Here is a 230686-nt window from a genome sequence, read left to right as displayed (position 1 = left end):
ACGCAGAGGCGGCTGCAAAAAAAATCGCGGATTTAGGTTTTAATCCGTGGATCACAGACAGTAGCTTTACTCAGATTTATTTAAATCAAGTGGCTTATCCTGCTCCAGCAAAAATTTATTTTGCCCAGCCACAAAATGCTAATTTTGCTCATCTTCCACGAAAAGTTTTAATTCTCTACGATGGCAAAGTGAATAGCCCTGGAGCAAGACTCTCTTCCGAAGCTTCTCAAGCTTTATCCATGCCTATCAATTATCTTGGCTATATCACTATTTTGCACAATGTTAGGACGCCGCTTCCTAAAAATTTAAGTCCAAATGAATACGCAGGGATAGTGGCCTATGTGCCAGATTTTCTTATTGGCAGAGAGGATGAAATTTATAAATGGTATAAAGAGCAGATGAAAAAAAAGATACCCTTAGTTATCCTCTATGGGTTTGGTTTTTCTCTCGATGATGAACAAAAGCTAAGAACCTTTGGTTTATCCACCCCGATCTATTCCCCAAACCCTAGAAATGTAAAAATCGTATACAAGGCGCCGATGATGGGCTATGAAGCTAATCCAGTCATTGGTAGTGAAATCTTTGAAGCAATTACTTTAAAAAAAGGAACCGTTTTATTAAGAGCAAAAGATGAAGATGGGGCAATTTTCGATGTTGCAGGATTAACTCCTTGGGGTGGTTATTATTTAACCGGTAATGTTTTTCTTCCCAATATTGGTGACTATTATCGCTGGTCTGTTAATCCTTTTGAATTTTTTAAACAAGCATTACGTTTTCCTGATCAACCTATCCCTGATCTGAGCTCTGAAAATGGTCGACGATTAATGTTAGTCCATATTGATGGCGATGGATTTGCAAATAAAGGTGAGTGGTATAAAGGTCCTTGGGTTAGCGAAGTCATGCGGAAGGAGTTTTTAGAGCGTTATAATGTACCCACCACAGTATCAATTATCCAAGGAGAAATTGCGCCCAATGGCCTTTATCCTAAACTTTCACCGACCTTAGAAAATATTGCGCGCAGAATTTTTGCTCTAACTAATGTTGAAATTGCAAGCCATACTTATAGCCATCCTTACAATTGGGAGGATGCGGAAAACTATAAAGGAAATCCGCCGAATCCTTTTACCATTCTGATTCCAAATTATGTATTTAGCAATCGCACGGAAGTGGTTGGATCAGTTGAATACATCGATCAAAATCTTAGTCCTCTTGGGAAAAAGTGTCGTGTTTTCTTATGGCCAGGTGATGGTAATGCGAGTGAGCAAGCGCTTTCTTATGTTTATCAGCTAGGGCTAGCGAATTTAAACCCTGGAAGTTTAATCACTAATTTCTATGATTCAAAAGTGCAAGTTCCGGCGATGGGACTTTATCAAGGACCTTATTTTCAAGTGTTTGCCCCCACGGGGAATGATTACGAAACAATTGTCCTAAACCCTGTTTTTTATTCCATCATTGACATTATTGATGCCTTTAAACTGACGGATAAACCACAACGCCTGAAGCCAATTGATATTTATTTTCACTTTTTTACTTTAGATCAGTTGGGCGGTGTTAAGGCCATGCATAAAATTTTTGAGTATGCCTTATCAACACCGGTAATGAATATTTTTGTTTCTGATTATTTTAATAAAGTGCAAGATTTTATCGGTCTATCCATTATTAAACAACAAGATGGCTGGTCATTTTTAACGAAAGATGAGCTTCGAGAATTGCGCATCCCTCAATCAATGGGATACCCTGATTTAGTGGGTAGTACTAATGTGATTGGCTACAGTGCTTACAATAAAGATTTTTACTTACATTTAGGTCCTGGAGGCAAATCTTTTGTTCGCCTAACAGAAAAACCGCCTACGATCCCGTTTCTTATGGAGGCGAATGCCCGAGTAACGCGCTTTGTAAGAAATGGAAAAGATATCGAATTTTCATTAGAGGGATATTTACCGGCTAAATTTATTCTTGAAAATGTAGAAAACTGCAGTTTATGGAGGGGAAAAGAAAAGATTGTGCCACAAACTCAACAGGGGACACAAAAACAGTTTGAATTCAAAAGGGATTTAAAATATGACTTCGCTCTCCGCTGCGAATAAGAAAAAGAGAAAGTTTTTTGGCTGGTGGCAAATACTCGTTTTTGTGTTGCTGCTTGTCGGCCTTTTTCTTCTTCTTTTCCCAAAGGGATTATTCATAAATACTGTTTTGCATAATACAAAACCAAGCCGCGTATCAGTCAGTTTCTTAAAAAATTTAATTGCTAAAGATCCTACTAATGTAGGGCTAAGAATGAATCTAGCTCAACAAGCTTTAGCCTTAGGCGAATTACAAGAAGCAAAACAAGCAATCGCACCATTGATTAATTTTTCTCCTAGTACAGAAACCCAATGGCGCGCACTCTGGCTTTATTATCAAATTTCTCGGGTTGAAACCTTTCAATTGCGCCCAAATACGCTGACGCGGAGAGAAAAAGAAGCTTACTTGAAATCGCTGCAGACCCTGTTAGCTAACTCACCTTATTTAAACTCTGATGAGCAAGTTCAGTTGGCAGATGAAGCCCTTGCTACTAATACGCCTGAAGTCGCTGATAGGCTTTTTAAAAAAGTAATGCTGAGGGATAAAAAAAGGCCAATCGCTTTTTACGTTAAAGCAGCAAAGGCGGCACTTTTTGTGAAAGACTATGAAGGGAGTGCTGAATTTTATCGAATGGCGATGGAGAGAAGTACTACGACAGAAGATAAACGCCTGTATTTTACTAAGGCATTGGAGAGCTTGATTGCAAGCGGTAATCCAACGAAGACGCTTGCCTTTGCAGAAAAGAACATTGATGGCTTAAAAGACGATCAAACTACTTTAGTTTATATTACGAAGCTTGCACTAAGAGCAGGCCAACAACAAGTAGCTGAGCACTATGTAGGCCAGCTTTTGCATTTACGGTATCAGGACCTACCAGAATGATACAGAAAAAATATAGACCCATATTTTTACTCTATCTGATTCTACAATCAAGCGAATCGCTGAGCTTGAGTTCGGCAGCTATTTCAGCGGCTGCTGGGAAAGTAGGTGGGTTCGAGGTCAATTCTTTGAAAACAACGGCAATGAGTAAAACGGGGGCGGCTAAAATAGGGGTTGTATCGGGCACCGGTGCAATATCAGGTCCTGGGTCACAAACGACTACAATTAACAAAAGTGAAGCAGCGACTCGAGCCGGTACAATTAATCCCACGGCAAAACAAAGCACAGCCTCTAAAGCACCTGTTCAATTATTTCAGTTTACACTTCCCGAAGAAGACGACACTAAGCACCAAGAGGTAACAATAATTAAATACGATAAAGATCTTTATGAGTTAGCTTATTCAGTTTATATGCAAAGCAATAACCCAAAAGGTGTTTACACGATTGCCACGGCGGCGGCGGAGCAAATGCCCGGCTCTAAGATATGGCGGGAGCGCCTAGCTCAAGTCTCATTGTGGAATAAGGAACCTGGTGTCGCAATAGGAGAATATTTATATTTACAAACTAATTTTAATGATATGGAAGCGGGATTAAAAGGCAAGAAATTAGCCGAAACACTTCATGACGATGGTAGCTTAGCAAAATTTCTTTCCTCAGAATTAAAAAATTTAAAAGACGAAGACAATACAGCGCTTGCCCTCTGGCGAGAATATATCGAAACCATGTTGCGTTTGGGTAACATATCCGAACTGATGCAAGAACTCAATGAGAATAGGAGTCGTTTACCGCCAGTCGTTTATTTGGATACCATCGCCCATATTTATAAGATAACTGATGATCCCAATGCGCAATTGGAAGTGTTACAAAAATTAGGCGATGTCTATGGCATGGTTCCTGATATTGCTGAAGCTTTAGCACAAATTTATGTGTTGAAAGGCGAAGTGGCTAAAGCTCAGGCAGTAATGAGCCAAGCTCGCCCCAAAGCGCAGCCGATAGATTTTAAATTTTGGCGAGCCTACGGGACAATCTCTTTATTAGCCAATAAGCCAACAGATGAAATTTATAGCCTACAACAATTACTGAAAGAAAAAAAACCGGAAGTAGATATCTATTCGAGACTTATTGAGCTGACTACAAGAAATCAACCTCTATTAGCTTATCAATACGCTATGCAAGGGCTAGTACAGCATCCTAATAATGCTGCCCTCGCTTCGACAATGTTTTCATTAATGACTAGAAATCGTAGTTTGGATTTTCCGGCTGTTGTTGCAAGAATTCCTGCATCACTGTTAAAAGTGCTTAAATATGATCCTAGTTATTGGTATGCACGAAGTTATTATTGGCGGCGAATGAGGGATGGCAATCAGCTACTACAAACTTATTTGGAAGGGATCAACTATGTGCCTGAAGATCCTTATTTTAGGTCAGAACTTATCTATTATTTGGTGGAAACCAATAATCAAACCCTTCTTAGAAAAGTTTTACCTTTATGGCAGAGTGAAGTGCCTGATACGCCCACCATGTGGGGAGCTTATGCGGAAGCCTATTCGCGATTAAATGATCCGATGATGACAAGGTTGCTCCTTACCCTATATTATCAACAATTTAAAGAGTATGAAAAAGATCCCTACTGGCTAATTTTATTTAAAGATACGCTTGAAAATTCTTTCTTTGAACGTGAGTCCAATGAAATTAGCTATTATGCCTGGCCTTTTTATTTACAGTTACTCAGAAATCAAAAATCACCTCCTGATTATGTGCAATTAGTGGATTATGTAAAATTATCTATACGCAATGCCGGTGGGGATCCGACTGCTGTGGCTTTGTCGATGCTAGAAAAACATCAGACTGAAGATACTGAGCTATTGATGTTAACTTGGGCGTTAGAACACAATAATATCAGCTTAGCGAGGGCGGTACAGGCGCATTACGAACGTATAGGGATTCAACCACCTATTTGGGCTCGCATGAGCATTGCCCTCGCACGTAATGATCGAACAACAATGCGCAACCTCTTGAGAGATAAGAATGTATTTTTAGGTGACTTAGTTAGTGCTAAAGAAAATGTAGCTTATCGCGACCAAATTAGTGCTGCTGATGAAATTAATGCGATTCCTTACGGACAAACTAATGCTTACAAAGCATTAAAACGATTTAAAAAAGATAGCGATCTTTATGATAACTATTTCACACCAATCATGTTGAAAACCGCAAATAATGCTTATTTTGGTGAGGATTATTATCAATACGGAAATGTTGCGGGACCTAGGACAAATGCTTCTTTCACTTATTTTTTAATGCCGAGCCTTAGCATAACGCCTTATAATTCCATTTGGTTTAGTCATAATTTATCGAAACCGAGCATCACTTTTACTTTGGATGAAGATAATGTAGTAAATGCTGACATTAACCAAGTGTTGCGAGCCGTTCCAAGAAGAGATGAGCGTACAGGGGTTAAATTCCGTACTCTGCTACGACGAGGTTATCTGGATTTAGATCTGGGTTACCGTCATGATCTCGACTCATTTATGACAGCGAAACTGGCTCATGAATATAAGCTTTACAGTGATTTAGATCTAGTTGGTACCATAGGCATTCACCAGCCCGCAGATGATACAGAAGCCTTGTACGTGGGTGGAATGAAAAATAATATCGAGTTGGATTTTGATTACAAGTTCCTCTATAAAGATCATATTACTGGAAACCTACAACAAAATTTCTTTTATACTCAACAAGGTCAACATCTGGCAAACGGTACGCAGTTTACCTTACGCTATGATCACAAATTTTGGACTTCTTACCCTGATTGGACCATTTCACCTTATGGAGAATTCACCCACTACTATAATAAAACCAGAAAACTGCTGCATGGCAGCATCCTTAAACTGGTTCCTGTGAATACCACTCCCGATGTGAATTTTTTAATTCCGGTCAATTTTACTGAATACGGTATTACCTTCTCTTTTGGGCGGAATTTTATTGAAGAATTCTTAGACTTGAACATTGCTGACGAATATACTCATCGTTGGCGCCCCTTTGCTTCGGCGACTTTTTCAAAAAACACCCTAGTCGGATTCGGAAAATTATATGAGATTGGTATTAGTGGGACAGTGTTCGGTCGAGATCGGTTGCTGTTTTATTATGAGTATGGAACAAACCAAGGGCCAGGTATCCAAGCTTTACGTTTAGCAACAATTAGTTATCGCATTTATATGTAAAAAAATTTAGACTAATTAAACAAGGAGTCAGAATGAAATATGGATTGAGAGCACTCGTTATTGTCGCCTTAGTGGTTATGGCCGGATGTACTAGAATTAATACCTCCCCCGCTATACCCATTATTCCTAATAGCAAATGGGGTATGGCAATCTTTGCTAATAATACGGAAATTCCGCAGGCAGGTTATCGAGCAATGAGTATTACGGCCGGTGTCTTGCGTTCTAAAGGAGTGAGATCCTTAGCAATTTATCCTTCGACTGCGAATTGCAATAAATTAATTGTTTGTCCTAATTCCGTACCGCCTTTAAGTGCTGTGCTTAATTGGGCAAGAGCGAGACATTTAAATTATGTCATGATGGGTGCAGTCAACGAGTGGGATTACAAAGTAGGCCTAGACGGGGAGCCAACTGCGGGCGTTTCCTTACAACTGTATAACGTCGGTAACGGGGCACTCGTTTGGAGTTCTGTCGGCTCTAAAATAGGAACAAGCCGCTCTGGTTTAGCTGTTATAGCACAGAGTCTAATCAATGAAATGCTTTTATGTTTAAAAATATGCTGATATGGATAATAAATTATTTTTAAAAAAGTTGTGGACATGGAGACAATCTAACCTATGGATGTGGGGAGAGCCGGTTGTACTCACTCTCCTCGCCTTGGGTTTCTGTTATTTAATTCACCCGACTAACCCTCTCTTTGTTAGGGAAATTTTTCCTTGGCCCTGGCTAATTCCGGTTATTGTGGTTTTTCAGTATGGATTTGGTCCAGCACTACTCTCCGTTGCCCTTATTATTTTCGTGGCTGTTATCCAAAAAGATACGGGTATGTTCCCGATTAGAGATTTTCAATCTTACATACTGAGCGGTATGACTTTAATTTTAGTCTGTACCATAGTGAGTTCTTCTTGGATAAGACGAATATTAAATGCAGAAGTCCTGCAAACCTATAACGATGAGCGCTTAAAAAGTCTTTCTCGTTCTTATTATATGCTGCGGGTGTCTTCTGATTATCTAGAGCAAAATATTATTTCAAAACCGATGACCTTAAGGCTGGCTTTTAAGGAATTATTAAAATTAAATCTCAACGAGCATAATGAATTAACGCCAGAAGTAGCCTATTCTTTTTTACAACTTATTTCGCAATTCTGCCAAATAAATATAGGCGGAATTTATTTATATCAAGCTAAGCAGCTGAATAGTGAACCTTTTGCTGAAGTAGGACTAATCGGAAAATTAATAGAACAGGATCCGCTCATAAAAAAATGCCTGGATTCTGAGCAAGTTTGTTATGTAAGTATTAATCAAATAGAAGATACGAGCGATTGTGTTTACTTAGTTGCGGCCCCATTAATTAGCAATGATTACCGGTGCTTAGGGATCCTCGTAATTAAAGAAATGCCATTCTGGAATTTAAATGATGAGACATTGAGAATTCTCAATATCTTAGTTTATTATTTCAGCAAAGAAATAATTGTTTCTTCGGACATTAGTCATTTTTTGCATCAGTATCCTGAGTGCTCGGTTGATTTTGCTAGACAGCTGAATCGGCTCATCCCGCTAAAGAAAGATTTCGATGTTGATTCTGCGCTTGTCGCCGTCATGGTTTCGAAAAAATTGAGACCTCATAATGTGATTGAAAATTTAAAAAATCAACATCGGCTTTTAGATTCTAATTGGTCTTTAGAACAAGATGATTATGACGTGCTGATTACATTAATGCCTTTTACTGCTGCCGCTGGTATTCATGGATATATTACCCGAATTAAAAATTACCTCAATTTTGATTTGGGTTTATCGTTTGATAATGGGCAAATAAAAACGCGCTCGATTCAGCTTTATAATGATGAACCATTAACTGTTATGAATTATTTTTTAAATTTCATCAAGGAAAAAAATATTGACGAATCCAATTGATCAGATAGGGAGTTTATTATTTCAACCTTCACCGACAATTGCTGCGGTCATAGCTCTTTTTTTCGTTAATTTCTTAATTAGTGTTTTAGTCAGTTATGCGCTATTAAATTTCTTCAATTTAGATATCATTAAACGTCGTCGCGAATTTACTTATTTATTAATCAGCCTTGGTACATTTATCCCTTTATTGGGCAATCTTTTAATCATAGCGGGGATGTATCTGCTAAAAAAATATGGAAAAGATTTTCAGCCTGTTGAAATGAATGTCTATCCAACGCTTGAATACTCACGCAAGAATCCGGTCAAGATAGTCGCTTACGCGACAAGTTGGGCGGAGATTCGCTTGCATTCCCCAGTTTATTCTCCTGCTGAGCGTCATCAAGCACTTTCCAGTATCAGTCGTGGTTTACCCAGGGAAACGAATTTAATTTATAGTTCCCTGGTGTCTGATGATTTAGAAGAGCTGCGTATTTCCGCATTTTCGATGTTAGAAGCTCAACAAGATTATCTCCAGACAAAAATTAGTCAGCTAATAAAAAAATATGAGGAAACTCATGAGACTTATAAATCTGCCTTGATTGCTAAACAAATTGCCTTGTTATATTGGGAGCTTGTTTATCGTAATTTGTCTGAACAAGAATTCCGTTCTATTTTATTAAAGAGGGCTGAATTTTTCGCTAATGTGGCGATGGAAGCTTTGCCGGAAGATACTGCTTTATTAATTTTATTATCACGAATAAATATTGAAAATGGTAAATTAAGGGAAGGGCTTTATCATTTATCGGCAGCGGCAAAATTGCAAGCACCCAGCAGTAAGATAATACCTTATTTAGCAGAGCTAGCCTACAAAAGAAGAGACTATGGCGAGGTGAGGGAGTATTTATGTTCGGATATTGCATTTCGATACATTGTAAAAATTAATAAACTTGTTGAATTCTGGTGTAAAAAATGAATCCCTATTTCTTCAAAGAACAGTCTGCAGAGGTAGACATCGCCTTAATTTTAGAAGGCTCCTATCCGATGATTTATGGAGGGGTTTCTGCCTGGGTGCATCAAATTATTGAGAATTTTCCCCAATATAGTTTTGCGCTTATTTTTTTAGGTGGGGCACCTGAGCATTATAAGGACGGAATTCGCTATGAACTTCCAGATAATGTGCTTAATTTTCAAATTTTTTATTTATTTGACGAGGATGATCCAGCGCTAACTAAAACAAGTTTAACGAGTAATGAAGAAGCCTTCGCATTTTTTCAACAGATGCATGAGTCGTTTAAATGTCCGCATAGCAGTTTGAAAAAAATTGAAGACATCAGCTTAATGATGGAGGGACCCAATGGTGTGGATTACGGGCAATTTTTATATAGCGAATTGAGTTGGGAATATATCAAAGAACAATACACTAAGCAGTGTGAAGATGCTTCATTTATCGATTATTTCTGGACCATAAGAAATATTCATAAACCACTATGGAAATTTCTTTCGATTCTTAAAACTATGCCTAAAACAAAACTTGTGCATACCATTTCTACCGGTTATGCAGGTTTGCTTAGCTTTTTTATCCAAAGGCATTTTAATTATCCTGTCGTTCTTACAGAGCATGGTATTTATACTAAAGAACGTCAAATTGATATTTTTTTGAGTCAAATTATTCGTGATGATCCCGAGCGCTCATTAACTGAAACTAGCTATTTGCGCCATCTCTGGGATCGTTATTTTAAGACCTTAGCGGCTTTGACCTACCATGTCTCCGATCCGATAGTCAGTTTGTTTAACCATGCACATCAAATCCAGATCGATGAGGGTGCGGATGAAAAGAAAGCAATCGTTGTTCCTAATGGAATTAATATAGGGCGCTTTAAACCACTGAGGCGGCCTTTGGAAGATAAGCTGCCTATTATTTGTTTTATTGGCCGCGTTGTCCCAATTAAAGATATAAAAGGTTTTATCCGTGCAGTACCGACTATCCATAATGCAATACCAGAGTTAAAAGTGTGGATTATTGGTTCTACGGATCAAGATCCTGAATATGCCCAAGAGTGTATGGATTTAGTCGATAATACTTTATTAGGCGATATTGTTGAATTTATACCGCATCAGCAACTTGAGGATATTCTACCAAATGTGAAGCTAGTCATTTTAAGTGGTCTTAGGGAAAGTATGCCCCTGGTGCTTTTAGAAAGTTTTGGCGCAGGAATACCAGTGGTTGCTACGGATGTGGGCGCCTGCAAAGAAATGGTACTTGGCTCAGACGGAGAGGATGCCCAATTAGGACCAGCTGGGAAAATAGTTAAAGTTGCTGATACTCGAGGGTTAGAAACGGCGATTTTGGAAATTTTGAATAGCCCTAAACTATGGAATCAAATGAGTCAATCGGCCATTAAACGAGTAGAAAAATATTACGATGAACGATTGATGATTGAACGCTACCAGCAAATCTATAAAAAAGTGATGAGCTAGTCAGAGTAATCTGGAGGAAAGGCGAATGGCGGGAATTGGATTCTCATTACGTAAGATTTTAAATCACGAAACTATTGCCAGAACAGTTGCTGCTTATACTGTGGCAGGAATCATTGGCGGCGGACCGTGGCTCGCTTCAATTATATCTATATTAATTCTTGCCATTTTGGTGGCGTTTATACCTGGGAATCAGCAGGCAATTACGCAATTCCAAATTATTATTACCTATCTCATTGCAGGCAGTTTAATTTTTAGTGGTTCTGCTGGAAATAGTTTTTCACGCTATTGTTCGGATCAATTATTTTTAAACAAACCCGCTTATCTTGTTTCAAATTTAAATGGAATGATGCTGATTGTAACTTCAGCAGGCGGTTTACTGGCTTTTCTATTCGTTCTATTTTTCTTTCCACAACAAGATATTTGTTTTCGCTTTTTGCTTATGGGAAGTTTTATCGCTTTATCGAATATTTGGGTTGTGGTGACTCTTTTAACTGCTTTGAAAGATTATAAAATCATCCTCAAAGGTTTCGCTGGCAGTTATGCCGTCGTTGTTATCTTGGCTTATCTGTTACGCAATTATGGCTTAGATGGGTTTATGTTTGGTTTTATAATTGGTCAAGTCCTTTTATTATTTATTTTACTGCTAGCGATTTATAAAGAATTTCCAACAAATTCCATTATTGATTTTCATTTTTTAGAAAAAGATAGCATGTTTAAGATCCTCATTGTGAGTGGATTTTTCTTTAATTTAGCGATATGGATAGATAAGTTTATATTCTGGTTTAATCCGAGTACAAGTTACCCAGTTATTGGTATTTTCCGAGCGTCGTGGGTTTATGATATCCCCATGTTTCTTGCTTATTTATGTTTATTGCCGGGACTGGCTGTTTTTCTTTTGCTCGTTGAAACGGATTTTTCGGATTATTATAGTCGTTTCAATGAGTCGATACGGAATGGAAAATCCTTAGATTATATTAAAATTGCTGGTGATCAGATGATTAGCTATGCCTTTAATGTGATCAGTTCTATTGTAAAAATTCAAGCGCTAACTGTCATGCTGGTTTTTCTATTTGGTGAACGAATTCTGCAGTTACTGCACATCTCTGTTCTTTACTATAACCTGCTCTATATCGCCGTTATTGGTACAAGTTTGCAAGTTTTGATTCTAGCAATTAACGACATTTTATACTATATGGATAGGAGGGGAGATGTGTTTGTGCTCTCACTATTGTACTTTATTTTAAACCTAATTTTTACACCGATTTCGATCTATTTGGGGCCTTTTTATTACGGATTTGGTTTTACCTTTGCCCTAGCAATTGTATGTATATTGGGGATGTATTTTTTATCTGAGGAATTTAGTGATCTCGAATATAAAGCGATTATGCTGAGAGGGTGAGCTATGGTTACTTATTTAGTGACAGGAGGAGCCGGATTTATTGGTTCTCATCTCTGTGACGAACTCATTAAAACGTCTAAGGTTTATGTATTAGATAATCTATCCACTGGTTTTAGATCTAATCTTCCAAAAGGGGTCGAACTGATCGAGGGTGATATTTGTGATTACCCCCTAGTTGAAGCGCTTATGTCCAAAGTAGATGGCTGTTTTCATCTCGCAGCTATGGTATCTGTTCCTTTATGCAATGAGGATGTGGTGAAAGCCCATCATACTAATTTAACGGGGACACTCAATATTTTAAAAAGTGCCTATAAACTGTCTAATCCCAAGCCGGTTCCCGTTGTATTCGCCTCTTCTTGCGCTGTCTATGGGAATTGCCGCAGCTTACCCATCAAAGAAACTGACGAGATAATCCCTATTTCAATTTATGCTACTACAAAGTTAGCTTGTGAATATTACGGCCGCTTCATTAACGAATTGTATCAGCTCCCTTTTACTGCGTTGCGCCTATTTAATGTCTACGGACCTCGGCAAGTTCTAGATAGCAGTTATTCTGGTGTGATTTCTATCTTTTTAAATGCCTTGCTTCATGATCAACCCTGCGTTTTTTTTGGTAGCGGCAAGCAATCACGCGATTTTATTTTCGTCAAAGACGTGGTCCATTTTTTTATCAAAGCTATGCTGACTTCGGCGGATAAGCTGAGAATATACAATGTTTGTACGGGAAGAAGTACAGATATAAAGTCAATAGCCGTTTTGCTAAGCCAGATCCTGGGAAAAGAGTTAAAGGTCGATCATCAACCTCCTAAAATTGGTGACATTATGGACTCATTAGGTAATCCGCTTTTGGCAGAAGAGGAGTTGGCTATTAGCGCTCAGATACCTATAGAATTAGGATTAAGTAATTTAGTTTATGACCTAAAAGAAAATTTTTAGATAATCGAATTTTATTGAATTGCTTTGTAAATCAGTTCAGGCCGAGGTATCCCCACGACATTAAAAAGACTGTTTAATCCATTGATCGTTTTGTTATCCCATTCGCAAAAAAGACTGTTTAATCCATTGATCGTTTTGTTTATCCCGTTCGCACTGAGGAAGCGCGCAGCGCTGTCTCGAAGTGTCGTAAAAGAACCCTCCCTTTAAGAGCCTCAGTACATGCCTTCGAGAATCTCAAGCCTTCGAGAGGCACGCGATGCGTGCTCCTCAGGCTGAACGGGATAAAATGAATACAAATTTCTTAGATTCTCATTTCGTGGAGATACCTCAGCCCGAACTGAGCCCGAAGGATATAATTGAATATTAAGCCTGTGCTGTATTTTTAAACACTTCAATAACGGCTTTATTCCATTGCTCTGGCTGTTCTAAACTGGATAAATGTCCTGCATCTGCAATAACTACTAACTTACTATTTTTTGCTAAAGCGTTCATATTTGCGCTTTGTTGAGGAGAAGTGATTGTATCTTTATCACTAGTGATGATCAGTATCGGCAGGGTGGTGCTAGCCAGGACCTTAGAGAAATCACTCCGCATTGACATGCCACGCAAAGCGGATGCTAAGGCAAACGAAGTTTGATCTAATAAAATATTCTGCAAGAACGAGCGTATAGTCTCCGGCGCTTCAGCGGATAAGGCTTGGTTCATAAAATGATGAACAAACTGCTCTGTTCCATCAACAAGAACATTAGTGGCCAGCGTCCTATCGATTTTTTTTACCTCCTCGGGATCGGCAATTGCTTGAGTATTGGACAAGATTAAGCCTTTAACTCGGTCAGGGTATTTCGCTAAAAAAGCAAGCGCAACATAACCACCCATTGAAGTTCCGCCAATAATTGCTTTCTTAATGGATAGCTGATCAAGCAACTCCGCCACTTCATCCGCATATTCATTCATCGGCACCGCTAAGCCTGTAGTTCCTTCAGAATAGCCAAAGCCCCACAAATCTAAACTAATGACGCGAAAATATTGTTTCAACCCCTGGTGCTGCGGCAGCCATAAGTTTTTATCCGTGGCGAAATCATGGAGCAGAACCAGTGGCTCTCCTTTACCAAAATCAGAGTAGGAAATGTATTTAGTATAAGGGGATGAAAGGGCGAAAGTATTAGGAATACTCAGAAAGTAAATATTTATACAAAATAGAAAAAACATAAAACTTGTTAAGTTGCTGTGAAAAATGGTTTTTTTATTCTTCTTCAATTTTATTAACCTTTAATCCTGCATACGCTGATTATTGCATTGGCCAGTCTTAGTTTAAAGTAGCAAGCAGTATCATTTTAACTAACTTCACAATGAAACTGCAGTTCGATGCGTATAATCCAGGTATTTGGTTTATGCATTGTCATATTATTTATCATGAGAAGGCCGGAATGGATACGATAATTAACTATCGCAATTACCCGGAACCTGATTTTTATAAAAAACTGATTATTACTGGTGTTGAGAGTGGCAGTTAATCTTTTTTAATCATAATACCCTCTATAGCGGTTGGAGTTGCGTTCACCCTTTATAGAGGGTAAAATTAATTTACCCCCTGTAAAGGGTAAATATTGATCTACCCTCTATAGAGGGTAAAATTCCGCTAGAGGATCATATGCTGACACACTCACCCAGAGAATTAGCGTTATTTGTTATAAACCAACGCAAGAAGCTTAAATTAAGTCAAGCAAAAGTGGGTAAGCTTGTGGGAATAAAACAACAAACCATCTCAGAATTTGAGCTTAGACCGGAAAGTACAAAATTGGATACCTTATTTCGTATCTTGTCGGCTCTCAATTTGGATCTTAAGCTGGAGCCTAAAGGTGGAGAAGAGTATTCTAATTGGAAGGAAGAATGGTGATTGAAAGGACGCGAAATCGCATTCTCAATGTGTTAATGAATGGGATTCTCATCGGCAAGCTTGAAAAAACGACCAAAGGCGCCTTGATATTTTCCTACGATCATCAATGGCTCAATACAGCTGCCGCCCGTCCTATTTCCTTATCTTTACCCTTGGTAGAACAGCCTTTTATTGGGGATCTGGTTTATAATTTTTTCGATAACCTACTGCCTGATAATCCCCAAATTCGTGCACGTATTCAGGCTAAATTTCATATCGAAACAGGTCAACCCTTCGATTTATTAGCCAGTATTGGTAGAGATTGTGTGGGGGCGATTCAGCTTATCGATGGAGATATCCCAACGTTTAAAAAAGAAATAAATTTTGAACCGTTAAATGAAAAAGAAATGGCAAGTATTTTACGTAGCTATCAAACCAACCCTTTAGGAATGACTGATTCTTCGGAAGAATTTCGAATTTCAATCGCTGGAGCACAGGAGAAGTCTGCATTTTTATTGCATGAGGATCAATGGTGTCGGCCAATGGGTGAGACGCCGACAAGCCACATTTTTAAGCTGCCGATTGGTTATATCCAACATCAACAAATCGATTTGAGTGCCAGTTGTGAAAATGAGTGGCTGTGTGCACAAATTGCAGCAGCATTTGGCCTTCCTGTTGCCAAATGCCATATTTTGTATTTTGAAAACCTTAAAGTACTTGCGGTAGAAAGATTTGACCGCAAAATGGCTCGAGATAACTCATGGTTAATGCGCTTGCCCCAGGAGGATCTATGCCAAGCCCTCGGCATTTCGCCGAATTTAAAATATCAATCCGATGGTGGGCCAGGGATTAAGGAAACTATGCGCTTATTGCTGGGATCAGCAACCCCAGGTTTAGATCGTGATTTATTTTATCGAGCACAAGTTTTATTTTGGTTATTAGCAGCTATCGATGGTCATGCCAAAAATTTCAGCGTATTTATTGAGCCTGAAGGAAAATATCGGTTGACGCCATTGTACGACATCATGTCAGCCTATCCTTTAATAGAAAAAAAACAATTACATCCTCGTAAAATTAAAATGGCGATGGCATTAAGAGAAAAAAATAATCACTATCATTGGCATACCATGCAGCGTCGACATTTTTTGGAAACGGCGAAAGCAGTGAATTATTCTCTAGAGAAAGCGGAAATGATTCTCGATGAGATGTTGGGAAAAATTGATAAAGTAATCTCTGAGGTCGGAGAAAAAATACCTCGTGATTTTCCTAATGAGATTTCTCATCCTATTTTTGCAGGCTTAGGTTTGGCAAAGCAGAGGTTCGGTTCGTAGTCGCCTATCCCTGCTTTCGCAGGGATGATAAGGTTGGCTTAATCGTTTATTGAGAAATAAAATGGTGTTGTGCAACAAAATTACGATCTTAAGGCCATCACCCTTGGGGCAACCGAGGCGGGTTCTGCAACGGCATAAAATAAGGTGCCTTGATAAAAATCGATTAAGTCTTTCTTAGTCAGTTTGTCACCACAAACGGTTTTCAAATTATTGAAAGCTAAAATTTGCAGTTGCTTTAGAGCAAATTGTCCTATTTTACTCGGACCGGCTACAGGATGTTTTTTTTCTATTTCATCAGCAAAAGCTAAAATATCTTCTTCCTCAAGCTCATCGCGACCCATCATAATTTGATCAATGAGACGTCTTACTAATCTATCATGTGCCGCAGCATTTTTTAATTTAGCTCTATCCTCATTAAAGGCTCCAGTGTGAAACATAGGATGTTGTAAGTTATGAACGCTCTCAATAGGTGGTTTTAGAGATTGAGTACCCATTATACCGCCGCCCATGACAAGACAACTCATAGCAAAAGAAGAGAATCGATCAAATCCCAAATCCATAAATCCTCGCACGACATTAAAAAATTCCAATTTTTTAGTATTTTTGGGATCAAAAAAACTAACATGGCGCATTAAACCTGTCCGAGTTAATAGTTTTTCTTTGACGTATTCTTGAAGGGCTTCACGATATTCTTCAGGGTAACGTTGTGCTTGGCTTTCCATATATCTGGATAAGGCTTCCGTAGATTTCATATTTTCTAATGCTGCATGGAAGGCTTTGGGTATAAAGGGATATTTGGGTTTTTCGGAAGAGGCTTTTTCTTCTGAATCATCGGGTAGGGAACTGTTAGAAAAGAATTTCATATGCTTATTCCTTTAATGATAAATTTTAAGGTCTTAATCACGGCTCTTTGCATTGGCCGAAATCTAAATGTAACATAAATATATTTTTTGATCAAAAAGGGGGCTTCGTGCTGTTGAGATTTTTGTCATTCAGAAAGGTTTTGCAAATTTGCAAATTGAAGATGAGCCAATTCAGCAAAATAACCAGGTTCATTGACTAAATGCTTAAAATTACCGTCTTGGATAATTAGTCCATCTTGAATCACTAATATACGGTCCGCACTGCGTAAGGTTGAAAGGCGGTGGGCGATCACTAATTGGGTGATCTTTAGTTTGGATAAATAATCTTGAATTTTAAATTGGCTTTGACTATCCAATGCACTGGTTGCTTCATCGAGGAAAAGCATTTTAGGTTTTTTCACTAAGGCGCGCGCTAAGACAATGCGCTGCATTTCCCCGCCGGATAAGGATTGCATTCCTTCATTAATGAAAGTATCCATTTCCATCGGGAGGCTTGAGATCATCTGTTCCAAACCTAATTGATAAACAATGTCCCAGGCATCATTTCGTGTCAGTTGTTTATCATTGCCAATGATATTCTCTAAAATGGTCCCCGGGGTCAGTACGCTTTTTTGGGTGACTACGCCGATTTGTTGACGTAAGGCGGATAAGTTAATCATTTCCATATTCACATCATCATAGAAAATCTGGCCGTCTAATTGTTTCTCTAAACCGAGCAAAATGCGAAAAAGCGTCGATTTACCGCAGCCTGAACTGCCAGTAATGCCAATAACTTCTCCAGGGGTTACGGTTAAATTGATATTTTTATACACTAGTGGTTGATTTTCATCATAACGAAAAGATAAGTTTTTGATTTGAATTTTTCCCTCAAGTGTTACATGAGTTCCACCGCGTTGACGAGGTTCAACATCCGCTTGGAAAATCACCAGTGATTGTTCAAATAAAGGAATAATAAGAAGAATTGAAGTAATAAAAGTTGTAATAGTAATTAAAGCAGAAAAAAACTGCGAATAGGCGGCATTAAACGCTATAAAAGTACCAAGAGGTAATTGATTTTTTTGTGTAAAATAAATGCAGAATAGAATTAAGGTCATCACCATCAGTAAGGCCCCATGAATAATATGTAAATAAATGCCCACTTTTTCAGCCTTAAATTTTGCAATAAGTAGGCTGGAAAAATAATCAGACCAGATATTAAATGCACGAAATTCACTTGCTGAAACTTTAAATTTAATAATTCCACTGATGACTTGGAAAACAAAGCCAGATTGTTTGACAATATATTTATAGACATTTCGTTGATGAATTAAAAAGCGTTGACTAAGAGAGAGAATCAATACGGCAATGACAATAAAACTAAGTAAAGCCAAAAACGCGAGTGTAAGACTGTAATAACACATCAACCCAAAAGAGACGAGAGATATAATTAGGCTAAAAATGGATGCGATAGATGACTGAGTAAGCATTTCTTGAATAGCAGAAACAACACTAGCGCGATAGGCAATATCGCCCGCATTAAATTGCCGGAAAAATTTAGGGGTTAATTTTAATAGTCGATCCCAGATTGCAGGTTCTAGTTTCATCTGAATTTTAAAGCGTAGATGTAACATCATAATCGTCTGATTCACAGAAAGAAAGAAAAAAATAATGGTGTTCATAATGAGTGATACACCCAATATCATCATCTGATTTGACTCTACAAATTGCGTAAAATTATTAAAGAAATAACTCATGAAAATGGGTAGACTCATCAATATGAGACTTAAAAATAATTGTAAATATAAAACAGATCGAAAATCAGAAAATAATCGTTCGAATGAAAATTTTAAGATGTCGAAAAGCTTTTTAACTTTGTCAGGAAGAGGCTTGGTAAAGGAGTAAGCGTACTTACCAATAGTAGCTAATTGTTTTTGTGAAAGTGCTAATTTTTCAAGGGGCGTTGATTGCTCGTAACCTCCATTTTTTTTAGGTGATAAAACACAGGGTGATCCATCGATAAGAGCAAGGATAACTCCATGGTCTTTTTCCCACCATTTATCTTCCAGAGTAATTTTTTGGATGCGAATTCCTGAATAGCTAGTGATTTTATCCATTGTATCATCGATATTATCATCTAAGTCACCGCTAGGAAGTTCAAGGGTAATACCTAATAAATCGGCCATATGCAAACAAGAATCGAGTAATAGTTTTTTCTTATCTAATGAAACAAATCGCGCAGAGTCATTATCTCCTAAGACTTGCTGGATTTTTAATAAACCGGGAGCAATTTTTTCATACTCCTTGTTGTTCATAATAAATAATCCTTTTCTATAAATTGTCTATATCTTCCATCTAATTGAATTAATTCTTCATGAGTTCCCCGCTCGAGGATTGACCCCTCTTCAATGACGATAATTTCATTACAATGCTTAATAGCACTTAAGCGATGTGCAACAATAAGAAAGCTGCAATTAATTTGACTTAAATTTTTATAGATTTGAGCTTCGGTTACTGAGTCTAGCGCCGAGGTTGCTTCATCAAGGAGAATTAATTGTGGTTTTTTTATTAAGGCGCGAGCAATTTCAATACGCTGGGCTTGTCCAAGGCTTATATTAGAGCCGCCTTCAAGAATGCGATAATCTAAACCGCCTTTCATTGCTACGACATCGTAAATACAGGCAGTTTTAAGTGCGTCAACGATCGTATGATCATCCACAGAACGGTCCCACATGGTGAGATTGTCTCGAATTGTTCCTTCAAAAAGAAAGATATTTTGGTCGACATAAGAAACTAGATTAAATAATTCATCGGAGGAATAATTTTTTATATTTTTACCATTAAAATAAATATCTCCAAACCAAGGAGCATACAGTCCTGTAATTAAATTAAATAAAGAGGATTTTCCCCCGCCAGACATACCTGTTATAGCAATCGTATTGCCTTTCTTTAGCGCAATATTAATATCAGCTAAGATTGGCGCTTCTAATTTACAATAACCGAAATACAGGTCCTTAATATCCACTAAATTAGTTGATTCTATTTGATCAATCTCATTGCTCTCTTGGCGAGTTTTGTACTGTAGAACATCATTCACCCGCAGTAAATCACCTTTCAATTCGTTGATTTTCAAAAAACTTTCGACAATACTGACGACAGGTCCTGAATAAAGAAGTAATAAAGTATAAATTGCGATAACTCCTCCGACCGTCATCGTGCCTTGCATGACAAAATGGGCGCCTAGAATAATGAGCAAAACTAAATTTAAAAAATACAATACATTGGGAAGTAAAGAGATTAGGGCACTATAAAGATCAATTTTTTGTTGTGAATCAATTAACTTTGATTTATAGCTTAACCAACGCAAGAAAAATCGATTTTCGCCATTCATAAATTTCAGCGCTTCCATCATCTGCACACCACTGTATTCGATGCTGTGCATCTTGGCCTGATCTTGAGAAAATCGTCGGCCCAAATCTATGATTAGTCGTTTAGTAATAATAATCGCAGCAAAATTGAGTATCGTAATAAAAATGGTGATTAACCCGATGGTTTTATTAATTAATAGAATAATTAAGGTATAAATGATTATACTTAAGCTATTCATAATTCCTTCCGAAAAACCTTCAGTAATTTTCGCGGAAATTTCATCAAAAATATAAAGTCGGTTAGAAATATCTCCGGTGGCTCTTTGTATGTAGAAGGACATTGGTAAATGCAGAAGCTTATTAAAAAAATCAGGAATTTTTTTAATTGAAAATCGTATTTTATAAAGTACTAAATAATATTGCTGAACCCAGAGAAGGAAGATCATACAGGCAATGGTAAAAGCCATGCTCAGTGCAAAGCCAAGCATCCAATGTTCTTGATTTTTAATAATAATATTATCTACAAAAAACTCAATAAACAAAGCAAGAGAAGCTTGGGGAATTGAAAGTAGAGCAGAGGCAAATAACAGATAGCTAAGCTCAATAAAATCGCCTTTAAGATAATCACGAAGTAAACCGAAAACTGATTTTTCTTTCTTCCCGCTCGGTTTAAATTCTTCGCCCGGTCTAATGCTTAAAACAACTCCCGTATACCCCTTATTAAACTCATCAAGCGTGATAACTCGCGGTCCTGTTGCCGGATCATTAATATAAACTTTAGATTTTATAATGCCTTCAATGACAATAAAATGCTCAAATTTCCAAAATACGATGAAGGGTGTTGGCATGTAACCCAAAGAATCAATATCTTTAATACGTTTGCCTTCGGCGTTCATTCCTAAATTGCGCGCAGCTTTAATAATATTAATTGCTTTGGAACCGTCGCGCGTTACACCACAGGCCTCGCGTGCAGTTTCTGAAGAAATATGTAAGCCATAATAAGCAAGAATAATGGAGAGGCAGACTGCACCACATTCCATCACATCCATTTGCAAAATACTAGGCGTCTTCACTCGTTTATGGTGAACCTCTAATAAGCCTTGATCAAAATCGAATTTAACCATTTTTGCCTATCATCCAGTTTTTTGCCGATTCGACTACAGGAATTATAATGTCTAAGGGATGTTGTTTTTTGACAACAATGCCTACATTGGCTACAGAACCAATTGAGATTTTTTCTTTGGGACCATTTGAGGTAGTCCACAAATATCCACTGGTTGTATTAGGGGAATGAGTCAGGGCAATTTTTGCTTTAAAAACCGGGCCACTCTGAATAAATTTTTCAACTAAGCGTTGATTTTCTAGGGTGCTTTCGATGCTTTGCGGATCGATAGGTAATTCGCTGATATAAGTTACTGTGCCTACAATCCCACCAAATTCCAAGGTATTGACATGTTTGGGGAAAACTTTTGCCGGCATGCCAACTTTGATTTTTTTACCCTCGTCAGCATTAAAAAAGGCAACGACTTCCAAGTCATTGCTATAGGTAATAATATTAGTTAAGGTTTGTTTCTCGGGTAAAAAATCGCCTTCTTTGACATAGTTGGTAGAAATCACTCCATCTACTGGACTAGTAACGCTTTCCGTTAAATGGAGATTTTCCACGAGCTTGCGCAGGTTAAATTCAGATTGAGCAACCTTTTCCTGTTGTTCCCTTAATTTGGTGTTCCAGGTTTCGATATAGTCATTTTTATTTTGATTCAGTTCAACGAGAGTATTCAGATTTTTACTGATTTGTTCTTTCGCATCATAATAGGCAACTTGCATATCATTTAATTCCAGACGGGATAAAATCCCTTTTTTAAAAGCGCCTTCCTGAATTTTGAGTAGGGCTTCAAGATGATCTTTTTTCTCTTTTAAGTTGGCATTAATAGTTTGAGCATAGTTAATTGATTCTTGAATTCGTTTTAAGCGTGTATCAATTTCCTTTTTCGCAGTGCTGTTCAGCGTATTTAATTTAGTTTTTTCTTGCGCTATAAATTTTCGCAGTTCTTTTGCTTCAGCAGCCATATTGGGATTAATTAAAGTAGCTATGACTTGGCCTTGCCTAACTTTCATGCCCGGAGTAACGAGAATAGCTTTAACATAGCCGCCAGAAATAGGGGACATTACGTTGAGAATCGCTGCATTTTTTGCAAGAACGATGCCTTGACCTTGAACTATGGTTGTAATGCGCCCAAAGATTAGCCAAAGTACGCAGGCAGAAAAGATAATTAAAAAAATAATTAAATAGATCCAAGCTTTCGGTGTGATGATACGAATCGCATGTTGAAATTCATCACGCTCCTGGGCTGCTTCAACCGCCTCCTTGCGATAGAGTTCTGGGTCTTTCATTGTATTTTCTCGTACATAATCCGAATACGAGAGGCCAAAATAGGTAAGAGTTGTAGGCCAATTTCGGGGTAGGCATGTATTTGAGTTGTAAAATCCCATTCCGAAATAAAAATACATTCGACTTCATCGATAGCACGTACAGAAGCTGTTGTTTTTAACTTATCAATGACTGATATTTCGCCAATAATCTCACCGACATCAAGGGTTGTGATGGGTAATTCTTTATTGTCATGCAAGGTTTTAAAAACTTGAACCTGCCCTTTGCGCAAAATGAATATACCGACGGGATTATCACCCTCGCTAATAATGATGTCGTTTGGGGCATAATTGCGGAAAGTTGCAAGATTGACCAAGGGCCATAATGCATTTTTATTTAGCATGCTAAAAAAATCCAGTTTTTTTAGGAAACCATAGATTTCAAGATTTTCAGCGATAGTTTTTTCCATAAACCTATCTCCCTCCAGACCTGTCATTGAAAATTTATGTCGCTATTCACAACTGATATTTAAAAGAATAATGCATATTTTAGGCCATTTCGCTACGACTTCGATAGTTATCCCTTTGTGAGGAATAGAGACTTTAATAACAGTGTATTTGATAGTAAACGCAAGAAAAAATTAATTTTTGCAGGCAATAATAGTTTGAACTAAACTTAAAAATATTTGAGAATAATTTTGTTAGTTTTAAAATTAAAAAATGAGCCATTCACGGATGAATCATCGTGCATTTATTTTAGGATTTATAAATTCTTTCTTGCTGCGAGGATTTAAACCATGAACCGCAAACAAATTATTGAAAATTTAGTATCTCAGTTTGAAGAAAAAATTACGAATCTATCAGGGCATAAATTAAAAGGATTAGAATCTGGAAAACTAGAGATAAATCTGATACGACCTGTAAGTAAAGAGACCGGGGGTTCTGGTATCAGAGGAGCGCGTCGCGCAACTTAAATAAAAGGAGCAAGGGAATTGTCGAAAAGAAGGCTATAATGATACCCTTAAAAAATCAGCTCTAGAGCTGATTTTTTTGATTAAATTTAAGGTGTAAATGATTAATTAAGTTCTTTTTTAAGACTAACTTTGCATATAATATTGGATGAACTACACTTAATATGACTAACTTTTTCTTTTGAGGTTAGTTAAATAATTGCTTGGAATTCTAAGCGATTTTAATTTATGGTGTCTCAATTTTAAGGGACAACAAGGAATATACCGCTTTTGAAGGAAGATTGTCTATAAATTTGAGATAGGTTAACTCCGATTCTGAAATTGGAGAAAGCTGGCGGTAAGCTAGATATTATCGGAAGTTCATAATGTAGTCATTCAGGATTAGACTGAACTGCTTATATGATTGATTTTAGTGATTCTCAAATTACTAAAATGTATAAGGATCAAGCTATGAACCGTAAACAATTTATTAAAAATTTGGTGTCTCAATTTGAAGAGCAAATTAGCAACTTACCGGATAACAAATTGGAAGAATTAGGGTCTGGCAAATTAGAGATAAGTTTAACGCAAGCAGTAGGGCATGAAGCAGGAGGAGCATTAGTATCAGCTGCTGCAGCAAAAAGCTCACTGGGTAGTGCAGTAACCGCATCAGCAGCCCCAACTACAAGCACAGTTAGAACGGATTCTTTAAGGCGCCGTTAAGTCAATTCCCCTGACTAATTATTAGTTAGGGGGAATGAGATCTGAAGGTTTTAATGGTTTATACAATCAGCTGTTTCAGCTGATTTTTTTTGTACTACAATTAATTTGAAGCTACCAATAGAGAGAATTCATGACTGAATTACTCAATTTGTTTGTCGTAATCATCGCATTTGGGGTAGTTTTATGGTTAATTAACGCATTTATTCCAATGCCTGGTGCAATAAAAAGCTTACTTAATTTATTGGTTCTCATTGTACTAATTATTTATATTTTGCAATTTTTCGGTTTAGTACATAATATCTTACCAACCCTAAGGTTAATTCATTAAATTTTCATTTTCTTATAAATAGGGAAAGGCAAATAGCGAATTAGCCCCATAATAAACCGCCAAAAAAAAGGGTGATAAATGAGCCTTTTCCTCGCGAAAGAAGCTCGCCAACAGGCTTTAGCGCAAGCTTTGGGAGGGGAGGCATAGAAAATCCCCGGGAGGCCGAAAGTTTGTACAGTATCAATAAAACCCAGTCTTGCTATTGTGATCTGAAAATTATTGCCTTTGGATTGCTGTAAACCTTCCAAATAAATTTCAATAGCCGCTTTTGAGCCGCCATAGAGGCTATTTTTAGCTCGTCCCCGGCAGGCAGCAACCGAACTTAAAAAAATCAGACGAGATTGAGTCTGTTGTTTCGCTTGATAAGCATGGATAAATTGAACGGTAGAGAGAACATTCACACGCAGGAGTTCATCGATACTTTCTTGATTAAGTGCATCATTTTCCAGAATTGAACTATAAGCAATAAAGAGATCAATGTCTTGCTGATGTTGCATAATCTGCAGTATCTCACTCAAATCACCCGCAAAATCAGTGAAGATAAAATCACATTGCACCTGATAACGCAGCCGAATATCAGCTGCGATAATAGCTAGTTGTTCTCTATTGCGAGCAACTAAAATCAAAGAATTGCCTGCCTGGGCGGCTAAATGAGCAAACTCCTCAGCAATAATTGAAGTTGCCCCAAGAATAACCCAAGTTCTCTTACTCATCGAGTGATACCCAATCGTTGGCTTAAATCAGAACGCATTCCGCTGTTATATCGCTTAAGAACCTGAGAAAAGGAAGCCTGTTGCGGATATTGTTTGGCAAATTGCTCTGCTGTAAGGAGTAAATCTTTTGCTAAATAAACTTTGCCCTTCGCTTCGCTAATCCATTCATTCATTGCTGAGATTGCTCGATGAGCTTGCTGATTATTAATGAAGTCGACTGCTAGGGTATAGCCGGGTTGGGCAAAGGATAAAAGACCCAAGCCGGGTTTGCGAAAATATTTCAGTACAGCAAGCGTTGGCGTTGCTTGATAAGAACGAATGATTTCCAATAGTGATGTCAATGCGGTTAGGGCGAGTTCCTCAGGAACAAGCGCCTGAAATTGTAAAAGTCCTTTTTTACCATATAAACGATTCCAATGTGAAATAGAATCAAGTGGATTATTAAATTGAGGAAGCGCCAATGTACGTTCTTTAGTTGTATGTTTTTGGAAATAATGACGATTAAACTGCTTCATCAGCCATGAATTAACAAGACGAACAGGTAATTTAGGAATCGTATGACAATAACGTTGGGCAGGCATAGAAGTTGGCTCACAATGATTCGCGAGAGATAGTAAAGCGCGTGGTTTGTTCAGTAGGTCTAGCCATGCAACTTGATAATCGAAGTGACAGCCTGTCTTTTTCATCTGCTCTAATAAAGGAGCAAATTCATTATATTTTTCATAGTGAACTTTCACAAAATGCGATGCTTTGCGCATTTGGATAGCCGCTTGTTTGATAATACCTGTTAGGCCAAGTCCTGCGATAGTTGCATAAAATAATTCAGAATGCGTTTTTCGATCGCAGCGAAGCGATTGTTCCCCCAGTTGTAGTTCAATCCATTGCACATGTTCGCCAAAACTTCCTGCATGATGATTATTTTTACCATGCACATCGTTAGCAATGCCCCCCGCGATAGTCGCCCGCAAAGTGCCTGGAATAACCGGTGGTATGTAATGGGGACTTACGAGAAAGAGATCAGCAAAACTGACGCTGCCTTGGCAAACTAAAAGTCCTGATTGCTCATTAAAATGCAAAAGATGGTTTAGACGAGAAGTGTCCACAATCACACCTTGATGATTCAGACAACAATCCCCATAACTTGAACCATGGCCTCGCGCAAGCAATCCTTGCCCTGGGGAATGAGAGAAAAGCGCTGCAAGCTCTTCCTCCTTATCTGGACGAAAACAATCAGAGCTAGTTTGTCTTGAATTGCTAAAATTAGAAAATTGCTTATTTTTACTGAGCATGTCACATTATCTAAAACGAATTAATTTAAGTTTGGCATGCGCAGAAGGATATGACAACTTATCTGACCTTATTGTGCTCCCCAACTGAGTAATCAACTGGTTTCGTCCTTATCCCGTTGCTTTGTCATACAAACCCTCCCTTCGCTGGGATGACAATAAAATAGGAATGAGAATAACAGAAGAGTTACCTTTAATTTAGAGATTGGCACACCTTTTGCTTTAGCTCGCTGGCTAGGGTAAATCATGGTTTATACTCGAGATACAGGAAGTATAAATAAGCCTTAATATGTAATGACAGGATAGCTATCTATGGCTGAGAAAGATATTTTATCGCAGGAAGAAATTGATGCACTGCTTAATTCCGTGGAGGATGAAAAACCCGCGGAACAAGAAGGCACAAGCGGCGATCCCCAAGAAGCTCAGACCGCTACAACAGCCGATTTTGTAGAGGATAGCTCTGATCAGGTACGGGTTCTTAATTTTACAAGTCAGGAACGTATTGTTAGGGGTGAATTGCCTGTTCTCGATAAAATTCATGATAGGGCAGCCCGCTTTTTTGCTAACGACATTTATCAATTAATGGCAAAGGATTTACAGATAAAACAAGACCCCTTATCCATTGTAAAACATCGCGAATTTTTAAGCAGCATGCCTAACCCTACCTTAATGACAATACGCCGCTTTAAGCCCTTGCGAGGCAAGGCACTTATCCTATTTGATAGTACTTTTGTTTACGACTTAGTGGATTATTATTTTGGCGGCAGTTCCCAATTTCTGGCGCAAACAAGCCGCACAGACTTTACTGCAACTGAACTCAGAGTGATGGAAATCGTCATTGGTAAATTAGTTCATTGCATTGAGCAAGCATGGGCGCCCATTATTAAATTAGAAGCGATGAAGGTCGGCGATGAGACTAACCCACAGCTAGTTCACATTGGCGAACCAAATGAGCTATTGTTAGTGAGTCGTTTTAATGTGGATTTTGGTAAGGAATCTGGTTCTTTTTATTTCGTGATTCCCTACTCTATGGTAGAGCCTATTAAACAGCAATTAGAACTGGGTGCTGCACGACCAGATGATGAAATTGATCCGAACTGGATCATGTCGTTAAAGGAGGAACTAATGGAAGTTGAGCTGGTTGTAAGTTCGGCGATGGCTCAAACCAACAGTTCATTGGGTAAGGTGATGGCTTGGCAAGTTGGGGATTTTATACCGTTAGAAATGAATGAGGTTGTAACCTTGGATATTGAAGGGACTCCAGGTTTTACCGCAACCATTGGTAGTGCCAACGATAAGAGAGCTGTAAAGATTATTAAAAAAATCAGTTACTAGGGAGTGGAGTGAATGGCTAATCAGACTGAGGCGGATACATCCGCAACAGCGACAGCAGCACAGCAAAATGCTGCAGTATCTCAAGACACAGATGTAGAAAAAATGGAATTAATTTTGGATATACCGGTGGCTGTAACCGTAGAGATTGGTCGTACGAAAATGACGATACGCAATCTTTTACAGCTTAATCAAGGCGGCATTGTTGCGCTCGATCGTTTAGCTGGTGAACCTCTGGATGTATTAGTCAATGGCACATTGGTCGCTCATGGGGAAGTGGTGGTGGTCAATGATAAGTTTGGTGTGCGCCTGACAGATATAGTCAGTAAATCAGAACGCATCAAACGTTTAAGATGAAGCTAAATTTTGTTGGTCTTCTAGCCTGTAGTCTGTTGCCCGTCATAGCGCGGGCAACGCCTTTGCCTGCCAGTAGCAATACGGCAGCATTAAGCAATGGCGAGCTCATGCGTGTACTGGGTGGCTTGCTTGTTGTTGTTGCTGTGATTGTTTTATTATCTTGGTTATTACGGCGTTTAAATGGCGCAAAATTCGCAAATGCGAATGGCTTTAAAATTATTTCTTGCATGAGTTTGGGCGCAAGAGAAAAAATTATGCTGGTTAGAGTGGGGCAACGTATTCTTCTGCTTGGCGTGACTTCGGGAAGCATTAATACCTTGCACGATTTTGGAGAAGAATTACCTACTTCGTTCTCCCCAGAGTCTAAAACCTCCTTTTCGGACTTTCTAAAAACTGCTCTTGGGAAATCAGAATGAAGAAAATTTTCCTCCTTGGCTGTTTTTTCATTCTGATTATTTTACCTTGGACGGCTGAAGCGGCGACGACTTCACTACCTGCCGTCACTGTCTCGCCAGCACCGAATGGCGGGCAAACTTACAGTGTCAATTTACAAATACTGATTTTTATGACGCTGTTGAGTGTTTTACCAGGGTTATTAATGGCGGTAACAGCTTTTACGCGAATCATTATTGTGCTGTCAATTTTACGACAAGCCATTGGCATGGCACAAACACCTACCAACCAAATCCTGATTGGTATTGCTCTTTTTATGACTTTTTTTGTGATGGCCCCTGTTTTTAATCAAATTAATGAGCAGGCATTACAACCTTATTTGGCGGATCAATTGCAATTTCCACAAGCTATGGCCAAAGCCCAAGAGCCCTTACGTCTTTTTATGTTGAATCAGACACGCAAGAATGATCTGGCTCTTTTTGAAAAATTTAACAATAAGTCCTATGGCTCACTTGCAGAGGTTCCGATGACTGTGCTCATCCCTGCGTTTATCACCAGTGAATTAAAAACAGCCTTTCAAATTGGATTCGTTTTATTTTTACCTTTTTTGATCATTGATTTGGTTGTTGCTAGCGTATTAATGGCAATGGGTATGATGATGCTGTCTCCTCTGATTATTTCTTTGCCCTTCAAAATTATGCTATTTGTGTTGGTGGATGGATGGACATTGGTGTTGGGATCATTGGCTTCGAGTTTTGCGTTAAGTTGAAGGGGGCCGCGAATCTTTGAATTCTATCACAAGGTTCCGCGGCTTGTTCGCGGGGTCTAGCGTTTTAACGTTGATTTCTGGATCCCGCGGACAAGCCCTGTATTTTAGTCAAATCGTTAATTTAGCCAGGGTGAAGGATTACCAAAGAGGAGAAAGGGATGACACCGGAATCGGTTCTCTCACTGTTTAGTGAAAGCGTATATATCATGATTATCCTATTAACGGTGTTAATCATACCTGGCCTTATTGTCGGTTTATTAGTTTCGATGTTCCAAGCGGCAACTCAAATTAACGAAATGAGTTTAAGCTTTATCCCCAAACTTTTTGTGACTTTTTTAGTGATGGTATTTGCTGGTCCTTGGTTACTAAAAACAATGATCAACTATACCGATTCGTTGTTTTCTAACATTCCTTATTTGATAGGTTAACCATGAATTTGAATTATCAAGCCATGATTAGCCAATTCAGCCAAGTTATCTGGCCCCTGCCGCGCATCAGTGGTTTATTTTTGACGATGCCTATTGTTTCTTCGATCCTGGTGCCGATTCGCATCCGCGTTGTTTTTGCGCTAGCGATAGCTTTTATCTGTGCACCCTTTATTAGCCCTGATCTTTCTTTTCTGCAGTTTGAAGGGCGTTATGTGGCTATCGTCATTCATGAGATATTACTGGGGCTTTTAATGGGGTTTGTCTTACAGTTAGTTTTTCAAGTTTTTTTGATGGGTGGCCAAGTCATCGCTATGCAAGCTGGACTAGGTTTCGCCACCATGGTTGATCCGTCAACAAGGGTATCTATCCCTCTAGTAAGCCAATTTTATCTGATGATGGTTAGCCTCATGTTTCTGGTGCTCAACGGCCACCTGGCTGTGTTTGATGCCTTATTAAGTAGTTTCCGTGAGGTACCGGTAGGAAAAATGAGTTTCGGCTTAACGGCCATTGGGTCAGTCTTGGCCTTTTCAGGATGGATGTTTAAAGAATCAGTATTAGTCGCTTTGCCGGCCATTTTATCCCTACTTATTGTGAACCTAGGTTTTGGAATAATGACCAGGGTAGCGCCGCAATTAAATATATTTTCCATAGGATTTTCCATTACTCTGTTGATGGGCATGGTGATTATTCGCATTAGTTTGCCGGGAGTGGCGGCACAAATGACGGATAGTTTAGAGCACGGAATGCGAATTATTATTGGGATGCTGCGCTAATGGCTGAAGAACAGGCACAGGAAAAGACCGAACAGCCCTCGCTTAAACGGCTAAAAGAAGCCAGAGAAAAAGGGCAGGTGGCGCGCTCGAAAGATTTAAATGCCACTTTAATTTTATTGTGCTCTGGCGCTACCCTATTTATTTTTGGCCGTCATCTGTCCACTCAGTTTATGCTAATGATGCGCCAAGCTTTTGACTTTGATAGCAAAATTTTGACTTTACCTACCCTTGCCCTACAGCAGTTTTACAGTTTATTAAAACTCGGTTTTGGCGCAGTAATCCCTCTGTTACTTATGATCCTAATCCTTTCTATCGCTACCTCTTTACTCATGGGCGGTTGGGTTTTTAGTGTGGAGTCGATGCAACCCAAATTTTCTCGTTTGAGTTTGTTAAAGGGTCTCAAACGGATGATATCGTTGAAAGGCTTTGTGGAAATGGTCAAAGCGCTGTTCAAATTTTTACTGGTGGCAATCGTTGCCATTTTGGTGTTGAAGGGACAGATTCCAGCCTTAGTTTCCGTTGCTAGTTTTCCCTTAACCAATGCCTTAAGTACTGGACTGGAATTAGTGACTCAGTCCTTTTTAATGATCTCTGCAAGCCTTATTTTGATCGCGGCAGTGGATGTGCCTTTCCAACTGTATGAGCACAAAAAGCAATTAAAAATGACGAAGCAGGAACTTAAAGACGAATTCAAGGAAACGGAAGGTAAGCCGGAGGTTAAAAGCCAAATTCGCCGCACACAGCAAGAAATTGCCCGCAGAAGAATGATGTCTGAGGTCCCTAAAGCGAATGTGGTGCTCACTAACCCGACCCATTACGCCGTTGCGCTCTGCTATCTACAACAAGGAAATCGTGCGCCAATCGTGGTGGCAAAGGGTAGGGATTTAATTGCTTTACAAATCAATCGCATTGCCCAGTCTCACCAGATCCCCATCTTATCAGTGCCGCCTTTAACGCGAGCTCTTTATTATTCAACGGATTTAAATGCGGAAATCCCGCGCGGTTTGTACGTCGCAGTTGCCCAAGTGTTGGCTTATATTTTCCAGCTAAGAGACAAGGCGGATTACGATAAAAAACCAGAATTTTTGCAGAACTTGCCGATTCCTGACGAGTTAAAGCGAGATGTTGAGGAGAATATCTGATGAATGTCAATGCGATTTTCCATACCTTGCGTCAATGGTTGCATCAAGGTTTAGGTACGCCCCTGGTCCTTATCATTATGCTCTCCATGATGATGCTGCCTTTGCCCGCCTTTTTTCTCGATATTTTCTTTACTTTTAACATTGCTTTTTCGCTTGTAGTCTTACTTGCCGTTATCTACAGCGACAGACCGCTTGATTTTGCGGTATTTCCGACGGTTATTTTGATTGCAACCCTGCTGCGCTTAGCGTTGAACGTTGCCTCCACGCGCATTGTTTTATTGAATGGCCATACAGGTACAGATGCAGCAGGGCAGGTGATTAAATCCTTTGGTGAAGTGGTTATTGGCGGGAATTATACGGTCGGATTGGTGGTGTTTATTATTTTGGTGGTGATTAACTTCGTGGTGGTTACGAAAGGTGCGGGGCGAGTATCTGAGGTAAGCGCGCGCTTCACCCTCGATTCTTTACCCGGTAAACAAATGGCCATCGATGCCGACCTCAATGCCGGTTTAATTAATCAAGATCAGGCTATTTTACGTCGTTCAGAAGTAGCGCAGGAGGCTGATTTTTATGGCTCTATGGATGGTGCGAGTAAGTTTGTACGCGGGGATGCCATTGCGGGTATTTTGATTTTATTAATCAATATTATTGGCGGTTTGATTATCGGTGTGCTGCAACACAACATGGGGTTGGCAGAAGCCCTGCATAATTATATTTTGCTGACAATTGGTGATGGCCTAGTAGCACAAGTCCCGTCACTGGTTTTATCGACTGCTGCAGCCATTATGGTCACCCGTGTTTCTAGTTCCCAGAACATGAGTCATGCGGTGATGAAACAAGTGTTTGGCAACCCGCGCTCCTTGATTATTGCAGCTACGATCCTTGGTATTATTGGCTTAATTCCCGGGATGCCCCATATTGCTTTTTTAATTTTAGCGTTAGGTTTAGGGGGAATGGCTTATCTGATGATTAAGCAAAATCGCCAAAAATCGACCGCAGAAAAACAAACAGAAACGAGTCAAAATGCTTTAGCCGAACCGCTTGCTTCAGAATTATCATGGGACGACGTCAATCCCGTTGATGTCATTGGTCTGGAAGTAGGCTATCGGTTGATCCCCTTGGTCGATAGCTCGCAAGGCGGCGTTTTACTGGCGCGAATTAAAGGGGTTCGCAAGAAAATATCGCAAGAACTCGGTTTTCTTATTCCCACCGTCCATATCCGTGACAATCTGGATCTAAAACCCAATTATTACCGCATCAGCTTAGCCGGGGTGGTAATGGGAGAGGCTCCTATTTTTAATGACAAATGGTTGGCTATTAATCCTGGACAAGTTTTTGGTGTTTTAGAAGGCCAAGAGACGAAGGATCCTGCTTTTAATTTAGATGCTGTTTGGATTAATGATAGTCAAAAAGAAAGAGCCCATACCTTTGGCTATACAGTTGTTGATGCTTCGACTGTCGTGGCAACTCATTTGAGTCAAATCCTCGAGAAAAATAGCCACCAATTACTTGGCTATGAAGAGACGCAGCAATTATTAGATAAGTTAGCCCATACTTCACCCAAACTCGTAAAAGAATTGGTGCCGGATGCCTTATCAATCGGTGCAGTTAATAAAGTCTTACAAGGCTTATTGATAGAACATATTCCACTAACTGACACGCGCACGATCGTCGAAACTTTGGCGGAGTGTGCGTCAAAATCTAAAGACACTGATTTTCTTATCAGCAATGTTCGTGTTGCATTGTCCCGTTTAATCACGCAAAAAATAAGCGGCTTGAACGAAGAATTACCGATTATTACGTTAAAACCAGAATTGGAACAGTTATTGCAAAACACAATTCAGAATAACGTCGGTCATGGGGTCAGCTTTGAACCGGGTATGGCCGATAAAATACAGCATTCTTTGACGCAACTTGCTGCACAACAGCAGGCAAAACAAGAGTTAGCAGTACTAGTCGTGCAGCCTGGAATACGATCGGTTCTGGCACGTTTTGTGCGTAATATTTCCAGTAACCTGCATGTTTTATCGTATCAGGAAATTCCTGATAACAAACAAATACGGATAATTGGTACAGTAGGATAAGATGGAGACTTTATGAAATTAAAACGTTTTGTTGCCCCAGATACACGCAGTGCCATGCAACAAATTAAAGCGGCCTTTGGCCCTGATGCGGTTATTTTATCGAGCAGCCGTGTAGAAGGGGGAGTTGAAATAGTTGCTGCTGTTGATTTTGATGAAACAGTACTGGCAACCTCTACTGCTATCGCTACTGCTGAGCCCAGCCCTCAACCAACAACAAAAGCCACTCCATCCCCACTGGACGATATGCGCCAAGAAATCTTAACCTTACGTGGAATGCTGGAAGCACAGTTGCGCGGCCATGCAGGCCATGGTGAGCCCTTACATACCGTACTCATGCAAAAGTTATTGTATTTGGGAGTAAGTCAAGCAACGGCTTCGTCCTTAGTGACGAGAATAAATCCCAGCCTTAATCAACAACGCGCTTGGCAGCAAGTACTGACCCTTTTTTCAGAAGCCTTAACGATTCGCGACTCACGCCGCATAGAAGAAGGTGGTATTTATGCCTTTGTAGGCCCTACCGGCGTAGGTAAGACGACTACTCTCGCAAAAATTGCAGCGCGCTTTGCCCTGCGTTTTGGTGCAGATAAACTGGGTTTAGTCACTATGGATACCTATCGAATCGCAGCACAAGAGCAACTGATGCTTTATGGCAAAATTCTTGGGGTTCAGGTCTGTGTCGCTCAGGACGAGGTAGCACTGACCCGTGTCGTTCGCCAACTTAACGATAAGAAATTAATTTTAATTGATACGGCCGGTATGAATCCTGCTGATGAACGTGTAGAAACGCAAATGGATATTTTATGTTCTCGCCTTCACTCCATATCCGTCGTTTTAGTTTTACAGGCAACTAATCATTATCAGGTCTTAATCGAAGCAATTAGACGGTTCAAAGTAAAACACATTGAGCAATGTATTATTACCAAATTGGACGAATCACTGGCTTTGGGAGGCATTTTAAGTGCAATTGCCGAAACAGGTATCGAAGTCAGTTATCTAACCCACGGTCAACGAGTTCCCGAGGATATTAAACTAGCAACGCGTCACCAACTGATTGAACAATTAAGCAATCAAGAACTGAGCTTAGGCGAATTGAATGGAAACATGCAAAAAGCATCGCGCGACGTTGCAGGGAGGTACTATGTCGAAGAGTAATCAAGATCAACTCGATCAAGCGGCTGGACTACGTAATTTTTCCCGTTCAAAACCGGTGAAAGTCATTGCGGTCACTGCGGGTAAAGGCGGTGTTGGTAAATCTAATGTATCAGTCAATCTAGCTGTCGCTTTGGCACAAAGAGAGAAAAATGTGTTATTGCTTGATGCCGACTTAGGGTTGGCTAATATCGATGTCATGCTAGGTTTACATACTAAATATAATCTCTCCCATGTGGTTCAAGGACTTTGTCATTTAAGCGATATTATGCTCTCAGGTCCTGCGGGGGTGAGGGTGATTCCTGCCGCATCGGGCACAGAATACATGACTCAATTAAGCCCTGCAGAGCATGCCGGCATCATCGACGCGTTTAATGAATTGACTGATGACGTGGACTATATGATTATCGATACAGCGGCCGGTATTTCTGATACGGTACTCAGTTTTGCGCGTTCATCGCAAGAATTAATCGTGATTGTTTGCGATGAACCGACCTCTTTAACGGATGCCTACGCCCTCATTAAAGTGATGTCGAAACGCTATGAATGGAGCCATTTTCATGTTCTAGCCAATATGATAAGAAACGCGCGAGAGGGTAAAGAGCTTTTTAATAAATTATATCGAGTGGCTGAGCAATTCTTAGATGTCCGCCTCGACTATTTAGGCGCAATCCCCTTCGATGAACGCATACACGAAGCGGTAAAAAAACAAAAACCTGTACTCATTTCTTATCCGGAGTCAAATGCTGCAAAATCTTTTTTACAATTAGCTGATACTGTGGAGGATTGGCCATACAAGCACTCATTAGGAGGTAATACCAGCTTTTTCCTAGAGCGCTTGGTGGCAGGAGAGTATTGAAAAAAAATGTTTGTCTTGGAATTTGCTAAACTTAAACAAGCTGCATTGATTTTCTGTAACCTTTACTCAACGGGATAAAAGTCATACCTAAATGCAGGCAAATTGGCAAGGAAAAGCGAATTTCCAAGGCAAGCGAAATTAAGGAGAAAGTCGTGGATGCTTTGGCTGCCTACGGCAAAGTGAATCAACAAACTCAGGAAACGCTGGTTAAAACCCATGCGCTATTGGTCAAACGTATAGCCCACCATTTATTAGGGCGTTTACCGCATTCGATACAACTTGACGATCTGGTACAGGCAGGTATGTTAGGTCTGCTTGAAGCGGTAAGACACTATGATTCAACCAAAGGTGCTTCTTTTGAAACTTATGCAGGTATTCGTATCCGTGGTCATATGTTGGATGAAGTGCGGCGTAATGATTGGGTTCCGCGCTCTGTTTATCGTAATGCGCGAATGATCTCGGAAGCGGTGAAAGCAGTCGAAAATCGTCTAGGACGTGATGCTAAAGATCATGAGGTTGCAAGCGAACTCAAGCTGGGTTTGGATGAGTATTATGAGATGTTAAAAGATTCTGCTGGAAGTCAGCTTTATGGTTTTGATGATCTCGGCGTAACAGATGATATTTTAAAAATAGATGGCGAAGAGCTCTCTGAACCTCATCTCAATGTTTTGCGCGATGATATGGTAAGTCATCTTTCACAAATTATTGAGAGTTTACCTAAAAATGAACGTTTGGTGCTGTCTTTATATTATGAGCAAGATTTAAATTTAAAAGAAATTGGCGAAGTTTTAGGGGTTAGTGAGTCACGTGTTTCCCAAATTCACAGCCAGGCAACTCTTCGCATTAAATCTCGATTACCTGAGTGAGGGACAAAAAATTATGGATGGTTTAACCCTGCTTGGTTTAATAACTGCTTTTTTAGCAATAATAATCGGTCAAATGTTTGAAGGCGGCTCGATTCATTCGCTAATGAATTTATCTGCTTTAATGATTGTGCTAGGGGGTACTCTGGGGGCGGTAATGATTCAAACCCCTCTAAGTACTTTTTTGCGGGCTTTTAAAATTTTGCCTTGGATTTTCCGCCCCCCCAAATTACCTTATGACAAAAGCCGTGAACAATTAATCGAGTTATCGCGGAAATCAAGGCAGTTTGGTCTACTTTCTTTGGAAGAGCATTTAGAGAGGGAAAAAAATCCCTTGATGCGTCAAGGGCTAGAGTTATTGGTTGTCGGGGTCGATAAACAGAACATAAGACAAGTGCTTGAAACCGAAATTGATCGCTGCGAAGACCTCGATATGCGCGCAGCCCATGTGTTTGAAAGTATGGGCGGCTATAGTCCTACCATTGGTATTTTGGGAGCGGTACTCGGTTTAATCCAGGTAATGCGTAATCTTGCCGAGCCCAGTGAGCTAGGGGCAGGTATTGCCGTGGCCTTCGTCGCGACAATTTACGGCGTTGGTTTGGCGAACCTAGTCTTTTTACCTGTCGCTAATAAAATAAAAAGTTGTATCGCTAATAAACTGCATCACGATGAGATGATTGTTGAGGGTTTAGTGTCCATGGCAAGCGGGGAGAGTCCTAATATGCTAAACTTAAAACTAAATAATTATGGACAACATCATCAGCATGAGAGGACGAAAAAATAAAGCTGTACCTCATGAGGATACCCATCGGTGGATGGTATCATACGCAGACTTCATCACGCTCCTATTCGCTTTTTTCGTTGTGATGTATGCGATTTCTTCAGTTAATGTTTCAAAATACAAATCCTTAGCTGAAGGCATGAATTCGGCCTTTACTTCAAAGTCTAAAGGTCAATCGGTGGCAGATGTTGCGCAAACAAAAAAAGATATGAAGACCGCGGTTGACAGTCCTATTAATGAAAAAGATAAATTTAATCAACTCATTAAGGCATTATCCGACTTACAAGACTCAGATTATCACATGAATCCACAAGATGGCTGGGTTGAATTGGATATTAAGGCAAATGCCTTATTCGATAGCGGCAGCGCGGATTTACGACCTGTTGCAGTTCTTAAGTTAATGAAATTAGCTTCGATTATTAAAACACTACCTTACCCTATTGCTATTGAAGGGTATACTGACAATATGCCTATTGAGACAGAGCAATATCCTTCAAACTGGGAATTGTCTTCAGCGAGAGCGGCAGCTGTGGCGCGTACCTTGGTTTCCTTTGGTGTCGATAAGAAACAACTGTCTGTGACAGGCTATGGCGAGCAATACCCCGTGGCCGATAATAGCACCGAAGAAGGCCGTGCTCAAAATAGGCGTGTCAATGTGATTATTGCTAAGGATAAAACAGTGCCTCGCTTACTAGATCCTTCAATTAGCGCGGTAAAAAGACCCAAGATTACTAACAAGCCAGTAAAACTTGAAAAGCCACAGGCTGTTACAACTCCAATTAACAACAATAATAAGGAAATGCAATGAGTATTATATTAAGCATAGGAGGATTACTATTCGCTCTTTTATCCTTGAAAGCCCTTATCGTTTATCATAAATCGTTTATCAGGATGAGGCGCCAAGTCAAGGAGATTAAAGCGGAGCTAGAGCAGTTGCAGATTAATCATAATTTATTAGTCAATGCCGATCTTGGTTTTGGTAAGCAGATTGCCGAGATCACTCGCCAATTGATTAGCATGGATAATCAACTACAGGCTTTGGAAAATAAACGCGATAACGATGGCGGCTATCAACATGCCCTGCGTATCCTTGAAATGGGTGGTAATAAAGATGAAATCATCGATAGTTGTCATTTATCTAATGCTGAAGCTGAATTATTGATGAACTTGCAGGCTTATCGTTCGGTGATTAAAAAACAAACGAGGACAGTGGTTGATTAGTGATTTGTGGACAAGGAACGTCTTATGATCAAGGTGAATCCGAACTCTAAATTTTACCGATTGGCAACGATCTGGAATTCATTTAAGGCGATTTACCACTTATCTCCGCAACAAGTTGAGGCCTTTTTAAACGCTTACAATATTTATGATTACGATTGGGTTGATGGCCAAGCGGTGAAAGATTCGCAACCTGTTGAATATCAACAAGTTAAACAAAACCTTATCGCTTGGTATGAAGTCATCAATCATCTTTGTGCAATCGGGCAGGTTGAGAAAATGTATATTCCTCCAACGCTTGATGTAACGGAAAATGTGATTAGCAATCAACTCTTGTTTGAAAAAAAATTAAGCCGTCTCCTCGACGTGAAAGCAGGGGATAAACTGTTTGAGCTGGGCTGTGGAAAAGGGCGCGTTGCTGCCCATCTTGCTTCCCTAACCGGTGCAGAAATTACGGGGTTTAATATCGACCAAAGTCAATTGGATAACGCTATTTTGTTTGCTCAGAAAAATGGTTTGTCACAACAATGCAAATTCATCAATGCAGACTTAAATGATTTACCTTTCAATTTTGCTGACAATGAATTTGATGCTGCCTATGAAATTCAAGCCCTCTCTTTATGCAGGGATTTGAACAAGCTTTTCCATGAATTGCATCGCATTCTTAAACCGGGTGGAAAATTATCCTTGTTAGAATGGGTACGTTTACCGAACTATGACGCTCAAAATCCCCATCATTTAGCCTTAATGAAACAAATCAAACCCTTAATTGGCGCGATAGGAACTCCATCACCCGCAGAGTATGAAGAAGCATTGCGCCATGCAGGCTTTGAGGTGCTGCTGAGCGAAGATCCGAGTATCAACAAGTCACAAGAACCGCTGATCAGTAAAGCAGGATCCAATTACGATAAATTAGACCCCATTGTGAAGTTTCTTGTAAAGATAAAGGTACTCCCTGTTCATTTTATTGTATTACTGGATAGGCTAAGTCAAAACGTTGAAGCCTTATGCGAAGCAGATAGGTTGGGATTAGTGACGATGAGTTATCATTTAATTGCGCAGAAGCCAACCTCATTCTGAACGGAGGCATCGCCACGAAATTAAATATACTATTTAGTTGCTTGTTTATCCGTACATACTCGGAGGTATCCCCACGAAATAAGTATCTAAAGAATTTGTATTCATTTTATCACGTTCGGGCTGAGGAGCACGCATAGCGTGCGTCTCGAAGCCTGTCCTGAGGCTGTCGAAGGGGCTTGTCCTGAAGCTTCTGAGGTTCTCGAAGTATCGTTAAAGCTCGCTTCAAGCGCCTCAGTTCGGGATGATGCAAGTTTTAGTAACTGTGTTTACAATAAGATCATAATGTTCTATATTAAGATCCATTTCGACGTTGGCTGTGATAAAAACCCTCCTTCGTAGGGTAAAAAATTTCCTTTTTTTCAAGCTATAAATCCTTAATCTTGCTCCTGCAATTATGTAAGTAGGAACTCCACCTTTAAATATCGAGGCGATAAAAAATGAGAACTAGAATTGGTCCAAATGGGCTCATCTTAGTGAAAGTTGACAATGATGAGATCAACGAGGATGGCTCTTTTGATATTCCCGAAGATATAGCCGAGATTGATGAAAGGGCCTTTGTAGGCTGCATGAGGCTTATAGAACTCAATATGCCTGATAGTGTGCTCACGATTGGCGATGAGGCATTTGACAACTGCAAAAATCTGAAAAAGGTCGGCCTTTCTAATCACTTAATTTCCATAGGGTTCGCGGCTTTTGCTGGTTGTGGTATAGAGCAATTAGATATTCCTGACAGCGTAACTGGGATCAATGGTTTCGCATTTTCTGGCTGTAAAGATTTAACAAGCATTAAGCTCCCTGTGAACCTCAACTCACTTCCTTTTAATGTATTCGATGGATGCGAAAATCTGGAAGAGGTAATTCTTCCTGAAAAATTACTTTCGATTGGTACGTCAGCATTTGGCTACTGTAACAGGCTGAAAAAGATCTCTCTTCCAATTGGATTGACCGTTATCTGTAATTATTTATTTACCCGTTGCATTGCTCTTGAAGAAGTAGTTATTCCTGAGGGGGTGACCTTAATAGATTCCCGAGTTTTTAATGGTTGTATCGCTCTTAAACAAGTTTCTATCCCAGAGAGTATCACCTCAATTAAAGCGGATGCTTTTCTCAACTCAGAAGTAGAAGTAATATTCATTGACACTTCGAACGAGGAAGAAAGAACTAGGATTGCTAATTTATTACCAACTAACTTAAAGACTAAGGTGGTAATGTATTCGCGAAGTGAACTTACTGAGTTATGGGGCAAAGAACTTAGAAGAATTATCGACACAGCAGCAGCGAATCCCCTGTACTCTCTTATGCCGAAGCTGGTCAAATCTGGATTATCTGAGTTACCAAATGAAGTACTTGTACATATCAACCAATTTTTAGGTCCAAATAATCCTTGTTACCAAGAGGCTGTAGCGGCAATAAAACGTGTTCCCCTACCCCGAATTCAGGATGGAGAAGAAGGCAAACGAGCCTATAAAGAAAGGATAGAGAAGATAGTCAATGACTGCATTAAATATGGGAAGCCCAGCGAATCTTATTCTTTCCAATTAACAGCACTCACTGCAACTGCCGCTGTTGGTGGTTTGGCCTTAGGGCTAGCCGCTTTGGTTACAGTGCTTGTGGCTGGTGCAATACCGCTTGCTGCTACTTTGGCAGTTGCAAGCGCAGCTTCTCTGACTGTTGCGGCAGGAACCTTTTTTTATCATTCTCGTATTGAGCCAAAGGAAGAATCGGTAGGACTCCCCTGTTTCAATTCCCTGCCTGGGTAACATGATGTAAAATTAGCTTTATTAGCTATCTAAAATTTAGTTAATATTCAAGCTTGATTATTTTCTTTAAAAATGGAGTTTTTCGTGAAATTCAAGTTTTATGAGTATACTGATCAGTCAAAAATGCCGCCTTTAATAGAAAGTACTGCCGTTGCTCAAAATCATAGTAATGGTCGAGGTTATTTCACTATTGAGCACTTACGTGAACATCAGCGTATTTTTATCGCAGGTTATAATATCCTTGTGGGTAGTTTCCTTAAGCGCAATTATATATTTAAAGACGATCGGACAAAAGTTTCCAGAAAGCAGCTAAAAAAAGCTCATATTTTCCCAGATGACGGAACTCTCTTAGTCGAAGGAAGACTTGCTTTTTGGGATAGTATTTATAAACGTGATGTAGCAAAAATGGATAAAAATCCACTGCGGCGCTCTAAAATTTATGAAAAAGATACTAGTGTAGTCGATAAACAGCTAGCAAGTAGTAATCCAACAGAACAATCTCCTCAACCCGAAGAAGCAGAGTCTAGTAAGGGTTTTTCTATTAAAGGTTTAAGTAGAACTCGCGTCCTTAAAGTAGGTAAGTATAATCTCCGAGTTGAGAGTATTCTTAAACGTCATTATACCTTTGTTGATGATGGTCAAAAGGTCCCTAAAGAACTGTTGAGAGAAGCTATTATATTTCCAGATGGTACAGTTACAGTAAATAAAAGAGCGGTAACCTGGAGTGGTTCAAAAAAAGAGCATCAATCTGCAATTAAAATTGGTGATGAAAATCCTATTACCCGGGGCGGATTTCTTAAAAGAACTTATTATGATCTGGAAACTGGAGAGCAAATCGCTAGAGAGGCACTAAAGCACGCACAAATCGATGAGGATGCTGGTATTGTTAAACTATCAGGTAAAGTTCTTGTTAGGAAATTACCCCCAGTAGAACAGCAAATATCAAGCTATCCTTTGCAACCTGTAACAATAATGGATGTTAACTCAGAGGAAGAAGGGGCTGTAAAAAGAAAATGGGAGCAAATAGGCACTCCGTCTAATACTGGCTTTTTCTCTCTCCCCTTACCAAAGAAACCCTGTCTGCAGATAGAGCCAATACAAGAACCATTACAGGCACAGGAGTCAGAAGAAGTAGAATCCGTAAGCCCTGATTCTTGTGATATTTCACCAGAATTTTGGTCTATTATTGCCGATTTAGGGATGGAAAACGCAATCTTGAGTCAAATAGGATTTTCGAGCCCATTGGATGAGGAAGTCTCGAGTCCATTTAATTTTAATATTTAATCAATTGATGAATCTGTTAGGGCGGCGTTTTAGCGTAGTTTTTGTGAATCCCGCGGACAAGCCGTCATTATTGCAAATTTAGTTCCTCCTGCCGACGTACCACGGCTTGTCCGCGGTATCCAGGTGATCTTTTTTCACACTCAGATTTCTAGATATCGCGGACAAGCCGTGGTACGTCGATACGTGCGTCTGGCAATCCCTAATGAAAAGGATTAGGGGTTGAATTAAAAGGAGAAGGGGATTTGTAATCTCCTTCTGATTCCTCTTGTTTCGGTTCCGCAGTCGGAGCAGGAGGTTGGTCTCCCGACTTCATTGCCTCTAAACGCTTTTTAGCATCTGTAGTAGGTTGAGGTTTAGGATTCAATATTCTTTCAAATATAGAAAGCCCATCTGCTATTAGTTTTTGAGTGGTGGGATTAGCAGTCGCTTGGTTTTCCTTCAATTTAGCGATAATTTCTTCTGGACTACCTGAATAGACCTTGCCGTCACCACAGGAAAAATGATGCTTACCTAAAAGTTGCCCCTTCGCATCGACTTCTGATACTAAGAATTTACGGCCTTTTCCTTCTGGAGGAAGCTTGGCTTGGTCATTTAGAAACTGCTCCAGCTCTTCACGGCTAGTAAAAAGTAATGTTCCTTTCTCGTCTAGTTTTCTATCGGGAAATTTATCTTTGTAATCCTTGAGTAACTCTTCGCTGTCTTTTTTCCAAGGCTTAATATCAAGGAGGTGAAGGCCGATTTGTTCTACTTCCTTATCCTCTTCATCGTTTTTGTTTAATAACTGTGCTTGCTCTTCTGCAGCTTCTTGCTCGGCTTGTAGATTTCTCATTGCAAGTTTTTTTTCTTCTTCTTCTTTTGCTAAATTCTGAGCTTTTAGTTCTTCTTCTTTCTTTTTCTCTTCTTCTCTAATTGCATCTTGTGCTTGAGCAGTTGTATCTTTATCAAACTTTTGTTTACTCATAATTAATCTCTCCGAAAGCAATCTTCATAAGCATCGATCATTAGGTTATTCATTAATTATAGCTAAGGAACCAACGAATCTAAGACATTATATAATGAGATAAAAGCAAAGAAATTTTTTATTTAGAGAATGATCGAATAATTTGCAATATACTGTTTAATAATTGTCCAGTTGTTTTTCTGCCTAGGTATCAGAGTTAATTATTCTCAGGTTACTGTCATCTCTCTTGCTGCGAAGACAGGCTTTCTTCTCTATTTTGGTATTGTACCTGTTGACGGACCGATCCCTGCCTTCGCAAAGCAGGGATAACAACAAACCTGCATGATGAGTATATGGTCAGTATTTAGCTTTCGCGGTACAATAATCGTTTTAATTAAAATTCTTAGGACATTCATGTTAGAAATAAATCAAATCACGCTTGATTTGGCTGATTTAAATGAGCGAACTAATGCGCTTCGGGGGTATCTTTGACTTTGAGGGTAAACGCGAGCGTTTAGAAGAAGTTGTACGAGAGTTAGAGTCTCCAGAGATTTGGAATAATCCCGAACAGGCACAAGCTTTAGGTCGAGAGCGAGCACAGTTGGAAGCAGTGGTTAATCAATTAGAACAATTAGGCCAAGGTATTACTGATTTAGCTGAACTTTTTGAATTGGCTCGTGCCGAAGACGATGAGGCTGCAATTCATGATGTGGCTGCAGAAGTTGCTGTCATTGAAAAAAAAGTGGCTGGCCTTGAATTCAGACGAATGTTTTCTGGCAAAATGGACGATTCCCATGCTTACTTGGATATCCAGTCAGGATCCGGAGGTACTGAAGCACAAGACTGGGCTGAGATGTTATTGCGCATGTATTTGCGTTGGGGCGAACATCATGGATTTACTACCGAGTTAATTGAATGTTCTGCTGGTGAAGTAGCTGGAATAAAAAGTGCCACGATTCATTTCAGCGGTGAATATGCCTATGGTTGGTTACGCACTGAAACCGGCGTTCATCGTTTAGTGCGCAAATCACCTTTTGATTCGGGAAATCGCCGTCATACTTCCTTTGCTGCTGTCTTTGTATCGCCAGAAGTGGATGATGATCTTGATATCGAAATTAATCCAGCAGATTTACGTATAGACACTTACCGTGCCTCTGGAGCGGGTGGACAGCACGTTAACCGAACTGACTCAGCCGTTCGTATTACTCACGCGCCAAGCGGAATTGTGGTGCAATGTCAGACGGATCGCAGCCAGCACAAAAACAAAGATCAGGCAATGAAGCAATTGCGAGCAAAGCTGTATGAAATGGAAATGCAAAAGAAAAACGCGGCGCAACAGGCACTTGAGGCGAGTAAGTCAGACATAGGCTGGGGATCGCAGATTCGTTCCTATGTCTTAGACCAGTCGCGCATTAAAGATTTACGCACAGGCGTTGAAACGTCGAATACTCAAGCCGTTTTAGACGGTGATTTAGATCAATTTATTGTAGCAAGTTTGAAAGCAGGAGTAGGGGATCAATGATAGAAGAACAACAGTTAGACGAGAGTGAAGTTTACCAAATTCGCAAACAAAAATTAGCGGATTTGCGGTCTAAAGGGTTTAATTTTCCTAATCAGTTTCGCCGCCAATATCTAGCAGCGAATCTGCTCGATCAATACGCTAAGATTGATAAAGAAACTCTAACAGCAAAGAAGGTTAAAGTGGCTGTTGCTGGGCGCATTGTTTTGCGTCGTATTATGGGAAAAGCTAGTTTTTTTCATATTCAAGATGTCTCGGGACGTATCCAAGTTTATGTGCGTCAAAATGATTTACCAGAGGTTTATGAAGAATTTAAGCATTGGGATTTAGGTGATATCGTTGGCGTAAAAGGTGAGTTGTTCTTAACGAATACCGGCGAGTTAACTGTCAATGCCGAAGAGCTTGAATTACTGACTAAATCTCTGCGGCCTTTGCCCGATAAATTCCATGGTTTAGCGGATCAAGAAATGCGCTATCGTCGGCGTTATGTTGATTTAATTGCTAATGAAGAAAGCCGACAAACTTTTCTTGTTCGCTCAAAACTCATTAAAGCATTTCGCCAATTTATGGATAGTCATCAGTTTTTAGAAGTGGAAACGCCAATGATGCATCCGATACCTGGCGGGGCTGTCGCGCGTCCCTTTGTAACCTTCCACAATACGCTTGATATGGAGATGTATTTGCGTATCGCTCCAGAGTTGTATTTGAAGCGTTTAGTTGTCGGCGGCTTTGAGCGTGTTTATGAAATTAACCGTAATTTCCGTAATGAAGGTCTTTCTACTCGCCATAATCCAGAATTTACGATGGTTGAGTTTTATCAAGCTTATGCGGACTACAACGATCTCATGAATTTCACTGAACAATTGCTTCGCCATCTTTGTGATGTGGTCTTGGGTAAGCGGCAAATTGACTATCAAGAGCAGGTTATTGATTTTGCCCAACCTTTTGCACGTATGACTGTGAAAGAGTCTATTTTGCATTACAACCCGCAAATTAGTGCAGAACAGCTTGAGTCTGTTGAGAATTGTAGAGCCTTAATTAAAGGTTTGGGTTATGAATATAAAGACAGCGATGGTTTGGGCAAGTTGCAAATGATTCTTTTTGATGAAAAAGTCGAGCATCTGCTGATTCAACCTACCTTTATCACTGCTTACCCCACAGAAGTTTCGCCTCTGGCGCGACGCAATGATGCGGATCCAGAAGTGACCGATCGTTTTGAGTTTTTCATTGCTGGACGAGAAATTGCTAACGGCTTCTCAGAGCTTAATGATGCTCAAGATCAAGCGGAACGCTTCCTCAAGCAAGTTGAAGAAAAAGAAGCAGGGGATATGGAGGCGATGCATTTTGATAGTGATTATATTCAAGCTCTGGAGTACGGTCTGCCACCGACGGCCGGTGAAGGAATAGGGATTGATCGTTTAGTGATGTTATTTACTAACTCGTCTTCTATCCGGGATGTAATCCTGTTCCCGCATCTGCGTCCAGAGTAGGTTGGGCTAACCCCCCTGTTTTATCTGGTTCCATTCGGGCTGAGCCCCTCAAAGGTATGTCCAGAGGCTCTCGAAAGGCTCAGTCCGAGCTGAGATATCCCCACGAAATTAAATAGACTGTTTAATTCATTGATCGTTTTGTTTATCCCGTTCGCACTGAGGAAGCGCTGTCTCGAAGTGTTGCAAAAGGAGAGTGAGAAAACTCTATGCTGGGAGGTACTGTAGTTTCGAGAAATTTGCTCTATGGAATCCATAGAGCGAATGCTGAATTAATTAAGCCTTTTTAGTCATAGCGCTTTTTATCATTCCCACGATACCAGTTAAGATTATTCCACCCACCGCACTAGAACCGGCATTACCGAGCATTGAACCAATGGTCATGTTACCTAAGCCTAAAGTGTTTAAAATACCAACCGCTTGAGTAATATAGGCACCTGCAACACCACCAATTGCTCCTGCGATCGAGTTGCCTATTGCCCCAAGGCTTTTTTCCTTCCAGGCTGCCCCTAAGATATTGCCCCCAATAACGCCACTAATTAAACTGATTAGTGCACTGACAAGATCCATACTAACTCCTTTTAGTTTCAATCAGTTAAAAGCTAGCATAGGCGGATTAGAACGTCAATTGGTCTCATTTTGAGAGAAATTGCTTTGATAAACGAAACACGTCAAGAACCAAATAGGAGTAATTTCGAGAGTCTTGAAGTGCTTCGATTATCAAAGCAGGTTTGAAAAAGCTTAGCAAAAAGAAACCTGTATGACGCCTAGCATCATACAGGAGTACAGAGATGAACCTTAAAATTAATCCTCATCTTCCCAACTTAAAGTACCGCCTGCTTGATATTCAATGACTCGAGTTTCAAAGAAATTTTTCTCTTTTTTCAAATCCATCATTTCACTCATCCACGGGAATGGATTTTCTGCACCTGGATATTGCTCTGCTAGGCCAATTTGGTTAAGGCGACGGTTAGCAATAAAGTGAATATATTCCTCAAACATTTCTGCATTCATGCCTAAAATGCCGTGAGGCATAGTGTCTTTAGCATATTGATACTCTAATTCAACGCCTTCTTTAATCAATTGAATGATTTCTTCTTTGAAAGCAGGAGTCCACAGATGAGGATTTTCAATTTTGATTTGATTAATAACATCGATACCAAAATTCATATGCATGGATTCATCGCGCAAAATGTATTGGAATTGTTCAGAGGTTCCTACCATTTTGTTGCGTCTTCCCATAGAAAGAATTTGAGTGAAGCCAACGTAGAAGAAAATCCCTTCAAAAACCACATAGAAGGCAATCAAGTCACGTAACAATCGTTGATCGTTTTCTGGAGTACCGGTGTGGAAATCAGGATCCCCCAAACTTTGAGTGAAGGGTAGGGCCCAAGACGCTTTATTTGCGACAGCGGGGATTTCCCTGTACATGTTAAATACAGCGGCCTCATCCAGGCCTAAGCTTTCAATAACATATTGATAGGCATGAGTATGCAAGGCTTCTTCGAAGGCTTGGCGAAGTAAGTATTGGCGGCACTCAGGATTAGTAATATGACGGTAAACAGCCAATACTAAGTTGTTGGCCACTAAGGAATCAGCCGTTGAGAAAAAGCCTAAATTGCGGAGGACAATGAGGCGTTCATCAGCAGTTAATCCATTCGGATCTTTCCATAGTGCAACGTCTGCACTCATATTGATTTCATTGGGCATCCAATGGTTAGCGCAGCCGGTTAAATATTTATCCCAGGCCCAGGTGTATTTAAAAGGTACTAATTGGTTTAAATCGGCACGACAATTAATAATTTGTTTATCATCAACATGAATGCGGCCAGCGCCCATTTCTAGGGTTTCTAAACCGGTTGCACCCAAAAACTCGGGTGTTCTTGTATGTTCTCTAGTAGAACCAGACATTTATTTTCTCCTCATTATTGGCAGGCTTCGCAATCAGGGTCGAGAATAGAGCATACTTTAGGCTCTTCTTCGATTTTGACTGCGTTGAGCGCGCCATCAGTAACCGTCGATTTTTCCGCATTACTAGCCCCTAGACTGCGTAAGTAATAGGTGGTTTTTAAGCCGCATAGCCATGCATGTTTGTATAATTGATCTAGTTTTTTACCAGATGGTTTTGCCATATAAATATTTAGTGACTGCGCTTGGTCGATCCATTTTTGCCGGCGAGATGCTGCTTCAACCAACCACATGGGATCAATTTCAAAGGCAGTGGCATAACGGGACTTCAACTCCCTGGGTATTCGGCTGATCGGTTCCACGCTACCATTAAAATACTTTAAGTCATTGACCATTACTTCATCCCAAAGATTCAGTGCTTTTAAATCAGCGACTAAATAGGGGTTCACAACCGTGAATTCGCCTGATAAATTCGACTTCACATATAAGTTTTGATACGTTGGCTCAATGGACTGCGATACACCACAGATATTGGAAATCGTTGCTGTTGGAGCAATCGCCATCACATTCGAGTTACGCATACCTTGCGTGCGTACTTTAACGCGCAAACTTTCCCAATCTAAGCGTTGTGAACGATCTTGTTCAAGGTATTTATTGCGAGTTTGCTGTAACAAATTGATCGAGTCGATAGGTAGAATACCTTTGCTCCATAACGACCCTTCATAACTTGAATAGCTGCCTCGTTCTTTAGCTAAGTCGCAAGAGGCTTCGATAGCATAATAACTTACTAATTCCATCGATTCATCGGCAAATTCGACTGCCTGCTTAGAAGTATAGTCTAGCTTTAGCTCATAAAGCGCATCCTGAAAACCCATCATACCAAGACCAACGGGTCGATGTTTCAAGTTAGAGTTACGCGCTTGTGGTACTGAGTAGTAGTTAATATCGACGACGTTATCAAGCATGCGAACTGCAGTGGTAATCGTACGTTTTAATTTTTCGCGATCGATTTTGCCATTGCGAATATGAGCAGGCAAATTCACGCTGCCTAAATTACAAACTGCAATCTCATCCACTGAAGTATTCAGCGTAATTTCAGTACAAAGGTTTGAGCTATGGATAACCCCGGCATGTTGTTGTGGTGAACGTAGATTGCAAGCGTCTTTAAACGTTAACCAAGGATGGCCAGTTTCAAATAACATGGACAGCATACGGCGCCACAGTTTGACCGCAGATAGGGTTTTAACATTCTTAATTTGCCCTTGACGTGCTTTTTCTTCATAGCTGACGTAGAGTGTTTCAAAAGCGTTACCATAGGCATCATGTAATTCCGGCACCTCATCGGGAGAAAACAGGGTCCATTCGCCGTCTTCATGAACACGCTTCATAAATAAATCGGGAATCCATAAAGCTGTATTCATGTCATGGGTACGTCGTCTGTCGTCACCGGTGTTTTTACGAAGGTCGAGAAATTCTTCCACGTCACGATGCCAACATTCGAGGTAAGCACAAACAGCACCTTTGCGTTTACCCCCTTGGTTAACAGCGACTGCAGTAGCGTCGGCAACGTTTAAGAAAGGTACAACACCCTGTGATTTACCATTAGTGCCTTTAATATGAGAACCCATCGCTCTTACAGGGGTCCAATCATTACCCAAGCCACCCGCAAATTTTGAGAGTAAGGCATTATCTTTAATTGCACTGTAAATTCCATCCAGATCATCAGGCACAGTCGTTAAATAACAGCTTGATAATTGTGGCCTAATTGTCCCTGAATTAAAGAGGGTGGGGGTAGACGACATATAATCAAAAGAAGAAAGAAGTTGGTAGAATTCAATGGCTTTGTCTTCACGATTTTGTTCACGAATAGCAAGACCCATGGCTACACGCATGAAAAACGCTTGAGGTAATTCATAACGCACGCCTTTTTCATGAATAAAATAGCGATCGTAGAGTGTTTGTAGACTTAGATAAGTAAATTTCATGTCGCGTTGGGGAAGTAAAGCTTTAGCCAGTTTATCTAAATCAAATTCACTTAAACGATGATCAAGTATGCCTTGAACGATACCATGGGCAATATAAGCTTTGAAATAAGCAGGATAAAGCTCAGCCATTTCGTCGAAGGTAGCTTCTGATTGCAGTTGCAGTTTACTTAATGCTTCAGAACGGAGGCTGTCTAAGAGCAAGCGAGCACTGACATAAGTGTAGTTAGGCTCTTTTTCTACCATTGTTCGCGCCGACATAATCAGTGCTCTATGGACATCATCTAATTTTGCATGATTAAAGAGATTGCGTAGAGCATCTTTAATCACTGGTTCGGCTTTTACATTGTCCAAATCGCGGCAAGCTTCCGCAACGATCGTATTGACACGCTCCATATCGAGAGGCGCAAGTTCGCCATTGGGCATGGTGATCAATAAAACTTTAGAATCAGCGCTAACTTGTTTTAAACTGGCTTCACGTGCTTTGCGATGTTCTTCGCGATAAAGAACATAGGCACGAGCAATTTTATATTCGCCGCTACGCATCAAAGTTAGTTCAACCTGATCTTGAATGTCTTCAATATGAATCGTGCCACCACTTGGGAGACGGCGTTTGAAGGTTTGCGTAATTTGTTGGGCAATTTCCTCGACTTGCTGATGAATACGATTGGAAGCCGCGGCATTGCCACCTTCTTCGGCAATAAATGCTTTGGTAATAGCCACTTTAATTTTGTTGTCATCATAAGCGACAACTTTGCCATTACGCTTAATGGTTTTCAGTGAACCTGGGGCATTAGCGGTCAATTCCAGTTGACTTATTTGCGATACATCTTTTACCGGCTCTAGAATCTCAGACATGTTTTCTCCACGAAGGTATTTGTTTCACCCAAGGACGCTCATTCCATGAAAATCAGCTGTGGGTCTACTTTAAGAATAAGGTAGAGTCATATAATAAGTATAGCTGATTAAAAACACAATATATTGTGATCAAAAAAAATTTAGCCCTATATATTGTGTTTTTTCCCTCGGGTCAAGGGAATAATTTTGGGATAAGCTGTGGATAATTTGTGGGAGCTTTTATTTATGTCAAAAAAGTTAGCAGATCGCATGGTCAAAGGGCTTTAATAAAAAACCGTTGGTGAATAATAACCTTGAGGTTCTTGATAGTCACCCATCGTCATTAATGTTCTTGGACTCAAAGCGCGTAGCCCTTGACTAAGACACCAGCGAAAAAAATTTGTTTGTCGAGACATTAATATGAAAGATAAGGGTTCTTCACAAAAGGGAGCTGCACCTAACATTAAGGCGCCCATAGCTTCATCGTCAAGGGCAACACTGTAATTTAAAGGCCAGAAAGTGATAGCCGAGCTGTAGGCAATAATCTTTTTTTTTCGCAAAGCAACAAAAGCGGATGAACAAGGCAAGGCTTTTTGCAAGGCTTGGCTGCGGTCAAAGCCAAGCACTTTCTTACACAAAGAAGCACATTCTTCAAGATCGTTCATTATAAAAGGCCTAACCTCAACTTCTGCTAAGGGCTCGGATTTGGGTTTACCTTTCATGGTCAAAAGCGGTTCTCGAATATCAAAGCCCAGAGAAGAATAAAGCGACATACTTGCCATATTGAAGGCATCTTGAACAAGACGTATCCCGCGAGCTTCACGCCCCTCTTTAAGAACGGCCTGCATTAATTGTCGACCCACACCACTACTTTGAGTGTCTATATCGACAGAAATAGGACCCACACCATAGATGCCATCGCGCTTATCTAAAAAATTTGAACCTAGTATTTTTCCATTTCTTTCAGCAACCACACTGAAAGTTAGAGGATCTTCTATGTTCGTTTGAGCGACAAATTTGGCAGCCTCCAAATTGGAAAAATCAGGGCTGAATTTATGAGTTGTGGCAATATTCGTGAAGGCTTTGTGTATAATTTCTCCGCAGGCATTAATATCTTCTGGAGTTGCAGCACGAATAATTAAACTCATTTAAATATCCTTTGATTTTATTTTCGCTCTTTGACAATGACAGCATCACTGACATTGGAAAATCCATGAACCTCTAATTGAAAGGAATCGATCTTAGCATGCAATTGACTTGAACTACCACCGTCAAGATTGAGCGCATTTTCACAGTTGAGCGGCGGTGCTTTCATAAGCTGAGCTAATTCGGTTGTAGATAGAGGCAAATTGTCGGTAACAACAACAATAACTCGACCGTCATGTGTTATACCTAAAGCAGAACGTTCTGCTCTGCCAGGCTTAAGCGGTGGAATGCGATTATTGATCAATAGCCGCGGACCACTTTGAATTGCGAAATCAACCTGATTCTTATAATGATATTGACTGATACTCGATAAATAAGGCTTCTGGTTTTTAACGTAAAATACGCCCCACCAGCTAATGTTTTTTGCAGGGTTTTGTTGCTGTTTATTATAAACTCTTAGACCTAGCGGCTTATAATTATTATCAAAAAAACCGCCATTAACCGCTAATAAGGCTTTAGAGAATTGAACATATTCATCAACGGAGGCATGCTCGCGTGACAAATCTTTGGCAGAAACGAGTGAGAGTTCATTCTCTTTTAAATTGATGCGAAAAGCATGAAGATGCGACCAAGGCGTAAGATAATTGCCATCAATATCTTGATATTCAATACCAGGCGCAAGGGTACGCCAGTCCTCAGCAGCTTGAGTACAGCTTGTAAAAAAGAATAGCAACGGGATGGCAGTTAAAATTTTAAGCACAGATTTTCGGGTCAGCCATTTTGGAAGAACAATGGTTTGCCTGGGCATATTAATCTTGTATCCTTATAACAAACTTGATAGCGGCAGAACCACCATGCAAACATTACCGGAAAATAACAATAGAGTAGTAGTTAAGTCAACCCGCAATTTAATTGAATTAATGCAGGATGTTTTGGCAAGGGCACGTAATAAAGGTGCAACCGACGCAGCAGTCTCTGTTAACCACGATAGCGGCTATTCAGTGGATGTGCGAATGGGCGAAGTTGAAACAGTGGCTTTTAGTGAAGATAAAGGCGTCAGTCTAGTGGTTTATATAGGACATCGCAAAGGAGGGGCAAGCAGCACGGATACTTCGCCGGCGGCCCTGGACAGTTTAGTAGCCGCTGCCTGTGATATAGCTCGGGTGAGTGCTGAAGATCCTTGTTTTGGACTTCCCGACCGTGAGTTAATGACGAATCGCCATCCCGATTTAGATCTTTATCATCCCTGGAGTATTAGTCCTCGAGAAGCAATAGAAAAAGCCCTGGCCTGTGAAGCACACGCTTTGTCATTGGATAAGCGGATAAGCAATTCAGACGGTGTTAATTTTTCAACTTATGAGTTTTGTAATGCTTTTGCGAATACCTATGGGGGTGAAGGGATTGTACAAAGTACTCGCCACAGCGTCAGTTGTTCCATGGTTGCAAAAAAAGGCAAAACAATGCAACGCGATTATGACTACACCACGGCACGGGATCACAGGCATTTGCATTCCTTAGAATTGATGGCAAAAACGGCAGTTGAGCGAGCTACTAGTCGCTTAGGTGCAAAAAAAATAGCGACTCAAAAAGTGCCGGTTTTGTTTTCATCGCGTATTTCCAGCGGGCTAATTTCAAGTTTCCTCAATGCTATTAATGGTTCAAACCTATACCGAAAAAATTCATTTTTACTGGATTCTATTGGTCAGCAAGTTTTTCCTAGCGGATTTAAAATCTACGAACAACCCTTTCTGTTGGGTGCTTTAGGAAGTTCGCCTTATGATGGAGAAGGAGTGCCTACACGAAATAATGTTTTTGTGGAGGACGGTCGAGTTAGCCAGTATGTCTTAGGTAGTTACTCAGCGCGTCGTATGGGATTAAAAACATCGGCTAATAGTGGCGGAGTTCATAATTTGACCGTAGATGCAACTGCGGGTGATTTGCATGAATTATTGCAAAAAATGTATAAGGGTTTACTGGTAACCGAATTAATGGGCCAGGGTGTTAATGGTTTAACTGGTGATTATTCACGAGGTGCTGCGGGATTTTGGGTAGAAAAGGGGAAGATTCAATTTCCAGTTGAAGAGATCACTATCGCAGGTAACTTAAAGGATATGTTTAAGACGATCATTGCGGTTGGTAGTGATATCAATCCTAATATTTCAACGCGTTGCGGTTCGATATTGATCGAAGAAATGATGATAGCGGGGAGTTAAGGCTATTCTTTGCAAAGAATAGCTTGGCTTCCTGAGGCTGAACGGAATAAAAATTAATACAAATTCCCTAGATACTCGTTTCGTGATGTTTATGTTTATCCCGTTCGCACTGAGGAAGCGCGCAGCGCTGTCTCGAAGTGTCGCAAAAAGCCCCTTCGAGAGCCTCAGGACAGGCTTCGAGACGCACGCCATGCGTGCTCCTTAGGCTGAACGGAATAAAATTAATACAAATTCCCTAGATACTCATTTCGTGATCTTTATGTTTATCCCGTTCGCACTGAGGAAGCGCGCAGCGCTGTCTCGAAGTGTCGCAAAAGATCCCTTCGAGAGCCTCAGGGCAGACCCCCTTCGAGAGCCTCAGGACAGGCTTCGGGACGCACGTCATGCGTGCTCCTCAGGCTGAACGGGATAAAATTAATACAAATCCTTAGATACTCATTTCGTGGGGATACCTCAGAGTCCGAATGGTTAATTTAGACTACAAGATCGGAGTATAAGCTAGATACCGCTTAGCCAGGAAGGTCGATGGGCCAAGGCCCAACCTACTTGAAATGACAAGCAAATTTATCTTAGTTTTTATCGCGAAAAATGATGCGACCTTTGGTCAAATCATAGGGAGTTAACTCTACTTTTACTTTGTCGCCTGTAAGAATGCGAATGTAGTTTTTGCGCATGCGGCCAGAAATATGAGCAGTTATGATATGACCGTTTTCTAGCTCCACACGAAACATAGTATTAGGCAGGGTATCGACAACCGTACCAAGCATCTCAATGTGATCTTCTTTTGCCATGGGGCTCCCAAAAAATTTGATCCGAATAAAGCGCAAATAGTGCACCAAAATCGGGAAAATGGCAATGGTCCTCTATTTATCTTTCAATATTAGGACGATTTTGCAGGGAGGATTATTTGGTTAACTCCCAAAATCCCTGTCGCGTAGGATGTTCTAAAGTTTTTTCTAAAAGCTTAAGAAATTCACGGCGGGCAATCACTTCCGCGCCTAAGCTTGCTAAATGAGTAGTAGGTAGTTGGCAATCAATAAAGTCAAATTGCCAAGAAACGAGCGTTTGGCAAAGATAATACATCGCCATTTTCGAGGCATCGCGCTGATAGTGGAACATTGATTCACCAAAAAAGGCGCGACCTAAGCTTAGCCCATACAAGCCACCGACTAATTTATTTTCTGACCAAATTTCGAAAGAGTGAGCATAACCCATTTGATGGAGTTTTGTGTAAGCTTCGCACATTTCATCGCTGATCCAAGTATGATTGATTCGGCCTTCCGCTTGCGCGCATGCTCTAATGACTGCAGCAAATGCTTGATCAATAGTTAAAGAATGGTTTTTTTTAAGTGCTTGTTTAAGGCTGCGAGCTAATTTAAAACGCTCCGGTTTTAAAATAAGTCTGGGCTGAGGTGACCACCAAAGAATGGGGCCGCCAGGTTCGAACCAAGGAAAGATACCTTGTCGGTAAGCTGCAAGAATACGTTCAGGTGATAAATCGCCACCGATTGCCAATAAACCTTGTGAATCACTCTGCTCAGGAGGGGGGAAACGATAATCTTCAGAGCTTAGAAGTATGGGGAAAGGGATAATAATCTCCTAGTTTCAAGGCGTTTAGTCGAGTTGAATTTGTTGGGTCAAGGCCCAACAAATTCAGTTTAACCTATTGAATCTAAATATTTTTCCGCATCCAAAGCAGCCATGCAACCAAAGCCGGCTGAGGTAATTGCTTGGCGATAGACATGATCGGCGACATCACCACAGGCGAATACGCCAGGAATAGTTGTCGCAGTTGCCATACCATCCAAGCCAGAGTTAATAACTAGGTAGCCTTCTTTCATATCGAGCTGGCCTTTAAACAAACTTGTATTTGGATCGTGACCTATCGCAATGAAAACCCCATCAAAAGGAAGTTCTTTGAAACTATCATCAAGCACATTACGAACACGTACGCCTGTGACTTTCATGCCGTCGCCTTGCACCTCCTCGATGGTATGATGCCAAAGGAGATTAATATTCCCTGTTTCTGCTTTCTCAAATAATTTATCTTGTAAAATTTTTTCAGAACGCAGACTATCGCGACGATGAATAAGAGTAACGGAGGCAGCAATGTTGGATAAATACAAGGCTTCTTCAACTGCAGTATTACCGCCGCCAACCACACAAACATTTTTATTGCGATAGAAAAAACCATCACAGGTTGCACAAGCCGATACACCGCGGCCTTGATAAGTTTTTTCTGATGCTAAGCCCAGATAACGTGCCGATGCACCCGTAGCAATAATTAAGGCATCACAGGTGTAACTTTCACTGTCGCCTTGTAATTTGAAGGGGCGTTGTTGTAAATCAGCATTCATAATATGGTCGAAGATAATTTTGGTTTCAAAACGTTCAGCATGTTGCTGCATACGTTCCATTAAAGCTGGACCGAGTAAACCTTCTACGTCACCGGGCCAATTATCAACTTCGGTTGTGGTAGTTAATTGACCACCTGGTTGCATACCAGTAATCAGTACTGGATTCAAATTAGCGCGGGCAGCATAAACTGCAGCGGTATATCCAGCAGGGCCTGAGCCAAGAATTATTAAGCGATGGTGATGGCTTTTGCTCATTATCTCTGCCTTCCTTATTTGTTATGTTAAGATGGCTGATATTATGACAAAATAACACACATTTAAATACCTATGGGAAAACAACAAGTGGGTAATCAGGCAAGAAAACCTAAAACAACCTTACCGCAATTTTTGATCCGACGAATTAGTGAAGGCAGTTTTATTCTTATCACTGCTTGTGCTTTGTTTGTCTTGCTCTCGCTAAGTACCTATGAATTAAGTGATCCGAGTTGGTCGCATGTCAGTAAAGGAAGTGCAGAAGTTGCCAATGCAGGGGGGCAGGTGGGTGCTTACATCGCCGACACTTTTTATTTTGTGTTTGGTTATCTCGCCTTTCTTTTGCCCTTATGTGCGGCTTATGTGGCTTGGTTGATTTTAAAAGATCATCGCGCGCTTAAAATAGTAAACAAACCTGCAATCTGTTTACGCGGTAGCGGTTTGATTTTTCTAATGATCGGCGGTTGTGGTCTATTAAGTTTAGAACCGCAAATCGAACCCTTAGATGCCTATCACAGTGCTGGTGGGGTGCTAGGTAGTTTTGTATCGGATGGCTTTGAATATGCCTTGAATCTGCAAGGAGCAAGCTTACTGTTATTCGCCATTCTTTTGGTAGGGGTTACCTTATTGACAGGTCTTTCTTGGATTCATGCTGTTGAATCCCTAGGTTCTTATGCGCTAGCCGGCGTTGCTTGGATTGGGCGAGGTTTCATGTTGAGTTCTCGTTTGTTCAAAGGGCAGTTAACAAACTTTAAGAAAGCTGAAAAACCAAAAGCAGGAAGTCTAGCTGAATCGAAACTGCCTGCCATAAACCCTAAAAAAGAAGCCAGTCTCAGTTCTGCAAAAGACAAGGGGAAGTCACTGCCTATCTTAATACCGACCTTAAGCCCAACTTTAAATACAGAAACTCCGACTGCTCCACTGTTAGCCCCCAAGGTGGTGCCGGTAATAGAACCTGCTATGCCTACCCTAAAGTCTGCGCCTGCTGTAAAAGGAGCTCGTCCGACGAAATCTTTGCCGCAGCAATCCCAGCCTGTGGCTGGCTTGCCTTCTTTAAGCTTGCTCGATAAAGGGCAGCCAGGAAAAGCGATGGGCGGCTACACACATCAAGAATTAGAATCCTTGTCTCGGGAAGTTGAACAACATTTATTGGATTTTGGTATTCAAGCCGATGTTGTGGCTGTACATCCTGGTCCGGTGATCACTCGCTTTGAATTGCAGTTAGCGGCGGGAATTAAAGTCTCTAAACTGTCGGCCTTGGCAAAAGATTTAGCCCGTTCTTTATCAGTGACCAGCGTTCGAGTTGTCGAAGTGATTCCAGGTAAAACAGTGGTTGGTATCGAATTACCTAATCAACATCGAGAAATGGTGCGCTTATCCGATGTACTTTCAGCCGATGTCTATCAACAAGCTCATTCAGCCCTTACTCTGGCGCTAGGTGTGGACATAGCTGGCCATCCGATGGTGGTTGATTTAGCAAAAATGCCGCATTTATTGGTCGCAGGAACCACTGGGTCAGGAAAATCAGTCGGCATCAACGCGATGATTTTAAGTCTTTTATTTAAGTCAACGCCTGAAGAAGTCCGACTGATTATGGTGGATCCAAAAATGTTGGAACTGTCGGTTTATGATGGGATTCCGCATTTGCTAACGCCGGTTGTGACTGATATGAAAGAAGCGGCCTCGGCTTTACGTTGGTGTGTCGGCGAAATGGAACGACGTTATCGCTTAATGGCGGCGATGGGAGTAAGAAATTTAGCAGGATTTAATACAAAAATTTCTGAAGCCATTGCTAAAGGTGAGCCCTTAGTTGATCCCCTTTGGAAGCCCATTCATTCTGTTGATGAAGCAGCACCTGAATTACAAACCTTGCCCTACATCGTCGTTATTATCGATGAATTAGCTGACATGATGATGGTGGTGGGTAAAAAAGTAGAACAGTTGATTGCCCGTATCGCACAAAAAGCACGAGCTGCCGGTATTCATTTGATTTTAGCAACGCAACGACCTTCGGTTGATGTATTAACCGGATTAATTAAATCAAATATCCCTACGAGAATGTCGTTTCAGGTTTCTTCAAAAATTGATTCGCGCACCATTTTAGATCAGCAAGGTGCGGAGCAATTACTAGGTCATGGCGACATGCTTTATCTCGCACCCGGTAGCGGTGCTCCCTTGCGTGTCCATGGTGCTTTTGTCGATGACAAAGAAGTTCACCGCATTGCTGACGATTGGCGCTCGCGTGGTACACCTGAGTACATCGATGAAATTACCCAAATCAGTGATCACTCTGAAGGGGGTGGTTTTGCGGAAGAGGGGCAAAATACTGAGGAAGCCGATCCGCTCTATGATCAGGCTGTGGAATTTGTCATTCAAACACGAAAGGCGAGTATTTCGGCTGTACAACGCCGTTTAAAAATAGGTTATAACCGGGCGGCTCGCTTAGTGGAAGAAATGGAGCGGACCGGTATTGTCGGACCTTTGGACGGCGGGTTTAGAGATGTGTTGGTGTCAACCGTAACTGAGGATTAAGATGAAAAAAATTATTTTATTAACACTCTGTTTTTTTACACAACAGGTATTCTGCGAAGCGGCTGGTGATGTTTTACAAACTAAATTGAATGCGATGCGTAGCTTAACCGCTAATTTTAAGCAGACCGTAAAAACCAAAGAACGAGAGATCTCACATTCAACAGGGACTATGGCTTTAGAACGCCCAGGGCGTTTTCGTTGGCAAACAAAAGATCCTATGGAGCAATTAGTTGTTGCTGATGGCCAAAAATTGTGGGTTTACGATGTCGATCTGGAGCAAGTGACGGTGAAGAAGCAAGACAGCAGTCTAGAAGGTACTGCTGCTCTGTTTTTAAGTGGTTACGCGAATAGCGTGACACGGGATTTTGATGTGACTGAATCCGTTTCCGGTAATCAACAAGCCTACGACTTACATTCCAAATCGCAGAAAGCTAATTTTCAGCGCTTAAAATTAGTATTTACACAGGATGTTTTAAGTACCATTGAAATGTATGATCAGCTAGGTCAGCATACGATTGTTAATTTATCGAATGTTAAAGCTAACCCCAAGGTTGCCGCGAGCTTATTTCAATTTAAACCACCAAAAGGAACGGATGTTGTTCAGCAATGAGCCTATTTGATACTCAACCCAAAGCACCCCTTGCTGAATTATTGCGACCAAAACATTGGGATGAGGTCATTGGTCAAGAACATTTGCTAGGTGAGGGTAAGCCGCTCAGGCTTGCCTTTGAATCAGGTAAACCCCATTCCATGATTTTATGGGGGCCTCCGGGAGTAGGTAAAACGACCCTCGCGCGCTTATCTGCCGCTGCCTTTGATTGCGAATGGATTGCACTCTCTGCTGTTTTCTCCGGGGTAAAGGATATTCGTGCTGCTGTTGAGCAAGCGAAGCATTACCTCAATCAAGAGCGTCATACCATCCTTTTTATTGATGAAATTCATCGCTTTAATAAATCGCAGCAAGATGCCTTGCTACCGTTTACTGAGTCAGGTTTGATTAGCTTTATCGGGGCAACGACCGAAAATCCTTCTTTTGAGGTGAATTCCGCGCTGCTGTCGAGGGCACAGGTCTATGTATTAAAGCCCTTAACTGAAGAAGATTTGAAACAGTTATTAGCGCGTGCGCATAAGCAAGCACTGGCTCATTTACAATTTGATGAACAGGCCACAGAACGACTGGTGACTTATGCGGATGGTGATGCACGACGATTGTTAAACCTATTAGAACAAATTAATATCGCCGCTAATGCACAAGGCCAAACTGAGGTGACTGCTGAGCTCATTCAAAATGCGCTGAGTCCTGCTAATCGTCGCTTCGATAAGGGCGGAGAAAATTTTTATGATCAAATCTCTGCTTTGCATAAATCTGTGCGCGGTTCTCATCCTGATGCTGCACTTTATTGGTTATGTCGTATGCTCGATGGGGGGGTGGATCCTTTGTATTTAGCACGTCGAATAATACGTATGGCTTGGGAAGATATAGGTCTTGCTGATCCAAGGGCGATGCAAATTGCTAATGATGCCGCTTCAACCTATGAACGTCTGGGTTCACCTGAGGGCGAACTTGCTCTTGGACAGGCGGTGATTTATCTGGCGGCTGCTGCCAAAAGCAACGCAGGCTATATGGCTTTTAATAAGGCAATGGCCTTTGTGAAACAAGATAAATCGCGAGAAGTTCCTATTCATTTACGCAATGCACCGACTAAATTAATGAAAGAGCTGGGCTATGGACATCAATATCGCTATGCTCATGACGAACCTTATGCCTATGCTGCGGGAGAAACTTATTTACCTGAAGGAATGAAAGAACCTAATTGGTATGAGCCTAGACCCAGAGGTTTAGAATCAAAGATTGCTGAAAAAATGATGTTTTTACGTCAATTGGATCGCGAAACAAAGAAAAAATAAGCTTGGAACTGCTTGCTGAAAAATCTTTGATTGACAAAAGGATTAAAAAAATATAATTTGCTCTTTTTTTATGCGATTAGAGATATTGACCCATGCGTTTAGAATTCGCTCTACTAGAAAAACTTGAACTTGCTCCGACAGATTTAGACAATCTGAGCGAAGAAGAAAAAAAATACAAAATTCGCAAACAATATTGGAAACTCGCATTAAGATATCATCCGGATCGCGGTGGTGATGAGGCAAGATTTAAGGAGATTGCGGAAACTTATCAGCTCATTCTTTCCGATGAAGAGGGTGATGAATTTCTTGAAATCAATCGTTATTTTACTGTTGTTGATTTTGACCTTCCTGATACAGCCTTCGATTTATTATCCCGCGACGCAATTAATGAAGCATATGAAGGGCTCCTCGCTGATTTCAGATTCCTTGCATCCGAAGAAGAGAAGTATGATTTTTCCAGAAAACATGCCTCTTTTATCAGTCTTGCTCAGTTATTAAAACAAGAGGAACAAAGCTTAAATGCTGAGCTAGGATCTCATTTTTTAAAGCAACTAGACATGCCAATTTGGCAAAAATACCAGCAAGAATGGCGTAAATTGATACTCAGCATGTTTGCTGAAGAGTATTTGGATGATTTTCAATATAGAGATGCCATTGTGACGGGCGAGTTATGGTCTCTTTTAGCGACACGAAAGTTGCTTTCGCCGGTTAAATTATTGGTTGCTTTACTAAACTCTGCTTTTTTAGGAATTACGCTTGTAAGTAATCACTTGTTTGCTGAGAAAATATTAAAGCCCTTAATTAAGGAATTCAGCCAATGTTATGAGGATTTTCAGCGTGGCCATTTAAATAAAGGGGCGGTAGCATGGATAGCAATGAAAATAATGGGCCTAATAGCCCTTATTTCTTTACCCATGGTTTTCTTCCCTATGACAACGACCTTAATAATAAGCATACCTCTAGTGGGTAGTTTATTAACAATACTCGCTTGCCCAGTGAACTCAATAGTTAGACCTTTAGCCCAGTATACGGGGCTTTCTCCTTATTTAGTGAGTGCGGCATTAGTCCTTGGGCTAGGCGTTTCAGCCTGTCTTTTTATTAACTTTTTCCCAATAACGGTTTTGGCTAGTTTAGCCACTCCGCTGTCAATCGCTTTGACCTTATATATGCTATATGGAGCGGCATTAATAGTTAAAAAACTTTATGAAATAAATCCTCCACTTGGTATGTTTCAACTTATTTGTTTTATTCTTGCTGGAGGTATCAGTTTAATAGCTTATTTTGTATTTCCTATTGATACGACACCTTTAATGGATCTTCTGCTCAATTTGATGGGGGCCATTTTTATCTATCATGAGAATAGACTACTTGATAATCACAAACAAGATATGGCAGAGCAAATCGAAATGCTCCCTTTACCGGCAGAAGAAATTCCGCAAGAGATTAAAGATACAGTGCTCCAACATGTTAAAACAGGTCATTATTCCGCTAAATTTTTCCATACTCCCAAAGAAGCGGCTTATATTCCGATAAAAGAGAGAACTTTATGGCAGCAAGCAGCTAGTTTTTTTGGTGGAGGTGAGCCGTCTCAATCCACAGAAGAAAGCACAGGTGAAAAGGGGCTAACCCTTCCCTATCTCGCACTTACAAGCTGAATGCTATCATTCCTGTTGTTTGCTAACAGGAAATTTGCGAGCCGGCACGTAGATCGGATTTGGCCGACAAAACCAAGCGTGATAGCGGCTACTCTCCATCCTTAATAGTTAGCAACATTGATTCTAGCGTTAACCCCGGCCCAAAGGCGCAGCTAAAAATTGTTTTGTTGTGATCGATCAGAGGTTTCACATCATCCCAAATGCTTTTTAAAACAAACAAAATAGTGGCCGACGACATATTGCCAAAATTACGCAAGATTTCGTAAGAATATTTGGTTTTTTCCTTGGAAATGGCTAAGGCGTCTTCGCAGGCTTGCAGAATCTTAATGCCGCCAGGATGGATTGCGTAGATATCAATTTCCTCCGGCGTTAATTTACTTTGCGCAATCAAGTTAGCAACGAAATGGGCTATACCGGATTTAATCACTTGAGGCACATAGGATGTTAATACCATATCAAAACCATGATCCCCAATATGCCAAGCCATTTCTTGGTTGCTTTGAGGAAGTAAATCACAATGAAAAACGTCTAAACTAAGGTGTTTTTTTTGTTGAGGCGCCGCTTCAATTAACACACAAGCAGCACCATCGGCGAAAATGGCATTTGAGATAAGATTATCTAAATCTTGTTTATGTTGTAGATGAATAGTGCATAATTCGACACAGACTACTAAAACCTTGGCATTTTTATCCGCTTTGCAAAAAGCATCGGCAGTTTTAATACCATTGAAAGCCGCATAGCAACCCATAAACTGAATAGCAGTCCGTTTGACATTTGAATTTAGATTAAGGGTTTGAATAATTTCGATATCGATTCCTGGTGCATACATTCCTGTGCAGCTCACTGTAATCAGATGAGTAATTTGCTGGCGATCAAAATCACTTTGAGTCGCTAAACAATTTTCTATCGCTTTAAGGCATAGATGCAGTGCATTTTGGCGATAAATCTCCATCCGTTCTGAAGTGCTTGGATACTCTTCTGCTGAAGAATCAGGAATAAAAGTAAATTGCTCTTTAGTTTGACTTGTATCGGCGAGGACACTATAGCGCGTTTCAATACCCGAGGAGTTATAGATTGATTTGAGTAGCCTTTTTTTTACCATCCCTAGGTTTAATAAATTTGCCAAAATCTCCGCAATAGTTTTTTGATTATATTTGTGAACAGGGTTAGCTGTGCCGATTGCTGTAATTGCAGTTGTCATAATTAAATTCTGTCCCTAACTGTATTCGAATCCTTTCACTCTCAACTTAATTTTTATCCGCCTCTGTTTCTAATTTTCTTCGACCGCAAGAAGCGATTTTGCGGTAAAGAAAAGCGATTAAAGGAGGGCTTATCGAGAGGACAATAATGCCATAAATAACGATTGAAAAATTGTCTTTAATAAAAGGCAGGGAGCCAAAAAAGTAGCCGCAACCGAGTAAACTGCCAATCCAGAGCAGAGCGCTGCTGAAATTATAAAAAGAAAATTGATAAGGCTGCATATAACCTATGCCGGCTACAAAAGGAGCGAAAGTACGAATAATAGGTATAAATCGAGCGAGAATAATTGTTTTTCCACCGTGTTTTTCATAGAAGCGATGCGTTTCTGTTAAATGTTTTTTATTAAGTAGCCATGAGGTTTCTGCTGAAAAAACACGAGGCCCTAGTTTGCGGCCAATAAAATAATTCAATTGATTACCTAAAATGGATGCAGCGATCAGTAAAAAAAGAAGTATAAAAATATGCAAAGGAGCATTCGGCTGGGCTGCAATACTGCCGGCAACAAAAAGTAGGGAGTCTCCAGGAAGAAAAGGAGTAACTACTAAACCAGTTTCGCAAAAAATAATGAGAAAGAGAACTAAATAAGTCCAGGTACCGTAGTTTGCCACAAAACTAAGTAAGTAATTGTCGATATGTAAAACGAAATTTAACAATTGATGTAAACTATCCATTAGGCTCTGTATTTCTTCGATTTAAATCAGTGGTCAATTTTGTAAATGATAGCAATGATTAGAGTCTATGAATATCCTCCTTTTATTTATTAAAGAAAGTAAAGCTAAAATAAATTGCAAAAAGAAGAATTTTAAAAAAGAATGTAGGTAAAAAAATCATTGAGCAAAACCCTTTTTCGGGCAATGCTCTTGATTCTCTTGCTAATTCTATTTGATTGGAAAAAGATTGCTATGTTTGTTAAACATATAAGTTCGATATCGAACTAACGGGGTCCTCATCTTCGTGGACTGCTACTGATTGTTCTTGCTCGACGACTAAACCATAAGTAGCGTCGGGTCTTCCAACCCTGCCGTATTTATCCGATATGCGCTGGACGAAACTCTCATAACTTAACATATAAACTTTCTCTGGCGTTCCAGGAGTAGAAGAATTGTAAGGATCTCTAAAGAAAATGAAAGCCTTACCATCAATAACTTTTGCTTGATCAACAATCACACAATGAGTCCATGATGAAGCATGCAAGCTCCCTGGTTTAAAAAAATAGACCTCTCGATCGGTTCTACTTTCACTTGGGTGTTTCCTAACATTCATACCCCCATGAAAGCAGATACCATATTTCCCTTGGAAAATAATTTGTCCATTAGTTCGCAGTGCTTGTTTTAATCCTGCAAATCCGTCATCAATAGTCCAGTCTAAGTTTTTGAGACCAAATATTTGATCCGCTTTGTCCATTAGAGTGAAGAAAGCCCATTTGGCTTGAAGATCAACGGCTGACATATTATATAATTTAACAGCATTCAGAGGCTGTCTGGATTGAGCGAATTCTGTTTTTTGATGAATAAAAGCGGGATTCTTAAAAATTTCAGTGAGGGGATCGTAACTCATTTGTTCTAAACCACGAGTACTTTCTTCAAGTAATGCGGAGTAATCTAAGGGTTGTGATACCATAATTGCTTTAACTTTTTTAAGAATGATTTCGGTTTCTCTGCCTTTTCGCTCTACAGGGTCAATGCTTTTTTCTGCGTCTTTGCCATAAAAAGTTCTCAGTCTTTCACGCGAAGCAATTGTACAAGCAACGCCTATTTGGCCTTTAAGCGGTTTAGTTGAACCATCTAATTGTAATTTACCTTGATGGGATTTAACTAAGACGTTTTCTTTAGTGTCAACTATTAATTTGACTTCACGTTTTGCTTTCATGTTCACAACCATTTTGTTATCGACTGTATATATGATAAGAAAAAATTATTAAAGAAATATGATGTATAACTTAAGGAATTATTAAGAAACTAACTTATTGATAAATATAGATTTTTTAAAATTAAAAAAGGAAAGGGAAAGGATTCCAAGTTGATTTTTTTTTGAACAAATATTAAACTATCTAATTTTGTGCAGGAGATTGACATGACGTATTACCGAGTGGAGCGGATTAGGGACAATTTTGAATATCCTGCGGCGGAAGATCTTAGTTCGATTTCCTACATTGATATTTCTGCAAACCAATTAGGCGAATTACAAAGATCAAAATTTGAACATCTATGTGCTTGTTTTACTAACCCCTTGGACACCCTTGATTTAGGCTCTAATGAATTAGGTCAAGCTAAGCTTGAAGATTTTGCCTTGGATTGTTTACCAAAGGTTCGAAATTTAGGTTTGTCTGGTAATGAATTGTCCAAGAGTTCAGCTGTTAAAGTCGCGAAGTTTTTGCAAACAATTCCGCCTGAAGTGGAGTCAGTGGATTTAAGTGTTAATCAATTCAATAATTACTCTGCAGAAGAACTAATCGCCATTCTATCTGCCTTACCTAAAACGCTGACCAAGCTCAATCTAAGTGCCAATAATTTTGCGAATATGGATACAGAGGGGTTAATTGATTTTTTAAGTAGGATCCCTGGGCATATTGTTGAGTTGGATTTATGTTGGAATAATTTTGAGCGAAAAACGCCCAATGAACAGCTTAGAATTTTATCTGCCGTGCCCGCTACCGTTAGGGCTTTAAAAGTAAATATTAAAATAACAGAACAGGTTGAGGGTTTTCATTTTCTTTCCTGCCTAACAGCAAAATTACAAGCAAGGCTAACTTTGCTGGTTATTGATTGGCCTAATTTGAGGGAGCGATCAGTAAAGCAAGTTAGAGAAATGCTAAATCCAGTAGCTTCTCAGGTAGAACTTAGTTTTAATAGTCGTGATTTGGGTACTGCAAGACAAGCACAGTTAGAAAAACTAGCGGAGAGTTTGCCAGATTCTGTTGAAACTTTTTATCTTGATGGTAATGAACGCATTGAGTTATCTCGAATTTGGGCTGAGCTACTTTCGCAAAAAATGAGAGAGCTGATAAGTAAAGAAGGTGTTCAGAGTATTAATTTTGAATCTATTGTTTTACCGAAAGTCATTGATAGTCCTTTACTGAAAAAGCTAATTGAACATTATGAAAAAGAAAAAGAAGGCTTATCTTTACTGATTTGTGGATTACTGCTGCAAGCTAAAATTAGAGCGGTTGAATTTGAAAATAATGAGCCTGAAGCGATTGAGAAAAGAACACAGGATGCTTTGTCTTTTTATTTTAAGGCTGGCACTGTGGATCCGAGCCTCAGGCAGATTATTGAGTTTCTTGTGTGGGAACTTAAAGTGACAACCGATTTTTCTTCAGTGAAAGAAAGAATAACCCAAGCTCATTGGGCTCCTCCGGAAAGTTATTTTCCTAGTCATAGTTTTTTTGCACAAGAAGAATCTGCACCAATGGTTTCCTCTATTGACCGTGATTGCTTTAGATTCGGTATAAATGGATAATGTTGGCGGGGTGAACGCCCTCATAGTAATACCCGTTACGCCAATCCTAGGCTGAGCAATTCCCCACGAACCGTCCTCATTGGTTAGGTATTTTGATTTTATTGCAGATTTTGATAAATTCATTGAATCAGATAATAGATGCATGAGATGGAAGTGTCCACAGCATATCTAGAAAACAAAATCTGTTTGCCAGAACAAGATATTCTAGCAAACCTCCCCTGTGGTCTTGTCGTGCTTAATGCCCAAGGATTTATTCTTTGGCTAAATAACGCTGCTGAAATTTTGCTAGGGAAAGGTTTAAAGGGTTTGGCCTGGCGGGAAGTAATTCAAACCGTTTTTGCACCGCGCGAAGATGATGGCCATGAAGTATCCCTAGTGGATGGGCGTCGAGTGCATGTCGCTCTTTCTTCTTTAAATAGTTTGCCAGGACAATTAGTGACGCTGACTGATTTAACAGCGACTCGCGCTTACGAGCAAGCTAAAGCGCATAAAGGGCGCTTGGCCGCGATAGGGCGAATGACTGCTCAATTAGCGCATCAAATTAGAACGCCGCTGGCGTCGGCAATACTTTACACGGAGCATTTGGCCAATTTATCTTTTGATGATCAGCGCTACAGCGAATGGTTAACTCGATTGCAAGGTTGCCATGAGAGCATTGAAAAACAAATTCGTGATTTATTGCTGTTTGCTAAAGGTGAATCTGTCGAACCGGTTTTAACTTCTGTACAAACTTGGTGTGATCAATTAGCGGAGAGAGCGCAGCCATTGCTTCAGGCGGCATCAGCAGAATTGATTATTGATAACCCACTTAAAAATAAGTGGATCCCGTTACATAGTGAATCTTTAACGGGAGCTGTGTTAAATTTAATTATTAATGCTTTGCAAGCGCAAGCAAATTGCATTAGCCTGACTATTAAGTCAATAGAAAAAGGCTTGCAATTCATGGTTGCTGATGATGGTATAGGAATGTCAGAGGAAATCAAAGCACAGGCTTTTGCGCCTTTTTTCACAACAAAAGCCCAAGGGACAGGTTTAGGATTAGCGGTAGTTTACGCAGTGGTAAAGGCGCATGGTGGAGAGGTTTTATTAGATTCTTCATCAGGCCAGGGGAGTTGTATAACGATTAATCTACCAGAGTGATCTAAATAATCTCTAGATTTTATTAGCGAATTTAGGATAATGGTATTTTGAACAAAGGACTTGCTCATGAGCGATGTATTAATTGTTGAAGATGATCCCGTATTACGCGAAGCACTTGCAGAGACAATGAATCTTGCAGGTCATTCTTATTTGGCAGCAAAAGATGGCAAGGAAGCGCTGGCTATGCTCGAACGCCATAGCCCCGCTATTGTTTTAAGTGATATCCGCATGGATAAAATGGATGGTCAGCAATTACTTGCCGAAATACAACGCCGTAATCCAGGTGTACCAGTCATTCTAATGACTGCACACGGCTCAGTTGAAGATGCGGTAAGTGCTATGCGTCATGGCGCAGTCGATTATCTACAGAAACCCTTCAGTGCCCATGCACTCACCGAAAAAATCAATCGCTACATTAAACCTGCTTTAACTGAAGATGATAGTCAGCCTGTCGCACAAGATCCTAAAAGCCAGGCCTTACTTTCCATGGCTTTAAAAGTGGCTCAATCGGATGTTGGGGTGATGATCAGTGGCGAGAGTGGAACAGGTAAAGAAGTACTCGCCCATTTCATTCATGATCATTCGCCGCGCAAGCAGCATCCCTTTATTGCGATTAATTGTGCTGCGATTCCTGAGCAAATGTTAGAAGCCACTTTGTTTGGTTATGAGAAAGGTTCATTCACAGGTGCCTACAAATCGACGCCCGGTAAGTTTGAGCAGGCGCAGGGAGGTACTCTCTTGCTTGACGAAGTCAGTGAAATGAGTCTGAGTTTGCAAGCGAAATTATTGCGGGTATTACAAGAAAAAGAAGTCGAGCGAATCGGCGCTAACAAATTGGTGCAGCTCGATGTCCGTGTATTAGCGACCTCTAATCGAAAACTACTTGAAGAAGTAAAGGCTGGTCGTTTTCGTGAAGATTTGTATTACCGCCTCAATGTTTTTCCCTTGCATTGGCTGCCCCTTCGCGAACGAGGCCATGATATCATTCCTTTGGCAAATTATTTATTACGTCGCCATTGTCAAAATAATTATCCTTTAGTTCCTTCTTTAAGTGAGGAGGCGAAGACCGCGCTTTTAGAGTACAGTTGGCCTGGTAATGCCAGAGAATTAGATAACGTAGTGCAGCGAGCTTTAGTTCTACAAAGCAATGGGATAATTGAAGTAGCTCATCTACAACTGCCTGTGTCAGAAGCCCAAGAGGTGACAGAAGCAGAGGAAAATAATAGTAAGCCAAGTGCTAAAAATAAAAAAGATGGAATAAGTTTGCAGAATCATGAATTTGATTTAATTGAGCAAACTTTAAAAGAGCATCAAGGAAATCGTCAACAAGTTGCGGAAATATTAGGCGTCAGTGAGCGTACTTTACGCTACAAATTAGCTAAGATGCGTGAAGAGGGATATACGGTGTAACCTTAAGATGGAATGCGTGAAGAAGGGAGGCTTATGAGCGAAGTTAATGCTGTATCTCTAATGAACCAAATGCGTTTAATGTCAACACAGGCCGCAGGACCTAGTGTGGAATTAGGGACTGTCCAAGAATCCTTCGGCAATGTTTTTCAACGTGCACTGGATGGAGTGAATGAATTGCACCAATCGGCGGATGCATTAAAATCACGTTATGAAATCGGTGATGCGAACGTTGGCATTAGTGAAGTGATGGTGGCTTCGCAAAAAGCAAGTTTAGGCTTTGAAGCAGCATTGCGCGTTCGCAATAAATTAGTAGAGGTCTACCAAGACATTATGAATATGTCGATTTAATAGGGTTTACAGGAGTTTACCATGGCCTTGGCCGACAGTGCTTCAAGCGCAGCTGCAAGATTTGCTGATTTATCCATTCCCAGACAAGTAGGTTTGTTGGCAGGAATTGCTGCGAGTATCGCGATTGGGATAGCGGTTGTATTGTGGTCACGAGAGCCTAATTATTTGCCTTTATATAGCGACATTAACTCACGGGATGCGGCGGAAGTGATTGAGCTTTTGCAACGTGATCGTATCCCTTTCAAAATCGATAAAAATCTAGGCCAAATCATGGTAACTGCGGATGATATACAAAATGCGCGCATGAAATTGGCTGCCGAAGGTTTGCCGCGGGGTACTGGAGCTGGCTATGAATTGTTTGCTGGTAATAACACTTTTAATACTAGTCAATTTATGGAAAATGCGCGCTATAAGCAAGCACTAGAGACTGAGCTGGCGCGCACGATCAGCCAATTTCATGATATTAAGTCAGCGCGGGTTCATTTGGCTATTCCGAGAGAATCGGCGTTTGTGAGGGATAATCGCGAACCCAGCGCCTCTGTTTTTATTGATGTTTATTCCGGTCTCGAAATAAAAAAACAAACGATCGCTTCCATCATTAATTTAGTGGCTTCAAGTATCCCCAACCTTTCAGCTAGCCGCGTTACCGTTGTTGATCAAAATGGTCAATTGCTTAGTGAGGGCGCAGGGCAAAGCTTATTTACAGATACTGAGCGATTTATGGATTATCGCCAGACACTTGAGAAGCAATATGTGCAGAAAATTCAAGATATTTTAACCCCGCTGCTTGGTTATGGACGTGTTCGGGCGAAAGTTGCAGCCGATATTGATTTCACTTCCTTTGAGCAAACTCAAGAGAGCTACAATCCAGAACAGGCTTCCTTACGCAGCGAACAAAAAATGGAAGAAAAACGTAATTCTGGTAGTTCTGCCTCTGGAGTGCCTGGTTCTTTATCCAACACCCCGCCGGCGAATGCTGCTTTACAACAATCTAAAAATAATCAAGCGCCGCAACAACAGGGTAATAAGAACCAAGGACAGGGACCCGGTGGGGCTAATCAGCGAGGTCCTACTAATCCGCCCGCGAATTCGAATACCAATTCGGAAGATTACCGTACGCAAAGTACAAAGAATTTCGAATTGGATAAAACAATCTCTCATACCAAAAATCAGCCAGGTATGGTTAAGCGCCTAACTGTTGCAGTGTTAGTGGATGACAGACAAGTGATCGATCCCAAAACAAAGCAGAAGGTTGCTAAACCGCTCACAGAGCCTGAACTTCAACAAATTAGAATGCTGGTTGCCAATACGATTGGTATCAATACAAGTCGTGGTGATAGCCTCAATGTAGTCAATAGCCATTTTGTTAAACCCGATCCGCTTCCTGCGATACCTGATCTTCATTTTTGGCAAAAAGATTCCTTTTGGTCGATAATTAAACAGATTGCAGCTGCATTATTTGTTTTGGGTATTGTTTTTGGCTTGTTTAGACCCTTATTCAAGAATTTGGCTGGTGTCACTAAAGAAGAAAAAGAAGAAGAGAAATTAGGGGAGCTAACTTATAAAGCTCAAGATATGCTACCGCATGCCAGCGATTATGAATCACAGTTATCATTGTTGCGACAGGTTGTGGATAAAGAGCCTAAGCGAGTTGCACAAGTCGTTAAAACATGGGTAGAGCGGGGATAGATTGATGGATGGAATTGAGCGTGCGGCAATTTTGCTGTTAGGCATGGGTGAAAAAAATGCTGCTGAGGTGCTAAAACATCTCGAACCCAGACAAGTGCAGAAAGTGGGCATGGCTATCTCGACAATGAGCAGTGTTAGTAAAGCAAAAATGCAAGGGGTGCTCGGTGAGTTTTTAAACGCCATTGAAGATCAAACAAGCCTCACCGTTGATGCAGAGAATTATTTACGAACCATTCTCATCAATGCTTTAGGTGAGGAAAATGCAATTCCTTTTATCGATAGGATCTTAGTTTCTGATAAAGATAGCGGTCTAAACCGTTTGAAATGGCTGGACGCCCGCTTAATATCGGATGTGATCCGTAATGAACACCCGCAAATTATCGCAACCATTCTTATCCATTTAGACAGTGAGCAAGCTTCAGAAGTTGTGGGTTATTTTGCTCCTGAAAAACGCGCTGAAGTATTATTACGGATGTGTACAATTGATACCGTAAAACCAGAGGCTATTTCTGAACTCGGCCATGTTATTGAAAAACAATTAAGTGGTCAGAAGGTGGGAAAAATTGCTTCCGTTGGCGGTATTAAAAGTGTTGCTGATGTGATTAACTTCCTTGAAGGTTCGGTTGAATCGGAAGTGTTAGACAAAATTAATCAATGGGATGAAGAACTTTGTAATAAAATCAAAGACAAGATGTTTGTCTTTGAAAATTTGGTCGACATGGACAATCGCTCTGTCCAGACTTTATTACGCGATGTGGCAACGGAGCAATTGATGCTGGCATTGAAGGGAACAACAGAGCCTGTGAAAGAAAAAATCTTTGGCAATATGTCTAAACGCGCTTCTGATTTACTACGTGATGATTTAGAAATGCAAGGCCCGGTGAAAGTGAGCGAGGTGGAAAAAGCCCAGCGTGATATTTTAGCTATCGCGAGAAGCCTTGCTGAAGAAGGGAAAATTGCTTTGGGTACCAAGGGTGGCGATGAGATGATTTAGTGAGCCGTTCGTAGAAGAGAGATTAAACGTGGAAAATAATTTTCAACCTTTGTACGAAGAAAAAGATAAGGAAGCCTTCAATGTCTGGGATATCAAAGGCCCCGAACCCGAAGTCGCCGAGCCTATTGATCCTCAGCTAGAGATAGAAAAAGAGTGTGAGCGCTTACGTGAGGAAGCAAAACAAGCCGGTTATCAAGAGGGGCTACAACAGGCGACTGCCGATATTCAACAAATCAAGCAAGAATTAAACAATTGGATTGTACTGCTCCAGCACCCAGTAGCTCTAGTTGATAGTCAATTAAATCAAGAAATTGTACAAACCATATTATGGGTATGTGAAGCTTGTGTTGGCATCGAATTATCCATTCATCCTGAAAAAATATTCAATTTAATTGAGAAGATAAAGCAAGAGTTGCCCGCTTTGCAGGGGGATAAGCAGTTGTTCATGAATCCCGTCGATGTGGACTATTTAACTAAGGAATTAAAAGAATCACAAGATTCTGATTTAACCCAGTTTTTAATGCCTGATGCCTCTTTAGCCCAAGGCGATTTTTATTTGAAAAGTGACTATACCGAATTGGATGGGCGAGTAAAAATTCGTCTGCAAAAATTATTTAAATCCTATCTTAAAGAAGATAGCGATGATTCAGAAACTGTTTAAACTTTATGACAAACCTCTACCAATCTCAAGTATTTAAAACCCTAAAGACAATACGCTCGAAGCCAGATTCTGGCTTAGTGACTTGCGGTCGGGTTAGCCGGGCGATTGGCTTGACTTTGGAAGCGCGTGGTTTTCACCAGTCGGTCGGCGCGCGCTGTTGGGTAAAAATTAGTAAACGAGAACGAGTAGAAGCCGAGGTTGTTGGTTTTGATAATGAAAATGCCTATCTTATGTCCATAGGTCATACGCAGGGAATAGGCCCGGGAATGCTAATTATACCCAGCGGCCGCATTGCGCAAGTGGGGGTGGGCGATGCGTTACTGGGTCGAGTGTTAAATGGTGCCGGGTTTATCATCGATGAGGGTGAAACTCCAGATGTCGAACAAGATTATCCTTTGATTAGCCAACCCTTCAACCCACTTCAACGGGCAATCATTGACACGCCAATGGATGTAGGAATTAGAGCAATTAATGGATTTTTAACCGTTGGACAGGGGCAACGGATAGGCTTATTTGCTGGTTCTGGGGTAGGAAAATCAGTGCTGCTTAGTATGATGACTCGATTCACCGCAGCAGATTTGGTCGTCGTTGGCTTGATTGGTGAACGAGGGCGGGAAGTTAAAGAATTTATTGAAACCAACTTAGGTAAAGAGGGCTTAAAGCGTGCTGTGGTTGTAGCGGCTCCTGCGGATGAGAGCCCGCTCATGCGTTTGCACGGTGCTATGGTGGCAACAAGTATCGCTGAATATTTCCGCGACCAGGGAAAGCATGTGTTATTGCTCATGGATTCTTTAACTCGTTTTGCACAAGCCCAGCGCGAAATTGCGTTGTCGATTGGCGAACCGCCTGCCACAAAAGGTTACCCACCCTCTGTTTTTGCGAAACTACCTCAACTCGTTGAACGAGCGGGCAACGGGAAGCCTGGTAGTGGTTCTATCACTGCCTTTTATACGGTTCTTACTGAAGGGGATGATCAGCAAGATCCTATTGCCGATGCAGCACGAGCGATTCTTGATGGTCATATCGTCTTAAATCGAGAATTGGCGGAATCAGGACAATTTCCGGCAATTGATATTGAAGCGTCTATTAGTCGGGTTATGCCAACCATTGTTCCTGCTAGCCAAATGAAAGAGATGCTGCTATTAAAAAAATACCTTTCTCTCTATGAGAAAAATAAAGATCTGATTTTGTTAGGGGCCTACACTAAGGGAAATGATCAGCAGCTAGATAAGGCAATCGCTTACCGCGAAAAAATTAGGGAATACATTGCACAGGATATGAATGAAAAAGTAGATTTTGAAAGCAGTATTGAGAAACTTAGTCAACTGGCTAATTCGGTTGAAAAAGCTTAATTTAAGAACAAATTGATTTGTTATTGCAAAGCAAAGCGCTAAAAAACAGCTTTGTTTTGCAAATACTTTCAAGATACTTCAAAATCTAGCATTTTGAGGCGTCTTGACCTTATCTTAGGGAAAAGATCGAGGGTCCAAATTATGAGTCAACGGGTTAGTCGCTTACAGCAATTATTGATGTTAAAGGAACAAACTACACGTATGGCTGCTGAACAATTAGTACGTGCTCGAGAACAATTTATAACGGGTAAAGCACGGCACGAGCAATTGCTTGGTTATCGCGGTGATTATGTACAGCAGCTAAGTGATATTGGTGATAATGGCTGTACTGCAGGGGATGTGCGCAATCGAATTAATTTTATTGCTCAACTTGATACAGCTCTTTCGCAGATCAATCAGCAGTTAGCACAGCTTGCGAAAGAACGTTCACGATGTGAAACAATTTATTTGCAAGCAAAATCAGAACAAGATGCTGTAAAACGGCTAATAGAGCGTGTTGAACAACAAGAAAATACCAAGAAAGAACGCGCAGAACAAAAGGAGAGTGATGAGTACGCGCAAAAGCAATGGTATAGTAAAAACTCGGCTATCAATAATTCGACAAAACACGGTGACTAAATTTTTAAAACGATGCTGGATAGCTCTGGCCTTTTTGATTATTACAGCCGCTATCATTTCGAGTCTTTTTCGTGCGTTAACTCCCTGGGCTAAACAATACAAGGCGGAAGTGGAACAGCATCTGTCAACCGTGTTGGGTGAAGCGGTAACTATTAGTACCATGGAAACAGGCTGGTATTGGTTTGAACCAGTCATTAAATTAAATCAAGTCACCATCTCCGATGGCAAACAAGACAGAATCAAATTGAGTAAGTTGCTAATGGGTATTAATTTGTTCAGTTCCCTTTGGCATTGGCAGCTTCAACCCGGGGTGCTTTTCATCGACGATTTACACTTAAGTCTTCATCAAAATGAAAAAGGTTGGGAAATTGACGGTATAGATACTTATAACAGTCCCAAAATAAGCTGGGAAGCTGCTCAACCCGTACTAGCATGGATCTTAGCCCAGCAAAAAATCATCATAAAAAATCTCTCAGCGCATCTTTATATGCAAGATGGAGTTCTCATTCCTCTTAGCGATCTCAATCTTCATATTATGAATAAAGCTGGGCATTACACAATTAAAGGGCGGGGAAATCTTGCTCAAACCGCTGCGACTAATTTTCAACTCCTGGCTGAGTTGAAAATAGATCCCTATGCTTTGAATAAAACTTCGGGACAAGCCTTCTTCTCTACTCATCATTTACTCCCTGCGCAATGGCAAGGTTTTGTTGGGCAATCAGGGCTGCAATTATTAGACGGTAAGGGCGATGTTCAATTATGGGCTGATTTGATAAAAGGAAAAATTGCTAAAGTGCAGGCAAGATTACGCTTGCGCAATGTCGCTTGGACTGACAAAGAAACACAGAACAACCAACAACTAAAAATCCTGAAAGCCAATTTGGCTTGGAAACCGATACCTGAAGGTTGGGAATTAACGGGGGACCAGATTCATTTACGCCTAGGCGATATTTTTTGGCCTAAGAATAGTTTGATGCTGCGTTACCAAAAAACGAATGATACTTATTCATTGTACCTGAAAAATATCGTACTCGACTCTTTGCTATCGATAGACGTTACTTGGCCGCAAGCCTTAACTCCAGTATTAGCGATGAAGCCTCATGGCCTATTTCATGATACGCAACTGCAAATTAAGCAAGGCAAACTCGACAGCGTACTGACTAATTTTTCCAATTTAGGTTGGCCATCACAGCCTGATTATCCAGGCATTGATAATCTTTCGGGAGCCCTTCATTGGCAAGCTCAGCAAGGGATGTTGCAGTTGGCCGGCGATAAAACCGTGATTTCACAAAAAAATCAACCTTCGATGACATTATCTGTTCTGAGTGCCGCGATTAATTGGCAAACCATGAACGATGGTTTACGCATTAATCTGGATCATTTTATTATCAATCATCGTAATCTACTCCTGAATTTAAGAGGGGTGTTGGATAAAATGACTGCCAATTCTTCAGGCCAATTAAATTTAACCGGTGAATTTTCAGCAAAAAACGCGCAACGATTGCTGCCATATTTACCTTCCAAATACCTAAAACCTAAATTAAATACCTGGTTAAAACGTGATATCAAACGAATAGGCAAGATCGAAGGAAAAATTAATGTTAACGGCGCGTTAGCTGATTTTCCTTTTGACAAAAAGGCAGGGGAGTTTGCGATTAAAAGTCACTTAAGGGGGGTTGATTTAGTGTTTTCGCCAAACTGGCCGGTGACCAAAAATATTGATGCCTATTTAGAGGTTAATAAACGTACTTTAGAAGCAAATATTGTTAATGCTTATTTAAAAGATGTGAAAACGAATCAGGGATCGGTGCTGGTGACCCATTTAGGCTCGGATCGAGAAGTATTACTGGTTCATAGTAAAATGAATACTTCCGCTGAAAAAGCCTTGTCTTACATAATGAATTCGCCGCTGCAAAAAAAATTATCTGCTTTAAATAGGCTCAAAACTCGCGGTTTACTTGATTTAGATTTCAAATTAGAAGCGCCCCTTTATCCTGAAAATGACAATATTTTAGTTCTTGGTGAGCTTCAGTTTAAAAATAATAAAGTCGATGTCCATCACAACATGGACGATGTGGAGTTAGAAGAGTTGAGTGGTGATTTGCGCTTTGATCAAAGTGGTGTTTTAGGTAGCCGTCTACAAGCGCAGATTTTAAATAATCCTGTGACATTAGCCATACAATCTGTCCATCAACCTGTTCCTTATACTGAGGTCAAAATAGCAGGGGAGCCTAATATTGAGGTACTCAACAAAAAATTTAATTTACCGATTTTATCCATTATGCATGGCAGGCTAGGGATAGAGGGGCTGCTACAGTTAACCGATGATCCAAACGATTTAGATCATCTCCATGTGAGCACCTCTTTGGCTGGCCTTGGTATTGATTTACCCGCACCTTTGGGTAAAACAGTTGAGAAAAAAACACCACTTAGAGTCGATATTGATTTCAATGCACAACGGACAGTGAGACTGCGATTTAACTATGATAATCAATTGAGCAGCGATTTATGGTTTTCTCGACTAAGTGGTATATTTGCACTGCAGAAAGGGGAAATCCGTTTGGGAAGTGGGAAGGCTAAGGGAGCTAAGCCTGGGCTTCAATTAGTAGGTGCCCTATCTGATTTTGAATTAGACCAATGGCTAAAGGTCAAAGCGAAGTTAGCTGCATTAACCGGTAAAAGTACCTTAGTAGATTCATTAAATTTAATCGATCTTAAGTTGCAAAAAGCAAAAATATGGAAAGAAAACTACGATGAGTTAGCTGTCAAAGCAACAAAGTTAACTAGCGGGGATTGGTCAATTCGCTTAAATCACTCGACGCTAAAAGCTAATTTGCACTACAAACCCTCTTCAAATACCTTAACAGGGCAATTTGATAAATTGCATCTGGAAAATAAATCCACTGAGGTGAAATCAACGGAACTGCAAGCCAAATCGACTTTAAAACCCATCGATCTGCCCAACTTAAATTTACGCATAGCCTCTTTTCAATTAGGTGCCTTAGATTTAGGGGATGTCAGTTTAAAAGGGAAGGCGACTCCTGATCGTTGGCATCTTGAATCCTGTCAAATAACCTCTCCTTCCTATTTCTTGACTGCTAAAGGTGAGTGGAAGCAGGTCGGGAAAGCCAATACGACGAAGTTGCAGGCTGATTTACATATCAATGACTTAGCAACAAGTCTACAGCGTTGGAAAATCAGCCCAGCCGTTGAGGCAAAGCAGGGGGATTTACGTTTTCAGGGCGGATGGCCCGGTGCGCTGCATGATTTCTCCTTGGCAAAAATAAATGGTGATCTAGCCATAAACTTTAAAGGAGGACGTATCACCAATTTAAGTTCGGAAACAGAAGAAAAACTGGGCTTGGGTAAACTTTTGAGCATCCTTAGTTTGCAAACCATACCCCGACGTCTTAAATTAGATTTTAGTGATCTATCGAAAGGCGGCTATAGCTTTGATCATTTAGAAGGTAGTTTTAACATTACTAATGGTGTTATGACGACCCAGGATAGTTATATTGATGGCCCTGTAGCTTATGCTTCGATGAAAGGGAATTTAGATATTACTAAGCAATTGTATAATGTGGATTTAAGAATTTCGCCTCACATCACAGCAAGCTTACCGGTAGTGGCGACAATTGCAGGGGGCCCCGTGGCCGGTTTTGCAACCTGGGTAGCAAGCAAGATAATTAATCAGGGTATGCAGAAAATTAGTGGTTATTCTTATAAAATTTCAGGACCTTGGAAACAACCGATGGTCGAAGAGGTCAATATTATTAGAAAACGCCTAGCTGCAGCCTATGCAGCTCGAGCTAATCATCCTCCCTCGACTAGCCGTTCTATTCAGGCACTGGAATATCAAAACCATTGAGTGTCAAACAGACCATGCAATAAAGACCCACAAGATAAATTAATTCCGTGGTGCCTTCTTCACCAAATTGAGCTACGCTTTTTTTATAAATCCACTCGGGTAAAACGCCGCCATCAAGTAAAGAAGAAGTTAAATCATAGGCCAGGGCTTCTTCTTCGCCTAAATGAGTTGGGCGTTGGCCAGCCACCATAGTGGTAATCATTTCATCATCTAAACCCTCATTTTGACTCATCAAAATATGGGCATACAATTCATAGGAGGCATGAAATTTAGCACCCACAGTGAGAATTGAAACTTCTCTTACTGATTTAGGTAAACGGGGAGATAAGGAAAGCGATTTAACGAGCTCCCACATCGGGCCTCCAAATTTTGGATATTTTAACCAAGGAATCCAAGGTCCAATAAGAGAACCATCGACCTCGATGGCCTTAAACCCTTTAAAATGACTTTCAATTCCTTTTTTCATATCCTGATAAAGATCTTTTTGCTCAGGAGAGAGTGCTGTCGGTTTAATTAAGTTTAGACGCATCTTATTTTCCTTGTAATAGCAATTAATTTGGTAAAGTGTCAAAAAAAGTATAGGCATAAAATGAAAAATAAATGTTGGGCTAAAACAATCTCTTGAAGGGAGAGCTTCAGGACAAGCCCTTCGAGAGCCTCAGGGCAGGTCTTTGCGAGTTTCAGGGCAGGCCTTCGCGAGCCTCTGGACAAGCCTTCGCGAGCCTCAGGACAGGCTTCGAGACGCACGCCATGCGTGCTCCTCAGGCTGAACGGGATAAAATGAATACAAATACTTTAGATCGCTATCTGAGAGCTCGAACGGGGTTAGGTAAATCCCCTTAGTCTAACGGCTATGGGTCTTGGCTCATCCTCCTGCCACGTGTTGTCCAAAGCCCAACCTACGTGTCGACTCACGAATTCCTAGTAGCAAGCGTGTTGTTCAGGCGAATCATTCAGAGTATAAAGAAAAAATATATTTTCCCGATATAATGACTATCAAAACAAGAAATTAATATTTCTGCATCAAAACAAGGACTCATTGAATAGGATATTTTTTATGTGGGAGGCAGTTTTTAAGCGATATTGGCAAGTTGCCATCTTAAAAGAGAGTCCGGAGAATACCCCTTATTCATTGCTGTTGTTAATTGTTGTCTCAGTTTTATTTTTTATAATCATTGTCCTTCAATGGTATCTTGCTGATATTAAACAAGAATTTAATCCAATCGTCTCTACTTTATCGGGTCTAACCCTAGTTTTCTCTTATTTTGTCTATACCTATGTTTTGCTAAAAATTAATGGCAAAGCTGCTCGTTTGCTACAAACCTTGACAGCTCTTTTAATTAGTCACATGATAATCCATTTTTTCGCCTTCCCATTGTTGATAGTGACACCAATACTGGTGGATGCGAATCTAAATCAAGTATTAGGCTTTTTTATAGCGATTCTGTATTTAATTTTGACCATGTTGCTAACAATATGGCAATTTTTAGTGACAGTGCATATTTATAAACACGCTTTGGATGTGGATTATTTAAGCGCTGTATTAGGAAGTTTTGGCTTATTAGCGTGTAGTATTTTGACTGTTTCATTTTGGCAATGAGAGTAAAACGAACACTCCTGGAGAACAAATGCATTTACATATTTTAGGGATTGGTGGAACCTTTATGAGTGCTTTAGCTATATTAGCGCGAGAAGCTGGTTTTAAGGTGACTGGTTGTGATGCGAATTGCTATCCCCCGGTGAGTGATTTATTGCAAGCCAAGCAGGTTGAATGGACTGAAGGTTATGAAGATAGCAGTCAAGCCTTAAAAGCAGATTGTGTGATTGTAGGAAATGCGATCAAACGTGGTATGCCTGTTCTCGAAGCCGTACTTAATGCAGGAAAAAATTATATTTCTGGCCCGCAATGGTTAGCCGAAAATATACTAACTCGTTATCGCGTTTTAGCCGTTTCAGGAACCCATGGCAAAACAACAACTACTTCGATGCTTGCTTTTATCCTACAACAAGCAGGTAAGCAACCTGGTTTCCTTATTGGTGGAGTAGCACCAAATTTTAATACCAGTGCTTATTTAGGGCAGGGCGATTGGTTTGTTATTGAAGCCGATGAGTATGATTCTGCTTTTTTTGATAAGCGCCCCAAACTTATGCATTATCGACCTGAGGTTGCTATTTTGAATAATTTGGAATTTGATCATGCGGATATTTATAGCGATCTTCCGTCTATCCAGCAGCAATTCCATTATTATTTAAAAACGATTCCTAACAAAGGCGTTGTAATTAAACCACGCGATGATGCAGCGCTGAACGAAGTACTAAAGCGCGGAGTATTTTCAGAGGTGGAAGATCTTGCTTTTCAAGGTGAAGCGGTTTGGCGCGCTGAATTACTCAATGACAGTGGTCAATCTTTTCGTATCTGGCATAAAGGAGAAGCAGTTGCTGAGGTGAATTGGCCGCTAATTGGGCAATTTAATATTGAAAACGGATTGGCAGCCCTCGCAGCGAGCTCACATGCTGGTGTGGATATAAAGGTCGCAGCACAAGCCTTAGAAGATTTCCAACCCGTTAAAAGACGTTTAGAGGTTAAATCAGATCGACATGGTGTGACTATTTATGATGATTTTGCCCATCATCCAACAGCGATAACAAAAACGATTGCTGCATTGAAACATAGTGGTCGACATAAACGTATATTTGCCGTGTTAGAATTTGCTTCTTACACCATGAAAACAGGCGTTCATGCCGAGGCAATGGCCGGTGCCTTAGCACCTGTTGATGGGGCTTATGTATTAGAACCCCAATTTGATTTGCAAAAAGTAGCCAAAGGTTGGACTTGCCCCCATGAAATATTTCCAAATACTGCTGGCATTGTTGACGCTATTGTAGATAAGGTTCAGCCTGGTGATGCGGTATTGATTATGTCAAATCGTGGTTTTGATAATATTCATTCACAGTTAACTGCGCGTGTAGATGCGCGCTTTGCTGGGTAGGGTAAAGCTACAAGGTCTACAATCTGGTGAATCCCCGCGACTAACTTTATCCTCACGTCCCGCGACTTGTTCGGCGTTGTTGTAAACTCTACTGTCGTCCCTACCTACCGCGGAGAAGACGCGGTAAGTAGGCATGAAAACTACTCCCCATCCCTAACTCTTCTCAGTGAAATTTATTGCAAATTCTTCAACAGGTTGTTATAAAAATAAAAAGGTTACTCAGAATATGTTGTTAGGGATAGCAGTTTTATAGGGGAGAAGGAACCGTGCTTGAGTTTGCCGAATTGCAAGAGAGTGCAAAAATTTTCCCAAAAAAACTGGCGAAGGCGTACGCAAAGCAGCATTCGTTTGGGTGTTTTTTCACTGCTTGTTTCCCCGCGACTATCCCCACTCGCGTTCTCACTGATGCTCAATTGATTAAGAAAGTTGCAGAAGGACTTGAGTATTATACAGACGCAAGTATAGCAACAAAAAAATTAGTCTTGATCGGAATCCATATCTACCTTTGGCATCAATATGACAGCAGTTTGCAGTGGCTTTTGAACAAACCATTATTAACTCTATTTCAGGAACAGCTAGGTGTTAGATCGCTATCCAATATAGATCAAACTCTTTATAAGAGCAGCTTAGAGGAGCTAAGTGATTTTTCTTATTGGGTATTTCGCAATCGAAGATTTCGTATATTACAAGCATTATATGAAGCCTTTCCTGCTGAAATGCAAGGAAAAATTTACACGCAACGACGTCATCCTCCCTCCGAATATTCATCCTGGACGAGTGGTTTGCCAGATTTGAGGAGCGAAACGAACATGAAAAAGATTTTTTAAGGAGAGTAAGGGTGTATAAGACGCCGTATTATAAAGAGATTCAGGAAGAAACCAATGAATTGCGTGTCAATTTTACCAATCATGCAGGCTTATATAATTTTCCAGGCACGCAAGAAATTCTGATGAAGATTGAGCAAATTGAGACAGTTTACACGGAAAAAGCCAAAGAGCAAGGAAAAGAAGCGGCTAGTCTGCGTTTAGATCAAATTTCTTTTATTAAAGCTATAACTAACGATCTAAAGAAAGATTTAAAATCGGAGAATGAAGAAGTACGTCTTGAGGCCGAACGAGTTCTTTTAGGAGTGGTTATACACCGTTATTTGCGTCTTATTGACTCCTATAAGCCTAAGCTAGAGGCAAGTTTAGGAAGCGCCTTAACTTTTTTTACTAGTAAAGTTGCTTATAAAGATGTATCTAGCTGTGAGTTATATAATACTTTGCATGAACTTTTTGGGTTTGCAAACCTGGATCCTTATACCATTCTTTTTTGTAGCAAAGCGCTACAAAACTACTTAAAGTTAGATAAATGTAAGGACAGGTATGCTTATATCAACAAGGATCCCTATTTTTTTGGAAAGCTTAATGACATTATTAAGGATGCTAAAGTAAATACAAGCTTCGCTAAAGTTCCGATAAAAAAACAGCTTGCTTATATTTCTTACATAGAGTCAATGGGGGTTAGCTTAAGTGTAACTGATAAAAAAGTGGCTAGATTGATAGAACAGTTGTCCGTATTAATAATGAATAGGCTGGAAATATTAGAGGAGGTAGGGTATATCGATCGTGAAAAATTATTTGAAGATTTAGATAAATTAAAACCCACTCCCGCTATTCGAGATATTTTTGAAGATTTCGTACCTAATTTGGCCATAACAAAAAACGGCCAGATGCAAACGCCAGATAATGAAGGTCAATGGAAGGAAGATGGAGAGTTTAAAAAGGTACTGACAACCTGTCTTGCGGTACACAGTAAAAACATCTTGCTTGGTGCGTATTTACTCTGTTTGAGCCAATGCAATGAAGAGGATACACCTCATTTACGCGCTGCCCTATGCTCTGCTATTAGTATCAACGATTCAAATCCACTCAATAAAGAAAAAGAAGAAGACAAGGCGCTTATTATTAAAACACTGGATCATCTTAGAGGATTTATGAGAAGAGGGGTAACGGACAAAGTTAAATTCGCTGTGTGGGGTGATGAAAATCAAATGATGCGCGTACTTACCCAGCTCAAAGGGTCTTATGAGCATGAGCCTAAGTCTTTGGTAATGTAATGCCTGCAGGGTTGTCATCCCTGTGATTTTATTAGCTTCACAGGGATGAGTAAGGTTACAGTATGACACAATCGTTAGGATACATCGGTCGCTGAGTATCTAGAGTCTAGGTTACTTCTGGGTTTTCTCCTGCTTAGCCCTATTAAACTGCAACCGTCCATCCTTCCAAACCACTTCAATATTATCACCTGATTGAAATTGCCCCGTTAATAGGGCTTGCGCGAGAGGATTTTCAAGTTTCTGTTGGATTGTTCTTTTTAATGGCCTTGCGCCATAAACGGGATCAAATCCGGCTTCAGCGAGATGTTCTAATGCATTATGGCTGAGCTCTAATTCAATATTTTGTTGATGCAAGCGCTTCTGTAGATGCCCGATCTGAATCGCTGCAATACTGGCAATTTGCTCTTTTGCCAAGGGATGAAAAACCACCGTGTCATCGATGCGGTTAATAAATTCAGGGCGGAAATGCTGACCGACGACTTCCAAAACAGCCGCTTTAATTTGTTCGTAATTTAATTTAGCTGCCATATCTTGAATGAGATGAGAACCTAAATTCGAAGTCATGACAATCACCGTATTACGAAAATCAACGGTTCTTCCCTGTCCATCCGTCAAGCGACCATCATCTAGCACTTGCAAGAGGACATTAAAGATATCGCTATGCGCTTTTTCAACCTCATCAAGCAAAATAACGGAATAAGGTCGGCGGCGCACGGCTTCTGTCAGATAGCCTCCTTCTTCATAGCCGACATAGCCCGGGGGAGCACCTATTAAGCGGGCTACAGAATGTTTTTCCATGAACTCAGACATATCAATACGGATCATCGCTTCTTCAGTATCAAAGAGGAAAGCGGCTAGTGCTTTACAGAGTTCTGTTTTACCAACTCCAGTGGGTCCTAAGAAGAGAAAAGAGCCAATAGGACGATTGGGATCAGATAACCCTGCCCGTGAACGGCGAATTGCATTAGCTACCGCATCGACTGCCTCATCTTGGCCAATCAGCCGTTTATGCAAAGCCTCTTCCATATGTAAGAGCTTTTCTTTCTCGCCCTCCAGCATTTTGGCGACGGGAATGCCTGTCCATTTAGAAACTACTTCGGCAATTTCTTCTTCGGTGACCTTATTACGGACGAGTTTGCTTTCCGTATTTTCTGCCTTTTCGCTGGCAAGCACTTGGGCTAATTGCTTTTCAAGTTCGGGAATACGGCCATATTGCAATTCTGACATACGAGTTAAATCACCTGCACGTCGCGCTGTTTCCAGTTCAATTTTGGCTTGCTCTAAAGATTCTTTAATTTGATTTGCACCTTGTAAAGTCGCTTTTTCTGCCTTCCATACTTCTTCCAGATCAGCATAATTTTTTTCAAGCTCATCAATGCTTTTTTGTAAATCACTTAAACGCTTTTTCGACGCTTCGTCATGTTCTTTTTTTAAGGCTTCACGCTCAATTTTTAGTTGAATTAGACGCCTTTCGAGCTTATCCATGGCTTCGGGTTTGGAGTCAATTTCCATACGAATTTTACTCGCTGCCTCATCGATTAAATCGATCGCCTTATCCGGTAATTGACGATCAGCAATATAACGGTGCGAAAGAGTGGCAGCGGCAACTAATGCGGGGTCGGTGATATCCACCCCATGATGGACTTCATAGCGTTCTTGTAGACCGCGTAAGATAGCAATCGTGTCTTCTACATTCGGTTCCTTGACCAATACTTTCTGGAAACGGCGCTCCAAAGCGGCATCTTTCTCGATATATTGTCGGTACTCATCCAGAGTTGTTGCGCCGATGCAATGGAGTTCGCCTCGTGCGAGAGCAGGTTTTAACATATTGCCTGCATCCATTGCTCCTTCGGCTTTTCCAGCGCCGACCATAGTGTGTAATTCGTCAATAAATAAAATAATTTGTCCTTCTTGCTTGGCTAAATCATTTAGCACGGCTTTTAAACGCTCCTCAAATTCACCGCGGAATTTAGCGCCGGCGATGAGCGCTCCTAAGTCCAATGAGAGTAAGCGCTTATCTTTTAAGCCCTCGGGCACTTCACCATTAACAATGCGCTGTGCTAAACCTTCCACGATTGCGGTTTTACCCACACCTGGCTCACCGATAAGAACGGGGTTATTTTTGGTACGACGTTGTAAGACTTGGATGGTGCGACGTATTTCATCATCACGGCCAATGACGGGATCAAGTTTTCCTTGTTCCGCACGTTCTGTTAAATCGAGGGTATATTTTTCTAAAGCCTGTCTTTGTTCTTCGGCGTTAGGATCATTGACTGTCTCTCCACCGCGAATTTCATCAATCGCTTTTTCAATAGCCTGTTTGTTAGCACCGGCCTGCTTAAGCAATTTGCCAAGGCTTCCTTCTTCACTAACGGCAGCTAAAATAAAAATCTCGCTGGAGATGTAGCTGTCTTTACGCTGCTGGGAGAGTTTGTCAGTCAAGTTTAACAGACGATTGAGGCCATTGGAGATGTGAATATCACCGCCTGTACCTTCAACTTTTGGTAGTCTATCTAAAGCTTGATCAATTAAATTGCGTAACTGAGATAAATTCACTCCTGCTTTGGTTAATAGAGGTCGACTGCTACCTCCCTGTTGATCAAGCAGCGCTTTCATCAGATGTTCTGGCTCAATAAACCCATTGTCCCGGCCTAAGGCCAAAGATTGGGCATCTGCTAGAGCCATTTGAAATTTTGAGGTGAGTTTATCAGTTCGCATAGAGACCCTCTCTTAGAGTTGAAATAAAACGACCGGTGTTAATATAATTCATTTATTATACCGAATTGCTTAATACCGTTTAAATTAAACCTTATCTGCCGTAAAATGTGGGCTCATTTTGCAAAATCAAGTAGTTACAACAATGAATAATAGCCCTGCAGGTGAAAACCCTGATTCACAAACTTTGTTAAATCAAATTGTTATCGAATACATGCGCGAGCAAAAGCGGAAAAGACGATGGCGCTGGTTCATGCGTGCTGTCTTTCTTTTATTGATTCTTCTTATTGCTTATCACTTATTTTCTATGACTGATGACGAAAAAGGGATACGGTCCAAGCCCCATGTTGGTCTAATCGATATTAAAGGGGGTATTTTTGATAGTCAAACTGCTAGTGCTGAAAATTTTGTGAAAGGTTTGGATGATGCTTATGAGCATTCAAACCTGAAGGCGATTGTTTTAAGAATCAATAGTCCGGGCGGCAGTCCAGTGCAGGCTGATTATATGTATAACTCGCTGCAATATTATCGTAAGAAACACCCTGATATCAAAGTTTATGCGGTCTGCGCAGATATGTGCGCTTCTGCTGCTTATTATATTGCCGCTGCCGCAGATGAAATTTATGCCAATCCATCCAGTATGGTTGGTTCTATAGGTGTTTTGTACAATGGATTCGGTTTTGTTGACACGCTGCAAAAATTTGGTGTAGCAAGACGTTTGCAAACCGCTGGAGTTAATAAAGGATTTCTAGATCCTTTTTCACCTGTATCTCCAGAGCAGACCAAACTCTTACAAACTATGCTCGATGATATTCATAATGTATTTATCGCTAGAGTCAAAGAGGGTAGAGGTAATCGACTTAAAGTGGATGACTCGACTTTTTCAGGACTTTTTTGGACGGGTCAACAAGCTAAAGAACGTGGTTTAATTGATGGGTTTGCCAGCAGCGGTCAGGTTGCTCGGGAGATTGTGAAGATTGACCAGATTGTCGATTATACTTATAAACAAAATGTATTTGAGCGAGTCGCTAAAAATATTGGCACCGCTATTATGGAGCAATTTCCTATCTCCTTGGGATTACAGCAGGGGCTAAGGGCTTAGGTTGGATTTTGCTAACCGCTACCTTAAAACTGTTCAGGCTGAGGCTCTCGAAGGACTCAGCCCCAACTTAAGTATTCACGAAATCAACTATACTGTTTAGTTCATTGATCTTTTTGTTCACACCGTTCGCACTGAGGAAGCGCGCAGCGCTGTCTCGAAGTGTCTTAAAAGGCCCCCCCTCGAGGTCCTCAGGGCAAGGCCTTGGAAAACTCAGGACAAGCCTTCGAGACGCACGCCATGCGTACTCCTCAGGCTGAACGGGATTAATTCAAATGCCATAGATACTCATATCGTCGGGAATACTCCAGTTCGGGCTGAGTTCTTCGAGAGGCTCAGCCAGAACGTTTAGACAACAACGCCTGACAAACCCTTGCGCGGGTACTTACAACAACCCCGGCTAAGCCCTGCAAATCTCACAAGATTGCAGACACACGCCTCTAGCTATTTTCTGACCTCCCAATGTTCCATCTTCCTTTAGCTAATACATAATGTTTACATAATAAACCCATAATGTTTTCTTAATTATCTTTTTGTAAAATAACCATACATATTTTAAAGCAAATTTAAGGTTTGTTTATATGCCAATGACCCTTACGCAGTGGTGGAAACTGCTTAATGATGATTTAAATGAATTAAAACCGACACTTAGCAAGGGAAATCCTGCCTGGAAAAAAAGCTATTGGTCTGCTGCAGCTAAAATGGCACAGCAGGGTCAGACGATAGAGGCAAATATAGTATCTGGCGAAAGTATAAAAGCAACAATTTATAAAAAATCAAAAAAATTTGGCTCGGAATCCAGCGCTGGGTTCAAAAGTAGCTATGATCCCGACACCCAATACCTGCCACAAGTAACTAATGCAGAAGAATTAATATTTGCCCTGACTTATTATCGTCATCTCAGCCGTTATTCAGAAATTGATACGATGGATCCTGTGGTCAATTCCTTTATTTCAAAAATAGCGCTTGGCAAAATTAAAGAACAACGAAATTTAGTAGAAGACAATGCAAATGAATTAAAACGCCGCATTATTGAATTCACTAATAAACCTGAAAATATTGAGGTAGTGAAACAAGAATTTCCTACTGTTGCGGATGACGTATTAAAACAAGTGGAAAAATTAGCCGAGCCTGTGGAGGAAAAACTGGTTAGGCAAATGGAACTAGAGGTTAATGCTGCGCTTGAAAAATTTAGAAATAATCAGGATTTCCATGATTTAAAAAAATATAATCAAGCCTTGGTTAATCTGCTTGGTGAATTGAATAAATCATTTCTAGAAAAGGAAAAAATACTTAGAGAAATTGCCATCTATAAAAAATTTATTGAAGAGCTTTCGGAAAATAAAATAAAACCTAGCGACTTGCAGAATCCTCTAAAATTAGCAGCAGTCTATCGTCAGTTTGTCGAAGAGTTTGCCCTCGATAGCATAGAAGCTTATGGGCAAATTAATTCTTCGGAAGAAGGGGAACAAGTAGTCGAAGTTGCAGAGGAGGGGAGCGACAATGATGAGCAATTTTTAGATATTGCCTTAGAACAAGATTTAAGTTCAGAAGAGAAATTAGAAAAATTAAGAGCAAGATACCCACAAGAATTTACAACCGATTCCTTAAATATTTCTGAATCGGATCGCTACCGAATAACACAATATGGAATAGCTACAGTTCGTGGAGCCGCGAGTGGTTTGAGTTGGTTCGCAAGTTCTGTTGCGAGCTATACGCCTCAGTGGGTCAGTCGTTTAGCGAATTACCCGGTTAGTGCTGTATCTTATGTCATACCTACTACAGTAGCTAATGGATTTAGCAAAATGACAAAAAGCCTTCAGCTACCCGCTTCCAATGAAGAACATAAAAAAGCAGCCTTTATTTCCAAAGCAGAAACAAAAATTGAGAGTTTGGCCAAAGGATTAAATTATGGGGAAAATACAGATATTAGTGCCAAGGATTTTAGCAAAATGTCTTCCAAGCAAATCAATGAGTTAGCCGACAAGATTGCCTCTATTGGACACATGGTCAATATCCAAAAATGCTTAGCAGAATATCGTCAAAGACAAATGAAAGGTGTCGTTAAAGTCACTCAAGTGAGTGTTATCAACTCGATTGTGGAATGGCTAAGTACAACCCCATTTCGCAATTATATCCATGACAGGCTGTTATTGACTTTAGAAGCGAAAAAGCTAGAAGATAATATAAGTCGTTTGATTAAAATTGTAGATGAATCAGAAAGTTATGATAAATTCCAGGTGGCCAGAGAACTTGAAGCCACTCTATCTACAACGCAGGAAAAAGTCAGGGTTATTAAGAAAAACCAATTATACGGACGATTTTTTGGTGTAGAAATTAGAGCTGCCACTCTAGAGCTAGAAGAAGTAACTAAAGTTGGTAAAAATATGGTCGAACGTACTGGTTCTCATACAGAACCCGAGAGCCCGCAAACAGGAACAGAGGTAAGTTCTAATTCAACGCCCTGAAATGGGTAGAAGCAAAATCTAAGTACTTCCCATACCAAGATGGGGAGATGTTAAATTTTTTCAAACATTAATCTATTATTTCTGTTTCATGGTAAAATAACTAGCCTCATTTAATTGGTTTAGATCTCATGGCTATTCCACATCTTTTCCTTGTCCTTTTAGTCGTTGTTGTTTGGGGGCTTAATTTCCTTTTTGTCAAATTAGCACTTGAAGATATTTCCCCTATATTTCTTTGTTGCTTGCGATTTGTTTTAGCGAGCTTCCCGGCTATTTTTTTTGTTAAAAGACCTGCCGTGCCTTTCAAGGTAATTGCTTTGTATGGTTTGGTTATGTTTGCCCTGCAATTTTCATTTTTATTCGTTGGCATGTCTGTAGGAATGACTCCAGGTATGGGCTCGATAATCATGCAAACGCAGGTATTTTTTAGTATGTTTTTTGCTGCGATTTTATTGGGGGAAAAAACATCTGTTTGGCAGATTTTAGGTGCAGTAATTTCCTTCTCGGGTATCGGTTTGGTCGCCACTCATTTTGATAAAAATGTTTCCTTTTTGGGGGCTGTATGTATTCTTACTGCTGCGGCAATCTGGGGGCTAGGTAATCTTATCACTAAAAAAATACATCATATCAATATGTTAGCTTTAGTGGTTTGGGGCAGTTTTGTAGCCTGGTTTCCTCTGTTACTATTATCTCTCATTATGGAAGGGCCAAGTACGATTATTGCGAGCCTAGAACACCTAACCTGGAAAAGCACTTCATCCTTACTTTATATTGTTTATATCTCAACCTGGGTTGGATATGGGGTATGGAATTGGTTAGTAAGTCGTTATCCTGTGAATCTCATCGCTCCTTTTACCTTACTCATTCCGGTCGTGGGTCTACTAGGATCAGTCTTGATTTTAGATGAGCCGTTTTATCTTTGGAAATTAGCTGCAGGATTGCTAGTCATTAGTGGCTTGTTCATAAACATTTTCGGCGCACGATTTTTTGCACCTAGGTTGCGTGAAGAAGTTAATCTGTGAGAACAGAAAACTTGAGTCTAAGGTAGATCACCTGCTTTCAAGAATAGGAAAAAATTCCAACAAAACGTAAAACAACTAACCCGCACGTCCTTCCGAATCCCAAGAGGCTCGGAATGGCGTACGTGATGTGAGCTACTACAACACTAGCTCCTCGTAACCGGTATCAGGGTTTGTAACAAGGATTTAAAAACCTTGGGTGTTCCTGCAACGATATCCCCATGTTTTAGATAATCTTCACCGCCTTGCATGTCACTAATCAAACCACCGGCTTCTTTGATAAGTAAACTACCGGCAGAGATATCCCAAGGGCGAAGGCCAAATTCCCAGAGTCCATCAAGTCTTCCACAGGCTACATAAGCAAGTTCTATCGCAGCGGATCCTGTTCGGCGGACCCCTGCACATTTGCCAATCAATGCTTCGAAGGTGGGCAGATAGCGTTTAGCGAGTGCGGTATTGCGACAGGGGAAACCAGTTCCTAATAAAGCACCTTCTAATTGAGTTTGTTTGGAAACGCGAATACGCCGATCATTGAGCTGCGCGCCACAGCCGCGGCTTGCTGAAAAGCATTCGTGGCGAAGTGGATCATAAACAACGGCATGTTCGATGCGATTTTTAACTTTGTGCGCTATAGCTACGGAAAAGGATGGAAAACCATGCAAATAGTTTGTAGTGCCATCAAGGGGATCAATAATCCAGGTTGATTCTGCATCCTCATTTTGGACACCACTTTCCTCAGCAATAATACCGTGGTCAGGATAGGCTTTATGAATCGTGCTAATAATGGCTTGTTCTGCTTTCACATCGACTTCGCTGAAGTATTCATCACTACTTTTAGCGGTTATTTTTATTCGGTCAATTTGTTCGATATGACGGATAATAATATCACCGGCAAGACGTGCGGCAGTAATAGCAATATTTAATAATGGTTGCATGAGTTCGCTCTTTTTCAACAAAGTCCGCGATTCTAACACATTTTTTTTTGTACAGAGAGAAGTCGTTGCTGGTAGAATGAGTATTGTTGCTATTATTAGAATATTGATGGTTTTCTTATGAATTTTGCTTCAATTCGAATTGTATTAGTTGCGACTTCCCACCCAGGAAATATTGGCTCAGCAGCCAGGGCGATGAAAACGATGGGCTTGCACCATCTTTATTTAGTTACTCCTAAATCATTCCCTGACCAAAAGGCTTATGAAATGGCGGCAGGCGCTGACGATGTTTTAAATAAGGTGCGAGTGACAGCTTCACTGGATGACGCGTTAAAGGGTTGTGAATTGGTTTTAGCAACCAGTGCGAGACCACGTGGTATCGCTTTGCCCGGGCTGACCCCAGCTGCTTGTGCAGAATTAGTCAGTAAACAGCCTGATAATACCGAAGTCGCTATTGTTTTTGGCCGTGAGCATGCAGGATTAACGAATGAGGAATTATTACGCTCTAATTATCATGTAAATATTCCTTCGAACCCTGAATACAGCTCATTGAACCTTGCACAAGCAGTACAGATTATTGCTTATGAATTGCGTATGAAATTGCTTTCTCCCGTCGCTGAAGTTGGCCTTCGTCAGGATCGCCAGGCAACGGTGGAAGAAATAGAACAATTTTATGCTCATTTGCATGAAGTAATGGTTGCGATTGAGTTTTTAAAACCAACGAATCCAACCAAACGCTTGCAGCAGCGAATTCGGCGTTTGTTTAATCGAACCCAGTTGGAACATATGGAAATTAGTATTTTGCGTGGGATTTTAAGTCAGGTGCAATATGCATTGAAATTTGCAAATAAGAAATGATTGGAGTTGATTATGAATCAATTACCCATTTATCTAGATTACATGGCGACAACTCCGGTTGATCCACGTGTTATTGAAAAAATGATGCAATACCTAGGTCCTGAGGACAATTTTGGGAATCCAGCATCGGTAACACATATCTATGGCAGAATTGCCGCAGAGGCGGTAGAGCGTGCGCGTTTGCAAATTGCGGAAGTAATTCATACTACGCCCCGAGAACTGGTGTTTACCTCAGGGGCTACTGAGGCTGATAATTTAGCCATTTTAGGTGCTGCACGTTTTTATCAGCGTAAAGGACGGCATCTCATCACGATGAAAATTGAACATAAAGCGGTACTGGATAGTTTTCATCAACTTGAAAAAGAAGGGTTTGAGGTGAGTTACCTTAATCCACAACCCGATGGTTTACTTGATTTACAAGATTTAAAAAAGGCATTGCGCGAAGACACTATTCTTGTTTCTATCATGCATGCGAACAATGAAATTGGTGTTATTCAGGATATTGCAGCCATCGGAGAGTTATTACGCGATAAAGGAATTATTTTCCATGTCGATGCAGCACAAAGTGCTGGAAAAATTGACATTGATTTAAGTCGATTGTCTGTCGATTTAATGTCTTTCTCTGGGCACAAAATTTATGGACCGAAGGGTATAGGCGCATTATACGTTCGTCATAAACCTAGAGTTCGCCTTCAACCCCTCTCATTCGGAGGGGGGCATGAGGGTGGTTTGCGCTCGGGAACACTGCCAACACATCAAATTGTGGGTTTAGGAGAAGCGTTCGCCATTGCTGAAGCGGAACGCATCGACGAGCAGGCGGCTATTTTAAGGTTACGCCAACAATTATGGAATGGAATTAAGCATCTTCCTGCCGTTCGTCTAAACGGTCATGAACATCAACGTCTTGCGGGGAATCTTAATTTAACCTTTGCCGGCATTGAGGGCGATTCACTATTATATGCTTTGCGTGAACTGGCGATTTCAACGACTTCGGCTTGTGCCGCAGCTAGTATGCAACCTTCTTATGTACTACGCGCTTTAGGTTTGTCGGATGAGTTGGCTTATAGCTCAATTCGCCTATCGTTGGGACGGTTCACTTCTGAGGAGCAAGTTAAACAGGTAATTGCTATAATCTGTCATCAAGTTAATCGATTGCATGAAATATCACCACTATGATGTATAATGAACTTGTAGAATCCTGTTTTTTTACACCTAATCATGTAGGGATAATGGACTTAACACAGCCATTGAGCGTCCACTATCGGGGAGGAGAAACGGGGCGAGGCGACGTATTTGACTTTTACCTGCGTTGTAATGATAAAGGTTTAGTATTAAAGGCTTGCTTTAAAGCTTATGGAAGCCCTTATTTAGTAGCTGCCGCAGAGTGGATTTGTCGACAATTAGAAGGAAGTCAAATCGATGAACATCCCCTGTTTAATTACAAGACCTTAGTGGATGAGTTAGCTATACCAAAAATTCGTTATTCTGTTGCTCTACAAATTGAAGATGGTTATCGTGAGTTAATTGAAAAAATAAAACTGAAGTTAAAAGGGGAGAAACAATGAGTGAAGTAATGCAACATAAAAGCACAGGGTTTGGCGTTACTTTAAGTGAAGCGGCTATTCGCCATATTATAGCCTATCTTGATAAACAAAAAGACAGCAAAGGCATTCGATTATCCGTTAAAAAAACAGGATGTTCGGGTTTATCTTATGTTGTCGACTATGTCACAACGGCGCAAGCGAATGATCTTGTGCAAGAACTAACTAACAATTATCAATTATATATCGACAAAGCCAGTTATCCCTATCTAAAAGGAATGAATGTCGATTACGTCAAGCAAGGTTTAAATCACAAGTTCGTATTTGATAATCCAAACCAAACTGGAGCCTGTGGTTGCGGTGAAAGTTTTACGGTGGAATAAGTATCCTCTCATTAAAACTGTAGTTTGAGTTTTGATCTGCAAGCCGTTGAATTTTTTGTAGCCTTGTTGCAGCCAGGCTACATTTATTATTCGATAAATGCCTGATATGCGTTCATTGGGAAATCATTCTGTTCATTAGCATTTTTATTTGCGTCGTTCAAAAACACCAAAGGATCCAATCTGCCTTTACTCATAAAACCCAAAAAGTGTTCACTTTATGAACAATAAATACATAATTTTTAGTAAAGTGAATTATTTTACTTCAGATCGCGCAAAAATGCTTGCAAAAAAAATTAAATTTACTTAAGCTTCCCTTAATAAATGAATATCAATAAAACAATGTTTACATAGTTTGTGATATTTGATAGTATATCGAGCATGATGTTCGTTTATGAATTAAACTTGGTTTTAAACTTTTTTTTATTTTTGTAGCTGGAGAGGATAATGAGCGCAGTTATGCAGCGTGTTGAACAGCAGAGTGATGCGTTGACACAGCAAGTTATTAGTGCTGTGAAAGGTTACTTGCAAGCAGTAGGTAATAAAGAATCTAATTTAAATCTTTATCAACTCATTGTTGAAGAAGTTGAGGCTCCTTTATTCCGGACGGTTATGGAGTTAACTCGCTATAATCAATCTAAAGCGGCCCGAGTCCTTGGTGTAAGTCGCGGTACATTGCGCACTAAGCTAAAGCGCTATTTTGATGACGAATTCATTGGTACTCGTGGATAAGTAACCTGTCAGAGCTCTCATGTTAAATTTTGATAAAGACGGTCATATTTTATCGTAAAATATGACCGTCTTCCGTTTGTAGTTCATCATTTAAAAGGAAGTCCTGGCCTTTCACTAGGCACTCTGCTAGTATTGATAACAGAGTCGGTCAGGCAATCGCTCTTTGTGCAATACAAAGGGAGGAAAGTCCGGGCTCCAGAGGGCAGGGTGCCAGGTAACGCCTGGGAGGTGAAAGCCTACGGAAAGTGCCACAGAAAATATACCGCCTTATTTTTTTCAGTACTAAAATAAGGTAAGGGTGAAATGGTGCGGTAAGAGCGCACCGCACGGTTGGCAACAGTCGTGGCAGGGAAAACCCCACCTGGAGCAAGACCAAATAGGAATCCTGCTTACCTTTGCGGTAAGAACGTATGGCCCGTACGGGATTCGGGTAGGTTGCTTGAGACTTGTGGTGACGCAGGTCCTAGATGAATGATTGTCCGCGACAGAACCCGGCTTATCGACCGACTTCAACTTAAACAATTTTAAGTGAGCTCTCCCATTGATTTTCATTTTAACTCGACATACTATCGCCGATTTAGGGATGCAAAGAGTTAAACTATGATGCTATGTATTGATGTTGGTAATTCTCATATCTATGGTGGAGTATTTGCTGGGGAAGAGATTCGTCTTCGCTTCCGACATACATCAAAGGTTAGTACCTCCGATGAGTTAGGTATTTTTCTCAAATCAGTATTGCGCGAAAATCAATGTTCCCCCGAAGCAATTAATGAAATTGCAATTTGCTCAGTTGTACCTCAAATCGATTATTCTTTACGTGCTGCCTGCTTAAAATATTTTTCAGTCGATCCCTTTCTGTTACAAGCTGGAGTAAAAACAGGTTTAAATATTAAGTATCGTAACCCAATTGAAGTGGGTGCTGATCGAATTGCCAATGCGATAGCTGCAAACTCCGCATTTCCTGGAAAAAATATCATCGTCATTGATTTTGGCACAGCAACTACTTTTTGTGTCATTACTTCTCAAAAAGGCTATTTGGGTGGGGCAATTTTACCTGGCGTCCGTTTATCTGTAGATGCACTAGCATCAAAAACGGCAAAATTACCGATAGTAGAAATCGTGAAAACCGAACAAGTTGTAGGACGCTCAACTATTGAAAGCATACAATCAGGTATATTTTATGGGGCTTTAGGATCCTGCCGTGAATTAATTCATCGTATCAAAGAGGAGGCTTTTCCTGGCCAAGAGGCTCTAGTCTTGGCAACCGGAGGATTTGCATCTTTATTTGATAAGCATGGGATTTATGATCATCTGATCCCTGATTTAGTGCTGCAAGGCATTCGTTTGGCAGCAGAGCTTAATCGCTAATTAATTGTATGTCTGTCATTACAAGCAGCCTGGCCCGACCTCGCTTATTGACCCCACGTTATCTCAAAATGAGTCTCTAAGAAATTTGTGTTCATTTTATCCCGTTCAGCCTGAGGAGCACGCATCGCGTGCGTCTCGAAGGCTCTGCCCTGAGGGGCTCTCTGCGACACTTCGAGACAGCGCTGTGCGCTTCCTCAGTCCGAACGGGATAAACAAAACGATTAATGAACTAAACAGCCTATTTAATTTCGAGGGGATCTTACTCCAGAAAACCCATCACTCTCCGCAAACCCGTCACTTCTATTTTATGGTCTTATTTAATTCAAAAAGAAACAAATAAAAACAACTTTTCTCTTGGCAAACCACCATGCCTGTATTTTTTGAAAAAAATCTTCATTTGGGGGTTGACGCTTGGGAAATTGTGTTTCTATAGTGTATAAAAGTGGTTTAAAATAACAAAAAAGTGGAGAATTGTGGGAAGGTTGTGGTTATTGATTAACTATTTGATTAAAATCAAGCTGGTAAATTAATAATCCAACCTAACTGCATAAATAATATTCATGTTTCGTGGAATTAATGCCATTACCATTGACGGAAAAGGTCGCCTAACAGTACCTACCCGTTATCGCGATGCCTTGAGTAGTCAAGACGAGGCCGCATTGGTAGTGACTATTGATACCGAAGAAACCTGTTTACTGCTTTATCCCTTGGCAGAATGGCGAATTATTGAAGCGAAATTACAAAGCTTGCCAAGTTTTAATACGGCTGCACGACGAATTCAGCGCTTATTAATTGGTCATGCAACGGATGTGGAAATGGATAGTATCGGGCGAATACTGTTGCCCCAGTTATTAAGAGACTACGCGCAACTCGAGAAAAAAGTGGTAATGATTGGTCAGGGAAATAAATTTGAAGTATGGAATGAAACCCTTTGGCAAACCAAGCGTGAGCAATGGCTAGAGGAAGAGGCATCTAAAGATGGATTGCCTGATGAAATGAAAACTATTTCTTTGTAATGGAAATTAATTATGACAGTGCATCAATCCGTATTGCTGCAAGAGGCAATTGATGGTTTAGCTATTAAGGCAGATGGTATCTATGTTGATGGAACCTTCGGTCGTGGCGGCCATAGCCGAGCTATTTTACAGCAATTATCTAACGCTGGACGATTGATAGCCGTCGATAAAGATCCTGAGGCAATTCGCTATGCTGAGCAGCATTTTGCTGAGGACCCGCGGTTTCAAATCTATCATGGCTCTTTCGCAAATCTCGGTGAATGGGTAAAAGAAGCGAAGGTTTACGGGCAGATCAACGGTATTTTGTTGGATCTTGGGGTTTCTTCACCGCAATTAGACAACCCTGAGCGTGGATTTAGTTTTATGCAGCAAGGCCCTTTGGACATGCGTATGAACTTAGACCAAGAGTTGGATGCCGCCCGTTTTATAAATAATGCGGAAGCTGATGAGATGGCTGCGATTTTTAGAGAGTATGGGGAGGAGCGATTTGCCGGCCGCATAGCTCGAGCCATTGTGGCTGCGCGAGAAGAAGCCCCCATAAAAACGACAGAAGCTTTGGCAGAAATTGTTAAGCAAGCGAATCCAAAATGGGAAAAACATAAACATCCTGCGACCCGAGTCTTCCAAGCCATACGTATTCATGTGAATCAAGAGCTGAATGATTTAATCAAAGCGCTTGATCTAGCAATGGATGTCTTAGCAATTGGCGGTCGCTTGGTAGTGATTAGTTTCCATTCCTTGGAAGATCGCATTGTTAAGCAATTCATGCGGAATAAAGAGTATGGCCAGCGTCCTCCACCAGGAGTGCCGATTCGCAATGAAGAGATTCAAACCAAGTTTAAGAGAATAGGTAAAGCTATAAAAGCTTCTGACAGTGAAATTAAGCAAAATGTCAGAGCACGTAGCGCGGTTTTACGAATAGGAGAAAAATTAGCATGAATGCCGCGGCCAGAGCGATTAATCAAAGTAATTTTTTTAGTGGACAACTATCAGATATGCGGCTCTCAAAACAGCTTTGTTTTCTTTTAACACTATTGCTTGCAGTTCTAGTCACTGCCCTAGCGATTGTTTATACTACCAACGAGCACCGCATCTATTTTAGTCAATTGCAGCGCTTAGAGCAGCAGGCTAATCAATTACAATTACAATGGGGCCAATTAGTTCTCGAACAAGCTAGTCTTGCAACGCCAGCTCGAGTAGAACAGTTGGCGGTAGAGAAATTGCAAATGAGACTGCCAGCGGACAAAGAAATTTTTATATTGCGAACAGAATGAAAAATAATGGCCACTGGGCACGATTAATTGTTATATCAAGCTTTTTCCTTTTATTATTATCAGCTCTTTTGTGGAGAATGCTAGATTTAACAATTTTGCATCGCCAGTTTTTGCAAGGCCAAGGCGATGCCCGCAGCTTAAGAGTGGTCGATATCTCAGCACACAGAGGAATGATCACCGATCGACAGGGAATTCCTCTTGCAGTTAGCACACCAGTGCAATCAGTGTGGATCAATCCTAAAACTTTTGCCCCCGATAGTAGACAGCTTGCAGAATTATGTCGATTATTGGGTATTTCTGCTAGAAGTTTACATGCCGGCGTCAGACAGGCAAGTACTCGCGAGTTTCTCTATTTGCATCGCCAGTTACCACCAATGTTAGCAAAAAAAATTGAAGAGCTTGCTATTCCCGGCGTTAATTTTCAACAAGAATTCAAACGTTATTACCCGGAAGGGGATAGTACAGCGCATCTGCTTGGATTTACTAACATCGATGATATAGGCATTGAAGGTTTAGAACTGGCTTATCAAGATTGGTTGATGGGGATCAATGGTAAGAAGAGAGTATTAAAGGATCGTATGGGGCAAATCATTGAAGAGCTTGGTTTACTAAAAGCCCCTCGGCCTGGGCATGATCTTGTATTGAGTATCGATCGACGAATTCAATATTTGGCCTATCATGAACTACAAAATACAATGGAGAAGTTTGGAGCTAAATCCGGCTCAGTGGTTGTATTGGATACCCAAAATGGAGAAATTTTGGCGGCAGCGAATGCGCCTTCTTTTAATCCTAATGCGCGAGGTCGTTATACTTTAGACAGTTATCGCAATAGAGCACTGACCGATACTTTTGAACCTGGATCAGTAATAAAGCCATTTAGCATTGCAAGTGCTCTAGGTAGTGGTCTTTTCAAACCAGAGACGATTATTGATACCCGTCCAAGTTGGATGATTGTTCATGGCCATACTATTCGTGATATCCATAATTATGGCGTTTTAGATGTGACCGGGGTACTGCAGCACTCAAGTAATGTCGGTGTAGCTAAGATGGTTTTAGCGAGCCCGCCAGAACAGTTAATTGGTTTACTGCAGCGCTCTGGTTTTGGCCAGCGAACAGAAAGTGGTTATCCCGGAGAGAGTGATGGGGGTATTGTCAACGTTAAAGATGCTAATCCTTTTGTACTGGGTACTTTGAGCTTTGGTTATGGTATGTCGGTTACTACGTTGCAATTGGCAAGAGGTTATATGATTTTTGCTAATCAAGGACAGCTAATCCCTGTATCTTTATTGCATACTGAAGCAAAAGTAGTTGGTGAGCAAGTTTTAGATAAAAAAACAGCAGCGCAGGTTCTAGCAATGCTGGAAGCAGTAGTAGGAAGAGGAACAGGTCGTTCGGCAAGAGTACCAGGGTATCGCGTGGCTGGAAAAACAGGAACTGCGCAAATCGCAGGAAAAAATGGTTATGAAAAAAATCGCCATATTGCCAGTTTCGTTGGCATTGCACCGGTTTCAAATCCTCGTTTAGTTGTGGCGGTGGTCATTCACGAGCCCACTAAAAACGGCTATTATGCGGCAGCAGTTGCAGCGCCGCTGTTTTCTCAAGTGATGTCTGGAGCCTTACGCATTCTTGATATCCCACCCGATCAATCTACTACATGAGGTGATGAATGAAATTTGCCGAGTTAATGCAACCTTGGGTGAAGGCTAATATTCCTGATTGTGAAATTTTAGGTTTGCATAATGATAGTCGGCAAATTAAGCCTGGTTTTTTATTTTTTGCTTACCCAGGTCTTGTAACGGACGGTCGCCTTTTTGTTTATCAAGCGATCAATGCTGGCGCTGTTGCACTGGTCTATGAACCAGAAAATTGGCCGTCAATGCATCCAATTCCTAGTGAATTACCTGCGGTACCCCTACCAGGTTTAGCCACTAAACTTGCAGAAATCGCTAGTCGATTTTACGGTGAACCAACAAAGAAAATGGACGTCATCGGTGTGACGGGAACGAATGGAAAAACAACCATCACTTATCAACTTGCGCAGGCGCATAACTTGTTAGGTAGTCACTCAGCTTATATTGGAACGATAGGCCAAGGGGAAGTGGGAGCGCTACAGCCTTTAACTAACACGACTCCAGATGCGCTTAGCTTACAGCAGCTTATGCATGAGTACGTGCAAAATTCAATTAAACAGGTCTGTATAGAGGTGTCTTCACATGCCTTGTGCCAAGGACGGGTCGATAGTATTGATTTTCAGCAAGCTATCTTCACCAATCTTAGTCATGACCACCTCGATTATCATCAAACCATGGAAGCCTATGCCGATGCTAAGGCAATGCTCTTTGAGAAACCTACGTTAAAATGGTCAATTATTAATCAAGATGATAGCTGTAGCTTATTGATGCATCAACGCTCTAAAGCAGAGCAAATCTTAAGCTATGGGGTGAGAGAAGCCGCGGATGTAAGGGCTTTGCATTGTGATGTCAGTCTTAAAGGCACAGAAATTGCCCTAAGTTCTCCCTGGGGAGAACATGACTTAACAATCAACGCCTTAGGTTTTTTTAATGTCTATAATGCCCTAGCTGTTTTCTCAAGCTTATTAGCCTATGGTTATCCGGTTGGAAAGGTCGTACCCATAATGGCTCAATTACAAGCTGCCCCTGGGCGAATGGAAATTGTAGCCAAGGAGCCCTATGCCATTGTTGATTATGCACACACACCGGATGCCTTGAAGAATGTTTTAGCAACTTTACAGAAAGTTAAAAAAGGGCGAATTATTGTCGTATTTGGCTGTGGTGGTGAGCGGGATAAAACAAAACGCCCAATCATGGGTAAAATTGCCAGTGAGTATGCCGATGTGGCTATTTTAACCGATGATAATCCACGCACTGAAGATTCACTGGCAATTATCGACGCAATTGAAGCGGGCATGCCTTCTAAAACCAATCATTATAAAATCCCTGAGCGCGAACAAGCCATTGCCAAGGCTATTAGCCTAGCCAATAAAGAGGATATCATTTTAGTAGCAGGTAAAGGCCATGAAGATTATCAGCAAATTGGTAATATTCATTATCCCTACTCTGATAAGGAAGTGATTTATCGATTGAATTCTAAAAAATCGGCCCGAACTGATAGTTGAAATTATAGACATTTGATTTTTTATAACACGGGATGCCTGTTTATTAGTCTGAAGTTAAGCTGTATAATCTTATCCCTCATGCAAGTAGCTCTTTTAATTTAGTTCAGTCAAATACTATTAATAGGATTCAAGATGTCTAATTCATTTCATATCGATGGAATAAAAGCATTCACCGAAAATAATTATGAAAAAGCGATAGCATTATTTCTTCAGTCAATTGAGCAGTATCCAGAAGAAGTGGAAAGCCATTTTTATTTAGCAAAAAGTTATTTTTATAATGATGAAAAAGACCAAGCGATTGCTTCTATAAAAAAATTTATTGAAGTAAGTAATGACAAAGCTAAGATTGCTAATGCTTATAATTTATTAGGCCAATGCTATGAGGCAAAAAACAGCGATGCGGAAGCGCTAGCATATTATGAGCAAGCAGTTAAGACGGACCCATCTTGTGCAGAAGCCTGGAATAGCAGGGGCTTACTCTGCTTAAAAACTGCTAAAGAGGAGCTTGAAAAAGAGGAGCTTGAAAAAGACGTAGAGGCAATCCATAGGCTTTTTACAGAAGCAAAGTCTTTTATCGATCAAGCACTTAACATTTGTAGTTCTTTTCCCTTATTTTTACAAGGTATAGCTCTTTGGTATGAACAATATACTGACATTCTCGAAGTATGTATCGAAAATGAAATTGAGGCAAGAAATGCAATAAAAGGTCATTATATAATTGCAATGGATTATTACCAAAAAGCATTATCCGCCTGTAGAGAAGATGATTCAGCACTAAGAAATATTATTTTTGTTAATCTTACAGAATGCAAAGCGCAGTATGGTCATTGTTTTTATCGAAACAAAGAGTATAAGGCTGCAAGAAAAATTTACTTAGAGACACTTGAACGAGATCCAGACCACCTCGGGGTAATTACACAAATCGGTATGACTTATTCTAAACAAGAGTGTTTTCCCGAAGCAAGAAAGTACTTTTTTTCTATTCTTGAAAAAACATTGGAAGAGAAAGAGATTGCCGATGCCAGCTTAAATATTGCCTATACGTATCGATTAGAGAAAAATTTAGAAGAAGCAGAAAAAGCGCTGAAGAGAGCTGAAGAACTTGCTCCTGATGATACTTATGTTGTCGCAGAACGAAAAGAGTTGATGCAAGCAAAATCAGCAGCCGCACTAATTTCAGCCCCCCAAATCTTACTTGCTAATTCAAATCCTGTTTCGCAACCTAATTTGAATCATGAATCCCTTAATTTTCAATATAACTAAGAAAATCTATCCAGCTCAACAATAGTTTGGGCTGGATAAAAGCCTTATTCATTTAAAATCCAAGCAGTTTACTGAGCTTACTAATGGGAAGATTATAGCAACAAAAATCGTGGCGATTTTGATGGGCTTTACGAAGGTTTATGAACGTTGATTCGAGATTAGCTGCTGTTTTTAATTGCAAGGTTTCATGAAGAGGATTGTATAATTTTAGAGCCAAATCTTGCCAAGATTTATCGCTATAAGCAAGACTTGGAGCCTGCGGGTAAAAATTAAATGGTGGTGCTTCTAGTTGCATATAAGCATGCAATTTTTCGCTAATCATTTCAATTGCCCGATATTTTGCTTCAATACTATGACCTGCGATATGGGGAGTACAGAGTGTTGCTAGTTCGATAATTTTGGAACTTATTTTGGGCTCATTAGAAAAAACATCAGTGCAATAAATCAGTGGTGTTTTCTGCTGTAACAAGGCTTTTTCATCCACGATACCGCCACGTGCTGCATTAATAATGACGGTGTTTGGTTTTAATTGTTCAAGCAATGATTCATTAAAAAGATGACGGCTGGGGTAGGGTTGCTCATCATGTAAATTAGCGTGAATAGAAATGAGATCGCAGTCAACTAGGTCTTGAAGTGTTCTATTCTTAAACTCTGCTTTAAACGGATCATAGCAAAGCACTTCCATACCAGCAGCAGTTAAGCGTCTGACTACTTTTGAACCTACTTCACCTACGCCAAGTACGGCTGCTTTTGAGCCTGAAAAGTTTTTATATTGTTGTAGATAAGCGAGCGTAGCAATCACATAATCAGCAACGGCGACAGCGTTACTTCCTTTGGCATCGATTAATTGGATGGAATTGTTTTTTAGATAAAGCAAATCAATATGGTCTATGCCAGAGCTTGCCGTCGCAACATAGCGGAGTGCATGCCCTTTTAATAGGTTTTTATCAACCTTCAGTGTGGCGCGACAAATTAAGACTTGCTGATTTTTAAGTAGTTCGGGCAGTTCATTGGCATTGTTATAGAAACTCAGTTCAAAAGGCTCAGGAAAGGCTTGTTGCAATCCTGGTAAACTGGCGTCAGCGAGAATTTTCATATGCTAAATAACGCATAGATCCCAGCCAATGACCATCTCAGCGGAGGTTGAATTAGCCAGCCTAGAGCACCCGTAAAAATAAGTGCTAGTAGTATAAAGAAACCATAGGGTTCAATTTTTTGGTACTGAATGGCTTGTCTAAGAGGTAAAATACTAGCCACTATTCGACTCCCGTCCAAGGGCGGAATAGGAATCAAATTGAGGTAAGCCAATAATAGATTAATAATAATTCCAGCTTGACCGGATAAAGCCATGAATAAAGCAGCATTAGAAGTGGTCGGATTGAGGATTAATCCTACTTTAAGGCAAACCGCCCATAAAATTGCCATTAATAAATTGGATACCGGACCCGCGGCTGTGGCAAGCGCCATGTCTCGCCGAGGGTTACGCAGTAAAGAAGCATTGATGGGTACAGGTTTGGCCCAGCCAAATACAAAGCTGAATTGACTTAATACAAGTACTAGAATTGGGACAAGGATAGTACCAATGAGGTCGATATGTTTTAGTGGATTAAAACTCAAACGCCCAAGCATTTTAGCTGTAGTATCACCGAAGCGGGAAGCAACCCAAGCATGCGCAGCCTCGTGAATGGTAATTGCAAATAGCACCGGAAGTATCCATATCACTATTCGCTGGATGGTTGATAATTCAAGCATAAAAGAGGGCTTGTCATTTAAGGAAGGCTCATTCTAACGGATTGTTGGGCCTTTGCTCAAGGTTAATCTCAATTCATCAGGTAATACTTCCTATCGCTAGAATTTAACGAAGAGCTCTTATATACTCGCAAGCACATCAGTGATTAGGATTCTACTGAAGTGCTGGACAAATTGAATAACTATGTGCTTTTAGGGCTCTTTTCTTTATTAATTCTTATGCCAGGCATTGCCAAAATGCCCGTTATTGATAGGGATGAGGCTCATTTTGCTCAAGCAAGTAGGCAGATGGTGCAAACAGGGAATTTTTTTCAAATTCACTTCCAAGATCAAGCCCGTTTTCGCAAGCCGCCAGGGATTAATTGGCTGCAAGCGGCGTCGGTGAAATTATTTGGCAATGCTGATGACAGCAGGATCTGGCCTTACCGGATTCCCTCTCTCTTTGGTGCTTTAGTTTCGATTTTGCTAAGCTACTATTTTTTTCGACGATTTGTCGGACAAAAGACTGCTGTCCTTGCCGCCGCCTTACTTGCCTCAACCCTATTATTAGTGGTTGAAAGCCATATGGCTGTGATTGATACCTCTTTACTGTCATCGGTAGTGCTGATGCAAGGTGCCTTATGGATTATTTATCAAGCAGGAATGCAGAATAAATCGGTATCGCCGATCTGGGCACTTTGTTTTTGGTTAGCCATGGCTTATGGAGGGGTACTAAAAGGGGTAACCCCCTTGATTGGGATTTTATCAATAACCACACTCTGCCTTATGGAAAAGCAAGTTAAATGGTTGCGTAATTTACATATTCTCAGCGGATTAATCCTTTTTTTTGCCCTCAGTCTTAGTTGGATCTATTTTGTTAATCAAGCAGAACAGTCCAATTATTTGCTAAAAATTATTCATAAAGATTTATTACCGAAGTTAGCAGGTGGCCATGAATCTCATGGCAAACCGCCTTTGTTTCACCTCTTTATTCTGCCACTCACTTTTTGGCCTGCTTCTCTGTTTTTATGGCAAGCCGGTGTTTACGCGCTGCGGAATCGCTACGAAGCTGTGGTGAAATTTTTGTTAGCCTGGATTTTTCCTGTCTGGCTTTTCTTCGAATTAATGCCCACCAAGTTACCACAATATGTTTTGCCTACCTTTCCTGCTATTGCCTTACTCTGTGCTTTAGCTCTGAGGAAAAAGGAAGACTACCCGGGGAAATGGCTACATTTATTACAAGTAGGGTGGGTTGTTCTATCAATAGGTTTAGCATGTAGTTTGCTCGGTATGCCCTATTTAGTGATGCATCAATTCACAGAGACTGGCGTTATTCTTTTCCTAGTCATCACCGTATTAAGTGCTGCAGCAGCTTATTTCGCTTGGAATGGGCTATATCAACGTGCAAGTCTAGCTGTTTTAGCATTAGCACTGTTGAGCTACCCACTTATTTTTACTAGTCTTTTGCCGCAGTTAAAACCGATTTGGCTCACACAAAATATTAGCCAACTCATTGATAAAAAATCCATTTCTGCTGATAAGCCCTTAATTACTGTGGGTTTTGAAGAACCCAGTTTAGTTTTTAATCTAAATACTCACTTAGTTCAATTTACCAACATCTTGGATGCAACGAAAATTTTGCTGTCTGACTCTTCACGTATCGCATTAATAGAGCCAAAAATTTTTGAACAATGGATTAGTAATCGTAGAAAGCTAATCGTTTTGGCTCGAACACAAGGATTTAACTACTCTAAAGGCCGATGGGTAGAGCTTTTTTTAGTGGGACAACAAAAGACCGGAGCTACTAATGTCACCCTTTGATCGTTTATTTTCAACAATGACAAAGCCTCTGGCCATTATTCTTTTTTTGGCTTTGATTATTTATCTTTTTTTAAATTTTGATAAACCCCTAACCTATTATTTTTATGCTCTTGATTTAAGGCATCAAATCCCTATTTTGAGTTTCCTCACCCGATTAGGGCTAGGGGTTATCTACATTCCAACTTTTTTTGCCTTGGCGCTCATTTTTCGTTTTATTGTAGTGAATCCCCGCTGGGAGGCTCGTGCTTGGTTTTTATTCCTATGTGTAACTATTCCGGGCCTTATCTGTTTTTTTCTGAAAATAGTTTTAGGGCGTACCCGCCCTAGCATGCTTCTCTATAATCAGCTTTATGGTTTTTATGGGTTAAAATGGAATGCCCATTATTGGTCGATTCCTTCAGGACATACTACGACTATTATGGGGCTTATTTTAGGTTTAGGTATTTTGTTTCCGCGTTATTTCTTAGCTTTTATTTTATTGGGAATCACAGTCGCCTTATCAAGAGTTTTTCTGAGTCATCATTTTCTGAGTGATGTATTATTTGCAGCCTATCTTGCATTAGTCGAAGTGGGGGTTTTGCTTTCTATTTTACGACGAAAATCCTGGCTAACTCCTGTGTGGAGACATACAATATAGCCTTAATATCTGAAGTTACTGGATTTTTTTAACATGGATTCTATTCAGCGGAAAGAAGTCTCAATCATCATCCCAGTTTATAACGAAGTGGATAATGTTGAATTATTACATCAAGAAATCGTCATGGCTCTTCCTTCAGAACAATTTATTTACGAGATTATCTTTGTTGATGATGGTAGTACTGATGGCTCTATTAATCGGTTAAAAAGTTTAACTCAAAAATACAGCAATGTTCGTGCAGTATTTCATAAACGAAATTATGGACAAAGCGCGGCCCTATTAAGTGGCGCTCAAGCGGCAGTTTATTCAGTATTAGTGACCTTGGATGGTGATGGTCAAAATGATCCGGCTGACATTCCACAGTTATTTGAGCAATTACAAGATTCTCAGACCGTGGTTTTAGGGAATCGTAAAAAAAGGGATGATAATGGTCTGCGTAAATTTTCTTCTTTTGTTGGCAATGAAGTCAGGCGCCGTTTATTAAATGATGAATGCAGGGATACCGGTTGTAGTTTAAAATTATTTCCACGCGATGCTTTTTTAGCTTTGCCCCATTTCAATCATTTACATCGATTTTTACCTGCTTTATTCAAGAGAGCGGGATTTAAATTAGTGAATTTACCAGTCAACCATCGACCTCGATGGCATGGAGTTTCTAAATATGGCGTGATGAATCGCCTGTTCGTTGGCATACACGATTTAATCGGCGTTCGCTGGTTACTAAAGCGCCCTTGTTCCCCAGAGGTGAGAAGTTATGAACATTAATTATTTTTGGCTTACTATCGGCTTTATTGGGCAAGGAATATTTTCTGCACGTTTTATTGTACAGTGGCTAGTTTCTGAGAGGGAGAAGAAAAGTATTATCCCTGTCGCTTTTTGGTATCTAAGCTTATTTGGCGGCCTCACTTTACTGCTTTATTCGATTTATAAACGCGACCCGGTGTTTATTTTAGGGCAATCCACGGGTGTACTGATTTATGCCCGCAATTTGTATTTGATTCATCGCGAGCGCTCATCCCGACTTGCGAAATTAAGACGGCATAGTTTAGCAAGCAATAGCTGAGGCCCTCTATGCTGATATTTAGTAATAGCTCCCATACAGGGATGACAATTTAGGCATAATGAGTATTAACTTAAATTCATGCTAAAAACGAGATTGACGCATTAGCTTTTATTTCACTGCAGAATAGGCATAACCAGCAACGACCTTCTGGCTCTGAGAGTCTTTAATTAAGGTGATACCGCTAACTTCTGGCTGCATTCCTGCAAAAAAATCAACCCAAATGGGTCTTTCTGCTGTGTGCCAAATCAGCAAAGAATGACCACGTGGTAATCTCGGATAAGTAGATGGATGTAATAGCCAGCCACTTTCCTCAGGCCGTAATAGCATGAAATTGCCTAAAAGCCATAGTGAGTCGGCAACAAGGTATTCCGTAGGTCGAGCTGTTGTTTTGATAGCCTGCATCATTTGGTTGAGTAGTAAACGCTGCTGAATTCTTTGTTCATTATGGCCTCTGTAGATTAAAATTATAAAGAAAAGACACTGTGTCACTAAAGCCAAAATTAAAAAGTAGCTCACTCTTGGTTTTAATTCTCCCAGCAATTTCACGCGATTAAACATCAAAAGCGGAGATAGAAAAAGAATAGGTATCAGCCAGCGAGTTTCAAAATTACTCAGACCACCAAAGAAAACTAGGGCGATCAGCAGAGGGATGCTCATAAAATGATAACGACTAAGCAAGGAGTTCAAGGGATTTATCGGGGCGCTGTTTCGCCAATTTGAGAAGAAAAGTCCTGAAATAATGATATTAGGTACCACAAAAATGAGGCAACCTTTGATTAAATCGATGAAGCCATGAATTTGCCTAGTTTCATTCGTCAGTTTATAAGCACTACGAAAGGCAAGATTAGGATAGTGCGAAAGCCAGAAAAAATAAGGGCTAGCAATAATAGCGGCGATAAACAGGGTAATGAGTAAATGCCAGTTAAATAGTTTGGCGCGATAAGTGCTCAAAGAAATTGCACTAGCAAAGAGCAAACCAAGAAAGATGAGATAATTAAATTTAGAAAGAAGGCCAATGCCTATGAACAAACCGAAAATGGCATACCAAGCTGTTTTTTTCAAACGCGAGGGCGCAACAAACCAGTACCAGGAAACACAAGCTGCAAATAAAGCTAAAACAGAATGGGTATTGTCTTTTATTAAATCTAAACTGATTGAAGGAATAAAGACCCAGCTTAGCGTTGCACACCAGGCTAATGATCTAGACTGGCAGTAAAGGCGACAAATTTGATGAAAACTATAAAGGCAGGCAAAGAGCAGCAGGGATTTTAATACAGCAAGACTCACTAAATGTCGGCCAAACAACTGAAAAATAAAATATTGCAGCCAAGAGTAAAGAGGAGGCTGATCAGGGTAACCAAGGCTGAGTCGTTGAGCCATGACGATTTGTTCGGCCTCGTCAATTTCTAAAAGCTGCCCGCGCAAAAAAATACGCAATAAAAGAACAAGGATAGCGAATAAAAATAAAACAAGTGCCGGTTGTTTCAACCAATCTTGCTCTTCAATAGAATGTTTATTCAACTCTTTCATCTACCGATAAGTAATACAGAATTGTCATTTTTATCTATTTTGCTGATAATGCACAGATTTATTTTAGGGATAAACATGATTATCGCAGTTTATGGCGCTGGATATGTGGGTTTAGTGTCTGCTGCCTGCCTTGCTAAACTTGAGCATTTGGTTATCTGTGCTGATATTAATGAACAGCGCATTGCTCTACTTTTGCAGGGGCAGTGCCCGTTTTATGAGCAGAAACTGCCTGAGTTATTGCAGGAGCAACTTGCTAGAAAGCAGCTTCATTTTACTACTGATTTATCATCGGCTATAAAACAAGCAGAAGTACATATTATTGCTACGGGCACACCAAGCTTAGCAGATGGCAACGCTGATTTATCGCAGGTCTATGCAGTGGCTTCGCAAATTGCTAAAGAGGTCAATCAAGACTGTCTCGTAGTGATTAAATCCACTGTTCCTGTGGGTACCTCTGATGCAATTCAAGACCATATTCTTAAAGAGTTGGCTAGTTATGATAAGGCATTGCAAATCTCAGTCGCTTCTAACCCTGAATTTTTAAGAGAAGGAACGGCTGTTCAGGATTTTCTAAATGCAGATCGGGTAATTATCGGCGGAGAGCCGCAGACTCTTAGAGTTTTAAAATCCATTTATCAGCCTCTTAGCGACCAGGGTATTCCTGTTTTAGCCATGAGTCGACGCTCTGCAGAACTCACTAAATATTCAGCAAATGCCATGTTGGCCTGCCGTATCAGTTTTATCAATCAAATCAGCCAACTTGCGGATAAGTTGGGAGCGAATATCGATGAAATACGTCAAGGAATAGGCATGGATCATCGCATAGGTCCTCATTTTTTACAGGCAGGTATTGGTTATGGCGGGTCTTGCTTTCCTAAAGATGTGCGTGCTTTGATTCATACTGCTAAAGCAGTGGATGTGAATACTAATTTATTGGACGCAATAGAAACAATCAATTGCTTACAAAAAAACTGGATTTTTGAGCAAATATCGAAGCATTTTAAGCAAAAATTAAATGGATTAACGATAGGTATTTGGGGCCTATCATTTAAACCTGGAACCGATGATTTGCGCGAAGCCAGTAGCCTAGTGACTATTAATGCCTTATTAAAAAGCGGCGTTAACCTTCGCATTTTTGATCCTGTAGCGATGCCTGCCGCGCAGCAATTATTAGTAGATAAGGCTGCGATTAGTTGCTGCGACTCACTGGAGGCGGTTTTTGCTCAACCCTTACAAGCTTTAGTGATTGCGACTGAATGGCCGCAATTTAAAAATTATAATCTTCAGGTTCTAAAAACAAAGTTAGGAAACGCACCGCTCTTTGATGGTCGAAATTGTTTTGAGTTATCCAAGGTGATTGCGTCGCAATTAGCGTGTTATTATTCTGTAGGTCGTCCACCCATTGTGACGCGTTTAGAAGAACTGAGCTATTGCGAAGAATCTTAGATGGTCTTGTGGAAAAATATATGTACCACATCTTGAGCAAAGGAGTTTATTGACGATGCAAGTAAAGAAAGCTGTTTTTCCGGTTGCTGGAGTAGGTTCCCGTTTTTTACCCGCAACCAAAGCAAATCCAAAGGAAATGCTGCCGATTGTCGACAAGCCCTTGATTCAATATGCCGTAGAAGAAGCCGTTAGGGCGGGTATTAGCCATGTGATTTTTATCACCAGCTCAAGCAAACGAGCAATAGAAGATCATTTCGATAATCATTTCGAGCTAGAAATACGGTTGCAAGAACGAGGGAAGGAGCAATTACTTGAATTGGTAAGATCTGTTTCACCACCTGGGATTCAATTTTCATACGTGAGACAAAATCAACCTTTAGGTCTAGGTCATGCGGTTCTTTGCGCCGAGCATGTCATAGGTCATGATCCCTTTGCCGTTTTATTAGCGGATGATCTTATTGATGATTCAAAATTACCTTGCCTATCGATGATGACAGAGCTTTTCAAGCAAGAGCAGCACTCCATTGTGGCAGTTCAACCTGTTCCTTGGAATGAGGTGAGTCACTATGGAATTGTACGAGTCGCTGGCGCATCGGAGAACCACGCGGTCATTCTTGATATGGTTGAAAAGCCACAAAGAGAGTTAGCACCTTCAAATCTCGCAGCCGTCGGCAGGTATATTTTTACCCCAGAGATTTTTAGCTGTCTTAGGCAAACAACCCCTGATTCTCGAGGCGAAACTCAGTTAACCGACGGCATCAAGCATTTAGTCAATCAACAAAAAGTCTATGCCTACCAATTCCTGGGAAAACGTTATGATTGCGGATCGAAATTAGGTTATTTGCAGGCTACGGTGGAGTTTGGAATGTATCATTCTGAAGTAGGGCAGGCTTTTAGGGATTATTTACGCAGCTTAGACGAGTGAGCTTTAAAATTTTTTTATCCCGAGATCGGTGGTTTTTCATTCATCCTGTTGAACTGAAGCTACCATCTCTGGCAATATGCGGGACTGATTTGAAATTCCAGTGAGGAACTATGAAAATTCTAGTTGCAGTGAAGCGAGTAGTAGACCCCTACGTCAAAGTGCGAGTTAAGGCAGATGGTACGGGGGTGGAAAAGCAAAACGTCAAAATGTCAATGAATCCTTTTGACGAAATTGCAATGGAGCAAGCAATCCGCTTGCTGGAACAAAAAATTGCAACAGAAGTCATCGCTGTAACAATAGGCTCTGATGCCAGCCAAGAAACGTTGAGACAGGCTCTGGCTTTGGGAGCAAATCGGGCAATCCTCGTCAAAACCGACAATGATCTTTGTAGTCTTAATATTGCAAAAATCTTGCAAAAAATTGCTGTTGATGAGCAACCTGATTTGATTTTAATGGGCAAGCAAGCGATTGATGGTGATAACAACCAAACTCCGCAAATGCTAGCAGCACTATTGAATTGGCCTCAAGCAACCTTTATCTCTGAATTGAATATCGATGGACGTTCTATAAAAACAACCCGTGAAATAGATGGCGGTTTGGAAACGCTCGAAATGACTTTACCGGCAGTAATCTCCGTTGATCTTCGCTTAAATGAACCGCGCTATGCTAGTTTACCCAACATTATGAAAGCAAAGTCTAAACCTTTATCAGTGCTTGATTTAGAAACACTGGGTTTAGATCTCAAAAAACATATCGAAATTCTTGCAGTAACAGCGCCTCCAACTCGTAGTGGAGGAATAAAAGTGGATTCAGTGGAAGAACTACTGAAAAAATTAAAAGAAGAAGCCAAGGTGCTTTAATCAGGAGGACATTATGAGCACTTTAGTCATCGTTGAACACGATAACCAACAAATGCATGCAGCAACACGTAATACTTTTGCAGCTGCACTGCAATTAGATAAAAATCCAGTCTTACTTGTCGTAGGTTATGATTGTCAAAAAGTCGCTCAGCAAGCCGCGGCTATGGCTGGCGTGCATGCAGTGTGGTTAGTTGATAATCCTTGCTATGCTCATCAGCTTGCAGAAAATGTGAGTGAATTAGTTGTTTCAATGGCCTCTTCATTTTCGGCAATTCTTGCTCCTGCCTCTACTTTTGGTAAAAATTTATTACCTCGTGTTGCTGCAAAATTAGATGTCACACAAGTTTCGGATGTGAGCCGGATCATTGATCATAACAGCTTTGAGCACCCAATCTACGCAGGTAATGCGATCGAAACCGTTCGAGTTTTGGATCCGATTAAAGTCTTAACAATTCGCACAACCGCGTTTGATGCTATCAATGAAACACAAAGTCCTTGTTCTATTGATCAGATTGATAAACCAATTGAAGAAAAGAATACGCATTTCATTAAGCACGAACTAAGCCGTTCAGAGCGTCCTGATTTGAGTAGTGCTAAAATTGTTGTTTCCGGTGGGCGTGGTTTGCAATCCGCAGAGAAATTTAAGTTAATCGAAGAACTTGCTGATGCTTTGGGTGCCGCAGTCGGCGCATCAAGGGCTGCAGTTGATGCTGGTTTTGTTCCGAATGATTTCCAGGTTGGCCAGACTGGAAAAGTAGTCGCTCCTGCTTTGTACATTGCTGTTGGTATTTCTGGAGCAATACAACATTTGGCAGGCATGAAAGATTCAAAAGTTATCGTAGCGATTAACAAGGATGCTGAGGCGCCAATTTTTCAAATTGCTACTTATGGCTTGGTTGGTGATTTGTTTGAATTGATTCCGAAAATGATTAAGCAAATAAAGGAAAATTAAGAAACATTAGGCTAACAATAAGAGGAATAAATTATGTTTGTTGGAGTTCCAAAGGAAATAAAATCGCAGGAAAATCGCGTTGGGCTTGTACCTGCAAGTGTTAGAGAAATAGTACGCGTCGGCTCTACAGTTTTAGTAGAGAAGGGGGCAGGCTTGGGAATTGGTATTAGCGATGACCATTACAGCGCGGCAGGAGCTGAAATAGTTGCGACGCCTGATGAAATTTTTGAGCGCGCTGAACTTATTGTTAAAGTCAAAGAACCACAACCCATTGAATGTCGACGTTTAAGGGAAGGACAAACGCTATTTACCTATTTGCACTTAGCGCCAGATCCCCAACAAACTCGTCTCCTCAAAGAATCTGGAGCAACAGCAATTGCTTACGAAACTGTAACCCAAAATGATGGTGGATTACCCTTGCTAACACCAATGTCACAGGTTGCTGGACGGATGTCTATTCAAGCTGGAGCACATTGCTTGGAGATGGCACAGGGCGGCTCTGGGGTTTTATTAGGCGGCGTTCCCGGTGTTGCACCTGCAAATGTCGTGGTAATTGGCGGCGGTGTAGTGGGAACTAACGCTGTGCGTATGGCGATGGGTATGGAAGCTCGTGTTACTGTCTTGGACAAATCCTTATGTCGCTTGCGAGAGCTTGATTTTCAGTTCGGCTCAAAGCTCAATACAATTTATGCAACGGTTGAGGCTTTAGAGCAATATGTGGCTGAGGCTGATTTAGTCATCGGAGCAGTACTTGTTCCGGGTGCAGCAGCTCCCAAATTAGTTACGCGTGATATGTTAAAAACAATGCGTCCAGGCTCTGTGGTAGTTGATGTCGCCATCGATCAGGGCGGTTGCTTTGAAACGAGTAAGCCAACCACGCATCAAGAGCCGACTTATGTGGTGGATAATGTAGTGCATTATTGCGTCGCTAATATGCCCGGTGCTGTTCCACGCACTTCAACCTTCGCACTCAATAATGCAACTCTGCCTTTTGTGATGAGTTTGGTTACTAAAGGCGTTAAACTAGCTTTATTAAGCGACGGACATTTATTGAATGGCTTGAATGTTCACAAAGGCATGATTACTTATGAAGCAGTGGCTCGCGATTTAGGCTATGAATACGTTGCAGCGACGGATGCTTTGGTGAGTTAGTTCCTTATTGTTGCTAGCATAGCGTAGGTTGGGTCTTGGCCGGCCCAACCTACGCTTTTTGTAAGGTCTTAGGCTGAGCTCGAGCAGCTATCTGCTCTCTATAAGGCTGCAATTTAGATAAAATCAAAGGTTGTAGTAAGCCTTTGGCCAAGAAAAGCGAAGCGAGAGGTGAAAGATGGGCGATATCCCAAGTCACTAAACCTTCACGTTTATTACCATTAACATAAGAGATACAACCTTTTCTATTGCAGAAAAAATCCCATAATGAAACATAGTGTATGCCATTAGCAGCATTCATGTATTTCTTCTTCATAGTCCACTCAGTGGATAAAACATCTGGTCTAATATTGTCTTGAGTAATCCGTTTAGGAACGTAATGCCAATATTTATTGAGAACCAATTTATGCAAGGCAATATTCCACTGCGGAACTGGGCCTAAAACAAAAATATTTTCAATACCTGTGTTCTTTAACCCCATAATTAGTTTGTCCAAATCAGCGTTATTTTCATGGTTTGTAGCCTGAGCGAAAATGACAATTTGTGGATGCTGTTTTCTAACGGTGTCGAGAGCAACTTTGTTGGATACGATACAGTAATTATCGTTTTTACTGAGCGGTCTATCCACCCATGCCGGCTGACAAGCAGAACTTGCTACTTGCAGAATGGAAATATCATTAGGCAGAGTTTTGGCTAAGCCATAATAGAGATGTTGGGCATGAGAGTCGCCCCAGAGAAAGATAGATAACTCCGTTTTTGCTGTTTGGCAGCTCTTTGCAATTGAGGGCATAGGTACCATCGTGGCATGTTCATGCTCATAAGCGTCAACATCATAGAAGTTGCATTCGTTTCTGTATTTTTGGCCTATTTTATTTTGAGCGATGTATTTTAACCTCGGATAAGAATTTTCAAAAAAATCTGCATACTCGCCGCGATCTTTTAAACGAAAAAGAAAACCATCATATTTATCGGTTTGATAACCAAGGAAACCTATCAAAAAAATAGTAAAAACTAACCCAACTTTAACTTTGCTTTGTCGACTAAAGCGCAGTGGTTTTTCAATAAATTGATAAGTAAGCCAAGCAAAAACGATGCTAAATGCTATTAAAATTAAGCTGATTTTAGTTGGAATTAGCTCACCTAAAAAAATATGTCCAAAGGACAACAAAGGCCAGTGCCATAGATAAAGTGGATAACTAATTAAACCGAGCCATCTCATTATAGGATTAGAAAGAATAATTCGGTTTAACCAAGCCTGAGGACCGGCAGCAATAATATGAAAACTACCTATGCAAGGTAACAAAGCCCACCATCCGGGAAAATTCTTTCTTTTATCAATTAAGAGAAGGGCTAAGCTAATTAAAATAAAGCCGAATAAGGATTGATAATGAGCTAAGGTTTTTTGTTCATGAGCTAAAATAAGATGTCGATTTTTATCATGGAAACGAAATTTCAGAATGGCAGTCCATTTAATTGGGTTAAGGCTTAGGTAGGCTAGCAAGGCACCAGTCAATAACTCCCAAAAACGGCTAATAGGCGAGTAAAATACTTCAATTCGATGGCGATGAACATTGGCAACATTAAATCCAAATGAGATTGAAATAATAATGAGAGTGAGTATTAAAAGATTGGATTTTCTTTTATAAGCTAACCAAAGTAAAAGTGGCCAAATAATATAGAATTGTTCTTCGATAGCTAAAGACCATAAATGTAAAAAAGGTTTTGTTTCTGCAACATTATCGAAATAACCAGCTTCGCCCCAGAAGGTAAAGTTAGAGATAAATCCCGCACAAGAAGCCATATGCTTACCAAGTTGCTTATATTCATCGCCAAGAAGCATAAACCAACCGAATATATAACAGCTGATTAATACAAAAATCAGTGCAGGAAAAATACGTTTAATACGGCGCGAGTAAAAATCTACGAAACTAAAACTGTTATTAGCCAAATTTTCTAAAATGATTTTGCTAATTAAAAATCCTGAAATAACAAAGAAAATATCAACACCGACAAAGCCTCCCTTGAGTAAAGTGGGAAAGGCATGAAAACAAACCACAGAGAGGACCGCAATAGCGCGAAGACCATCAATGTCTGGTCGGTATTGGGAGTGTGACATTCAGATCCTTGACTAGAATAAAGAGCGCCTATTATTACTTATAAAAAGGAAAATTAGAATAAGATTAATGGGTTGACAAAAGTCGGGCCAAGGCTCGACATTCAACAATAATCTAAAACAAATTTTCCTGCTCTTGTGCTTGCGTATCAGCGGAAGCTTGAACCGTTGAATTATCCGCAGTGACAGTGGGATCACTATAAACCGAGGTTGATGAATTAGATTCCTCAGAACCTGGAATGTCCTGCTCTCGGAAGTATTCAAGGATCGCATTCGCTTGATTATTTTTAGCAAGCAAACCCGTGGTTGGATCAATGCGAACAGAAATTACATTTTGCGGTTGAGTTAATTCCTGCTCAGAAGTATTCGCTAAGGCTATTTTCATAAAGTCTATCCATAGAGGTAGAGCAAGCTTAGCAGCGTATTCATGTAAGGATTGCGGAGTATCAAAACCAACCCAAGTAGTAACTACAATTTCTGAATTAAAGCCAGCAAACCATGCATCGACCTGATCATTAGTCGTTCCGGTTTTACCAGCAAGATCTTGACGATTGAGCACTTTCGCAGCGTGAGCTGTACCATGTTGAATAACATCTTTTAAAGCAGAGTTCATCAAAAAGGCAACGTCTTCTGGAATGACGCGCGGTGCTAAAGTAGAGGGATCCACTTTAGTTGGATCACAATTTTTACAAACAACCGTCGGTTTAGCTTGTAAAAGAATTTTGCCGTCATTATCTGTAATATGATCAATCAAGAAGGGTTCCACTTTATACCCTCCATTGGCAAAAACAGCGTAGGCAGTAGTTAAATCCATGGGGCTGACTGAAAGGCTCCCTAATGCTAAAGATAAGGCTCTGGGTAAGCTCGATTTACGGAAACCAAAACGACTAATGAAATCGATAGCATAATCAAAACCGATATCATCCAAAACACGAATAGACACTAAATTGCGTGAGCGGACTAAAGCATCCTTGAGTCGAGTTGGACCGTTAAAGGTCAGATTATCGTTATGTGGGCGCCATAAATTGGCTTGACTGGGATCATCAACAACGACAGGGGCATCATTGACAAGTGTGGCTAGGGTATAGCCTTTATTCAAAGCTGCAGCATAAATGAAAGGTTTAAAACTTGAACCAGGTTGTCTTTCTGATTGCGTTGCACGGTTAAATTTACTTTTTTGGAAATTAAATCCACCGACTAACGCTTCCAATGCGCCATTATTTGGATTTAAAGCAACAAGCGCTGCTTCCACCTGGGGCACTTGGGATAATTGCCAGATATTATTTTGATTGCGCGCATAGACAACATCCCCGACTTTAACGACTTGACTTGCTTTGCTAGGCGCTTTACCCATCCAACCGTTTTTAAGCGCAGGTCTTGCCCAAGATAATCCCTCCCAGGGAATGGTGAATTTTAATCCATAACGAGTCGCCGCGGAGGCTTCTTTTTCGCCGACGGATAAAATAACAACTGGCTCAAGATCATTAATAATTGGATATTGAGCAAGAATCTTATGTAATGATTCAGTGGATTGACCATCAACGCCGCTGATATTAGCAATAGGACCTCTATAGCCATGACGACGATCGTAAGCGAGGAGATTATTCGTAACAACCTGATTGGCAGCCGTTTGTAGAGGGCCTTTGATCGTGGTGTATACTTTATAGCCTTTAGTATAAGCTTTTGAGCCAAAATGATCGAACATGGACTGGCGAATCATTTCTGCCACATAAGGCGCATTAACTTGTATATTGGTACCATGATAGGTTGCTGTAATAGGCTGGCTTATTGCCTCCTGATATTCTTTCTCGGTGATAAATTTTTCTTCGAGTAGCCGTTCCAACACGTGATCTCGACGTTTCTTTGCTGCTAGAGGATTGGCAATAGGGTTTTGCGTTGAAGGCGCTTGAGGCAAGCCTGCAATCATGGCTATTTCAGCGAGATTTAATTCTTTCAAGCTTTTACCGTAGTAAACCATCGCTGCAGCCCCTACACCATAAGCACGGTTTCCTAAATAAATTTTATTAAGATAAAGCTCGAGAATTTTCTCTTTACTTAATTCGCGATCGATTTTTATAGCGAGTAAAATTTCATTGAATTTACGCAAAAAAGTTTTTTTGCGTGTTAAAAAGAAGTTGCGCGCGACCTGCATGGTGATTGTACTACCACCTTGTGATTTTGTACCGGTTTGGATCATACGCACTGTTGCTCGCCCCAAACCGAAGATATCTACACCTGGATGTTCGAAAAATCGCTGATCTTCAGTGGCTAAAAGAGCATGAACCAGCATAGGGGGTATTTCTTCATAGGTGGCAGGTATGCGTCTTTTCTCGCCATATTCCTGAATAAGTAAGCCGTCTTGAGTGTAGATTCGTAAAGGAACTTGCAAATGAACTGTTTTCAACGATTCGACACTGGGAAGCTGACTTTCAAGGTATAGATAAAGGAAACTTAGACAGACAATAAAAAGAAAGAAAAGGCTAACCAATGCCCAAATCCCTTTGCGCCAGAAATATGCGGGTTTTTTCATGAGACGAGTATTATAGATATAGATATTGAATTTGTTGATTATAGCGCTATTTAATAGTATTTTGCGAATTATAGTGAAAACTCATGAAAATAAGGTTTTTCTGGTGATTTGCTAGGTAAATTTCTTCATGCTCTGAATCCTTGCAGCTTGAGAGCTTCCTCTCTCCTACCTACGTACTGCGGTTTTAGCAGCTCCTAATTTAGCATGGGGATTATTGCTGGTATAACCCAGTTGTTGGCTTAATTCATGACTGTACACCAAGCTTTGTATCAAGATGTGTAGAAGATTCAGGGCTTGTCCGCGGTATCCAGGCGATCTTTTTTCATACTTAGATCTCTGGATCCCGCGAACAAGTCGCAGGACGTAGAGATGGAATTGAACCATGCACAATGCCGGCTTTGAGTGTCTCTTAGGGATTACTGCTACTGTCATTTCCACCAGGAGCAGGAGTAAGTTGGAATCCACTAACCGGGCTCGAGCTGGTAGTTGAACTCTGGCTGATAACAGGTAGTGGGAAAAATCGTCCAGGAAATGGACGAGTGTTTCCAAAATTTGCTCCAAGTAATAGAGGAGAAGTACCGCCTGGAAGTAATCTTTCTCTTGATCCTAGCAGCCTCAATAGGTCATCAGACTTTTTAGAAGATTCTGAAGAATCCGCTTTATTTTGCGGAACCTCAGGTTTTTCCTTAAGCTTGGTATTCCCTTGCTCTAACAAACCCAACTGCTTATTGATTTCTTCAGATTGTCTTTGCCTTTCTAATTCCTCTAACCGCTTTGCTTTTCCCTCTGCAGCAGCTAACTTTTTTTTCAGAGCTGGAATTTCGCTATTTTCTTCCTCTAATTGTTTATTTTTCCTTTCAAGTGCTGCAATCTGCTTTTGCAAATCATAACTTTCTTTTACTTCTTCTTTATGTGTATCTACAAGAGCTTTTGCTTTTCCCTCAGCAGCTGATAACTTTTCTTCCTCTAATTGTTTATTTTTCCTTTTAAGTTCTGCAATCTCTTCTTGCAAATCATAACTTTCTTTTACTTCTGCTTTATGCGTATCTACAAGACCTTTGATCACTTCCCTTACCTCAGATTCTGGTGTGACAAATTTAAGTTCGAAGGGAGTCAAAATATTTTTTTCTATGATTTCTGCAGAAACGCAAGGAGAGTAGTTTTGAAAAGCACCACGTATGAAACCATACATTGCCTCTTCATTGCCATCGTACTCAATTTTTATTTGTTTCGAATGAGAAAGTTCTCTTAACTTCTGCATATTCAGAATGAAAGCAACTAAATTATTTTCTATTTCTTGATAATCAGAGTCTTTTAGTGGTGTTGCCTGATCTACTAGAGGTTTAAATTTTCGGATGAGATGAAGAAGATAATTAAGTACCGGGGTTCTGGTATTATACTTTTTAGTTGCTTCTACAATAAGTTCACGGAGATCGCTTAATAATTCTTCGTGAGGTTTTTTTAGGCGGGCCAGAGCCGATTGATCTTTTTCAGTTTGTGCTTCGTTATAACGAATAATGGTAACTGCCAATGCTCTCATCATTCTTTTTAAATCAGACATAGATACTCCTTGTAATTGTGAACTGACAAAAAATAACATTCCAAGTCATTCACTATATTAAAATAATACGATGAGCGCAAGCCTTAGCCAGATAGGTAATTGAAAGTTATTTAGTGCAATTTTCATACTATTAAATGCTTCAAAAAAAAATTTCCTTTTATTAAAGACTCAGGTATTATGGCCGCGCTGAACAAGTTGAATGGAAAAAGATTTTTCAGCTTTGAACATAGTCCAACTCATGCAATAAATGGAGTAGTAAGTGCTTAAACGATTCCGATCCAAGTCTCGTACAGTGCTTGGTATAGATCTTAGTCCAACAGCAATCAAAGTGATTGAAATTTCCCTTCAGGATGCAAAGCCCTGTATTGAAGCCTATGCTTATCACTCTTTCCCATCAAACATAAAAGAGTCTGCGAAAAATGATGAACTCACTGCAGTGCTCAAAAAACTGCTCTTGGGTATCAATTCAACCGCCAAATACGCAGCTATCGCTCTTCCTGACTCGATGGTCATTAGCAAAACTATTCAACTTGTTGCTAGTCTCAACGATTCTGAACGCGAAGAGCTGGCAATCCATGAAGCCAATAAATCACTTTTCTCCTCTGAAGAAATTAGTATTGATTTCACCGTATTGGGTGCGAGTAGTGAATTTGCCGGGATGCTTGATATTTTACTGGTCATTTCCAAAGCGGAAAACATTAATAAGCCTGTCAAAGCGATTAGAAATGCGGGTGTAGAAGTCAAAGTGGTTGAGCTTGAGTCGCATGCCCTTGCTCGCGCTATAGGGCGATTAATAAGTCAAAATAAAGTCATTGGCATTATTGACCTAGGCTATCAACTCATCCGTTTATGTTTCATTAATAATGAAAGGATCCTCTACACACGTGAAGAAGAAGTATTTGGAAATCAACAATTCTTTGATGTATTTCAACAGACTTCTCTAGCTCAAAGCGCTAGGCAAAATACTCTGTTAGATAGGGAGTCTGAGTTGATCGTGTTGCATATTAAACGAAATTTACAGTTTTTCTTTGCAAATTCTCACCATGAGAATGTTGAACAGATTTATTTGGTCGGAGAGAGGTCAAATTTAGTTCAATTATCTAAACTCATCCAAGAAGCAGTAAAAATCTCCACTCAAGTTGCTAATCCCTTAAATGGATTGATTGTCGCTAAGGATCTCAATGTAGAAGAACTTACCCAGCTTGGCCCATCCTTTTCGGTCGCTATAGGTTTAGCTTTGAGGGCAATCGCATGTTAGTTGAAATTAATTTATTACCCTGGCGTCAGATAAAACGTAATGAAGAAAAAAAGAAATTCATTCTCATTCTTGGGCTTGGATTTTTACTCATTATCCTCCTTTGTGTATTGCTGCATGGTGGTATGGCTTCGTTAACTCAGGGTCAGAATGATCGGATTCAACGTCTTAAAGAAGAAATTATCTTGGTGAATGGGCGAATAACGAGAATCGAACAAATCAAAAAACGGAAAGAAGAATTAATTAAGCGAATATTTTTTTTACAAAATATACAAAATGATGGTTATTTAATTATTCATCTATTTGATGAGTTGACTAAGTTAATTCCTCAGGATGCCTTTCTCAATCGAATGCAGCGAAATGGTGAAAAGGTGGTTTTGCAAGGTATTGCTGAATTCAATGAAAAAATAACCAGTTTGATGCGCAATATTAAACGGAATCCTTGGATGGAAAAACCGAGTCTTATTGAGATTAAAAAGGCTGAAAATTCCAATCAAAAAGTTTTTAACCTTAGTTTTATTCTCAAAACAAATTTTAATAAGAAATTCGCCAATGAATAAATTGATTTATAGCAAAATAAATTGGGAATCCTTCAACCGATTATCAGTGAGACAGCAGTATGGCTTACTTGTTTTCATGTTAATCTTTGGTGTTTGGATAAGCTATTGGTTTATTTTAAGATCAGATATATATCAATATAAAAGTTTATTGATTGAAGAAAATAATTTGCGAATCGAGTTTGAGAGAAAACAAAGAAAATCCAATTTGCTTTCTTATAAAAAACAATTTCAATCCTTAAAAAAATGTTATAAAGAAAAATTGAAAATAGTGACAAATAAAGATGAGGTTTATAATTTATTAAATGACATCTCAAAAGTAGGATCTGAGTCTGGTCTTGTCATGGAGCTTTTTTCTCCTCGATTAGTTGAGTCGAAGAATTTTCTTAGTGAAATTAGGGTTAGCATGGTAATGATTGGCGAGTATCAACAATTATCACTATTTTTAAGTCGAATTTTGCAGTTTAACCGGTTAATAAAATTCTGTGATTTTGATCTAAAAAAATTATCTTTTGATGAGTACAAAAATAGTATTAAGAAAGAATCAAAATCCTTATTGCGCATGACAATGAGAGCAAAAATTTATCAACACAAAAATAATAACTATTATGAATAAATGGATGATATGCCTTTGTTTTTTATTAAAATTAACGAGCTCTAATGCGGCTGTAGATACTCTAAGTTTTTATTTAAGCAAGATTAAAAATCAGTTACAGCAACCTGCTGATTCTATTCCTCAGCTTAAAAGGTTGCCTCGTTTTTTTTACCCTAAAAAACATCCTAACAGTGATCCTTTTGTAGCAAAATTGCCTCGCCATGAAACGAAAATTATTTTTTCTAAAGATAAACAATTATTACAGTCATCTTCTATGGAGTCTATTCGCTATAACGGGATGTTGAAACAGGATTCTTTTTTATGGGCAATTATAAGTTGGCCGAATGGAGAATTATCATTCGTAGGCTTGGGCGGTTATTTAGGAAAAAATAACTGGAAAGTTATCGAGATTAGAGAAGATTCACTTCTTATGGAAGAGAAAACTCTTGTTGCAGGTCGATGGATAAAACAAGTCAAAGCACTTCATTTTGGATAGATTGAAGTGATGAAATGGGCAATTTAGGAGTGGATTTTGGACAAAATTATCTTGGCACTCGTACTATTTATGAGTAGTGGTCATTTGTTTGCCAAGAATAATGGCTTCGATCAAATGAAAACCAAGGCTGTTCAACAAGAAAATAAAATAGAAAGAGTTGAGTCGCCGCCTTTTAAACAAAAAACTTTTAATGGTAAAACTATCTCTCTGAATTTTCAAAATATTAAGCTAAGAGCTCTTCTGCAATTAATGGCTAATTTTACTGGAATAAACATAGTAGTCAGTGATAAAGTAGGCGGTAATATTAGCTTGCGTTTGCACGATATTCCCTGGGATCAGGCGTTGGACATTATTCTTGCAGCCAGATCTTTAACTAAACGGAAAATGGGCAATGTGATGCTGATAGCTCCGGTTGATGAAATCATCGAGTTTGAAAAAAAAGAATTTAGTGTAGAGAACGATTTAAGTAGTTTAGTGCCTCTGCGAATAGAGTTATTGCAAATTAACTATGCAAAAGCGACTGATATTGCTAATTTATTAAGAGATCAAAATGCTAAACTGTTATCCTCACGCGGGAGCCTAAGTGTGGACCCGAGAACTAATACGATTTGGATACAGGATGCTCAGTCTCAGCTTGAAAAAGTAAGAGAATTTGTAAGGCGCCTTGATGTACCAGTGAAACAAGTTTTAATTGAAGCTCGTATAGTTAATGCGTCGAAAGATTTTGTGAGAGACTTAGGTATCCGCTTTGGTATCTCCAGGCCCCATCACTTAATGGGTCGATTAAGAGATAGCAAGCAAATAGTGGAAACGAGTGATTCGCAGGAGAATTATCCTCTATCTGAGCGTTTAAATCTCGACCTCGCTGCGGTGCCTTTTTCAGCATCACCAGCATCTGTAGGCATTGCTTTAGCTAAATTAGGCAATGGGATACTGCTTGATTTAGAGCTTTCGGCACTTGAGAGTGAAGGAAAAGGAGAAATAATTGCTAATCCAAGACTGATAACAACCAACCAACAAGCAGCTGTTATTGAGTCAGGAGAGGAAATACCATACCAAGAAGCAACCTTAAGCGGAGCAACTGCTATTTCATTTAAAAAAGCGGTACTCAGCTTAAAAGTGACACCACAAATTACTCCAGATAGTAAGATTTTGATGGATATCCATATCAATCAAGATCTTCCGTCTGTAAAAATATTTAATGGGGTTCCTTCTATTTTAACAAAGGAAATTCAAACAAGCGTCTTAATAAATGATGGACAAACGATTGTTTTAGGAGGTATTTATAAACAAGATAAATACAAAGCGCTCAATCGTGTACCTTTCCTAGGAGAGTTGCCTGTTGTAGGGCAATTATTTAGAAATAATACGACAGTAGTTAAAAATGAGGAGTTGCTCATTTTCATTACTCCTAGGATAATAACAAACAACTTGTCAGGAATAACAAAAGAAGGACGAAGGCAAGCGTTTGCAGGAGGTGTAGAGTTGGACAAGTTTGGTAAGCCATTGGGATCAATTCATTAGCTAGACAAAAGATCCTTAAAGCTACCATGTTAATCAAACTTGGGGTCGATTTCCCAATGTTACAGTGAAAAAGGGGTATGTAATTAAAAATGAGCATAGTTAAAGTACGCAATATATTTCTAATAGGGCCGATGGGAGCAGGTAAGAGTACAATAGGCCGTACTTTGGCAAAGGAGCTTAAGCTTGAGTTCTTTGATTCAGACGAAGTGATCGAAGAGCGTGCAGGGGCAGATATTTCCTGGATTTTTGATATCGAAGGTGAGGAGGGATTTCGTCGTCGCGAGCAGAAAGTGATTGATGAATTAACCCAAAAAAGCAATATTGTTTTAGCCACAGGTGGTGGGGTAGTGATGACTCCTGAAAATCGCAATGCTCTTGCCGGCCGTGGTACGGTTATTTATCTCAAAACCTCTTTACAGCAACAATATGAGCGAACCAAACGTGATACCAAACGTCCACTACTACAAACAGATGATTTAGAGGGACGTCTGGAAATGCTGCGTGATGAGCGAGAACCCTTTTATGATGAGTTGGCTGATATCAGTTTTGAAACAGACAAATTAACTGTTAAGGCAGTGGCTAATAATATTATTAAATACATCTATGGCGAAATTTGAACTAGACCAAGAATTAATTGTCCGCTTGCCTGGACATGACTATCCCATTCTTATTGGGTATCATGCTTTAGAAGACGAGGAACTGCTTCGTCGTAATGTATTGTCTAAGCAAGTCCTGATAGTGACCAATACTACGATCGCTCCGCTTTATCTAAGGTATGTGCAATCGGCTTTTGCTGATCGACAATGTGATGCTGTTATCCTGGAAGATGGTGAAGCGTTTAAAAATCAACAGAGTTTATTTAAGATTTATGACAGCCTAATAGCCAAACAACATCATCGTGATACTACCTTAATCGCTTTGGGAGGAGGAGTAATTGGTGATATTACTGGCTTTGCCGCATCAACTTATCAACGAGGCGTACGATTCATACAAATCCCAACTACCTTATTAGCTCAGGTTGATGCCTCCGTGGGTGGAAAAACAGCGATCAATCATCCCAAAGCAAAAAATATGATCGGTTGTTTTCATCAACCCCACGCAGTAATTATCGATTTAAACAGTTTGCATACTCTGCCTTCACGAGAATTTCGTGCAGGTCTGGCTGAAGTTATCAAATATGCTGTATTGGTTGGAGGCGAATTCTTTGACCTCGTTTACTCTGCATTAGAAGAAGGATTAGATGCAAACCACGCTAAGAAATTGCCGGCAATTATTGGCAAGAGCTGCCAAATTAAAGCTGAGATTGTAGAAGCTGATGAGCGAGAAACAGGACAACGAGCATTATTAAATTTGGGACATACTTTTGCCCATGCATTAGAAGCTTATACGCATTATAATCGTTGGTTGCACGGGGAAGCAGTTGCGATTGGGATTTATTGTGCAGCGTTACTTTCTTATCAGCTCGGACAAATTGATGAAAAAGAATTACATTTGGTTGATAAAATGCTCATGATGGCTAAATTACCATGCAGAATCCCCGCTGATATTGACCTTAATGAGCTACGTGCATTAATGTCTCAAGATAAAAAGATAAAAGATAAGAGTTTGCGCTTTATATTAATGAGAGCAGTTGGAAATTGTTATATCGAGAATAAAGTGTCGGAAGACAGTTTACTTTTGTCATTGCAAACTGCAGTCGAAGGAGATTAATTATGCAAAATGAGGCAATTGAGCCAGGCATCAAGGAGGGAATCAATCCAGTTGCCAAACAAATTTTTAAGCCCAGCTCTTGGCTTACAAAGATCGATTATATTAATCACCTCGTCTTATTTAATAATGTATTGATAGCCGTTTTGGCGGAGCAGGGCGCAGGTAAATCGACTTTTGCTGAAGTGTTGCAATCCAGTTTAGATTCACAAATTAAAACGCATGTGGTGAAAGCGGTAGCCCCTTTTTCTCAATCTGATTTTTTAACGCAGTTGGATACAGTTTTTCATTTTCGCATGGATACAGAAATCAGCCTTGCGAAGTTGGTTAATCAAATTAACGAGCGAAAAGCGCAGGTCTTGATTATTATTGACGATGCACAACATTTACCTGATTCATTCTTACAGGAGGTTTTGTTTGAATTAAAGCATCAGGGCGAGAGTGGTTTTTTCCATCTTTGCCTAGTCTCTGGTTTTTCGTTGGTCGCAAGCTTAAATAAATTAGAACCCAATTTAATTCATACTTTAGAGCCAGGTGCTTTAACCGAAGTGGAGACAAAAACTTATCTATTAAATTCTTTACCCCCGCTCAAAGCATTAGATAAAACAATGACCGAAAAACGCTTAGAGCAGTTTTATCAGATGACTGGTGGGAGTATTGCAAGAATTAATAATCAAATGAAAGATTATTTTTGCCCTGAACCCATTAAATCAGCAGATAGACGTAAGTCTTTTGTTAGAAATTTGGGGTTTCTGGCTACTGCAGGAATTGCTTTAATGGCTTCATCCTATATATGGCAAAATCAATTTTTGCCGTCATCGTCTACCAATGCATTAGAAGAGCTTGAATATAAAATAAGCGAACCAGTGGCTGAAATCAGCCAACCCTTGCCTTCCTTAGTGCCGCTTATTCCTGTATTAGAAAAAGAGCCTGTCTTGGTTAGCCAGCTACCCGATATTAATCATGAATTAGCTAGCCGACCCAGTCAGATACCAGGATGGTTAGCTTCGGCAGTGAAACAACAGGTGCAACCTTCGCCAAAACGCATTGTGGATGTAGTCCTTGAAGAGGAATCAGATGACTCATTGGTAGTAAGGGACAGGGTAGTAGTAATCCCTAAGACTTTGCACGCCACAGAAAAAGCAGCAAAACCAGCACCTAAAGTTGCTGCAGCGGCTCAGACTATTCCTAGTAAATTTGGCCAAGCCAGAATGGCTACGGGTAGACAGTTTACTATCCAAGTATTGGCAAGCCGTAAACGCGATGATGTAATGCGTTTTGTTAATAATCATAAAATGGTTGCAAATACGAAAATTCGTTTAACAAAACGTGATGGTTTGGATTGGTACGTCCTGACGATCGGCGAGTTTGGCCAAATGGATCAGGCTCAAGCTGCAGTTAGAGGTTTACCTGCAGAGCTTGCTAAATTTAATCCTTGGATTAGACCTGTTGCACAGCTAAAAGCAGTGGGTTAGGCGCTGCCTTTAGGATAAAAACCCCCTTCCGCCTACGTCCCGCGGCTTATCCGCGGGATCCATGGATCTAATGCCAAAGTAAGATCTCTAGATCCCGCGGACAAGCCAGGCGACGTAGGGATGGGGTAAATAGTCAAAAAAATTCTTAAGGCAGCGCTATTAGGCCAAGACCCAACCTACACTAACTTCCATTCAAATGACTGAGCAACCGTCTTCTGTTTCGTCCAAGTTAGATAACCGATGACCGCCATCCCTGTATAGACAAGCATCAATAAGCAATGAAACGGTAATTGCTTATGAAAATACATATAGGCATAGATGCTGTCGGTAACCAGCCAAAAAAACCAAGCAGCAAGTGCTTTATGGCATATGAGCCATTGGGCGGCAAGGCTTAATGAGGTAGTTAGTGCGTCCAATAGAACGATATTGGAGTGGGTAAAGGTCGATAGCAAGATGCTAAAAAGAATAAAACAACTTATAACGGCAATAAGTAGTATAGTCCATTGTCTTTTTGAGAGTTTACGAATGTTTCCTGGCTGTTCGGTTGGTTTTTGCCAGAGATACCAACCATAGCAAGTACTTAAAAAATAAAATAACTCAAGTAACATATCTGCATAGATACCATTTTGCCAATAGAGGACGCTGTTTAAACAAGTAGCCAATAAAGTCATCAGCCAGGCTTTATTATCAAGACGGATAAAATAATAAGTGGATAAAAGTGAAGTGACTGTACCCAGTATATCTAACAACATAGAATTCCCTACAACAGTATGTCCATAATTTTATGGCGAAGCTCAATATCTTAATTTTGGCCGCTTTTTTGCTTTATTTTTTCAGCTAAATCTTAATATAAAAGTCAACAGAATTTATAAATATATTTAGCGTGGTTTGCATTACGTTTGCAGTGAATTTTATAGTAAACTGGTTAATATGGGAAATTAATACGGTTTCCACTAGCCTATACAAGCTTGTTGTATCAAGGAGAGAATCATGTACAAAAAGGTATTATTCGCGACTGATTTCGATGAAGTTGGAATTAAAGCCGCGCATAAAGCAAAAAAAATTGCTGATGAAAATCAGGCTGATTTACTTCTCGTTCATGTGGTTGAGCCTATTCCTGCCTATGCCTATCCTGGATTTGCCGGCTTTGCTGAGGTAGAAGTGTCTATACGTGAGCAGGCTGAAAAAGAATTAGCGGCATTAGCTAAGCAATTAGGTGTTGATGACAAACATTGCATGATTGAATTCGGTTCAACAAAGAATGAAATTCTTCGTGTAGCTCAAGAAAAGAAAATCGATTTGATTGTCACAGGTAGCCATGGAAAGCATGGGCTTGCTTTGCTACTTGGCTCCACTGCCAATGCGATTCTTCATGGCGCAGAATGTGATGTATTAATCGTGCGCCCTCAATAAATGTAGGTTGGGCCTCTTTTGGCCCAAAGCCGTCAGGCTAAGCCTTGTTTAGCTTGTAATTCGATCTTTTAGGCTAAACATCAACCGTTCGGACTGAGTCCTTCGAGAGCCTCAGCTCGAACCGAGGTATCCCCACAAAATGAGGATCTAAGAAATTTGTATTAATTTTATTGCGTTCAGCCTGAGGGGCAAGCAGGGCGTGCGTCTCGAAGTCTGTCCTGAGGCTCTCGAAGGGGCTTTTAGCGACACTTCGAGACAGCGCTGCGCGGCTTCCTCAGTGCGAACGGTATAAACAAAACGATCAATGAACTAAATAGCCTATTTAATTTCGTGGGATACCTCAGAGCCCGAACGGCGTGGTTATGTAGGTTGGGCCAAGAATCAAACGACGCAATCTTTTAGACTATAATTGTCACTAGCAAGTTTAATTTTAGATTACAAAGTCAGAGACTGTGATGACCTATCAACGGATTATGGTTGCAGCAGATGGAAGTGAAGCTTCCAAACTAGCTTTACAAGAAGCGATTCGACTTTCCCAAGATCAAAAAGCCGAAATACGTGTTGTCCATATTGTTGATGAAAATTATGTTAATGCTGCTGAAACTCATATTGATTATGCTACGCTTTGTCAGGCATATCGTGAGGAAGGATTAAAATTTTTAGATAAAATCAGCAAAAAACTGCGTCAAGCAAAAGTCTCCTTCGATTGCCAGCTCATTGAGCTTAAGCCTTTCACAGGAAAAGTAGCTGAAAAAATTGTTAGCGAATCACAAACCTGGCCTGCTGATTTACTTGTTCTTGGAACTCATGGTCGTCGAGGACTTAACCATTTTATTTTAGGTAGCGTAGCAGAAAATGTTATTAGAATAGCGACAACCCCTGTCTTACTCATCAGAGGATAAGCAAGCACTCAGCTAAGGCTTGGAAATACTCCCGAGTTACTCAGCGATGCTCAACAAGAAGATCTATACTTAAAAGTAACTATTTAGTTTGCTGTAAAGAGAAAGCGATGTGTTTATTTACAACGAGTTACAGTTTATTAAAACTGCTTATCTTGCTGCTCTGTTTAGCTGCAGCTACAGCAAGTTATGCAAGATGGGGTTGGGGTGGTAATTCAGTGATTGTGGTTAGTCCTTCGTATGGTGGATATAATAATCCTTATTATCCCTATAACTATCCTTATTATAATTACCCCGGCTATGGTTATAACCCTTATATTCACTATTATACCTGTACTGTTGTTCATCAATGTTATCCCAGTGGGGATTGTAATGAACAACATCAAGTGTGTTACTAAGCAGTGGATTAATTTAGATACTTTATAAACCATGCCTTAGCTAAATTGGCCACGATATCTAGAGCGCCAGTTTCTTCGAAAAGATGTGAGGCGCCGGGTACAATTTCTAATTTTTTAATGGCATGCATCTGTGCCATCGCCGTTTCGTTCATACCAATAACGACCTCATCGTTTCCACCAACAATCAGTAAAGTGGGGGCTTTTAGTCGAGATAAATGCTTGGCTGCTAAATCAGGTCTACCACCACGAGAAACGATGGCTTTGATGAGTTTAACTTCCTGGGCTGCGGCTACAATTGCAGCGCCACCTCCGGTGCTTGCTCCAAAATAGCCTAGATTTAAATGATGAGCACTGAGTGGTTTGGTGCACCAATGGGTTGCATCAATTAAGCGTGAGGCAAGAAAATCAATGTTAAAGCGAAATTCACGCGTAAAATTATCGATAAAATCTTCTTCTGGTGTTAATAGATCAAATAGTAAGGTGGCCAAATTTGCTTTATTCAGCACATGAGCAACATATTGATTGCGTGAACTCAAGCGACTACTGCCACTACCATGTGCAAATAGCACCAGAGCTTTGCATTCCTTGGGTAGATATAAAATCCCATTGAGTTCAGCATGGGCGCTAGGAATAGTAATGGAATGTTCAACATTTGTAGTGAAGTACGGCATAATTGACTATCCTTTAGTTCTTTCTCTAGTACTAACTGGTTGATTCGCCTTTGCCAGCAGCTCAAATACTTCTTCATCGCTTGTTTGATTGAAATCCTCATACCACAAACCGACTGCGTAAAAATTAACTGGTCTTAATGGACAAATTAAGCGATCAACTCGACTTGCTAGATCATCGCAGGTTGCCTTAGCTGCAACAGGCACAGCAATAATGAGGGATGCAGGTTTTTGCTGATGGACTGCTTTAAGTGCGGCCAACATCGATGCACCTGTTGCGATGCCATCGTCAACGAGAATAACCGTCTTCCCTTTGAGCTGCAAAGGAGGGCGCTCTGGACGATAGGCCGATTCGCGACGTTGAAGTTCTTTTTGTTCCGCATGAATTACTTTCTGAATTGACGCTTCACTTAAATGCAACGAGTTGATGATTTCATCATTGAAAACAACCGCACCACCTGTGGCAATGGCTCCCATAGCCAGTTCCTCTTGTCCGGGAACCCCTAGTTTTCTTACGATAAAGAGATCGAGCGGAAGTGAAAGCGCCTTGGCCATCTCATAAGCCACAGGTACACCGCCACGGGGCAAGGCCAATACAATGGTATTAGGGGCATTCGCATAATCTTTTAGTTGCCCGGCTAGAATTGCTCCTGCTTCATAGCGATTAACAAATTTTTCCATGTCATTTTAATCCCTAAAAAATCTGTATTATCCTTATACATTATAGTCCCATTAAAATAAGGACAATTCGATGCGTGCTATGTTAATGGTAAAACCGCTGCAGAAATTGAACTATGTTGAAGTTGAAAAACCTCAACCAACTGCCGATCAAATTCTCATTAAAGTAAGTGCTTGTGGAATTTGTCGAACCGATTTGCATGTGCTGGATGGTGAATTAAAATACCCTAAACTCCCGCTTATTCCAGGGCATCAAATTGTTGGCCGTGTAGAAAAATTCGGTAAAAATGTTAAAGGATTTGCGGTGGGGCAGCGAGTAGGGGTTCCCTGGCTAGGCGGAAGTTGTGGAAACTGTCATTTTTGTTTATCAGGACGTGAAAACCTCTGTGACCAAGCAAAATTTACTGGTTATCAAATTGATGGAGGTTTTGCAGAATATTGTGTTGCAGATCCACGATTTTGTTTTCCAATCCCAGAAGCTTATCCTGATCAGCAGGCTGCTCCTTTGTTTTGTGCAGGTTTAATTGGCTATCGAGCCTTAATGAAGACTGAAAACGCAAAACATCTTGGTTTATATGGGTTTGGTGCCGCGGCACATATTATTATTCAGGTTGCACGCCAGCAGGGGCGCAAAGTCTACGCTTTTACTAGTCCAGGCGATCAGGCAGCCCAGGATTTTGCCTATGAATTAGGTGCAACTTGGGCCGGTAGCTCCGAGCAAAAATCCCCAGAGCTACTAGAAGCTGCTATTATTTTTGCACCAGCAGGCAAACTTGTTCCCTTGGCCTTAAGTAATACAAAAAAGGGCGGTATCGTTGTTTGCGCGGGGATTCATATGAGTGCTATCCCTAGTTTTCCTTATGAACTTCTTTGGGGAGAACGCAGTTTGTGTTCGGTAGCAAATTTAACCAGAAAGGATGGTGAAGCGTTTTTGGCTTTAGCGCCCCAGATTCCTGTAAAAACAGAAATTCATAGCTATTCTTTAACTGAAGTGAATCAAGCTCTTGAGGATCTTCGCTTTGGTCGCTTTACAGGTGCGGCAGTAATTAGGATTTAATCCTCTGATTCTAAAACATTTATTTGATTATAAATTAAACTTTATGACAAAATAGAAAATTACTTGAATAAACCTTTTCTTCAGAAGGGAGTTTTATCATAATAAGCCCGACTTTTACTGCTGAGGATTATTATGAGAAAATCTGTAAGTCTTGCTTTACTATCGATGCTCTGTGTTTCAGCTTCCGGTTTCGCGGAAATCACGTTTAACAAAGCGGCTAGTATTCGTTTCAATACCAAATTAAATCGCTTAGATGCTGTAGCATGCGATAAGACTGCTACTCAATGTATCGCAGTTGGTTTTGGCGCCGAGTATCATTTACATGAGCGCCTGGCTTATGTAAGTCAAGATGGAGGCAAAACTTGGGGAGAGCCAATTCTTTTAGCAGCACCCAAGGAAGAAATTACTCCCATGTTGAGTGATGATCCCAATTTATCAAATATTCACTGCAACGAATCAGGGCAGAGTTGTAAGATAACCAGTTCAGCAGTGATTAATAGAATACCTACACCGATTGTTTATTCTTCTCAAGATGGCGGGCTAAGCTGGAGTGAGCCAAAAATACTGCCATTACCCAAATCAGTCAATAAGAGCCAAATTTATGAGAATGATTCTCTATATACTTCAATTTCATGTGATCAAAATGGAGTTATTTGTACGATTGCCGGAAGCTTAATGGGTGATAAGGAGGCTATACCGTTTATATATTCAACTAATAATGGAGGAGAAACCTGGACCTTATCTAACTCATTAAGAAAGCCATCCTATCAGGCTCCTGATGAATATTTCCATGGAACTATACTCAGCGGTGTTAGCTGCAATTTCTCTGGACGCAATTGTGTGGCTGTTGGTGGTTCAGTGATTTCAACCGGATTTTTCAGCACTTACTACTCCTTAAATCCTATTGCCTATTATACTCAAGATGCTGGGGCCCATTGGAGTAGCCCTATTGTACTCCCTATGAAAGAAACCACCTCTAGCGCAGGCACTTTGGTCGACGTAGCTTGTGACGGCTCAGGAATGCAGTGTATAACTCTTGGCTTTGACTATGATTATTTTACGTCTAATTACCATCCCTATTCTTTTATTACTCGTAATGGAGGATTGGACTGGAGTGATAAGAGTTTTATTACTACTAAACCAGGTAAGCATGGGCTAACCTCCATACATTGTGATGATTCCGGAAAACGTTGCAAAGTAGTTGGATGGACTTGGAAGCGTATCGCTACAATTCCCGTTGTAACTCCTATGCTTTTTACTACGAACGATGCTGGAAAACTTTGGGAAAAAGAAACTTCATTTTCTGTGGAGAGGTCCGCTAAATTCAATGACATTTTCTGTAACAATACAGGTGAAAATTGTATTGTTGTTGGTTCGCAAGTAGAAACAAACAATGCTCAATTGATGAAAAAATTTCTTAAAAAACAAGCGAAATTTAATTTGCATAAACCTCAAAAATTAAGTCAATAATTTTTAGATCGTCGCCCTGCAATGGGGCGGCGATCTGTTGAAATTTTAGTTTAAATCACTAGACAAATGAGTTATTTTTTACCATCATTGTTGGCTCTCAATCAGATAGAAAAATAAAAGGTCAAAAATGATGTGCAAGATAAAAATATTAGTGTTGGTTAGTTTTTTAATGGGCTTAGGCCAGTCAACCATAGCTGCCCAAACTCAAACAAAGAAGACAGAGACAATCGATAGTGCGAATCAAAAAGCTATTTTAGTTTATGTGAATGAATATCGTGCTAAACAGGGTCTAAAACCTCTGAAAATGAATAGCCTTATGTCAGCAGAAGCTGCAAAGCACAGCCGCGATATGGCAAGACATGCAATTCCTTTTGGCCATCAAAATTTCGACAAACGGATCCATCGCCTCTTCGATGCAATTAAACAATGTCAGGGAGGATCGGAGAATGTGGCTTATAATTATAAAGACGCGAAAGATGTCGTGCGTAATTGGCTTACAAGCAGAGGACATCGCAGAAATATTGAAGGAAATTATAATCTCACTGGTATAGGTTTAGCTCGTGATAAAAAAGGAAAACTTTATTTCACGCAAATTTTCCTACGTACAACGAATCCTGCCTATTTGCAGAAATCGAAATCTGTTGGCTAAGGTGTAGTGGGCTCTGGTCTTGGACATCAGGTTAGTATGTTTTTCCCTATTTTATCTGGCTCCGTTCGGACTCTGAGGTATCCCCACAAAATGAGGATCTAAGGAATTTGTATTAATTTTATCCCGTTCGGGCTGAGGAGTATGCATGGCGCGCGTTTCGAAGCCTGTCCTGAGGTTCTCGAGGAGGCCTTTTGCGACACTTCGAGACAGCGCTGCGCGCTTCCTCAGTGTGAACGGATAAACAAAACGATCAATGAACTAAACCGTCTATTTAATGTCGTGGGGATATTTCAGTTCGGATTGATACTCTCGAAGTACTCATCCCGAACGGATCTAGCTAGAAAATCACCCAACCTTAAGAAGTCAATTATTTATTTTCCTCTCTAAGCGATTTAATAATCGCTGGTCTTTTATGAAGTTCTGCAAAATAAGCTGGTAAATGAGCGTATTCGTTAAGATCAATTTTCATGCGCGAAGCCCATGAAAGAATGACAAACAGATAGGCATCAGGCATTGCGAAATGAGCACCGGTTAAAAAATTATTTTTAGCGAGCTGTTTGTCAATATAGTCTAACTTCTTTTTAATAATAGGAATGAAAATTGTTTCTTTCATCTCTGCTGGAATCACTGCACTGAATAAGTTACTGAAACTTTTATGCAATTCAGAAGAAACGTAATTAGACCATGCAAGTACCAAATAGCGATTTAAATCACCTATTGGCGGGCAAAGTTGAGTGGCTTTATATTCATCGACTAGGTACTGTTGAATAACAATATTTTCGGTAATAATTTGTTTATTATCCAACTCTAAAGCGGGTACTGCACCTTTAGGATTAATAGAAAAATAATCCTTATTTTTCTCTGTTTTTTTAGTTTTCAAATCAACAGATTCATACTCGCAGTCAAGGCCAATTTCGTTGATAAGGATGTGAACAACTAACGAACAAGCGCCTTTAGAATAATATAATTTCATGCCTCTTTCCTTAGTGGTTGTTTCTTCCCTATTTGTAACGCGACCGACAGCGAACTACAAGTAAGGCTAATTAAATTTTATCTTTTTCAGTGTTTCTATTGAGAAAAAGAGCAATACTCAAAAAGATAAAATACAGCAGAGCAACCAAAGCGCAGAAAAAACCAAACAGAATATTATTGTGTGATTCGTATAAAAGGTTGGCTATTTCTATCCCAATCGCCTGCGAGCACATGCCAATCATACTCATTAAGGCCGAGGTTGTTCCTTTACCGATCGGGGTGCAGAACAGAATGAAACGGTTTAGCGGTGCTCCAGCGATGCCCAGGCCAAAAAAATAAATAATAAGACCTGGTAATAGCCAGATAAAATAGTGGTTGATGGCTAATGGTAAAAGGAAGCTAACAAGTAAACCAATGCCTATGATTGCGGAACCGAAACGGAGAATTTTTTTAACGGTACCGCGATGTGTTAAACGCTGGAGGACCCAGTTACCAAAAATACTGGCTGTAAATAAGGGAATTTGCCATAAACCATATTGAATAACGGATAATTTTGCATTGGCGATTAAGATCACAGGTGAGAGGGCAATCCAAGCAATACATGGCAATCCCATTAATCCTAGCGCAATGGATCCCAACATAAATGAAGGGTTAATAAGTAAATTTTTATAATTGGTTAAAACGGTTCTTGGTGATAAGGAAATACGTATAATTTGTTCACCGTTGCGTTTGGTTTGACCAATAGGCTCGGGCATAAACTGCCACAAGCCCCAGAGTGCTAGAAGGGCAAAGAGGCCAATAATGACAAAAATTAAGCGCCAACTGAAATAATGAATAAAGGCTGCCCCAAGTAAGGGACCTAGCAAAGGTGCGATAGTAGACACATTTGCCATGATGGAAATCAAGCGAATTGCATCCATCTCTGCAAAAATTTCTTGCAAAGTTGCATAGCCGATAACGCCGATAAAACATAAGCCCATACCTTGAAAAAAGCGGGCGATTAAAAAATATTCCATCGAATTTGAGCAAGCAATGGCGATGGTACACAATAAAAAAAGCACGGCGCCGGCAAGCATAACGGGTCTGCGTCCATAGCTATCGGAAAGGGGGCCAAGAAATAATTGTAAGCTCGCTCCTCCAAGAATATAAGCAGTTAAAGAGGTGGCAACCGCCGTTTCAGAACCATGAAAGGATTCGACTACTTTAATCATGCCAGGCATGATCATATCGTTGGCTATGTAGGTAAGAAACTCATATAGAACTAAAAAGCAGGCGAAAACCAGGGCTTGTTTGCGGGTAATATTAATAAGTGGTTGAGCCATGGTTGTTCTCGGGAGTGGAGCCAATGGGTATTGAAATTTTTTTTCTAGTATACCTGAAAAATTACTAAGCTGCTTAGTTTATGATCTTAATTTATAAATACCAAGCATCGGAATAATTAATCATCTTTCTCTTTCTTGTCGCGTTTGAACCAATTAATTAATAATGGCCAAAAAGCAACGATAAACACGATCAAAGTGAAAAGCAAAACAGCAACAACCATTTTGAAAATATTAAAATTAAGAGCATTACGCGATACAAACAAGCTTGTTATCGATCCTGATATAACGAGAAATATTCTGACAAGCCATCCTAGCATTTAATTCTCCTGATTGAGTAGAGTAAAAGCAGTCGCCATTTCTCCCTGTCCTTTAAGCATTTTTTTTGCAGAAATGTTAATTAGGTACTTGTAAATGAAACTTTTGTTTTGAACTACTCATTAATGAAATCTGTCGCAAATCAAGTCTAGCAATAATTGTCATCATGGTCGTATTGTTAATTTTGCGTTGTTTTCTAAGCGAACGTAGTTCTTGCCTTGCTCCTTCTAGAGCGATAAGGCGTAAATGATTTTCAAACTCTATTGCTTTTATACTTGCTAATTTCTCAGTTTCAGCACCAATATTTGAAACAATGTATTGGTTAAGACCGACTATAAGCGAGTTACCCACTTGCATACAAATCGTAGCATCTTGCTGATCAGCGTTCGCACAGAAGATCTTCATCTGATTTTCAATGGCCTGAATTCCTGCTTGAGCAGCTGCGATAAGTGCTTCATTTTCTTCATTGTTAGGTGGTGTATTAATGAGTGTATTAAGCCCAGGTAGGACCATGGGAAGAGCGATTGTGCTGATGAGTAATGAGCAAAGGACAACACCAACAACTAAAATAATCAGAAGATCGCGCTCGGGAAAAGGCGTACCATCTGTCATTAAAATTGGCAAAGATAAGATAGCAGCTAAGGCAATCGCACCTCGTACACCACCTAGCGAGATAACAGCTACCATTCTTAAATTGGGCCACCGCCAAGGAGTATGCCTGCGCCGGGCAATTAAAACCTCAAGGGGAATAGTCAAATAAATCCACAATGCACGTAGAAAGGCAAGTGTTAGACTGATAAGGGCAATAATTTTCGCACAGTCGGATAGGCTATAGCCTGTATTAGCCAGTAATTGCAGCGCGTGAGGTAAATATAACCCTAAAAGTATAAAGATAAGTCCGTTTAAAGTGATATCTAACATTCCCCAGACAAAATGACCTTCGGTGCGCATCCTTGCCATGGTTCTATCTAAAAAACCGGCTTTATCAATAGAAAAGCCAGCGGAAACTGCAGCAAGTATTCCTGAAAATCCTAATTTTTCTGCCGCAAGGTAGGCAGTAAAAGGAAGTAGAAGTAAGAGTAAATTTTCTGTTGTGGTTTCATGCTCGTTTTTCACGGTTAATTGTCCTAGAACCGCAATAAAAAGATAAGTTAGAATTGCGCCAATAATCATGCCGCCAAAACCAATGAGAAACAAACCAATTAACGCTTTACTCATCGAAAAAACACCTGTAAGCATCGCGGCGACTGCAAATTTGAATGAAACTAATCCTGAGGCATCATTTAAAAGGGCTTCACCTTGTAAAATATGCATAATTCGCTCTGGCATACGGACTTTTGCAGTCATTGATCTGAGCGCAACTGCGTCAGTAGGAGAGAGGGCTGCTGCTAAAGCAAAGGCTGCTGGCAAAGGAATGGTCGGTATTAACCAATGCACCAAAAAACCTACCCCTCCCACAGTAAAAAAAACGAGGCCAATCGATAACGTAATGATCATTCTTGTATTTAACAAAAACTCACGCTTAGGAAAACGCCAACTGTCGCTAAAAAGTAAAGGGGGAATGAACAATAACATAAATAGTTCATGGTTGAACCCAAGGTGGAAATTTGGGAAAAAGAGCGCAATAAGAGCTCCTAAAGTCACTTGAATAATTGGCGTCGGTAATGAGGGTATAAACCGGGAAATAACGCCGGATATAACCATTAAAAGCAAAAGGATTAAGCAAACTATTGCAGCTTCCATGATTAGGGTTACTCCAGGAATAGTTAAAGAGCCGGGGGGCTGGATTAAAATAAACTTCTTTAATAATATTCTTTAATAAAAATTGCAATAGGACTCAAAATTTAAGATGAGTTTAATTATCAAATGAATTTTTGAGGCCAAGGCCCCAACTCCCGAAGAATTGACCTACAGCCTATCTAGGGTAACCCCAGTTTTATAGAATAAAGTTGTTATCTGGTTTCTAGCAGGTTATTCTTATATCCCCCAAATCATGGGAATCCTAGTTGTATTAAGGTGTTTTATGGAAGATAGAGGTAGATTCATGCAATTTGCTTTCCTATTTATTTGTTCTAGCATAGCTTTACTCACAAGTTGTAGCAATGAACAATCCAAAATAGTTAAAGCAGCACCAGAAGTAGGTGTAGTCACGCTTAAAACAGAAAAACTTACTCTAACGACTGAATTACCAGGCAGGACGCATGCCTATCGGGTGGCGGAAGTAAGACCTCAGGTGGGTGGAATTATTTTAAAGCGCCAATTCACCGAGGGTAGTGATGTTCAAGCTGGACAGTCTTTATATCAAATTGATCCTGCTACTTATCAAGCGGCTTATGAGAGTGCTCAGGCTGAGCTTGCTAAGGCTGAAGCCAACGCCGAAATTGCTCATCTAACAGTTAATCGCTACAAGCCTTTGTTAGGAACCAATTATGTGAGTCGTCAAACTTACGACGCTGCCGTTGCTGCTGCAAAACAGAACGACGCTGCAATTATCGCTGCAAAGGCAGTTTTAGAAAATGCACATATTAATCTCCTCTACACTAAGGTGAATTCACCCATTACCGGACGTATTGGGAGATCGGGTGTAACAGAGGGCGCTTTAGTTACAGCAAATCAACCTATGGCCTTAGCTTCTATACAGCAACTTGATCCGATTTATGTGGATGTTACACAATCCTCGACTGATTTTTTGCGATTAAAACGAGAATTAGCAAAAGGCTCACTGACCAAAGGCGCAGATAGCGTTGCCGTTCAGTTGTTTCTTGAAGATGGTAGTTTATATTCCCAAAAGGGAACCCTACAGTTTTCAGATGTGACTGTCGATGAAGCAACCGGTTCAATCACCTTGCGAGCAATTTTCCCTAATCAGAATCTTGAATTATTGCCCGGTATGTTTGTGCGCGCACGAATTATTGAAGGGGTAAAAGAGCAAGCTATTTTAGCACCGCAACAAGGAATTACCCGTAACGCGAAAGGTGAAGCCACTGCCTTAGTTGTTGATGCTCAAGGCAAGGTAGCAATGCGTACCTTGGTGACGGGGCAAGCTATACGCGATAAATGGGTTGTTGTGAGCGGCTTGAATGCTGGCGATAAAGTAGTGGTTACTGGCCAGCTAAAAATACGACCTGGTGCTGTGGTCAGTGCGGTTGAAGCCGAAGACAGTTTGCAAGATATGGCTGCAGGGGACAAATCTGAGCCTAGTCCTCAAAAGAGTAGTTAAATCATGTCTGATTTTTTTATAGATAGACCAATCTTTGCTTGGGTTCTGGCTATCCTTGTAATGCTAGGCGGCGCTTTAGCACTTTTAAAATTGCCTGTTGCTCAATATCCTTCAGTTGCGCCTCCTGCAGTAGCAATTACGGCAATGTATCCAGGTGCGGATGCACAAACTGTTCAAGATACGGTTACGCAAATTATTGAACAAAACATGAGCGGAATTGATAATCTCATGTATATGTCTTCGCAAAGCGATTCTTCTGGAACAGTGACTATTAAACTTACTTTTGATTCTAAGGCTAATGCTGATATCGCTCAGGTGCAGGTGCAAAATAAATTACAATTGGCAATGCCGTTATTACCCCAAGAGGTACAACAGCAAGGAATAAGTGTAAAAAAATCCAGTAGCAGTTTTCTTTTAGTGTTAGGCGCCGTGTCTGAAAATGGCACGATGGATCAGTACGATTTAGCGGATTATGTTGCGTCAAATATCAAAGATTCTATTAGCCGCTTAAATGGGGTAGGGGATGTACAACTTTTTGGATCCCAGTATTCCATGCGAATCTGGCTGGATCCAAATAAGTTGAATAATTATCAATTACAGCCTTCTGATATTATTTATGCAATTAAAGCACAAAATAATCAAATTGCTGCGGGGCAATTAGGGGGGACACCGGCCGTCACTGGACAACAATTAAACGCCTCCATCATAGCCCAAACACGTCTAAAATCGCCTGATGAATTTGGAAAAATATTACTCAAAGTTAATCCCGATGGTTCGCAAGTGCGCTTACGTGATGTTGCACGAGTTGAACTTGGTGGCGAAAATTATGATGTCATTGCGCGTTATAATGGCAAACCAGCAGCCGGTTTAGGTATCAAGTTGGCTGTTGGCGCCAATGCCTTAAATACAGCGGCGGCTGTGAAAGCTGCTATTGCCAATATGGAGCCTTTTTTTCCTCCTGATTTCAAAATTGTATACCCTTATGATACGACACCCTTTGTGAAACTTTCGATTCATGAAGTGGTGAAAACGCTCTGCGAAGCAATTATTCTTGTCTTCCTCGTGATGTACTTATTTTTGCAAAATATTAGAGCAACACTTATTCCTACTATTGCTGTTCCCATCGTATTGTTAGGTACCTTCGCTATCCTATCTATTTTAGGTTTCTCTATTAATACACTTACCATGTTTGGGATGGTGCTTGCTATTGGTTTGTTGGTAGACGATGCGATTGTCGTTGTTGAAAACGTTGAGCGAGTGATGGTGGAGGAAAATCTGGGGCCGAAAGAAGCAACACGTCGTTCAATGGGGCAAATTCAGGGCGCTCTCGTGGGTATTGCCATGGTCCTTTCTGCGGTATTTATTCCGATGGCTTTTTTTGGTGGTTCAACAGGCGTCATCTACCGTCAGTTTTCGGTGACGATCGTGTCGGCAATGGCTCTTTCAGTTTTAGTTGCACTCGTTCTAACGCCTGCTTTATGTGCATCTATCTTAAAACCTCCCACCGTAGCTGAACAGGTGAAGACCGGTTTTTTTGGCTGGTTCAATCGTGGTTTTGATAGTGCTACCCATCTTTACCACGATACCGTCGAAAAACTTCTACGTAAAACAGGACGCTATCTTCTCATTTATTTACTAATTGTTTTAGGGATGGGTTATCTGTTTTTAACTTTGCCGACCTCTTTTTTGCCCGAAGAAGATCAAGGTCTTGTTTTAACCATGATGCAATTGCCTGCAGGAGCGACTCAAGAGCGTACCCAAAAAGTTGCGGATCAAATTTATCGTTATTATGCGACCAAAGAAAAAGATAATGTCGTGTCTACCTTCACTGTTGTCGGCTTTGGTTTTAATGGTCGTGGCCAAAATTCGGGTATTGCGTTTAGTACCTTAAAAAGTTGGGATGAACGCAAAGGAGCCGAGAATAAGGCTCCTGCAATTATCGGAAGAGCGATGGGGGAATTTTCCCATATCAAAGATGGTTTGGTTTTCGCTTTTAACTTGCCTGCGATTATTGAATTGGGAACTGCAAGTGGTTTTGATTTTCAATTAGTGGATAAGGCTAATATCGGTCATGAAAAATTAACGGAAGCGCGTAATCAATTATTAGAGATGGTCGCTCAACACCCAGATACCCTTATGCGTGTTAGACCCAATGGTTTGGAGGATACGCCGCAGTTCAAATTAGCCATTGACCAAGAAAAAGCGAATGCTTTAGGGGTTGCCATTACTGATATTAATCAAACAATTTCTATCGCTTTAGGCAGTACTTATGTGAATGATTTTATTGATCGCGGCCGTGTAAAAAAAGTATACGTACAGGGTGCCGCCCCTTATCGAATGCTGCCTGATGACAGTAAATCCTGGTTTGTGAGAGGGGATAAGGGACAAATGGTTCCTTTTTCTGCTTTTGGTTCAACCTATTGGAGATATGGTTCACCGCGTTTAGAACGTTACAATGGTCTACCCTCGATGGAAATTTTGGGGGAGGCGGCTATGGGGAAAAGTAGTGGTGAGGCAATGCGGTTGATGGCCTCATTAGCAGACAAGTTACCTCCAGGTGTAGGCTATGACTGGACTGGAATGTCCTATCAAGAACGTTTGTCTGGCGATCAAGCGCCGGCATTATATGCAATTTCCTTGCTAGTTGTTTTCCTCTGTTTGGCTGCGTTATATGAAAGTTGGTCAATTCCGTTTTCAGTCATGCTGGTTGTCCCGCTTGGTGTTATTGGTGCTTTATTAGCGGCAAGCCTGCGCAGTATGAATAATGATGTCTATTTCCAAGTAGGACTGTTAACAACGATTGGTTTATCAGCAAAAAATGCGATTTTAATTGTTGAATTTGCCAAGGATTTGATCGTGAAAGAAAACAAAGGACTGATTGAAGCGACCCTTGAAGCAGTCCGCATGCGCTTGCGCCCGATATTAATGACTTCCATCGCGTTCATTTTTGGCGTTCTTCCGTTGGTAATAAGTACCGGTGCCGGTTCAGGTGCGCAAAATGCGGTAGGTACTGGAGTTGCTGGAGGCATGCTCACAGCAACAGTTCTAGCCATCTTTTTTGTGCCAATTTTCTTTGTTGTGGTTCGCAGACGCTTTAGCAGTAAATAACATGTTGCTGCAAGGTTATAGTAGGTTGGGCCAAGGCTCAAATACGCACAAGAAATCATATTAGTGTATAATTAATTTTCATTATTAGACCACGGGAAAATATGCTTGCAGATATGAAGCTTGAGCTTTTTCAAGCAATCAAAGAGGATGATTTAGAACGGCTACAAGAGTTACTTGAAGAGTATCCTCATTTAGTCTATTCAAAAACTGATGAGGGAAATAATCTTTTACACTGTTTATATGCCATGGACCAAGCGGGCTCTTCTATTTTAGCGTGGCTGCGCCATAAAGCACCTGAACTTGAAGAAGAAACCAACAAAAACGATGAAACTCCCTGGGATATCCATAAAAAAGTTCAAGCTATTTTTTCAAGCCCTTCTTATGAAGTTTCTGCAGAAGTTGTAGATAGATATACCGATATTTTACGGGCTGTGGATGTGACTTCGGCTAGAGTCGTGGTTAATTATCTAACGCAAATGACAGGACAGAGTCCGGTAGATCATAATCAAGTTTATGCAGCAGCCTTTCATGAAATGATTGATAATTTATTAATGAGGCAAGTTCACCTTAAGCAATATATTAGCGTTCTGACAGAAATAGCTGAAAATTCTAATGATGAAGACGCGATTGTATTTTTGACTATTATTTCTTATGTTAATTTTCGCTTGCGATTACAAAAAGAGGAGAAAAAATTAGAAGATTTAATGCTCCTTAAGCATGCTAATGAAAGATATATAGAGCTTAACGAAAGAAATATTGAATATGTATCAAAAAAAATTCAAGAAAACGGTCTGAAAGATGTATTCAAAAAACTATATCAACTGAAGGTTGAAAAAGAACTATTTTCTGATTTTATTGAGAATAACCACCCAAGAAATTGGAGTTTATTTTTAGAAAAAGAACGGGATTTTAGATACTGGTTTGAAGTATATGAAAGATACAAAAACAATAAAAAAAGTCTCAGTAAAGAAACAAAAGAAGTTGATTTAAAATTACAAAATTTTGCAACTGTTCGCCAAAATTTATTAGAGGCTAAAGAAGATTTTACTCAATTCATCGTAAAGACGATGGAAACTAGAGATGAAGAATCTAAATCGTTTCTAATGGGATATATGTTAAATGCATCTGTATTTAAACTTCATGAGTTTCAATTAAGAATGGATGTATTTTATGCTTCTCATCTACAAGAATTCCTTAAAAATGAAGAAACACTCAAAGAAATAGCTAACAAACTGCATAAGAGAATCTTAAATAATCTTGTTTATCAGTGGGTTGAGCAAATTCCTTTAGAAGTTTGGGATAAAGATTTAACTTTTTTTGCGCGATTTCATGCGATTGCTTATCAAATTGATGATCTTAATCAGAGAGCTGAGGTCTATGAATTAATAGACCTGGTTACCTCGCTTAATACTGAAGAGGGATCAGCCAAGGAAAAAGAGGAATTTATCTATCACTGGTTGGAAACTAATTTTAATCTCTCTAGGGAGGAAATCCAAAAGCAAGGCAGCGATATTTCAGAACTAATCATTGCCATTATCAGCGAAACAATTCGTTCAGAATCTATTTTATATTTTCAAAATACAATAAAGAAAGAACTGGTTCGCTTACATAATTTAAATGAAGTTTTTTCTCCTTTTGTTTACAGGGGATATGATGAGAGGATGACTAGAGAAAAAAGAGTAAAATTGATGAGGCGCGGCATTGATTTTGATCCGAGTGAAGGAGGGGTAGCGGTTAACTTAGGAGGCGAACAGGCTACTACTAGCCAATCAGCTAATTTTACAATTAGTAAGCTAACCACCCCTGATCAATTCAGTCAGCATACTGGAGGGCAAGAGACAATTCCTTATCATACTGGATTTGCTGGGGATAATATTTCGTTTACTGAACTGCTCACCTGTGCTGCTTATTATGCAAGTCATGAAGGCTGTATCAGTATTGCTTTTAACACAGTTAGTGTTGATTTGGATCTGTATTTGATGCATGTAAGAAATCAGAGAATACATGATCAATTCAACATAAAAAGAGATTTGCGTGAGAAAGTTACCAAGAATTTAGGAGTGGAATCTTATGTTTGTAATTTTCAAATTATACGAATTACCGAGTTAGAGGAGTATAAAGCCCCCCCCTATGTAAGGTATGAAATTACTGACCCTATTTTTTCTGAAGACTTCAAAAGAGGTTTATTGCCTTTATCTGTGGCAAGAGATGAAGAAGGTTTTTATCAAATTCCATTTTTTCTGATCAATGCCTGTGTGAATATTCTTGCTGGCGAACCTAAACGATTTTTCTTTGAGGTCGCTTCTGATCAAAAAACAGCGGTATTAAGGCTTATTGAGCAGGTTGATGGGGTTGAAACGGTGTTATTTAGTACAGATAATGAATTTGATAATCCGCAATACCGAGATAAGATTGCTAATCAACCTATTTATAATTACGTGTTTTCCTACCAGTTTCAGTACAAACTAAAGCGTAGGGATAGGCTTGGTTTTATAGAATATGTCCTCATGGAGCAGCGTCGTGTTGGTGAGCACTCGCCTGTTGCAGCTGAGCATGAGAGGGATGAGCAAGTTAACCGTGTTCAATGGCATCATCGCGGTGTTTTAGGAAGACATTCTCTCTTTACTCCAGATAGTTCTGACAGTACTAGTAAGAAAGACGATAATCAATCTGAAAAAGGTCATGAGGACAAAAAGGGCAATTCTCTTTCATCCTAATCAATCAAGGAAAAAGTAGTGTGGTATAAATCTGATGCTGAAAGCCTAACAATATATATTTATGTTCAACCCGGCGCAAAATCGACAGAAATAGTAGGAATATACGATGATGCGCTTAAAATCCGATTAAATACGCCGGCAATTGAAGGGCGAGCAAATGTGGCTTTACTTAAATTTATCGCTCGTCAATTTGATGTTCCACTACGGCAAGTGAGTCTAGTGCGTGGGGAGAAAATAAGGCGCAAGACTTTGAAGATTATCGGGACTGCTGTTGAGCCAGGCAAGGTTTTTCCACTTTAGGGTGGTCTTGAAGCTCGATCACGGTCTAAAAGCATGCAAAATTAAAAAAAGTCTCTATTTTTATTTTAATTTCTCAATCTTAGATAAACTCGGTATAATCTTTTCTTTTTATCTTTTGATTTAATATGAAGCTGTTACGCGGATTGGCTAAAGTTCCTTATTTTGCAAAGGGCACAGTAGCGGCTATTGGTAATTTTGATGGTGTGCACTTAGGGCATCAAGCGTTGTTAGCTGCTTTGAGAGCAGAGGCTGATAAACGACAATTACCCCTAGTAGTTCTTTTATTTGAACCGCAACCTGCAGAATATTTTCGTGGCCAGCAGGCACCTGCCAGACTAACGAGTTTGCGCGAAAAGTCGCAAATACTTAAGTCTTGCAAAGTTGACTATCTTTGCTGCCTTAAATTTAATGAGGCCTTTGCTTTATTGTCAGCTCAAGAGTTTGCTCAGCGCTATTTTTTTTCTTGGTTGCAAGCGAAATATTTATTAGTTGGAACGGATTTTCGTTTTGGGCAAGATCGTTCAGGGGATGTGTCTTTGCTGAAAAGCATAGGCGAACAAACAGGTTGTGTTGTTGAAACTTTCCCTGACCATTCAATTAACCATATTCGTGTAAGTTCAACTAAAATTAGAGAGGCACTCGCTCAGGGACAGCTTGAGCAAGCATCAGTTTTACTCGGTAGAACCTTTAGTCTTTGCGGTCGGGTGGTTAAAGGAAATGAGCGTGGAAGACAATGGGGAATTCCAACTGCTAATCTGACTATGCACCGCTTAGCTCTCCCTCTCAAAGGGGTGTTTTGCGCCAAGGTCCACAGAGCTAATGGCGACTGGTTAGAAGGGGTGGCTAATTTAGGATCCAGACCAACGGTTGATGGTACAAAAAATATCCTCGAAATTCATTTATTTGATTTTGATGGCAATATATATGGCGAGATGTTGCAAGTGTTTTTCTTGCACAAATTACGAGATGAGGTTAAATTTTCATCAGTGGACGCGTTGATCAAGCAAATTCATGATGATGTTGCTGCGGCGAAGGCATATTTGAGTAAGGTTCAAGATGAGTCTACGATAAGCCTGGGGCTATAAGCTAATTGCTAAGCCCGTACCTCATCTAACGTACGGGAAAGGTGAACTATTACCGCATAGCTGTTTTAAACTTAATGCATTAACAGAGTAGGCACAGATGGCAGAATACAAAGATACTTTAAATTTACCAGATACCTCTTTTCCAATGAAGGCTAATCTTGCTCAACGTGAGCCACAGATGATTGTCAACTGGCAAACTAAAGCTATCTATGAAAAAATGAGAGATTTTGGTGCTGGCTCAAAGCGTTTTATTCTGCATGACGGTCCTCCGTATGCGAATGGACATTTACATTGTGGACATGCGCTTAACAAAATTCTTAAAGATATTATTACCAAATCAAAAGCCCTGAGTGGTTTTGATGCGCCTTTTGTCCCGGGTTGGGATTGCCATGGCTTGCCTATTGAGTTGAATGTTGAGAAAAAAGTAGGTAAAGCGGGCATGAAAATTAGCGCCGCAGAGTTTCGTGCTAAATGCCGGGAATATGCGGCAAGCCAAATTGATATTCAACGTAAAGAGTTTGAGCGTTTAGGTGTCTTCGGCGATTGGCAACATCCCTACGTTACAATGGATTACTCTTATGAAGCCAATATTATTCGTGCTTTAGGCAAAGTAATTGAAAATGGGCATCTACAGCAAGGATTTAAGCCGGTTCATTGGTGTATCGAATGTGGTTCTGCTTTGGCTGAAGCGGAAGTTGAATATGAAGATAAAACTTCACCCTCCATTGATGTCGCTTTTTATGCAGCCGAGCCTGAAAAGATCCTAGCGTTAGTCGATAGTTCGTTAACCCTGAAGCCAGTCATAGTGCCAATCTGGACGACAACCCCCTGGAGCTTGCCTGCAAATGAAGCAGTTTGTTTGCACCCAGAGTATGAATACGTTCTAGTGGATATCGGTGACAACTATTATCTACTCAGTCATGATTTGCTGAAGTCGGTAATGGCCCGCTATGGCATTGAAAATTATCAAATTAAAGGTAAGGCAAAAGGTCAAGTTTTTGAAAAAATTTCATTACGGCATCCCTTTAATGAACGTCAGGTACCACTCATTCTTGGCGGGCATGTTACCATCGATTCAGGTACAGGCTGTGTGCATACTGCGCCAGCGCATGGACCCGAGGATTACCAAGTAGGGCAGGCTTACCATCTACCGCTTATTAATCCCGTGATGGCAAATGGTTGCTATGCTAAGGATGTACCCTTATTTGCCGGCCTTTCTGTTTTAAAAGTTAATGAAAAAATTATTGAAGTGTTGCAAGAGCATCAGGTTCTTTTACATCATGAATCAATACGTCACAGCTATCCTCTTTGCTGGCGCCATAAAACACCGATGATTTTTCTTGCTACGCCTCAATGGTTTATTGCCATGGATAAAAATGGCTTACGTCAAGCGATTAAAGCAGAAATTGAGAAAGTGAATTGGGTTCCTGATTGGGGTAAGGCTCGCATCGCTAACATGGTTGAAACAAGACCAGATTGGTGTATTTCAAGGCAGCGTGCTTGGGGTACACCGATGCCTTTATTTGTGCATAAGTCAACAAGAGAGCTTCATCCAAAAACGATAGAATTGCTTGAGCAGATTGCTTTAAAAGTTGAAAAAAGCGGAATTAATGCCTGGTTCGACCTGGATATCGCCGAGTTTTTAGGTGCTGATGCGAATGACTATGAAAAGATTAGCGATACTCTTGATGTGTGGTTTGATTCCGGCGTGTCTCATTATTGTGTTTTAAAACAAAATGAAAAGCTTGGTTTACCTGCGGACGTTTATTTTGAGGGTTCTGATCAGCACCGTGGTTGGTTTAATTCATCACTCACCACTGCTGTTGCTATCTACGGCCATGCACCCTATAAAACGGTATTAACCCATGGATATACAGTCGATGCGGAAGGGAAAAAATTATCTAAATCCAAGGGTAATTACGTTGCTCTTGATAAACTAGTGAATCAACATGGTGCTGATATTTTGCGCTTGTGGGTTGCCTCGACTGATTATCGCCATGAAGTAAGTATTTCCGAAGAAATAATCAAACGTAATGCCGATGCTTATCGTCGTATTCGCAATACCGCTCGATTTTTGCTGGCTAATTTATTTGATTTTGTACCAGAAGAGAATCTACTTAAAGCAACGCAACTCGTTGAATTAGATCGCTGGGCAATTAAACGTAGTCAAGAATTACAAGAAGAAATTAAAGAAGCTTATAAGAATTATCATTTCCATGTCATTTATCAGAAGATTCATAATTTCTGTGCTGTAGATATGGGAAGTTTCTATCTTGATGTAATTAAGGATCGTCAATACACGACAGCCAAAAACAGCTTGGCCAGACGTTCATGCCAAACGGCGATGTATCACATTGTGCAAGCTTTAACGCGTTGGTTAGCCCCGATTTTATCGTTTACTGCAGATGAGATTTGGCAGTTCATACCTGGTGAACGCAGTGAATCGGTCTTTCTTGAGCAATGGTACGAACAATGGCCACAAATTGAAACGATGGACATGATATTCTGGCAACAACTCCAGGCAGTGCGAAACGAGGTCAATAAAGCGCTTGAAAGCCAACGCAAAGAAGGTGTCATTGGCTCAGCTTTAGCTGCAGAAGTCACTCTTTACGCAGGCGAGCAATTATTTCCTGTACTAAGCAAATTAGGCGAAGAATTACGGTTTGTGTTAATCACTTCTTCTGCTATTGTAAAACCGATGGATCAGTGTAAAGCTGAGATTTTAAGATCTAGTGATTTAGATCTTGCCATTTCTGTTCGTGCAAGTGAGTACGAAAAATGTGGACGCTGTTGGCATCGACGTGAAGAAGTCGGTTCAGATTCTGAACATCCTGAATTATGCCAACGTTGTATTGATAATATTAGCGGTCGTGATGAGGTGAGACATTTCGCATGAAAAAATGGCCCTGGTTTCTTTTAAGTCTTATAGTCATACTTGCGGATCAGCTTAGTAAATACTGGGCTGCTACTAATTTAATTCCGTATGAGCCGGAACCTCTGTTCTCAATGTTTAATTTTACCCTAGCTTACAATACTGGCGCCGCTTTTAGTTTTTTAAGTGGTACAGGAAGTTGGCATCGATGGTTTTTTGCCGGGTTTAGCATAGTCATGAGTATAATTTTAGTGGCATGGCTAGCGCGATTATCGACAAAAGCAAGGCTGCAATCTCTGGCTGTAAGCTTAATTCTCGGCGGTGCTGTAGGAAATCTCTATGACAGAGCAGTGCTTGGCCATGTCATTGATTTCATTGATGTTTATTATGAGAACCATCACTGGCCTGTTTTTAATCTTGCTGATACCGCTATTTGTATTGGCGCGTTTCTACTGCTTATCGATTTATGCAAAAACCCCAGCCGATAAGGCATGTGATAAAGCAATCAAATGCTTACTTTCGGGATTAACAATGCTAACCGCAGCAACGGCTGGGAGACTAAGGTAGTGCTCAGCCTCATCCCATTCTACTTCCGCTGGAAATAAGCGTAGCATAGGCAAACACTTATTAAGCGATGCACAAAAGGCTAAATTAGCAGGGTAAGGCCGAGCTTGATGATAACCTAAGGCCATGACTTGCATCGCCTCAGAAATAGTTGCAATGCCTGGAAGATGATTGATTGAATAGATCGCGGCAGTTTGTGCGATAGCGGGTAAAAAGCCAGGACTGGATACAAAATGTACTCCAGCGTTATAACATTCTTCGAGTTGTTGCGTATTTGTGATGTTACCTGCTCCAACACGTAATTTGGGGAAATCATCAATAATTTTTTTTAACAGCGCTTGCTCACTGCAATTAATCTCAACAACGGAAAAACCTGCTTGACCAATTTGCTTCAGTTTGTCGAACAACAGTGCATCGACGTCTAAAGTTACAATAATTGATTGATTTCCAAACAGTTTATCACTCATCATAATGGGTTCGCTAAACAAGCTGTAATTTGTCCATGTTAGAAGAGTTAGGCTTGCATATCAAGTGTTATCTATATAAGTATTTAGGAAAAAATTTTATTTCAGACAATTTTTTAAAAATTTTTTCTATAGTGTTTAATAAAATTTAACTTGAGAATTTGAGCGAATAAAAAAGGCAGCTGGGAGATGCGCGTTACCAATCTCTAGCTCACTTTTTCACAAGGCCTAAAAAGTAGATAACCGCAAACCAATGATTGCGATAAATAGGTTGATGCACTCACAGACAAACGTCATTCCTAGACAGGCGCCCTCTAGGAATGTGCCCCTCAGGCTGCACGGAGCAGTTAGGTCGTCTCAAAGCTTTGCAAATCCTGATGTGAGACTTCGAGACGGCGTAAACGCCTCCTCAGTCCGAACGGTGTCAGATAAAATAGAGAAAAATTTTTTTAACCTAACTCCGTTCGCACTGAGGAAGCGCGCAGCGCTGTCTCGAAGTGCCCCGAAATGCCCCTCGAGAACTTCAGGACAGGCTCTTCGAGAGCCTCAGGACAGGCTTCGAGACGCACGCCATGCGTGCTCTCCCCAGGCTGAACGATATAAATTAACACAAGTTTCTTAGATACTCATTTCGGGGGGATACCTTAGAGACTGAATAGGGTAAGATTAACCCCCGTTTCTTATGTTCGCGTTTCGAGGACGAGCCTGGGGGGGTAGAAATTAAGCCCACATAAAAAGCTTTACTGGAAATTACTCTAAAATGGGGTTGTTTTAAACGGATTAGGGGGCGCTGGGGTTATTACTTTGTCTGGAGTTTTATCTGGAATAGGAGTCACTCTTGGGCTGTTAGCAGTTACAGCTAAACGGGGTAAATTTTGCAGTAGAAAATCCATTGCCACTTTGGGTATTGGCATACCAGGTATAATTGTATTTCTGATTAAATCTTGCGCTTCTTTATTTGGTTTTCCATCTTTTAATTTAAAACTATCCGCAAAGCGATCAATGGCATCTTTTGTCGGATTTGATTTAATTAATTCGAGTATGTGCCGATAAATTTGTGCCTTAGAAACATGGTCTTTCTTTACAGACGTACCTGAAGGACTGGGAGTAGGCGTTGTCGGTTTAGGCATAGGTAATTGCGCATTCGGACTTAATTCATTCGCAATTTGATCCATAAAGGCCGCAATCGCTGCTGCTTGATTGCTCAGATCTAAAATTTCCTGTTGCAGTCGATCACTATGCGCCAAAGCTTGTTGGGTTTTGCTGTGATTTAGTGCTAGTTCCTGATCTTTATTGGTACCAACAACCTGTCTGATATTAGAAATAGTTGGTTTAGAGTGTTCATAATGTCGCTGTGCTGATGATTTATCATCAGCAGATAAAGCGTCAAATCGATGTTTCAGATCGGCAGCACTGAGATTAGGCGTTGCAGTGAGTAAATAGGCTAATCCAGATTGAGGGTCGATATAAATTCTTAAGGTCTGAGGAAGAATGAAAAACGCCATTTTATATGATGGAACTCGCATACCGCTTGCATCATAAAAGGATTTTTTATCTTCCAGTTCAGCTAAAATATCGTCCATGCCGACCGATCGGCCATTAAGTGCATTGAGTTCATCAAATTTCTTAGTGACTTCTTCGTTCTGATTAGAGCTAACGAGCTCATCTATTTCTTCTCGTTTTTTATCAATAGCTTGATTAAGAGCGGCAATCATTTCTTTAAAATCTTTAATTTTTTCTTCAGTTGATTTGCCCTGCGTTCTTTGTTCAAAAAGGTCGTAGTCTTTATCTAACTGATCAAGGCTATCTTCGAAGACGGCGTAACGCTGTAAAATTCTCTTGTGTTCAATTTCTAAGGCAACTAATTCTTCTTCAAGTGCTTGAGCTTCTTTAAGTTTTCCTTGCAAAGCGCTGTCAATAAGTTGAGATGCTAGCTGATAAGCGGCATAAGTTTGTGAAAAAACAATTTTGTTTGCATCGGGAAGATAGGATTCAACTTCTTGAATATCACTGTGTTGATTTTGACTAACTAGTTTATCAATTTGTTTTTGAATAGCTGCGTTTAATTCTTTAGCGTGAGCCTTTTTTCTATAAACAGCGATTAGATATAAGAAGGCCATAATGCGCAGTTTTCTAATGTAATTGTCTAAATTGTTTTGATGCTGAATTTGTTTCAATGATGCAAACAGAGCAACTTGCTCGTGAATGAGTGCTTTAACCGATTTACCTGAAATACTTTTCCAAAATGCTGCAGCTTGTTTTGCGTTTTTTAAGCCAGTTTGGCCGAGGAGCTGGACAAATAGTCGCTCATTGAGATCTTCTAAGTGGCTAGATTTGCTGTCTACTTGAGTTTTGCTGAGTTTAGCTTCTGCTCGAGGCGTAGGCTTTGGCGGTGGAGTCAAGGTTTTAGAAGATTTTGGGCGATCAGGCATGATAAAGCTCGAAGAAAACAATAACTAATATTATAGTGTATACACAAATGAACTGTCTATACAGTAGTCAAAATGCCTTTCGTGCGAGCTAACCTTGTACTGTATACTACCAGCACTGAGAGCTCTGTCCCCTAGGTAAGCCCATTGGTCCTGCGCTAATCCCTTTCACGCCAAGGCTGTTGAAGGTCAGTGTTTGACAGAGTTTATCCGCAGTAGCCTGAGCTTTAATTGGAATAGCTTGCAGGCTGAAGTGGGTATCGGTTTGTTCAGTTATTTCTAATCTATACCAACTCTGCTCTGAATAATTTGTTCCCAAAATATCGCTTTCATTGCCAGTTGCTATCGTTGCTCCTTGATAAGACTGTTGTTGAGAATAATAAGCCTCCATACGATTCGCAAGTGTGAGTAAGGCGGTTTGCCCGTCGACACGTCTCGCTTGAGCAATTGAATTACGGTAACTAGGATAAGTGTACACTGCAAAAAGGCCAAGGATCAAAATCACTATCATTAATTCAACTAAAGAAAATCCCTTATTATTCATATAAATCCATTAGAATAAACTCTTTCTTGTGACGAATCCTTTTGGTGTTTTCTCTCTTCCTCCCTGGGTGAAAATAGGGGCGGATAATTGATACCGGTTTCCTGTCTGGGCTGAGTTACTGCCTCTAATTTATCTCTAAGTAGTAAATCCATTAAACATTTCTTTTTTTCATTATGTCCATGAGGTAATTTTTCTACATTAATCGGATGGGCTTTGAGGTAATTATGATCATCATTCACTTTATGTAAACTAAGATCTTCATCGTCAAACGCCCAGTTATAAATACTAAGGCGACAAATTTGAATTTTACTTAAAGTAAATTGTTTAAATCGACCAGCTTGATGGTCAATCCAATTTGCTCCTAAGGTTAGACCTTTGGCAGCCCACTGAAACAGAAGGCCACAACTATTATCCCATAGGAAACCACTTGTCTTGAGAAAAGTACCGACTGAAAAAGCAACAACCTTAATAACAGGATGCATAAGAGTTAAACTAGCGCGAGTCATTAAAGAAATAAGATCAATGGCTGGAAGTACGATAAAGTTTTTCAGTAGTTGTAGAGGAGGAGAGATAAACAACATTAATCCATTAAGAAAAATATTAAGGAATGAATTTTCTACATAGCGGCCAAAGGGACTAGAAAAACCATACAGTGGCGATAAGCGAAAATCTGAAAAATAATTGCGTACTAGAGAATCAGGTGAAAAGTTTAATATGGTCTCACCCAAGACTTGCCAATTTCCTAAAGTTGCTAAAGTTTTAGCTAGGAAATTGGTTATTCCTCTGAAAGGAACGTGGATGAACATACTAGATATTTCCAAAAAAGGCATGGTCAATAGGGCTAAAGTTAAATCAAGAAGTGCTGCAATGCTTTGTGTGACGGTGCGAATTAATAGATAAATACTTTTTTCCAACCCAGAAACAAATCCATCGCCTCCATAATAATAACCTTCAAAAAAGGGCGCAATTAAGAATTTAATAAGAATGAGAGATCCTCTCAACAACCACTTAATGCTGCCAAGTAGCCAGTCATTACCTGGATGCATAATGGTGTCATTGATTGCTATACCTCCTTTCAGACCCAGGAAAGCATAATTGACATAGGGAAATTGCCCCATCTCTTCTTGTAAAGCAGGGATAGCTTCACACAGCCCAAAACCCAGAGTCACTGCTAAAGCAGTAATGATGGCTACTTCTGCAGGGTTATCTTTCAGTATTTTAACAGCTTCGATAAAAAACTTATCCAGATCACCGCCAACCACTATTCCTTGCCAATAAGTCGCTGCGACGGAAATTGCTTCTGCACTTGTGCCATGGCTCATCCATTGGGCAAAGGCTTGAGTAGGTTTTATCCCTGCAATTAAGCCTTTTAACTGCAATTTAGTTAATAAAGCTGTGAGGGTTTCTGGTGCAACAATGGCTCCGCCGCCATACGCATAGGCTGCTAGTGCTAGGGTGCCTATGATTGGATTTTTTTCACTGAGATCGACAAAATAAGCACCTATATGTCGCGTTACCTCCAACAAACGGTGTAGAGGATTATCGTAAGTTGGTGGGCTAGGAGGGTGTTCTTCACGTACTAATACATAATTAGAGTTTGATATTTGTGTGTGAATAAATTGCTCTAGGGTCTGGCCATTCGCAAGCAATCCTTCTTCGCTTTGCAGAATTTCTTGCAATGACATTAAATATTTCTGCAAAGAAGTTCTTTTTTTAAATACCACTTTGGGTTTTCTAGCTTCTGCTTCGGGATGATCACGATGAATATGATTAATAAAATCATCGTAAAGATCATGGGTGATAAATTCAGTTATGCTGCGATAAACATAGACGAAAAAACTGGGCAATTTGGAAAAAAATGCTTTAAATTGTAGTTTAATTCGTTGATCTAAATAGAGATGCTTTCCGCTTAATTCACTGATGGAAACTAAATCATCTCCACTGGGTAAAGGGTAGTATAGCCCATCTTGCTCAAAGAACTTGATGTGATCCGCTTCACTAATTTCTTCCTCGCTGTAACCTTTCTGAGGAACACCATCTAAAGCATAGTAGGGTTTTATTTCGGTTGTGGCTAAGCCAGTGTATAAATTAGTTGTTTGGCTTGGCTGTGAGGGTTTAAGTGGTAAAGACCAGTAATCAATAAATTGTCGGCTGTTTAACCATATATTTTTAAAAAATAATCCTAATCGCTCAAAGCGATTAGCGGGAATTCCCGCCAATTTGGAGCCTAATTTTAATTCGTATAACCGACAAATAACTCTTAGAGTGTTATATAGATCCGTCTCATCATTGCCAATATGTGGCTCGCTATCCCAGACATAGAAAGGACGTTTGTCAGGTATTTTTGTGGGTTCTTTAGTAAAGTCAAGTTGATCAATACGGCTTACTGGATAAACTCGGTTGAATTGATAATGTTGGGCAGATTGCCGTGCTTCATATAAAATTTTTCCTAATTCGCCCTCGGAAATCACGGGGTTATTCGATAATAGGCGATTGCCATCTTCGCATTCGCAGAGAATGCTAAGAACCTCACGGCGCAATCTTTCTTGGGCATCCCAATCTTCGATGGCTAATTCTCGTTCCTGCTCTAATAGACCTTCAAGACGTCCAATAGCTGAAAGAGTTAACTCATATTTCGCAAGCTGTGTCTCTGTACGAGGTTTGGAATAGTTATCAGAACGAATACGATAACGATTTAGTTGGCTAATTGCATTCGCTACAATTGAGGCGCAGCGCTTACCTGGTAAAGCACGTAATTTTTCTGCATCATGAGTGATATATAGTAATTGTGTGGCATCATTATTATGATTGGCGATCATCAACAAATAATCCCCATCAGGGAGTAAATATTGTGCTTTGAAAAAGCCATAGATCACGATGCCGGCATGTTCACTCGTTGCTGAGGCCGTAACTGTAGGCGATGCGTAGAAATCGTGAGGCCTAACTGATAATGGAATGATGGTGCGCATAAGAAAAATGGGGTAGGGTTCTATACCTTGGTGACAAGTATAAATTTTTATGTTTTTAAGGCAAGCAAAATATGTTAAATTTGCTTTCAAAATTGTCAAAATAGCATCTTTAATAGCATAAAAGCTGTTTTTTATTGTTAAAGTGCACTAAAAGCAAACAGGAATAGAGTTTAAATGACAAGCTATTGTGGTTATATTGCCCTAGTTGGGCGGCCTAATGTGGGTAAGTCCACCCTTTTAAATTGTATATTGCAGCAAAAATTGAGTATCACTTCTCGAAAACCGCAAACAACAAGACACAGTATTTTAGGTATACAAACGGAAGGCGAATATCAATACGTTTATGTCGATACGCCAGGTATTCACCAAGGATCGAAGAAAGTGATGAATCGCTTGATGAATAAAACAGCCAATGCAGTATTGCGTGATGTGGACGTCATTGTTTTTATTGTCGATGGTACGCATTGGAAGGAAGAAGATGAGCATGTTTTGCAGCTGATTAAACAAGCAAAGGCCCCCTGTATACTCGCTGTAAACAAAGTAGACAAAATTACCGAAAAAAGTCAACTATTACCCTGGATCGAAACCATAAGCCAGCGGCATGATTTTGCGGCTATCATCCCGCTATCGGCGAAAACAGGTATGCAAGTTAATCAGTTAGAAGAGCGATTAAAAGCATTTCTACCTGAAGGACCTCATTTATTTGCTGATGATCAATTTACCGATCGCTCTGTTAAATTTCTATGCGCCGAATTATTACGCGAAAAAATATTTCGCCTCTGTGGTCAAGAGTTACCTTATTCAACCACTGTGGATATTGAATCCTATAAAGATGAAGGGAATCTAGTGCGCATCCATGCGTTAATCTTGGTCGATAAAGACAACCACAAGCGCATCATCATTGGCGATAAAGGGAAAAAATTAAAAGAAATGGCCACTAGTGCCCGCTTGGATATGGAACAATTACTTGGTAAAAAAGTCTTTTTACAATGCTGGTGTAAAGTGAAATCGGGTTGGGCTGATGACGAGCGTTTATTAAGACAATTGGGCTATGACAACTGAGACAGTCGAAGCTTGGGTTTTACATAAAAGTCCTTCTGGAGACAGCAGTGCGCGGGTGAGCTTTTTTACCCGCGAAAAAGGAATTCTCAATTGCTTGTATAAAGGGGGGCGGACGCCTAAAAAACAAGCCATTATACAGCCCTTTATACCCTTGTGGTTAGCTGTGGATGTGAGAAAAGACTATTATTTTGTCCGTCAACTTGAAATTCAAAAAGAACCTATTGAATTGAAAGCTAACTCACTTTTTGCTGGACTTTATGTCAATGAATTGATTTTTTATGCACTGCGACCGATGGATGCTTGCCCCGAGCTTTTTGCCATTTATCAAGAAACCATCCAAGGGTTAGCACTGCTCAACGATAAATTAGCCCTAGAGGTTTTGTTGAGGCGTTTCGAATGGGCATTGCTGCTTGCCTGTGGTTATTCCTTATCTTTTACTCATGAAGCGCATTCACTAGACTCTATTCGCGCAAATCAATGTTATCAACTTCTTCCTGGAGAAGGCTTTGTGTCAGCCAATGCAGGGATTCCTGGTGAACATATTTTAGCTTTGGCAGAAGGGCAACTCGCTGAGCTGAGTGTGTTGAAGACAGCGAAATTCATTATGCGCCAGGCGATTGATCATCTTTTAGGTGGAAGAGAGTTAAAATCGCGGTCTTTGTACCCTAGAAAATAGAGTATGTTGTAAATTAGACAAAAAATACACCTATAAGCTTATTATTAATCTGTTCGAGCTCTAAGGTGTCCTCACAAAATTAAATAGACTTTGCTCAATGATCGTTTTGTTTATCCCGTTCGCACTGAGGAAGCGCGCAGCGCTGTCTCGAAGTGCCGCAAAAGGCTCCTTCGAGAGCCTCAGGACAGGCCCTTCGAGAGCCTCAGGACAGGCCCTTCGAGAGCCTCAGGACAGGCCCTTCGAGAGCCTCAGGACAGGCTTTGAGACGCACGTTATGCGTGCTCCTCAGCCTGAACGGATTAATAAAATAGTCGGATTAAATTTCTCATTTTCCCATACAACTATAGCTGTCAGTTCCATTTAACGTCATAATTTGGATTATAATTACTTAACAGATGGTGGAAATGATGTTTAAAGAAATTTTACTCGGCGTTAATATTGATCATATCGCAACTCTTCGCCAGGCCCGCGGTACTCGTTATCCCGATCCAGTTCAAGCAGCAATGGACGCAGAAGAAGCTGGTGCAGATGGCATTACCCTGCACATGCGGGAAGATTTGCGTCATATTCAAGCGCGTGATGTCAGACTTATCAAGGCAGTATTACAAACTCGAATGAATTTAGAGTTGGCTGTAACTGAAGCCATGCTTGATTTTGCTGAGGAAATCAAGCCAGAACATGCTTGTTTAGTACCTGAAAAACGTGAAGAATTAACTACAGAAGGTGGTTTAGATGTCGTAGGTCATTACCAAGCCGTTGCTAATGCAGTAAAACGTCTAAGGCAAATTGGCTCTGAAGTTTCTTTGTTTATCGATGCGGATAAAAGACAAATTGATGCGGCGGTTGAAGTCGGTGCGCCTGCTATCGAAATCCATACGGGTTGCTATGCCGATGCAACAACGCCGATGGAGCAAGAGCAAGAATTGCAGCGAATTAAAGAAGCAGCAGAGTATGCGGCAAGTTTTAATTTAATTGTTAATGCCGGACACGGTTTGCATTATCACAATGTGAAACCAATCGCGGCGATAAAAGAGTTTCATGAATTAAACATTGGCCATGCAATCATTGCACGTGCTTTATTTTCTGGCTTGAAAAATGCAGTGAGAGATATGCGTCAACTTATGTTGGAAGCAAGGAACTATGGCAAAGACTGATTCAATTGTTATCCGTCTGACCGGGGACTCCGGGGACGGAGTGCAACTAGTAGGCGAACAATTAACGATCACAGCCGCACTGAGTGGACGTGATGTACGAACTTTACCCGATTTCCCGGCCGAAATCCGAGCACCTGCTGGAACAGTAGCAGGTGTTTCTGGATTCCAGCTCGCAATGGCGGAACAAGCCATTTTTACCGCTGGGGAAACACTAGATGTTTTGGTGGCCCTAAACCCTGCGGCTTTGAAAACCTCACTGCAATATTTAAGCCCCGGTGGACTGCTTATTATTAACGAGGATAGTTTTAGCGATAAAGATTGGCAAAAAGCAGGTCTAACCAGCGATTTTTTGGATAAATCAGCTGAGCTTTATCATTTAATATCCTTGCCTTTAATTACCCAAACTTTAAAAGCGATTGAGTCTCTCACTATCAATCATGCGCAAGCGAAGAAAGCAAAAAACTTTTATGTGCTGGGGTTAGTGCTGTGGCTTTTTGATTTACCCACGGACAATTGCCTTGCTTTTATCGCTAAAAAATTTAAAAACCAGCCGCAAACTGCCAAAGCCAACGAGTTAACTCTTTTGGCAGGTTATAACTATGCGATGACTTTAGAATTAAGTCGTCGCCAATTTATGCTTGGGCAAGTGAATCGCGACAGCGGCGAATACAGACAAATTACCGGTGTTGAAGCAGTTGGTTTAGCGCTAGCAACTCTTTCGGTCAGTACAAAAATTCCTGTTTTCGTATCTGGTTATCCGATTACACCTGCCTCTGCCATTTTGCATGAATGTGCAAGATTAGCTGACTATGGCGTGCGCTTGCTGCAGGCTGAAGATGAAATCGCTGCTTTGTGCTCCTGTATTGGTGCTGCTTATGGCGGTCATTTGGCACTGAGCTGTACTTCCGGACCCGGTCTTGATTTAAAAAGTGAAAGTCTAGGTTTAGCGGCAATGACCGAATTGCCTCTCGTATTAATCGATGTGCAGCGAGCAGGCGCATCCACAGGGTTACCCACTAAAACAGGCCAGAGTGATTTGCGCCAAGCGCTCTATGGTCGTCATGGCGAAGCGCCTTTACCTGTTTTAGCAGCTCAATCATCAGCAGATTGTTTTAATACGATTATTGAAGCTTTTACCATAGCAACTAAATATATGACGCCGGTCATCGTTTTATTGGATGCCTATCTCGCTAATGCGGCCGAGCCCTGGAGAATTCCAGCATTGGAATCCATTAAAATACCCAAGATTAATTTTAATCGTTTTCCTAAACCCTATCAGCGAGATGAGCTGTTAGCCCGTAGCTGGAATATTCCCGGTACCCCAGGTTTTATCCATCAAATTGGTGGTTTAGAAAAACAGGGGGAAGAGGGACGCGTTAGTTATGACGCTGAAAATCATCAAAAAATGGTTAATTTGCGAGCTGCAAAAATTGCCGGTATTTCGCGAGAATATGGCAACTTAGTGATTGAAGGTAACGCCGATGCCAAGGTTTTATTAATCGGCTGGGGCTCAACTTACGGAAGTTTGAAAGCAGCCGTCAATCAATGTCATGCAGAAGGTTTGCCCCTAGCGTTGCTCCATTTGCGCCATTTGAATCCTTTTCCAGAAGGGTTAAATGAGTTATTCGCAAACTATGAGAAAATTTTAGTTGCTGAATTAAATTCCGGCCAATTATGTCAACTACTGCGCGCTAAATATTTGGTCGATGCGAAATCCATTAGTCAATGCAATGGCCAACCCTTTACTGAAAGCCAGCTTGTTAAAGCCATTCAATTGGAAATTAATTATGAACAACAACAGTTATAAACGTGAAGACTTCACTAATGCGACTGAAGTTCGATGGTGCCCCGGCTGCGGCGATTATGCCATTCTGGCGGCCTTGCAACGTTTGCTACCCGAATTAGGTCTTGCACCTGAACAGCATGTGTTTATATCAGGAATCGGCTGTGCGGGACGATTACCCTATTACATGAATACTTACGGCTTCCATACGATTCATGGGAGAGCAACGGCAGTAGCCACTGGACTTAAATCAATGCGAGATGATTTAACGGTTTGGGTGATTACCGGCGATGGAGATGCTTTAAGTATCGGCGGCAATCACTTAATTCATTGCCTGAGACGGAATGTGAATGTGAATATCTTGCTTTTTAATAATCAAGTTTACGGTCTGACCAAGGGGCAATTTTCACCCACTTCGCAAAAAGGGCAGGTGACCAAAACGTCACCTGAGGGCGTGTCTAATGAACCGATTAATCCGTTGATGATTGCGCTGGCATCGGGCGCTAGTTTTGTCGCTCGTGCAGTGGATAAAGATCCTACGCATTTGGCTGCAATTCTCAAGAAAGCCTATGAACATCAAGGTTGTTCTTTTGTAGAGATTTATCAAGATTGCAATATCTTCAATCACGGTGCCTTCGATGCCTTTGCTGTAAAAACAAACCGTGCAGACAAGACAATTGTATTGGAAGAGGGCGAGCCTTTATTATTTGGCGCCGAGAAAGAATGGGCTTTAACCTTAGAGGATGAATCCTTACTCCAGGTAGCCTATCAGGGAGAATTGGCATATCGCCACGATTCGAGTAATTTTATCGCAGCGATGCGTCTTGCACGTCTTAACTTTCCTGAGTTTCCTGTGCCTTTGGGTGTTTATTATCAAAAACAACGTGAAATTTTTAGCCTGAGTCAACCTCATAGGAAAACAGTCGCCGATTTACCTGCGTTATTTCGTGCTAGAGCGAGTTGGCATCAAGGGCCAATGTAGATTGGGCTTTGGCTTAATGGGGCTGCTAAGAATTTGACCTAATTTCTAACGTCCCGCAGCTTCTGTTGTCGTGCCTACATACCGCAGCTTAGGCGGGCAGCACCATAAGCCTAAACCCAAACTAAGTCTTAATAAAAACTAAGCGGCTTTTCCAGTTTGTAGATCTAAAAAAGTAGCCAACCCAGTTTTAGCTATTTTCTCACCAATCTGAATTAGAGTGTAGCAATCATATTTTGCTTTAATGGACTCAATGTATCGCTCAATCGTTTTACGCGAAACCTGTTTAATTTCTGCAACCAATGAAGCTGATTTTCCTAATCGTAGCCATTGAAGACACTCTCGTTCCTTTGGAGTCAGGTAATAACGTGACTGGTGTTTGAAATAAAGCCTATTGTTTGCTTCTTTCTCAAAATCAATTTTTCGTGGATCAGAGAATATAAGATTAATTTTTTTCTCTTGTTTTGCTGTTTCATCAATATTGATAGGAAGGTTATAGACAGCAGCAAGCTCGGGGATAGTCTTCATACAATCACTAAAATAACTGATAAAAGCATGGAGAGAATCCATTTTTTCAAGATAACGTTGATTGATAGCGTCGTCAGTTAAATGGCCGCTGAAATGATAGCAATGCGTCATATTTTCATCGTGTTTGGTAATAGTTAGTGTATGTCCCTGATTAAAGGCGGCTGCCATTTGATAGAGCTCTTCGGTGTTTTTATTCATTTCTAGGTAATCCCAGAAATCATAATGGAACTGTTTTCGAGCATTTTCAGCATGGGTATGCACATCGTTGCGTGCATGATTGCGTCGAAGATATTCTGCTGCATAATCTGCTTTTGAACCTAAACAAAATGCATTTCCCTCTTGATCAACTGCTGTATAACCAAAAAAATGCACTCCAATTGTCTCCAAAGGTGCACAAACCGTATTTAAAAGGCTATGATGCGCCAAACTTGGATTTTGGGAAAAAGTATGTTGTATTTTCATGAGCTTAGCAACCTTACAAATTGAACAACTAAGATATAATAACACATAATTAGATTAAAATATATACATATAGGTGTAAAATTAAACATCTGTGCGGTTTTAAATCTCTTTTATGTCCGACTTTCGTCCTAGTTCTTACCTGTTTATAAACATATGATGCCCTCTTTTAAGCAAAGAATGAGGTGAGAACGGTGAAAGAGAAAAGGTCAAAAGGTAAAGAAAAAGTGGAAGTAGTTGTTATTAAAGAACCTAAAGCGACTACTCAACCAAAAGATGAAATATTTCCAAAAAAGAAGGCATGGCCTAATCAACGTGGAATAGAAAAGGTTGCTGTCTTACATGCGCCCAATACCCCCAAGTCCTTAAGCGATGAGGAGACCACCAATAGACTAGATATTCTTGGTCATCTTCCCGAAGGATCAAAACCCGTGATCGTTGATCTAGGTATGGGAAATGGCCAATTTTTGATTGATTTAGCGAAGGAATTTGGAAGAAAAGCGACTTTAATTGGGGTTAGCGCATCACCTAATGAAATACGTTGGCATGCATGCAACTATGCTCGCATTCAACTTGTTAAAGGAAAATTACCGCACGATGAATCCATCATGGATTTATTGCATGATAGACTAGGTAAAGTTGATAGAGTGTTCGATACTTTCGGTCCTTCAACCTATTCATTGAATCCCCTACATAGCTTAATTTATTCGGCGATGTTACTTAAACCAGGGGGGAAATTCTCAGCAATAAGTTCAACGGAAGGAAACCCGTTCTATACCGTATTTGGAGATAAAAACAATCGCTCAAAAATAAAAGAGTTTTTCAAGGAAAAATTAGGGATTGATATCCATTTCGAATTTACTGCAATTCGATCTGAATTGGAAGACGGACAGATTAATACTGATTTATTAGTCACCTTTACTAAAGGGGATCAAGAGTTAAGAGCAGAGGATTATCTTAGACTTTGCCGAGAGGTAGACAATTGGGTGGGTATCCCTAAAGTAATAAAATCAAAATCCAGCTTTTATAAATATGACACTCATTATGGCATGTTTTCGATTGATATGCGCACTTATAAACCTTTCCCGCGTCTTGAAGATACTTGTGATGCAAGTGCTCGTCTATAGTTGTTTTAGCATAGCTTTGACCACAGAGTTCAGATTAGCAATCAGGGTTGGTAATCGTTCGGCTCTGTGGCTTCTTCAGCCCGAACTGAGTTATTCTCACGAAATTTAATAGATTCATTAGTTCATTGATCGTTTGGTTTATCCCGTTTGCACTGAGGAAGCGCGCAGCGCTGTCTCGAAGTGTCGCAAAAGCCCCTCCCCCCCCTCGAGAGTCTCAGGACAGGCCTTCGAAGAGCCTCAGGGCAGAGCCTTTGAGACGCACGCCATGCGTGCTCCTCAGGCTGAACGGGATAAAATGAATACACAAATTCTTCAGATACTTATTTCGTGGGGATGCCTCAGAACCCGAATAAGTTAATTATCAGTTGACCTGGAATACAAAACAACCTAGGGCTGCAGGAAAAAATCATGGGCTAACAATCGCCGATGAGCGCGAAAATAAGTAAGTGGCGATTGCTCAAGGAGATCCGCTAATTTATCCATATACACACAAGCAAAGCGATCGACTTGATGAGCAAAATAACTTTCTTCTGCTCCAGCACGAAAAACACGACCCCATTTAGGGTTGTAAAAAGTTTGTTCTTCTTGCAAAAGTTTTGATATTTCCATATCAATTGCTGTGATTTGCTTCTGTAATTCACTCACCTCATGCGCATGTGTTTTAGTTTGTTTTTCAATATCTTGCGTGTGTAATTCAATGTATTTTTCTTCTAATTGTTTTTTTATTTCCATCGAAGCGACGATTTTTCGTTCAATAGGTAGTGCCTTTTTTTGCGAGTTTACTTCTTGCTCAAGTTCTTCAACAACAAGCGCTGTCCGCCAATTGCAGTCTTTCTTCAATCGGACTATGTCACCATAAATATGGTCACCGATATAGAGAATTTCATCCCCGTTGACTTCTAAATCATCAGTGAATTTTCTCGCACAGCCGCCTTGATACACTCCAGGATGTATTTTGCCTTGCACATTGGTCATTGTCCCATTTTCAGGATTAATCGCTAAAAACTTAAGATTGTCATAAAAAAAACGAGGTTTGTTGGCTAGAGTAATGACAAATTCGAATAAATCTTTCCAGGTTTTACCTTTTTCTAAAAAAGGATCAATCGCATATTCTAAAAGGATTTTGGTGTAAAAAAATTCGGAATTGGTAAGCAGAAAAATTTTCTTACCAAGATTAATATAACGTTGCAAGCCCTCGACTACTTCTTTCTCTTTTAAGACATAAGCTTCTAAATTTTTGCTGATGCAGAGTTTCAAACTGCCATCAGAATGAATTTTATCGACGGTGCTCAACACATCTAAAGCAATGGTTGCGTAATTTGGAAGTTCATGGATTAATTCATCTTTTATATCAATTAATTGACTATAAAGCACACAAAAAGCAATCGAAAACGCAGTATCAATAGCAAAATAATTAGGATCATTTAAATCGACATAAGTACTGCGATAAATTTGTTTTTGTTCCGCATAATTGATTAATCTCGTTCCATGGTAGCTATGACGAATAGCACCATAGCGGCTGAGCTTTAAAATATTGCCATTCCTGCTATCAATAATGAGGCCGCGAATAGCTTCATCAAAATTAAATTTAAATTTTTTGATTTCTTGCGGATATTGTTTTTCTTCGATTAATTTGTCTACAACTAGTTTGTAAACTAAGGATTCAAAATTCTTTGAGTTATAACGAATAAGAGTATGGTCCATATCTAAACCAATAAGCTTGATTTTTTTCATATTTAGAATGCGATTAACAAAAACTTTTTGACTCATGGTGTTTCCTTATTCATTAGCTTGATGGCAGCGTTCCCTAAGCTATACTACCTACAAATTAAATAAGAACTTAGGTAAGCTTTAACCTTTCTACCTATTGTTGCAAAGGTATTCTCATGCTGCTCATTCAAGGCTTTCAAAATTCCTGCTATTTTTTGCGAACTAGCTTAAAATTTCTTAAAAAAAATCCTGATTTAATTATTTTACCAGTACTCAGCATCATTGCTCTAGTTATTCTCTTGTTCTCATCGATAAAAATGTTGATTTATTTTCAAGTCAATCAAAGTATCTTCATCCTTGGCCTAGTGTCGCTCTATTTTTTACTCGCCTTTGTTGCTATTTTACTTAATGCTGCTCTTATTGCCTGTACAATTCAACGTCTCCAAGGAGGCAGATTATCTATTTTTCAAGCGCTGCTCTTGTCGTTAAAAAAAGCAGGAGCTTTACTTAAATGGACGATGATCAGTGCAACTTTCTGCGTATTATTTTCTAGTTTAGAACATTTAAGTACTGCGGTTGCGAAATTAATTGCCACAGTATTTGGTTTTTCCTGGACTGTTAACACTCACTTCGTTTTGCCGAGTATGATGTCCGAGAACCAAGGTTCGATGGCAGCTTTTAAACAATCTATTCAAAGAGTCGGGAAGGGATGGCGTAATATTGTTTCGCTTAATTTATTGGTTTTTTTAATATTGCTTGCTTTCGGTGGCCTAGCTTATTTATTTGCTTCTTTCTTTTTACATTCTCAATACACACTTAATCTCACAATTAATCTTCCGCTTTGTTTGTTTCTAGTGATTTGTTGGTTAATTAGTATTAAAACCTTTAATGCGATTTATAATTCTGCGCTTTATTTGAATTTAAAGGAGAAAAAGCAAGATTATTTTGCGGATGAGTTTTTAAGTCGGGTGATCATAAAATGAGGTGTAATATCCTTTCTCCGCGAGACGTAGAGCTTACTCCATATCACGTCCAGCGGCTTATCCGCGGTATCAGGGATCTTAGTATGAAGTAGATCACTTGGATACTGCGGACAAGCCACGTAAGGTAAGGCGAGAGTAGAGTTTGCAACAACGCCAGACAAGCCGCGACAAGTAGGAGAAGGCCTTGGCCTCGGATTCTAAGTTGGATTGCTAGTGACAACAGAAGCTAATTCTACCTCAATATCATTTTTATTAAGCGTTTGTAAATAACCATCTAAAGAATCAATTAAACCGACTGTCGTGGTCTTCGCCTCAAATAACCAAAAAAAGAAATCTTGTGCTATCCAAGTAAAGAAACCCTGCGCTGTATTCAGAAAATCATAAAGCGATTTACTTTCGTTTTTGGTGTTATAAAAAGTTTTCATAACATTATTAATTCCATCTAGCGTTTTCTGTTTCTCGAAGGTTTCAATTAAAAGTGCCAATCCTTGAGATTTCTTTTTGACTTTAAAATTAACACCAAAAAAACGATGATTGGATTTATCATTCTCTAAGACAATTTTATAGTTTTTTAGGGCTAGAAATTCAGGACTGGTTAAAAAGGCTGTTGTTGCTGCTGTGGCCGGGTACTCATCCGAGGTGATATGCGCTAATTGATTTAATTTTTGTTTAAAATTAATACTTATTTCTTCGAGTTGTCGTTTTTTTTCTGACAGGGTCTGATTATCAATTTCTTGAGGTAATTGAAGAACGGCTCGGGGCAGCAAACTGAGAGCTTGTTGATGTAATGCTTCTATATGCTGACTGAGAATTTCCAACTTTGATTTATCAGCAGGGTTGTCCTTCAGAAAAGTTGCCGCCAAATGAATTGCTTGCGCATAATATTGCAAGTTTTGTTGAGTTTGATTTTTTGTTAGAGCTTCAGCCTGAACGCTTAAATAAGATTCATTCTCTTCCCACTGCTCATCATAAAAACGAGCTGGAATTGTTTGCCCACATTGTTGCTCAATGTTTACACTGTAATTAATAATATCTTGTATAGAAAACAGCATAAAAATCCTAGAAATTTAAATGCAGCATAATAACGAATAGATTTATTTTTGTCGAAAGCTTAGAGCAAAAAAAAATCCCGGCAGATTCACCGGGATTCAGGTTGAGGAGACATCTTAGTCACGGCCTGAAAAAGCACTCAATAGATTGAGCAGGCTGACAAAGAGGTTATAGATGGAAACGAATAATGAAACGGTTGCAGAAATGTAATTCGTTTCACCACCATGAATGATTTCGCTGGTTTGGAACAGGATAAGTCCAGAAGAAATAAGCACAAATGCAGCAGAGATTACAAGTTGTAAAGCCGGCATATGGAAGAAAATACCAGCAATCATAGCCAGCAGAGCCACCATAACTCCAACGAAGAGAAAACCGCCTAAGTAGCTGAAATCTTTACGAGTTGTTAGTGCATAACCGGATAGGCCGAAGAAAATGACCCCAGTACCTCCAAGAGCGGCTCCTATAAGTTGAGGGCCGTTGGAGAAATTGGAAACGTAAAGATTAAGAATCGGACCCAGTGTGTAGCCTAAAAAGCCAGTAAAGGCGAAAACACTCAAAAGGCCTAAGGGGCTATTTCTTAATGCTTGTGTCAGAAACATTAACCCGTAAACACCTCCAATCATAATAAAAGGGTTAAGAGGCCTAACGGCGAAGGCATAAGAGAGATAAGCCGTGAAGGTACTAAATAAAAAGGTCATGCTGAGAAGTAAGTAAGTATTTCGCAACACTTTATTAGTGGCAAGTACCGATTCACTTCGTTGATTTAAAATAGTGACGTCGTTTCTGTTCATGCAGTAACTCCAGGTTATATATGATTCAGTGTAGCATAATTGGGACGATTTGTTGGTTTTTCAAGTTTATAATCATACTTTATTCCCAGCAAGGATATTTTTTCACCCAGGGTGTATAATTGTCTCTATAAATATTGAAAGATTGCAAGCGAATCACTGATAATTATGTGATTTTATATACCTAGATGGATTGCTCATGCCAAAAGTTGCTGTAGTACAAATGATTTCTTCTGCTTCCGTCAAATCTAATCTCAAGAAGGTTGAAGATTTCTTTATTGATGCGAAAGGAAAGCAAGCTGATTTACTGGTTTTGCCAGAAAATTTTGCCTTCATGGGGATGAAAGAGAACGATAAATTAGCTATCGCAGAAAATTATGGAGAAGGGGAAATACAAGATCGAGTGAGGCAACTCGCTAAGCGATATGATTTATGGGCAATTGCTGGTACTTTATCCATTAAAGCGCCAAATAAAAAAGTAAAATCAAGTTGTTTGGTTTTTGATAATAATGGATTATGTGCTGCTCGCTATGACAAAATTCATCTCTTTGATGTGCGAGTTTCTGAGCAGGAGGCGCACCAAGAATCGGCAACTGTTGATAGAGGGGATGAGTTAGTTGTTGTGGATACGCCTGTTGGAAAAGTTGGCTTAAGCGTTTGCTATGATTTGCGTTTTCCTGAATTATATCGACAATTAGTACAAAGGGGCGCTGAATTACTTAGTATTCCATCTGCTTTTACTGCAGTCACGGGCGTTGCGCATTGGGAAGTTTTATTAAGGGCGCGTGCTATTGAAAATCTGTCCTATGTTGTTGCTTCCAATCAAGGTGGACAGCATGAGAATGGGCGACAAACTTACGGGCATAGTATGATTATCGAGCCTTGGGGTAAAGTGGTTGCTCAACAAGAAACCGGGGAAGGGATCATAACTGCTGATATTGATTTACAGCGCTTGCAACAACTTCGACAGCAGTTTCCTAGTAATGAGCATCATGTGCTCTTGAACCGATGATATTTATTTTAAGGTAATAGTTATGACCCAGGCATTAGCATTAGCAAAAGATTTATTATTAAAACCTGCCGCATTGGATGATTCAGCTTTAGAAAAATTGCTTCATTCCATGATGTCTCATCATGTGGATGATGCTGATCTTTATTTTCAAATCTCTAGCCATGAATCCTGGTATTTAGAAGATTCTGAAGTCAAAAGTGGTAGTTTTTCCATTGATCGCGGAGTTGGGATTCGCGCGGTCAGTGGGGATAAGACTGGTTATGCTTATTGCGATGACATTTTATTGCCCGCAATGCAGCGTGCCGCTGAGGCAGCAAAATCCATTGCTTTTGCGGGGGTGAAACCAGCGCAATCGATCCAAATCGCCAGTGCGCCAATTATTCGTTATGCGGGTTTAAACCCAATTGAAGGAATGACGAAACTTGAAAAAATTGCTTTGCTTGAGGCAATCGATCGCGAGGCTCGGCGTCTTGATCACCGTGTTATTCAAGTTAACGCCTCTCTGAGCGGCAGTTATGAGGTAGTTATGGTGGCGGGTATGCAGGGTAAAATGATCGCCGACATACGACCTTTAGTCAGTATTAATGTCAGTGTAATTGTCGAAGATAAAAATGGTCGTCGTGAATCGGGGCGTTCAGGCGGCGGTGGTCGGGTGGCTTATTCTTATTTCACCGATGAAGAAAGAGCATTAGGCTATGCAAGGGAAGCGGTGCGAGAAGCTTTAATTAATCTAGAGGCGCAAGATGCGCCGGCTGGAACGATGCCAGTCGTTTTAGGACCTGGTTGGCCTGGAGTGTTACTTCACGAAGCAGTTGGTCATGGTTTGGAAGGTGATTTTAATCGTAAAGGGTTATCGGCGTTTTCTGGTCGCTTAGGTCAGCAAGTTGCTGCTAAAGGGGTAACTGTAGTGGATGACGGAACCCTTAAAGACAGACGAGGTTCGCTGACTATCGACGATGAAGGCACACCGTCTCAATACACTACCTTGATTGATGATGGGGTTTTGGTCAACTATATGCAAGACAAGCTCAATGCCAAGTTGATGAATATGCAGCCCACAGGCAATTGTCGACGCGAATCGTATGCGCATTTACCTATGCCACGTATGACGAATACTTATATGCTTGCAGGTAATCATTCTCCTGATGAAATTATCCGTTCAGTGAAGCGGGGATTGTATGCAGCCAATTTTGGCGGCGGCCAAGTGGATATTACCTCAGGGCAATTTGTGTTTTCTGCCAGCGAAGCCTATCTCATTGAGGATGGTAAAATCACTAAACCGGTGAAAGGGGCTACTTTGATTGGTAATGGTCCAGAGGTGATGAAAAAGATCTCGATGATTGGCAATGACTTATCCCTCGATAGAGGAATAGGTGTTTGCGGAAAGGATGGACAATCCGTTCCTGTCGGTGTTGGCCAGCCAACCTTAAAGATTGATGCGCTGACAATTGGTGGTACACGTTAATGAGGTTGTATCTGGACTGGGCCCTTGGTTTTGGCGCTGTATCTTAATCACATCGTTGCCTACGCCCGCGGCTTGTCCGGCGTTGTGGCAGATTCCTGTCCTCATGCCGACGTACCACGGCTTGTTAGCGGTATCTAAGCGCTCTTTTTTCATATTGAGATCTCTGGATCCCGTGAAGAAGTCGCGGGACGTCGGAGTAGAGCTGGACTAGTTAGAGAGCTGACTAAAATACTGGCTTTTGCGAACGCCGCATCACTCTTTATTCGCAAGCTTAAGCAGCAAGTTTTTAATTTCATGAATACGCTCTTCATGCGAAGTGCTATCTAAACTAAACCGTAAGCGCGTAGGACCCTCCATTTGATAGCGTTTTGCGTGCAACTGGATAAGATTAATCAATACGCCGGGATCAATTTCCGGTTTCTCACCGAATTCAATTTTTCCAGCCTGTTGGGCGGCATTAATTTTATTAATGCCTAATTTGCCTGCTAGTAATTTAAGTTCCGTGACTAATAGTAAATTTTTAGCCGCTTGTGGTAATAGGCCAAAGCGATCAATCATTTCAATTTGTAATTCGCGTAACTGTTCTTTGTCTTTTGCATTGGCGATGCGTTTATACATGATAAGCCGTGTATGAACGTCAGCAATATAATCCTCAGGAAGAATAGCGCTTAAACGTAAATCGATTTCAGGACCTTGTTGCAGTGGCGTTGCTAACTCAGGAGTTTTCCCCGCTTTTAAATCACTGACGGCCTTATCGAGCATTTCCATGAAAAGATTAAAGCCGATTGCCTGCATATTGCCACTTTGATCTTCACCTAATAATTCGCCAGCACCACGTATTTCTAAATCATGGGTTGCTAAGGTGAAGCCTGCACCTAAATCTTCTAAAGAAACAATAGCTTCCAAGCGTTTAACCGCATCAGCGGTAAGTAGTTTTTCATTGGGTGTCAGCAAATAGGCATAGGCTTGATGGTGAGAACGACCTACTCGGCCGCGCAATTGATGGAGCTGTGCTAAGCCAAATTTATCGGCTCGGTCAATGATAATGGTATTGGCCGTCGGAATATCGATACCGGTTTCGATAATAGTAGTGCAGACTAAAACATTAAATCGATGATGATAAAAATCGGACATAATACGTTCTAATTCGCGTTCTCGCATTTGCCCATGGGCGTTACGGATTTTCGCTTCAGGAACTAAAGTTTGTAACTCTTGGCAGATGCGCTCGATGGTTTGAACATTATTATGCAGAAAATAAACTTGTCCCCCGCGTAAAATTTCCCGCAAGATTGCTTCTCGCAAAATTGGGTCATTTTTTTCTTGCCAAAAAGTTTTAACCGCCAGTCGTTTTGCTGGCGGGGTAGCGATGAGGGAGATATCGCGAATACCTGCCATTGCCATATTCAGCGTACGTGGAATAGGGGTAGCTGTCATGGATAGAATATCAACATGAGTACGCAAGGCTTTGATATGTTCTTTTTGTTTGACGCCAAAACGATGTTCTTCATCGATAATCAATAAGCCAAGATTTTTAAAGCGAATGTCTTTGGAAAACAGTTTATGCGTGCCGATGACGATATCAGTACGCCCATCTTTTAAAGAAGCAATGACTTTTTCTGAGTCTTTGGCACTACGAAATCGCGAAAATAACTCGATATTAATGGGAAATTGCGCAAAGCGATCGCGGAAGGTTTCGAAATGTTGACCGGCTAAAAGGGTGGTGGGGACTAAAACACAGACTTGCTTGCCATTTTGGACGGCCAAAAAGGCCGCGCGCATAGCAACTTCAGTTTTACCGAAACCCACATCACCACAGATGAGTCTATCCATGGGTTTTGAGGATTGCAGATCGTTAATGATTTGCTCAACCGCACGAATTTGGTCTGGAGTTTCGGTAAAAGGGAAACCACTTGCGAAACGTTGATAATCATTGGGATGAAATTCATAAACAAACCCAGGCTCAGCCTCACGTTTTGCATAAATTTCTAATAGCTCGATAGCAACATCATGAATTTTTTCAGCAGCCTTTCTCTTTTCTTTTTGCCAGAGGTCAGTACCGAGCTTGTGCAGCGGCGCATGCTCACTATCCATGCCAGTATAACGACTAATGAAATGCAATGAAGTAACTGGAACATAAATTTTATCTTCGCCGGCGTAAGCTAAAATCAAAAATTCGTTGGCAGTATTATTACTTTCGATGGTTTTGAGTCCCTGATAGCGGCCTACGCCAAATTGTAAATGAACCACCGGAGCGCCGATTCTTAGTTCAGCGAGATCACGAATAATTAAATCAGGGTCGACTGTCTTTTGGCTGCTTCTGCGTTGCGGCGTCGCTTGCTCACCAAATAATTGAGCTTCGACAATAATCGCAATTTGTTGTTCAATAAGCTCTGCACCATAAATCAGGGGGGCGGTGATGATGCTAATCGGCGCATTATCGTTAAGAAAATCATCCCAACTGTCTTGAATTTTAGGCGCTATTTTACTCTGTTTAAGTAAATCCAATAAAACTTCACGTCGACCTGCACTTTCAACGACGAGCAGAAAACGTTTTCCTTTTTCATCAAGGTAAGAAGCAAGCTTTGTTAAAGGCTGGTTACTTTGGCGTTCTATGGGAAGGGAGGGTGCTTGATTGATGTTAAAATTAGTTAAACTGCCTTTCCTTTCTATCGGTTGATGATAGCAGCGTAATTGCTGATATTGTTTAGCATAGGTCAGTAATTCTGTCGGGGTTAAAAAGCATGCATTCGGTGGCAGGATAGGCCGTGAAATATCATAATTACGTTGCTCAAAACGCGCCGATAATTCTTGCCAAAATTGTTCTGCTTGCTGAGAAGTTTCCTCGATCAAACAAACTGCTGCATCCTCAGGTAAATAATCAAAAAAAGTCGCTGTGGTTTCAAAAAAGAGGGGTAGATAATATTCAATTCCTGAAGGAATTTGGCCATCACTCACTGCCTCATAAATTGGGCACTGGCTTGGATTACCAGAAAATTGCTCTCTGAAGGCACGGCGAAATTGGGTAATACTTTGCTCATTTAAAGGAAATTCACGCGCTGGCAATACTTGAATTTCAGAAATCTTACTGACTGTGCGTTGCGTTTCAGTATCGAATTGGCGCAGGCTTTCAATCTCGTCATCAAATAATTCAATCCGAAACGGCATGGTGCTTCCCATCGGATAAACATCAATAATTGCCCCGCGAATCGCAAACTCCCCATGCTCCAGCACTTTATTAACGCTATAATAACCGGCTTGAGTCAATTGATGGCGGAAATGCTCTAAATTTAAGGTTTGGCCTTCTTTTAATACCAAGGCATGATGATGCAAAAATTGCGGTGGGCAAAGTCTGTGCATCAGCGTGTTGACTGAGCTAATCACAATCGCATTAGAGCTTTGCTGCAATCTACTTAGCGTTGAGAGTCGTTCGGAGATAATATCTTGATGTGGTGAAAATTGATCATAGGGCAGCGTTTCCCAATCCGGGAAAAAGAGTAATTCTTGAGTGTTTTCTTTACCAAGAAAGAAACGCAGCTCATCTAAAAGCTGGCCGGCTGCTAAATTATCCGGTGTAATTAATAACTTAATACCATTTCTTTGCTGACAAAATTCGGCAATTGCTAAAGAAAGGCTACAGCCATAGAGTTGTCCCCAAGTGTGTCTATGATCAATAGGGGGATGGGTGAGTATCGATGTTGTCATAGAATAATTATCGTCATTCATTAAAGGCGCAAAAGTATACTATAAAAGATGCTTGCTCTGAACAAGGGGTGTTAGATTGTTGAGAGCTCTTCGCGAATTTAGATAATTAATTTGTTCGGGCTCTGAGATATCCCCACGAAATTAAATAGACTTTGCTCATGATCGTTTTGTTTATCCCGTTCGCACTGAGGAAGCGCGCAGCGCTGTCTCGAAGAGTCGCAAAAAGCCCCTCCTTCGAGAGTCTCAGGACAGCCTTCGAGACGCACGCTATGCGTGCTCCTCAGGCTGAACGGGATAAAATTAATACAAATACCTCAGATACTCATTTCGTGGGGATACCTCAGCCCGAAGGGATTGCCCGGACTATCCAATAACCGGTATTAAATAAACAATAAGATAGCTCGTCGCAAAACCCGCTAATAACCCAAATAAATGCCCTTCCCAAGAAACCCCTTTTTTCGAAGGAAAAATCCCCAAAAAAATACCTGCAAAATAATACAAGCTAATGATGCCAAGAATGATTGCCGTGACGGTTCCTTGTTGCAGAATATCACTGACCAACAGCCCCCAATAACCTGTAATCAAGGCGCTGGCGCCAATATGAATCCCTGTTTTTGCAAACAGCCATATCAGAGTCCCACTGAGAATAGTAATTATCGCCGTAACCCAGATAAAATAACTGAGCCCATTAACTAAAATAAAATTACTTAAGACGACTAAAGGTATCGAGTTAAAAAATAAATGATTAAAATTGGCATGTAGCAAGGGGGCAAAAATGATCCCCGGTAGACCGATAATATGCCGAGGGATAATACCTAAATAAAACAGTCGCTTACCAACTAAAAGATTCAAAATATAGGCACACCAGGGAATGAGCAAAATAACACCCAAGGTGTTTAAATTTCTATCTGTTTGGTCAATAATCTGATTAACACTAGTCGTTAATTCATCGATCAACATGTTATAACACCTTTTTAGTCATTTCCCGATGAGAAAAAGGATTTTCTGCTTCAGGCAAACCCTTATCTTTCTCAATAACTTGACAAACAAGCTGACCGCGGGCTAAGCGGACATGAATTTCATCGCCTAAATCAACCTGTTGACTATCAAACAATACAGCCTTTTTGTAAGTCGCCAGTGCATAGCCTCTACTCAGTGTAGCTAAGGGGCTTACCGCATGCAAGGTAGCTAGTTGAGTGCTAAATTGTTGTTTTAATTGATGCAATTTGGCCAACATGATTTGGATTAACTGCTGCTCGAAACTTTGTATTTTGGCTTTTGATTGTTGGAGTAAAGTCATGGGATTTTTTACGTTAAGGCGGCTCATCAACAAATCCAGTTTTCTTTGTTTTTGATGGACTAAATTGTGCTGGTTATGATTAAGCTGCCGCTCCAAATAATCAACCGTTTGCCAATGTTTAGCAATTAAGTGGGTAGGTGATAAAAATTTAGCGACTCGGTGATCAAGCAAGAGTTGCTTATGTTGAATTGCTTGCGAGATGGCTCTAACCATGCGCTTTTCGAAAGAAATTATTGTAGCTAGTAAATCACTCATGTTTGGCGTTACTGCCTCAGCTGCAGCGGTAGGTGTTGCTGCTCTGAGATCAGCAACAAAATCAGCGATAGTAAAATCAGTTTCATGTCCCACTCCAGAGACGATGGGAATGGTACTTCTGCTTATAGTTACTGCGAGTTGCTCATCATTAAAAGCCCATAAATCCTCAATGCTACCGCCTCCTCGAGCGAGAATCAGCACCTCTGCTAGACCTTCTTGATTTGCTTTTTGAATTGCTTTAATAAGCTGTTGAGCGGCCTCTTTTCCTTGTACTTCGCTGGCATAAATGCGAATAGCGGCTAAAGGGAAACGCCGTTTCAAGGTCGTCAAAATATCGCGAAGTGCGGCTCCAGAAGGGGATGTGACGACAGCGATTACTGCAGGAAAATACGGAAGGCTTCTTTTTCTGGCGGAATCGAATAAACCCTGCGCTTGCAATTTTAGTTTTAGCTGTTCAAATTGGCGGTAAAGTTCCCCAAGACCGGCCTCAGTCATGGAGTGAACAATCAATTGATAATCACCTCTGGCCTCATACAAACTTAACTTACCCATAGCGACGACCTGTTGGCCATCTTTAAACCCGGAACTTGCTGAACTATGATGATTGCGAAAATAAACACAACGTACCTGGGCTGTGGGGTCTTTTAAAGTAAAATAAAAATGACCTGAACTTGGCTTGGATAAATTGGATAATTCGCCGATGACAGCAATTTGACCGATTTCAAGCTCTAACCAGGAGCGTATTTGGCGGTTGAGCTGAGTGACGGTGAGAGGGGTTGGGTCTTGCATAATGTAAGCCGCTAGATGAGATAGAAATAAGGATGTACTATAGTTTAGATAGGACTTTTTTGGAATTGTTATGATTAAAGGAATACAAGTTACTCAACAAAATGAATTACCAACACCACCGCTGGAAGATCCACCACTTCCTGAGCCCGCTGAGCCTGGTCCTGATAATATCCCTGAGCCCAGCCCAGATAATACCCCTGAGCCTGAGCCAGTAAAAACACCTGAGCCTTCTGATGATTAAGGTATTGCAAAATGCCAGTCCATGGCCTTGGATAATTCTTCCAACATAATTTCGCCGCGAATACTATTTCCTTTGGCATTGACTCGTGGGCTTAGTACAACAATTCCTGCTTTACGAGGAACAACAGCGATGGTGTATCCTGAAACGCCACTTTTAGCTGGCATACCCGTTTTAACCATATGAGTACCCGTTTCATCATATAAACCACAGGTGGCCATGATGGCAAGTGTGATTTTACAGGTTTCCAGTGAAATAATTTGTTCACCACTAACAGGATCTTTACCCGCATTAGCAAGAAGCGTAGGTAGATAAAGCATTTGTTCTAACATGGCCTCATAAGAACAGAGAGCGAAATAGAGATCGAGAGTTTCATTCACTGGAGCACCTAAATTTTTCCGGCTCTTCAGGATATAAGCAAGGGAGCGATTGCGATCGCCAGTTCTTTTTTCCGAAGCTAAGACCAATGGATTAATGCCGAGGCGTTGATTAAACAATTTCTGTACCCAATATTCTAACCAAGCGAACTGTTTTTCACCAACACCTGGAATATGAGAACAAAGTGTAATTGCGCCTGCATTTAACATCGGATTGGATGGTTTGGGGCCAAATTGTTCAAGCCGTGTGATTGAGGCAAAATCATCGCCAGAGGGTTCAACTTTAACCCACTCAAAAAGTTGCTCTGCACCAAATTCTTCCAAAAGACCAATGAGAGGAATTAATTTTCCGGTACTTTGCAGCGTGATCGGGGGTAAAGGCATATTGCTGTAAGAAACCGACTCCCCTTGGAGAGGATTAATAGCTACCGCCGTTAAGTCTTTATTGACATTAGCTAATTCAGGAATGTAATTAGCTGTGTCTCCTGCTTGACACTCTTCTGCTTTTTTTACCAAATGCTTAAGAAGATCAACTGATAATTTGTTTTGTGCCATAAACTCTCAGCAATGAAAAAAAGGGGAGGCATTATGCTAAATTTAGCACAGTAAGACAAATAAATGAGAAAATTAATTTTCCTTGACCATCAAGTTGAATAAATCTACCACAAATTGATATATTATTATACTTTTTGACTGGATCTCTATTAATAATTCCTTAAGGATTCCAAGTATAAAATTGGTCTTTCTTAAACGAAATGATAAAACTAAATACGATAATAGGGTTGATAAATCAGTATGAAATTTATAGGGCTAATATGTTAGATTTTCAGATTGAGCTTGAGAGACAAAATAATTTGTTAATGTTTCTAAATAGTGTCAAAGATAATTCGCGAGCTGAGATCTTGCGGGCATTTATAAATGCCGAGAAAGATGTATTACTCGTATTAAAAACTCTTCCAGAAAAAGAGAATAAGTGGCTGTTGGATGTTTTTTATAGTTACCAGGAGTTACAACGAAAAGTATTAACTAAAATTTTAGAAGAGTCTTTTCCCGATTTGCCTGCTAAGTATGCAGTTCTACAAACTTTTATTCCTCATGCTCATACGAATAACCCACAGTTGGATTTGGTTATTGAAAAAGAGAGACAAGATAATTTGAGTCGATTTTTAATGAGTGTCGACAGTGCTCAAAACAGTGGCCTCTTAGAGTTAATTTATACTCAAAAACAACTTTTAGAACGTTTAAAAATGCTTAGTCCAGGCAGTAGAGACTACAGATTGTCTTTAGAGGCATTCCTAACTAATTATTATGTTCAGAAGCACATGTTATCATTTGTTATAGAGACATGTTATCCCGATTTTCCTGGTAAAAGGAACGTTCTCAATTGCCTTCTTCCTCAAAAAAATACACCACCAGTTAATCGACAATATTCCTTAACCTATCCACCAGCTCAAAATGACGATACAACTTTTTTCAGATCTCAAGGGCAAAAGAGACGAAAACTTGATGTTGAGTTTAAAAAAACAGACACGAGGCTCCAGGAGGAAAAAAGTTTGGGTCAATGATGGATGTTATATTTATTTTATCTATCAATAAGTTGCGTTTATTAATAGTTCAGATCTAAATAATAGTTTTAAATTTAGTCATCTTATGTGAAAATCTGGCAAATTTGTTTTTACAGGATAAAAGGAATGAAAGGAAAAAAAGAGGTTAAACAAACGTTAGCTGAAACTTTAAATTTTACATCAATACCAGGGCTACATAGTAAGCTGTCACCGGTTGTAGGTACTAGAACCCATGAGCTCGAGCTCATTAATCAACATAGAGAAATATTTGCAGAATATCAAAAAGTAATATTCTCCGGGCAAAAAAGAAACGTTTTTCCCCTGAGTCATAAGGAAGATGCCGATAGAATTTCCAAAGAGATTTTCGCCCAATATATCGAAAAGTATACTATCAACGGTTTGACTATTGAAAATGCCGTAGGCTGGTCTACAGTCGGACTTAATAATACTTGGATTCATGACCTAGAAAACCAATACAATACTTGGAATCTAGAGGTTGTTGCCTCTCCTCCAAATGACAGATCTCATATTTTAGAGGGAATGTATAGACCTGCTTACCTTGTTGCTCTTCAGTTATTAATGCATGTAGAGGAAACCAATAAGGGACAACAGGAAGCCGATTATCGATATCAGTCGGTGGATAAAGTTTTAGCTGTAACACGGGCAATAATATTAACAGATGAAGTATATAAACGAACTTTTTCAATACCTCTCGATGAAGAAGTGGACTATGACAACAATTTCATCTTATTTGGAAAACAAATCTCTCAGGGAAAGCTTGCTAACTTTTATCGTAAATTAGAGTCTGAACAGACTTCACTTGCAAAGGCTTTGGTTTCAAAAGAATCGCTAATATTTTTAGGCTATGACCCTTCAATGGACATGGAGAAAATTTCTCGAAAAGTGATGGGTAAAGAACAGGCTAATGAAAATTGTAATAGTGTTAGACTGCGTTATCCTGAGCTCCCGGCATCTTATTTGCCTACCCTCCGGTCACATGGAACTTCTAGCGGTCCAAGTTTTTTTGCAGGTAGAGTCCCTTCGCTTTTGGTTGAAGACCTAAGGGAAATGCCAAGATGTGGTTTTTCTTCAACAGATGAGGTTGATTAAAGCTTTATGAGTCATGAGTTGATGCCTTATAAAAACAAACTCCAAGTTTAACTTAGAGGCAGCGTTTTCCCAACAAGGATTTTGTTATCATCTCTGAATTGAGTTGTCATCCCTGCCTTCGCGGGAATATCTCAGTTTAAGAGCTCAACCCAGCCACATCATAGATAGTAATTGGTGAATCAATTCCTTTTACTTTGACGCGCAGATGACCGCTGATTTTAATATCATTAGCGACTTCCTGATAGGTTGACTCAGAAATTAAGATCTGCCCCCCAAGGCTAAGCCCTTGGATGCGGGATGATAAATTGACTGAGGAGCCGATGGCACTGTATTGCATCCTTTTTTTCGAACCAATATTACCCACGATAGCAAGCCCGGTATTAATGCCTGCTCCCATTTCTAAATGAGGTAAATTAAGTTTTTCATTCGCACGATTTAGTTTTTTCAATTCTTTTTGCATTTCTAAAGCACAGGTTATCGCACGAAGTGAGTCATTGCCGGAAGAATGTGGTGCTCCAAAAATAACCATAATGGCATCACCAATAAAGGCATCAACAGTTCCTTGATATTTTTCTATCACCCGAACCATTTTGGTAAAATAGGTATTCAACAAGGAAACAAGTTTTTCTCCTGGAAGTATTTCAGACAGGGGAGTAAAATTTCTTAAATCGCAAAACATAATTGTTATTTTATTTTCCCGACCGCCTAATTTTTGGTGTTCAGGCGATTCAAGGATCGTATTAACAACCTCATCTGACATATAAAAACTAAATACTTTATGGATAAATCGATTGCGTAATTCGAGTTGTTTTCTTATTTTTCGTAATAAAAAATTCGCATTACGTAGACTTATTTCATCAATAGCGATATTCGCTAAATTCAATAAAAGACCAAGTTGCTTTGCATCAAGCTCCTTAGGAGACGTGTCTGCCAGGCAAAAAGTACCGACGTTATAACCTTGTGGATCAGTCAAAGGAACACCGGCATAAAATCGAATATGAGGATCTTGTTGTACATAAGGGTTATTAGCAAACTGTTCATCAAGATGGGTGTCATTAATAATAAGTGGCTTAGTTCGTTTGATCGTTTCATTACAAAAAGCAAGTTTTCGCGGCACTTGTTTTAGTTCTATACCATGCTGCGACTTAAACCACTGTCTTTTTTCATCAAGGAATGAAATATAACAAATAGGGATTTGGAAGAAATCCACGGCAAGACGAACGAGTCTATCGTAATTTTCTTCGGGAGCTGTATCCATAATCTTGAGTGCATCCAAAGCCTCAAGTCTTTTTTGCTCTAAGTGTTGATGAGATTTCCTATGCATTGACATGGCTTAGCCCTTCAAATATGAATATACTTTTTTAATTATAGATGAAGTAATAAACCTTCTTGGATGACCCATAATTAGAGGTAATAGTTAAAAAGGAAGTGCAATGAACGAAATTACAGTCAAGGTTACATCATTATTTGTGTTGGCTGTCTTAGGGTATCTTCTGAAAATGCTGCTAAACCTTTTTTTAGCTCGTCATCTCTCAGCAAGCATTTATGGTGATTATAGTGTCGCCATAAGAGTATTAACTATTTTAGTGACTCTCTCTTTATTTGGAACAAACATAGGTGTAAATCGTTTTTTTGCAAAATATCTACATTTAAACGAAAGGGCAACAGCAACAACTTATATCGCGTGGAATATTAAATTACTTGGCATTACTTTTTTAATTGCTTTTATATTAGCAACTGCTTCATTCAGCGTAATGCTTGCTCTTCACTACTTAAAGATTCAAGAGCTCAACAAATATTATTTGGCTGCATACGTTTTATGGCTAGTTCCGTTTGCTGCGATAGGCACACTGATGGCGAGTTTTGTGCTCACTAGTAATCGGATACTGCTTTCATCGTTTTACAAATCTCCTTTTAAATACCTCGTTCAATTAATTTTATTTATGATAGTCGTTTGGTATATTGATCCCGAATTAAATAATCTCTCAATTGTCTTTGTATTATTTCTCTCCTTCATTCTCATCATTATGATCTCAACCTTGTCGATTAGCGAAGAAATCTTAATTTTGTTTCGGCAAGGGTTTAAAAATATGGTTGGTACTTCTTTAGCCCAGCGAGAATGGCTTAAAACGTCCTCTTCCTTAATTGCGAATAATATTATTTTTACGGTGTCCTGCACACTCGATTTATTTGCAGTAGAACTATTTTCGGCCAATCAAACTCATGTCGGTTATTATGCAGCAGCCCTTAGTATTGTTTCCATCTTATGGTTAATACCAACAAATGCTTATCAAGGGTTAAAATATAGGCTTGCTGTATTATTTGTTAGAGAAGATGGTCATGAAGAGTTGCAGTATAGGCTCAATAGAATAAATGCAATCGTTTTTAGTATAGTTATTGTCTTAATATTCTTAATTGTGTTTTTTGCAAACGCTCTCCTTTCTTATTTCGGGCCTGAGTATGTTAAAGCGGAACGAGAATTAATTATTTTATCAATTGCTAGCGGAGTTGCCTGTATTGGCCATGTTGCTCCTGTTTTATTGGTATTTGCTGGCTATGAAAATAAGGTTCTAAAATGGAGTGTTGTAGAACTATTACTAATGCTTATACTTGTTTTCCCGGCGACTTATTTTTTTGATATTTATGGGACAGCAGTGGCTACGGCAGCAGTCATGCTTATAAAGCCTTTTGCTACCATATTAGAAGCGCGAAAAAAATTAGGCTTGCGCCCCATATCAATATTATAGGTAATAGCCCGTGTACGGTTGTCTCACTCCTGTGCGCCCTCCGTGAAAGCCATTACCATTAGCGCTAGCTTAACTCATGAAATCCTGAAGCTTTGCACCGATGTTTTTTGCTCGCATTAAACTCTCACCAATCAAAAACGTATTGATATGGTGTTTTTGCATGAGTTTTATATCGTCCCGACTATTAATACCGCTTTCTGTAATTAAAATTTTATCCGCTGGTAAATGCTTTACTAATTCAAGGCTGGTGTGAATATTAGTGATGAAACTATGTAAACTGCGGTTATTTACGCCCATCAAGGGAGTAGGGAGCTGCAGAGCGCGCTCAAACTCATCGAGAGTGTGGCTTTCAACTAAGACTGCCATTTTAAGTTCTTGAGCAAGTTGGCAATAGTCGAGGAGCTGTTTATCATCCAACATCGCAACAATTAATAAAATACAATCCGCACCCAACGCCCGACTTTCATAGATTTGATAGGGATCGATTATAAAATCTTTACGCAGGGCAGGCAGAGAGGAGTGATTTTTGGCCAAAGCTAAATAACTAGGTGAACCTTGGAAAAAATCAATATCAGTTAGCACTGAAAGACAACTGGCCCCATTTTCTTCGTAGATTTTTGCGATGGTGGCGACATCGAAATCGGCACGAATTAAGCCTTTAGATGGTGACGCTTTTTTTATTTCAGCGATAATTGCCGGTGATTTTAACTGCAATCCACCCACAAAATCACGTACCGGTAAGGCATCTGTTTCTATTAGACTTTTTAGCGGTTTTTCTTGTTTTGCTAATTCTACTTCTTGCCGTTTATGCGCAGCAATGCGATTCAAAATACTATTCATGTTTGCTTGTTAACCTTTGAGTTAATTCTTTTAATTGACTAAATCGTCTTGCCGCTTCACCGCTATCAATGGCCGATCTCGCTTTTTCTACAGCCTCATTGTAACTTGAGGCTAAGCCCGCGCAATACAGTGCTGCTGCTGCATTTAATACAACAATGTCGCGCGCCGGGCCATGTTTAGCACTTAAGACTTCTTCAGCAAGCGCAAGACTCTGAGTAGGCGAATCAACGATAATGGCATCTAGCTTAGCATGAAAACAGCCATAATCTTTTGGATCTATAATCCAATGCTTAAATTGTCCCTGGTGATATTCAACCACATCAGTGAGTGCTGCAATACTAATCTCATCCATACCATCGCGAGAGCTGACAACAAACGCGCGCTCTCTTCCTAAATTAGCAAGAACTTGAGCAATGGGCTCCAGCCAAGTTTTTGCAAAAACACCTACTAATTGTTTTTTTACGCCTGCAGGGTTGACAAGAGGGCCTAGAATATTGAGCAGGGTGCGTATGCCTAGTTGCTGTCTGGCATTTCTTGCGTGTTGCATGGCTTGGTGAAAATGAGGAGCAAATAAAAAACAGATACCAGATTGCTGCATGCATTGACTAAGTTGTTCATCGGTTAAATGAAGTTTAAAACCAGCTTGCAGTAATAAATCGGCACTGCCACTGCGGCTTGATACCGAGCGGCCGCCATGCTTGGCTACCCGAGCCCCGGCTGCAGCCGCAACGAAACTACTAATAGTTGAAATATTAAAGGTATTTTTGCCATCACCACCTGTGCCGACGATATCAATGAGCTCATCCCCTAAATCAATACAGTGAGCAAAAGTCATCATCACTTGGGCGGCGGCAGTTAATTCTTCAACGGTTTCCCCTTTTACTCGCATGAGGGCAAGGAACGCGGCGAGCTGCGCATCGCTTAATTTGCCACTCATACAAGCATGCATAAATTCCTGCATTTGTGAGGAACTCAAATGTTTGCCTCTAATCAATTGTTCAAGTAGTTCAGATATCTTCATTTTTTAAAAATTGGCTCAAAAGCTCAATACCATATTCAGTTAAAATTGATTCAGGATGGAATTGTAGACCATAAAGAGGATATTGACGATGAGAGATAGCCATAATTGTATCATCAGCCCAGGCATCAACCGCAAAACAAGCGGGAAGGGTGTTGATATCCACTGCGAGGGAATGATAGCGAGTTGCTTTAAAGGGATTGGGAAGATGACGGAATAATCCTTGTTTATGATGATGAATGGTTGAGGTTTTTCCATGAATAATCTCGGGGGCGGCAATAATTTTCGCCCCAAAACAATGAGCGATACATTGATGTCCTAAACAAACACCTAAAATAGGAATGCGCTGATAGAAATGCTGAATTAAGTCCAGAGAAATACCTGCATCCTCTGGTCCTTTGGGGCCGGGTGAAATAACGAGGTATTGAGGATTTAAATGTTCAATTGCTGCGATTGAAATGCGATCGTGTTCAAAAACCTGAACTTTTTGCCTCAAGCATTGAAAGTATTGCACCAGGTTATAAGTAAATGAATCATAGTTATCGATGAGAATTAGCATTAGCGGTTAAGCTCCGATAGATAGCACAAGTTATGGGACGTTGTTGAGTTATTAAAAAATCCGTTCGGGCTGAGACAAATCCGTTCGGGCTGAAGTATCCCCACGAAATGAAATAGACTGTTTAGTCCATTGATCGTTTTATTTATACCGTTCGCACTGAGGAAGCGCGCAGCGCTGTCTCGAAGTGCCGCAAAAGGCTTCTCTTCGAAGGAGCCTCAGGGCAGGTTTTCGAGAGCCTCAGGACAAGCCTTCAAGACGCACGCCATGCGTGCTCATCAGGCTGAACGGAGTAAAATTAATACAAATTCTTTAGATACTCATTTCGTGGGCGAACCTCAGAGCCTGAACGGATATTATGAAATGCAACAGCACCCTTTCAAGAAGAAGAAAGAAGTGAGGAATTATAAAGAAAACTCTTCACCCAAATAAACGGCTCGAACTTGCTGATTAGCCAGAATCGCCTCAGGTGTTCCTTCGCAAAGAATTTTGCCTTGACTCACAATATAGGCTCGTTCACAAATATCTAAAGTCTCCCGCACATTATGGTCAGTGATTAGTACGCCAATATTTTTATCACAAAGATGCGAAATGATACGTTTAATATCAAGAACCGAAATAGGGTCAACCCCAGCAAAAGGTTCGTCCAATAGAATAAAAGTAGGTTCGATTGCCAACGCACGGGCTATCTCTACGCGTCGCCGCTCGCCTCCTGATAAACTCATTCCCAGACTATTACGCAGATGAGCGATGTGAAATTCATTTAGCAACTGTTCTAATTTTTCTTTCCGCGCCTTGTTATCTAAATCTTCTCGTAGTTGCAGAATGGATAAAATATTATCGCCAACTGATAGTTTCCGAAATACGGAAGCTTCTTGGGGTAAATAGCCAATACCCAACCGAGCACGCTGATGCATAGGTGCTTTAGTGAGATCATGATGATCAAGTGAAATTTGGCCTTCATCGCAGGATTGTAAACCGACAATCATATAAAAGCAGGTCGTTTTTCCTGCTCCATTGGGGCCAAGCAAGCCCACGCATTCGCCACTGCGGATGGTTATACTGACATCATTAACTACTGTTCGCGTTTTAAAAGATTTCTTTAGATGACGTGCTGACAGCTCACTCATAATCACTTCCCAGGATGGATAATAATCGTCGTACGTGTTTTTCCATCACTTTTTGAGACAACATGTTGCTTAAGGGTATCATAACTAATCTTAGATGCCGAGAAAGAATTATCACCTTGAATCACACGAGCGTTGCCAATTAGCTCAATAAGATGGTTTTCGGGATGATAACGAATTTCATCCGCATAGGCATGAAGAGGGGGTTTATTGAGTTCGGTGAGTGTCCAAAAATGCGCCTGTTCTTTTCCATCACCTTTAGCAATGGCAAGCACTAATTTATTTTGTGCACTTCCTTCAGTGACTGCATTTGCTGCGCGTAAATGCGAGGAACCTTGATCAAGTTGCACATTGCCAGTGTATTCGCCGCGGTGAGTCTGCTGATTCAAATCGGCTGAGTCCGCTAACAATTCAAGCGTTTTTTGACGATCATCAGACAAGGCCAAGCCAGTGTTACTGGTTAATAACAGCACAAGCCCTGTGACAAGATTTAATAGGATAGATTTAGGCATCTTTTTGAGGCTCAAAGGTAGCACGAGCTTGGTTTAATAATTGAACACGCTTATCGGCGAGATAAACCTTAATTCCTTCGGAGTGTACAGATCTGCCTGGTTGTTCAAAGCTAACAGCAACCTGCGAAGTCGCTAATTTCTCTTTTGGAAAATAGGTTAGTTCTTCCGTTTTCAAGGTGCTTTCTTGATTGTGTTGGCCTTTATTTTGGTGAACGACTACGTTATTGGTAAAAATGATACGCTCGCCGCCGTTAATTGCTTTTCCTTGGTTCGAGCTTATTTCCCAGGCCGGTTGATTGCCTCCAGCCTCAGACAGTGCTAGACGGGGAGAAGCGAAGAAATGCATGTTATTATTCGGTATATGTTGTACTTCAGGGGAGAATAAATAATTAACTAGTTTTCCCATGTCGTCAAAGCGTTTAACGGTGAGATTATTAATAATCATATCGGCTGAATTGGAAAGCGTTTGATTATCAAGACGGCTGACTGAAGAGCTAGAGCTGACATAATACCAACCTGAGCCTGCTAAGGCTATAAGTACACAAAACAACCAAGCCGCTTGCTTTACAGCATTCATGATATAAAATACCTTTCAAGTGCTAGCTCTTGTATTTGCTGAGCTTTCAAAATCAAGTCACAAAGTTCTCGAACCGCACCGCGCCCCCCTGAGAGCTCAGTTTTCCAGGCAGCAAATTCTTTAACTTGCTCAACTGCATTGGCTACAGCCACACCAAAGCCAACTTGGCGAATAATTTCTAGATCTGGTAAGTCATCGCCTATGTAAGCAAAATCCTCATTGCTTAAGTCTAAGCGTTTTTTCAGTTGGTTAAAAGCATCAAGTTTGTTCACTTGGCCTTTAAAATAATGTTGAATACCTAATTGATTCATACGATGATCGATGACCGCGTTTTGTGAGGTGGTGATCACCGCAACCTGAACGCCGGCAGCCATTAATAACTTTAAACCCATTCCGTCTTGGACATGAAAGGTTTTTAATTCATTACCAAAGTTATCAATATAAAGTAAACCATCGGTTAAGACACCATCCACATCACAGATCAAGCATTTAACTTTTTTTGCTTTTTCTAATAGTTCGTTCATTCCTAATCTCTTTATTAAAAAACACCTGCGCGCAGCAGATCATGTAAATGGACAACGGCGATTGGTCTATTTTCTTCATCAATAACTACTAATGAAGTGATGCTGTATTTTTGCATAATCGTCAAAGCTTCTGCCGCCAATAACCCTTTTTTAATCGCTTTGCAGCTTCTACTCATTACCGAACTAATTGCTGTTACATTGATATCAACATTTTGATTTAGTGTTCGTCTTACATCGCCATCCGTATAGACACCTACGAGATATCCATGGGAATCAACAACGCAGGTCATACCTAGTTTTTTTGCTGTGACTTCAATCAAGGCTTCTCTAATGGTCGCGTCTTCTTTAATGACGGGTAGACCTTCACCATGATGGAATAATTCATCAATGCGGAGTAAGAGACGTCTGCCAAGCGCGCCGCCGGGGTGAGATAAAGCAAAGTCTTCCGCACTAAACCCTCTTGCTTGTAATAAAGCGATCGCCAAAGCGTCACCCATGACTAAGGATACTGTTGTGCTAGTCGTTGGAGCTAAGCCTAAAGGACAAGCTTCTTGGCGAATAGAAAGGTCGATGTTGACATCAGCGGCTTTTGCTAAAGTCGATTCGTTATTACCTGTTAAGGCAATTAGGGGGACTTCGAGGCGCTTTAGGAGTGGCAGTAGCGTGACAATTTCATTAGTAAAGCCAGAATTAGAAATGGCAAGCACAGTATCTTGGCGAGTGATCATTCCTAAATCACCATGACTAGCTTCACCTGGATGCATGAAAAAGGCAGGGGTACCGGTACTCGAAAACGTTGCAGCAATTTTGTGGCCAATATGGCCTGATTTACCCATTCCGGTTACCACTACACGACCTTTACATGCGAGTAAAAGGTTGCAGGCGGTTTCAAAATTTTCATCGATACGTTGTGTCAGCTCAAAGACTGCTTGTGCTTCCGTTTCGATGACCGCAAGACCTAATTTGCAAAAATTCATAAACTACCTTTTTTTCAGATAGTTTGAAATTCTAACATAGTATTTTTTTTCTTTATAGGGACAAATTTTTTTTGTAGGCGAAAATTTATATTCAGGTATAATCAAATTAAATGAAGCTCCGGAATAAAAATAAATGCAGGAAAATTTGGTGCATATCACCAACCTCAGTTTTTCAAGAAATGGACGCCCTATTTTTGACGGTGTCAATATGGACATGAAACGTGGGAAAATTACAGCAATCATGGGCCCCAGCGGAAGTGGTAAAACAACGCTGTTAAAATTGATTGGCGGGCAATTAGAACCCGAAGCGGGGGAAATTTTTGTTAAAGGGGCTAATATCCATCAATTATCGCGGAAAGAATTGTATCTGGCTCGGAGAAAAATGGGCCTGCTGTTTCAAAGTTCCGCGCTATTCACTCATTTATCAGTTTTTGACAATGTTGCATTTCCTTTGAGGGAGCATACTGAGCTTAACGAAGCGATGCTGCGCGATATCGTCTTGATGAAACTAGAAGCTGTAGGTCTTCGAGGGGCGGCTCAATTAATGCCGGATGAGTTATCGGGTGGTATGGCAAGACGCGTTGCTCTGGCAAGAACTATTGCTCTTGATCCAGAATTAATGATGTACGACGAGCCATTTACAGGCCAAGATCCGATTTCTATGGGAGTTCTTGTGCGCTTAATTAAGCGCCTAAATCAATTGTTGGAAACAACCACTATTATTGTTTCACATGATGTTGAAGAAACTTGCTCAATTGCTGATTATATTTATTTAATCGGGGGAGGGCGCTTGATCGGCCAGGGCACTCCCGCAGAGTTAAAAGAATCGACACATCCTGAGGTAAAACAATTTATGCATGGCGAAGCGGATGGAGCTGTGCCTTTCCATTACCCGGCCCGCCCTTATACAGAGGAGCTGCTAAATGCTTGATATGCTTGCCCGTATGGGACAACGTGGTGTGCATTCTTTACAAGCCATGGGAAGTTCAGGTGTTTTTTTACTGGGTATATTTTCTAGAAATCCTGATTTACCGCGTCTTTGGCCCGCTTTGCGCGCGCAGTTGTATTTTGTCGGCGTGTTGTCTTGTTTGATCATCGTTGTATCAGCCATGTTTATTGGCATGGTTATTGGATTACAAGGTTATAATACTTTGCAAAAATTTGGGGCGACGAGCCAGTTGGGACAACTTTTAGCGCTAAGTATTGCTAGAGAATTAGGCCCAGTGATCTCAGCGCTCCTTTTTGCAGGGCGTGCTGGTTCGGCTTTGACGGCTGAAATAGGTTTAATGAAGGCGACCGAGCAATTGGCAAGCATGGATATGATGGGAGTGGACCCTTTAGGAAGAGTAATTTACCCACGATTTCTTGCTGGCCTTATTGCTTTGCCGGTATTAGCCTTAATATTTTCCGCAGTCGCTGTATATGGTGGGTATTTTGTCGGTGTGCAATGGCTAGGAATTGATGCCGGCAGTTTTTGGTCGAACATGCAGGCTGCTGTCAACTTTCGAGTCGATGTTTTAAGCGGCATCATTAAAAGTATTGTTTTTGCTTTTGTAGTGGCGTGGATAGCAGTATTTCAAGGCTTTAATTGTATTGCTACAGCTGAAGGGATCAGTCAAGCGACAACGCGAACAGTGGTTTATTCTTCACTGGCGGTCCTTGGGCTTGATTTTATTTTGACAGCAGTGATGATTGGAGGTTGGTAGATGAACCATAGGCAACGAAGTATTGATACAAGCGTAGGTCTATTTATGTTGCTAGGCTTGCTGGCCTTATTTATCATGGTGATGAAAGTGAGCGGGATTTCTAATCTAGTGACTCCCAAAGGCTATCATGTTACTGCAGAGTTCACCGATATCGGTGGTCTCCGAGTAAGAGCACCGGTTACTGTTGCTGGAGTAAAAATTGGTGAAGTGACTCGTATTGAATTACAATCCGGTGAGCTAAATGCTAAAGTGACCATGCTATTACGAAATGATAAACCAATCCCTTACGAAGATTCTTCAGCACGTATTCTAACCGAAGGTTTAATTGGGTCCAATTATATAAGCATTGTACCTGGGTTTGATGATGAAGAAACCAAAGAGCATCCTTACTTGCGTGAAGGCGATGTGATTCCTAAAACACAGGAAGCGATTATTCTTGAGAATTTGATTGGTCAGCTTTTGTTTAATATTAAGAAATAGGTGAATTATGAAGGGAATAAAAATAATTTTGTTGTCAGCAGCATTGTCATTAACCCAATTGGTATGGGCAGCTTCATCGCCAATTTCAATGCTTGAAACGACTTCAAACCAAATTCTTGCGACATTAAAGCAAAATAAAGCAAATTTAAAAAATAATACTCAGGTTATCTATCAAGCAGTTGAACATTATTTACTGCCTAATGTTGATGTGAGCGGCATGTCGCGTTCGGTGCTAGGGCGTAAAGCGTGGGGAGAAGCTTCTTCCGCTGAGAAACAACAGTTTTCTAGGGCGTTTACTCAACTAGTTATCCGCACTTATTCTACTCCCCTGGCTGAATACACTGATGAAACGGTTAAGTTCCTGCCAATTAGAGGTTCGCTTGAAAGTCGTTTTATCCGTGTTAATAGCATTATTGTCCGTTCTAAAGGTAAAAACATTCCTTTAAGCTATAGCCTAATTTCTAAGAATGGACAGTGGAAAATCTACGACTTAAGTGTTGAAGGGGTTAGCTTATTACAAAGTTTCCGTTCGCAGTTTGCTGAAGCCTTGCAAAATTCAAGCATGCAAGATTTGATCAAACAAATGCAGCAACACTCTAAGAAGGCAGCTTAACGTGCAATCCTTTAAACCATCAGCAGAGATGACTTTTGCGACGGTCCAATCGGACTGTCTGCGCATGTTAAAGTTTTTTCATGACAATAAAGAGCTTGTCTTACATCTTGATTTAAGTGAGGTGCATCATTGTGACAGCGCCGGCCTTGCACTATTAATTGAAGCAAAAAGGCTCACGGCTGAGCAAAATAAAACTTGTCAAATTGATGGAATGCCTAAGGCGATTCTAGCTTTAGCGGAATTTTGTGGCGTGGATGCGATGTTAGGATTGGGTAGATAAGGCAGTACTATGATTAGTAATGAAGAGTTAGAGCGTCGGCTGGTTGAAACAGGAGAGATCGAGTACGTTAAAGTCGGTGGTGATGGTTATCACTATCAATTAACGGTTGTTTCGAATGCTTTCCAAGGAAAATCAAAAGTCGCAAGACAACAATGGGTTTATGCAAAATTGAAAGATTATATTACAAGCGGAAGTCTCCATGCCTTAAGTATGCAAACTTTGACGAAAGAAGAGTGGGAGAAAAATCATGGATAAGTTGATTATCAACGGTGGTAAACAATTAAATGGAGAAGTCATTATTTCAGGGGCGAAAAACGCTGCTTTGCCCATTATGGCAGCTACGATTCTTGCTACCGATAATGTGACTATCGCCAATGTCCCACATCTTAAAGACGTCACTACTATGATGGAACTGCTTGGGCAATTGGGTGCGCAATTGACAGTCGATGAGAAAATGAACGTGCAGGTTGATGCATCACATATCAATGAATTTGTCGCTCCGTATGAGCTTGTTAAAACCATGCGTGCTTCTATTGTAGTACTTGGCCCTTTGCTTGCTCGTTTTGGACAAGCGGACGTTTCTTTACCAGGTGGTTGTGCAATAGGTACGCGTCCTGTTGATTTGCATCTTAAAGCCCTAAAAACCATGGGTGCTGATATCACCGTAAAAAATGGTTTTATCAAAGCACGCTGCAAAAAAGGTCGTTTACAGGGCAAGCCCCTCGTTTTCGATACGGTAACTGTAACAGGAACTGAAAATGTGCTGATGGCGGCAGTTCTCGCGGAAGGGAAAACCATTATCAAAAATGCTGCTCGTGAGCCTGAAGTAGTCGATTTAGCGAATTTCCTAATTCAAATGGGTGCAAAAATTACTGGCGCAGGTACGCCAACTATTGAAGTAATTGGCGTTGAATCCTTGAGGGGTGGAAGCTATACAGTGATGCCAGATCGCATTGAAGCAGGCACTTATCTTGCTGCCGGTGCTTTAACTCGTGGCAAGGTAACTGTGCGTCGTGTAAAACCTGATAATTTATTATCAATGCTTTGTAAATTTGAAGAAGCAGGTGCTGAGTTAGCTTTAGGTGAAGATTGGGTCACTTTAAATATGCATGGCATGCGTCCACAAGCGGTGAATATATCCACTGCACCTTATCCTGCATTTCCCACTGATATGCAAGCGCAATTTATGGCATTAAACACGATTGCAGAAGGTACTTCCTCTGTAATTGAAAATATCTTTGAAAATCGTTTTATGCACGTGCAAGAATTACAACGCATGGGCGCTCAAATTCATTTAAACGGTAACACCGCGATGATCACTGGTGTAGAGAAATTAACTGGCGCACCGGTGATGGCTACTGATTTACGAGCTTCTGCGAGTTTGATTTTGGCTGGTCTTGCTGCCGAAGGTGAAACTATAGTTGAACGCGTCTATCATGTAGACCGAGGATATGAGCGTATTGAGGAAAAATTCTCTATCTTAGGTGCGGATATCAAAAGAGCTTCAGCAAGGTGATTTTACGTGATGAACTAGCAGCTTATTTACATGAGCTATTGGCCTGTGCAGTAATTGACGATTATGCACCCAATGGGGTGCAAATTGAGGGTGCAGGCCAAATTCAACGAATTTGTACCGCTGTAACAGCCTCATTAGACGCTATTAATCAAGCAGTTTCATTACAAGCGGATGCATTATTGGTCCATCATGGTTATTTTTGGCGTGGAGAAACCCCTCTTATAAAAGGCACAAAACGTGAGCGTATTGCCAAGCTAATCAACCATGATTTGAATTTGTTTGCCTATCATCTGCCACTCGATTGCCATGCTGAATTAGGCAATAACGCCTGTCTCGCCAAATTATTTAATTTAGAATCGATTAAACAGCACCAGGTGGGTAAAACGGCTAACTTGCTTTGGTCTGGTAGCTTTGCAGAACCAATCAATGCGGAAGATTTTGCAAAACAGATCAATGATAAATTGCACAGATCTCCTCTCCACGTTTCCGGTACAGAAAAACCGATACATCGCTTGGCCTGGTGCAGCGGCGCTGCTCAAGATTTTATTGAACAAGCTGACTCGCTTGGCGTAGATGCTTATCTCAGTGGTGAAATTTCTGAGCGAACTTATTATCAAGCAAAAGAATTGGGTATTCATTATTTTGCTTGCGGGCATCATGCGACCGAGCGCTACGGTATTCAAGCCTTAGGCAACCACCTAGCTAACAAATATGGTCTTGAGCATTATTTTATTGACAGTTCTAATCCAGTTTAATGAGTATTTTTATGGTTGATGTTAAAGAACTACCCTTTGCCTATGGTAAACCTCAGGTTAGAGGAGCTCTAAAATCCACCCCTGAGGATTTTAAAGTTGATGAGGTATTGGGTTTTGAGTTGACTGGTGAGGGAGAACATCTATTTCTCCGCATTGAAAAAAGAGGTTTAAACACTGAAGAATTGGTCAAGAGTATAGCGCGTACTTTAGGTAAATCTGAAAAGGCTATTTCTTATGCAGGGCTAAAAGATCGACAGGCTCTCACGACTCAATGGCTTTGTGTACATTGTCCAGGACAAGATCTACCTGAATCCAATGCGCTCCAAGGTCAAGGATGGCGTGTCCTCGAGTGTAAACGTCATCTTAAAAAATTAAAAACAGGGACTCTTGCTGCGAACGATTTTAGCTTGGTTTTGCGAGATCTAAGCGAAAAATCTGAAATCGAAACTCGTTTAGCCCAAATTCAAGCCTTTGGTGTCCCCAATTATTTTGGACCACAGCGTTTTGGTTATGATGGTCAGAATCTTATTAAAGCCAAGGAGCTACTTTTAGGTAATCTAAAACCAAAAAATCGTTTTTTACGCGGGATTTATTATTCTGCTGCCAGGGCTTTTTTATTTAACCAAATCTTAGGAGAGCGGGTTAGTCAAGAAAATTGGAATAAAGCCCTAGAAGGTGAAGTTCTGCAACTTGCTGGTTCGAATAGTATTTTTACAGTCGAAACACTTGATGAAGTTATTTCTGCAAGAGTCAAGGAATTTGATATTTCCCCCGCAGCCCCTTTATGGGGGAGGGGACAGGAGCGAGCATCTAAAGAGGCTCTTGCTATACAAGAACAGGCTTTAGCTGATTATAGCGTTTGGTGTGCAGCGCTTGAGAAACAGGGATTAGAACGTGCATATCGCTCTTTAATTTTACAAGTCGAAAATTTAAACTGGCAGTGGGAGGGAGAGGCATTAATTCTAAGTTTCAGATTAACCTCAGGGAGTTATGCTACTAGTGTTGTACGAGAATTGATGAATAGTGATTAAAGCCTCACCCCAAAACTTAATTGTACTAACTCAACTCCCGTAAGACATGGTGAATTCCCAAACGCTATCTTCCCGAGCATCGCTCAGGATTACCTGGGGTGCTAGCATGGGCGACTCACCACTTCTGCCTCTGGCCCTTCTTCGAACTCAGCTATTTTCTGTTCCAAGCCTAGTTTTTTTAACTCCTCAATCGCCTCTTGAGCATCAGTTGCTATAGCAATTTTTTTAGTGACACCTTCATACTTTACAATTAGCTGATTTTCCTCAATAGCAACGATAATAGGAACTGATTTCAAGTTTTTATGTAATTCTTCTGTCAGTTGATTGATATGATCAAATTCAATAGGTCTACCATCAATAATTGAAACACCATCAGTTAAAGAGATACCTGTTAATGGGGGATAAGTTGAGCTATCTTGATAAAAATTAGTGATTGTAGAACAAGTTTTTCCAAGTAATTGCACTGCAAGATCCAAGGGCATTCCTACTGTAAAACCCACACCATTTCCAACTAAGTTCATGGTTTCGCCCATGATAATGCTCAATGAGATACCGCAATAAGTTTCAATGAGTTGGCCGGCTAGGGCGGGCGTTATAAGAATAGCTCCCAGGGCTGCAGAGGGTCCAAATAAAAACACTAAACCACTACCTAGCGTCATTGCGACGGCTGTATGAGTTGATAGAAGCGATGCTGATTTCCCAAACCAGTTACCGAAAACCCATCCCACGGTATAGCCAGCCAGTTTAGAAGGTACTGCGACTAGGGGCATCATAATAGAAGTAATAGGATAATTCACAACGTATTTTTCATCTAATAAGCCGCATTCCGTAGAAACAAAGTTGGAAAAATCACGCCATTCTAGCGCTGTAATTTGTTTTTTCAAACAAGCATTTAGTGACTCCAAACAAAGCTCTGATTTTTGAAGGTGCTCACTAGTCAATAAACAACAAGCCTGAGTTTCTGGATCAACAGCATTAAGAGCAGTTAAGGTCATTGCTTCGTCAATTAACTGACTCAAAGTGGAAGAGCTGTAGGGATGCGTATAGTCGCGATGAATTTGTGATTTTGTGTAAAAACACTGTGTGACAAGCACTTGCAAGGCGGTTAAATATTTTTGCTTATTAAAGCCTTTTTCATGGGGATTAAGATCTTTGGCCAATGCAATCAACATTTTTTCTATAAAACAAATTTGTCGTTCGCGTGCTTCAACGTCAGTAGCACCAAAAAAACGACTAACCGCATAAGGTTGGGAAGCTTTACTCAGTATTATTCCCTCTCTTGCCTCATAGTCAGAACGTAAGTTAAGAAGTTTAATAATAAAATGTTGTTCGGGGAGTACGAATTTCTTGAATTTCATAATGACCTCACTTCCGCTGTTAAAATATCGTCCTGATGTTCTATATTACGAGTTTGTTGATCAAATGCAATATTAATTGGTTAAATTTTTGCTCGAGTATAATGCGCTAGTGGATTTTCAAGAGGGTGCTTCCCCGCATATCTAGGTGAGTCCCCGCGGTTTTGTTGCATCGAAACGCAAATTAATTCACCCAGCATTAGAAATTCCTAATAAGTTAATTAACCTATTGAAAGACTGATGATATAGTTACAGTTTTATTGATCCGGTGGGTTAGGCGAGAGTATGGCCTCGATAAAACAAGTCTTATTATTGCTTAGATTAACTCATTGGCCTAAAGCTGTTTTTGTCCTCCTTGGCGTCTTTTATTCTCGTTCTTTAGCCTTTTTACCTGACGCTTTATTAGCTGCTTTAGCATTTTGCTTGATTGCCAGCGCTGTTTATATTTATAACGATTTGCAAGATCGAGAAGAGGATAAACTACATCCTCATAAATGCCGAAGACCTCTAGTTACAGGAGAGGTATCGCTTGATTCTGCCCTGATCCTGTTGGCAATATTATTAGTAGGAGGCTTAGTGTTAGCTTGGTCAATCTCTACTAAACTTGCCGCACTTTTAGGACTTTATTTGCTTATCAATTTAGCCTATAACCATCTGTTAAAAAACTTGCCAGTTATTGATGTACTTTGTATTGCTAGCGGCTTTATGCTGCGTGTTTTGGCAGGGACTATCGGTATAGGATTGCCCATTTCTTGGTGGTTAACGGTATCAGCTACTTTAGTCAGTTTATTCATTGCCTTATGCAAACGCCGCTTGGAAAAACAGCTAGGATTAAGATATTCAACAAGAGCTGTGCTTGAAAAATATTCTTTTCCTTCCCTTGATGCCATGATCATTAGTACCGCAATGGCTTGTTTTATTAGTTATTTTTTATATGCTGTTTATGCCCACCAAGACATATTTTATTTCCTTTTAACCTTGCCTTTTGCTGCAATTGGCTTATGGCGTTTTGCTTGGCTAACTACTCGTGGCGGAGATAATGATGATCCTGTATCGTTGTTTATTAGCGATAACTTATCTCGTTTTAATCTGCTCTGTTTTTTTATTTTGACCTGTGTTGCATTGTTTAAATGAATAACAAAAAATGGATAGTTGCCGCATTATTATCTTTGTTTTTTATCTATTTAATCGTTCTTCAACTCATTGTGATCTGGCCTTTTACGCTTGATGATAGCTACATCAGTTTACGTTATGCCAAAAATTGGGCAGCAGGTTATGGATTAGTATGGAATATTGGCGAAGCACCTGTTGAAGGTTACTCAAACTTTAGTTTTGTTGTTTTAGCTAATCTTGCTATGCGTTTAGGACTTGATCCGCTTATCTTCCTTAAGGCAATGGGTGTTCTAGGTCTAATTTTAAGCACGACTGCAGTCTATTACCTGACCCGATTCTGGTTTTCGATTGGTTTGTCCTTTATCCCTTGTCTTTGGTTACTGCTTTATAGAGGCGAAATAATTTGGTCGGTTACTGGTTTAGAAACTACTATTTACCAAGCTTTAGTGAGCTTTTCTTTATTATTTTTGCTAAGAGGGATGGGTTATCGTTTTTACCCACAAACAAGAAATCAATCCAGTTTGCTTTTTTTCATGCTCGCTGGGTTTTTGCTAGCTCTTGCAGGGTTAACTAGGCCCGAAGCCCCGGCATTGATGCTTCTTTTTGCTGGTTTAGCGCTTATTGATAGACCGCAAGCGATGAAAAAAGAGTATTACAAGAATTTAGCCCTAGGTTGTTTGATTTGCCTAATTATTTTTCTGCCTTATTTTCTCTGGCGCTGGAGTTATTTCGGGCAATTATTTCCTAACCCTGTGTACTGCAAAGGATTCATGAGTTTTTTTGCAGTGATGGATAAGCAATATTTGCGTTTAGCGCTGCCTTTTATCATATTAGCTTTGTTGGCGGTTTTTAAGGCAAAAGATAGACGTCATTATTTTTTTTGGTTGCCTAATTTGCTTTACCTTGTTCTTTTGATTAATGCTGATCCTGTTTCTGCATTTGAAAATCGCTTATTCCTTCCGGTGTTTATCTTACTTTTACCGCTTGCTTTTTTAGGATTAAGTGAAATCTGGGCTTATATTTTCCCGGAGAAAAATGGGGTTTATGAAATAAGTCTTTTGATAAGCGTGGTTTGGATCGCTTTTTTCTTTATTCCCAGCTATAACTTAGCGAATTATCACTCTTTTACAATGAATCCGCAGGCGGGCATTCGGCTGCGGCAGCAAGTGGTTGAGTGGTTAAATGAAAATATCCCAGCGAATAGCCAGGTCGTTTTAGCGGATAGCGGTTTGATTCCTTACTCAAGCTCCCTGTCTTTTATTGATTCTTATTGTTTGAATAATAAAAGGATGACTAGGTTTCCCCTCAAGGATATGTACAATCGATTGTGTAAAGAGATTTTTATAACAAAGCCAAAAGTGCTGATCCTCACTTCCTACGAGGGTAAGGACGGGGAAGTTATTTACACGCCTACGGATGTGTGTTTGCGTCAGCAATTAAAGCAAAATCAAGACTATCAATTTCGCACAGCTTTTGAGCTTGCGACAAAACTTCATCTTTATCGTTATGAAATTTATACCCTATTAAATTAAAGCTGTAGTAGTATATACCTTTAGATAGACCCTAATGGCTTGTATAGGTCGATTACCCTTATGCGGAATATTAATTTTCTTAAGTTCAACAAAAAGATAGCAGTTATAGCTTTTGATATGCTAGCAATTCCAATTGCTTGGTATTGCGCCTATTGGCTACGTTTTAACATGCAAGCTTTCCCAACGGGCCTCACAACTGATTATTCCTTATTAGTCTTTGGAATCTTAGCGCTAGTACAAATATTTTGTTATTGCTATTTTAAAGTTTATCGTGGGCTTTGGCGTTATTCGTCGTTAAATGATGTTGCCCGCATCATCAAAGCAACCATTTGTGCCATCGTATTGACTATCCCCGCACTGTACCTGACAACCTTATTGCAGCATATTCCTCGCTCAGTGCCTCCTTTGTACGCGATGATTTTAATTGTTTTACTCTGTAGTGCCCGGTTACTACGCCGTTCTCTTTGGGAATACAGCGACAAAAAAGATGGCGCGAGTGTTGTAAAACGAGTTTTAATTATTGGCGCAGGTCGAGCAGGGGAGAGTTTGGTGCGCGATCTTAAACGAACGCAATCTTATTTACCTGTGGGTTTAGTGGATGATAATTTAAATAAGCGAGGCTTAGATGTCCATGGTGTAAGAGTTTTAGGCCAAATAAGGGATTTAACTGAACTGGTCATTCAATATCGTATTGACTTAATTTTCATCGCCATTCCTTCCGCGCGTTCAGCCCTTATGAGACGGATTGTTGATCATTGCGAAACTTCGAATGTTCCTTTTAGGACTCTTCCAAGCCTTAGTGCGCTAGCCGCAGGTCGGGTTGAGGTCAATGCCTTACGCGACGTCAATATTGAAGACTTACTTGGGCGTGACCAAGTTCAATTACAATGGGATAAGATTGCTGCAACTATTAAAGGCAAGCGGGTACTAGTTACTGGGGGCGGCGGTTCCATCGGTTCGGAACTTTGTCGTCAAATTATGAGTTTGCAACCTAGTAAGTTGCTAATTATTGAAAACTCAGAATTTAATTTATATAAAATTGAGGCGGAGTTGCGCCAAAAATTTTCTCAAATACCCTTAGAGCTGGGATTGATTTCGGTCATTGATAAAGTCGCTGTCGATTTTCTCTTCCATCAATTTAAGCCTCAAATTGTATTCCATGCGGCAGCCTATAAGCATGTGCCTATGCTTGAAGAGCAAGTTCGAGTCGCAGTACAGAATAATGTGCTAGGTACACAAGTCATAGCGGAGGCGAGTGTGGCCGAAGGGGTGGAAAAATTTATTTTAATTTCTTCGGACAAAGCGGTTAATCCCACTAATGTCATGGGAACGACAAAACGCGTTGCAGAAATTTATTGCCAAAATCTAAATAACCTCACCGAAACACAGTTCATTACTGTGCGTTTTGGCAATGTACTTGGCTCAGCAGGCTCAGTTGTACCCTTATTCAAAAAACAATTACAGTCAGGTGGACCGCTTACAGTCACCCATCCCGATATGCAACGTTACTTCATGACCATACCGGAAGCCTGTCAATTAATTTTACAGGCAATGGTGAATGGACAAGGTGGAGAAATCTTTGTATTGGATATGGGGGAACCTATTAAAATCAGTTATCTAGCTGAGCAAATGATACGTTTAGCTGGCAAAGAGCCTGGTAAAGATATTGCAATAGAGTATATTGGATTAAGGCCGGGCGAAAAATTGTATGAGGAACTTTTTCATGTTTCTGAAGAATTAGCGCCTACTGAACATGAAAAATTGTTTAAAGCAAAATTTCGTCAAATTGAGTGGAATGAATTAATTCAAGCGATGCGCTTGTTAAATGTTGCGTGTACTTTGCATCATGATAAAGAGCAGCTTTATGTATTACTCAAAAATTTGGTGCCAGAGTTTAACACGCAACCAGCAGAAATAATGTAGGTTGAGCCAAGGCCGGACCTACAAGAAGGAATAATAAGGGACTGAATGAATGGTAACAAGGATATTAAAGGGAGTTAAAGCCACAAGGCTTGCTTTCTGTTGTGTAATTTACAGTTTGCTTGCAAGTTGTGAAGAGCACAAACCTGCTGCTACTCTTCCAATACCTACAGTTCCAGTTATTGAAGCAAAAACCTCAACTATCCCCATTTCTAAGCAATATATCGGTATCACTCAATCCATTTCTAGTGTGGATATTAGAGCGCGTGTAGAAGGTTTTCTCATTAAAAAAAATTTTACTGAGGGTAAACTGGTTAAAAAAAACCAGTTAATTTATGTGATTGATCCTGCACCTTTTCAAGCAAAACTTGATTCAGCAAAAGGAGAGCTTGCCAGAAGTATCGCTTCACAAGAATATCAACAAGTGCAGTATGCGCGTATGAAACAGTTGGTTGCGCAAGGCAACGTGTCTAAATCCCAATATGACGAGGTTATGGCACGCTATCACGAAGCTATGGCACAGGTTGATGTGAATAAAGCGCAGCTTGAGACAGCAAAAATCAACTTAGGTTATTGCTATATGTATTCACCGGATGACGGTCTTATCAGCCATCGATATGTCGATGTCGGTAATCTCGTAGGTGGTGCAGAGCAAACGTTATTGGCTAACGTGGTTAAATTAGACCCCATCTATATTGAATTCAGCCCGAGTATTGATGATTTTGACGAAATAATAAAATATCGAGCACACATGCCTTTTCATGCTGAAGCGACTTTGCCTCATGGTAAGAATGTAACGCTTAAAGGCCGTGTCGATTTTGTGAATAACGCTGCGGATACTCCTACATCGACCATATTAATGCGCGCTACTCTAGAGAATCCCGAAAAGTTAATTCGTCCAGGTATTTACATGAATGTCAACGTCATCTTGACTAAGAATGGCGAAGGCATTCTTTTGCCTGGCGAAGCTATTCTTGAAACACAAGGAAAGCGCTCAGTATACACTGTCAATAAAGAAAACAAAGTGGTGAGTAAGGCGATTACTGTTTCAGGGCAATACGGCAATCAATACATCATAAAATCAGGTTTACAAGTGGGTGAACTCGTTATTACCAGCGGGTTGCAAAAAATAAAACCAGGCCAAGAAGTAAAAATAGCTAAATCAGGTAAGTAGGGGCGTTATTATGCTCAAATTTTTTATTCATCGTCCCATTTTTGCTATGGTCATAGCGATTATCATGGTATTAGTGGGGGGGATTAGCCTGCTTATTTTACCGGTTGGTCAATTTCCTTCAATTGTCCCCCCACAAGTGCAAGTAAGTTCTCAATACATCGGTGCGAGTTCGGATGTAGTGGCTAAAACAGTAACAACACCACTTGAGCGAAATATTAATGGGGTAGAGGGCATGATTTACATGTCTTCAGCAAGTACTAACAGCGGAAATTCCATTATTACCATTACCTTTAATGTTGGTTACGATGTTGATATTGGCGCTGTTGATGTTTTAACCAGGACAAATTTAGCAAACCCCCTGCTTCCCCCCGATGTGATTCAGGCAGGGATCAATATTCAAAAAGTATCGACTGCGATGGTGTTGGTCGTTAATTTAGTTTCGTCAAATCCCGACCATGATGAAGCTTTTTTGAGTAATTATGCCGATATTAATATTACGCCGGCACTTAGCCGTATTTCTGGTGTGAGTAACGTAAATAATTTTGGTTTATTACAATATTCTATTCGTATTTGGCTTGATCCGAATAAAATGACTTCTATGAGTGTCTCGCCACAAGAAGTGGTCAACGCAGTTAAAGAGCAAAATCAGCAGGCTGCGGTGGGAGTAATAGGGCAGCCCCCAGTCCCTGAATCGACTAGTTTTCAATATCAACTAAACACTTTAGGGCAGCTGACTGAAGCAGAGCAATTCGCAGATATTATTGTCAAAACACAGGAAAATGGACAAATTGTTCGAGTTCGTGATTTAGGTCGGGTTGAAATGGGGGCACAAACTTATTCGACCACCTCAGAGTTTAATGGGGGACCAACAGCGAGCTTAGGGGTTTATCAGTTACCTGGCGCTAATGCTATGCAATTGGCTAAGAATATCCGTCAAACGATGGAAAAAATGAAGGAGAATTTCCCGGATGGCATGAATTATACCATTGCCTATGATACAACCAATTTCGTAAGAGCCTCACTCAAAGATGTGGTGGTAACGCTTTTTGAAGCTATCGCTTTGGTTTTTATTGTTGTTTTTGTTTTTTTACAGAATTGGCGAACTACTTTAATTCCTTGTATCGCTATTCCTGTGTCACTGATAGGTACTTTTGCTTTATTCTCAGTGTTTGGTTTTTCAATTAATACCTTAAGCTTGTTAGGTTTAGTATTGGCAATTGGTCTAGTGGTCGATGATGCCATTGTTGTCGTGGAAAATGTTGAGAAAAAATTAGAGCAAAATATCACCGATGTGAAAGAAGCAACCTTGGAGGCAACCAAGGAAGTTCAAGGACCGATTATAGCAACCACTCTGATTTTGTTGGCCGTGTTTGTTCCCGTGGCATTTATACCTGGGATGACTGGAAGGCTATATAATCAGTTTGCCCTAGCCATCGCCTTCTCAGTAGCTCTTTCTGGTATTAATTCATTAACCTTAAGTCCTGCACTGTGCGGTATCTTATTAAAGCCTAAAAAAGAAAGTAAATTTATCCTATTCCGTTGGTTTGAAATGGGCTATGAAAAATTATTAGCCGGCTATAAAGTAGGGGTGGTCCATTGTCTGCGTTTTCGCAAGCTTGTTATACTTATTTTTCTTCTCTTAGCCGTGGCAACCGTATATGTGTTCTACTATTTACCTACTGATTTTTTGCCAGAAGAGGATCAAGGTTATTTCATTGTTGTCGTCAAAGAGCCCAACGCTTCATCGCTTTACCGCACGCAAAAGACAATGAAAAAAGTACTCCAAATTTTAAAAAATACTGCAGGGGTATCCGATGTTATTAGTATCGATGGGTACAATATTATCGACGCCATAAATCAGCCTGACACTGGTGTATTGTATGTCGTGTTAAAGCCCTGGGATGAACGGAAAACGCCCGAACTGAATGTGCAGGGTATTATGAAAACGGTGCAAAAACAATTTTCCCAAATGGACGAAGCGATTATTGGTGCTTTAAATGCGCCGGCTATTCAGGGCTTGGGGACTGTCAGCGGTTTCCAATTAGAAATAGAAGATATTGCTAATCTGGGGATAGAAACTTTAGCGGATGCAACGAATAAATTTGTCGAGGAGGCTAATAAAGCACCGGAGCTCCATGGGGTATTCTCCGATCTCACTACTGAGGTGCCCCAGTTTTATTTGGATGTTGATAGAACCAAAGCAAAGGCGCTGAATGTACCAATTAACAATGTGTTAACAACACTGCAAACTTATTTAGGCTCTTTTTATGTTAATAACTTTACCAAATATGGCCAAACTTACCGCGTGATGATCCAAGCAGAGGGTGTTAACCGGTATCAAATGGATGATATCAATAAACTCTATGTTAAAAGCAGTACAGGCCAGATGGTGCCTCTGAGTGCTTTGGTAAAAATAGAATCAACTATGGGCCCCTATAATATTCCTCGATATAACCTGTATACTGCAGCAAATATTACTGGTGCGCCGGCGCCAGGTTATAGTTCAGGGCAAGCATTAACTGCTATCGAAAAAATAGCAAAAAGAACTTTGCCCAAAGGAATCAGCTTCGAATGGACAGGGATTACTTATCAACAATTATTGGCGGGTAATCTTGCTTCGGTGATTTTTGTGCTTTGCCTGGTGTTTGTGTTTCTTTTTCTGGCTGCACTTTATGAAAGCTGGTCCATGCCTTTTATGATTTTACTTGCTGTACCTTTGGCTCTCCTGGGAGCAGGTCTAGCTTTAACTTTGCGTTCTTTGGCCTTAGACATTTATGCGCAAATTGGTTTAGTGCTGTTGATTGGCTTAGCAGCAAAAAATGCTATTCTTATTGTTGAATTTGCAAAGGATAGGAGAGATCAGGGAGTTCCTATTGTGGATGCTGCCCTTGAAGCAGCATGTTTGCGATTGCGTCCCATTCTGATGACTGCTTTTGCTTTTATTTTAGGAGTCCTTCCTTTAGCCATAGCCACTGGTGCCGGTGCCGCAAGCCGGCATTCCATTGGCACAACGGTGATGGGCGGAATGATGGTTGCTACTTTTCTGAGTTTATTTGTTGTTCCTGTATTTTATGTGATGATTGAAACAGCAAGAGAAAAAAGAATACATAAAAATAAAGATCTAAAAAGGAAAGAGTTATGACCATTGGTTACGATGATTTTGCAAAAGTTGATTTACGATCTGGCACTGTTGTAAAGGTTGAACCTTTTCCAAAAGCTAAAAAGCCGGCTTATAAAGTCTGGGTAGATTTTGGGTCTGAAATTGGTATCCTACAGACTTCTGCTCAAGTTACCGCACACTATACGCCAGAATCTTTATTAGGTCGTACAGTGGTGGGTTGTGTCAATTTAGGTGAAAAAAATATTGCCGGATTTAAATCACAATTTCTTCTCGTTGGTTTTTCTGATGAAACAGGAGCAATTTGTTTAATTGGTACAGAGTTTAAAGTACCAAATGGTCAAAAACTACATTAGCTTCTCAACTCTTTTAATCTATCGTATCTTAATCATTTAGCAATTAGTATTAACCTAAGATTGGGAATCTAAAATGAAAATTATTGTTATTGGTGCTTCTGGAACAATAGGAAGGGCGGTTGTTAAAGAATTACAACCACGCCATGAGATTATAAAAGCTGGCTCTAGCTCTGGTGATGTAACCGTTGATATCCGAGATAAACATTCAATTGAAACTATGTTTAAAACAGTGGATAAGGTTGATGCCGTCATAATGACAACCGGAAAAGTGCATTTTGGTGATTTTATGCAGATGCATGAGCAAGAGTATACCCTTGGATTGCAGGATAAACTCATGGGACAAATTAATACGGTATTAATTGGTAGAAATTACCTTAATGAAGGAGGGTCTTTTACTTTAACCAGTGGTATTTTGTGCGAAGATCCTATTCGTTATGGTAGCTCGGCATCGATGGTTAATGGAGCCCTAAATTCTTTTGTTGTTGCTGCGGCTATTGAAATGCCAAAAAAACAGCGTATTAATTGTATTTGCCCAACTGTGGTTACTGAGGCGATGGATAGTTATGGCGATTATTTTAGGGGATTTGTTTCTGTTGAAGCGGAGCGAGTAGCTCTTGCTTATAGTAAGAGTGTGGAGGGGTTACAGACAGGAATGGTATATCGCGTTTTGTAAGAAGCCTTAACCTTTTCAACGAGCTTGAGAAATCAAAGATGAAAATACAGTAATTGCCTTCGTTGTGCTATCAAGGATTTTTGACTATATTTATCCCATCTTATCTCCCGTGGGATCTAGAAATCTTGCTCTGGGTATTAGATTCTTAGATCCAGCGGGAGGTAAGGGAGTAGCAGCATTGTAAAGTAAGCAGGATTGACATATTACGCTTGCGGTGTATTACGATCAGGGAAGATATCTTTAAATCGAAGTTGTTTATTAATTTCCATAGCTACATCTCGACGTTTAGAAAATCCACCGAGTTTATAGATTAAAATAGGGACAGTGAAACTGATGAAGCCCATCACGAATGCAATTTTATAAGTCGGGTCTTTGTTTAATAACAAAAATATTAAGCACAAAGACATTAAGATAATCGCAGCAATTCCAGTATAGGGAGAGCCTGGAGTTTTATAACTCAGATCATTGGTTGTATAACCCGCTTGATATAAACGTTTGCGGAAATTAATTTGTGCCCAGCAAAGAGAAATCCAAGCGATTGCACCAGTAAAACCAGAAACAAGCAGTAAAGCAATGTAGAGCATGGATTGCCCAAAGAAATAGCCGGCAGCGAGTAATACCCAAATTGAAATGAGTGTCACAATGCCTGCGTTTTGTGGCACGGCATTACGATTAAGCTTCCCTAATTTATGCGGGGCCATACCATTGCGAGCGAGGGCATTTAAGGATCTGACAATACCATAGACGCCTGAATTTGAACAAGATAGGGTAGCTGTAAGTGTGACAAAACTGGTTGCTGCACCTGCCCAGTGTAGGCCATAAAAATTAAGTGCGTCTGAAAAAACTGAGTTAGCAAGACTGGCTTTTTGCCAAGGAAAAATTAACACCAAACAAAATACAGGAATGATATAGATAAACAAAATTCTGAAGGTTACAGTACGGATTGCTCGAGGAATCATTCTCCCAGGGTTAATTGATTCTCCTGCTGCAAGGCCAATAATTTCTGACCCCTGATAATTAACCAGCAGAAGAACCATGGCTGTCAGCAAGGCCATTCCGCCATTAGGGAACAATCCTCCTTGATCAAAGATGAAACGTCCACCGATAATACCAGCGGGTTGTGGGCCGTGGATCAAACCAAAGAAGATAAGCACTGAAAGGGCAACAAATCCCATTAACGCGATTATTTTTATGATTGCTAGCCAGAATTCAATCTCACCAAAGGTACCGACTTTGGCAATATTGATGTAAGTTATGAGCAGCCCAAAACACACGGCCCAAACATAGCCGTTAACGCCTGTAAAATGCTGCATAATGATACCGCCTGCAATACATTCGGCAGGGATATAAGCGACCCAGCTTATCCAATAAGACCAGCCCACTCCGCAAGCGACAACTGGGGAAATAAAATCAGCAGTATAAGTGATAAAAGAGCCTGAAATAGGAATTGCTACGGCTAATTCGCCCATGCATAACATAGTCAAATAAATAATTAAACCGCCAAGTATGTAGGCAATAAAAACAGAAGGGCCAACGTCATTCACAACTGCCCCAGTCCCTAGAAAATAGCCTGAGCCAATAATTCCGCCTAAAGCAATTAATTGCACATGACGATCTTTTAAGCCGCGTCTAAAACCGCCATCATTGATCGGTGCATTACTCTTTTTTTGCTGATTAATCACTAACTGTTTAATCCCCCAAAAAATAAAACAAAGATCGGCCTACGAAATTGTACAATAATTTTGTACTTTGTCCATATTTTTTTATGGAATAGGGCAATAAAAAAAAGAGATTTTTATAAGAAAAAAGCGTAGAAGGCAAGATTTTTTTTAAGAGATATTCTATTTACTTACAATTTACTCAGAGAAACCCTTTTTTGGGGCTCTTTATACAGGGAAAATCAATTAAAATTAAGTATATTTTTTTAGTTTTTGCTACAGTTTATTTTTTAATTGTCCAAAATTAATTTATTATGGAAATAATTAGTACTAATACTGCACTAGGTAATTATCGATCTCGGCGAGTTATGGAAAAGATAGGGTTAACTCGTCAAGAAAAAGACGACTTCGATAATCCCAGATTAACTTTGGACCATCCATTATCAAAACATGTCTTATATCGTTTGACACAAATACAATGGCGCGCTAGGCAAAAAGAGAATCGTTAACTGAGCGGCCGCAACTTAGTTTATTTTTCCTTGTCTTTTTTTAAAGTATCATGATAATTTCTGTTGGCTCCTGCTAATTTAGGGATCAAAATGTTTGAGTGTAATATCATAAGTATCTATGGTGAACAGGGAAAAAAATGGCTGGCAGAACTTCCTAATCTTAGCCAAGAGTTAGCGGATTTGTGGCAATTGAACGGGCTTAAGCCCATGCCTAATCTTTCCTATAGTTATGTGCTTGCCGGGTTGCAAAAAGAAAAACCCATTATTTTAAAATTGAGTTTAGATGCAGTCGCTTTGAGCAAAGAAGCAAAAACTTTAAGAGCGTTTAACTCAGGGAATGTGGTCGAGGTTTTAGCAGAAACAAAAGGCGCTTTACTTCTGCAACGAGCTGTTCCCGGATACTCTTTAAAAAGTTATTGGCCGAATCAAGAGAAAGAGTCGGTTGAAATTGCTTGCCTGCTAATAAGTCAATTGGTTCAAGCCCCGTTACCTGAAAAAGAAGTATTCCCTTCGATTAACCACTGGCTTTCAATTTTAGACAAAGATTGGGATATTCCTGAGCTTTATCTGCAAAGGAGCAGGGAGTTGAGGGATTATCTGCTTAAAACGGGCGGCGAAGCACGCTTACTTCATGGCGATCTGCATCACGATAACATCCTGAAAAATGGAGAGAATTGGTTGGCGATAGATCCCAAGGGCATCGTAGGTGAGCTCAGCTATGAAGTAGCGGCCTTTATTCGCAATCCTATACCTGAATTGCTTGAATCGGAAACAGTATGGCGTATTATAGACGACCGAATTATTCGTTTTGCCTTTTTTCTTAAATTAGATCCAAAGCGGATTCGCCAATGGTGTTTTGTACAGGCAGTGCTGGCTTGGTGCTGGAGTATAGAGGATGGTTTAGATACGAGTTATTTCCGAAAAATAACAGAAATTTTTGCTGAATCGGTTTTTTAAAGAGGCAGAGGTTAGGACAACTTAACCTAATTATCAATTAACAGGGATAGGATCTATCGATGAAAATTTCAGATGTTAAAAGAGCGCTTATACAATATGAAGCTAATGTTAGTGGAGCTCGTGGTTACTGGAAAGAAAGCCATATGCAACAATTAGAAAATTTTTATATTAAAATCAATGGGAATGTGGGGGCTGTTACTGAAGATAGAAAGTTAAAACCCGAAGAATACCTAGAAGTAGCTAAAATTATCCACGGAAAAAAGACTTGGTCAACTCGTCCAAGTAGTATCGCTTTAGGGGCATTAGCGAATATATTAGGTGGTAGACAAGCAGTGAACCACTTTAAAGAAAAGCTAGAAAATCAGCTAACTGGAATTAACCTAGGCCTTTTGGAGCTATATACTGCTCCGGAGGAAGGCACTGCTTCGGAGGAAACCACTGCTCCTGAAAAAAATAAAGAAAAGTCATCATTGAAAGATGAAGCTCACGGTTATCTGTTAGCTCAACTCCTGGATATCTTGAGTCCCATCGCTCCTTCACATGCCCCCGTGAATTTTTTAGGTGACATATGCGAACAAGCTGGTAAACAAACACTAACCGATAAATTAGGCTTTATCCAAAAATTAGTCGATGCCAAAATTTTTGAAAAATCAGCTTATTTGTTAGTACTTAAAAGCAAGAATGCACAGCTAATCACCGATCTTTTAATCTTGCTTAGTAAAAATGGCTTATGTAATGAAATTAACCTGGACAAATTGGAGAGTCTAGATATACAAGATGCTGGTATTGCAAGTTCATTGGAAGAAAAAAAACTGGTTTTATTAAAGAAAATTTTATTATTTTTTACCGCCGATCCTTCGTTGATGATGCAGACGACTCTAACAACTCTTTTCAAACATGATGAGCTTTGGTCTGAGTTGAGAGAACTTGTGGAAGGCTTACATTCAGCAGAATACTTAACCTCTTCGCTCATGACTGAACTTTTTGCACATCCTGAGGCAATAGGAAGAGCTAAAGAAATTAGCCGCATAATCGCTCATTTCCAGAAAGCTGATTGGAAGCTCGAGCATTATTGGATGGCTATTTTAAAAACCAATGACGGTTCCAATGTCGAATCAGCGACTTCTAAACTATGTCAATTAGCCCTTAATCCAGCTCAAGCTGTACTCGTATTAAACAGGTTATTTGCTGCTCCTCAATACGGTGAAAATATTGTAGAGGGTGTTGAGACCTTAGCCCGTATTTCTCCTGTTGACGAAGAAGATTTTCTGGTAATTGATGAGGAAGATTTGCTGGCAGTGCTTGGAGTGCAAAAGGATGCTCATGCGTTGGCTGAAGGAATCGTTGCAGCAAGAAAATCACCTAATTACGATGGTCAGGTTAGAAATTTCATTTCTCAAAAACCTGCTTATGCTTTGGGATTAGCCTCTGTTTATAGGTTATTGGATTTAGCAGAACTCAATACCGCGGAAATTAGAGAATTAGTACTTTCTCGGAGCTCGGATGCATCGCTGGCTTCTTTAATTTTACAACGCATGAATGATAATAATCTTTTCAATAGAGGTTGCCCCGAAAGCTTTAAAAATTTGAAACGCTTATATGATAATAAGCTAATCAGCCTCGGATTTTCTAAGCTTCAAACCCTTTTACAAGAGGCCAATTTATTTAATCAGCCTAATTTTGAAGTTTTATGTACGAAGGCCAAACATTGTAAAGAACTTGCTGAGGCATGTAGTGTATTAGCCGCATTTGGGAAAGGGAAACTCACGCAGAATAACTTAGAATTGCTCTTTGAAAATGCTGCTGATGCTAAAACTACCGCTGCAATACTTTGTGGACAGGAGCCACAACCAAAGCAATTAAAACATGCAGATCATAGGGATGTATTTTTTTCATCTAACTCTTATCCCGCCAGTGGGATGGCTCAAGAGGAGGTTTCGGATGAGAAGAGTGATAGTTCTGGGTATTCAGATGAAGAATCGGATGAGTCAGATGAGGAAACAAGTCCCAAAGCCACAAAGGAAACATCAAGTTCATGGTCCTTAGGTGGCTTCATCAGCAGTTTGGTTAGTGATGGTACTCAATCGGATTCAGAAGAAGATGACGATGAAGAGCAGCAGAAGAAAAGTGCAATAGTATGTAATCCCTAACAGATGACAGCGCAGCAAACAAGGATCACGAAAAACTCGTGAGCTCACGCACGAGTTTTTCCACTTAATAATTAATCGAGCTCATATCCTGATAACGTGCACCTGAGGCAAATCCTTTGGGCGCTAGGTTATTGATTGTTTCAAGTTCTTCTGGTGAAAGTTTGATTTCAGTGGCCGCTATATTTTCTTTAAGGCGCCTGCATAATTTTGTTCCTGGAATAGGTATAATATCTTCTCCTTGCGCGAGCAGCCATGCTAAAGCAAGTTGAGCGGTTGTAATCCCTTTTTTCAGTGCTAGTCGTTCAAGATCATCAACCATTGCCAGATTTTTATAGAAATTTGCATTTTGGAAACGCGGTAAATAAAGTCGATAATCGTCCTCGGCAAAATCCTCAGGTTGTTTGAAGCGACCAGTTAGAAACCCTCGCCCAAGGGGGCTATAGGCTACAAAGCCAATATTCAATTCCCTGACCGTTTCTAAAATCTCATCTTCTGGATCTCGACTCCAGAGCGAGTATTCTGTTTGTAACGCGGTCAGAGGATGAACTTGATGCGCGCGACGAATTGTTTCTGGTTTTGCCTCAGACATTCCTAGATAACGAACCTTCCCCATGGTGACGAGTTCAGCCATTGCACCAATGGTTTCTTCAATAGGAACTTTAGGATCGACACGGTGCTGATAATATAAATCGATTTCTGAAATACCTAAACGTTTTAATGAGGCATTACATGATTGGTATACATATTCAGGGCGGCCATTAATTGCAATAAATTGGCCATCAACAGCCCGCTCGTTGCCAAACTTGGTCGCGACTATTACTTTGTCGCGATAATTTTTAATCGCGTTTCCGATTAATTGCTCGTTAGTGAAGGGGCCATACATATCGGCTGTGTCAAGAAAATTCACGCCATTTTCAATCGCGAGTTGGATAGTAGCAATGGATTCTTTTTCGTTGCCTCCTTTATAAAACTCTGACATTCCCATACAGCCTAAACCGATACGAGAAACAACAAGTCCTTGATTCCCTAATCTAACTTGCTTCATTGCTCACTCCATTAGCATCTTAAAATGAGATCTACAAATATCTTGAGTATAAGTCGACTTTGATAATTTTTATAATATTGTATGAGTTTAGGTTTGAGAATCCGAAGATGCTAGAGTAGAGTTTATACAGAAAGGGATTTTTTAGGATGAATTCATGACGCAGTTAAAGGATAAAACAGTTTGGATTACCGGTGCTTCTTCAGGAATTGGTGAAGCCTTAGCCTATGAAATGGCGCGGGAAGGCGCAAAAGTTATCCTGTCGGCCAGACATGAAAAAGAACTTCAGCGCGTTCGTAAAAACTGCGTCCATCCAGAAATACATGTGGTTATTCCCCTTGACCTTGAAAACTATCATGAAGTTGAGAATAAGGCGAACGAAGTCGTAAAACAGCATGGACCTATTGATGTGTTGATTAATAATGGCGGGATTTCCCAACGATACTTAGCCGCCGACGCCTTGTTAAAGGTAGACGAAAAAATTATGCATATTAATTTTTTGGGAACGATTGCATTGACTCGTCCTGTTCTGAAAGGAATGTTAGAGCGAAACAGCGGCCATCTGGTAATCCTCTCCAGCATATTAGGATTCTACGGTATGCAAACCCGTTCTGCTTATAGTGCGAGTAAGCATGCATTAAGGGGTTATTTTGAATCACTACGTAATGAGTTGGCGAAAACCGAAATTAAAATCACGATGGTTTATCCTGGCTATGTAAAGACGCAAATTTCAACCCATGCCTTACTTGGTGATGGTTCTTCTTATGGAAAAATTGATCGCTTTCATCTCAATGCTATTCCGCCCGAAAAATGTGCAGAAAAAATTAGGGGAGCTATTGAACATGAAAAACCAGAACTTATTATTGCTGGCGTAAAGGAGCGCTTTGGTTTGTTAATAATGCGTTTCTTGCCGGCAGTTTTTCGCTTTCTAGCGCCTAGGCTTGAAGTTTAATGAGGTGTAAAGCGATTTGGCGGAGAGAGAGGGATTCGAACCCTCGATACGTTTCCGTATACACACTTTCCAGGCGTGCGCCTTCAACCGCTCGGCCATCTCTCCCATGGCGCGAAAGAATATACTTATACAACCAGGAAATCAAGCCAGTTCTAGCGTGCAAATTCTAAATATACACATATAATTAGATTATCAATCATCAGTATATAATTAGGAATGTCATTATGATTAAGTCTTTACTTTCGGTTTCTTTAATCATGGTGTCTTCGCAACTTCTTGCATTTCCATGCTATTTTACTTTAGCAAAAGACAGTTGCTGGACAAATTATGATGTAAAAGTGGATGTTATCGATGCAACGACTAATCAGACCTTAACTACAGTTGATGTTCCGAAAGGAGCATCTTGGGGAAGACAAACTTTTGATTGTCAGCCTGCCCAAAAATTAATGTATCAAGCTAGTTATCAACCTGTTTTTTGGAAGTCTGATATAGGAAAAGTCTATATGGCTCTTCGCTATTGGTTTTTGCCTGGCGCGATAGCCCCTGGTCAAATTGCTTGGGAAATTCCTGTTTGTTTTGCTGCCGATTTTGCGGCAGTGCCTTTTCCACCTGATGCAGCTGGCAATTGCTATTGTGATTTTAAACAGATTCCGCCAATTCATAAACCATCGCCACAGCAACCTCAACCACAGAAAGCTCAACCTGCTCAATCTAGCCAAAAAGGTTAGTCAGCTCCGTTCATTCGTCATCCTCCAGCTTTTCTGGAGGAGCCCTGCGAGATTCACCGCAGTTTCGTATTGCTACCTCAAACTGGCACAAGCTTAAGGCTTTGTGTATGATGCAAGGCAATGATAAGAAGAATAATAAAGAGGATTGAAATTGGCTAGCTTGAGACATCAAATTGGGCAAATGCTTATCATGGGCTTTACAGGTACTACGATTGATGATCAGAGTCCTGTCGCAAACTGGTTAAGTACTGATGGTTTAGGCGGTGTCTTGCTCTTCGATTACGACTTAGTGAATCAATGTCAAGGGAAAAATTTAGTTGATCAGGCACAAATCAAACAATTAACTCATCAAATAAGCGCTTATGCAAACCAGTTCCCAGCTCCATTTATCGCTATTGATTATGAAGGTGGGGCTGTTGATAGATTGCGCCATATTCCTGGATGTATGACAACTAAAAAACCGATTGAACTCACTATGCTTTCAGAGGCTGCTTTGCAAGCTGAAATAGAGAAAATGGCAGAAACAATCAAAGCACTGGGTTTTAATTTGAATTTTGCACCGCTTGTCGATCTTAACCTATCTCAAGAGCAAGGAATAATTGGCAGACTCGGCCGTAGTTTTTCATCTGAACCGGCCCAAGTAGGACGGCTTGCTAAAAAGTTTGTTGAAATTTTTTCTGAACAGGGTGTCACTTGCTGTTACAAGCATTTTCCTGGTCACGGGAGTGCTATTGGGGATACCCATGAGGGTTTTGTTGATGTGACGGAAACTTTTCAAGCGAATGAGCTTGAACCTTATTCGTTATTGCTAAATCAAACAGAGTTTCCGACAATGGTGATGACGGCCCATGTAATTAATCGTAAGCTGGATGCAAGCGGTTTACCGGCTACTTTATCGAAGCCCATTCTTACGGGGATATTACGAGAAAAATTAGGCTTTGATGGAGTAGTTATTAGTGATGATTTGCAGATGCAGGCAATTTCTAATCATTATTCGCTTGATGAGGCTTTATGCTTGACTATTAATGCCGGTGCGGACATGCTTATTTTTGCTAACCAGTTAGCTCAAATTACAGCGTTTGATGTGATTGATAGAATTGAGGAATTGGTCCACAACCACGCTATCGAGCGTAGTCGTATTGAACAAGCTTATCAAAGAATATTGAAGTTAAAACAAGCTCATTTAGCTTTGGCTTAGGGCTCAGAGGTATACCCACGAAATGAGTATCTAGGGATTTGTATTCATTTTATCCCGTGACTGGGAAGCACGCAAGGCGTGCGTCACGAAGCCTGTCCTGAGTCTCGCAAAGGGAGGGCTTTTTGCGACACTTCGAGACAGCGCTACGCGCTTCCTCAGCCTGAACGGTGTTGCTACGTAGGTTTGGCCAGGGCCCAACCTACGCGTAACTAAACCTTGACTCATGAACGCAGTATGTTAAAATATGCTCTCAATGTTTAAAAATTGAACTGATGGTGATTATGAAAAAAACAAGCTGGTTCCACACAACTATCCAATCTTCTCAGGTAGCGCACTTTTCTTCTCTTTTGTGTTGTTGTTGCTAGTCATTGCTTCGTTTTTATCCTAAACCCCTAATCAATTTTTAAAAGGTATCGCTATGTGCGCACAACAGACCCATCTCAAAAAACGTTGGCTTAGTACTCCGGTTTTATATGCTCTAATGATTTCTCTTGGGATCATTAGTGGTTATTCGGATATTGCTATCTTAAAAACTTTTGGTTTATTTATTTCAGATGTGTTTATTAAAATTTTTAAATGCATTAGCCTGCCGATTATTGCCTTATCCATTATTGTTACCTTATCTAATTATCGTGCAGACGGTGTAATGCGCACCGTGTGGCGGCGTGCGATGAGTTACACTTTAGGCACAACCTTAGTGGCAGCAGCGGTGAGTTGCTTATTGTATCTTCTTATTCATCCGGGAATGATTGAGGTAGTTAAGCAGGGTGCTGTTGAACCGCAAACAAAGCAATTGGGTTATTTCCAGCATGTTGCCAATCTCATTCCTTCTACCATTTTTGAACCTTTTATAGAACATCAAGTCATGGGGGTCCTGCTGATAGGGATTGTTATTGGTATCGCTATCCGTTTTATCCCAGAACCTGCAGCAAGACAAACGATTACTCAGTTTTTTCGGGGGGCACATGGTTTATTTATGGTAATAACTAATTGGGTTATTGCCGTTATTCCAATTGGTCTCTATGGTTTTATTACCTCGACTGTAGTGCAACTGCGAGAGGGCTCCGCTATTAAAGGGATAGGGGAATATTTATTAATTATTGTGCTTGCTAATCTTATCCAAGGTTTAATTATTCTGCCTTTGTGGCTTAAATCGCAGGGGATAAAACCTTTTGCTGCCTTCAAAGGGATGCTCCCTGCCTTGTCGGTTGCTTTTTTTTCCAAATCCTCAGTAGGCACCTTACCCGTGACGATGGAAACAGCAGAGAACAATTTAAAGGTAAAACCAGAGATCAGCCGTTTTGTTTTACCGCTTTGCACAAGCTTAAATATGAATGGTTGTGCCGCGTTTATCTTCACTACCGTCATTTACCTCATGCAAAATCATGGCATTGAAATCTCCGTACCTATGATGGGGTTATGGATCGTTATTGCTACAATCGCTGCCATTGGTAATGCTGGTGTGCCTATGGGATGTTTCTTTCTAAGTGCAAGCTTGTTAGCAAGTATGAATGTACCTATTACTTTAATGGGAATCATTTTACCCTTTTATAGCCTGATAGATATGCTTGAAACTGCTCTTAATGTTTGGTCTGATTCCTGTGTGGCGAAAGTTGTGGATGAGAAAACTTATCAAAATGAGGCGGAATTGGTGCTACAAGTACAAGGGTAATAGCTTACCCTGGTTAGAAAGGGCTCTTCGTGATTGGTATTGGACTACTATTAGAGCTCTCACTATACCCGGGATGAGATAGCTCTACATTAAGAACAATTCTTCACAAATGAAATAGTACATTTGGCTAAGCTTTTCCAAATCAGCCAAAGAAACGCACTCATTGACCTGATGAATCGTTGCATTTACAGGGCCTAACTCCAGCACCTCCACACCATAAGGTGCAATGAATCGGCCATCTGAAGTACCTCCACTCGTGGACAATTCTGGCGTTTGCCCTGTAGTCATTTTAACTGCCTTAATACAGCTTTCTAATAAGCGGCCATGAGCGGTTAAAAAGGGTTCGCCATTAAGCCGCCATTCAATGCTTGGAGAAAGACCATGTCGTTTGAAACAATCCGTGACGACGGCTTTTAATCCTTCTGCAGTTTGTTCTGTTGAAAAGCGAAAATTAAATTGCATTAGCAAAGTTCCAGGAATGATATTCCCGGCATGCCCACCCGCTTGAATATGAGTGATTTGTAAGGAAGTGGGCGGGAAATGTTGATTACCTTGATCCCATTCTATTGCTGCCAACTCTGCTAGGGCTGGGCTGATTTTATGGATGGGATTTTCGGCTAATTGTGGGTAGGCAACATGACCTTGTTTGCCCTCTAAGCTTAATTTTCCAGTTAGCGAACCGCGGCGGCCAATTTTTATTGTATCGCCAAGATACTTACTGCTTGAAGGTTCCCCGACAATACAGAAATCAGGATGAATACCTTGTTTAGCTAATTCGGCCATGACGTAGGGAGTACCTAAATCAAAATCATCTCCCTCTTCACCACTGGTAATAAGAAACCCTATACTTCCTGCAAAATCAGGATGTTTTTGCGTAAAGTCTGCGGCCATTTTCAGCATTGCAGCAAGACTGCCTTTCATGTCAGCAGTACCGCGCCCGTAAAGCATTCCCTCTTTTTCGACTAAGGAAAAAGGAGGCGTTTCCCATCTATTTTTATCACCGACCGGTACGACATCAGTGTGTCCTGCAAAAATCAGCAGCGGTGCCTGATGTCCAAAACGAGCAAAAAAATTAGCAACCGGGGCATTATTAAAACGTTGACAGTCGAATCCATGCTGCTCAAAAAAATCAATCATGAAATCCTGACACCCACAATCATGAGGGGTAATTGATTCGAAACTAATAAGTTTTGCTAGTAGGGAAGAGAGGTCTGTCATTATTTCAGATCTCGTAATAATTCATTAATACTAACCTTAGCTCGGGTTTGGGCATCAACCTGTTTGACAATAACAGCACAATATAAACTATGAGTTCCATCTTCGCTCGGCATGCTTCCTGAAACGACGACCGAACCTGCAGGAATACGACCGTAACTCACTTTACCTGTTAAGCGATTGTAAATTTTGGTACTTTGGCCAAGATAAACGCCCATTGATAAAACAGAATCCCGTTCCACAATGACCCCTTCAACCACTTCTGAACGAGCGCCAATAAAGCAATTGTCTTCAATAATCGTAGGATTTGCTTGTAAAGGCTCAAGAACCCCGCCTATTCCGGCACCGCCAGACAAGTGAACATTTTTACCGATCTGGGCACAGGAGCCAACGGTTGCCCAGGTGTCGACTAATACACCTTCATCAATATAAGCACCGATATTGACATAAGAAGGCATTAAGACCGTATTTTTAGCAATGTAGGCCCCACGGCGAACCATAGCATGAGGGACAACACGGATACCTGTTTTACTGAATTCAGTCGCGCTATAGCCTGAAAATTTAAGGGGTACTTTGTCGTAAAATTGGCAAAAATTAGCATCCATAATTTGATTCGGATACAGTCTAAAAGAAAGTAGGACTGCTTTTTTAAGCCATTGATGCACAATCCATTCATCATTTACTTTCTCAGCAACACGATAGCTGCCCTGATCAAGTCCAGAAAGGACTTCATCCACTGCGGTGATCAGTTCTTTAGGTGCTGTTTCGGGAGATAATTGCTGGCGTTGCTCAAAGCCATTTTCAATAATTGTTTGTAATGAGTTCATAATTTTTACAAGGATAATTTGAATTCCACTTAGTATACTCGTCGCTGTCACTTAGTCAAAAGATTGCAAGACTTGCAGGAACCAAGATAGTAAGTATACTTCTTGTCACTAACTGGAGTAGGTTGGGTCTTGAGCATAGCCCTCAGGCTAAGTCTTTTTTAGCTTATAACTCAATCTGTTGGGCTAACTATCAACCGTTCGGGCTGAGGAGGCCGTTAGGCCGTCTCGAAGTCTCACATCAGATCTAGCAAGGCTTCGAGACGGCCTAACGGCCTCCTCAGCCCGAACGGAATCAGATAAATCCTCTTAGCCTGACGGCTGGATCAAGGCCCAACCTACTCTTAATGACATTTTGATTAGTGGGTTGATTAATGCGTTTGCTGATCACTGGAGCTGCTGGTTTTATTGGTTTTCACTTAACAAAATTACGTTTAGAACGCGGTGATTTTGTCATAGGGATTGATAATCTTAATGATTATTACGATGTTCGTTTAAAATTAGCTCGTCTCGAGCAATTACAAATCTATCCTAATTTCCAATTTTATCAGCAAGATATAAGTGGTTTGCAGCAAATTAATGAAATCTTCGCCAAGCATAAACCCCAGCGGGTGGTAAATTTAGCAGCTCAAGCGGGTGTACGTTATTCCCTCTGTAATCCACAGCTCTATGTTCAATCCAATGTTGTTGGCTTCACTAATATTATTGAAGCTTGCCGTCATCATCAAATTGAGCACTTGGTTTATGCGTCAACGAGCTCGGTTTATGGGGCAAATGGCTCGCAGCCTTATCAAGAAGGGGATTCTGTGAATCATCCCCTGACAATCTATGCGGCTACTAAAAAAGCCAATGAACTTATAGCCCATTCTTATTCACATCTCTACCAATTAGCAACCACAGGTCTGCGTTTTTTTACCGTCTATGGTCCCTGGGGTAGACCTGATATGGCTTTTTTCTCTTTTACTCGCGATATCCTTGCAGGTAAAACGATTAAAGTTTACAACCACGGTCAAATGCAACGGGATTTTACCTACATTGATGATATTGTTGCTGCTGTCTCTTTAGCGATTGATCAAAAAGCAACAGTGAATCCCGAATGGTCGGCTTTAAAACCTGATGCTGGAAGCAGTAATGCGCCTTATCGAATTTATAATCTAGGCTGTGGTAATCCGGTCAATTTATTGGATTATATTCAAGCAATCGAAGAGGCAACAGGTAAAAAAGCAAACAAAGAATTTTTGCCAATGCAGGCAGGGGATGTGCTATCAACTCATGCGGCGACTCAGCGACTGCAAACAGATCTCGGTTATTTACCAACAATTGATTTCCGCGAAGGGGTTGCGCGTTTTGTTAGATGGTATATCAATTTTTACTCTTAGGCTCTCTTTATTCGTCAACATGGTCAATGAAGTATCAATTTGTCATTTCTAATGATATTATCCGTCATTTTAAGTTTGATCTCTTTCGTTAGATGTTATTCGGAGAAATTCAATGCCAGCACAAGTTAAACTTATTATCTCAGGAAATCGACTTTTGGGTAACAAAGGATTGTCATTCCAACTTAATAGTAAGGGAGTTTGTGCTGGCTTAGCTAGTCTTTATATTCAATACTTTTTTGAAGGAAGAGCAGCTGAATTTTTCCGTTTATCTAAATTATTAGCGTCGCCCCCCAATGATTATGAAATTGGTCAAGATGCAAATTTTGATAAGTTTATCCAAGAAGTTGAAATCACTTTTAACCCTAATCGTTATAATAAAAATACTGCTCAGGGTGATATAGAAAAAACAATAACAATTGATGGTGAATTTGTTCAAAATGAATATAACCTTGGCCTTGTTGATAATGAAATTGAATGGGCGAAAATTCTGGAACAAATTCGTAATAATGGACGTGCTTGCTATGTTGGTTCACACAATCATGCGGTGGCTTTAGCTTTTGAAAATGATCAATACGTTCTCTTTGATCCAAACTATGATGAAGATGAAAAAACAGGAGAAAAAGAATTAAAGCTAAATATTAAAACCTTTAATTCTGCTGCAGAAACGATTACAGAATTAACCAGTTGTTTTTCATATAAAAGCAGTGATCTTGGTTTAAATCTGCGTGTATTTGCAAGACCAAATGCCAAGACCAATCATAACTACCCTGATAAATCAAAAATTTGGGCAACTAGACTCAACGATCAGGCTGATTTTAACAGAGCAGTCACCCCCGGTGTTTTACCATTAAATTCGACGATTTTTGCTATTCTTGCAAATGACACGGAGACTTTGCACTATGTATTAGATCAAAATCAAATAAAGCACAAAGAAATTTTGTGCGCAGTGGAATTTCACCGAGATGAAATTGTCTGGAAATATTTCGTTAATCTAATTGATTATGAACAAAAAATAGCTCTCTTAAAATTTACAGCAAACTATGGAACGACTAGTTTGCTGAATAGAATGTTAGTCAATATCGAAAAAACTGTTGAGACTGGTAAAATTTCGGAAGAAGAGTTTAAATTAGCAATAAACAGTACTGATCCCTCGCTGTTTGAGCATGCTGCTTTGTCAAATAACCTTGGCAATGTAGTTGCTGTTTCCCAACTCTATACAAAATACTCGTTGAAACTCGACTCGCTTGGCGTGGCTAAACGATTGTTTAGAGCTATCACCGAAACAGGAAGTGAAGAAGTTTTATCCTTTCTCACAAAAACAACTTCCACCTTAACTATTAGCTACAAACGCGCACTGCTAATGATTAGAGAAGCAGCCTTAAAAGGGAATACTAGTACTTTGCAGTTTTGGTTAAAAACAATAGCGGAGCTAGAAGCAAAATCAGAGGCAGCAGATGAAAGCAAAGACAAACTACCCGTTACAGTCGTGCAAAAGAAAGCGGCGGTTCTAACTCCTAAAATAATGGCCGTAATTACGCCCTATAATTTAAAGGAAATAATAAAATCAGAAATTCCTATTAAACCTGAGCTACTTCATGCGGCTTTAGAAAATCCAAACAGCGATGTTTTTAAAATCGCGGTGCAAAAACAAGACGATAATGAATGGACACGATTTTTAAGGGCGGTTGTTGAGGACCAGCCCCTTGATGAATTTGCTGAATGTACTTCCTTATTTGATGATCATACAGGGATTAGTGCATTTGAAGTCTTAGCGCGCTTCGGCAAATTTACGCACATTCGTAATCATTGGCCCGAAGGTTTAAACGGGCAAGCAAAAGAAAATGCTTTAAAATTTGCTTGTAGAAACAGCAGCTCAGAATTAATTCGCTTTTTAGTTAATATGGGTTGTGAAGTCTCAGAAGAATTTAAAGCCGCAGAATTAAAATTAGCTGCAGCTAATGGAGATAGACAACGAGTTGAAGCAATCTTAGCAACCAAAATCAGTCTGGGCGTGGTTTTTCCAAAAACCGCTAAAGGGAATGGGGTTGAGCTAGAGTTACTTACTCATCTCATTGACTTAAATAAACATCGCTTCATTACAGACGGATGGTTGTCCCTAGATAAAAAACAACAGAAACTCTGCTTAAAAGGGGCGTTGAGGCTTAAAAATTATGAACTTCTTGAAAATATTCTCAATCGATTAGCTCAACTAAATGATAATACTCTTTGCCATCAAACCGTTCTTGAGTATTTTCAAGCTACTTATAAGCATAAACAACCTTCGTATTTAGTGGAGGTAACTCCTCTTATAAAACTGCTTAACAAAGAGGATTTAACAAATATTTGGAGAAGAATAGGCAATCTGAAATTATTTAAAAAAGACCCAGCTAAATATAACGAATTTATTGGGTTTATCGTAAGACATGCCATTTTAAATCATAATTTTGATCTGGCCGAAAGGACTATAGAATGTGTATCTTTATCAAAAGAGCACTGCTATGACTTATTTGTAGAGGCTTCTCGAATTAAGAATCAAAGAGCTCTCGATTTTTTAACGACACACTATGGGTTTCATCTTACTAATCCTACAATTTATAAACGCTTAAATGACGAAGGGCATCTCGATTTACTCGAAATAGCCCTTGGACTAAGTGATCAGCTCCCTAATCGAGAACTTTGTTTTGAATTATTGGCTAATGCCGTTGCAAAACATAATAAAAAAATTGTTTCTCGATTGAGGTCTTTTATTAACGATTATCATCGAGTAACTGCTGCTCCCCTGTTTAAAGCTTTAAGCGAGCAGAATGTAACTGGGGTACAATTATTAATAGCTCAGGGTGCAAGCCTCAATGAAGTGGACTTTCCCGCTAGAATTTTTTCGCTAGCTTTAACAGCCAATTCAGAAGATTTATTTTTAACAGCCTTAAAGAATAAGGAGTTTAAAGCTTATTTTACCGCTACTTTGAGTGAGAAAATTGAAGAGATTTTAGCAAAAGGGCGTCCTAATTTAGTTTATGCCCTCGCTCTCAAGATCCAGATAGGGAATTATTATGAGCAATTTATGGCATATGCAATTCAACATAATGATACCCGATTATTCCAGATTTTGCGGCAGATGGATCAATATACTGTTCAGGATAAAACTCAATTGTTTCTTAAAGCCTGCGTCCATCAAAGTATCGATATAACGAATGAGATTTTACGAGATCCCATTGATTTGGATGATGTTGATAGAGAAGAAGAGTTTGCAAAAATATTAGCACAAGAACTTCCCTTTAAAAAAACAATGCAGCATATGGCTTTAGGCGCGTTATTTGGTCATCGATCAGCTCATGAAATTTATGATCTAGTCTATAAAAATGCTTTAAATCGGCTTTATCTTTATGTAAAAGAACATAATTTTCCGAGCGCTTTATCTTCAATTTATCGTTCTGTGGATGAGTTAATTTTTGATCCCGGATTGATGTCTAAGTCTCAATTAAGAGAGGGATTAATTATTCGCGCGCTTGGTGAAGGTAATACCACAGTCTTAACTAAATTAATACAAAGCGAAAGACCTCCTTTATCAGACGGTGGACTTCAATTATTTACCAATTATATCGATCAACCTCTAGTTAGAAAAATATTGCTTGAACATTATAATTTGGTCGATGTAATCACAGCAGCAATTGATGATAAAGAATGGCAAACAGTTTTAGCTTTAATCATTGATCTAAAACAAGATAAGTTAGATGAGGAACTACTCTCTACACTTTCTGAATTTGACACAGAATTGATGGACGCTTTAGCCATTCATGCAAAAAGAGAATTAGCTAGTGATCCACGCCATAAACTTAATGCGTTATTAGTTTCTGAAAGTACTGAAGTTCTTGCTGCTGTTTTGCAGAATAAAAAAACCGAAATTGGCTCATTAATCATGTCGATCCAAGAACAAATGGTTGATGAAGACGTTGATCTAAAACGACATTTCTATGAATTTGATCGTTACAACCAGTTCGTTAAAGAACAAGAAGCTTTAGAAGCAATCAGACCTAGAGTAACAGACTTTTTCTCAAAAAAACTGCCTTTCGAAATGATCTTGGATGATTATGATTTAAGTACTGAAATTAGAGAAATAAAAGTGCTTATTGAAAAGAATAATTTAGTGCCTGGCTATTTTGAGGAAAGAGATAGTCTTGTCGAAATATTTGATGAGCTAGATAGAGTCGATGAAGAAGCTCGTAAACGTTTAGAAGATGAAAAGCGTAGGGAAGAAGCAGAGCGCATGCGTCTAGAACAAGAGAAAGAAGTTAAGCGCTTAGAGGATGAAAAGCGTCAGGAGCAAGAGCGTCAGCGCATGGAAGATGAAGAGCGTCAAGAAGAGGAACGCAAGCGTCAGGAGCAAGAGCGTCAGCGCTTGGAAGATGAAG

Annotated in this window: 196 protein-coding genes, 1 tRNA gene, 1 other RNA gene and 1 pseudogene (1 of these 199 cut by a window edge); 136 read left to right on the top strand and 63 right to left on the bottom strand. The window is 40.3% G+C overall.

All coding sequences use genetic code 11. From position 1 onward, the window contains the following. The 9 genes in view from Lnau_RS00995 to Lnau_RS00955 are tightly spaced (at most 32 nt apart) and all read left to right on the top strand, a layout consistent with a single transcriptional unit that may run on beyond the window. A protein-coding gene (locus Lnau_RS00995; protein ID WP_083503740.1) for a bifunctional glycoside hydrolase/polysaccharide deacetylase family protein crosses the window boundary here: on the top strand, positions 1 to 2087 show its 3' portion. The gene continues 772 nt to the left of window position 1, outside the view; 2087 of the gene's 2859 nt are visible here — the last part of the coding sequence; the start codon falls outside the window, past its left edge; it ends in the stop codon at positions 2085 to 2087. Then, the gene (locus Lnau_RS00990) at positions 2062 to 2946 is read left to right on the top strand and encodes a tetratricopeptide repeat protein (RefSeq protein WP_058503284.1); all 885 of its coding nucleotides are present in this window, start codon (positions 2062 to 2064) and stop codon (positions 2944 to 2946) included. Before Lnau_RS00995 ends, Lnau_RS00990 begins: the two co-directional genes overlap by 26 nt. Beyond that, positions 2943 to 6161 (top strand): tetratricopeptide repeat protein, encoded by a 3219-nt coding sequence (locus Lnau_RS00985; RefSeq protein ID WP_058503283.1) that lies wholly within the window; start codon positions 2943 to 2945, stop codon positions 6159 to 6161. The genes Lnau_RS00990 and Lnau_RS00985 overlap by 4 nt, the downstream gene beginning before the upstream one ends. Before the next feature lie 32 nt (positions 6162 to 6193). Further along, positions 6194 to 6721, top strand: coding sequence for a hypothetical protein (locus Lnau_RS00980; protein WP_058503282.1), 528 nt, complete (start codon positions 6194 to 6196; stop codon positions 6719 to 6721). A gap of 1 nt (position 6722) precedes the next feature. Continuing rightward, a complete protein-coding gene (locus tag Lnau_RS00975) occupies positions 6723 to 8072 on the top strand; it encodes a PelD GGDEF domain-containing protein (protein ID WP_083503739.1) in 1350 nt (449 codons plus the stop codon). Beyond that, on the top strand, positions 8056 to 9024 hold the full coding sequence (locus tag Lnau_RS00970) for a tetratricopeptide repeat protein (protein WP_058503280.1): 969 nt from the start codon (positions 8056 to 8058) through the stop codon (positions 9022 to 9024). Before Lnau_RS00975 ends, Lnau_RS00970 begins: the two co-directional genes overlap by 17 nt. Then, a complete protein-coding gene (gene pelF, locus Lnau_RS00965; RefSeq protein WP_058503279.1) occupies positions 9021 to 10529 on the top strand; it encodes a GT4 family glycosyltransferase PelF in 1509 nt (502 codons plus the stop codon). Before Lnau_RS00970 ends, pelF begins: the two co-directional genes overlap by 4 nt. A 25-nt stretch (positions 10530 to 10554) precedes the next feature. Continuing rightward, positions 10555 to 11928: an exopolysaccharide Pel transporter PelG gene (gene pelG, locus Lnau_RS00960; protein ID WP_058503278.1), complete on the top strand. Its 1374-nt coding sequence runs from the start codon at positions 10555 to 10557 to the stop codon at positions 11926 to 11928. A gap of 3 nt (positions 11929 to 11931) precedes the next feature. Next, on the top strand, positions 11932 to 12864 hold the full coding sequence (locus tag Lnau_RS00955; RefSeq protein ID WP_058503277.1) for an NAD-dependent epimerase/dehydratase family protein: 933 nt from the start codon (positions 11932 to 11934) through the stop codon (positions 12862 to 12864). A 363-nt stretch (positions 12865 to 13227) separates the two neighbouring features. On the opposite strand, the gene Lnau_RS00950 is transcribed toward Lnau_RS00955, so the two are convergent. Further along, positions 13228 to 14121 (bottom strand): alpha/beta fold hydrolase, encoded by an 894-nt coding sequence (locus Lnau_RS00950; protein WP_058503276.1) that lies wholly within the window; start codon positions 14119 to 14121, stop codon positions 13228 to 13230. Between the two features lie 92 nt (positions 14122 to 14213). On the opposite strand from Lnau_RS00950, the gene Lnau_RS16030 reads away from it, so the two are divergent. The 3 genes from Lnau_RS16030 (at position 14214) to Lnau_RS00940 (ending at position 16071) form a co-directional block, all read left to right on the top strand. Then, positions 14214 to 14378: a multicopper oxidase domain-containing protein gene (locus tag Lnau_RS16030; protein WP_083503738.1), complete on the top strand. Its 165-nt coding sequence runs from the start codon at positions 14214 to 14216 to the stop codon at positions 14376 to 14378. Between the two features lie 137 nt (positions 14379 to 14515). After that, positions 14516 to 14761 (top strand): helix-turn-helix domain-containing protein, encoded by a 246-nt coding sequence (locus Lnau_RS00945; RefSeq protein WP_058503275.1) that lies wholly within the window; start codon positions 14516 to 14518, stop codon positions 14759 to 14761. Further along, a complete protein-coding gene (locus Lnau_RS00940; RefSeq protein ID WP_058503274.1) occupies positions 14755 to 16071 on the top strand; it encodes a type II toxin-antitoxin system HipA family toxin in 1317 nt (438 codons plus the stop codon). The genes Lnau_RS00945 and Lnau_RS00940 overlap by 7 nt, the downstream gene beginning before the upstream one ends. Before the next feature lie 80 nt (positions 16072 to 16151). Here Lnau_RS00940 and Lnau_RS00935 read toward each other — a convergent pair whose 3' ends face one another. The 5 genes from Lnau_RS00935 to Lnau_RS00915 all read right to left on the bottom strand — a co-directional run bounded on the left by Lnau_RS00935 (position 16152) and on the right by Lnau_RS00915 (position 23118). After that, a complete protein-coding gene (locus tag Lnau_RS00935) occupies positions 16152 to 16934 on the bottom strand; it encodes a caleosin family protein (RefSeq protein WP_058503273.1) in 783 nt (260 codons plus the stop codon). Positions 16935 to 17059: 125 nt separating this feature from the next. Next, positions 17060 to 19225, bottom strand: coding sequence for an ATP-binding cassette domain-containing protein (locus Lnau_RS00930; protein ID WP_058503272.1), 2166 nt, complete (start codon positions 19223 to 19225; stop codon positions 17060 to 17062). Continuing rightward, positions 19222 to 21402: a cysteine peptidase family C39 domain-containing protein gene (locus Lnau_RS00925; RefSeq protein ID WP_058503271.1), complete on the bottom strand. Its 2181-nt coding sequence runs from the start codon at positions 21400 to 21402 to the stop codon at positions 19222 to 19224. The genes Lnau_RS00930 and Lnau_RS00925 overlap by 4 nt, the downstream gene beginning before the upstream one ends. Next, positions 21395 to 22672: an NHLP bacteriocin system secretion protein gene (locus Lnau_RS00920; protein WP_083503737.1), complete on the bottom strand. Its 1278-nt coding sequence runs from the start codon at positions 22670 to 22672 to the stop codon at positions 21395 to 21397. Before Lnau_RS00920 ends, Lnau_RS00925 begins: the two co-directional genes overlap by 8 nt. Next, positions 22669 to 23118, bottom strand: coding sequence for a Crp/Fnr family transcriptional regulator (locus Lnau_RS00915; protein WP_058503270.1), 450 nt, complete (start codon positions 23116 to 23118; stop codon positions 22669 to 22671). The genes Lnau_RS00920 and Lnau_RS00915 overlap by 4 nt, the downstream gene beginning before the upstream one ends. Before the next feature lie 327 nt (positions 23119 to 23445). Here Lnau_RS00915 and Lnau_RS16570 point away from each other — a divergent pair, with 327 nt between their 5' ends. The 3 genes from Lnau_RS16570 (at position 23446) to Lnau_RS00905 (ending at position 24649) form a co-directional block, all read left to right on the top strand. Further along, positions 23446 to 23622, top strand: a complete 177-nt coding sequence (locus tag Lnau_RS16570) for a hypothetical protein (RefSeq protein ID WP_165482919.1) — start codon at positions 23446 to 23448, stop codon at positions 23620 to 23622. Positions 23623 to 24069: 447 nt separating this feature from the next. After that, positions 24070 to 24321, top strand: coding sequence for a hypothetical protein (locus Lnau_RS00910; protein ID WP_133134833.1), 252 nt, complete (start codon positions 24070 to 24072; stop codon positions 24319 to 24321). Positions 24322 to 24451: 130 nt separating this feature from the next. Continuing rightward, the gene (locus tag Lnau_RS00905; RefSeq protein WP_058503268.1) at positions 24452 to 24649 is read left to right on the top strand and encodes a Thivi_2564 family membrane protein; all 198 of its coding nucleotides are present in this window, start codon (positions 24452 to 24454) and stop codon (positions 24647 to 24649) included. Here the strand turns inward: Lnau_RS00905 and Lnau_RS00900 are convergent. Both Lnau_RS00900 and Lnau_RS00895 read right to left on the bottom strand, forming a co-directional pair. Beyond that, complete coding sequence (locus Lnau_RS00900) at positions 24646 to 25362, bottom strand: SDR family NAD(P)-dependent oxidoreductase (RefSeq protein WP_058503267.1); 717 nt, start codon at positions 25360 to 25362, stop codon at positions 24646 to 24648. The genes Lnau_RS00905 and Lnau_RS00900 overlap by 4 nt on opposite strands. Next, positions 25359 to 26651, bottom strand: a complete 1293-nt coding sequence (locus Lnau_RS00895; protein WP_058503266.1) for an FAD-binding oxidoreductase — start codon at positions 26649 to 26651, stop codon at positions 25359 to 25361. The genes Lnau_RS00900 and Lnau_RS00895 overlap by 4 nt, the downstream gene beginning before the upstream one ends. 309 nt (positions 26652 to 26960) lie before the next feature. Here Lnau_RS00895 and fliM point away from each other — a divergent pair, with 309 nt between their 5' ends. The 17 genes from fliM (at position 26961) to Lnau_RS00805 (ending at position 42920) form a co-directional block, all read left to right on the top strand. Further along, positions 26961 to 27983, top strand: coding sequence for a flagellar motor switch protein FliM (gene fliM, locus Lnau_RS00890; RefSeq protein ID WP_058503265.1), 1023 nt, complete (start codon positions 26961 to 26963; stop codon positions 27981 to 27983). 12 nt (positions 27984 to 27995) lie between these two features. After that, positions 27996 to 28337 carry a flagellar motor switch protein FliN gene (gene fliN, locus Lnau_RS00885; protein ID WP_058503264.1) on the top strand — a complete coding sequence of 114 codons (342 nt, stop codon included), beginning with the start codon at positions 27996 to 27998 and terminating at the stop codon, positions 28335 to 28337. Next, positions 28334 to 28753, top strand: coding sequence for a flagellar biosynthetic protein FliO (gene fliO, locus Lnau_RS00880; protein ID WP_058503263.1), 420 nt, complete (start codon positions 28334 to 28336; stop codon positions 28751 to 28753). The genes fliN and fliO overlap by 4 nt, the downstream gene beginning before the upstream one ends. Continuing rightward, positions 28750 to 29499 carry a flagellar type III secretion system pore protein FliP gene (gene fliP / locus Lnau_RS00875; RefSeq protein ID WP_083503736.1) on the top strand — a complete coding sequence of 250 codons (750 nt, stop codon included), beginning with the start codon at positions 28750 to 28752 and terminating at the stop codon, positions 29497 to 29499. The genes fliO and fliP overlap by 4 nt, the downstream gene beginning before the upstream one ends. A 158-nt stretch (positions 29500 to 29657) precedes the next feature. After that, the gene (gene fliQ / locus Lnau_RS00870) at positions 29658 to 29927 is read left to right on the top strand and encodes a flagellar biosynthesis protein FliQ (protein ID WP_058496364.1); all 270 of its coding nucleotides are present in this window, start codon (positions 29658 to 29660) and stop codon (positions 29925 to 29927) included. Between the two features lie 2 nt (positions 29928 to 29929). Then, complete coding sequence (fliR, locus tag Lnau_RS00865; RefSeq protein WP_058503261.1) at positions 29930 to 30700, top strand: flagellar biosynthetic protein FliR; 771 nt, start codon at positions 29930 to 29932, stop codon at positions 30698 to 30700. Next, positions 30700 to 31842 (top strand): flagellar biosynthesis protein FlhB, encoded by a 1143-nt coding sequence (flhB, locus tag Lnau_RS00860; protein ID WP_058503260.1) that lies wholly within the window; start codon positions 30700 to 30702, stop codon positions 31840 to 31842. Before fliR ends, flhB begins: the two co-directional genes overlap by 1 nt. Continuing rightward, on the top strand, positions 31842 to 33926 hold the full coding sequence (flhA, locus tag Lnau_RS00855; protein WP_058503259.1) for a flagellar biosynthesis protein FlhA: 2085 nt from the start codon (positions 31842 to 31844) through the stop codon (positions 33924 to 33926). The genes flhB and flhA overlap by 1 nt, the downstream gene beginning before the upstream one ends. Before the next feature lie 12 nt (positions 33927 to 33938). Continuing rightward, positions 33939 to 35078, top strand: coding sequence for a flagellar biosynthesis GTPase FlhF (gene flhF, locus Lnau_RS00850; protein WP_058503258.1), 1140 nt, complete (start codon positions 33939 to 33941; stop codon positions 35076 to 35078). Next, positions 35065 to 35934: a MinD/ParA family protein gene (locus Lnau_RS00845; RefSeq protein WP_058503257.1), complete on the top strand. Its 870-nt coding sequence runs from the start codon at positions 35065 to 35067 to the stop codon at positions 35932 to 35934. Before flhF ends, Lnau_RS00845 begins: the two co-directional genes overlap by 14 nt. Positions 35935 to 36086: 152 nt before the next feature. Next, a complete protein-coding gene (locus Lnau_RS00840) occupies positions 36087 to 36800 on the top strand; it encodes an RNA polymerase sigma factor FliA (RefSeq protein WP_058503256.1) in 714 nt (237 codons plus the stop codon). Between the two features lie 13 nt (positions 36801 to 36813). Further along, the gene (locus Lnau_RS00835) at positions 36814 to 37581 is read left to right on the top strand and encodes a flagellar motor protein (RefSeq protein ID WP_058503255.1); all 768 of its coding nucleotides are present in this window, start codon (positions 36814 to 36816) and stop codon (positions 37579 to 37581) included. After that, a complete protein-coding gene (locus Lnau_RS00830; protein WP_058503254.1) occupies positions 37562 to 38386 on the top strand; it encodes an OmpA family protein in 825 nt (274 codons plus the stop codon). The genes Lnau_RS00835 and Lnau_RS00830 overlap by 20 nt, the downstream gene beginning before the upstream one ends. Continuing rightward, positions 38383 to 38799 (top strand): DUF2802 domain-containing protein, encoded by a 417-nt coding sequence (locus tag Lnau_RS00825; RefSeq protein WP_058503253.1) that lies wholly within the window; start codon positions 38383 to 38385, stop codon positions 38797 to 38799. Before Lnau_RS00830 ends, Lnau_RS00825 begins: the two co-directional genes overlap by 4 nt. A gap of 24 nt (positions 38800 to 38823) precedes the next feature. Further along, entirely contained in the window at positions 38824 to 39876 is a 1053-nt protein-coding gene (locus Lnau_RS00820; RefSeq protein WP_058503252.1) for a class I SAM-dependent methyltransferase, read from the top strand. 437 nt (positions 39877 to 40313) lie between these two features. Continuing rightward, positions 40314 to 41636 carry a leucine-rich repeat domain-containing protein gene (locus tag Lnau_RS00810; RefSeq protein ID WP_058503250.1) on the top strand — a complete coding sequence of 441 codons (1323 nt, stop codon included), beginning with the start codon at positions 40314 to 40316 and terminating at the stop codon, positions 41634 to 41636. Between the two features lie 84 nt (positions 41637 to 41720). Next, entirely contained in the window at positions 41721 to 42920 is a 1200-nt protein-coding gene (locus Lnau_RS00805) for a hypothetical protein (protein ID WP_058503249.1), read from the top strand. 199 nt (positions 42921 to 43119) lie between these two features. On the opposite strand, the gene Lnau_RS00800 is transcribed toward Lnau_RS00805, so the two are convergent. Further along, positions 43120 to 43881 carry a hypothetical protein gene (locus tag Lnau_RS00800; protein ID WP_058503248.1) on the bottom strand — a complete coding sequence of 254 codons (762 nt, stop codon included), beginning with the start codon at positions 43879 to 43881 and terminating at the stop codon, positions 43120 to 43122. A 393-nt stretch (positions 43882 to 44274) separates the two neighbouring features. Between Lnau_RS00800 and prfB the strand changes: the two genes are divergently transcribed. Both prfB and lysS read left to right on the top strand, forming a co-directional pair. Beyond that, positions 44275 to 45382, top strand: a protein-coding gene (gene prfB, locus Lnau_RS00795) for a peptide chain release factor 2 (RefSeq protein WP_133134834.1) whose coding sequence is annotated in 2 segments (ribosomal slippage) — positions 44275 to 44349 and positions 44351 to 45382 — 1107 coding nt in all. Because the reading frame shifts where the segments join, the coding sequence is not laid out codon by codon here. Beyond that, the gene (gene lysS / locus Lnau_RS00790) at positions 45379 to 46869 is read left to right on the top strand and encodes a lysine--tRNA ligase (RefSeq protein ID WP_058503246.1); all 1491 of its coding nucleotides are present in this window, start codon (positions 45379 to 45381) and stop codon (positions 46867 to 46869) included. The genes prfB and lysS overlap by 4 nt, the downstream gene beginning before the upstream one ends. A gap of 273 nt (positions 46870 to 47142) precedes the next feature. Here lysS and Lnau_RS00785 read toward each other — a convergent pair whose 3' ends face one another. From Lnau_RS00785 to Lnau_RS00765, 5 genes are all read right to left on the bottom strand, one after another. Further along, positions 47143 to 47436, bottom strand: a complete 294-nt coding sequence (locus Lnau_RS00785; protein ID WP_058503245.1) for a hypothetical protein — start codon at positions 47434 to 47436, stop codon at positions 47143 to 47145. Positions 47437 to 47670: 234 nt separating this feature from the next. After that, positions 47671 to 48777, bottom strand: a complete 1107-nt coding sequence (locus Lnau_RS00780) for a ribonucleotide-diphosphate reductase subunit beta (RefSeq protein ID WP_058503244.1) — start codon at positions 48775 to 48777, stop codon at positions 47671 to 47673. A 14-nt stretch (positions 48778 to 48791) separates the two neighbouring features. Further along, positions 48792 to 51614 carry a ribonucleoside-diphosphate reductase subunit alpha gene (locus Lnau_RS00775; RefSeq protein ID WP_058503243.1) on the bottom strand — a complete coding sequence of 941 codons (2823 nt, stop codon included), beginning with the start codon at positions 51612 to 51614 and terminating at the stop codon, positions 48792 to 48794. 263 nt (positions 51615 to 51877) lie between these two features. After that, entirely contained in the window at positions 51878 to 52741 is an 864-nt protein-coding gene (locus tag Lnau_RS00770; RefSeq protein WP_058503242.1) for a GNAT family N-acetyltransferase, read from the bottom strand. Positions 52742 to 52758: 17 nt separating this feature from the next. Continuing rightward, the gene (locus Lnau_RS00765) at positions 52759 to 53547 is read right to left on the bottom strand and encodes a phosphodiester glycosidase family protein (RefSeq protein ID WP_058503241.1); all 789 of its coding nucleotides are present in this window, start codon (positions 53545 to 53547) and stop codon (positions 52759 to 52761) included. A gap of 46 nt (positions 53548 to 53593) precedes the next feature. Here Lnau_RS00765 and pmbA point away from each other — a divergent pair, with 46 nt between their 5' ends. Then, on the top strand, positions 53594 to 54952 hold the full coding sequence (pmbA, locus tag Lnau_RS00760; RefSeq protein ID WP_058503240.1) for a metalloprotease PmbA: 1359 nt from the start codon (positions 53594 to 53596) through the stop codon (positions 54950 to 54952). A 569-nt stretch (positions 54953 to 55521) separates the two neighbouring features. Here pmbA and infA read toward each other — a convergent pair. The 3 genes from infA to trxB form a co-directional block, all read right to left on the bottom strand. Beyond that, positions 55522 to 55743, bottom strand: a complete 222-nt coding sequence (gene infA / locus Lnau_RS00755) for a translation initiation factor IF-1 (protein WP_058503239.1) — start codon at positions 55741 to 55743, stop codon at positions 55522 to 55524. Between the two features lie 112 nt (positions 55744 to 55855). Next, a complete protein-coding gene (aat, locus tag Lnau_RS00750) occupies positions 55856 to 56530 on the bottom strand; it encodes a leucyl/phenylalanyl-tRNA--protein transferase (protein WP_058503238.1) in 675 nt (224 codons plus the stop codon). An 80-nt stretch (positions 56531 to 56610) separates the two neighbouring features. Then, positions 56611 to 57564 carry a thioredoxin-disulfide reductase gene (gene trxB / locus Lnau_RS00745; protein ID WP_058503237.1) on the bottom strand — a complete coding sequence of 318 codons (954 nt, stop codon included), beginning with the start codon at positions 57562 to 57564 and terminating at the stop codon, positions 56611 to 56613. Positions 57565 to 57636: 72 nt separating this feature from the next. Between trxB and Lnau_RS00740 the strand changes: the two genes are divergently transcribed. The 4 genes from Lnau_RS00740 to Lnau_RS00725 all read left to right on the top strand — a co-directional run bounded on the left by Lnau_RS00740 (position 57637) and on the right by Lnau_RS00725 (position 63656). Further along, the gene (locus tag Lnau_RS00740; protein ID WP_058503236.1) at positions 57637 to 60093 is read left to right on the top strand and encodes a DNA translocase FtsK; all 2457 of its coding nucleotides are present in this window, start codon (positions 57637 to 57639) and stop codon (positions 60091 to 60093) included. A 1-nt stretch (position 60094) separates the two neighbouring features. Next, positions 60095 to 60703, top strand: a complete 609-nt coding sequence (gene lolA, locus Lnau_RS00735) for an outer membrane lipoprotein periplasmic chaperone LolA (protein WP_058503235.1) — start codon at positions 60095 to 60097, stop codon at positions 60701 to 60703. Further along, positions 60700 to 62001: a replication-associated recombination protein A gene (locus Lnau_RS00730; RefSeq protein WP_058503234.1), complete on the top strand. Its 1302-nt coding sequence runs from the start codon at positions 60700 to 60702 to the stop codon at positions 61999 to 62001. Before lolA ends, Lnau_RS00730 begins: the two co-directional genes overlap by 4 nt. A gap of 92 nt (positions 62002 to 62093) precedes the next feature. Further along, the gene (locus Lnau_RS00725) at positions 62094 to 63656 is read left to right on the top strand and encodes a J domain-containing protein (protein WP_058503233.1); all 1563 of its coding nucleotides are present in this window, start codon (positions 62094 to 62096) and stop codon (positions 63654 to 63656) included. 88 nt (positions 63657 to 63744) lie between these two features. On the opposite strand, the gene Lnau_RS00720 is transcribed toward Lnau_RS00725, so the two are convergent. The 3 genes from Lnau_RS00720 to Lnau_RS00710 all read right to left on the bottom strand — a co-directional run bounded on the left by Lnau_RS00720 (position 63745) and on the right by Lnau_RS00710 (position 66785). Beyond that, positions 63745 to 64857, bottom strand: a complete 1113-nt coding sequence (locus Lnau_RS00720; RefSeq protein WP_058503232.1) for a type III polyketide synthase — start codon at positions 64855 to 64857, stop codon at positions 63745 to 63747. A gap of 46 nt (positions 64858 to 64903) precedes the next feature. Then, positions 64904 to 65587, bottom strand: a complete 684-nt coding sequence (locus tag Lnau_RS00715) for a DedA family protein (RefSeq protein ID WP_058503231.1) — start codon at positions 65585 to 65587, stop codon at positions 64904 to 64906. Positions 65588 to 65825: 238 nt separating this feature from the next. After that, positions 65826 to 66785: a hypothetical protein gene (locus Lnau_RS00710; RefSeq protein ID WP_058503230.1), complete on the bottom strand. Its 960-nt coding sequence runs from the start codon at positions 66783 to 66785 to the stop codon at positions 65826 to 65828. Positions 66786 to 66989: 204 nt separating this feature from the next. Here Lnau_RS00710 and Lnau_RS00705 point away from each other — a divergent pair, with 204 nt between their 5' ends. From Lnau_RS00705 to Lnau_RS00660, 10 genes are all read left to right on the top strand, one after another. Next, a complete protein-coding gene (locus tag Lnau_RS00705) occupies positions 66990 to 68375 on the top strand; it encodes a leucine-rich repeat domain-containing protein (RefSeq protein ID WP_058503229.1) in 1386 nt (461 codons plus the stop codon). A 147-nt stretch (positions 68376 to 68522) separates the two neighbouring features. After that, complete coding sequence (locus Lnau_RS00700) at positions 68523 to 69515, top strand: sensor histidine kinase (RefSeq protein WP_274520239.1); 993 nt, start codon at positions 68523 to 68525, stop codon at positions 69513 to 69515. A gap of 66 nt (positions 69516 to 69581) precedes the next feature. After that, positions 69582 to 70925: a sigma-54-dependent transcriptional regulator gene (locus tag Lnau_RS00695; RefSeq protein WP_058503227.1), complete on the top strand. Its 1344-nt coding sequence runs from the start codon at positions 69582 to 69584 to the stop codon at positions 70923 to 70925. Between the two features lie 33 nt (positions 70926 to 70958). Next, entirely contained in the window at positions 70959 to 71273 is a 315-nt protein-coding gene (fliE, locus tag Lnau_RS00690; protein ID WP_058503226.1) for a flagellar hook-basal body complex protein FliE, read from the top strand. 21 nt (positions 71274 to 71294) lie between these two features. After that, entirely contained in the window at positions 71295 to 72962 is a 1668-nt protein-coding gene (gene fliF / locus Lnau_RS00685; RefSeq protein ID WP_058503225.1) for a flagellar basal-body MS-ring/collar protein FliF, read from the top strand. Positions 72963 to 72966: 4 nt separating this feature from the next. Further along, on the top strand, positions 72967 to 73956 hold the full coding sequence (gene fliG / locus Lnau_RS00680; RefSeq protein WP_058503224.1) for a flagellar motor switch protein FliG: 990 nt from the start codon (positions 72967 to 72969) through the stop codon (positions 73954 to 73956). Between the two features lie 28 nt (positions 73957 to 73984). Continuing rightward, a complete protein-coding gene (locus Lnau_RS00675) occupies positions 73985 to 74617 on the top strand; it encodes a FliH/SctL family protein (RefSeq protein WP_058503223.1) in 633 nt (210 codons plus the stop codon). A 5-nt stretch (positions 74618 to 74622) separates the two neighbouring features. Further along, a complete protein-coding gene (fliI, locus tag Lnau_RS00670) occupies positions 74623 to 75969 on the top strand; it encodes a flagellar protein export ATPase FliI (protein WP_058503222.1) in 1347 nt (448 codons plus the stop codon). A gap of 141 nt (positions 75970 to 76110) precedes the next feature. After that, positions 76111 to 76587 carry a flagellar export protein FliJ gene (gene fliJ / locus Lnau_RS00665; RefSeq protein WP_058503221.1) on the top strand — a complete coding sequence of 159 codons (477 nt, stop codon included), beginning with the start codon at positions 76111 to 76113 and terminating at the stop codon, positions 76585 to 76587. Further along, positions 76517 to 80455, top strand: a complete 3939-nt coding sequence (locus Lnau_RS00660) for a YhdP family protein (protein WP_083503735.1) — start codon at positions 76517 to 76519, stop codon at positions 80453 to 80455. Before fliJ ends, Lnau_RS00660 begins: the two co-directional genes overlap by 71 nt. On the opposite strand, the gene Lnau_RS00655 is transcribed toward Lnau_RS00660, so the two are convergent. Continuing rightward, positions 80424 to 80984, bottom strand: a complete 561-nt coding sequence (locus Lnau_RS00655; protein ID WP_058503219.1) for a carboxymuconolactone decarboxylase family protein — start codon at positions 80982 to 80984, stop codon at positions 80424 to 80426. The two genes, Lnau_RS00660 and Lnau_RS00655, sit on opposite strands and share 32 nt — an antisense overlap. A 528-nt stretch (positions 80985 to 81512) precedes the next feature. Between Lnau_RS00655 and Lnau_RS00645 the strand changes: the two genes are divergently transcribed. The 4 genes from Lnau_RS00645 (at position 81513) to Lnau_RS00630 (ending at position 85546) form a co-directional block, all read left to right on the top strand. Then, a complete protein-coding gene (locus Lnau_RS00645) occupies positions 81513 to 82055 on the top strand; it encodes a hypothetical protein (protein WP_058503217.1) in 543 nt (180 codons plus the stop codon). Between the two features lie 28 nt (positions 82056 to 82083). After that, complete coding sequence (mpl, locus tag Lnau_RS00640; RefSeq protein WP_058503216.1) at positions 82084 to 83445, top strand: UDP-N-acetylmuramate:L-alanyl-gamma-D-glutamyl-meso-diaminopimelate ligase; 1362 nt, start codon at positions 82084 to 82086, stop codon at positions 83443 to 83445. 266 nt (positions 83446 to 83711) lie between these two features. Beyond that, the gene (locus tag Lnau_RS00635) at positions 83712 to 84272 is read left to right on the top strand and encodes a hypothetical protein (RefSeq protein WP_058503215.1); all 561 of its coding nucleotides are present in this window, start codon (positions 83712 to 83714) and stop codon (positions 84270 to 84272) included. An 11-nt stretch (positions 84273 to 84283) separates the two neighbouring features. Next, the gene (locus Lnau_RS00630) at positions 84284 to 85546 is read left to right on the top strand and encodes a hypothetical protein (RefSeq protein ID WP_058503214.1); all 1263 of its coding nucleotides are present in this window, start codon (positions 84284 to 84286) and stop codon (positions 85544 to 85546) included. 111 nt (positions 85547 to 85657) lie between these two features. On the opposite strand, the gene clpB is transcribed toward Lnau_RS00630, so the two are convergent. Next, on the bottom strand, positions 85658 to 88264 hold the full coding sequence (gene clpB, locus Lnau_RS00625) for an ATP-dependent chaperone ClpB (protein ID WP_058503213.1): 2607 nt from the start codon (positions 88262 to 88264) through the stop codon (positions 85658 to 85660). A gap of 142 nt (positions 88265 to 88406) precedes the next feature. Between clpB and Lnau_RS00620 the strand changes: the two genes are divergently transcribed. The 3 genes from Lnau_RS00620 to Lnau_RS00610 all read left to right on the top strand — a co-directional run bounded on the left by Lnau_RS00620 (position 88407) and on the right by Lnau_RS00610 (position 92847). Next, positions 88407 to 89363: a S49 family peptidase gene (locus tag Lnau_RS00620; protein ID WP_058503212.1), complete on the top strand. Its 957-nt coding sequence runs from the start codon at positions 88407 to 88409 to the stop codon at positions 89361 to 89363. Between the two features lie 578 nt (positions 89364 to 89941). Beyond that, on the top strand, positions 89942 to 91828 hold the full coding sequence (locus Lnau_RS00615; protein WP_058503211.1) for a hypothetical protein: 1887 nt from the start codon (positions 89942 to 89944) through the stop codon (positions 91826 to 91828). Between the two features lie 128 nt (positions 91829 to 91956). Next, positions 91957 to 92847, top strand: coding sequence for an EamA family transporter (locus tag Lnau_RS00610; protein ID WP_058503210.1), 891 nt, complete (start codon positions 91957 to 91959; stop codon positions 92845 to 92847). 143 nt (positions 92848 to 92990) lie between these two features. Here Lnau_RS00610 and Lnau_RS00605 read toward each other — a convergent pair whose 3' ends face one another. Continuing rightward, complete coding sequence (locus Lnau_RS00605) at positions 92991 to 93779, bottom strand: inositol monophosphatase family protein (RefSeq protein ID WP_058503209.1); 789 nt, start codon at positions 93777 to 93779, stop codon at positions 92991 to 92993. 117 nt (positions 93780 to 93896) lie between these two features. Here Lnau_RS00605 and Lnau_RS00600 point away from each other — a divergent pair, with 117 nt between their 5' ends. From Lnau_RS00600 to Lnau_RS00545, 13 genes are all read left to right on the top strand, one after another. After that, positions 93897 to 94634, top strand: coding sequence for an RNA methyltransferase (locus Lnau_RS00600; RefSeq protein WP_058503208.1), 738 nt, complete (start codon positions 93897 to 93899; stop codon positions 94632 to 94634). A gap of 12 nt (positions 94635 to 94646) precedes the next feature. Then, positions 94647 to 95810: an IscS subfamily cysteine desulfurase gene (locus Lnau_RS00595; protein WP_058503207.1), complete on the top strand. Its 1164-nt coding sequence runs from the start codon at positions 94647 to 94649 to the stop codon at positions 95808 to 95810. Next, a complete protein-coding gene (locus Lnau_RS00590; protein WP_058503206.1) occupies positions 95807 to 96199 on the top strand; it encodes an iron-sulfur cluster assembly scaffold protein in 393 nt (130 codons plus the stop codon). Before Lnau_RS00595 ends, Lnau_RS00590 begins: the two co-directional genes overlap by 4 nt. After that, the gene (locus tag Lnau_RS00585) at positions 96196 to 96558 is read left to right on the top strand and encodes a HesB/IscA family protein (RefSeq protein ID WP_058503205.1); all 363 of its coding nucleotides are present in this window, start codon (positions 96196 to 96198) and stop codon (positions 96556 to 96558) included. Before Lnau_RS00590 ends, Lnau_RS00585 begins: the two co-directional genes overlap by 4 nt. Before the next feature lie 444 nt (positions 96559 to 97002). Beyond that, positions 97003 to 97287, top strand: a complete 285-nt coding sequence (locus Lnau_RS00580; RefSeq protein WP_058496303.1) for a helix-turn-helix domain-containing protein — start codon at positions 97003 to 97005, stop codon at positions 97285 to 97287. A gap of 140 nt (positions 97288 to 97427) precedes the next feature. Beyond that, positions 97428 to 97802: RNase P RNA component class A (gene rnpB, locus Lnau_RS01015), an RNA gene on the top strand. A gap of 85 nt (positions 97803 to 97887) precedes the next feature. Next, positions 97888 to 98655: a type III pantothenate kinase gene (locus Lnau_RS00575; RefSeq protein ID WP_058503204.1), complete on the top strand. Its 768-nt coding sequence runs from the start codon at positions 97888 to 97890 to the stop codon at positions 98653 to 98655. 560 nt (positions 98656 to 99215) lie between these two features. Continuing rightward, positions 99216 to 99671 (top strand): division/cell wall cluster transcriptional repressor MraZ, encoded by a 456-nt coding sequence (mraZ, locus tag Lnau_RS00570; RefSeq protein WP_058503203.1) that lies wholly within the window; start codon positions 99216 to 99218, stop codon positions 99669 to 99671. A 12-nt stretch (positions 99672 to 99683) separates the two neighbouring features. Then, complete coding sequence (gene rsmH, locus Lnau_RS00565; protein ID WP_058503202.1) at positions 99684 to 100610, top strand: 16S rRNA (cytosine(1402)-N(4))-methyltransferase RsmH; 927 nt, start codon at positions 99684 to 99686, stop codon at positions 100608 to 100610. Next, positions 100607 to 100945 (top strand): cell division protein FtsL, encoded by a 339-nt coding sequence (ftsL, locus tag Lnau_RS00560; RefSeq protein WP_058503201.1) that lies wholly within the window; start codon positions 100607 to 100609, stop codon positions 100943 to 100945. Before rsmH ends, ftsL begins: the two co-directional genes overlap by 4 nt. Further along, positions 100942 to 102603 (top strand): peptidoglycan D,D-transpeptidase FtsI family protein, encoded by a 1662-nt coding sequence (locus tag Lnau_RS00555; RefSeq protein ID WP_058503200.1) that lies wholly within the window; start codon positions 100942 to 100944, stop codon positions 102601 to 102603. Before ftsL ends, Lnau_RS00555 begins: the two co-directional genes overlap by 4 nt. A gap of 8 nt (positions 102604 to 102611) precedes the next feature. Further along, positions 102612 to 104081: a UDP-N-acetylmuramoyl-L-alanyl-D-glutamate--2,6-diaminopimelate ligase gene (locus tag Lnau_RS00550; protein WP_058503199.1), complete on the top strand. Its 1470-nt coding sequence runs from the start codon at positions 102612 to 102614 to the stop codon at positions 104079 to 104081. 132 nt (positions 104082 to 104213) lie between these two features. After that, a complete protein-coding gene (locus tag Lnau_RS00545; RefSeq protein ID WP_058503198.1) occupies positions 104214 to 105344 on the top strand; it encodes a tetratricopeptide repeat protein in 1131 nt (376 codons plus the stop codon). 52 nt (positions 105345 to 105396) lie between these two features. Here the strand turns inward: Lnau_RS00545 and Lnau_RS00540 are convergent, their stop codons facing one another. Next, the gene (locus Lnau_RS00540) at positions 105397 to 106440 is read right to left on the bottom strand and encodes a 4-phosphoerythronate dehydrogenase (protein ID WP_058503197.1); all 1044 of its coding nucleotides are present in this window, start codon (positions 106438 to 106440) and stop codon (positions 105397 to 105399) included. After that, complete coding sequence (locus Lnau_RS00535; protein WP_058503196.1) at positions 106437 to 107096, bottom strand: site-2 protease family protein; 660 nt, start codon at positions 107094 to 107096, stop codon at positions 106437 to 106439. The genes Lnau_RS00540 and Lnau_RS00535 overlap by 4 nt, the downstream gene beginning before the upstream one ends. Before the next feature lie 159 nt (positions 107097 to 107255). On the opposite strand from Lnau_RS00535, the gene Lnau_RS00530 reads away from it, so the two are divergent. From Lnau_RS00530 to Lnau_RS00515, 4 genes are read left to right on the top strand one after another with little or no spacing between them, the layout of a single operon-like run. After that, on the top strand, positions 107256 to 108893 hold the full coding sequence (locus Lnau_RS00530) for an ArnT family glycosyltransferase (RefSeq protein WP_058503195.1): 1638 nt from the start codon (positions 107256 to 107258) through the stop codon (positions 108891 to 108893). After that, positions 108880 to 109530, top strand: coding sequence for a phosphatase PAP2 family protein (locus tag Lnau_RS00525; protein ID WP_058503194.1), 651 nt, complete (start codon positions 108880 to 108882; stop codon positions 109528 to 109530). Before Lnau_RS00530 ends, Lnau_RS00525 begins: the two co-directional genes overlap by 14 nt. 33 nt (positions 109531 to 109563) lie before the next feature. Then, the gene (locus Lnau_RS00520; RefSeq protein WP_058503193.1) at positions 109564 to 110295 is read left to right on the top strand and encodes a glycosyltransferase family 2 protein; all 732 of its coding nucleotides are present in this window, start codon (positions 109564 to 109566) and stop codon (positions 110293 to 110295) included. Beyond that, positions 110285 to 110593, top strand: coding sequence for a lipid-A-disaccharide synthase N-terminal domain-containing protein (locus tag Lnau_RS00515; RefSeq protein WP_058503192.1), 309 nt, complete (start codon positions 110285 to 110287; stop codon positions 110591 to 110593). Before Lnau_RS00520 ends, Lnau_RS00515 begins: the two co-directional genes overlap by 11 nt. A gap of 108 nt (positions 110594 to 110701) precedes the next feature. Here Lnau_RS00515 and Lnau_RS00510 read toward each other — a convergent pair whose 3' ends face one another. Continuing rightward, a complete protein-coding gene (locus Lnau_RS00510; RefSeq protein ID WP_238585893.1) occupies positions 110702 to 112114 on the bottom strand; it encodes an ArnT family glycosyltransferase in 1413 nt (470 codons plus the stop codon). Positions 112115 to 112198: 84 nt separating this feature from the next. Between Lnau_RS00510 and Lnau_RS00505 the strand changes: the two genes are divergently transcribed. From Lnau_RS00505 to ald, 5 genes are all read left to right on the top strand, one after another. Beyond that, a complete protein-coding gene (locus tag Lnau_RS00505; protein WP_058503190.1) occupies positions 112199 to 113569 on the top strand; it encodes a UDP-glucose dehydrogenase family protein in 1371 nt (456 codons plus the stop codon). Positions 113570 to 113624: 55 nt separating this feature from the next. Beyond that, positions 113625 to 114494: a UTP--glucose-1-phosphate uridylyltransferase GalU gene (gene galU, locus Lnau_RS00500; protein ID WP_058503189.1), complete on the top strand. Its 870-nt coding sequence runs from the start codon at positions 113625 to 113627 to the stop codon at positions 114492 to 114494. Between the two features lie 110 nt (positions 114495 to 114604). Continuing rightward, positions 114605 to 115354 carry an electron transfer flavoprotein subunit beta/FixA family protein gene (locus Lnau_RS00495; protein ID WP_058503188.1) on the top strand — a complete coding sequence of 250 codons (750 nt, stop codon included), beginning with the start codon at positions 114605 to 114607 and terminating at the stop codon, positions 115352 to 115354. A gap of 13 nt (positions 115355 to 115367) precedes the next feature. Then, positions 115368 to 116306, top strand: coding sequence for an electron transfer flavoprotein subunit alpha/FixB family protein (locus Lnau_RS00490; protein WP_058503187.1), 939 nt, complete (start codon positions 115368 to 115370; stop codon positions 116304 to 116306). A gap of 33 nt (positions 116307 to 116339) precedes the next feature. Next, positions 116340 to 117458 (top strand): alanine dehydrogenase, encoded by a 1119-nt coding sequence (ald, locus tag Lnau_RS00485; RefSeq protein ID WP_058503186.1) that lies wholly within the window; start codon positions 116340 to 116342, stop codon positions 117456 to 117458. A 49-nt stretch (positions 117459 to 117507) separates the two neighbouring features. Here ald and Lnau_RS00480 read toward each other — a convergent pair whose 3' ends face one another. The 3 genes from Lnau_RS00480 to Lnau_RS00470 form a co-directional block, all read right to left on the bottom strand. Further along, entirely contained in the window at positions 117508 to 119571 is a 2064-nt protein-coding gene (locus Lnau_RS00480) for an acyltransferase family protein (protein ID WP_058503185.1), read from the bottom strand. Between the two features lie 112 nt (positions 119572 to 119683). Continuing rightward, the gene (locus tag Lnau_RS00475; protein WP_058503184.1) at positions 119684 to 122098 is read right to left on the bottom strand and encodes a penicillin-binding protein 1A; all 2415 of its coding nucleotides are present in this window, start codon (positions 122096 to 122098) and stop codon (positions 119684 to 119686) included. A 409-nt stretch (positions 122099 to 122507) separates the two neighbouring features. Further along, on the bottom strand, positions 122508 to 123659 hold the full coding sequence (locus Lnau_RS00470) for a hypothetical protein (protein WP_058503183.1): 1152 nt from the start codon (positions 123657 to 123659) through the stop codon (positions 122508 to 122510). 259 nt (positions 123660 to 123918) lie between these two features. Here Lnau_RS00470 and pilM point away from each other — a divergent pair, with 259 nt between their 5' ends. The 8 genes and pseudogenes from pilM to Lnau_RS00430 all read left to right on the top strand — a co-directional run bounded on the left by pilM (position 123919) and on the right by Lnau_RS00430 (position 131268). Continuing rightward, a complete protein-coding gene (gene pilM / locus Lnau_RS00465; RefSeq protein ID WP_058503182.1) occupies positions 123919 to 124917 on the top strand; it encodes a type IV pilus biogenesis protein PilM in 999 nt (332 codons plus the stop codon). Next, on the top strand, positions 124911 to 125474 hold the full coding sequence (locus Lnau_RS00460) for a PilN domain-containing protein (RefSeq protein WP_058503181.1): 564 nt from the start codon (positions 124911 to 124913) through the stop codon (positions 125472 to 125474). Before pilM ends, Lnau_RS00460 begins: the two co-directional genes overlap by 7 nt. Next, positions 125467 to 126087: a type IV pilus inner membrane component PilO gene (locus Lnau_RS00455; protein ID WP_058503180.1), complete on the top strand. Its 621-nt coding sequence runs from the start codon at positions 125467 to 125469 to the stop codon at positions 126085 to 126087. Before Lnau_RS00460 ends, Lnau_RS00455 begins: the two co-directional genes overlap by 8 nt. Then, positions 126080 to 126562: a pilus assembly protein PilP gene (locus tag Lnau_RS00450; RefSeq protein ID WP_058503179.1), complete on the top strand. Its 483-nt coding sequence runs from the start codon at positions 126080 to 126082 to the stop codon at positions 126560 to 126562. The genes Lnau_RS00455 and Lnau_RS00450 overlap by 8 nt, the downstream gene beginning before the upstream one ends. Positions 126563 to 126745: 183 nt before the next feature. Beyond that, a pseudogene (locus Lnau_RS00445) lies at positions 126746 to 128086 on the top strand (type IV pilus secretin PilQ); the annotation flags it as partial. An 89-nt stretch (positions 128087 to 128175) separates the two neighbouring features. Then, positions 128176 to 128703, top strand: a complete 528-nt coding sequence (gene aroK, locus Lnau_RS00440) for a shikimate kinase AroK (RefSeq protein WP_058503177.1) — start codon at positions 128176 to 128178, stop codon at positions 128701 to 128703. Continuing rightward, positions 128690 to 129796 carry a 3-dehydroquinate synthase gene (gene aroB, locus Lnau_RS00435; protein WP_058503176.1) on the top strand — a complete coding sequence of 369 codons (1107 nt, stop codon included), beginning with the start codon at positions 128690 to 128692 and terminating at the stop codon, positions 129794 to 129796. The genes aroK and aroB overlap by 14 nt, the downstream gene beginning before the upstream one ends. 2 nt (positions 129797 to 129798) lie before the next feature. Beyond that, the gene (locus tag Lnau_RS00430) at positions 129799 to 131268 is read left to right on the top strand and encodes an AAA family ATPase (RefSeq protein WP_058503175.1); all 1470 of its coding nucleotides are present in this window, start codon (positions 129799 to 129801) and stop codon (positions 131266 to 131268) included. Between the two features lie 176 nt (positions 131269 to 131444). On the opposite strand, the gene pnuC is transcribed toward Lnau_RS00430, so the two are convergent. Continuing rightward, complete coding sequence (gene pnuC / locus Lnau_RS00425; RefSeq protein WP_058503174.1) at positions 131445 to 132020, bottom strand: nicotinamide riboside transporter PnuC; 576 nt, start codon at positions 132018 to 132020, stop codon at positions 131445 to 131447. Between the two features lie 238 nt (positions 132021 to 132258). Between pnuC and Lnau_RS00420 the strand changes: the two genes are divergently transcribed. The 3 genes from Lnau_RS00420 (at position 132259) to Lnau_RS00410 (ending at position 133978) form a co-directional block, all read left to right on the top strand. Then, entirely contained in the window at positions 132259 to 132681 is a 423-nt protein-coding gene (locus tag Lnau_RS00420) for a universal stress protein (protein ID WP_058503173.1), read from the top strand. 455 nt (positions 132682 to 133136) lie between these two features. After that, positions 133137 to 133583: a universal stress protein gene (locus tag Lnau_RS00415; protein ID WP_058503172.1), complete on the top strand. Its 447-nt coding sequence runs from the start codon at positions 133137 to 133139 to the stop codon at positions 133581 to 133583. 107 nt (positions 133584 to 133690) lie between these two features. Then, positions 133691 to 133978, top strand: a complete 288-nt coding sequence (locus Lnau_RS00410; protein ID WP_058503171.1) for a hypothetical protein — start codon at positions 133691 to 133693, stop codon at positions 133976 to 133978. Between the two features lie 8 nt (positions 133979 to 133986). On the opposite strand, the gene Lnau_RS00405 is transcribed toward Lnau_RS00410, so the two are convergent. After that, positions 133987 to 134649: a dienelactone hydrolase family protein gene (locus Lnau_RS00405; RefSeq protein WP_058503170.1), complete on the bottom strand. Its 663-nt coding sequence runs from the start codon at positions 134647 to 134649 to the stop codon at positions 133987 to 133989. A 6-nt stretch (positions 134650 to 134655) separates the two neighbouring features. After that, positions 134656 to 135327 (bottom strand): phosphoribosyltransferase, encoded by a 672-nt coding sequence (locus Lnau_RS00400; RefSeq protein WP_058503169.1) that lies wholly within the window; start codon positions 135325 to 135327, stop codon positions 134656 to 134658. A gap of 70 nt (positions 135328 to 135397) precedes the next feature. On the opposite strand from Lnau_RS00400, the gene Lnau_RS00395 reads away from it, so the two are divergent. The 3 genes from Lnau_RS00395 (at position 135398) to Lnau_RS00385 (ending at position 138500) form a co-directional block, all read left to right on the top strand. Further along, on the top strand, positions 135398 to 136381 hold the full coding sequence (locus Lnau_RS00395; protein WP_058503168.1) for a zinc-dependent alcohol dehydrogenase family protein: 984 nt from the start codon (positions 135398 to 135400) through the stop codon (positions 136379 to 136381). 132 nt (positions 136382 to 136513) lie between these two features. Then, a complete protein-coding gene (locus Lnau_RS00390; RefSeq protein WP_058503167.1) occupies positions 136514 to 137851 on the top strand; it encodes a sialidase family protein in 1338 nt (445 codons plus the stop codon). Positions 137852 to 137978: 127 nt separating this feature from the next. Continuing rightward, positions 137979 to 138500, top strand: coding sequence for a CAP domain-containing protein (locus tag Lnau_RS00385; RefSeq protein WP_083503732.1), 522 nt, complete (start codon positions 137979 to 137981; stop codon positions 138498 to 138500). A 367-nt stretch (positions 138501 to 138867) separates the two neighbouring features. Here Lnau_RS00385 and gstA read toward each other — a convergent pair whose 3' ends face one another. The 4 genes from gstA to Lnau_RS00365 form a co-directional block, all read right to left on the bottom strand. Beyond that, positions 138868 to 139473 (bottom strand): glutathione transferase GstA, encoded by a 606-nt coding sequence (gstA, locus tag Lnau_RS00380; protein WP_058503166.1) that lies wholly within the window; start codon positions 139471 to 139473, stop codon positions 138868 to 138870. A gap of 70 nt (positions 139474 to 139543) precedes the next feature. Beyond that, positions 139544 to 140794: an MFS transporter gene (locus Lnau_RS00375; protein ID WP_058503165.1), complete on the bottom strand. Its 1251-nt coding sequence runs from the start codon at positions 140792 to 140794 to the stop codon at positions 139544 to 139546. 116 nt (positions 140795 to 140910) lie between these two features. Then, entirely contained in the window at positions 140911 to 141111 is a 201-nt protein-coding gene (locus Lnau_RS00370; protein WP_058503164.1) for a hypothetical protein, read from the bottom strand. Between the two features lie 76 nt (positions 141112 to 141187). Beyond that, the gene (locus Lnau_RS00365; protein ID WP_058503163.1) at positions 141188 to 142852 is read right to left on the bottom strand and encodes a Na+/H+ antiporter; all 1665 of its coding nucleotides are present in this window, start codon (positions 142850 to 142852) and stop codon (positions 141188 to 141190) included. A gap of 301 nt (positions 142853 to 143153) precedes the next feature. Between Lnau_RS00365 and Lnau_RS00360 the strand changes: the two genes are divergently transcribed. From Lnau_RS00360 to lspA, 7 genes are all read left to right on the top strand, one after another. Continuing rightward, on the top strand, positions 143154 to 144329 hold the full coding sequence (locus Lnau_RS00360; protein ID WP_058503291.1) for an efflux RND transporter periplasmic adaptor subunit: 1176 nt from the start codon (positions 143154 to 143156) through the stop codon (positions 144327 to 144329). Between the two features lie 3 nt (positions 144330 to 144332). Further along, positions 144333 to 147437 carry an efflux RND transporter permease subunit gene (locus tag Lnau_RS00355; RefSeq protein ID WP_058503162.1) on the top strand — a complete coding sequence of 1035 codons (3105 nt, stop codon included), beginning with the start codon at positions 144333 to 144335 and terminating at the stop codon, positions 147435 to 147437. A gap of 101 nt (positions 147438 to 147538) precedes the next feature. Next, entirely contained in the window at positions 147539 to 150154 is a 2616-nt protein-coding gene (locus tag Lnau_RS00350; RefSeq protein WP_058503161.1) for a hypothetical protein, read from the top strand. 18 nt (positions 150155 to 150172) lie between these two features. Continuing rightward, positions 150173 to 150454 carry a DUF167 domain-containing protein gene (locus tag Lnau_RS00345; RefSeq protein ID WP_058503160.1) on the top strand — a complete coding sequence of 94 codons (282 nt, stop codon included), beginning with the start codon at positions 150173 to 150175 and terminating at the stop codon, positions 150452 to 150454. Between the two features lie 125 nt (positions 150455 to 150579). Next, positions 150580 to 151539, top strand: a complete 960-nt coding sequence (gene ribF, locus Lnau_RS00340) for a bifunctional riboflavin kinase/FAD synthetase (protein ID WP_058503159.1) — start codon at positions 150580 to 150582, stop codon at positions 151537 to 151539. 97 nt (positions 151540 to 151636) lie between these two features. Further along, a complete protein-coding gene (gene ileS, locus Lnau_RS00335; protein WP_058503158.1) occupies positions 151637 to 154435 on the top strand; it encodes an isoleucine--tRNA ligase in 2799 nt (932 codons plus the stop codon). Next, the gene (gene lspA / locus Lnau_RS00330) at positions 154432 to 154899 is read left to right on the top strand and encodes a signal peptidase II (RefSeq protein ID WP_058503157.1); all 468 of its coding nucleotides are present in this window, start codon (positions 154432 to 154434) and stop codon (positions 154897 to 154899) included. Before ileS ends, lspA begins: the two co-directional genes overlap by 4 nt. On the opposite strand, the gene Lnau_RS00325 is transcribed toward lspA, so the two are convergent. The 4 genes from Lnau_RS00325 to Lnau_RS00310 form a co-directional block, all read right to left on the bottom strand. Then, entirely contained in the window at positions 154876 to 155445 is a 570-nt protein-coding gene (locus tag Lnau_RS00325) for a multidrug DMT transporter permease (RefSeq protein WP_058503156.1), read from the bottom strand. The genes lspA and Lnau_RS00325 overlap by 24 nt on opposite strands. Positions 155446 to 156194: 749 nt before the next feature. Then, positions 156195 to 157871 carry a hypothetical protein gene (locus tag Lnau_RS00320; RefSeq protein ID WP_058503155.1) on the bottom strand — a complete coding sequence of 559 codons (1677 nt, stop codon included), beginning with the start codon at positions 157869 to 157871 and terminating at the stop codon, positions 156195 to 156197. Positions 157872 to 157977: 106 nt separating this feature from the next. Continuing rightward, a complete protein-coding gene (locus Lnau_RS00315) occupies positions 157978 to 158412 on the bottom strand; it encodes a type IV pilin protein (protein ID WP_058503154.1) in 435 nt (144 codons plus the stop codon). After that, positions 158409 to 161480 (bottom strand): hypothetical protein, encoded by a 3072-nt coding sequence (locus tag Lnau_RS00310; RefSeq protein ID WP_058503153.1) that lies wholly within the window; start codon positions 161478 to 161480, stop codon positions 158409 to 158411. Before Lnau_RS00310 ends, Lnau_RS00315 begins: the two co-directional genes overlap by 4 nt. Before the next feature lie 75 nt (positions 161481 to 161555). Between Lnau_RS00310 and era the strand changes: the two genes are divergently transcribed. From era to Lnau_RS00280, 5 genes are all read left to right on the top strand, one after another. Beyond that, entirely contained in the window at positions 161556 to 162443 is an 888-nt protein-coding gene (era, locus tag Lnau_RS00305) for a GTPase Era (protein WP_058503152.1), read from the top strand. Then, positions 162433 to 163119 carry a DNA repair protein RecO gene (gene recO, locus Lnau_RS00300; RefSeq protein ID WP_058503151.1) on the top strand — a complete coding sequence of 229 codons (687 nt, stop codon included), beginning with the start codon at positions 162433 to 162435 and terminating at the stop codon, positions 163117 to 163119. The genes era and recO overlap by 11 nt, the downstream gene beginning before the upstream one ends. 407 nt (positions 163120 to 163526) lie before the next feature. Then, entirely contained in the window at positions 163527 to 164273 is a 747-nt protein-coding gene (pdxJ, locus tag Lnau_RS00290) for a pyridoxine 5'-phosphate synthase (RefSeq protein WP_058503149.1), read from the top strand. Next, positions 164260 to 166080 (top strand): 2-oxoacid:acceptor oxidoreductase subunit alpha, encoded by a 1821-nt coding sequence (locus tag Lnau_RS00285; RefSeq protein ID WP_058503148.1) that lies wholly within the window; start codon positions 164260 to 164262, stop codon positions 166078 to 166080. The genes pdxJ and Lnau_RS00285 overlap by 14 nt, the downstream gene beginning before the upstream one ends. Then, positions 166061 to 167038 (top strand): 2-oxoacid:ferredoxin oxidoreductase subunit beta, encoded by a 978-nt coding sequence (locus tag Lnau_RS00280; RefSeq protein WP_058503147.1) that lies wholly within the window; start codon positions 166061 to 166063, stop codon positions 167036 to 167038. Before Lnau_RS00285 ends, Lnau_RS00280 begins: the two co-directional genes overlap by 20 nt. 138 nt (positions 167039 to 167176) lie before the next feature. On the opposite strand, the gene Lnau_RS00275 is transcribed toward Lnau_RS00280, so the two are convergent. After that, the gene (locus Lnau_RS00275) at positions 167177 to 168025 is read right to left on the bottom strand and encodes a helix-turn-helix transcriptional regulator (protein ID WP_058503146.1); all 849 of its coding nucleotides are present in this window, start codon (positions 168023 to 168025) and stop codon (positions 167177 to 167179) included. Positions 168026 to 168216: 191 nt separating this feature from the next. Here Lnau_RS00275 and Lnau_RS00270 point away from each other — a divergent pair, with 191 nt between their 5' ends. Continuing rightward, on the top strand, positions 168217 to 169149 hold the full coding sequence (locus Lnau_RS00270) for a class I SAM-dependent methyltransferase (protein WP_058503145.1): 933 nt from the start codon (positions 168217 to 168219) through the stop codon (positions 169147 to 169149). Between the two features lie 387 nt (positions 169150 to 169536). Here the strand turns inward: Lnau_RS00270 and Lnau_RS00265 are convergent, their stop codons facing one another. Beyond that, positions 169537 to 170919: an HAD-IG family 5'-nucleotidase gene (locus tag Lnau_RS00265; protein WP_058503144.1), complete on the bottom strand. Its 1383-nt coding sequence runs from the start codon at positions 170917 to 170919 to the stop codon at positions 169537 to 169539. Positions 170920 to 171035: 116 nt separating this feature from the next. Between Lnau_RS00265 and Lnau_RS00260 the strand changes: the two genes are divergently transcribed. Then, complete coding sequence (locus Lnau_RS00260; protein ID WP_058503143.1) at positions 171036 to 171842, top strand: DUF6159 family protein; 807 nt, start codon at positions 171036 to 171038, stop codon at positions 171840 to 171842. Between the two features lie 197 nt (positions 171843 to 172039). On the opposite strand, the gene Lnau_RS00255 is transcribed toward Lnau_RS00260, so the two are convergent. Together Lnau_RS00255 and Lnau_RS00250 are read right to left on the bottom strand one after the other, a co-directional pair. Further along, on the bottom strand, positions 172040 to 172894 hold the full coding sequence (locus Lnau_RS00255) for a hypothetical protein (RefSeq protein ID WP_058503142.1): 855 nt from the start codon (positions 172892 to 172894) through the stop codon (positions 172040 to 172042). A gap of 114 nt (positions 172895 to 173008) precedes the next feature. After that, a complete protein-coding gene (locus Lnau_RS00250; protein WP_058503141.1) occupies positions 173009 to 173683 on the bottom strand; it encodes a Bax inhibitor-1/YccA family protein in 675 nt (224 codons plus the stop codon). Between the two features lie 196 nt (positions 173684 to 173879). Here Lnau_RS00250 and Lnau_RS00245 point away from each other — a divergent pair, with 196 nt between their 5' ends. Next, positions 173880 to 174692 (top strand): carbon-nitrogen hydrolase family protein, encoded by an 813-nt coding sequence (locus Lnau_RS00245; RefSeq protein WP_058503140.1) that lies wholly within the window; start codon positions 173880 to 173882, stop codon positions 174690 to 174692. 22 nt (positions 174693 to 174714) lie between these two features. Next, entirely contained in the window at positions 174715 to 176157 is a 1443-nt protein-coding gene (tldD, locus tag Lnau_RS00240; RefSeq protein ID WP_058503139.1) for a metalloprotease TldD, read from the top strand. A gap of 252 nt (positions 176158 to 176409) precedes the next feature. Here tldD and mfd read toward each other — a convergent pair whose 3' ends face one another. From mfd to xseA, 3 genes are all read right to left on the bottom strand, one after another. Beyond that, positions 176410 to 179859, bottom strand: a complete 3450-nt coding sequence (gene mfd / locus Lnau_RS00235) for a transcription-repair coupling factor (RefSeq protein ID WP_058503290.1) — start codon at positions 179857 to 179859, stop codon at positions 176410 to 176412. Positions 179860 to 180222: 363 nt separating this feature from the next. Then, positions 180223 to 180816: a rhomboid family intramembrane serine protease gene (locus tag Lnau_RS00225; RefSeq protein WP_058503289.1), complete on the bottom strand. Its 594-nt coding sequence runs from the start codon at positions 180814 to 180816 to the stop codon at positions 180223 to 180225. A 4-nt stretch (positions 180817 to 180820) separates the two neighbouring features. Further along, positions 180821 to 182203, bottom strand: a complete 1383-nt coding sequence (gene xseA, locus Lnau_RS00220; protein ID WP_065240217.1) for an exodeoxyribonuclease VII large subunit — start codon at positions 182201 to 182203, stop codon at positions 180821 to 180823. A gap of 70 nt (positions 182204 to 182273) precedes the next feature. On the opposite strand from xseA, the gene Lnau_RS16280 reads away from it, so the two are divergent. Next, entirely contained in the window at positions 182274 to 182444 is a 171-nt protein-coding gene (locus Lnau_RS16280; protein ID WP_157070606.1) for a hypothetical protein, read from the top strand. Here the strand turns inward: Lnau_RS16280 and glsA are convergent. Further along, on the bottom strand, positions 182441 to 183373 hold the full coding sequence (glsA, locus tag Lnau_RS00215) for a glutaminase A (protein WP_058503136.1): 933 nt from the start codon (positions 183371 to 183373) through the stop codon (positions 182441 to 182443). The genes Lnau_RS16280 and glsA overlap by 4 nt on opposite strands. Before the next feature lie 260 nt (positions 183374 to 183633). Between glsA and Lnau_RS00210 the strand changes: the two genes are divergently transcribed. Together Lnau_RS00210 and Lnau_RS00205 are read left to right on the top strand one after the other, a co-directional pair. Further along, positions 183634 to 184383 (top strand): hypothetical protein, encoded by a 750-nt coding sequence (locus tag Lnau_RS00210; protein ID WP_133134838.1) that lies wholly within the window; start codon positions 183634 to 183636, stop codon positions 184381 to 184383. A gap of 126 nt (positions 184384 to 184509) precedes the next feature. After that, positions 184510 to 185493: a hypothetical protein gene (locus Lnau_RS00205; protein WP_058503134.1), complete on the top strand. Its 984-nt coding sequence runs from the start codon at positions 184510 to 184512 to the stop codon at positions 185491 to 185493. Between the two features lie 136 nt (positions 185494 to 185629). Here the strand turns inward: Lnau_RS00205 and Lnau_RS00200 are convergent, their stop codons facing one another. Next, positions 185630 to 186823 (bottom strand): adenylate/guanylate cyclase domain-containing protein, encoded by a 1194-nt coding sequence (locus Lnau_RS00200; protein ID WP_058503133.1) that lies wholly within the window; start codon positions 186821 to 186823, stop codon positions 185630 to 185632. A gap of 103 nt (positions 186824 to 186926) precedes the next feature. On the opposite strand from Lnau_RS00200, the gene Lnau_RS00195 reads away from it, so the two are divergent. Next, complete coding sequence (locus Lnau_RS00195) at positions 186927 to 188240, top strand: MATE family efflux transporter (protein ID WP_058503132.1); 1314 nt, start codon at positions 186927 to 186929, stop codon at positions 188238 to 188240. Between the two features lie 69 nt (positions 188241 to 188309). On the opposite strand, the gene trpC is transcribed toward Lnau_RS00195, so the two are convergent. The 8 genes from trpC to Lnau_RS00155 form a co-directional block, all read right to left on the bottom strand. Continuing rightward, complete coding sequence (gene trpC / locus Lnau_RS00190) at positions 188310 to 189080, bottom strand: indole-3-glycerol phosphate synthase TrpC (RefSeq protein WP_058503131.1); 771 nt, start codon at positions 189078 to 189080, stop codon at positions 188310 to 188312. Then, positions 189073 to 190101 (bottom strand): anthranilate phosphoribosyltransferase, encoded by a 1029-nt coding sequence (gene trpD, locus Lnau_RS00185; RefSeq protein WP_058503130.1) that lies wholly within the window; start codon positions 190099 to 190101, stop codon positions 189073 to 189075. Before trpD ends, trpC begins: the two co-directional genes overlap by 8 nt. Then, complete coding sequence (locus tag Lnau_RS00180) at positions 190088 to 190657, bottom strand: aminodeoxychorismate/anthranilate synthase component II (RefSeq protein ID WP_058503129.1); 570 nt, start codon at positions 190655 to 190657, stop codon at positions 190088 to 190090. The genes trpD and Lnau_RS00180 overlap by 14 nt, the downstream gene beginning before the upstream one ends. A 401-nt stretch (positions 190658 to 191058) precedes the next feature. Then, positions 191059 to 191784: an LPS export ABC transporter ATP-binding protein gene (lptB, locus tag Lnau_RS00175; RefSeq protein ID WP_058503128.1), complete on the bottom strand. Its 726-nt coding sequence runs from the start codon at positions 191782 to 191784 to the stop codon at positions 191059 to 191061. A gap of 2 nt (positions 191785 to 191786) precedes the next feature. Continuing rightward, complete coding sequence (gene lptA, locus Lnau_RS00170; RefSeq protein WP_058503127.1) at positions 191787 to 192293, bottom strand: lipopolysaccharide transport periplasmic protein LptA; 507 nt, start codon at positions 192291 to 192293, stop codon at positions 191787 to 191789. Next, the gene (gene lptC, locus Lnau_RS00165) at positions 192286 to 192870 is read right to left on the bottom strand and encodes an LPS export ABC transporter periplasmic protein LptC (RefSeq protein ID WP_058503126.1); all 585 of its coding nucleotides are present in this window, start codon (positions 192868 to 192870) and stop codon (positions 192286 to 192288) included. The genes lptA and lptC overlap by 8 nt, the downstream gene beginning before the upstream one ends. Beyond that, the gene (locus Lnau_RS00160; RefSeq protein WP_058503125.1) at positions 192867 to 193394 is read right to left on the bottom strand and encodes a KdsC family phosphatase; all 528 of its coding nucleotides are present in this window, start codon (positions 193392 to 193394) and stop codon (positions 192867 to 192869) included. Before Lnau_RS00160 ends, lptC begins: the two co-directional genes overlap by 4 nt. Before the next feature lie 14 nt (positions 193395 to 193408). Then, complete coding sequence (locus tag Lnau_RS00155; RefSeq protein WP_058503124.1) at positions 193409 to 194371, bottom strand: KpsF/GutQ family sugar-phosphate isomerase; 963 nt, start codon at positions 194369 to 194371, stop codon at positions 193409 to 193411. Positions 194372 to 194504: 133 nt separating this feature from the next. Here Lnau_RS00155 and Lnau_RS00150 point away from each other — a divergent pair, with 133 nt between their 5' ends. Genes Lnau_RS00150 through truD form a run of 9 tightly spaced genes read left to right on the top strand, consistent with a single transcriptional unit; the run spans position 194505 to position 200752 of the window. Further along, positions 194505 to 195302: an ABC transporter ATP-binding protein gene (locus Lnau_RS00150; RefSeq protein WP_058503123.1), complete on the top strand. Its 798-nt coding sequence runs from the start codon at positions 194505 to 194507 to the stop codon at positions 195300 to 195302. Next, positions 195295 to 196077: a lipid asymmetry maintenance ABC transporter permease subunit MlaE gene (gene mlaE / locus Lnau_RS00145; protein ID WP_058503122.1), complete on the top strand. Its 783-nt coding sequence runs from the start codon at positions 195295 to 195297 to the stop codon at positions 196075 to 196077. The genes Lnau_RS00150 and mlaE overlap by 8 nt, the downstream gene beginning before the upstream one ends. Beyond that, the gene (gene mlaD / locus Lnau_RS00140; RefSeq protein WP_058503121.1) at positions 196078 to 196557 is read left to right on the top strand and encodes an outer membrane lipid asymmetry maintenance protein MlaD; all 480 of its coding nucleotides are present in this window, start codon (positions 196078 to 196080) and stop codon (positions 196555 to 196557) included. Positions 196558 to 196564: 7 nt separating this feature from the next. Next, positions 196565 to 197170, top strand: coding sequence for an MlaC/ttg2D family ABC transporter substrate-binding protein (locus Lnau_RS00135; protein ID WP_058503120.1), 606 nt, complete (start codon positions 196565 to 196567; stop codon positions 197168 to 197170). 1 nt (position 197171) lies between these two features. Then, positions 197172 to 197450 (top strand): STAS domain-containing protein, encoded by a 279-nt coding sequence (locus Lnau_RS00130; protein WP_058503119.1) that lies wholly within the window; start codon positions 197172 to 197174, stop codon positions 197448 to 197450. Positions 197451 to 197459: 9 nt separating this feature from the next. Continuing rightward, the gene (locus tag Lnau_RS00125; protein ID WP_058503118.1) at positions 197460 to 197705 is read left to right on the top strand and encodes a BolA family protein; all 246 of its coding nucleotides are present in this window, start codon (positions 197460 to 197462) and stop codon (positions 197703 to 197705) included. Then, a complete protein-coding gene (gene murA, locus Lnau_RS00120; RefSeq protein WP_058503117.1) occupies positions 197698 to 198966 on the top strand; it encodes a UDP-N-acetylglucosamine 1-carboxyvinyltransferase in 1269 nt (422 codons plus the stop codon). The genes Lnau_RS00125 and murA overlap by 8 nt, the downstream gene beginning before the upstream one ends. After that, on the top strand, positions 198963 to 199721 hold the full coding sequence (locus Lnau_RS00115) for a Nif3-like dinuclear metal center hexameric protein (RefSeq protein WP_058503116.1): 759 nt from the start codon (positions 198963 to 198965) through the stop codon (positions 199719 to 199721). Before murA ends, Lnau_RS00115 begins: the two co-directional genes overlap by 4 nt. A gap of 11 nt (positions 199722 to 199732) precedes the next feature. Further along, the gene (truD, locus tag Lnau_RS00110) at positions 199733 to 200752 is read left to right on the top strand and encodes a tRNA pseudouridine(13) synthase TruD (RefSeq protein ID WP_058503115.1); all 1020 of its coding nucleotides are present in this window, start codon (positions 199733 to 199735) and stop codon (positions 200750 to 200752) included. 101 nt (positions 200753 to 200853) lie between these two features. Here truD and Lnau_RS00105 read toward each other — a convergent pair whose 3' ends face one another. Next, positions 200854 to 202110, bottom strand: coding sequence for a hypothetical protein (locus Lnau_RS00105; RefSeq protein WP_058503114.1), 1257 nt, complete (start codon positions 202108 to 202110; stop codon positions 200854 to 200856). A gap of 282 nt (positions 202111 to 202392) precedes the next feature. Here Lnau_RS00105 and Lnau_RS00100 point away from each other — a divergent pair, with 282 nt between their 5' ends. The 7 genes from Lnau_RS00100 to Lnau_RS00070 all read left to right on the top strand — a co-directional run bounded on the left by Lnau_RS00100 (position 202393) and on the right by Lnau_RS00070 (position 211993). Continuing rightward, entirely contained in the window at positions 202393 to 203241 is an 849-nt protein-coding gene (locus tag Lnau_RS00100; protein WP_058503113.1) for a decaprenyl-phosphate phosphoribosyltransferase, read from the top strand. Further along, positions 203238 to 204752 carry a hypothetical protein gene (locus tag Lnau_RS00095; RefSeq protein WP_058503112.1) on the top strand — a complete coding sequence of 505 codons (1515 nt, stop codon included), beginning with the start codon at positions 203238 to 203240 and terminating at the stop codon, positions 204750 to 204752. Before Lnau_RS00100 ends, Lnau_RS00095 begins: the two co-directional genes overlap by 4 nt. Positions 204753 to 204812: 60 nt before the next feature. Further along, on the top strand, positions 204813 to 206675 hold the full coding sequence (locus Lnau_RS00090) for a polysaccharide biosynthesis protein (protein WP_058503111.1): 1863 nt from the start codon (positions 204813 to 204815) through the stop codon (positions 206673 to 206675). Between the two features lie 49 nt (positions 206676 to 206724). Further along, entirely contained in the window at positions 206725 to 207846 is a 1122-nt protein-coding gene (locus Lnau_RS00085) for an efflux RND transporter periplasmic adaptor subunit (protein ID WP_058503110.1), read from the top strand. Between the two features lie 10 nt (positions 207847 to 207856). Further along, the gene (locus Lnau_RS00080) at positions 207857 to 210988 is read left to right on the top strand and encodes an efflux RND transporter permease subunit (RefSeq protein WP_058503109.1); all 3132 of its coding nucleotides are present in this window, start codon (positions 207857 to 207859) and stop codon (positions 210986 to 210988) included. After that, the gene (locus Lnau_RS00075; RefSeq protein WP_058503108.1) at positions 210985 to 211320 is read left to right on the top strand and encodes a tRNA-binding protein; all 336 of its coding nucleotides are present in this window, start codon (positions 210985 to 210987) and stop codon (positions 211318 to 211320) included. Before Lnau_RS00080 ends, Lnau_RS00075 begins: the two co-directional genes overlap by 4 nt. Before the next feature lie 73 nt (positions 211321 to 211393). After that, positions 211394 to 211993, top strand: a complete 600-nt coding sequence (locus tag Lnau_RS00070; RefSeq protein WP_058503107.1) for a short chain dehydrogenase — start codon at positions 211394 to 211396, stop codon at positions 211991 to 211993. Between the two features lie 203 nt (positions 211994 to 212196). On the opposite strand, the gene Lnau_RS00065 is transcribed toward Lnau_RS00070, so the two are convergent. Continuing rightward, positions 212197 to 213675 (bottom strand): amino acid permease, encoded by a 1479-nt coding sequence (locus Lnau_RS00065; RefSeq protein ID WP_133134839.1) that lies wholly within the window; start codon positions 213673 to 213675, stop codon positions 212197 to 212199. Between the two features lie 575 nt (positions 213676 to 214250). Here Lnau_RS00065 and Lnau_RS00060 point away from each other — a divergent pair. Then, positions 214251 to 215117, top strand: a complete 867-nt coding sequence (locus Lnau_RS00060; protein ID WP_238585890.1) for an aminoglycoside phosphotransferase family protein — start codon at positions 214251 to 214253, stop codon at positions 215115 to 215117. Positions 215118 to 215176: 59 nt separating this feature from the next. Then, the gene (locus tag Lnau_RS00055; RefSeq protein ID WP_058503105.1) at positions 215177 to 217267 is read left to right on the top strand and encodes a hypothetical protein; all 2091 of its coding nucleotides are present in this window, start codon (positions 215177 to 215179) and stop codon (positions 217265 to 217267) included. Between the two features lie 64 nt (positions 217268 to 217331). Here Lnau_RS00055 and Lnau_RS00050 read toward each other — a convergent pair whose 3' ends face one another. After that, on the bottom strand, positions 217332 to 218312 hold the full coding sequence (locus Lnau_RS00050) for an aldo/keto reductase (RefSeq protein WP_058503104.1): 981 nt from the start codon (positions 218310 to 218312) through the stop codon (positions 217332 to 217334). Positions 218313 to 218466: 154 nt separating this feature from the next. Between Lnau_RS00050 and Lnau_RS00045 the strand changes: the two genes are divergently transcribed. Beyond that, complete coding sequence (locus Lnau_RS00045; protein WP_058503103.1) at positions 218467 to 219261, top strand: SDR family oxidoreductase; 795 nt, start codon at positions 218467 to 218469, stop codon at positions 219259 to 219261. 17 nt (positions 219262 to 219278) lie between these two features. Here the strand turns inward: Lnau_RS00045 and Lnau_RS00040 are convergent. After that, positions 219279 to 219366: transfer RNA gene (locus Lnau_RS00040), tRNA-Ser, on the bottom strand. Positions 219367 to 219485: 119 nt separating this feature from the next. Here Lnau_RS00040 and Lnau_RS00035 point away from each other — a divergent pair. The 3 genes from Lnau_RS00035 to Lnau_RS00025 all read left to right on the top strand — a co-directional run bounded on the left by Lnau_RS00035 (position 219486) and on the right by Lnau_RS00025 (position 222859). Then, entirely contained in the window at positions 219486 to 219989 is a 504-nt protein-coding gene (locus Lnau_RS00035) for a hypothetical protein (RefSeq protein ID WP_058503102.1), read from the top strand. Positions 219990 to 220140: 151 nt separating this feature from the next. Then, a complete protein-coding gene (locus Lnau_RS00030) occupies positions 220141 to 221187 on the top strand; it encodes a glycoside hydrolase family 3 protein (protein WP_058503101.1) in 1047 nt (348 codons plus the stop codon). A gap of 418 nt (positions 221188 to 221605) precedes the next feature. After that, positions 221606 to 222859 carry a dicarboxylate/amino acid:cation symporter gene (locus Lnau_RS00025; protein WP_058503100.1) on the top strand — a complete coding sequence of 418 codons (1254 nt, stop codon included), beginning with the start codon at positions 221606 to 221608 and terminating at the stop codon, positions 222857 to 222859. Positions 222860 to 222943: 84 nt separating this feature from the next. On the opposite strand, the gene dapE is transcribed toward Lnau_RS00025, so the two are convergent. Further along, positions 222944 to 224077, bottom strand: a complete 1134-nt coding sequence (gene dapE / locus Lnau_RS00020) for a succinyl-diaminopimelate desuccinylase (RefSeq protein ID WP_058503099.1) — start codon at positions 224075 to 224077, stop codon at positions 222944 to 222946. Beyond that, positions 224077 to 224901, bottom strand: coding sequence for a 2,3,4,5-tetrahydropyridine-2,6-dicarboxylate N-succinyltransferase (dapD, locus tag Lnau_RS00015; RefSeq protein WP_058503098.1), 825 nt, complete (start codon positions 224899 to 224901; stop codon positions 224077 to 224079). The genes dapE and dapD overlap by 1 nt, the downstream gene beginning before the upstream one ends. A 371-nt stretch (positions 224902 to 225272) precedes the next feature. Between dapD and Lnau_RS00010 the strand changes: the two genes are divergently transcribed. Both Lnau_RS00010 and Lnau_RS00005 read left to right on the top strand, forming a co-directional pair. Then, positions 225273 to 226277, top strand: coding sequence for an NAD-dependent epimerase (locus tag Lnau_RS00010; protein WP_058503097.1), 1005 nt, complete (start codon positions 225273 to 225275; stop codon positions 226275 to 226277). A 112-nt stretch (positions 226278 to 226389) separates the two neighbouring features. Beyond that, positions 226390 to 230686, top strand: a 4297-nt coding sequence (locus Lnau_RS00005; RefSeq protein ID WP_193786791.1) for a hypothetical protein, incomplete at its 3' end; no start/stop codon positions are given.

It is taken from the genome of Legionella nautarum (assembly GCF_001467895.1).
In the GTDB taxonomy this organism is placed as follows: Bacteria; Pseudomonadota; Gammaproteobacteria; order Legionellales; family Legionellaceae; genus Tatlockia; species Tatlockia nautarum.
The sequence above is the reverse complement of the archived record's forward strand: the minus strand, read 5'-3'. Positions and strand labels throughout refer to the sequence as shown.

What these genes read in the sequence shown, in the direction of transcription:
- Lnau_RS00990 (WP_058503284.1), top strand. Translation starts at nt 2,062, where the DNA reads ATGACTTCGCTCTCCGCTGCGAATAAGAAAAAGAGAAAGTTTTTTGGC.
- Lnau_RS00985 (WP_058503283.1), top strand. Translation starts at nt 2,943, where the DNA reads ATGATACAGAAAAAATATAGACCCATATTTTTACTCTATCTGATTCTA.
- Lnau_RS00980 (WP_058503282.1), top strand. Translation starts at nt 6,194, where the DNA reads ATGAAATATGGATTGAGAGCACTCGTTATTGTCGCCTTAGTGGTTATG.
- Lnau_RS00975 (WP_083503739.1), top strand. Translation starts at nt 6,723, where the DNA reads ATGGATAATAAATTATTTTTAAAAAAGTTGTGGACATGGAGACAATCT.
- pelF (WP_058503279.1), top strand. Translation starts at nt 9,021, where the DNA reads ATGAATCCCTATTTCTTCAAAGAACAGTCTGCAGAGGTAGACATCGCC.
- pelG (WP_058503278.1), top strand. Translation starts at nt 10,555, where the DNA reads ATGGCGGGAATTGGATTCTCATTACGTAAGATTTTAAATCACGAAACT.
- Lnau_RS00955 (WP_058503277.1), top strand. Translation starts at nt 11,932, where the DNA reads ATGGTTACTTATTTAGTGACAGGAGGAGCCGGATTTATTGGTTCTCAT.
- Lnau_RS16030 (WP_083503738.1), top strand. Translation starts at nt 14,214, where the DNA reads ATGAAACTGCAGTTCGATGCGTATAATCCAGGTATTTGGTTTATGCAT.
- Lnau_RS00945 (WP_058503275.1), top strand. Translation starts at nt 14,516, where the DNA reads ATGCTGACACACTCACCCAGAGAATTAGCGTTATTTGTTATAAACCAA.
- Lnau_RS00940 (WP_058503274.1), top strand. Translation starts at nt 14,755, where the DNA reads ATGGTGATTGAAAGGACGCGAAATCGCATTCTCAATGTGTTAATGAAT.
- Lnau_RS00935 (WP_058503273.1), bottom strand. Translation starts at nt 16,934, where the DNA reads ATGAAATTCTTTTCTAACAGTTCCCTACCCGATGATTCAGAAGAAAAA.
- Lnau_RS00930 (WP_058503272.1), bottom strand. Translation starts at nt 19,225, where the DNA reads ATGAACAACAAGGAGTATGAAAAAATTGCTCCCGGTTTATTAAAAATC.
- Lnau_RS00925 (WP_058503271.1), bottom strand. Translation starts at nt 21,402, where the DNA reads ATGGTTAAATTCGATTTTGATCAAGGCTTATTAGAGGTTCACCATAAA.
- Lnau_RS00920 (WP_083503737.1), bottom strand. Translation starts at nt 22,672, where the DNA reads ATGAAAGACCCAGAACTCTATCGCAAGGAGGCGGTTGAAGCAGCCCAG.
- Lnau_RS00915 (WP_058503270.1), bottom strand. Translation starts at nt 23,118, where the DNA reads ATGGAAAAAACTATCGCTGAAAATCTTGAAATCTATGGTTTCCTAAAA.
- Lnau_RS16570 (WP_165482919.1), top strand. Translation starts at nt 23,446, where the DNA reads ATGAACCGCAAACAAATTATTGAAAATTTAGTATCTCAGTTTGAAGAA.
- Lnau_RS00910 (WP_133134833.1), top strand. Translation starts at nt 24,070, where the DNA reads ATGAACCGTAAACAATTTATTAAAAATTTGGTGTCTCAATTTGAAGAG.
- Lnau_RS00905 (WP_058503268.1), top strand. Translation starts at nt 24,452, where the DNA reads ATGACTGAATTACTCAATTTGTTTGTCGTAATCATCGCATTTGGGGTA.
- Lnau_RS00900 (WP_058503267.1), bottom strand. Translation starts at nt 25,362, where the DNA reads ATGAGTAAGAGAACTTGGGTTATTCTTGGGGCAACTTCAATTATTGCT.
- Lnau_RS00895 (WP_058503266.1), bottom strand. Translation starts at nt 26,651, where the DNA reads ATGCTCAGTAAAAATAAGCAATTTTCTAATTTTAGCAATTCAAGACAA.
- fliM (WP_058503265.1), top strand. Translation starts at nt 26,961, where the DNA reads ATGGCTGAGAAAGATATTTTATCGCAGGAAGAAATTGATGCACTGCTT.
- fliN (WP_058503264.1), top strand. Translation starts at nt 27,996, where the DNA reads ATGGCTAATCAGACTGAGGCGGATACATCCGCAACAGCGACAGCAGCA.
- fliO (WP_058503263.1), top strand. Translation starts at nt 28,334, where the DNA reads ATGAAGCTAAATTTTGTTGGTCTTCTAGCCTGTAGTCTGTTGCCCGTC.
- fliP (WP_083503736.1), top strand. Translation starts at nt 28,750, where the DNA reads ATGAAGAAAATTTTCCTCCTTGGCTGTTTTTTCATTCTGATTATTTTA.
- fliQ (WP_058496364.1), top strand. Translation starts at nt 29,658, where the DNA reads ATGACACCGGAATCGGTTCTCTCACTGTTTAGTGAAAGCGTATATATC.
- fliR (WP_058503261.1), top strand. Translation starts at nt 29,930, where the DNA reads ATGAATTTGAATTATCAAGCCATGATTAGCCAATTCAGCCAAGTTATC.
- flhB (WP_058503260.1), top strand. Translation starts at nt 30,700, where the DNA reads ATGGCTGAAGAACAGGCACAGGAAAAGACCGAACAGCCCTCGCTTAAA.
- flhA (WP_058503259.1), top strand. Translation starts at nt 31,842, where the DNA reads ATGAATGTCAATGCGATTTTCCATACCTTGCGTCAATGGTTGCATCAA.
- flhF (WP_058503258.1), top strand. Translation starts at nt 33,939, where the DNA reads ATGAAATTAAAACGTTTTGTTGCCCCAGATACACGCAGTGCCATGCAA.
- Lnau_RS00845 (WP_058503257.1), top strand. Translation starts at nt 35,065, where the DNA reads ATGTCGAAGAGTAATCAAGATCAACTCGATCAAGCGGCTGGACTACGT.
- Lnau_RS00835 (WP_058503255.1), top strand. Translation starts at nt 36,814, where the DNA reads ATGGATGGTTTAACCCTGCTTGGTTTAATAACTGCTTTTTTAGCAATA.
- Lnau_RS00830 (WP_058503254.1), top strand. Translation starts at nt 37,562, where the DNA reads ATGAGAGGACGAAAAAATAAAGCTGTACCTCATGAGGATACCCATCGG.
- Lnau_RS00825 (WP_058503253.1), top strand. Translation starts at nt 38,383, where the DNA reads ATGAGTATTATATTAAGCATAGGAGGATTACTATTCGCTCTTTTATCC.
- Lnau_RS00820 (WP_058503252.1), top strand. Translation starts at nt 38,824, where the DNA reads ATGATCAAGGTGAATCCGAACTCTAAATTTTACCGATTGGCAACGATC.
- Lnau_RS00810 (WP_058503250.1), top strand. Translation starts at nt 40,314, where the DNA reads ATGAGAACTAGAATTGGTCCAAATGGGCTCATCTTAGTGAAAGTTGAC.
- Lnau_RS00800 (WP_058503248.1), bottom strand. Translation starts at nt 43,881, where the DNA reads ATGAGTAAACAAAAGTTTGATAAAGATACAACTGCTCAAGCACAAGAT.
- lysS (WP_058503246.1), top strand. Translation starts at nt 45,379, where the DNA reads ATGATAGAAGAACAACAGTTAGACGAGAGTGAAGTTTACCAAATTCGC.
- Lnau_RS00785 (WP_058503245.1), bottom strand. Translation starts at nt 47,436, where the DNA reads ATGGATCTTGTCAGTGCACTAATCAGTTTAATTAGTGGCGTTATTGGG.
- Lnau_RS00780 (WP_058503244.1), bottom strand. Translation starts at nt 48,777, where the DNA reads ATGTCTGGTTCTACTAGAGAACATACAAGAACACCCGAGTTTTTGGGT.
- Lnau_RS00775 (WP_058503243.1), bottom strand. Translation starts at nt 51,614, where the DNA reads ATGTCTGAGATTCTAGAGCCGGTAAAAGATGTATCGCAAATAAGTCAA.
- Lnau_RS00770 (WP_058503242.1), bottom strand. Translation starts at nt 52,741, where the DNA reads ATGAGTTTAATTATTCGTGCTGCAACTCCAGAAGATATTAATGCCTGC.
- Lnau_RS00765 (WP_058503241.1), bottom strand. Translation starts at nt 53,547, where the DNA reads ATGCCCAGGCAAACCATTGTTCTTCCAAAATGGCTGACCCGAAAATCT.
- pmbA (WP_058503240.1), top strand. Translation starts at nt 53,594, where the DNA reads ATGCAAACATTACCGGAAAATAACAATAGAGTAGTAGTTAAGTCAACC.
- infA (WP_058503239.1), bottom strand. Translation starts at nt 55,743, where the DNA reads ATGGCAAAAGAAGATCACATTGAGATGCTTGGTACGGTTGTCGATACC.
- trxB (WP_058503237.1), bottom strand. Translation starts at nt 57,564, where the DNA reads ATGAGCAAAAGCCATCACCATCGCTTAATAATTCTTGGCTCAGGCCCT.
- Lnau_RS00740 (WP_058503236.1), top strand. Translation starts at nt 57,637, where the DNA reads ATGGGAAAACAACAAGTGGGTAATCAGGCAAGAAAACCTAAAACAACC.
- lolA (WP_058503235.1), top strand. Translation starts at nt 60,095, where the DNA reads ATGAAAAAAATTATTTTATTAACACTCTGTTTTTTTACACAACAGGTA.
- Lnau_RS00730 (WP_058503234.1), top strand. Translation starts at nt 60,700, where the DNA reads ATGAGCCTATTTGATACTCAACCCAAAGCACCCCTTGCTGAATTATTG.
- Lnau_RS00725 (WP_058503233.1), top strand. Translation starts at nt 62,094, where the DNA reads ATGCGTTTAGAATTCGCTCTACTAGAAAAACTTGAACTTGCTCCGACA.
- Lnau_RS00720 (WP_058503232.1), bottom strand. Translation starts at nt 64,857, where the DNA reads ATGACAACTGCAATTACAGCAATCGGCACAGCTAACCCTGTTCACAAA.
- Lnau_RS00715 (WP_058503231.1), bottom strand. Translation starts at nt 65,587, where the DNA reads ATGGATAGTTTACATCAATTGTTAAATTTCGTTTTACATATCGACAAT.
- Lnau_RS00710 (WP_058503230.1), bottom strand. Translation starts at nt 66,785, where the DNA reads ATGAAAGCAAAACGTGAAGTCAAATTAATAGTTGACACTAAAGAAAAC.
- Lnau_RS00705 (WP_058503229.1), top strand. Translation starts at nt 66,990, where the DNA reads ATGACGTATTACCGAGTGGAGCGGATTAGGGACAATTTTGAATATCCT.
- Lnau_RS00700 (WP_274520239.1), top strand. Translation starts at nt 68,523, where the DNA reads ATGGAAGTGTCCACAGCATATCTAGAAAACAAAATCTGTTTGCCAGAA.
- Lnau_RS00695 (WP_058503227.1), top strand. Translation starts at nt 69,582, where the DNA reads ATGAGCGATGTATTAATTGTTGAAGATGATCCCGTATTACGCGAAGCA.
- fliE (WP_058503226.1), top strand. Translation starts at nt 70,959, where the DNA reads ATGAGCGAAGTTAATGCTGTATCTCTAATGAACCAAATGCGTTTAATG.
- fliF (WP_058503225.1), top strand. Translation starts at nt 71,295, where the DNA reads ATGGCCTTGGCCGACAGTGCTTCAAGCGCAGCTGCAAGATTTGCTGAT.
- fliG (WP_058503224.1), top strand. Translation starts at nt 72,967, where the DNA reads ATGGATGGAATTGAGCGTGCGGCAATTTTGCTGTTAGGCATGGGTGAA.
- fliI (WP_058503222.1), top strand. Translation starts at nt 74,623, where the DNA reads ATGACAAACCTCTACCAATCTCAAGTATTTAAAACCCTAAAGACAATA.
- fliJ (WP_058503221.1), top strand. Translation starts at nt 76,111, where the DNA reads ATGAGTCAACGGGTTAGTCGCTTACAGCAATTATTGATGTTAAAGGAA.
- Lnau_RS00660 (WP_083503735.1), top strand. Translation starts at nt 76,517, where the DNA reads ATGAGTACGCGCAAAAGCAATGGTATAGTAAAAACTCGGCTATCAATA.
- Lnau_RS00655 (WP_058503219.1), bottom strand. Translation starts at nt 80,984, where the DNA reads ATGCGTCTAAACTTAATTAAACCGACAGCACTCTCTCCTGAGCAAAAA.
- Lnau_RS00645 (WP_058503217.1), top strand. Translation starts at nt 81,513, where the DNA reads ATGTGGGAGGCAGTTTTTAAGCGATATTGGCAAGTTGCCATCTTAAAA.
- mpl (WP_058503216.1), top strand. Translation starts at nt 82,084, where the DNA reads ATGCATTTACATATTTTAGGGATTGGTGGAACCTTTATGAGTGCTTTA.
- clpB (WP_058503213.1), bottom strand. Translation starts at nt 88,264, where the DNA reads ATGCGAACTGATAAACTCACCTCAAAATTTCAAATGGCTCTAGCAGAT.
- Lnau_RS00620 (WP_058503212.1), top strand. Translation starts at nt 88,407, where the DNA reads ATGAATAATAGCCCTGCAGGTGAAAACCCTGATTCACAAACTTTGTTA.
- Lnau_RS00615 (WP_058503211.1), top strand. Translation starts at nt 89,942, where the DNA reads ATGCCAATGACCCTTACGCAGTGGTGGAAACTGCTTAATGATGATTTA.
- Lnau_RS00610 (WP_058503210.1), top strand. Translation starts at nt 91,957, where the DNA reads ATGGCTATTCCACATCTTTTCCTTGTCCTTTTAGTCGTTGTTGTTTGG.
- Lnau_RS00605 (WP_058503209.1), bottom strand. Translation starts at nt 93,779, where the DNA reads ATGCAACCATTATTAAATATTGCTATTACTGCCGCACGTCTTGCCGGT.
- Lnau_RS00600 (WP_058503208.1), top strand. Translation starts at nt 93,897, where the DNA reads ATGAATTTTGCTTCAATTCGAATTGTATTAGTTGCGACTTCCCACCCA.
- Lnau_RS00595 (WP_058503207.1), top strand. Translation starts at nt 94,647, where the DNA reads ATGAATCAATTACCCATTTATCTAGATTACATGGCGACAACTCCGGTT.
- Lnau_RS00590 (WP_058503206.1), top strand. Translation starts at nt 95,807, where the DNA reads ATGATGTATAATGAACTTGTAGAATCCTGTTTTTTTACACCTAATCAT.
- Lnau_RS00585 (WP_058503205.1), top strand. Translation starts at nt 96,196, where the DNA reads ATGAGTGAAGTAATGCAACATAAAAGCACAGGGTTTGGCGTTACTTTA.
- Lnau_RS00580 (WP_058496303.1), top strand. Translation starts at nt 97,003, where the DNA reads ATGAGCGCAGTTATGCAGCGTGTTGAACAGCAGAGTGATGCGTTGACA.
- Lnau_RS00575 (WP_058503204.1), top strand. Translation starts at nt 97,888, where the DNA reads ATGATGCTATGTATTGATGTTGGTAATTCTCATATCTATGGTGGAGTA.
- mraZ (WP_058503203.1), top strand. Translation starts at nt 99,216, where the DNA reads ATGTTTCGTGGAATTAATGCCATTACCATTGACGGAAAAGGTCGCCTA.
- rsmH (WP_058503202.1), top strand. Translation starts at nt 99,684, where the DNA reads ATGACAGTGCATCAATCCGTATTGCTGCAAGAGGCAATTGATGGTTTA.
- ftsL (WP_058503201.1), top strand. Translation starts at nt 100,607, where the DNA reads ATGAATGCCGCGGCCAGAGCGATTAATCAAAGTAATTTTTTTAGTGGA.
- Lnau_RS00555 (WP_058503200.1), top strand. Translation starts at nt 100,942, where the DNA reads ATGAAAAATAATGGCCACTGGGCACGATTAATTGTTATATCAAGCTTT.
- Lnau_RS00550 (WP_058503199.1), top strand. Translation starts at nt 102,612, where the DNA reads ATGAAATTTGCCGAGTTAATGCAACCTTGGGTGAAGGCTAATATTCCT.
- Lnau_RS00545 (WP_058503198.1), top strand. Translation starts at nt 104,214, where the DNA reads ATGTCTAATTCATTTCATATCGATGGAATAAAAGCATTCACCGAAAAT.
- Lnau_RS00540 (WP_058503197.1), bottom strand. Translation starts at nt 106,440, where the DNA reads ATGAAAATTCTCGCTGACGCCAGTTTACCAGGATTGCAACAAGCCTTT.
- Lnau_RS00535 (WP_058503196.1), bottom strand. Translation starts at nt 107,096, where the DNA reads ATGCTTGAATTATCAACCATCCAGCGAATAGTGATATGGATACTTCCG.
- Lnau_RS00525 (WP_058503194.1), top strand. Translation starts at nt 108,880, where the DNA reads ATGTCACCCTTTGATCGTTTATTTTCAACAATGACAAAGCCTCTGGCC.
- Lnau_RS00520 (WP_058503193.1), top strand. Translation starts at nt 109,564, where the DNA reads ATGGATTCTATTCAGCGGAAAGAAGTCTCAATCATCATCCCAGTTTAT.
- Lnau_RS00515 (WP_058503192.1), top strand. Translation starts at nt 110,285, where the DNA reads ATGAACATTAATTATTTTTGGCTTACTATCGGCTTTATTGGGCAAGGA.
- Lnau_RS00505 (WP_058503190.1), top strand. Translation starts at nt 112,199, where the DNA reads ATGATTATCGCAGTTTATGGCGCTGGATATGTGGGTTTAGTGTCTGCT.
- galU (WP_058503189.1), top strand. Translation starts at nt 113,625, where the DNA reads ATGCAAGTAAAGAAAGCTGTTTTTCCGGTTGCTGGAGTAGGTTCCCGT.
- Lnau_RS00495 (WP_058503188.1), top strand. Translation starts at nt 114,605, where the DNA reads ATGAAAATTCTAGTTGCAGTGAAGCGAGTAGTAGACCCCTACGTCAAA.
- Lnau_RS00490 (WP_058503187.1), top strand. Translation starts at nt 115,368, where the DNA reads ATGAGCACTTTAGTCATCGTTGAACACGATAACCAACAAATGCATGCA.
- ald (WP_058503186.1), top strand. Translation starts at nt 116,340, where the DNA reads ATGTTTGTTGGAGTTCCAAAGGAAATAAAATCGCAGGAAAATCGCGTT.
- Lnau_RS00480 (WP_058503185.1), bottom strand. Translation starts at nt 119,571, where the DNA reads ATGTCACACTCCCAATACCGACCAGACATTGATGGTCTTCGCGCTATT.
- Lnau_RS00475 (WP_058503184.1), bottom strand. Translation starts at nt 122,098, where the DNA reads ATGAAAAAACCCGCATATTTCTGGCGCAAAGGGATTTGGGCATTGGTT.
- Lnau_RS00470 (WP_058503183.1), bottom strand. Translation starts at nt 123,659, where the DNA reads ATGTCTGATTTAAAAAGAATGATGAGAGCATTGGCAGTTACCATTATT.
- Lnau_RS00460 (WP_058503181.1), top strand. Translation starts at nt 124,911, where the DNA reads ATGTTAGTTGAAATTAATTTATTACCCTGGCGTCAGATAAAACGTAAT.
- Lnau_RS00455 (WP_058503180.1), top strand. Translation starts at nt 125,467, where the DNA reads ATGAATAAATTGATTTATAGCAAAATAAATTGGGAATCCTTCAACCGA.
- Lnau_RS00450 (WP_058503179.1), top strand. Translation starts at nt 126,080, where the DNA reads ATGAATAAATGGATGATATGCCTTTGTTTTTTATTAAAATTAACGAGC.
- aroK (WP_058503177.1), top strand. Translation starts at nt 128,176, where the DNA reads ATGAGCATAGTTAAAGTACGCAATATATTTCTAATAGGGCCGATGGGA.
- aroB (WP_058503176.1), top strand. Translation starts at nt 128,690, where the DNA reads ATGGCGAAATTTGAACTAGACCAAGAATTAATTGTCCGCTTGCCTGGA.
- Lnau_RS00430 (WP_058503175.1), top strand. Translation starts at nt 129,799, where the DNA reads ATGCAAAATGAGGCAATTGAGCCAGGCATCAAGGAGGGAATCAATCCA.
- pnuC (WP_058503174.1), bottom strand. Translation starts at nt 132,020, where the DNA reads ATGTTGTTAGATATACTGGGTACAGTCACTTCACTTTTATCCACTTAT.
- Lnau_RS00420 (WP_058503173.1), top strand. Translation starts at nt 132,259, where the DNA reads ATGTACAAAAAGGTATTATTCGCGACTGATTTCGATGAAGTTGGAATT.
- Lnau_RS00415 (WP_058503172.1), top strand. Translation starts at nt 133,137, where the DNA reads ATGACCTATCAACGGATTATGGTTGCAGCAGATGGAAGTGAAGCTTCC.
- Lnau_RS00410 (WP_058503171.1), top strand. Translation starts at nt 133,691, where the DNA reads ATGTGTTTATTTACAACGAGTTACAGTTTATTAAAACTGCTTATCTTG.
- Lnau_RS00405 (WP_058503170.1), bottom strand. Translation starts at nt 134,649, where the DNA reads ATGCCGTACTTCACTACAAATGTTGAACATTCCATTACTATTCCTAGC.
- Lnau_RS00400 (WP_058503169.1), bottom strand. Translation starts at nt 135,327, where the DNA reads ATGGAAAAATTTGTTAATCGCTATGAAGCAGGAGCAATTCTAGCCGGG.
- Lnau_RS00395 (WP_058503168.1), top strand. Translation starts at nt 135,398, where the DNA reads ATGCGTGCTATGTTAATGGTAAAACCGCTGCAGAAATTGAACTATGTT.
- Lnau_RS00390 (WP_058503167.1), top strand. Translation starts at nt 136,514, where the DNA reads ATGAGAAAATCTGTAAGTCTTGCTTTACTATCGATGCTCTGTGTTTCA.
- Lnau_RS00385 (WP_083503732.1), top strand. Translation starts at nt 137,979, where the DNA reads ATGATGTGCAAGATAAAAATATTAGTGTTGGTTAGTTTTTTAATGGGC.
- gstA (WP_058503166.1), bottom strand. Translation starts at nt 139,473, where the DNA reads ATGAAATTATATTATTCTAAAGGCGCTTGTTCGTTAGTTGTTCACATC.
- Lnau_RS00375 (WP_058503165.1), bottom strand. Translation starts at nt 140,794, where the DNA reads ATGGCTCAACCACTTATTAATATTACCCGCAAACAAGCCCTGGTTTTC.
- Lnau_RS00370 (WP_058503164.1), bottom strand. Translation starts at nt 141,111, where the DNA reads ATGCTAGGATGGCTTGTCAGAATATTTCTCGTTATATCAGGATCGATA.
- Lnau_RS00365 (WP_058503163.1), bottom strand. Translation starts at nt 142,852, where the DNA reads ATGGAAGCTGCAATAGTTTGCTTAATCCTTTTGCTTTTAATGGTTATA.
- Lnau_RS00360 (WP_058503291.1), top strand. Translation starts at nt 143,154, where the DNA reads ATGCAATTTGCTTTCCTATTTATTTGTTCTAGCATAGCTTTACTCACA.
- Lnau_RS00355 (WP_058503162.1), top strand. Translation starts at nt 144,333, where the DNA reads ATGTCTGATTTTTTTATAGATAGACCAATCTTTGCTTGGGTTCTGGCT.
- Lnau_RS00350 (WP_058503161.1), top strand. Translation starts at nt 147,539, where the DNA reads ATGCTTGCAGATATGAAGCTTGAGCTTTTTCAAGCAATCAAAGAGGAT.
- ribF (WP_058503159.1), top strand. Translation starts at nt 150,580, where the DNA reads ATGAAGCTGTTACGCGGATTGGCTAAAGTTCCTTATTTTGCAAAGGGC.
- ileS (WP_058503158.1), top strand. Translation starts at nt 151,637, where the DNA reads ATGGCAGAATACAAAGATACTTTAAATTTACCAGATACCTCTTTTCCA.
- lspA (WP_058503157.1), top strand. Translation starts at nt 154,432, where the DNA reads ATGAAAAAATGGCCCTGGTTTCTTTTAAGTCTTATAGTCATACTTGCG.
- Lnau_RS00325 (WP_058503156.1), bottom strand. Translation starts at nt 155,445, where the DNA reads ATGATGAGTGATAAACTGTTTGGAAATCAATCAATTATTGTAACTTTA.
- Lnau_RS00320 (WP_058503155.1), bottom strand. Translation starts at nt 157,871, where the DNA reads ATGCCTGATCGCCCAAAATCTTCTAAAACCTTGACTCCACCGCCAAAG.
- Lnau_RS00315 (WP_058503154.1), bottom strand. Translation starts at nt 158,412, where the DNA reads ATGAATAATAAGGGATTTTCTTTAGTTGAATTAATGATAGTGATTTTG.
- era (WP_058503152.1), top strand. Translation starts at nt 161,556, where the DNA reads ATGACAAGCTATTGTGGTTATATTGCCCTAGTTGGGCGGCCTAATGTG.
- recO (WP_058503151.1), top strand. Translation starts at nt 162,433, where the DNA reads ATGACAACTGAGACAGTCGAAGCTTGGGTTTTACATAAAAGTCCTTCT.
- pdxJ (WP_058503149.1), top strand. Translation starts at nt 163,527, where the DNA reads ATGTTTAAAGAAATTTTACTCGGCGTTAATATTGATCATATCGCAACT.
- Lnau_RS00285 (WP_058503148.1), top strand. Translation starts at nt 164,260, where the DNA reads ATGGCAAAGACTGATTCAATTGTTATCCGTCTGACCGGGGACTCCGGG.
- Lnau_RS00280 (WP_058503147.1), top strand. Translation starts at nt 166,061, where the DNA reads ATGAACAACAACAGTTATAAACGTGAAGACTTCACTAATGCGACTGAA.
- Lnau_RS00275 (WP_058503146.1), bottom strand. Translation starts at nt 168,025, where the DNA reads ATGAAAATACAACATACTTTTTCCCAAAATCCAAGTTTGGCGCATCAT.
- Lnau_RS00265 (WP_058503144.1), bottom strand. Translation starts at nt 170,919, where the DNA reads ATGAGTCAAAAAGTTTTTGTTAATCGCATTCTAAATATGAAAAAAATC.
- Lnau_RS00260 (WP_058503143.1), top strand. Translation starts at nt 171,036, where the DNA reads ATGCTGCTCATTCAAGGCTTTCAAAATTCCTGCTATTTTTTGCGAACT.
- Lnau_RS00255 (WP_058503142.1), bottom strand. Translation starts at nt 172,894, where the DNA reads ATGCTGTTTTCTATACAAGATATTATTAATTACAGTGTAAACATTGAG.
- Lnau_RS00250 (WP_058503141.1), bottom strand. Translation starts at nt 173,683, where the DNA reads ATGAACAGAAACGACGTCACTATTTTAAATCAACGAAGTGAATCGGTA.
- Lnau_RS00245 (WP_058503140.1), top strand. Translation starts at nt 173,880, where the DNA reads ATGCCAAAAGTTGCTGTAGTACAAATGATTTCTTCTGCTTCCGTCAAA.
- tldD (WP_058503139.1), top strand. Translation starts at nt 174,715, where the DNA reads ATGACCCAGGCATTAGCATTAGCAAAAGATTTATTATTAAAACCTGCC.
- mfd (WP_058503290.1), bottom strand. Translation starts at nt 179,859, where the DNA reads ATGACAACATCGATACTCACCCATCCCCCTATTGATCATAGACACACT.
- xseA (WP_065240217.1), bottom strand. Translation starts at nt 182,203, where the DNA reads ATGCAAGACCCAACCCCTCTCACCGTCACTCAGCTCAACCGCCAAATA.
- Lnau_RS16280 (WP_157070606.1), top strand. Translation starts at nt 182,274, where the DNA reads ATGATTAAAGGAATACAAGTTACTCAACAAAATGAATTACCAACACCA.
- glsA (WP_058503136.1), bottom strand. Translation starts at nt 183,373, where the DNA reads ATGGCACAAAACAAATTATCAGTTGATCTTCTTAAGCATTTGGTAAAA.
- Lnau_RS00210 (WP_133134838.1), top strand. Translation starts at nt 183,634, where the DNA reads ATGTTAGATTTTCAGATTGAGCTTGAGAGACAAAATAATTTGTTAATG.
- Lnau_RS00205 (WP_058503134.1), top strand. Translation starts at nt 184,510, where the DNA reads ATGAAAGGAAAAAAAGAGGTTAAACAAACGTTAGCTGAAACTTTAAAT.
- Lnau_RS00200 (WP_058503133.1), bottom strand. Translation starts at nt 186,823, where the DNA reads ATGTCAATGCATAGGAAATCTCATCAACACTTAGAGCAAAAAAGACTT.
- Lnau_RS00195 (WP_058503132.1), top strand. Translation starts at nt 186,927, where the DNA reads ATGAACGAAATTACAGTCAAGGTTACATCATTATTTGTGTTGGCTGTC.
- trpC (WP_058503131.1), bottom strand. Translation starts at nt 189,080, where the DNA reads ATGAATAGTATTTTGAATCGCATTGCTGCGCATAAACGGCAAGAAGTA.
- trpD (WP_058503130.1), bottom strand. Translation starts at nt 190,101, where the DNA reads ATGAAGATATCTGAACTACTTGAACAATTGATTAGAGGCAAACATTTG.
- Lnau_RS00180 (WP_058503129.1), bottom strand. Translation starts at nt 190,657, where the DNA reads ATGCTAATTCTCATCGATAACTATGATTCATTTACTTATAACCTGGTG.
- lptB (WP_058503128.1), bottom strand. Translation starts at nt 191,784, where the DNA reads ATGAGTGAGCTGTCAGCACGTCATCTAAAGAAATCTTTTAAAACGCGA.
- lptA (WP_058503127.1), bottom strand. Translation starts at nt 192,293, where the DNA reads ATGCCTAAATCTATCCTATTAAATCTTGTCACAGGGCTTGTGCTGTTA.
- lptC (WP_058503126.1), bottom strand. Translation starts at nt 192,870, where the DNA reads ATGAATGCTGTAAAGCAAGCGGCTTGGTTGTTTTGTGTACTTATAGCC.
- Lnau_RS00160 (WP_058503125.1), bottom strand. Translation starts at nt 193,394, where the DNA reads ATGAACGAACTATTAGAAAAAGCAAAAAAAGTTAAATGCTTGATCTGT.
- Lnau_RS00155 (WP_058503124.1), bottom strand. Translation starts at nt 194,371, where the DNA reads ATGAATTTTTGCAAATTAGGTCTTGCGGTCATCGAAACGGAAGCACAA.
- Lnau_RS00150 (WP_058503123.1), top strand. Translation starts at nt 194,505, where the DNA reads ATGCAGGAAAATTTGGTGCATATCACCAACCTCAGTTTTTCAAGAAAT.
- mlaE (WP_058503122.1), top strand. Translation starts at nt 195,295, where the DNA reads ATGCTTGATATGCTTGCCCGTATGGGACAACGTGGTGTGCATTCTTTA.
- mlaD (WP_058503121.1), top strand. Translation starts at nt 196,078, where the DNA reads ATGAACCATAGGCAACGAAGTATTGATACAAGCGTAGGTCTATTTATG.
- Lnau_RS00135 (WP_058503120.1), top strand. Translation starts at nt 196,565, where the DNA reads ATGAAGGGAATAAAAATAATTTTGTTGTCAGCAGCATTGTCATTAACC.
- Lnau_RS00125 (WP_058503118.1), top strand. Translation starts at nt 197,460, where the DNA reads ATGATTAGTAATGAAGAGTTAGAGCGTCGGCTGGTTGAAACAGGAGAG.
- murA (WP_058503117.1), top strand. Translation starts at nt 197,698, where the DNA reads ATGGATAAGTTGATTATCAACGGTGGTAAACAATTAAATGGAGAAGTC.
- truD (WP_058503115.1), top strand. Translation starts at nt 199,733, where the DNA reads ATGGTTGATGTTAAAGAACTACCCTTTGCCTATGGTAAACCTCAGGTT.
- Lnau_RS00105 (WP_058503114.1), bottom strand. Translation starts at nt 202,110, where the DNA reads ATGAAATTCAAGAAATTCGTACTCCCCGAACAACATTTTATTATTAAA.
- Lnau_RS00100 (WP_058503113.1), top strand. Translation starts at nt 202,393, where the DNA reads ATGGCCTCGATAAAACAAGTCTTATTATTGCTTAGATTAACTCATTGG.
- Lnau_RS00095 (WP_058503112.1), top strand. Translation starts at nt 203,238, where the DNA reads ATGAATAACAAAAAATGGATAGTTGCCGCATTATTATCTTTGTTTTTT.
- Lnau_RS00090 (WP_058503111.1), top strand. Translation starts at nt 204,813, where the DNA reads ATGCGGAATATTAATTTTCTTAAGTTCAACAAAAAGATAGCAGTTATA.
- Lnau_RS00085 (WP_058503110.1), top strand. Translation starts at nt 206,725, where the DNA reads ATGGTAACAAGGATATTAAAGGGAGTTAAAGCCACAAGGCTTGCTTTC.
- Lnau_RS00080 (WP_058503109.1), top strand. Translation starts at nt 207,857, where the DNA reads ATGCTCAAATTTTTTATTCATCGTCCCATTTTTGCTATGGTCATAGCG.
- Lnau_RS00075 (WP_058503108.1), top strand. Translation starts at nt 210,985, where the DNA reads ATGACCATTGGTTACGATGATTTTGCAAAAGTTGATTTACGATCTGGC.
- Lnau_RS00070 (WP_058503107.1), top strand. Translation starts at nt 211,394, where the DNA reads ATGAAAATTATTGTTATTGGTGCTTCTGGAACAATAGGAAGGGCGGTT.
- Lnau_RS00060 (WP_238585890.1), top strand. Translation starts at nt 214,251, where the DNA reads ATGTTTGAGTGTAATATCATAAGTATCTATGGTGAACAGGGAAAAAAA.
- Lnau_RS00055 (WP_058503105.1), top strand. Translation starts at nt 215,177, where the DNA reads ATGAAAATTTCAGATGTTAAAAGAGCGCTTATACAATATGAAGCTAAT.
- Lnau_RS00050 (WP_058503104.1), bottom strand. Translation starts at nt 218,312, where the DNA reads ATGAAGCAAGTTAGATTAGGGAATCAAGGACTTGTTGTTTCTCGTATC.
- Lnau_RS00045 (WP_058503103.1), top strand. Translation starts at nt 218,467, where the DNA reads ATGACGCAGTTAAAGGATAAAACAGTTTGGATTACCGGTGCTTCTTCA.
- Lnau_RS00035 (WP_058503102.1), top strand. Translation starts at nt 219,486, where the DNA reads ATGATTAAGTCTTTACTTTCGGTTTCTTTAATCATGGTGTCTTCGCAA.
- Lnau_RS00025 (WP_058503100.1), top strand. Translation starts at nt 221,606, where the DNA reads ATGTGCGCACAACAGACCCATCTCAAAAAACGTTGGCTTAGTACTCCG.
- dapE (WP_058503099.1), bottom strand. Translation starts at nt 224,077, where the DNA reads ATGACAGACCTCTCTTCCCTACTAGCAAAACTTATTAGTTTCGAATCA.
- dapD (WP_058503098.1), bottom strand. Translation starts at nt 224,901, where the DNA reads ATGAACTCATTACAAACAATTATTGAAAATGGCTTTGAGCAACGCCAG.
- Lnau_RS00010 (WP_058503097.1), top strand. Translation starts at nt 225,273, where the DNA reads ATGCGTTTGCTGATCACTGGAGCTGCTGGTTTTATTGGTTTTCACTTA.